The organism is Vibrio sp. SCSIO 43135 (assembly GCF_023716665.1).
GTDB lineage: Bacteria > Pseudomonadota > Gammaproteobacteria > Enterobacterales > Vibrionaceae > Vibrio > Vibrio paucivorans.
Genome location: NZ_CP071860.1, coordinates 1 through 230,686, shown reverse-complemented (window position 1 = coordinate 230,686; position 230,686 = coordinate 1). Strand labels below are relative to the sequence as shown.

Sequence of the window (230,686 nt, the reverse complement as noted above, 5' to 3'; positions counted from 1 at the left end):
TGGAAAATTCCACTTTGGACCTTCAAGTGATCCACAAGATCTCGTCTACGATGCCGACGGCGGCGCGGGGATAAAAGTAGGCGCTCTATATAGAGATACACATCGATTAAGCCTTGAAGCGACATTCCATACCCTCAGAATCTCTCAAGAAGATTTATGGGACACGTTCGGCTATTCCGGGAGTAGGAAGAACATCGACGCAACTGACCTTGCAGCCAAGTATGATTACGTTTGGAATCTGGACAACGAAGGCCACTTCTCAACTAGCCTAGGTGCCAAGGTTGGCTATCGATTCGTAATGCAAAACGAAGATACCTTACCCATGTCAGCTTTCTTTGTTGGAGCACAAGCGGGCGTCTACTACAAATTCACCAATTGGTCTATTGGCACTGAGTTAGCCTATCAACAACATAAAGAGTTTAAGACTGGCTCTGGGAGTGTTTCCTTTGGTGGTGAAACCATGCTCAACACTTCTCTTTCATACCACTACTAGGAGACCACATGAACTTCCTCAGCTCAACAATCATCCTACTGACGTTTCTTACGGTTACATCTAGTAGTTATGCTCAAACAGAGTACGAAAACAATTCATCAGTGAACATGCAAAGTTCATCGTCGAAAGATGACCCAAATTTCGACTTTTATATCGGCCTAGAATATGGGAAGAGATTACAAGGCGGCATCAATAGCAGCTATCCCGACGGCTCGGAGTACACTGATCCATATGGCTACTCTAGCGAATATCATGACGCAGCTTACGGTATAGAATGGGGGGCGATCGTCAACCGCCGACACAGAGTAGCTACATTAATCCAGTATAAAGAAGCCAGCTTAGAGGATTGGGATCCAGAAAGTCATACCGATACGATTGACTCAATGAACTTCATCGTTAAATACGACTATATGTTACCGCTTACTTCTTCATTCTACCTCACCGCGGGAGGAAAGCTTGGTTATGAAAGCATTGTCGGTTCAGATTTATCAGACCGAGAGGAATCTGACTTTTCTGGCCCTACGTACGGCGTACAAACCGGACTTTACTACATGTTCGATAACTGGAGCCTCTCTACTGAACTTAGCTACGACATTCATACTGGTGAGCTTGAAACTGAATATGGAAGTACTGTGAGCTATGACAATGAAGTCATTTGGGTAACCAGCTTAGATTACCACTATTAACCTTGAAGCCGCTGAATGTATTCAGCGGCTTCTCGCTTCTTGTTACTCGACTTCGAGATTTATGGGCCCCCTAACTGCCCATAAAGAGGCTTCATATCGATATCGATCAACTGCTAATTACATTTTAATTTTCAGATGAATATCCGATTTTTATCGCTCCAGTAACTCCTAATCCACCTTCTTCATAAAAGTTGGTAACTAGTACACCATTTGACTGAATATTAAAGGTGTGAGCCTTGGCATCAGCCATAACTGACCCCTTCATCTCGATAAATGTGCTTCCCCATGCGGAATTTATGTGACCGTTGGATTGATATGACAAAAGAGCATAAGAGTAGTTTGAAGGCCCTATGTGAGTATGGCCAATACCTTTAGAAATATATACTTCATCTGTTTCTGACAGTTCAACACTTTGCCCAGTAGATAATGGAATAATTATATTCGGGGTATCTGACATAGCATATTCATACGTTTCTACCGCGTAGTTGGTTATCGTATATGAATTTGCATAAGGGGATAGTGTTAACACGGCCAACCAAAGCATTTTTTTCATTATATATTACCTGTTATTTTGAATTTTGATTATCATATATCTAGTAAAGGTTAGCAGCTATTACTAAATCTTTTACCAATGGTTTCTTCCATCCATATAATAACCTCTGGTCGAAATAGCCCGGTGGCAGTTATTTGGCTACTAGGCGGGGAGCCTATACCAGTGCTCAGAACCCCAACAAGTCTCCGGTCCTCACTTGATAGGTTAAATATTATTGGCCCCCCTTTCTCCGCTTCGCTAACACCATACTGGGAACTGACAAAGTCTTGGTTAACTGGGTTATTTTTATGACTTTCAAAAACCGTATTGTGAGATTCATAGAACTTGCCACTCTTAAGCCTTGGAAGTTGTGAGTCAGAACCTAACCCTAATAAAGTTACTTCAGAACTATCAGGTAGATATAACTGCAACAATGGAAGGATCTCTGCGCCCCCCACATCCAACCGTTGTGTACTTTTTACCAAGGAAATATCTGGCTCTGCCTCGATATTTCCTCCGGTAGTTGGGATATTGAACTTAGGCATAGGAACAATTTTTTCAATGCTACTTAAAGTTTCAAATCTAGTTATCACACCATCTTCATAAGGGCATGTTGCTATTTTTATTGTATCTTCTGGCCTATTATAATTAAGCATATGAGTAGACGTTAGAATCCAGTGCGAGTCTATTAAAACCCCAGATTCACTTACCCTTTTCTCTTCATCATTATATAATCCAACGAAGAATTTATAGTTAGAAGAGTCAACAACCTCACCATTTATCATAAGATATCCTTATATTGTCACCAATTAAATGAGAAAATAAGCAAAATATGCTTATCGGGTTAACATATAACCCAATAATTTAACCATATTAAACAAGAACCGAAATCTATTGATAGGATTTGGGCAAGATCCCACATGAATAATCGTACAGCCTATATTTACATGAGCGATGCGTAAGAATTTACACCATAGAATTTAATATAATAGCTTTACTATCTAGAATATAATTTCGCTCTCTTATATGGGTGGAAATATCGGATAAAAATTAAGTCTAATCAAAACTCTAACTCTTAAGGGTTCCATTCCAAGTCACCATTTATAACCTGCACAGGACATTTTTCTATCCGCTAGAGCTCATAATTCAACGCCACACCACTTTCTGCAGCAAAATCCTCGTCGTGACTGATCAGAACAAAAGCGCCTTGATAAGCTTTGAGGGCATTTGCAAGAATGACCTTAGAATCAATATCCAAATGGTTATCTGGCTCATCCAGCAATAATAAAGGCTGCTCTTTCTGGTGGCTGACGACTAACATGGCTAACTTCATTTTCTCACCACCACTGAGCTGGCAAACAGTGCGATAAACGGAGTCACGGCGAAAGCCTATTCCAGCCAGTAGTGTCCTAGCTTGATCATGTGGCAAATGTGGACACAACTCCGTCAGGTTATCGAGCATGGTTCGTTCTGAGTTCAGAACTCCGAAATGTTGGTCGAGATAGTAGACAGGTGTATTTAACTGCAATTCTCCACTCATTAACTCTACTTCACCCTGTAGCACTTTAAGTAAGGTAGATTTTCCGCACCCATTTCCACCACTCAATCGCATTTTACTCCCGCCATTTAATTGAAGTGTAAGTGGTGTATTGCAACCAAAAGGCAACACACCATCCACAATAGAAAACAGCCGCTTCCCTCTGCCTTTTTCGCTATCCATGTAGAGTTTTTGCGCTTTAAGTTGCTCGTGACGACTTTGCAATTCCGACGCTTTTTGTTCCAAAAACTCTCGGCGGCCACTTTCATTTTTACGCCGGTTAGATGCAGATTTCGTCGCGCTACTTCTCATCGCATTAAGCAAAATTTTGGGCTGCCCGCCTTGTTTTCGGATTTTATTTCCTTGTGCGGCACGCTTATCCGCTTTTTCTTGATCCTTTTGCGCTTGCTGCTCTAACCGCTTCTGTTGATTGCTCACGCTGAGAAGCTGTCGCTCTACCGCCCTAGCTTCGAGATCTTTTTGCTCACGATAGAAATCGTAGTTCCCTCCATATTGGGTTAGCCCTCGCTGACTCAGCTCCCATATTTGATTCACCGAACGCAACAATTGACGATCGTGGCTTACCACCAATACGTATCCTGGAAACGCTTGTATTTGCTCAATAAGCCAATTTTTGGCGTTGCCATCCATGTGGTTGGTCGGCTCATCAAGGATCAGTAGGTCGACGTTAGATTTGAACAATTGCGAAAGCTGCAGCTTCGCTAACTGACCACCGCTTAGCTTGCAGCACGGAAAATCCAGATCAGTAGGTACCCCTAGCTCCATTAGCTCATCACTTAACGCCTGCCTAATTCCCCAGTTATCTCCGACAATCTCAAACCATTTAGGATCACTACTTCCCGCTTCAATGTGCGTCAAGGCAGTTAAGAGATCGTCGATTTTCAAAAACTCCGCCAAACTGGCAGAACTTTCAATCAATGCGGATGGCAACTGGCTGTAATAACCTACGCTACCTGTTAGTGAAACGGTGCCTGAGCTTGGTGTTTTGTGCTTCATCAGCAGAGATAGCAAAACCGATTTCCCAACACCATTTCGCCCCACCAGCCCCACACGGGGTTCAGACAGTGAAACCGAAATGTCGCTTAGCAACGTTTCTCCGTTCGCAAATTGGTATGTGAGATGATGTGTTTGTAGTAACAACGGCATAAGTGCCTCCTGTGTGCAGGGGCATTAGGCATAGCGATGGTCGATCGACAGATAAAATGGCGCACCATTTAATCGAATTTTAATGTTGTAGTCGGTTCGAGAAACGAGCGATGATGAGCTACGCCTACTAACCCTGTATATCCAAGATAAAAATGTGTAACGTTCTGGAAAACAGGTATTAGTTATTCATGTGGGCGTAAACTCCGAAAGAAATGATGTGAGGGAGTGTAACGTCAGTGGTGCGCAAAAATCAAGCAAAACGAATGACGACCATTAAGCCGCCATTCATTATTACTTTAGAGCTCGATCATTACTTCACTTTATAAAGTGTGCTGGCATCAGTATGTGCAAATGGCTTTCCATAGATATTCAATTCAGAGCTTTGAGAATAAGTGAGTTCATTCTCTGAAATATTAAGATTCATGGTAAAGTTCGTTGTAGTTGCATTATCTGTCATGTATTCAGATTCTGCGATTCCACGCTTAGAAGCCACTAAAGTCATGTTATTTCCAGCAGGACCTTCTGCGGTAACACATGTGGTACGTGGCACACAAAATGAGTTATATACAATTTGGTTTTCTTGGTCGTAAATTAAGTAGCCACGTTGATCATGAAACTTAGAGTCATCTGATTTTCTGAATACTTCTTGCTTATAGTACAAAGCAACTAAGTATTGATCACTGGCATTGGTCGCATCAGCAGCCACTTCAAATGTCATCACTTCGTAGAACGGTGTCACTGCCGGACCACCTTTCCCTACATCAGAGCCTTCCTGACCAGGAGACATATCAACACCACCTGACTCAACCGATTTCCATGTGCCAACTAAAGGGGCTAACGGACCAAAATCCATGCCGTTGATTTCTGTATGTTGAGCGTCGGCTGGCATAGATAAAGCGGCACAAATTCCCACTGCTAATAATTTTTTCATTTTATATTTCCTTTATGTTTTGACTTTACTGCCAAGGAATATAAGCCGATAAATAAAAAATTATTTATTTCAGATCATTTTTTACACGAATTAACTTTAATAAATGTAAGCATTCATTTCAAATAAAACTGAATGATATATATTTAGACAACTAATTGATCAGAGAACTAGCGATGGGGAATAATTAAACACGTATCAAACAAAAAACACACATCATTAAATAAAAATGAGTTCAATTTATAGAATAAAAATACGTATTTAACGTGCTTGAAATAATAACCCATTATTAATATCTCTGTCATTAGCAATATTAGACTTAGTTACCAGACTTCGACTTCTGTTCACTTTTCAAACAAATTAAGTTGACCCACAGGTCAAATTTAACATATTATTTACAGTTGAACTAAACTATTAGGTTAGAAAACTCGCGACCATAAAAGGAGCATTATGGTGAAGCTTACAATACGAGCCAAAGCAGTGTTAGCAACCGTTGTTGCTGCCCTAGTGATCATCACATTAATGGGGACTTATTCTTTCGTCTCTAGTTGGAACATTCTGATAGAAAAGACGTTCCAGAGAGAACTTCCCGCAGTGCTTGGCGAAGTAAGCAACGATTTAAATAGGCAGCTCGATGGCCCAATCGTCGCTTCTCAAGCGTTAGCATCTTTGCCGATTTTTACCCAATATTCTTCCTCTACTTCTGAGCAGGAGATCACGCAACTTTTATCGTCAGTCAAGCAAGAGTTCGGGGCAATTACCTCTTATTTTGTCTCCGCTAAAGACAACAAATACTACATCCCAGACGGCATTCTAAAAACCATCAAGTCGAGCGAAAGTGGTGATGCGTGGTTTTTCAATTTCATTAAATCAGGCAAAAAGTTTGAGCTTTCGTTCGATACCGATAGCGCAACTGGCATCCCAACCATGTTTGTTAACTATGCGGTTATTAATAATGGCCAACGCGTTGGCGTTGCTGGTATTGGATTAACCCTAGACACCATCACACAACTCATCAGCCAATACAAACTGGGAGAAAATGGGTTTGTTTTTCTAGTGGATGCAAAAGGTGACATTAAGATCCACCCCGACAAGTCAATGATTGGTAAATCACTAACTCAACTTGGTGTTAGCGATGCCGCCTCTTTGCTCCAAGCTCAAGACTCAGCCGTACTAGAAGCCGAGATTGGAGGCGAGACCCAAGTTATCGGTGCCAAGACAATGCCTAGCATTGGTTGGACGCTGATTACTGTAGAACCACGTAGTGACGTATTGGCTGATCTCAACAGCTTTAGCCAAACTATGATCCTAATGGCTATCGCAATTGCTGTCATATATACCCCAATCGCCGCTTGGATCACCAATAAACTTCTTGCCCCATTTGCTCAAGTTGCCACCCTTCTTGAAGATATCGGTAAGGGCGGCGGTGATTTAACGCAGCGTCTAGACGATTCCCGACATGATGAAGTTGGCCAAATGGCCAAAGGTTACAACCAATTTGTGCAATATCTGGCGGACTTATTGCGCGATGTCTCCAATACTGGGCAAGAAATCTCTACTTCGGTACAAAGCGTCGATGGTATGGCTCACTCAATGGAGCAAGAGATCAAGCAGCAGACCAGCCAAATTGAGCAGGTTGCCACTGCTATTCATGAAATGGGCGCGAGTTCAGAAGAAGTGGCCTCAAGTGCCGATGGCGCTGCGAAAAGTGCTACGTCAGCAACCGACTCGATTCGTATTGGATTGCAATCAGTCAGCTCTACCTCAGACAGCGTTGAAGCCATGAACAATCAGCTTCAAGAAACCACCAATGTGGTGAATCAACTGGCGCAAGATGCAAGCTCAATCGATACCGTTCTTGACGTAATCAGTGGTGTTTCTGAGCAAACTAACTTGCTCGCCTTGAATGCTGCAATCGAAGCCGCACGTGCTGGTGAGCAAGGGCGTGGTTTTGCAGTTGTCGCTGATGAAGTCCGAACTCTTGCATCCCGAAGCCAAGCCTCAACCGAAGAAATTCGCGCGATTATCGAGCAGCTACAAAAGCGCACAGAGGCCGTGGTATCTGCCATTGCCACCAGCTCTGATATCGCGAAAAACTGTCAGGTTGAAGCGACAAACTCTCAAGAGCAACTCACTTCTATTTCTGCCGATGTAGAAGAGATGAACGCTATTAACATGCAAATAGCCTCTGCGACCAATCAGCAGTCTAATGTAGTGAATGAGATCTCTCCTCACGTCACGAATATCGCAGAGATCGCTCGTCAGAGTGATGAGATGGTGGAACGTACCGCCGCCGATTGTGAGCAGTTAAAACAAAAAGCCGATCACTTAGGGCAACTGGTCAGCAAGTTCAAGTTTTAAAGCCGTTAAGCTCGAACACTAAACCCTGACACCTTAACGACTTAACCTAAAACAAATGCGCCGCGCGATTGCACGGCGCATTCTTTGACGATTCGTAAACAGCACATGCAAACCTCTATCCTCAATATATTCAAGGGTCCAACTCTTAGCAGCACGCTTCGCGGTGTCGGCCAAATTGCATTTCAATACAACCTGTGGTCAGGTGTGCTGTTTTCATTCGCTATTGCCATCACGTCGCCGAATGCTCTGCTCTATACTCTGGTTGGCTCATTAACTGGTTATCTGGCAGGGGCCGTATTCAAAGCCCCGACTAGTGCCTTACATGGGGGACTTTACGGCTATAACGGGGCCTTAGTCGGCTTGGCCACGGGGATGTTTTTCCAACCTTCCGTTGTCGCACTGCTCCTAGTCATGGTTGCTTCATTCGCCACATCAGTCTTCATGAAACTTTGGGCGCATAACTTTCCATCTAATCTCCTCCCGCCTTTCACGTTGCCGTTTTTGAGCACTTTCTGGTTGATTAGCGGTACTGGCCTTCTTGAACCGGTGTCCTTTGCGACACTGTTACATGGAGAGTTAAATCAATGGCTTCAAACCGGCTTAGCGACGCTTCATGGCGTTGGCCAAGTTTTCTTCATTGGTTCCACACTGGCAGCCGTTATTATCGTCGCTGGATTTATTGTTAATTCAATGTCTGGGGCAGCGTGGGCTATCGGCGCTTCTTTGATTGGATATTGGAGTGGGCAGCTACTTGGCGCGGATGATCCAAGTCTGCATGTCGGGTTATTTGGGTTTAACGCAACACTGACGGCAATCGCCCTTAATATACGTTACGCGAACCATATCGTTGTTTTAGGTTCGGGAGTAGTACTGGCTACTTTGCTGACTTGGCTGGCAGGGAGTTTGTCACTGACCGTGCTTACCCTGCCATTTATTGTTGCCACTTGGGCAACCATCCTTATTGCTGACCGAACATATTGGCGCAAACGAAACGAGCAGCCAAAGAAAAGCACTTAGAATTATAATGCCGCAAGGCCGACTTGCCGCTGCCGATTTAAACGGGGTACACCACTTTAAACCTTTCCAACAGCAGCAAAGTGCCTTGTGAGAACGGAATATTCAGTTCCTCGCACTCAGAGGTAAAGAAGCGCTGATGAGCGTTGCGCCACCATTCTAGGCTTAGATCGCCCTCACCTTCCGCCTGAGCAAACTCCGCACTTACCTGCTCAAACGGACAAGTAGATACATCCGTAATTTCAATCACGCAAACAGGCTCACCGCTCCAGTTTGTTACAACCTGAAGATGACCAACTTGGGGCCGTTGCTCACCTTCCTCGCTATACCAACGTTCCATCGAACATGTGGCAGTCTTCTTGCCAGTACGTACAAGCTCGGCACAGATATTGGCATTTTCTTCATCCGCACAGTAATAATCCGCACTGACCGATGGGATTGCACGACGTTCTTCCGCCGTTAACGTGCTTAAATACTGATTTAGATATTGCTGAGCTTGAGCATCCATGTTGTTGTTTTCCTACTACTTTCCCTTGCTTTAGGATGCAGAGCATAATGCGCCGCTAACTGAATACCAAGAAAAAGAGCCAGTAATACTGGCTCTTGTCATCCTTTTGCTTATTGATACATCAAGATGCTTGTTCAGCGAGAGTAGCATGGGTTGCAGCTGGTGGGTTTTCATGGCGCTTAATCGCAACCATCAAGTGGATAAGAAGTAAAATCCCCGTTACCGCCAGGCCAACTCCGATACCAGCCCAAATACCCGCTAGCTCGAATCGCGGCATCAGCCACCAAGCAGCAGGTAGACCAAACAACCAGTAGCCTATCGCAGTCATAACCGTTGGCATCGAGACAATCTTCATACCACGCAGTAAGTTGATAGCAAGAAGTTGCCATGCATCGACAATAAAACACAATGCCACCACCCAAATAACCGAAGCCAGCAACGCGCCCATACCATTTTGACCATCATCTAGCTGGAACAAAGCAGCAATGGCTTCTGGCCACAGAATAAAGATTGCAGATAACACAACACTAATCACACTGACCAAGAAGAAGCTTTGCAAAGAAGTACGCTTTATCCCTGGGTAGTTTTCCGCCCCGTAGTCACGCCCAACCAATATGGCAGCAGCTTGAGAGAAACCGAAGTTCACGTTCCAGGTAAAGCTCAAACATTGCAGTAAGATTTGGTGCAGCGCTAAAGAAGCAATGCTGATGGTTCCGGCCATCAAGGTACCGCCGTAGATTAATCCATGTTCTAGCAGAGCTGCTGCTGCAATTGGCAAACCCATTAGCAGTAGAGGATTCATCAACTTAAGTGAGTATTCCTCACGGTTTAACCAAGGGGCAAACGGCAAATACTCTTCTCTTTTGAACACCCAAACACCGTAGCCAATCATCACAATAAACGCAGCAATGGCCGTACCAACCCCAAGTCCGGTGAGCCCCATACCAAATTGGAAAGTCAGTAGGTAGCTAATTGGTACATTGAGCACCACAGTAATAACAGACATCACCATGATGGAACGCACATTGCCTAGCGCGCTGGTTAAGCCACGCAGCACCAATAGGATAAGTGATGGAAACATCACCCACTTAAGCGCATGCACGTATTCCATCGCTAAATTCACCACTTCTTCAGGCTGATTCGCCGCTTGAAGAACGACAGGCACAAAATAGAAGCTGCCCATCAAAATCACACTCATCACCACGGACAGCAATACCGCTCCTTTGACCGCCAATCGAATTTGCTGATTACCAAACTCGGGCCTTGCAACGCGCTGACCATAGGCGATAGCGATAAGGTTCGCGACACAACCAACGGTACTGCTAGCGATGATAAAAATGAAAAAGTAGATCGAAGCGCCCAAGCCACCCGCGGCCAATGCAGACACACTTAATCGCGACATCATCCACACATCGGTCAGAACTAATGCCATAGCGATGAGCTGAGAAATGATCAGTGGGAATGCCAAAGCGAGTATTTTTTTCATAGTGTATTGGGAGCCTGAATATCTTGCTTGTAATGTCGCCTAAATTAAGCGTATCGACACTGGTATTCAATTGATATATACGTCACACTGACATTACATAAACTCATGCGAGAGAAAAATGAACGCTTATCCTAGCTTGCCCTATTCACACAACGGGCTAAAAGTCTTTGAATCGGTAGCACGCCTTATGAGCTTTACGCTTGCTGCCGATGAGCTGAACGTCACTCAAAGTGCCGTCAGCCGTCAGATAAAACAGTTAGAGGATGACTTAAACGCAAGTCTGATTATTCGAAAGCATCGTTCAATTGAACTCACTTTACAAGGGTTACAATTATTCCAAGCTCTGCGAGAAAACTTCAGCAAATTGGAATCATTAATCGCCTCTTGGCAAGCACCAGAGCATAAAAGAATCGTCATCAAAGCCACGCTGAGTTATGCCACTCGTATTTTGATTTCTAAAGTCCAAGACTTAAATAAACTCTATCCCGACTACGAGATTGTGATTATTCCCTGTATCGAAGAAGACGAAAGCCTAAACACACCCGATTACGATCTTCTGATTTTTCATACCAAGCTGCGCGATCACTACGAAAACAAACCCAACATGTTCTTCCTACGAGAAGAGTTCATGGCCCCCGTATGCGCTGCAAGCAGTGTCACAGAATCCACCACCATTGATACGATTCTCAAAATGCCTCGTTTACACCCAACCCTCGACCACCATGATTGGAAAATGTGGACATCGCAAATCGACTATAAAGAAACAACTCCAGCCAGAAACACCACCTTCTTTACCCTCGATCTCGCACTAAGTGCTTGCCTTTCTGGACAGGGCGTTACCGTGACCGATTTGTTGTTAATCCAACAAGAGCTTGAGCGTGAGTTCTTTTACTGCCCAGAAAACGCCAGCGTTCAATACAGCGCGTGGCGGTACTACGGCCACCAGCGAACGCAATCCCAAGTCATTGACGACATTATTGAATGGTTAAAAGAAGAAACTGCACAAGAATTACAGCGCTTACGTCAAATGGCACGTAAGCATAACTGGGGCGGTGTGTTGCGAGATTCGTAGCCAAGAAACAATCGTCTAATGGCATTTTTCACATTTCTTTGATCTTTGTGGTGGCACTCTATGCTATATATGCCCACCCATTTGCTGTAGGTGACTCCACAATGTTCAAAGCCTTCTGTTATAACCCACTGATTACCATCCCACTACTTTGCCTAAGTAGTAACGCGGTTGCCTCGGACTCTTGGAAAACGGTCAGTGATATTGGTGCGTATGGATTAGTCGCCACCGCACTCGCGGTACCCGCATACAAAGAAGATTGGCAAGGGTTTAAACAGGCTGGATTTAGTATTGCGACCGCGTCTGGTGTGGGTTTACTAGGAAAAGCAACCATAGAGAAAGAACGCCCAGACGGTAGCGATAACCACAGCTTCCCGTCGAACCACACGGCTAATGCATTTGCCTCAGCCACCACTCTGCATTTGCGTTACGGCTGGCAAGCAGCATTGCCCGCCTATGGAATGGCAACCTTAGTGGGCGTAGGTCGTGTAGAAGCTGATAAACACTATTGGAGTGATGTATTAGCGGGAGCTGTGATTGGATCAGTATCAGCATGGGTGTTTACCGACGCTTTCGACGACAATGTCCAAGTACTACCGTGGGTTGATAGCCAGTCAGTTGGGCTGAATGTATCGATGCAGTGGTGACGGAGCTACCCATCGAGTAAGGGTTTCCCTTAACCAAACGAGTAGCTCTTTTGAGTTAAGCTTCTAACTAACAGCACTAACTGCCAGTGAACAGAGCCTTAAAACTGCGCCGTAATCCAGACCATGCGGTGATCAGATGATACATCTTTGCCTTCACCTTCTTCGCCAACACGAGGGTCATTGAATAGCTGACGCCCTTCTTCAAATGACGCCGCCCAGTACACTCCAGAATCGACGACGTTAAGCGTTGCAGAAGGCATTGCGTAATCAACACCAAGCCCAAATGTGGACGTCATGCGCTCAGGAATTGGGTGGTCCTCTAATTCGTCAACAGCATATTCGGCAGCACCATAACTGGTAGGGTATAGCTCACCATTCATCACCTTTTGATTGACCAATGGATCCGCATGCAACGCAGCCATAACTTCAGTAAATCCGTCGCCAGCGACTGGATCTAAGTTCTGATCGCCCATAATGACAAAGTTTGCGCCAGCAGTTAGGCCCCCTGTTTTACCAGCGTCATCGTATAGAGACTCACCACCCTGAATGTACTGGTGCCAGAACTCCACTTCATCAGCGTTCATTTGTTTGTTTTTGCCCGGATCAAATACAGGTGGTGTCGGGTGGGACATAAGGAGGTGCACGACTTCTTCACCGTTCTCTGTCGGGATAATAATAGGTGCATCTACGTGGTTCTTAGACGATAGACGAACTACATCCCACTCGGCTGCTGAATACCACGGGTCGCCACACTCCATACCTTCAGGAATGGTTTCAGAGCCATCACAAATAGTAATCAGGGGGTTACTCGCTCCTTCAAGATCCTTCCACTTAAATTCTTGGAATGTACGTGTATTTGCTGTATCGATTTCATATTGAGACATCAGTGCAAATGCGTATTGACCGTGGTATAAGCCAAAGCCCCAGCTATCACCAGGTTGGAAACCGTCAGAGCCATCATTATCCAAATCGTGGCCAGATACTAAGCCTGTATTTGTCGCATACGATTCAAAAAACGGGTATTGAATCGGCTCTAAGTTTGCCTCACCTCCAGCTCCATCAATACTTTGTGCAACCGATAGATAGTTTTGCTGGAAACCAACCAACGCATCTTTGTTTTCACCGGTTCCATCATTATTAAATTCAGCCATCATCAAAACATTAGGGCGTTGCTTTTGAATAACAGCCGCAACATTACGTATTTGAATGACTTTTTGTGCCGTCGTTTTAGTATCTCCAGAAAGCGAACCATTTAAGTAGCCCGCAACCAACACGTCTTGTTGCTCTGGCTCGATTTGCATTTCAGCGACTAAATCTTCAAAAGTATTTCTGTCGAAAGAAAGGTTGTAAGTCGCGATTTTTACATTGGTTGTGTCTGAGTCATTACAACCCGCCAGCAACATCGCACCAAGAATGAGAGCTAAAGGTTTTTTTGACAGTTTCATGTGCAGCCTTATCGTTATTTGATTTCGGCTGCATACTAGTTTCACAGCAAGAAAATACGCACATACAGATCACATTATTAATGTTGAATTATGCAAATATTGATAAAAATCCGTGAAGTTTGAATCAATGTTCTAATTTCAATAAAAAGCGGTAACTTATATTAATTACCAATAGATATACCCAAGTAACCATACATTCACAAAATAATTAAAAATATTTTCCGACATCACTTAAACAGAATATTAAATACTGAAATTCAAATATTAGAATAAAGCTTACCTAGATTGTAAATTCGGCAATAAATAATAAAGTTCGTCTATAAAAAATCGATTCATATAAATTTACATCATACATAAGCAACAAAGTAGTTGGCTCAAATTAAAGTGTGCTAGTCTTACCGCAACTCAACCACGAGATAACAACTACAATGAAAATTTTCAGTAACTTCGAAAGCGGCAACATTCATGTCGTGTCTGCCGATTCACCGCAAAACATTCAGCTGACTATCCCTGCCGATAATCAAACCGAGATATCCCAGTGGTTTCACTTCCGCTTAGAAAGCGAAGCACAAAAGCCACACCACTTTACCATCAGTGAGCTCGCGACTTCTGCTTACCCAGAGGGCTGGAAAGACTACGATGTAGTTGCATCATACGACCGCGAAGAGTGGTTCCGAATTCCAGCTCAATTCGATGGTAACTCACTCGTTTTCGATATCATCCCTGAATTCGATTCTATGTACTTCGCTTACTTTGCGCCGTACTCATACGATCGCCACCAAGATCTACTGCACGGTGCACAAATGCACCCAGCATGTAAGCTAGAAACACTAGGCCACACGCTAGACAATAACGACATCAGCCTGCTCACTATTGGTGAGCCAAGCCCAGAGAAGAAAAACATCTGGGTTATTGGTCGTCAGCACCCTGGTGAAACAATGGCAGAATGGTTTATCGAAGGATTCTTACAACGCCTGTTGGATGAAACTGACACGGTTGGTCGCTCCCTGCTAGATAACGTGGTTATTCGCGTTGTACCAAACATGAACCCAGATGGCAGTATCCGTGGTCACTTGCGCACTAACGGCATTGGCGTAAACCTAAACCGTGAATGGCAAACCCCGTCCACGGATCGCAGCCCAGAAGTCTTTCTTGTAAGAGAGCGTATGCTTGAAACAGGCGTTGACATGTTCTTGGATATTCACGGTGACGAAGCAATTCCATACAACTTTGTCGCAGGCAGCGAAGGTATTCCATCCTACGATGAGCGCCTAGCTCGCTTGGAAAATCACTTCAAACAAGCGCTTCTAACGATCACTCCAGAATTCCAAGACGAATTTGGTTACGACAAAGACGAGCCTGGCAAAGCGAACCTAACTGTAGGTTCAAACTGGGTCGGTGAGCAGTTCAAATGTTTGTCTTACACCGTTGAGATGCCATTTAAAGATCACATCAGCCACGCAGACGAGCTTTACGGTTGGTCTCCAGAGCGCAGTGTCGCATTCGGTCATGACATGCTCGCAGCAGTATGGGCGACAGTCGGTGAGCTATAAGCCATCGCAGATTTAACGCCAAGTGATAAATGAAAAAGCCCGATACTTTCTGTATCAGGCTTTTTAGTATTTTGGTTTTCAGTCCGCTCTTTTCAGTGAAGCAACAAGCTCGCAGCAACTCCATGGTTCGCGTTTAGGAGAAGCTTAAGTGCGGCTCTTACTTGCTTCGACTTGAGACTCGAACTCGTCAATTTTTGCTAAGAAAGCCGCCTTGTCCTCGTCCGAAATCGAACGAGCAATAGGAAGGTCTACCTTCATAGGGTCTACAGGACGGTTTCTTACTAACACTTCAAAATGCAGATGAGGACCAGTTAGCCGGCCAGTCGCACCAGAAATCGCGATTTTTTGTCCACGCTTAACTTCTTGTCCTTTTTTCACGAGAAAGCTGTCTAAGTGTAAATAGCGAGTGGTATAAACGCTGTTATGTTGAATAACCAAATATTTCCCTGCATAAGGGTGATTCCTAATCGCTGTGACTCTCCCATCTCCAGTTGAGTATATGTAAGCCCCCACCGGAGTGGCGAAGTCAGTACCATTATGTGGTGCAATTCTCCCCGTTACTGGGTGCTTACGTTTAGGATTAAACGCCGAGGTGATTCGACGATACTGCTTATCTACCGGATAACGATTAAACGCGCGTTCAAGACTGTTACCCTCCTTGTCATAGAAGCGACCATCTTCCGCTAGATATGCTGATATTTCTCCACTGGCCAATTTGAAAGACACGGCTTGAACTTCGCTGTTGCCCGTTTCATGATCCCCGAGATATTGGCGTTTAACCAATACATCAAACTTGTCACCAGCACGCAGTGCTCGTGAGAAGTCTATTTTGTCGCGCAATACTTGAGTGATGTTAGCGATTTGAGCGGAAGACAGACCTATGTTGTACGCCGACAATGAAAAGCTGCCGTTAATGGTCCCTGAATATATCGTGTCTCGCCATTCACTTGGGAGTTCATTAAATGCGTAGCTGAACTCTCCATCCTCACTGCGAGTGTAAACCGCCTGCTCAACGAGGCTTATATGATAGATCAAAGAGAGAAGCTCACCATTTTCGCTGTCTATGACCAATTCTAAATGCTCTCCAGGCTTGATCATATCGAGTTGGAGGTGTGCTAGATCCGCAGATAATACCTGCTGTAGCGTTTGGTACGACAGCTTCCAAGAAGAGAAAATATCACTCAAGGTATCGCCGACTTTAACAATGTAATGCACACGAATAGGCTTCGGTTCTACATCTTGCTCAGGTGCTGGCGTGATAACGACTTGCATGGATTGATCATCACTCTGAATAGGGTGAGATTGGTGCTCAATATCAGGAATAAAGTAAGCGATAGATAAGGCAATGACTGCCGTGGAGAAAGCTATTGCTTTGAAGTTTTTCATGAGAACAGTACTGGATGACACTTTAGTTTGATATGTTATAACATATCAAACTAAAGATAAAGCAAATGTGATGCGGTTAATGTCTCACTGAAGAGCGTACTCAACTAAGACATCATCAGGCAGCATTGGTTTCGAATATAGGATCTTCTCAATTATGGAAAAATGTAATCATGTTTTACTGGTTGCCGGAACTCATGGCAATGAACTCTCTGGGATATACCTTCACAAGCTCATCAGGGAGCGACTCTATGATGCAAGCCGCTCAACGTTTTCGACCGATTTGACCCTCGCGAACCCGGAAGCGGTGCAACAAAATGTTCGCTACATAGACTCAGACCTCAACCGAGAATTTTCCACTGACCACAATCCTGAGCCTCATGCCACACACGAGAGAAAGCTTGCTCAGAAAATAGGCGCAGAAACAGCAAAAGCCGAGACGCAGCTGGTTATAGACCTTCATAATACAACGAGCAATATGGGAGCCACGCTTATCTTGCTGTCCGACAGCTTCTTCTACAAAAGAATGGGAGCTTACGTTAAACAACGTATGCCTGAAGCAAACATTTTGTTCGAAAGCAGAAAGCCATGGAATGAGCAACCCTACCTGTGCACATCAGGTCAATACGGAGTCATGATTGAAGTCGGATCTCAAGCCCACGGCTCATTGAAATTCGACACTCTAGAACTCATGAAAGAAATGCTCACGGCCGTATTAGATTACCTTGAGTCACATAATTTAAATGAAATGATGGAGCTTAAGGATTACTGCGCATTCAACTACATCAAAGAAGTCGCCATTCCACTCGATCGCGACGGTATGCGAATCGCAACTGTACACCCAACAATTTGTGGTAAGGATTTTGAGGTGGTCAAACAGGGAGAGCCGCTTTTAGCAACTTTCTTTGGGTACGACATTTACTGGGAAGGCAGCCACGATGTATACCCGCACTTCATAAACGAAAGTGCTTACTGTATGGCAAATATTGCTATGGCACTGGCAGAAAAACGCTTAGTTTCTGTTAATTAGTAAAAAGCCCCTGTACTTCGCCAAACATAAGGCAAGTACAGGGGTATCATTGAACCATCATTCTAGTGCTGAGCAATAATACACTGAAGCAATTGCTTTTCTATATTGTCATCCACACTACTGGCGATGATCTCAATCCGCGTTTCCATGCATTCATCTAACTCAGACTCACTCAAACCATCTTCAGTTAAGTTATAGCCAAATATCCCATCTTGCGTGATAAACACCGCTTTCATGCGCTCAGCTCGGATTCCAACTAACAATCTAACCAAGCGTTCACGATCAAAGACTTTTTGCGGAGAGAACCTCCACCCGATACTTTGAAAGCCTTCTCCCTCATTCATCGCTTTAACGACACCTTCCTTTGGCATCGGTATTTCTGATGCTAAAGGTTTGTCACTCGCATGATGATGGTGATGATGTGGTGGGTGCTCATGAATAGTGGTCTCACCTTCAAACTCGGTAAACGGAATCACACCATGCTTAGCAAAAACCACTTTAGTGTTTGGTCGCCCGACTTCTGCTACGTAAGCTTCTAGCTTCTGGGCATCGCCGGTTTGATACAGATCGAGCTTGTTACCGACCACAGTATCGGCAATCGCGATTTGCTGGTTGAATGTATCATGTTCTGTGTAACGCACATCCGCAAGCTTGCGCGCGTCGACCAAAGTGATGTTCTTTTGTAGTGAAAGCACTTGGCGATAATACTCAGTCGACAGCACTTGAAGCACTTCTTTTGGGTGACCAAGTCCTGTTGGCTCAATTAGCAGACGGTCTGGTTTTGCTTCACTTAACAGCTGATTCAATGCGATTTGCATTGGCAACCCAGCCACACAGCACATGCAGCCCCCCGGAACTTCGCGAATGAAGACTTGCTTATCTTCATTGTGTTGCCCTTTCACTAGGCTTCCATCCACACCAATTTCGCCGAATTCGTTCACTAACACCGCCCAGCGCTCATTCTCTGGCTTGTTCGCCATTAAATTTAAAATTGCTGAGGTCTTTCCCACCCCGAAAAATCCGGTAATGATGTTGGTGGGAACAGCACGTATCAGCTGGTTCTTAGAGCTCATTAGCAATTCTCCTGTAGCCTTGCACCAGCTCGTGGTTTGCTGAAACCACAGACTCTGAAAATGCCGAATATTCCGGTGGCACTTTCGAGATGCTGTTCAAATCAAAATCAGCACCAATGTTCGTCATCGGCGGAACATGGAAATTCTCTGGCAAGTCTAGGCCATCCACCACACAGTTATGGCGAATCACACACCCCTTACCAATCACTGCGTCAAACACCACCGAGTTAAACCCAATGAACACGTCATCGCTAACTTCACATGGGCCATGGATAATAGATCGGTGTGCTATGGATGAGCGCTCTCCGACGGTAACAGCACCACCAGCTTTTGAGTGGATAACCACGCCATCTTGAATATTAGTATCGCGTTTGATAACGATGGCTTCCATATCACCTTGCTCGTTCACTTCATCGGCACGAATCACCGCGTAAGGACCAATAAAAACATTATCTTCAATGATCACTCTGCCACAGATAATCGCCGTCGGATCGATGAACGCCGTTTCCGAAACTTTAGGCATGTGGCCAGTGGGATTTCTTCTTAACATTTTGATTTCTCTTCATACGGTGCCTCAAAGGCACTCTAGCTACGACAATCTTACTTCGACAAATAAAGCTCAACGAAAGCATTACATCTCTCGACCATACGCCTTATCGGTCGAACACCAACCTCATTGCTTGGGCAGCTTTCTCGTTCACTTTCTGGTCGGCATACACCAATCCGCCATTGACCCAAGTTTTCTTGATTTGCGCTGAGAACTGATGTCCTGAAAACGGTGACCAACCACAGTGGTACAAGCTATTTTCATTGGTCACAAGGGTTGGCGAGCCTGCATCCACCAGCACCAAATCAGCAAAATATCCTTCACGGATAAAACCTCGCTGCTCAATACCGTAGCGAATAGCTGGGTTATGTGCCGTTTTTTGAACCACTTGCTCCATTGTCATGTGCCCTCGAGTGACTTGGTCAAACAAGGTGAGCAAAGCATGCTGCACTAACGGTAAACCTGCTGGCGCTTGATCGTAAGGCACCTGTTTTTCTTCCCAAGTGTGTGGCGCATGGTCAGTCGCGATAATGTCTATTTGCCCTGAGTTCAATGCTTTTAGTAGCGCCTCACGGTCACTTGGGTATTTCACGGCAGGGTTACATTTAATTTGGTTTCCGCGCACTGCATAGTCTTCGTTGCTAAACCACAAATGGTGCACACACGCTTCAGCGGTAATGTTTTTGTTCTCAATAGGGCCAACCTCAAACAGTGCCAGCTCTTTTGCTGTTGTAATGTGCAGAACATGCAGCTGACTGTTGTGCTTCTTAGCAAGCTCTACTGCATAAGAAGATGACGCATAACACGCTTGGTCATCGCGCAATACAGGATGATCTTCGATAGTGAATTCTGATTTCTCTTTGAGCAGTCGCTGCTTGTTTTGCGCAATCACAGGACCGCTTTCGCAATGCGTTACGATAAGCACTGGTGAATCACGGAAAATCTCTTCTAAAGCTTGAGGGGCTTCTACCAATAAATCCCCCGTCGAAGCGCCCATGAAGACTTTCACGCCACAGTGCTTCTTAGGGTCAAGCTGTTTGATTTGTTCAAGGTTGTCTTCGGTCGCACCGAGGTAGAAAGAGTAGTTTGCGAGGGAGTTCTGCCCGGCAATCGCGAATTTGCGTTCTAGCGCCTCAATCGTTGTGGTCGCAGGGCTGACGTTCGGCATCTCCATATAGCTTGTGATACCTCCAGCAACCGCAGCTCTAGATTCTGTCGCAATCGAGCCTTTATGCGTCAACCCCGGCTCACGAAAATGTACTTGATCGTCAATCATACCGGGAATCAGATAACACCCATCCGCATCAATCACCGTATCTTCAGATGCTGCCGTTATATCGGTTGAGATGGTTTCGATTCGCTGACCGACAATTCGCAAATCGGTCTCGGTAATGGCCCCTTCGTTGACGATAAGGGCGTTTTTAATCAATGTTGCGGGCATAGTGGCTCATGATCTCCATGCTGATGAGACTGATGGTTTGAAGAGGAAAAAGATCGCGAAAGCGTATCGATGAATACAGCGATAGGACAAAGCAAAGTAACAATCACGCCTCACTAGATTTGGCACACTCATCGCAAACACACTTGATTTCTAACTGAGGGCTAATGACTGTAAAACCTTCTTGCTTTGCGTGGGATTTAAGCCCTTCGATCAACGCAGGTGCAATGGCTTGTTCGCTTATTTTGTTGCACTTGGAACAAATAAGAAATTGAGCGACACCATGTTCATGGTCACAAAGGATATGAGAACAAACGATATATTTATTAGAAACTTTAAGCTTATGTGCTAAATGCACGCCTTCGAGAAAATCTAAGATTCGATATACAGACATAGCCTGAATATTCTGCTCATAACGCTCTTTGCAATAGTCGACTAACTCATAAGCCGATAAAGCTCGATCTGCATCAACTAGGGCGCGCAGTACGAGCTTTCTTTTCGAGGTCAGGTACTTACCTTTCGCCTTTAAGTTTTGTTCAACTCGTTTTAAGGTAGATTCTAGATCTTGCATACATTGCCTTACAAATTCCCATTAATTTGTTACGTTATAACATATCATTTATAACTGTCAGAGTGAACCCTCTTGTCCGTACGTTTCAGGCCGACTTCTTAAGATCACAATTTATTAACAAAATTTCATATCAAGAAAGCATTCGATTTAGAATAAAAACTCAATCACTTATCACGATAAAAATTACCCATCACACAAAGGAAGAGTTATGGACGACTTACTAGCAGAGTTTCCCGTTATCATTGAAATTCCCGTGGCTTGGGGGGAAATGGACGCACTGCAACATGTGAATAACGCAGTCTACTTCCGCTACTTTGAATCGGCTCGGTTAGCGTATTTTGAAAAGATCGGACTGTTGGTGGATATTGCGCATAGCCAAATAGGTCCCGTTTTGGGCGAGACCAGTTGCCGTTATAAATTGCCAATCACCTTCCCAGATACCTTACGTGTGGGAACGAAAGTAGTCGATGTTCAAAGCGATCGATTTACAATGGAATATAAGATCGTTAGCAAAGGGCAATCTCGGGTCAGTACCGTAGGCCACGCTACTTGTGTCATGTTTGACTTCAAAAACCAGACTAAAGCGAAACTACCCGAGCCCATTAAGCAGGCTATCCTAGCGCTCGAAGAGCAATCCACATCATGACAGCCTAGGTAAATTAACTAACCTCCCTCAAGCAATAAAACCACTTGTGATCGAGTTGTTTCCCCTGATTAAATAAAAAAGCGAGAAGCTAACGGGCTCCTCGCTTTTTCGTGTCACTCCACCATCAATGCTGGCTCTACCAACCATCTCTAGTACGAACAAAACGGTTTTTTACCAAGATGCCCGCACACAGCTCCGACTCCAGATGTTTAAACTTGAGAGGTGATTGAAGTTCACCAAATAGCGGGATACCACCACCAAGTAAAGTAGGAATGGTGGTAATGATCATTTCGTCGATCAAGTCTTGAGCTAAGAAGTTCTGAATCGTCACACCGCCGTCGATGTATAAGTCTTGGTAACCTTGCTCATTGAGTCTCGCGACCACTTCTTTCAGTTCACCTTTTACCAAAAACACCTTGTCTTGGTATTGCTCAGGGACAGACGTCATTGTATTACTCAGCACAAATACAGGCTTGCTATACGGCCAATCACCACCAAAGCTTGCCACCATATCAAAGGTATTTCGCCCCATAACCAAGGCATCTACTCTCTCCATGAAGTCGGCAAACCCAAAATCAGAACCCTCCGGGTTTGGCACTTCATGTAGCCAATCCACCTGATTATTTTTGTCTGCGATGTAGCCGTCTAAGCTAGTTGCGATGTAAACAATATTCGCCATGATGAGCTCCTATTTACTCTGAGCAAAGGAAGAAGATACGTTGAGGTTCGAGACCAAAACAACTATAATTCTACACTGTAGAATTATAGTTTAAAGATCATCGTCTATGAGTGTCAACATGAAAAAACGCGGAAGACCATCAGCTGACAGAGTAAAACTCAATCAACAACAGATCATTGAGTGTGCGAAATCTATGATGCAGGAAAGTGGAAAACTACCCAGTATCAGGCAATTAGCGTCCAATTTAGGGGTCGATGCGATGGCAATTTACCACTACTTTGCCAACAAAAATGCGCTGCTCGAAGCAATGACGATTTCACTGATCGAAAACTTATATCAACCCATCAATGGGCCAGATTGGCAGCAGGAGCTTGAACAACTTTGCGTCAGTTATCTCGGGCTACTGAGCCAGTATTCAGGCTTGTTAGAAACATTGCTATCAATGAGTTCCGATGGACCAGCACGAGTGTTCAACGACAAGTTATCTACGATTTTTTCGGGGCTGAACTTACCTGCAGATCAAGAGCAGCACACCCGTGATTTATTAGTCGATTACCTACATGGGTTTGCATTAGCTATGCGCTGCCACAACGAACAACACACTCAGCAACTAGACAGCAGTATGATTAAAGGTCCGTTACAGCTCATTATTCGCTCCACCAACTCTAACAGAGCTTAGTCAGGCGTTAAGAGCTAGACACTTGCTCAATCCAGTCCGATAAACAGCGAGCTTGCTTGAAGGCATCAAAGTTATTGATGACATGCTGACGCGCAGCCCTTCCCATCAACGTGCGCTGTTTGCTAGTTAATTGAGAGAACTGTTCAATGGCTTGTGCGAGCTGACTGGCATCCTTTTCATCCACTAGGTAGCCAGTCCCTGGCACAACGATCTCTTTACAACCCATGATGTTTGAAGTGATGACAGGGGTACCTGATGCCATCGCCTCTTTAAGCACTAAAGGGCCTGTGTCTACACAGCCTGAATCCGAAAAACAAAATGGGGCAACCAAACAGTCATAAGTCTGTAGGGCTTCCAACACTTGTTGATGAGGTTTTGCTCCTAGGAATCGAACGCTATCACCTAAATTTAGTTGTTTGGTAAGCTGCTGCAATTGAGACTGCTGCTCCCCAGTACCAATAATATCTAACCTGATAGAGGTACGACGCGTACGCTTTGCCGATAACAACTCTGCTAATGCTTGCAACAAGAAATGGACACCTTTGGTTTCAACTAATCGCCCCACGAACACCAAATGCAAACCGTCACTTTGCTTTCGCTCTAGGTGTGGGATCTGATCGAGCTTCACTCCACAATGCAGATACTTGATATTAGATGGAAAAGTACGCTGAAAGTCGTGATACATATCTCGGCAGACTGCGACCGAAAAATCACTGAATCTGAGCTTTTGGTCGATATCAAATGCTGATTCGTAAACATCATGTCCGTGTCCGACAAAGGAACAACCAATACCTAACAGTTTAGACGCCACAATCGCATGTGCCGTGGTATGTTGGCAAAAGTGAGCATGAGCATGAGTCACACCCTGTTTGGAAAGCTGCAACGCCAGTTGAGCACCATAATAAAGCAGAGAACGTTTTGGCAAAGATGATTGGCTACAGACAAATGACACCGCATGGATAACATTAGGCACTTTAAACAAACTCAATACATGCCAGTCCAACGCGCAACCAATTTCTTCTACATCATAATCAAACTCTATCTTGGAGGGCTCTTTTTCGAATGTCATGACACAAACCTGATGCCCGCACGCATGTAACGCATCCACTTCTGTTTGGATAAACGTTTCGCTCAGCACTGGGTATGTTGGCGTGATAAATGCCACCTTCTTCATCCCGACCTCCATATAGGATTGTCTTCCATTTTTAGGAGTAAGCAACTTTCGCACCTGATTAAAACACCCTACTTATCTGATAGTTAAGGGATGAGGCTTGTCATTTCTCATTTTGAGAATCAATTTCAACGATATTCCACTCACTTCACTGCCGCTGCCTTTGCATTTTGACAAGTTAACCAACAAATACATATAAAACAAATAGATAGCTATTGGCACATATCCTGCTCCCTGTTAATAGCAATACAAGTTATTCGCAAACTAGGTTAAACGCAGACTAAATCAGTCACGAAGAAGAACAGATAAAGAGAGTGTTGGCTATGAATAAAGTATCGGTGATCATCCCCACTTATAACTGTAAACAGTATCTCAATAAGGCGTTATCCAGCGTAGTAGAGCAAAGCCACCGTGATTTGGAAGTCATCGTCATTGACGACAACAGCAACGATGGTTCAGACGAACTACTCCAATATTGGGCAAGTGTAGATTCTCGTATCAAGGTATTGAATCAGCCCGGTTTGGGCGCATCGATGGCGAGAAACATAGGTATTGCACAAGCCACAGGCGATTACATCGCGTTTTTAGATGCGGATGATTTTTGGCTACCCAATAAGATTGTCGATCAACTGGAACTGCATCAATTCTACCCAGAGATCGCACTCAGCTTCACCAACTACAATCACCTGACAGAAAGCTATCAAGAGATCATCGACTGCTTTGGCTACTGGGACAAATTCCAATCAGAAACACGCCGGTTCTTGCTCCTCGAACAACCGCTCGACTTTATTATCGCCAATAACATTATCGGTACCTCCACAGTGATGGTGAAAACAGATGTGCTCAAGCAGATGAAGCCGTTTGATTCCAGCTTTACCTATTGTGAGGACTGGGAGTTGTGGCTGAGGATTTGTGAGAAACATTCGGTCGCCGCACTCAACTCGGTAAAAACGGGTTATCTAATGCGCCAAGGCTCTCAGACTCAATCGCATGAAAAGCGCCTTGCCAATTTGGCCTGTATCGAAAATATCTTGGAAAAGTATCAGGGCTATACGCACTCTCAGCGCCCCATTCGCATCGCACAGGCTCGCTTACTGGAAGGCTACGCTGACTACCATCGAGAACTAAGCCAACACCTCACCGCAATGAAGTTGCAATGCCGCTCTATGTTTGCCCACCCTCAACCAAGAAAGCTCCGCAGCATACTAGGTGATTGCAAACGTTCACTGCTCACACTCGCTCCGGCTTGTCGCTAAAGGAAGGTGAACTGTGGGCGCATTATCTCAATCAGTTTATTACGCCATCGGTATCATCATGATGAAAGGGGTCTCGCTATTGATGATCCCCTACCTCACTCGCACACTTACTGTCGCTGAGTTTGGGGCCTTAGAGTCTTTGGTTTTACTGGCCGATATCGGCACAATTTTATTCAGCTTTGGCTTGGTCGATGCCATGTATCGCTATGTTGGTACTGCAGAGGGTAAACACAAGCAGCAACTCATTTCGAACTGCTTTAGCCTTAGCTGTTTATTGGCGCTGATTGGAGCAGTTGCCATCGCTTTATCGCTTAATAGCCTTGTCGCTATCCTTCCTGCTCGATTTGAACCATATCAGCTTTTGCTACTAGCGATTCCTATTTTGTTGGACGGGCTAATTTCGATTCCACTGACGTTAATGCGTATGCAGTCGATGGCGAAAAAATTCTGTCAATTGAATGTGGCAAAAGCGCTGATTCAAGCTCTGCTTACATTTGTTTTAATGGAGCAAGGCTATGGGATTGATGCGGTATTGATCGCAGCGTGTTTATCGAGCATTTTCCTCGCGCTGGCTCTGGTTCGCTTCCAATGGCAGCAAATGGAAAGATTCGGACACTTTGCCGATTCCGCCATGTTACTTCGCTTTGGTTTGCCTGTTTTAGTCGGCTCCGTATCGGTTTATATGATTACCGGGCTAGATCGATGGCTGTTAGCCGAGTTTGTAGGTGTCGAACAGCTGGCAGTGTATGCCATCGCGGTAAAATTCGCCCTGTTGCTTCCGCTTATATTACAGCCCTATGCGCTATGGTGGTTTCCAAACCGTATTCCTACGTTACAGAAACCTGATGGTGAGAAAAAGTGTGCAGAGATGGCGATTCTAGGCGTTAACTTCTGCATCATTGTCGCGCTGTGTATGGCGCTTACCGTACCTAGTTTTCTTTCTCTGATACTACCCGCTGAATACCATAACGCTGGGTTAATCACTGTGGCGCTGCTGATGGTCAATACGATAAAGAATGCTGGAGATTACTTAAATCTTGGCTGCTATTGTGGTGAATCGAGCCAAACCCAAATGTGGATCCATGCATTTTGCGCCGCTCTCGCTGTGGCCGGTTATTTCTATTGGGTACCAAGCTATGGTTTGTGGGCGACAGTATCCGTGCTGGCGGGTGTCTACTTGATTCGGCTAATGCTGATTTACTTGGCCTCTCAATCGATTAAGCCGCTGCAATACGCTCACCGACAGTGGCTCATCACGTTAGCCATATCTATCACAGCTTGGTCACTGCACCAGTTCGTTTCACCTTCCTTACCAGTTTTCGCCACCTTTCTGCTCGGAGGGGTAATTGGAATCGCCAGTATCGCCCTATTTGCTGGGCTCGGTATCCTGCCAATTTGGGAGCCTATTAAGCAGCGACTTGCCAGTCGACGAAAATCGCAGCCCACCTCCATTCAGTAAAACATTTCTAAGTAACAAAAACTGGCCATGAGGTCGCTTGGTCAAGGCGCGTGTAAAGAAAACACGGCTGATAGCTATCACCTATTAATATGATTTAGAGAAGCGATTTTCTTCGCTGCGGAAGGTTCATTATTCTAGCCACAATCTCGAATTTTGATGGACTGTTCCCCCATGACAAACAAAGCACTAATTGTTGAAGGTGGCGCGATGCGCGGTATTTTCGCCAGTGGCGTATTGGATGCATTTATGCAACAGGCTTATATGCCCTACGACTTTGCTATTGGTGTATCCGCTGGCGCTTCAAACTTAGTCGGCTATCTTGCTAACGTACCGCAACGTAGTTTAAACGTGATCACTGAGCTCGCAACAGACACCGCCTTTTTCAATCCCGCGCGTTTTGCAAAAGGAGGAAATCTGGTTGATGTAAAGTGGCTTTGGGAGCAATCTAATATTCGCTTTCCACTTGATAGCAAAACCCTTTTTAGTTCCATTCCAATGTATGCTGCCGTCACTAATATTGAAACGGGCTACGCAGAGTATTATCACGTTCAACCAGATAACTTAGGGCGTGTCATCGAGGCCACAGCAGCACTGCCGATAGCCTATCGCGATACGCCTTGCTTCTCCGGTCGTTGCTTCGCTGATGGCGGTGTATCGGACTCCATTCCGGTGGAAGAAGCCTATCGACGTGGTGCAACGGAAATTACCGTCATACTGTCTCATCCACTCAATTATCAGATGAGCCCGACTAAATACCCTTGGTTGGTAAAAAAGCTTCTCGCCAAACACCCACAAATCGCACAAGCGATGTTGGTTCGAGCAGAAAACTACAACCGCTCACTGGAATTCATTCGCCAACCGCCAAAAGGCGTTACTGTTCGTGTTATTGCACCGCCAGAAGACTTTGCGGTAAAGCGACTGACGATGAATAAGAAGACTTTAGAGCAGGGTTACCAAATGGGGCTAACCGCTGGCCAAGCGCATTTAGCCAGTCAGCAAGGCACCTATGGCCTTAGTGAGGAAAACTGCCATTTCTGTGTTTAGGGTAGGCAAAGAACGAGCGCTTACGAACACCTCATTCACGGCAAATTAATTGTCACATTTCCATACGATTTATATGTGCTACTGTCGCATATGGTTACCTCGCCTATGCTACAGTGGCGGCAAACTTATAAACCATATCCTTTTCGATGAACAAACACGTTCTATCTTCACTTTTACTTGGGTTGGCTTGCGCAGCTGGAACATTCATCCTGTTTCGAACCATTCAAATGACACCATTCTTAATGATGATTGGTGAAGAAACCCTGCAACCACACGATGCTCGTTTTTGGTTACTGCTGCCACATGATCTGTTTTTCGTGACGTTATCTTACGGCCTATGGCTTGCCATCGGTATCAAGTGCTGTGGCCGTACGATATTGAACAAACCTTATCTGGCGTTATTCCAACTTCTTCCCGCGTTAGGTGTTCTTTGGGTTCTAGGCTTACCAACCCACTTCACATCTCCCTATGCTGCGTCAACATCGTTATTTACTGTTTATGCATGCTTTGCCTTGTATGGTATCGGCCGTGCCATAGCTAGATACAAGCAATAGTTTGACCTCGACAGACCAAACAATATCGGCAGCATGGAGCACTATCCGCTTGAACTTACAAAGTGAGTTTTAACATTATTGTAAAATTCTGATTGCCTAACCAAGTGGATTGCTTCACATTAGCCGAGTGAGGTTCTATTGGGCAGGTGAATAATGTCGACAGCAAGTTTTTTACGTTTGGTCTGTTTAGCTTCGATTTGGGGTGCGTCATTTTTATTTATGCGTATCGCCGCTCATAGCTTTGGCCCGGCTTATCTGATTGAAGCGAGAGTCGGTTTTGCGGCATTGAGCTTATTGCTGGTTGCTATCTACCTAAAACGTAAGCTGCCATTTATACAGCACCCTCGCCACTTCTTCACTATTGGGCTATTTAATACTGCGTTGCCTTTCCTGCTGTTCGCTTACTCAGCTCAAACGCTTAATGCCTCTACCCTATCAATACTCAATTCGACTGCAGCGATCTGGGGAGCAGTCATCGGCTTCTTCTGGCATAAAAGCCCACTTTCGTTCAAAGCCATATCTGGTTTAGCCCTTGGTGTACTAGGGGTAGCAATATTAGTAGGCTGGGATGCGATGCGAATTGGTGAAGGGGCAACACTGCCTATCATCGCAGGGGTAATGGCGGCCTGTTGTTATGGCATTGCGACCAATTACGCTAAGAATGCCCCGCAGGTATCAGCGTTCGATAATGCTCACGGAAATATGTGGGCAGCAGTATTAATCGTGTTACCACTGCTCCCTTTCATTCCCATGCGCGTCGTACCAACGGAAACAGAGATTCTTGCGGTTGTTGCGTTGGGCGTTCTGTGTACCGGTGTCGCCTACTTGCTCTATTTCCGTTTGATTGCAGATATTGGCCCAGCTTCCGCGTTATCGGTCACGTTCTTAATTCCCGTATTTGGCATTTTGTGGGGTTACCTCATCTTAGATGAACCTATTGGAATCAATACCATTGCGGGCACCATTTTGGTGCTTTCCGGCACCATGATGGTGACAGGATTCTCACCGACTCAACTCATCCGAAAGAGCGCCGAGGCAAGCTAAATGTCGTTAAGACGTCAGTGCTAACGTCATAAACTGGCTATTGGGGTCGAGTTGGTAATCTCCGAAAGGTTCGCAGTATTGGAAACCATGCTTTTCATACAGCTTACGTGCGGGTTTAAAGAATTCCATCGACCCCGTTTCAAGGCTCAACCTCTGATAACCTCGCGATTTAGACTCTGAAATAATGTAATTAAGCAGCTGCGATGCTACGCCTTTATTGCGTGCCGCTGTACTTGTTCGCATCGATTTAAGCTCAGCATGCTGCTCGTCTAATACCTTAATCGCAGCGCAACCTAACAGTGTGCTGCCATCCCACCCAGTCCAAAATGTTACGCTAGGATCTTTCAATGCTGTGAGGTCTAATGCATGAACACTTTCAGGAGGCGACGTCGCGTTCATATCCTCTAAGTGTTCCTGCAATAACTGAATCACACCCGATGAGGTGATTGGGTCTATTTTGATGTCCATCTTGTTTTAAAATCTCCATAACCAACAAAGACAAAAGCAGTAAAAGCAAAACCTGTGCCCGTCATGAGATATTTTTCTTTCCTTTCCGGTCACTTTACTTACACGCTACTTCACCGATACTCTAGCAACTGGCGCAAACCATGGACCCGGTTAGCTGTCGGACACTTTATCAATAGGGAAATACGCTTGTCTCACTACCTTATTACCGCCATCGCGTTAATCGCTTTTGCCGCCAACTCGCTCCTATGTCGATTGGCATTAGCGCAAGGTGCGATAGACGCAGGCTCGTTTACCGCTATTCGCTTGATTTCAGGTGCATTGACCTTACTCGTCATTCACTTACTTCTTCAACGTAAAGAACGCGTTAGCCTCACCGACAACAAATCATTATTGTTCCTCGGTGGTGTCGCCTTGTTTATCTATGCCATCACCTTTTCCTTTGCCTATCTTGAGCTTGCTACCGGAACGGGAGCATTACTGCTGTTTGGTTCGGTGCAACTCACGATGATTTCCGTTCATCTGCTACGAGGAAATCGACTCAATAAGTTCGAATGGCTAGGACTCATCACCGCTATGGTTGGGTTCATTCTATTAATGTTGCCTTCTGCCACCGCTCCTGATTTGTGGTCTGCTGTACTGATGGTCGTCTCGGGGATCGCATGGGCGGCTTTTAGCATGTTAGGCCAACGAGCGTCCTCTCCGAGAATAGGCACCACCCAAGGGTTTATCAGCGCAGCTGTGATCATACTGCTTTGCTCCCCATGGTTAATCGAGTTGGACAGCATCACAGCTGCTGGCGCGTTATGGGCGACAGTGTCTGGTGTCGTCGCATCAGCAATGGGGTATGTTGTATGGTACTCCGCCATCAAGTCACTATCGCTACTTCAGGCATCAGTGGCGCAACTTTGTGTTCCTGTGATCGCTTTGTTCGCTGGTGTAGCCTTACTTGGTGAACAGTTGAATACCGTTTTACTGGTGTCTAGCGCGCTAATTTTAGGTGGAATTGCGCTACTGTTTATTCGCAAAAATGGCTAGCGCTGGATTTATCTCACTTCGTAGATCGCTTACTATCAGCAGCGTACCACCAGTTAAGGACTGTTATGAAAGCGCTCAATGACCTGAATATTTTTGTTGAAACGGCCCGACAAGGCAGCTTTTCCAGTGCTGCACACAGCATGGATATGACGCCAGCCGCCATCAGTGCCAGCGTCAAAAGGTTAGAAGAGCAAATCGGTTTTCCACTTTTCGTGCGTTCAACCCGAAGCCTACGCTTAACCAGTGAAGGGGAAATCTTTCTCGACAAAACCACGCAAGCACTCAGCACACTTCAAGATGGCCTCGACTTGGTATCTTCTTCACGCGGTGAGTTATCTGGTAACTTACACCTCAGCGCACCGTCTGATTTTGGCCGTAACTTGTTGATTTACTGGATTGACGAGTTTATTGATTCTCACCCCAATGTGTCTGTGAAAGTTGAATTGTCCGACAGCCTAACCAACATGTATTCAAAGCCCGTGGATATTGCGATTCGCTACGGTGAGCCAGCAGAATCTAATCTCATTGCTATCCCAATGTGTCCAGACAATGCCCGAGTGCTTTGCGCCTCTCCGGAATATATCAGTAAACATCCTCCAATCACCAAACCGGAAGATCTGCTGTCACATAACTGCTTGTGCTACATGACGTCCGACAGCCTTTACAACAACTGGCCATTAACCAGTGGTGAGCAACAAACATCCCTACTGGTGAAAGGGACGCCTTCTAGTAACGACAGTGACGTTATTCATCGCTTGGCGGTGCATGGTCGTGGAATTGCCAACAAGTCTCTCATGGATGTCAGCCAAGATCTGATTGATGGCAAGCTAGTACGCATACTGCCAGAATGGGACGGAGAAAATGCCCCACTTTACATGGTGTGTGCTGATCGCAGGGTTCTAAGCCCGACCATTCGAAAGTTTCAGCAGTTTATTCAAGAAAAGTGCTGCGCTCAACGTGCAACCGCGTTAGCCGAGATCAAATAAACTCAGTCCCCAAAATGCAAAAAGAGGCGCTTACTGCGCCTCGTTGTCTTTTGTATCTACAGATGCTGTTAGCCGATAAAGCTAAGTGGTCTCATCTGAACGTACTCTAATAGCTCTTCTTCTTTGCATTTCGCGCTGAACGCGGTGAGGTGTTCACTTTGTAAATGCACATCTAAACTCTCTTGCGAGCACCAAATCTCCTGCATGATGAACAGGCCATCGATGTTTTGATCTTTATACAGTTCGTACTGACAACAACCATTTTCTTCGCGTGTTGGTGTTAACAGCTCTGTTAAGAGCTGCTCTACTTTCTGCTCCTGCCCTTGAGCAGCCTTAATTTCTGCAATCAAGTGGACCATGGATTAGCACTCCGTGAAGACTTGAGACTCATCCCAGCGAGATTTTGGTAGCGCCGCGTTGAAATCGTCTTCGCTACGGTAGCCAAGCGGTACGATCACTGCACTAGTATAACCTTGCTCACGTAAACCAAACTCTTCATCCAGCACTTTCGCATTAAAGCCTTCAATTGGTACTGCATCTAAGCCTAGGCTTGAAGCGCCCAGTAGCAATGTGCCTACGTTCAAGTAAACCTGTTTCTCCATCCAATGATTCGCATCTTTTAGATCAAAACGGTGCATGTTTACAAAGAAAGAACGGCCGCCGTGCATGCCTTGCTTGCTTTCTTCGTTGTCAAAACGGCCAGCTTGAGTTTCTGACTCTAGCAATTCCAATAGGTACTGTTCGTCGATGCTGGTTTTAGCGGCAAACACCACAACATGAGACGCATCTAGAATTTTACGCGTATTGAACTCAAAACCGCCTTGAGTTGATTTTGCGATACGCTCTTTACCTTCTTCTGTGCTAGCGACGATGAAGTGCCATGGCTGAGAGTTCACACTCGATGGGCTCATGCGGATCAGATCTTTTACCGCCTGAACATGTTCTTCAGACAGTTTCTTAGTTGGGTTAAACGCTTTTGTTGAGTAACGAGTTTTAGCATTTTGAACAATATTCATTGGGATACCTTTAAGAATCATGTTTTTCGTATCGCTGTATGCGGTAACAATCTTGGTGTGAGGAGAGAATAGTGCAAACCGTCAGAACGAAAAACCACGTGTCTTTTGAATCATTTTCAAAAAATAATTGAAAATGAATCGCGGGAACAAATTCGCGAAGATTTACACTCTTAGCATTCCCAATTAACCAGAATTCAGCCAAGATAGGAGCCCTACCTCTAGCCGTACTCCAAAGGGATTTCAGTCATGACTCACGCTGCCCAATCATTTGTTGATAAAGGGATTAAATACACACCACATTACTTTGATGTGCCACTCAACCACCAAGATCAAAACGCGACTCGACTGACAATCTTTGCACGCGAGGTGAGCCTTGCGTCTGATACAGATAGCGAAAAGCCTTGGTTAGTTTATTTTCAAGGTGGGCCAGGTTTTCCATCACCAAGGCCAAACGGCACTTCAGGTTGGTTAAACCGAGCGTTGCAAGATTACCGAGTGTTGCTGCTCGATCAGCGTGGTACTGGCAACAGTAGCGTTATCTCTCATCAAACGCTGGCCTCTATGACCTCAGAGCAGCAAGCTGAATACCTAAGTCACTTCAGGTCTGATAATATTGTTCGTGATGCCGAGATAATTCGTCAGCAGTTAGGTGTCGAAAAGTGGGCAATCTTAGGCCAAAGCTTTGGTGGTTTCTGTTCCATCACTTACCTATCTATGTTCCCTCAAAGCCTATTGCGCTCATACATCACCGGTGGTGTACCATCAACCACTCGCCATGCCGATGACGTTTATCAAGCAACCTTTGCACGGACTTTAGAGAAGAACCAAGCATTCTTTGCCCAATTCCCTCAAGCACAAGCGCTTTGCCAAAAGATTGCTACTCACCTGGTTAATAACGTCGAGCAGCTACCAAATGGCCAGCGTTTTACCGCAGAACAGTTCCAGCAATTGGGTATTAATTTCGGCATGAGCGATACCTTCTTACCTATGTACTATTCACTGGAAAATGCATTTGTCGAAGTGGATGGAAAGGAAGTGCTGCGTTATGAGTTTCTTAACGAGATGCTGGCTCAGCAGTCTTTTCAAACTAACCCTATCTACGCGATTTTGCACGAATCGATTTATTGCCAGAATACGGCTTCTAATTGGTCGGCACATCGCGTTCGTCAGCAACACGATCAGTTCAATTATGAGCCGGGTAAACCCTTTTTGTTTACCGGCGAAATGGTCTTCCCGTGGATGTTTGAGCAATATGAATGCTTAAAGCCTCTGCAAACCGCGGCGCAAATGTTAGCTGAGAAGTCCGACTGGACACCGCTCTACAATGATGAAGTGCTCGCAACGAATACTGTGCCGGTTAGCTGCGCGGTGTACGCCGATGATATGTTTGTTGAAATGGATATCAGCCGTGAAACACTGAAGAAGATCCCGAACTCAAAAGCATGGATCACCAATGAATATGAGCACAATGGGGTAAGAGCCGATGGAGAGCGGATTCTCGATAAGCTTATCGAAATGGGTGATCAAACGGCTGCAAACCTAATGGCGCAACAGTAATCATCTAGATAATTGCGGCTCATTGTGTCGTCAAAAATCATAAGCCTCGCCATGCGGGGCTTTTTCTTTCCCGCTAGACACTTGGTAGCCCGCTAAAAACAATTGAATGATGTCATCAAGCAGAGCACTTCTCACTTCTGGCTCTGCAACCGGCGTATTAGACACCAACTGCGGCCACAAAAAATGCCCCTGGTATAGACACATCAGCATTTTAGTCATTTTCGCAGCATCACCTTCTATCAACTTACCGTCTTTTATGGCTGCTTGGATCCACTTTTCTAGCTCATCATCCCGTCGGTGGATTAAGCGCAAATACTCTTGGGCAAGCTCAGGCTCACGAATAAACTCGCTGATCAGCATTCTTGCGAGAGGCATACCAAACTCTTCATAAAGTGCATCGAGCTTAACTTCCATATGACGTTTGAGCTGACTCGCTAATGGCTCTGCTGAGTCATAATTGAGTATGAGCTTGTCGCGAAAGCTGTGGACAATGTGGCTCATTGCTTCAATAAACAAGGTCTGCTTATTTTCGAAGTGGCGATACAAAGTACGCTTCGACACTCCGGCCTGCTCGCATAACCTGTCCATATTGGCCGCTACATAGCCATGCTCTACGAATTCCTGTTGAGCCGCTTCCATTATGGCTAAGCGCTTTTTCTCACTCACTTTCATCTTTTTGCCGCCGACGTCGTCTTATCTGGTGGGCAAGAGTAGTCCATTAAATTCAAAAAGTACACTTTCAAGTTTACTTTTTGAAATTCAGGAGTAAGATGGCCGCGCTGATCAAAGTGGATCAGTGGGTGTTTGCTCCTAGGGCAAACGTATTACCGATGACAATTTGTCACCATTGATGAAGACATAAATGAAGCGTCCGCTATATTCCTTACTGCTTTCCCTGTTGGTTTCACCTTCAGTATTTGCCAGCTCTTTTTCTCTACCAATTTGGAAAGAAAAAGCTGAAGCACTCGGCTACGAGTTACCTAAGCCAATCGGCTTTAACATCAGCTACATGAGCATGGAACAGGGAATCAGTGTTGACTCAATTATGTTGAAAGGACTCGACATTCCAGGCCTCGCACTGGATGCCCAAGACGGAACCCAAAAAACAGAAGTGGTGTCATTTCGTGCCGATGTCTGGCTGTTTCCGTTTCTGAACGTTTACGCTCTGTTTGGGATCCTTGAAGGCTATTCTCAAACCGATGTAGATGCGTCGTTAACCATGAACATTCCACCACTGTTTCCAGGTGGAAAACCGCATGAATATACCGTAAATGGTACGATCAACGATTTCCGCCTTGATTTAGATGGCTACACCAAGGGTGTCGGCTTTGTTCTAGCTGGAGGGTACGGCAACTGGTTCGGGCTAGTCGATGCCAGCTACACCCAAAGTGATTTAACCATTATCGACGGCCAGATCGATGCCATTGTGGTATCACCACGTGTGGGGTATGACTTTAATACCCACGATGTACCGCTACGAGTTTGGGTAGGTGCAATGTACCAAGATGTTGAACAACATCTTTCTGGTAGTGTCGCAGATCTTGGTTTACCGCCTGGGCTTGCAGGGATTGTTCCAAGTGATGCTCGTTTTGAAGTCACCCAACATCTCACCACTCCGTGGAACCCATTGGTTGGTATGCAATATCAAATCAATAAGGATTGGTATTTACTCGGAGAAGCTGGATTCGGTGATCGCCAGAGTATTTTCTTCTCCATTGACCGTCGATTCTAAGCACCACTATGACACGTTTTACGATAGCGATATTGTCCACAGCACTGACTCTGCCAGCAATGGCAGAAGAACCTCAGTCTTGGTTGGACAAGATGTTGGTCGCACTGGGTTCAAGTGATGAAGTGGATCATTCCAAAGCCATTGATTGGGGAGTCCTGCCCGGCCCTTTCTTCAATCCTGAACAAGGGTTAGGTATTGGGGTTGCCGCAGTGGGTTTATATACCCCTTATGACTGGAATCCAACCACCCCGTATTCAACCTTAACGATCAGTTCTTACGGCTCGACATCGGGCTCGTATGGTTTGGTCGCCAATAACCGGACTTATTTAAATAACGATAAAGTTCGCCTACTTGTAGAAGGCGGGCTGAGCCATTCACCAGGTTACTATTGGGGAGTAGGCAGAGCTCAGGCAGAGGATGAATCCAATAAAACTGAATACGATGTGCAGCGTTTCAGCTTCGCTCCAAAGGTTGCATTGGAAGTTCTCCCCGAAACTTACCTAATGGCTGGCTGGAACTACCAACACTTCTCAGCACTCGACGCCGATCCAGGGGCGTTTACGCCCAATGATTTAGAACAAAGCCAGATCAGTGGACCAACAATCGCACTCGGCTACGACAGTCGAGATTTTGAACCTAACCCAAGGAAAGGTTCCTACTTGAGTGTTGAGTGGAGTGACTTCAACCAACGCTATGGTGGTGACTATGACTTCACTCAGCTAACCCTGAATGCTCGCCAATATTGGTCGCTCAACAGCGCCAGCATTATTGCATGGGATCTTTATAGCCAGCGTGTTGAAGGCGACATCCCATGGTATGGCTATTCTCAGCTCGGTGATGACAAGCGCATGCGCGGTTATTACCAAGGGCAATACCGAGATGAAAATCAGATTTCGACTCAAGTAGAGCTGCGCCACAGCTTTAATGAAAGACACGGCATGGTCGCATGGGTGGGAGCAGGTAATATCGCGCCTGAATATAATCAACTTTTTGATGACACATGGTTACCCACTTTAGGCGTAGGCTATCGGTTCGCCTTTAAAGCCCGCATCAACGTCCGCGTCGATCTGGGTATTGGTAAAGACAGCACTGGTTTCTATTTCAATATTAATGAAGCATTCTAAGAGGACTTGATCTAATGAAGTTTCGAATGACACGTACACTCTCACTGCTTACTGTACTACTTGGTTTATCAACGCAAGTATTTGCGCTCGAAGCCCCAGTAGGTGTGAGGCCATGCTGCGCTTTCGGCAAAGACCTCAAAGCCAAGCTAGTAGGCGTACCGGTACCATTCTTTTCATTAGGCAATACGCTTGATGCCGATGATATTGGCGATCATAAATACAATGATGGCAGCAGTTCAGTATCCGCAAGTTTGCTGGGGATGGCCGATGAGAAAAACGGTTTAATCTTCACAGAAAAAGGCGGTTTCATCGATACTGCCCATGTGCGTGATACGGCCGATTACACATACTACTTGTTCCACCAGAATCAGCAGCACTTCGGCCAAGATCATTACATTGAACTGCCCGATGAACTGAGAACGCGTCGGATTCAGTGGCATGCTCATGAAAATAGCCAATTGACCGCACAGCAACGGTTGAAGATGGAAGTGCAGTCGGCATCGTTGATTGCCTTTAGGCTGGCGCAATGGCACGAGATAGCGCAATGGTTCGGCATGATCTCTGTGGGTGGCTTTGATGAACTGGCCTCTGCGTTTTCTTCCGAAGATTTGTACTCCAACATGTTAGGCGCTCAGTTGGCGAGCGCTATCTTGCTCGATAACCCTAACCTTTCCAGTTCGGAGTTCGCTGAAAGGATGGATGACGCCTTCGCACAGGCACTAAACAACCTCAAGGCTCAACCGAAATCCGTCACCGATGAGAAAATTGAACAGCTTGATGGCAAGTGGTGGGATAGCAGTAAGCGCTTACCTAACAAATGGGCCGTTCTGTTCCGAGACTATCGCTTTGGCTTGACGCTGACACCCAATTATTCAGGTTCAAGCCATGAGTTAAGCTTACCTTCGCAGTTTGATAATGGTGATGACATAGAGCAGTGGGTAAGCCTAGAGCTACACAAAAGCGACCTAGAAAAACACTTCGAGGCACTACCGGACAACAAAAAGCAACAAGAGGTTTGGTACACCGACGACTTCCAACCGCTGGCGGATTTTGCCAAGCAAGCCGACGAAGCCGAATATCGGCAGATACTCGAAGGCAAGTAACGCTCGAACACACGCAAGGTGGTAACCGACCTACCACCTTGTAAAGATAACTTAACAACTCATCGTCATACAGAATCTCCCCCAAACCTCGACATCATCGAGTGAAAACTCCATCTTATGCTCCGTTTTGCTAAGTGAGCGAATTATCGCTTAGCGTTTTGTATTACTTCTAGGATGGAGGTCTTTTGTATGGACGATAACCATACTATACGGGAAAACATGCTGGCACTGATTTTAGGCAGTGCGTTGGTGTCGTTGGGCGTAATCTTTTTTAACCAGGTCGGTTTACTGACCGGGGGCACGGCTGGATTAGCTATATTTCTAACCAAGACCACTTCGTTTAGCTTCGGACAAATCTTTTTCGCGCTGAATCTTCCCTTCTATATATTGTCGGTGACCCGAATGGGATGGCGCTTTACCATCAATACATTTGTGGCCGTCACTATTGTCTCGCTCGCGGTGGATCACCTTTACCACGTGATTCAAATATCGAGCATTAACCCTTTCTATGCAGCAGCATTGGGTGGTGGTTTAATCGGCATGGGAATGCTGGTGATCTTCAGACACAAAATGAGCCTTGGCGGGTTCAATATTCTCGCTCTATTTCTACAGGAACGCTTTGGTATTCGCGCCGGTAAAGTACAAATGGCACTCGACTGCAGCATTGTTATCATGTCGCTGTTTATCGTTAACATTGAGTTGATCTTGCTGTCGGTACTCGGCGCTGTGGTCACCAACCTCATTCTAGCGATGAACCACAAACCTGGTCGCTACCAACCTCAAGTCGCTTCTTAATCAACCGTTTAACCTATTCGGCTGATGACTTTACGAACACCCAAGTGAATAAAACCTGACTATTTATTCACTTGGTGCTTGCCTCCGCCTTGATATGCACATGATTTCTCATGTGATAATAATCTCAGTTATTGTAAATAATTAAAATTTAATCTGTTAAATATATGGTTATCTAGATGCAATAACCAATAAACAGTGTTAATGAGTGGTTAAATAAAATTAAAAACTAGTGATTGCGATCACATCTATAAACCAGAACCAAGGATTTTACTTCTTTAATTTCTTGTTCCCCTGCTAATCTCCGGCTCGCTTCGAAACGATGTCGAAGTGAATAATAAAAGGAGTGTTCTAGTGAATACCAAGAAACCTAAGTCTCTAACTGCTCGCGTTATCGCCGGTATGTTAGCGGGTATTTTGACGGGATTTGTTATCCAATTTCTGTTCGCAGATAACGCGTTCATTAACGACTACATTGTTAATGGTTTATTTGAGGTTGGCGGTAAAATTTTTGTAGCCAGCTTGATGATGCTTGTTGTCCCTCTAGTGTTCGTATCGCTAGTGTGTGGTACCAGCTCACTAAAGGATTTATCTACACTAGGCCGTATGGGTGGTAAAACCCTAGCGTTCTACGTAATCACAACTGCAGTTGCTATCACCCTAGCACTTACCATGGGTACAGTATTCCAGCCAGGCGCTGGTGCTGATTTAACAGCAGCAAGTTCTTTCCAATCTGCTGAAGCGCCATCTTTGGGTCAGGTGATCATTAACATGTTCCCAACCAACCCAATCAATGCAATGGCAGAAGGTAAAACACTTCAGATCATCGTTTTTGCCGTACTATTCGGTATCGCGATCAGCCTGTCTGGCAAAGCGGGCGAGCGTATCGCATCACTATTTAATGATCTAAACGAAGTGATCATGAAGCTAGTTACGCTGCTAATGTACGTTGCACCATACGGTGTATTCTGTTTGATGGCGAAACTATTCACTGGCCTAGGCTTAAGTGCGATTCTAAACCTAGCAGGCTACTTCGCGGTACTTGCTGGTACGTTGATCATCCATGGCCTTGTGACTTACAGCATTATGCTTAAGAGCTTCACTGGTCTAAACCCAATGATCTTCCTACGTAAGATGAAAGACGCAATCATGTTCGCGTTCTCAACAGCTTCTTCTAACGCAACTATTCCAGTTTCAATGGAAACCGTTAAGAACCGTATGGGCGTTGAAAACCGCGTATCATCTTTCACTGTACCACTTGGCGCAACCATCAACATGGATGGTACTGCGATCATGCAAGGTGTAGCGACAGCGTTCATCGCGCAAGCATTCAACATCGACCTAACCATGGGTGACTACTTAATGGTTATTCTAACTGCAACTCTAGCGTCAATTGGTACTGCTGGTGTTCCGGGTGTTGGCCTAATCATGCTAGCAATGGTACTAAACCAAGTCGGTCTACCGCTTGAAGGTATCGCACTAATCATGGGTGTTGACCGTCTTCTAGACATGATTCGTACTGCAGTTAACATCACTGGTGACTGTGCAGTAACGGTTATCGTTGCTAAATCTGAAGGTGCACTGGACGAAAGCAAGTTTGCAGACCCAGCAGCGGGCAAGAAAGAAGAAGAAGTTCAACTTTCTCACGCCTAACGCGCACAACCAGTCGTAAAAATACCAAGCCCCGATGCTGCCGTTGCATCGGGGCTTTTTGTTTATCTCAAGCTTTTTCTTTGTTGGCACTCAGCAAGCACCTGGCGCTTCTGTAATTCCGATAGGCTATTCCAATTCAAGATCTGCTCTAGGGTACGAAAACATCCGACACAGACATCTTTATCGTCTAGACAGCAGTGCCGGATACATGGACATTCCACCGATTCAAGATCTCGATCCTTTCTAGTTTGACCGCTCTTCATCCTTTACCCGCCCGTCGTTATACATACCAACGCACCGCACTTAACAGCGCTAGCACTGATATAAGTATACAAAAAAGCACTGGGGCCGAGAGAGCACCCAGTGCAAAACATAGGAGAGATAAAAAGCTGAAACTAACTAGCTATTAGCTTCAAGTTTGAAGAACTGCAGTTGATGACTTTGGTTCTCGGACAATTGCGATAAGTATGAAGCAGCTTCGGCGCTCTGAGTCACACCCGTCGCATTTTGAGCGATGGCTGAATCAATCGACGCAATATTTTCATTCATTGAAGTGATCGCACGACTTTGTTCATCTGCTGCTGCAGACATTTCGCTGTTATTCATCGAAATGTGTGCTATCTCATCCGATATGGTTGAAAGTTGTGCACTAGTCTGTTTATTGATATCGGAAGTCACCACAACTTTTTCAACACAGCGATCGACAGAAGACATCATATCTTTAGCTCTCACTTGCAGTGTATTGACCAAGTCTTGGATGGAGCCTGTACTTTCAGAAGTTTTCTGCGCTAATACACGTACTTCATCGGCTACCACTGCAAATCCACGGCCACTTTCACCAGCACGAGCAGCTTCTATCGCAGCGTTAAGTGCAAGCAAATTGGTTTGCTCTGCAATATTCTCAATCATGTTTACGAAGCTCGACACATTGTTTGACAGCTCTTCTAAGCTAGAAGCGACATTCGATGTTTCCTGGAGCTCGGTACAAAGTTCATCGGATAGTTGTACACCATTCTGAGCAGATTCTACGCCTTGGTTCGTAATATCAATCACTGCTTTGGCATTTTGATCCGCTGAAGCCGCAGATGCTGCAACCTGAGTCGAGCTAGTCGCTAGTTCAGTAATAGCAGACGCTATCAACTCAACCTGAGCACGCTGTTCATTAGCATTGGCTTCCAACTCAGTCATTACTGACGCGAGCTCTGTCGCAGAGGAAGATACCTCAGTGCCCACATTACGCAAGTTACCTACCGTGCTGTTCAGAGAGTCAATTGTGCTATCTGTATTTTTACATAATGAGCCGATTTCGTTGGTCGCATCAACATTAACTTTGCTATACAGCTCCCCTCGAGAGACGGATTCAATCACCACTTGTAAGCTAGTTAAGTTTGCTTTAATGCGGCTGGCACACAGCACGCCACCTAAAGCCGCCAACATAGAGGCCACAAGTACCGCAACCATCAACATAGACTGCGTGTCACTAATCAGTACTAAGCTTTGCTCTGACGCTAAGCCTGCTCGTTCATCAGCTTGGCTCGATAACTTGCTGACACTTTGGCGCAGCGACAACCCGAGAGCAGCAAGTTGTTCTTCTTGACTAAAAATCTGACGGTTAATATTGTTAATTCTACCAACCGCAGCTAAGTAGTCCTTGAGCACATTACTAATGTTCTGTTCTACAATCGGGTTATCAAGGTCAACGATAATTTTACCCAAATTAGCTAATGCATTATCTAGCTTCTCTTGGCTTTCCGGGTTATATATCTTCATCAACTCACCAAAGTACGTTTGCGCTTGAGTTGATTGGATAAATAACTGCTCTTTAGCCGAAAACCATTCTTGTCTGTCGTATTCGGTTAAGGTGCTATTCGATAAAACCATCGCATCTGTTTCGTTGATTTTCTCGTAAATCCATGGCAGCGACGAATACTCACGCTCGACTTCCCTTTTTAAACTGTGAATCTCTTTCATCTGCTTTTCATAAGCGACAACACCATTCTCAATGCTTTTGACTTGGCTATCAGCATCACTATTGAACACAGGAGAAGTTCTAACGCTTGAGAAACGCTGGGCAAGCTGTTCTTGGTGGCCAACCAGTTCCGAATAAAAATCATCCCATTGCTTATCACCAGCCAGCACCTGGTTTGCAGCCATTCGGATACGCCACACAATTCTTTCGGCTTCTTGTATGTAAGATGAATATTCAACGGTGTCCGAAGACAGTTGTGAATTATTTAAAGTATCACTTAGCTTATTATTTGAAAATGCTACTGCTATAACGAATAACACGATAGCTAAACCTACAGGTGCAAGTACCTGATACAAAATAGGTATATTTTGAAACTTAAACTTCATGACGACACATCCATGATTAAATTGTTATATATTATCTATAGCCACAGGTAGAATATTGCGACTATTTATTAAATCTCTGATTTCAGTACAACTAATGTATATATACTTTATTGGTTCAGTCTTAATTGATATTGATTTCAACAGCGTTAATACTTGATGAATCTTTATTTCTATATCGAGTAACAGCGTAATGTCGAGCTCTATACCGTTTCTTTCTTCCTCTATCAGTCTAGCGATTCTCCTCTTACAGACATCTAGGTTAAACATCGCAGTGAGCACGTCCTCGGGGTAATCTCCTCGAAACCCATTCACGTAAGACTCGGCTTGCAAGCATTGGGGGCAAATTGAAGAACCTGCAGTCTCATCTAATGCATTGTTGCACTTCACACATGCATTTCGACTGTTAGTGTCTTTTGCTTCCAACCCTTCGAATAAAAAATCAAAATTCACTAATGGTCGCCTCCTAAGTTGGTACCTAAGTGTTATTCCTCGCTATATAGATACCCCTGTTGATAGATATATCCTAATCGAGACAAAAAGTTCTTTTGCCTAGTGGTTTCTACTCCCTCTTGAATTATTTTTGAATCGGACACATAACCAATATTCGAGAGATTAATTAAAATTTCTTTAGCCAAAATATCATTCTCTATATCAGTAAGAAACTCTTTATCAATCTTTAAGTAATTAGGCTGAACTTTCTTAACCACTTCAACATTATTGTTTCCAGTGCCAAAATCATCTAGCGCAATAATAAACCCTGTCACTTTAAGGTATCGAATGTTCTCTATAATCTCTTGTGTGTATGGCACGGTCGAGTTTTCAGTGATCTCTAACGTCACTTCGTTCGCTTCTAGCCTACTCAAAAACTGGTCAAGTAAATCAAAGTCATCTCCCTGCAAGGTTATGGGACACAGATTGATTCCATAATTATTACTTGCTCCGCTTTGCTGAGCCGCTTCAATCGCTTTAATTGTCGCGATGGTATGGAAAGTTACCAACTGAGATTGTCGAAGATGGTTAATGTATTCAAGCGGAGAGCCTCGCTTCACTCTCGTCAAGATCTCATAATAAACCGGATGACTTTTCTCTGTATCCATGATGACTTCTAACTTGTATCGCAGCCCGATCCAAGTTGTCACAAAATGAGCAAAACGATACAGGTTTTTCATGTAGAACAGGCAAGTTAGTAGTGCTAGTAACCCTAGCCATTCATAGACAATGCCATCACTGTAATAGACGATCTCAGCGCCTTCTCTAAAATTTTGTGAGTACACTTGAAACTGACCAGGTTCCCCTGTCGACAACAGTTTCCCTAATTCAGTATTGATGTGCACAGAGTCAACCAAGAACGGCAGCAGCGTATTACCATAACGACTTTCAATCGATTGTCTGGATATTCGAGCATAAAACTCGGCGCCTTGCCCATTGGTTCTCGATGTGTATACAAACTGAGGTAAACTCAGCAAGCGTTCCAATTCAGCTTCGCTATCAATACTTCTCATGCTTTCTCGATCGATTAAGCAGCTGTTTCCATTTTTTATCAGGATCGCAGAGTCCAAATTCAACGACTGACTCAAAACTGCGACATTCTGAGTATCATCACACCCATAATCCATGATTTCATGCGCTATGTAATTGGTGTTCCCTTTGTATTTATGAAGGATTGAGCTGATATGCGAAATCTGAAGTATATACAGAATGCAAAGTAACACTGACGATAACACCACCATCTTGGCACCTTTGTTCAAGATGCTTAGGTGATAGAGCCTTATGAACAAATCCAGCATCGCGCCAGTACTCAACTTATAATTATTAATGTCAAAATTGAGCTGTTTGTTCTTGGATATACTATCCACTACATCAATGTTGATGTAGTAGCCTTTCTTAAATACATTGTTGATAAACTCTTTCGGGCCATCGATGTCATGGCTATCAGTGATAAGTTTGTATTTTCTTCGAATAGACGCGATGGTGTTTTTTAGGCTATACAGGCCAAACTCATCCGAAAACTCACGTTGATAAGCAAGCTCGATGTCTCTTGCAGCAGAAGGCGCATCCGAGGACGAATATTTGGCAAGATATTCAAGAACAAAACGTTCTTTGTCGTTAAGATAAAACTCCATTGTTTTACTTTCTTCATCCACGCCATATAATAGGTTTCCGTTAAGTACCAATTTGTAAGATGAGCTGCCCCCTAAGCTAAATAAGTACAACATAGCGGCCCCCCACAAATCGCTCACGCTTGGACGTAATCATTTACAACCCCCAATACATCCAACAAAAAAATGATTCATCGCTAAAATATGTATGATTGTTTTGTAATTTTTAGCTTTTATTTGAACATTTTTTGACATAAGCCAGACGTAACAGCTAACCAAACTTTGTTACAACATGTTATCTAGCACATTTAATTGACATTTTTATCTGATGCATGGGGTCGTGAGCAACCTAAAAATTAGATTTATCCAATTAAATATATGATTATCCAAGTGGAAAACTCTATCCGAGTATTAATTTCAATTCTGGAGGAGACTCGAGGGAGTGCAGAGGATGTGAAAAGCCCAGAGCGAACTCTGGGCTTTTGAGAAAGGAGCTTAGGAAGCTTTAAGTTTGAAAAAATCAAGTTGCTGGCTCTGACCTTCTGACAACTCAGATAGGTATGCAGCCGCTTCAGCACTTTGCGTTACACCAGTCGCGTTTTGTGCAATCGCTTCATCAATGGTGGCAATGTTTTCGTTCATTGAAGAAATTGCGCGGCTTTGCTCATCCGCTGCTGACGACATTTCGCTGTTGTTCATAGAGATATGAGCAACTTCATCTGAAATGGTGGCAAGCTGGCTGCTGGTTTGGCGGTTAATTTCTGCTGTGGCTTCTACTTTCGTTACACAACGGTCAACGGATTGAATCATATCTTTGGCACGCAGTTGCAGCGTATCTACAAGCTCTTGGATTGAGCCTGTGCTTTCCGACGTTTTCTGAGCCAGGACACGAACTTCATCAGCAACCACGGCAAAACCGCGACCGCTTTCTCCAGCACGTGCAGCTTCAATCGCAGCATTAAGTGCAAGCAAGTTGGTTTGTTCTGCAACGTTCTCAATCATACTAACAAAGCTCGACACGTTGTTTGAAAGCTCATCAAGGCTAGAGGCTACATCAGAGGTTTGCTGAAGCTCCTGGCACAGCTCATCGGATAAATGCACACCATTTTGTGCAGACTCAACACCTTGGTTGGTAATTGCGATAACAGCTTTAGCATTTTGATCAGCAGACGACGCAGACGCCGCAACCTGAGTTGAACTGGTCGCTAATTCGGTAATTGCTGAAGCGATTAGCTCAACTTGCGAACGCTGCTCTACTGCATTCGCTTCCAGCTCTGTCATTACCGAAGCAAGCTCAGTCGCTGAAGAGGACACTTCAGTTCCCACATTACGCAGGTTACCTACCGTACTGTTCAGAGAATCAATCGTGGAGTTAGTGTTTTGGCATAGCTGGCCAATTTCATTGTCAGAATCACTGGTCGACTTCTTGAACAGCTCACCACGGGATACCGCTTGAATCACTACTTGTAGTTCAGACACCGTGGATTTGATGCTCGATGCACAAATGTATCCCACAAACGCAGCTGCAATAGATGAAGCAACAAGCGCAACAATCAGCGTAGTCGATGTTTCACCGATAAGAACTAAGCTCTCGTCTGACGCAGCTTCTGCATTTTCGTTTGCATATGCTGCAAGCTCAGAAATATGCTGACGAATCGATTGACCGACTTCTACCGCATTTTGAGTCACGTTGTAGAGCTCATCATTAATGTCATTCACTTCGCGAACAGCATCGGTGTATTCCGAGTAGGTAACACCAATGTTTTCATCAACAATTGAGTTGTCCAGATCATCGATAATGGTTGCAAAGCTTGCCATTGCAACACGCAAATCTTCACGGCTTTCAGGGTTGTAAGATTGCATCAGTTCAGCGAAGTAAGTCTGAACTTTAGTTGATGCAACGAACAACTCTGCACGCGCTTGGCGCCATGCGTTCTTTTCATCTGCTGCTTGTTCGCTTGCCAGTACCAACTCGTTAGTGTTGTTGATTTTCTCGTAAATCCAAGGCAGCGATGCGTATTCCTTTTCTGACTCAGCTTTTAGTTTCGAAGCTTTTACCATCATTGCTCGATAGCTCGCAAACTCTCTTTCAATCGACTCTAGCTGACCTTTGGCATAGTCACTAAATACAGAAGAGTTACGGATGCTGTCGAACAATGAGTCGAGCTGCTGCGTATATTTGTCTTGCTCAGCAAAGAAATTATCCCACGCTCTTTGGCCAATCAGCGCTTCATAAGCTGCGCGACGGTATCGCTGCACAACGCGTTCAGAGCGTTGCATGTAGTTAGCGTAGCTTACTGTATCAGCAGAAAGCTGGGAGTTTTCAGAGGTCAGGTTTAGCTTACTCTGCGTAAAGCCAATCGCGATAATAAAAGACACGATGGCTAAAATAACCGGTGCAAGAACTTGATAAAGTATTGGCAAGTTTTGAAATCTAAATTTCATTGTATGTATCCATTAACGTATATTCTGGAAATGATTAGGCACAACTCAGCCCTCCCTGCTACGTATGGATAATTCAATTATCCGCAGCAAGGAAATCAGCAAATTGGTATGCGTTATTAATTTAATAATCGAGAAGTATTAAACAGCTCAATTAATTTAGGGAACTAAATCCATTTAAGGTGTGGCTGGGAATATTCCTCTACTACTCGGGTCATATATATTCGAACTAAGTCTTGCTAGCACCGTAATAACCACATTGATTATTCATCGCTATATAAGTAGCCCTGTTGATAATGAAAACCTATTTTATCGATTATTCTTTTCTGCCCTACTCGCGCCACGCCTTCTTGAATGACTTTGACATTAGAAGATTTACTAATAGTGGCAATATTCATTAAAAAGCCTTTCACATCGTCACAGGTTTCTATTCCGTCGAGAAACTCTTTGCCGAGCTTAACGTAATGTGGCTTCACTTTTCGGATAAGTTCCAAGTTACTACTGCCCGTTCCAAAATCATCTATAGCGACAGTGAAGCCCAGCGCTCTGAGTTGGCTTAGGTTATCCAGCATCTCTTGGGATAGCTCTATGCTTGAATACTCTACAATCTCAATTGTCAGGTTTTGATCACCTAACTTTTGTAAACTTTTCAGTAGGTACGGATAGTCACTTTTAGTCAAAGAGCTAGGGCACAGGTTAATCCCATAATGATGAGGGTCATCCTCTTGCCTAGCTCTGGCAATTTGCTTGATTAACATCACGCTGTGCAACGTCACCAGATTGTGTCGCCTTATAAACTCAATATATTCCTTGGTCTCTAGAGCATTGACTCTGGTTAATAGCTCGTAATACACCACATGGTTAGTACTAGCATCAACGATGGCCTCTAACTTCACGTACAGGCGTCGCCAGTATCCAAGAAACTGAACCAGTGGTATGAGTGACCTAATAGACAATAATAAAAATGCTGCCACTAGTACGATGAGCCACTCCACCAGTATGTCATCACTGTAATACTGGACTTCAATCCCGCCACCGATCTCATTCGAGTAAACTTCTATGCTGTCCTGCACACTACCAGAGGTGAAGATGTAGCCAGAGTCACTCTTCAACACAATGACATCCAGCAGATAACGAACCAGCAAGTTACCAAACTTAATTTCGGTCACCGACTTTGGTACTCGCGCATAAGCGTAATCACCATCCTCGCCTGCGAACCGCCCATAGATAAACTGCGGATGGGACAGCAGCTCATCTATCTCTGTTTGGTCTGTAAGCTGCCTGACTTCGTCTTTATCAATCACACACGCATACTCGGGCGCGACCACAACCGCAGAATCCAAGTTAATGCTCTGGTTAATTCGCTGGATTGAAGGTTCAACTTCACAGCGACTATCCAAAATATCCGACATTATCGCTTTGGTTCTCGACACACTCATATCAAGGGCCGAGTTTAAATACGATATATTGAGCGCGTACAAACTGCCGACAAACATCACCGACAACATCAAGGCAACAAGCCCACGCTGACACAGGCTCTTGCCATGCAGTTGCAAATAACCGCCCAACACATCGGCTAGCGCTGGCTTGTCACGATTGATATCCGGAGTGATCACCGTATATTCGCTTTCGTTACTCACGCCATCAAAACTGGTGTAATACCCTTTTTTGAATACGTTGGTAATAAACTCTTTTGAGCAACTTTCATTACTACTATCAATCAGTGTTTTGTATTTCTTTCGAACAGCAGCAATCGTGTTCTTTAGGCTGTACAAGCCAAATTCTTTACCAAACTCACTTCGATACGCGGCTTCTATATCGCGAGCTGTCTTAGGCGACTCAGGCGAAGAATTTTTCGCTAAATAGTTGAGTACGAACCTTTCCTTTGAGCTTAATAGTTGCTCTTTGGTTTTCTTTTTTCCGCGGCTGATGTATAGCGTGCTGCCGTTAAACACTAACTTGCAAACGTGACTACAGTCCAAATAGATCAGGTGTAGCATTTGATCCTCATTTACCTTTTACAGGTTTCTTTTTTGTCTGTTTTTATCCCTGCAAATACTTATAGATTCGCTTGCCAATTGGTTGTTTTTTCGCGTTTAACAACGATATAGCGAGAACCATATACGTTAAGCTCAAACACTATCCAATTGATCTGGTCTCAACAACTAAAAACTTGGCTGGATTATTGATGACACTAGGTATCCTTATTGAAGTGAATAGATTATAGCCAATTTAGCTTTATTGACATTTGCAATAACAGGTTAGGAATAACCATGTAAATGCATGATAAATAATAGTTTTACCAATAGTGCAACTGATTATCTAACCATCAAAAAAACTCAATTAATGCACCACTACTCCTCCGTACTCGAAAACTCTAAAGTTGTTCAAGTTATCTAATTGTAAGGCATGTCAGAGAATAGTCAGAACTGACCATCGCGGCAATGTCACTGCGCAGGGCAAATCCCCTTCAACCTCATCATGATGGAGGGACGAAACTTTAGATAAATAAATCAACTTCCACAAAGACAAAAGTGGATGTGTTTTGAACAAAAAAACCAGCAACTTTCGTTACTGGTTTTCAGGTTAACCTATGACTCTATAGTCACTCTGCTACTTGGCGAGTTTTTCCATCACGCGCATCAGTAACTTAATACGAGGTTCAATGGACTCAAGTAGCAGGTATTCTTCGTCACTATGGAATCCCGCACCAACCGGCCCTAATCCATCGAGTGTCGGCACACCCAATATGGCGGTATTATTAGCATCTGAACCACCGCCCACTTCTTTCCAGTTGATATCAATCTCGAGCTCTTGGGCAGATTCTTCCACTAGCGACATTAGCGCGAGAGTCTGACCATTTGGCACCATTGACGGTTTATACGCCTCTCTCTCTAGCTCGATCGATACACCTTCAACATGGGGTTGTGTGGCCAACGCATGGAGCTGAGTATCAATATCGTCATACTCGTTATTGTTCCAAAAGCGAACATCAACGATAGCCTCGGCTAACTCAGGAACGATATTCGCACCCGCCCCACCCGATACCACGCCAACATTTAATGTCGTGCCAGACTCAAAGTTAGTCATCGTGTTAATGGCTAATATCCAATTCGCCATTTCCGTGATAGCACTTCGGCCATTTTGCGGTTCGTTCCCTGCGTGAGCAGCCTTACCGTTAAAGGTCAGCTTATAACGAGCCATACCTTTACGTGCTTTAACCAGTCCACCATCTGCGCGTGCTGCTTCTGCAACCAGCACATTCTTAGCCTGTTTCGCGACAGATTGTAGCCAGTCGACAGAATCAAGCGAGCCGGTCTCTTCATCTGGATTCATGCAAATGCAGATCGACAACTTATCGATAACTTCTGGGTTGAGATTGCGCAATGCATACACGACGTTCAGTAATCCAGATTTCATGTCGGATACACCTGGACCATAGGCTTTGGTATCGTCAGTGGTCATAGGACGCTTAGCGACCGTTCCTTTCGGGAAAACCGTATCCATATGACCAATGAGCATGATGTCTATGACTTCTGCATCCGGCTTGTTACGCACTTCAAGGCCCACACCTGCTTTACCACAATCGATGCGTTTAACCTGCCAACCTTCCATCGCGGCATACTTGCTTTCGAACTGAGTGGCAATTGCCTCGATGCCTTCAAGCGTGTATGTACCACAATCAACATCAATTAGAGGGCGAAGCTCTTCGAGGTAATCATTGAGTGAAAATTTCATCGCGTTCCCCCTACAGCAAAATGTTCATGACGAACATGGCACCGAAGGCATTCAGTACAGAAATACCGATCATGACTGGAATGTAACGACCTTCTGTACCAATTGGACCCATAATACGCCCCATGTACTGAACCTGAGACCCCATAAGGTAAATAGCCGGAGCAAGAATTGCGATATGAGTACCGTTAAGAATGCCTTGGTCAAACAAGGTGATCACAACGCCTACCGCGCCGCCCATCGACATCCAAGCACCAATAAGTACCGCCGCAGCTTCACCCGGCAGACCAAATACCGCCATGATTGGAGAGAACACCGATCCCATTAGATCCAGCGCACCTGTAATTTGCAGCGCTTTGATAATCACAAACGCCATCAATACATTTGGAACGGTTGATGTAGTGGCGATAACCCAGCCTTTTTTCGCACCTTCGACGAAGATGTCTGTCACCATTGGTTTTTTCGCTTTCACTTCACTCATTACGCTGTCTCCTCTTTCATGTTTTGTGGCTTGCCTTGCTGATCTTTATCTTCTTTGCCTTCAGTGATGTTTAAGTAGATGCGGAACAAGTTCGCGCCAACGAATTTGAAGATGAACATGATTGCTACGGCTAAGCCAATCGATGAAGTTACTGCTAGAGAACCATCAGCCATAGTCAACGTGAATAGCACTGCACCCGAAGAGAAGAAGTTCACGATAGTGGCTCCAGCGGTAAACTGGAACATAGTGAACACGTCGGTTTCGCGTTTGGTTAAATGCCCTTCGTCTTTGAGCTGACGTGTCATTGCTGCACCAGCATCGGTACTTTGAAGAGAAGCAATGAGTGCAAGGCCAGAGTTACCAGGAATACCCATTAGCGGGCGTAGTAGAGGAGTAAGTAGCTTACGCGCAGCATCAAGTGCACCGTAATGTTCAAGCACGTTAATCATGCCTAGCGCAAACATGACGGTTGGGATCAGCGTTAACGCAAAAATGAAGCCATCACGAGCGCCACTGCCGCCTTGGCCACGTAGTGATGTTGTCGCAGCATTGATGCCATCTGCTGTTTCCGTTACATCGTAAGCAACCTTACCGAACGAGCCATTAAGGGTGGTGAAGTCAAATACACCATACCACTCGCTCGATTGAAGTAAGCCAGAAAAGAAAACCACCGCAAACGCTAAAGCAATGTAACTGCCGAGCGTAACTTTGCGTCCTTGTTCAGTAGGACTTGTCATAATCTACCTCGATTTTTATGTGGAACAGAACACATAAGATACTCACTCGAAAGTGGTATCGACGAGATGACCCAAATCAAGAACCTTACCGAACAAAATTGCCTAGCCAAATCAATTCGGGAATTTGTGATACTACCCCCAGAAGCCCATATAGCTCGGTACACAGGCTCTACCTTTCGGTAATAAATCGGCAGCACCCATGCTACAAAATGGTGACAAAAGTGGCGTCTAATCAACCATTTCCGAGCTGTATCACACCAAGCAAAGGTAGAACTCTTTACTATAGGTAGTCATTAGCAGCAAATGGAGTGCAGCAAATGAAAATCGGGCTTTATGGACTCGCCATTTTGGGCGTACTTTCCCCTCTACAGGCATTCGCCTCGCAATCAACATCGGGTTATCTGGATCTGACTCAATCAGGGATAGGCTACCTCTGCCTACTGATTTTTGGTTGTGCTTATACCCTGGTGATGCTTGAAGAATACTTACAACTTCGAAAATCAAAGCCCGTTTTGCTTGCAGCTGGAATCATATGGGCGATCATTGGTTACGTATATCAGCAACACGGTCAAATCGATTTAGCCAAGGCTGCGCTCGAACACAACTTACTCGAATACGCTGAACTGTTATTATTCTTGCTGGTTGCGATGACGTACATCAGTGCGATGGAAGAACGAAGGCTGTTCGATGCGCTGCAAGCGTGGATGACAGGCAAAGGCTTCAACTTTAAAACCTTATTTTGGCTCACCGGTATTCTCGCGTTTTTCATCTCTCCTATCGCAGATAACCTCACGACAGCATTACTGATGTGTGCCGTTGTGATGAAAGTGGCTGGCGACAACCCGCGCTTTATTAACCTCGCCTGTATCAACATTGTTATTGCCGCCAATGCAGGCGGTGCGTTCAGTCCTTTTGGTGATATTACTACTCTGATGGTTTGGCAAGCAGGCCATGTTTCATTCTCTGAGTTCATGCCGCTATTTTTACCGTCTGTGGTGAACTACATTGTGCCTGCAGTGATCATGTCATGGTTCATTCCGAACCAAAAACCTGACACCATCCACCAGCATGTCGAGCTAAAACGCGGTGCGAGACGCATTGTCGGCTTGTTCATTCTTACCATTGCCACTGCCGTTGCGTTCCACGCCGTTCTCCACTTCCCACCAGTTATCGGGATGATGATGGGCCTTGCATATCTGCAGTTCTTTGGCTTCTTCCTTCGCCGTACGCTTAAACACTCTTTAGCGAAAAAAGCAGCAGCCGCTATTGCTAATCGCGACGACCACGCGCTGAAGCGCTTGGGCTCTGTAGTACCTTTCGATGTATTCCGCCGAGTATCCCACGCGGAGTGGGACACATTACTGTTCTTCTACGGCGTGGTGATGTGTGTCGGTGGCTTGAGCCTACTTGGCTATTTAGGTGTAATTTCAGAGATCATGTACACCCAATGGGACCCGATCTGGGCTAACGTTATGGTGGGTATCCTGTCGGCCATCGTCGATAACATCCCTGTGATGTTTGCCGTTTTAACCATGGAGCCTGCCATGGATATGGGTAACTGGCTATTGGTAACGCTAACTGCAGGCGTAGGTGGTAGCTTATTGTCAATCGGCTCTGCGGCTGGGGTAGCATTGATGGGAGCAGCGCATGGCAAGTACACTTTCTTCGGCCATTTGAAGTGGGCTCCTATTATCGGCTTGGGGTATGCTGCCAGTATCGCAGTCCATATGATGCTGAACGGACACCTGTTTAGTTAGTTAAACTAAGAATGCCGCAACTGAAACGCTTCAGTTGCGGCACTCTTATGCCCGAAAACCAATGGTTATACGCTAAAACCAAGTGTTGTACCCAAATGGCGTCAAAGCGCGGCGTCACCGATTCAAGTTCAAGGTGACTCTGAGATATACAGTTCCTTAACCCAAATATTCATCATATTGTACTTAGCACAAGCACTGCAGGTAAGAAGCTCTCCATTACCATGAATACGCATAACGAGATCTTCACGCTTTTCCTTGGAGTTATTGGCGAACTTGATCAGCACATGCCCATCGTCCACTCGATAGCTTCTACTCACTAATACCCCGCGAGTTTCGAAACTAACGTAGCCATCTTTAAATGTCAGCGTGTCTTGATTGTACTGATTGGTATACAGCCCTGAGAATTCATACGTGTCTGCATCTGCGATCCTTTCAAGTTTTTCTCGATCGCACCCTTGTAACATCAATACCAGCACTGCAAAGATGAATCCTTTCACCATAGCTGCCCTCTTTATTTACCTGGTATACCCTTCTAATTTTAGCAAAGCCGCTTTACGTTCAACGCCACCGGCGTATCCGGTCAGTTTACCAGACTTGCCTATCACTCGATGGCAGGGTACCACTACCGATATTGGGTTCTTACCATTGGCTAAACCAACCGCTCGTACGGCTTTAGGGTTACCAATTGCATTAGCCAGATCTTGGTAGCTCCATACCTCTCCGTAAGGAATAGTGGTTAGCGCTTGCCATACCTTCATCTGGAAATCTGTCCCTTTCGCAGCAAGCGGTAACTCAAATTGCTTTCTGCTTCCCGAGAAGTACTCATCTAGCTGTGCAACAGCTTGGCTAAGTATAGGAAAACTCTCATCTCTTTGCCCTAATTGTTCCGGTTTTGTGGTGTGAATTTCGAACCAGACTCCCAATAAGCCTTGCTCGTTAGCTTGCACAGTCACGCATCCCATAGGGCTTTGATATTCAGTGTAGTAATTCATTAGAAATGACTCCAACAATGGAAGGTCGCATAGCTGCCCCAGGGAGCAACCGATGCTTTACTCAACTTAGGAAAGCGTTGCAGCGCTTTCTTCACAACTAAGTCAGAATCTAAGAAACAATCAGGCTGGGACTGACCTCGAAGGCGTGCATAATTCACCGTCCAAGGGCCGATTCCTTTGATGGCCAGCCACTCATTCGGGTCGGCATCTCTATTGTCGTTCATATAGAGAGCAAACCGTTGAAGTGTTTCTTTGCGGCTATTTGGCATGCGCAAAAAACTGAGATCAGCCGCCATCACCATCTCTGGAGTCGGAAACGCTTTATGATTTGGGCACAGTGTCTGCACCAATAAGTTCAACTGACCGATAGCGGCTTTAATTGAAACCTGCTGACCTAATATGGCTCTCACGCCTGCCTCCCAACAATCCCACACTCCTGGAATTCTAAGGCCTGAATGCAACACAATATTGGCATCTAATTCTCGCAGTTGGCGTTCAATCAACGCACTGTCTGCATCTAAGTCAAACATGCGCCGCAGTTGAACCACTAAATTGCGCAACTGACGGATATCCTCTAATTCAAACTCTACCTTTAAGGTTTCGCCCTGCAATTCGGCCTGAAACCAACCTTTACTGCCATTTAAGACAAAAGACCTTTGGTAGCTGGTATCCGTTACCTGCTCAATCCCTTCCACGGCTCTCAGCCGATAAAACGCGAGCATTTGGTGCCAATTAAAAGGCGCACGCACTGCTAAACAGATTGAATTAGACGAACTTAGTTGACTATCTGTTTTACGTACTTGGCTTGGGGTTAGCTTAAGATGCTTTTGAAACGCATCGTTGAACCGCCTAACGCTATTAAACCCGCACGCAAAAGCGATATCCCCCACCTTCATCACACTGGAATGCAGCAGTTGTTTTGCAAACATCAACTGATGATACTGAGCATACTGCTTAGGCGACATACCCAAGTGAGATTGAAATAACTGACGAAGATAACGATCAGTGATCCCAAGCCTCTCAGCCAACATGGCGAGTGTGCCATTCTGAAGTGCGCCTTCTTCTATTAGGGTTACCGCTCTGGCAAACGTCGTTTCAACGCCTTTCCACGCCCAAGAGCTAGGCGCACTGTCTGGACGACAACGTAAACAAGGTCGATAGCCTGCTTGCAGTGCTTGAGCTTGGTTGGAGAAATACTCGACGTTCTCTTCTTTAGGCAAATTAGCCGGGCAAATAGGGCGGCAGAATATACCAGTTGTTTTCACTGCAACGTAAAAGCGGCCATCGTAGCGGACATCGCGAGCCATACGCGCTTTTTGACATTGCGACGGGCATAGCACTGCGCTGGTCTCTCCCATTTTTTCACCCTTAAGCATCATCTTCCAATAGAGCTATCTTACTACACAGATTACGGTGTTTTAGCCACTTTCGGAACTCTACCTTACCCAAGCCACATAAAGTCAGAAATAATTTTCTGCAAGCCAGTCCCCTATACCTCACTTGTAACACTATGAATCTCAAGCTGTAATCACGGCCCCAACCAATATGCTTAAATAAAAAAACGATAATGGAAACGATGATTTTGGAACCAATCTGGCATTATTTTGGGGATAAACTAAAGTTATAGAGAAAAAAACACAACAAACAAAAAAATCTACAACGTCTGCTACAAGGAATTGGCTATGGATCTGGAAAGATGCGTAATTGTGCTTCGCAACCACATGGAAATCACCTGCGACTCTGTCGAACACTCACTAGGGGTCATCGAGAACAATCATAGCGATGAAATCTCCGCGATAAAAATCGATGCCAGCGATGGCTCAAACATCCACTCTTATCACTTCAATACCATTGATGAATCTCTGGAAAGCTTAATGAATTTGTAGAGGTTAGTTTTCCATCCTCATCCGCAATCGATGAGGATGGACAGTTCATTTATTGCTAATCAGACGCGACTTCACCTGCTTGCTGCAGAGAATATGCTGTAAGCGGATCAATATCTTTAACCAGTTCTTCCACTTGAGTAATCGCTTCAACTGAAGAGCTATTTTTACGGTAGCTGAGATAAATTGGCCTTTGCCATTCTTTGACCCCAGTGACATTAAACAGTTGCCCTGAATTGATAAATGGCTCAACCAGTGAGACAGGTAAGTACGCACTTCCTCCCTTCTCTAGAATAAAATCGAGTGCGATACGTGCCGTTGAGGTTCGTAGGTACGGTGCTGGTACTTTTGGATGGCGATCTGCATGCTCGGAAGCAAAGCGCGTTCCCCAATCCACATACACGTATTTAGAATCAAACACGGTATCGACACAATCCTCTTGAGTCGACACCAATACCAACACTAAATCCGCGACTTTTTTGCAATGCAGTTCTTCCGCTTTTATTTGGTCGAACGCAAACGCCATATCCAAGGTACGTTCAAGAAGTTGACGATTGAGCTGCTCTCGCCCCATCACTTCAGCCATAAAGCCGTAACCACCAAATGAATCTGTCACAACACTCAAACAGTTCTGTAAGTACGCATCCCAAATATTAGGCGTACCGCCAAGTGTCAGCTGTAAAGCCTTACCACTTTCTAACGATAGCTCTAGCTTTGCTTGTTGCAGCGTCGATACCATGACTTCCGCATAACTGATCAAACGCTCCCCAGAAGAGGTCAATTTGATGTTGTTTCTATCACGAGTAAACAATTGAGTATCAAAGTAACTTTCGAGTTGTTTAATGCGCGCACTGACGGCTGCCTGAGTGATGTAGAGGTTTTCTGCGGCGCGTCCAAAATGCTTGGCTTTTGCGACTTCAAGAAAGGTTCTAAAGACTTTTACGTCCATTTGTTGCTCTCTGCAATATTGATGAAATATTAATCAGCAAGATTAATCGAAACCACAAAAATAATTTGATTTTCATTTGTGCGATTTACCAATAACTTCGCCTTAAAAATTACACTACCTACAATAGCGTCATACACTGAGGTTGATATGTCCGACACTGAATTCCGCCATGGCAAGAAACGATTCTACGACAACACAAAGTTCCCACGTGGCTTTGCTAAGTCTGGCGATTTTACTCTTGCGGAAGAAGAAATCCTAACACTTTATGGTGACACCATGTTTGCCCTAGAAATGGGCGACATCACACCAGAAAATGCGGAAGAAAAGCATTTTCTAAAAGTGCTTAGTCATCCACATAAAGCCAAAACCAAGCTAGAACGTGTTTGGCTAAAATACATCCAACTGGCACGTGGTCGTAAGCGTTTCCACACGCTAAATGGTTGTAAGCGTTCTGCTATCGAAACTAACGATGACTACGAAGCTGAACCAGTATTAGAAGACGATTAACATAGCAAGCCCCGATACCCAGATATAGAACTAGGGTCTGGGGCTTGTTTTTTTATTGCCGGCTATTTAGATAGCTGCGCAACTTTCTTAAGGAAACTGTCACGCAGATGTTCCTGATCGTATTCTAAGTGGTAAGTATTGTGAAAACCGACTTTCAGCTCTACCCCATTGCCCCGTAGATACAGGTTATAACCGTCGTAATCAGAAAACGCTTCTACGCCATCATAGATCTTACCGTATTCGGTTGGTGTCCCTCTTTCCATTACACGCTCATAAGCATGTAGGACTTTGGTCGGATCCAATTGATTTTTCATTGCTCCGCCTCCTTCTTCTTTGCCAACAATATCAGTATGGGTGACGAATGATATCGACGCCACGGCAAGAGTTGAGCTGCGTCAAATAGCGCTTAATTTCTCATATAAATTTATTCCCCTTAGGCCATCACGCACAGCAATAATCGAGCAAATAAACAGCAATAAATACCTTATAAAGCGGTGACGGCTGGATATTCTCACAACAAAAAGTGAAAAATTGACCTAAAACAATGGCGGATCGCAAAAACTTATTTTATAATGCGAATTAATGTTTCAGAGCATCATAAAAATCCAATACTTAGGGGCAAAAAATGAGACTTATCCCGTTAAATCAAGCAGCACAAGTAGGTAAGTGGGCAGCAGCGCACATCGTTAAACGCATCAACGATTTCAAACCAACTGCAGATCGTCCATTCGTTCTTGGTCTACCTACTGGCGGTACACCTCTAGCAACTTACAAAGCACTTATCGAACTGCACAAAGCTGGCGAAGTAAGCTTTAAGCATGTAGTGACATTTAACATGGATGAGTACATTGGTATTCCAGCGGACCACCCTGAGTCATACCGTACGTTCATGTACACTAACTTCTTCAATCACATTGATATCCAAGAAGAGAACATCAACCTTCTAGATGGCAATGCAGAGAACAACGAAGTTGAGTGCAAACGTTACGAAGACAAAATCAAGTCTTACGGCAAGATCAACCTATTCATGGGTGGTGTTGGTAACGACGGTCATATCGCATTCAACGAGCCTGCATCTTCGCTTTCTTCACGCACTCGTATCAAAACGCTGACTGAAGACACTCGTATCGCGAATTCTCGCTTCTTCGATGGCGACATCAGCCAAGTACCAAAGTACGCGTTAACTATCGGTGTTGGTACTCTACTAGACTCAGAAGAGATCATGATTCTTGTTACTGGCCATAACAAAGCGCTAGCACTTGAAGCTGCAGTTGAAGGCAGTGTGAACCACCTATGGACAGTGTCTGCTCTACAACTTCACCCTAAATCAGTGATTGTGTGTGATGAGCCTGCAACTCAAGAGCTAAAAGTGAAGACAGTTAAATACTTCACAGAGCTAGAAGCTGAGAACATCAAAGGCTTCTAAGCCAAATCCAATTAATATTCATAGCTTTCGCTAGCACGATTCGTTATGAGAAAAAGCCACGCATTGCGTGGCTTTTTTATTTATTGATACTTTCCACTTTAACCATTATTAATCAATTAGTTATAGCTTCCTGTTGAAATCGTGAGTTGCTGTATTAAGAAAATGTAAGTGACAAAAATAACAGGCTAAAGTTATATGATTTCACTTCCTAATTACGCAGAATTTTCGCACGTCACATATTCATGACTTTGCATTTCGACAAGTATGTATTGGCTTATTTAATACAAGGAGTCACACATGCAAGTAAGCATTACAACAACAAAAACAATCCTCGCGACTTTAATCAGTTCCACGCTATTAACAGGGTGTTACTGGGACGATCCAGAAAAAGCCGCTAAATACGTCAGTAGTAAAATAGACCGCGAAGAAGTTGTCGAACACTTAGAAGAGCTAGAGGCTCGCGCATCAAAAACATCCGATGGCGCATCAGTTACTCGCGCAGCAGGTACTGAGGGGTACAAACAATCTCTTGAATACATCATCGATGTTATGAAGCAGCATGGCTATCTTGTATCTACTCAAGAATTTGATTTCAGGGCTTGGGAAGAGTTAGCGGGTACCACACTGACTGTGGACGGCATTGAATTGGTTGGGGTACGTAACGCGAGTGAAGGCATTGAACCTGACTTCGCCGTCATGTCTTATTCCGGCAGCTCTAACGGTCAACTATCTGGTGAAATCGTGTTTATTACACCCGACTTTCGTTTTGATTCTCCCGACTACGACAGTACTGATGGCTGCGAAGCATCAGATTTCGAAGGCAAAGAAGTGGCTGGAAAAATCGCCGCTATTCAGCGCGGAGGGTGTACTTTTAACGCCAAAGTGGTCAATGCTCAAGATGCGGGAGCAAAGGGGGTTATCATCTTTAACCAAGGCAACGGTGAAGGGCGAACCGCAGTTGTGAATGGCACCTTAGGTAGTGACAGCAGTGCAACCATCCCAGCGCTTGGCGCACGATTCGCATTGGGTGAGCAGTGGTACCAGAACAGTCAATCCACGTTCATTCCTGTCTCATTAAACGTTTCCGTTCAAGACGAAGTGGTACTCACTCAAAATATCTTGGCAGAAACAAAAGGAGGCAATGATGATCAAGTCGTCATGCTTGGGGCTCACCTAGATTCTGTCCCAGAAGGCCCTGGTATCAACGACAATGGCTCAGGTACGGCTGGGTTACTTGAATATGCAGTAACCCTTGCCAACTTAAAAGCACCAGTGAAAAACAAAGTTCGTTTTGCATGGTGGGCAGCTGAAGAAGCAGGCTTAGTTGGATCGGAATACTACACGAACGACCTGTTCGCGCCACTTTATACACAAGCTCAAACCGAGATCCTTGCTGAGTTGGAACTTGAAGACCCAAGCCAATTAACCCCAGAGCAAGTTGATTTGGTTGAAGCACGATACAACGAACTCAATAACATTAAGCTATATCTCAACTTTGACATGATTGGCTCGCCAAACTATATCTACGGGGTAATGGATGGTGACCTATCTGATACGAAAGATAGCCCCGACAATGCTTATACGGGCGATTTCGAACCTCCATTTGGTACCTCAGATATAGAAGCCGTCTTCAATCAGTTCTTTAGTGAGAAATCTGAAGCTACCGTTCCTCAGGCGCTATCTAAGCGCTCTGATTATGCTGGTTTTGCAGATTGGGGAGTGGCATTCGGCGGGCTGTTCACCGGAGCTGAAAAAGTCAAAACGGCAGAAGAAGTGTCACAGTTTGGTGGTGATATCGATGTCGCATACGACAAATGCTACCATCAAGCGTGCGACGATTTGAACAATGTGAGCCAAACCGCGCTGTATGTGAACACTCAGGCATTGGCGTACGTAACAACCTACTACGCATTTAGTGAGCCACTATTCCCTGAAAAGCAGCAAGACCCAGTCGCCATGGCGAGAGCCTTGAGCGCACATGACTCACATCATGAAAAGCACCGAATCGGAACCAAGATCAAAGCCGCTGATAGCGTCTCGGATCATGATCATTTCCACGGTGACTTCGACCAAGACAGAGACTAAGCCCAAAATAGGGCAAGCCTAGGTTCACTTGAAAGTAAAAGCCGCAGCAAGCGGCTTTTTTTGTGCTCCAACTGACTTTGTTCACATATATCAATGTTAATCACCACTACTCCCCTTTTCCTCGAAAAACTTCCCTCAAGGATGAGCCTTTTCTACTCGCCTTATTTTAGGCTAAGTAGAGACACATCTTCGACTTAGTACATTCGTTATGCAAAAAGAGAAACACAATATTTATCAAGTTTTTACTCGCTTGTTTGGCAACACCAATACCACAAATAAACCTTGGGGAACTATCGAAGAAAACGGCGTTGGAAAATTTAACGACTTTACCCCGCTGGCCTTACAAGAGATAAAACGTCTTGGCGTAACTCATATCTGGTATACCGGAGTGCTTCACCACGCTTTAGTGGGAGATTACAGTCAATTTCGCATCAGTCATGATCACCCAAGTGTTGTAAAAGGTCGTGCTGGCTCCCCTTATGCGGTTAAAGACTATTACTCGGTGAACCCTGATTTAGCCACTGATCCACGAAATAGAAATAAAGAATTCGTGCAGTTAATCGAGAGAACACACCAAACCGGAATGAAAGTGATCATCGATATTGTTCCAAACCATGTAGCACGCAATTATTGTGGGTTGAGTAACCCGCAGGGCACACGGGATTTTGGCCAAACCGATGACACCTCACTGGAATACCATCGCGACAACAATTTCTACTACATTCCGAAGCGGCGCTTTGAAGCACCGGATATCCCTAAGGCCTACCTTCCGCTAGGTGGCGAGTCTCACCCTACGCTCGATACTCCATACCTTGAGTTGCCAGCAAAGTGGACGGGTAATGGTTCGCGTAAAGCTAAACCCGACTTCGACGACTGGTATGAAACAGTTAAGGTGAATTATGGTATTCGCCCTGATGGCACAAAGGACTTTGACGAACTACCCGAAGGTTATGAGCACAAGAACCATCAGGAACATTTTAGTTTTTGGCAGACCAAAAGCGTGCCAGATTCTTGGATTAAGTTTCGCGACATTGCGTTATTTTGGTTAGAGAAAGGTGTTGATGGATTTCGCTACGACATGGCGGAAATGGTCCCGGTCGAATTTTGGAGCTACTTAAACAGCTGGATAAAACACGTTAACCCGGATGCTTTTCTTATGGCAGAGGTGTACCAGCCTGATTTATACCGAGACTATATTCACCTTGGTAAAATGGACTACTTATATGACAAAGTTGACCTATACGATACGTTAAAAGCCATAATGCAAGGGCACGGTACAACTGCTGATATTGGCCGAATTGAATACCAGCTCCGTGACATTGAACATCACATGCTGCATTTTTTAGACAACCACGATGAGCAGCGGATTGCGTCTCCTGAATTTGCAGGCAGCGCGGAAAAAGCTATCCCGGCGATGTTGGTTTCAACTTGCTTATCATCGTCCCCAACTATGATTTACTTCGGTCAGGAAGTCGGGGAATCCGGCGCAGAGGATGCCGGTTTTGGTCAACCTTCTCGTACCTCAATATTTGATTATATCGGCGTTCCTCACCATCAACGTTGGATGAACAAGGGCAAGTTCGATGGTGGTCAATTAACGCCACAAGAAGTCCAGCTACGTCAATTCTATAGTGCTTTACTCAACTTAGCTCAGAACAGTCCAGCTCTATTGGGGCGCTATCACGATTTATACGCCGAAAACCACCAACACTTTGGCAGGCTGAGAAATAAGCTCTATGCGTTTGCTCGTTCCTGTGAGCAGCAAACCCTTATCTTGGCGTGTAATTTTTCTAGCCACGACTCACAAGATGTTGAGCTTCATATACCAAAGAGCCTTATCGAGGATTGGCACTTGTCAAACGGTCGACACACCGTACTGGACCGTTTAAGCGGACAACGTTACTCACTTATTGTCGATGCTCAGAGCGCGTATATACCATTAGTGTTTAAGCCGCTGTGCGCTATGTATTTGGAACTTATTAAAGGCTAAGTGGTGTAGGCGCTTTTCCTAAATTAAGACCTTTTAAATAGCAAAAAGCCAGTCGAATACTCGACTGGCTTTTGAATTTTCATCACTGTAATAGAATCGCTATTTCTTACTATTGACAGCTTTTACAAACACTTCTTGTGCACCTTCAATATTGAGTGCTTTAGCTTCATCTAACAGGCTCAATGCTTTTGGTAAGTCATCCGCTTCTACGGCTTTTTTAATTGCATTGTGATAATAGCTTTGGGTTTCAGGCTGCGCATCTACAGGCGCCTTCTTGTAAGGTTCTTTGGTGCTATTATCTGTACCAATTATCATTCGGCCAGCGCCTTCAATATCGATTTCGATTCGACCTACATTCGCATGTGGAATCGGGATATCTTTTACTTCAGGCAGATAATTACCGCGACCTTCTGCATCCAGTCGTGCTGGGTGAATCACATCCGTTGTACCGTTCAAATCTGAAGGCTTACTGTAAACGATAAGGTATACCGACTCTTCTCCATTTGGTGGATAAAAGTCTTTCTCTGCAACAATTCGGTTACCTAGGTGTAAGCGTGGTTTCTTGTATTCAAAATCGCTACCCTCGTAAGACTCCAGCTCTTTACCATTCTTATCTACGATAATCGCAGATGGGAAGAAAACTGAATCTTTGATGTGGCTAGTAATGGTAATTTCTAACTCACCTCGGTTCGCAGGGATTTCAAAAGCAGCGACAGGACCATTAATTTGTCCGTACTTAAGATTTTGAGTACTCGGGGTGATATCGACCAAAACATTACTTGGCAACTTCATCTTCGTACTTTGAAGCGCGGACAGTGAACTAACTACCTGGGCACTTTCTACCGCGTTCTGCTCAACGATTACTTGAGGGGACTGACAACCAGCAAGTGCAACGCACCCACTTAACATTAGTGCACGAAAATACATACCTTTTCCTTCTTATTATTTTTTTAAATGCTCGCACGAGCGTTTAAAAAAATAGCCGACTAAATGTCGGCTATCTTAACAGGACTTTAGACTTTTAGGACAGTTATAGGTCTATTACCACCAAGCTTCTACTTGGATACCAACAACGAAGTCGTTGTCAGCACCAATAGCAGTCACGTTACCATCTGCATCTGTAACTTGACCGAAGCTATCGCCTTCTAGATCCATTAGGTAGCTACCGTATACGCGGATTTCAGGACGAGCCCAGAAGCTGTCACCCATTGCCCAAGACTGAGCAACTGTGAACTTAGCACCACCGAAGTCTACGTTATCTACTTCACCAGCGTTGTAGCCAGCCTCGAATACTGTGCGCATTGTGTCGTTCCACTTGTACATTGGACGAGCAACTACAGAGTATTGGCTAGAATCGTATTTAGCTGTGCCTAGGTCAGAACCTGCTAGGTATGCTAACTGGTGACCCATCTCCCAAGACTCGCTTAGGTTCATTACACCCCAGTTGATGATACGGTAACCGAAACCATCATTTTGGTCACCAGAGCGATCGTAGTACGAACCTGCGCCCCAGAAGTTAGCCATTTGGATACCGTATCCTGCAGTACCAAGCTGAACAACAGTTTGGTTGAAACCGTTACTCATGTTTTGGTGGATGATACCTGTCGCAAGAAGACCGTCATCACCGTCGTATTGGCCATTCTTGTTCTCTGTTGAGAAGTTGTACGCAAGAGCAAGTTCTAGAGAAGCGTCTTCCCAAAGGCCGATGTTTGCTAGACGTGCATCTGCAATGTAACCCGCACCGTTTTCATCTTCGCCATCTTGAATCAGCGCTAGAGATAGTTTTTGATCACCTACAGAAATGTTCTCAATACCACCACCAGTACCAGACGTGTTTAGGAAGTAGAAGTCAGTGATGTGGATATCTTTACGTTGGTAGTAAGTCTTACCAGCCCAAAGTGTCGCATCCTTATCGAACTCAAGTACGCCAGTTGCTTTTACTGCAAACTGAGCAACGTTGAACTCGCCGTCTTCCCAACCGTTCGCACCGTCAGCACCAGATGCGATCATTGACTCTAGACGCCAAGTTTGCTCACCAGTTTTTAGCTCTTCTGCAAGACCAAACTCAGAGTAGTTGTCGTTTTCGTTACCTAGACGACCAATACCATTCTTCATGAATGAAACATCGCCACCATCATTACCACTGATACCAGTGCCAGCACGCATATAACCGTTAAAATCAACTGCGAACGCTGAACCAGCAGCTAAAGTCGCAGCCACTGCAGCAGCAATTACACTTACTTTTTTCATTATTAACTCCATTTAGGGTTTCTTATATTTCTTATCTCGTCTCAGTCAGACCCAAAAGGCAGAAATGGGTATCACTCAGTAATGAGGTAAGCTGGGAACGTATTCCCGATTTGTTTCAACTGTGGCTAGATTACCTAGGGAGTAATAGGTTGACTTCCTCCACCCCAAACTAATTTAGGGGGGATGAGAAAGGATGAGAAAAAATACAGTACGCCGTTTAAATTGGCTCGATCACAAAATTGAGGGGGAGGAGATAGCTGTCCGATCAAAATAAGCAGAACAAAATGCCAAGGCGCTCAAGTTTTTTGATAAATCCATCATATAAATGAAATAAAATTACATCGAAAATTTATTATTAGGGTGCTTGACCATTGTTGGACAAAGTCTTTTACTAACAGTTCATCCCAGAAAACGTAATCTGAATAAAAAGAACCTAAAAAGATGACCCAGTCTTCACGCCCATATCCTCTCGGAGCCACATTGACAGACAGTGGCTGCAATTTTTCTATCTACGCGCCGAATGTAAGCCAACTCCAACTCGCCATTTTCGACCAGCAAGGGCAGTACACAGCCTATGACATCGATAATGATTACGCGGGTGTGAAGCATACTTTTATTGAAGGCATCAGCGCTGGTCAAAAGTACGGCTACATTGTGAAGGTGGAGGGCGAATCTCAGCTTATCTCAGATCCTTACGCTAAATCACTGGAAAGCGCACTTCACTATCAACCGCCCTTTAATTCAAAAGCTAGCTTTGAGCTACCTAAATGCGTTGTGGTTGACGATAGTTTTGATTGGCAAGATTCCAGCCAACCAAGAATACCACGCGAAGAAACCATCCTATTTGAAACGCATGTCAAAGGCCTTACCAAGCTATGTCCAGATGTTGAGCAAGACCAACAAGGTACATATCTAGGTCTAATCTCAAAGCCGATGCTGGACTTCTATAAACAGCAGAAGATTAACACCATCCAGCTTCTACCTGTTGCCGCATGCATGCACGAGCCTCACCTTCTCAACATGGATAAGGTCAACTACTGGGGTTATAACCCTTATCTATTTATGGCTCCCGACCCGCGCTACGCTGAACAAGATGCTGTCACCGAGTTGAAAACCGCTATTCGTGAACTGCACAAAAATGGCATAGAAGTCATCCTAGATGTGGTGTACAACCACACAGCGGAAAGTGGCAGTGATGGGCCAGTTTTCAACTTAAAAGCGCTCGATGAACGTTTTTATCTCAAGCACGACAAGCATTTTGCCAACTACACTGGCTGTGGCAACACGGTAGACTTAAGCTATCAGCCAGCCCTTAATCTGGTTATGGATACCCTGCGTTACTGGGTATCTGAATACCACATTGATGGTTTTAGATTTGATTTAGCAGCGACCCTTGGGCGAAATGGTGATCACTTCTCCCAAGACGCAGCGTTCTTCCGCGCTATTGCTCAAGACCCAATTCTAAAAGACATAAAGTTGATTGCTGAACCTTGGGATATCGGCCCGAACGGCTATCAAGTGGGGAACTTTCCTTTCGGTTGGAACGAATGTAATGATCGCCTACGTGATATTTCCCGCAGCTTTTGGCGTGGTGACCAAGGTTACCTGAAAGAGTTCGCAACTCGTATTATGGGCTCCCGTGACTTATACAGTGCAGCAAACTGGCCATTCAAACTAACGGTCAATTACATCACCTATCATGACGGTTACACGCTACAAGACCTTGTTTCGTATAAACATAAACACAACGAAGCAAACGGAGAGCAAAACCGAGACGGACACGGGGACAACCGCTCAGATAACTATGGCGTGGAAGGGCCAACCGATAACCCAGTTATCAACGAACTGCGTGAAAAACAAAAACGTAACTTCATGGCAAGCTTGCTGTTTGCTTTCGGTATTCCCCATATTTTGACCGCTGATGTGTTATCTCACACGCAAAATGGCAACAACAACGCCTATTGCCAAGACAACGAAATAAGCTGGCTCAATTGGCAACCAACCGACAGTAAACAAGCGTTCAAGACATGGCTGGCGGAGATGGTTTCGGCACGCCAAGAGTACATGGTACCGTTTATCAAAGCCTTCAGCGGTGAAAAGCGTAACAACAACCGTATTTTTTGGCGACGAATCGATGGCAGACTGATGGAGCACGAAGATTGGAATCGCTTGAGCTCCGTCGCGTTGCACTTAGGTATTGATAAGCAAGGCAATGAGTTGCTGTACTGTATTAACCAAACCAATGCACCAGCTCGCTTTACACTGCCAACAGAGCAAGGTCAGCAGTGGAAGATGGTCTGCAATACCGACTCACACGAGCTGCACAAGACCATTGATGATAAGCAAGTATTGGTTGAGCCGACTTCACTGGCTATCTTCCATTACAGCCACAAACCGGCATAGAGAAAGGAACCACAAATGTCTAAAGATCTGTACAACACCTTAGATCTGAACTTACTCAGAACATTTGTGGTGCTCTACCAAGAAAAGAACATGCGCCGCGCCGCAGAGCGGCTATGTATTTCTCAGCCAGCCATCAGTAAAGCGGTGCAGCGTTTACGCGACCATTTTAATGACGAAATGTTTGTCCGCACTCAGTATGGCATCGACCCAACACCATTTGCTGACCAACTAGCAGATACAGTTTCTCCGATATTAGATACCTTGTCACTGGCGCTCAATAATTCACACGAGTTCGATCCAGCGCAGTTGAGTGGCACTATTAAAGTCGCCCTATCACCGTTTATTCTCAGTTCCATATCCGCCGAATTATACAATGCGATTCTTGCCGAAGCGCCTAATGTTGACGTCCATCTACTTAGCTGGTCTAAATCGACCATCGATGAACTCGTCAACGATGAAATCAACCTAGCGGTGAACTACGACATTCCGCATGCCCCTAAAAAACTTGCTTGTCGAAAAGTGACGCAAGACAGTCTCAAGATGTACTTGCGCAAAGATCACCCTCATCAAGAAGATACCATTAATATCAAGCCCGGCTTTGAATACTCTATTGCATCAATAATTGTCGCAGATTGGAATTCACACCAAACCATCGCCGACAAATTGATGAAGCAGCGAGGAATCGAAGTCAAAATTGGCTTTCGTTCTGAATTGCCATCAGCCATCGCTGATGTCGTCAGCAAAACTGATTTGCTGTTCCCCGCTTCACGCTTCTTTAGCCTCGACAACTTCCCTCAGCTCCGACGAGTTGACGTGCTACTCGACGACTACTCGATAGAGCCCGATGTATTTGCCTATTTCCAAAGTAAGTACCGTAATGAAGCCACTATCCAGTGGTTGATTCGATTGATTAAGTCTATCGTCGACAAACGATAACCACACTATCAGGCGTTCTGCCTGTTCAGATATAACTAAACGTTAAGTCCGCTATCACCGATATTCATTGGCGAGCAAAAGGCCCAATTCCTTATACTTTCTGCATCGGCTAATACCTAGACGATGATAATGATACAAGCCAATCAGCAAGAGAGCCGGCCAAGTTATTGGCTGGCTCTTCTTGCACTTCTTCAATAAACGTTATGCGAAGAAGGAATTGGCTGAGATTAAGAATACGACAAGGGCTCAACGAGATTCCTAGATGAATATGAAGAAAACCATCAACCTATTTACCGCCCTGTGCGCCTTAGTTCTGCTTTCTGTGAGCAGCTTTACTTTTGCAGACAGCTCAAACACATCGGACACAAAAGAAGCTCAATACTTTGCAGCGCTAGGTTTTTCACTCGCAACGACGTTTGATACAGACATGAGAAGAAACATCGGTTTCAGTGCAGGAGAGCTCGCACCACAAGGGACATGGAAACCGATGGCAAGCGTTCAAAACACAGAGTTCCAGGGTTATAGAACCAGCAGAACTCCAAAGCTAACAACTTACACTGCTGGAGCAAACTTCGGCATCAATGAGGCGTCTAAGTTATATGTACTCGGTGGATTAGCCGACTACCGTTCTACCGATTATACAGGCACAAAACACAACGACCGCGCTTTATCGCTCGGCGCAGGTTACATGCATAACTTTGATTTCGGTGGGAATGGATTGCTGCTGACCATTGGCGCAGAAACCAATCTTGTCGATTCAGAAAGCGGTCAAATAACCCATCTAATTACTAGAGTGGGCTGGAGCTTCTAACCGTCTTTTCCTTTTACCTGAGTGCGATTGGGTAACTCACCCCAGCCCCAATTAGGCTGGGGAATTTTTACATCCGTTGCAGAGAGTAGCTCACTGACCTTTCCGAGCTTGCTTTAGAATACTTTGACCATACTCAAACCCAGATGGTGCAAGGCGGTAAAAGTGGGTATTACCCCAACGTAGATTTAACCGGTGCTCTTGGTCGAAGAAGACTTCGAGAGGCACATAACCAACAATATCCGACATCACTGCCAGCTGATCTTCCAAATCAAGATAATAAACAAACTCACTCAGCGGGTATCCTGTACCCAATTGAAACAATTGAGCACCTTCACTGGTATACAGTGCAAATACGTCTGTGGTTGGCTCGACTTCAAAATAAAACGGTTCTTCTGAGTACGCCAATTCTCCGACGTTGCTCTGCCACAAGATGGTGCCTGACTCGATGTCTTTCAAGCGAATATCGTCGTCGCTATATCGGTAAAGCAGCTTATCTTCTCCAACAAATACGACCGATTTCGGACGGTTTTTAAAGCCTTCACTAAAGTCGTCCACCTCGTAATCGGTATAAAATAGGTCGAGTGAAATTCGACTGCGCAGCTCTAATCGATTCGCCACCTTTCGATAAACATCCAAGTGTTCTTCATCGAAGACTTCCAATTGGGTTTCTTCATCACTGAGCCCAACTGAGGCCGAAGAAGTCAGGTACATCGGTAAGTTTTCTTTCGTTGAAAGTGTGTCGAGTGTTCTTGTATTCAACAAGTTAACTACATCGCCATCGGACCCACTTTCAATGCTCACTAGGTAACGCCCCGAGCTGGACAAAAACTCGTTACCTCCCCATGCAGATGCTGTTTTTTCCGTAGTACAGCGTTTGATGATCAAACCATCGGTATCGAGCAAGCAGAAGGTATTTTCAAGCCATATATCGCCTTTCTCTGACATGCCCTTCATCAAAACACCTTTTTCAGCCTGATAAAAAGCTAGGGTTTGTGATTCAGCTAATCGCTCCACATGTTCTTTCCATGGTGAATCATTCGCTAAATCATAACGCAGCGCTTCCACGACTCGGCGATAGACTTTATCACCCCATTCCGACACATCGATACCGGCACTCTTAGAGCTATCTGTCAGTTCATAAACCGGCGTATTTTCAGGGTCAAACGAAGCAATTTCAGGCAAATCGACTTGATATGGGTGCATCCCCCACAGCGCCGATTCTGGTTGAGTGAGCGGGAAACTCAACGACTCGACATCTTGCTCGGAGTAACACCAATTACTCAAGTCATCGAGCGTCCATGTGCCTGCGCGCTCTGCTTTACCGTTGTATAGCGTAAAGCCTTGTTGTTCCTTAACTAAGATCTTACCCTGCTGATCGATCTGAGCAGAAAGGTCACGGCGAAGCCTTTCTTCGGTCAGCTTTTCCGAAGTGGTCATATCAAAGAAATCAAGTGTTTCAACCGCAGCTTGTTCTTGTTGAAGATAGTCGTCATTAAAGTAGTGAACCTGAGCACCTTTAGAAGTCTCGACCAATACACTGTCGCAATACTCCGATACATACATGGCTTTATCATTGCCGTTTTGCTCGGTAAAGATTGGCTTAAGCCCAGATTGCTCAACGGCAAATAAGCTAGCTCTCCCCACTTCAATAGCGTTGTTTTCAGGGTAAGCAGACAGCAATACATGGTCCGAGCCTTCAATGGATATCAGCGACTGGCCAAAACGGGCGAAGCCATCCACCGGATATTGCGCTAATACCTCGCCATTCTCGGTACTGTAAATGGACATTTGCCAGCTGTTTGAGCCTGATGTACTCAATATGTACAACTCCGTGGCGGAATCATTATGGACATAAGCTAGAACATGCTCGATCGAAAGAGGGACTAAGCTTGCTTGCTCTGTCATATAGAAATAGCGCTCTTGATCGCGATAGATAATATTAGGTTCTAACCCTCGCAAACCCTCTTGCCTATCAACCAAGCGCGGCAACCAGTACTGAAACACGGTCTCGAACGGCTCAAGATCAGCGGCTTGAGCATCAACAATGTCACTGAGTGCAAGCACGCCTTGGCCAATATCGCCAGACTGAATGTTAAGAAGTGCAGATTCCGCTTTGATGCGTTGGTTAGCAGCCATACTATCTTGGTGATTTTGCCAACCAACTGTACCCAATACGGCGACGATAGCGACAAACGCGAGGCTGGCAAGCCAAAGTAATAGTCGGTTCTTATCCATTTTCTGATTGGTCTCAATGTCCATTTTGGTCACTCTGTCCAAATTGATAGTAATTATTAAAACATAGATAACCTATCAAATGTCAGAAGCAATAAAAAAGCACTGGTCGAAACCAGTGCTTTCGCTTTCAGAGTAAATTTTTCCCGGTAGTTAACGCAGCGAAGAATACCTAGCCATCGCCGCTTCTTCTTTTGACACTATGGTCTTGCCGATTGGCGCCAACGAGATAACCGCGAGTTTCAAATGCTGCAGCGCAAATGGAATACCAATGATGGTAATAAAACACGCAACGGCAGAAAGAATATGACCAATTGCCAACCACAGGCCCGCAAAGACAAACCACACTACGTTACCGACTAACCCAAATGGACTGGTGCCTATGTCCATCTCTTTTGTCAGTTCATCGCGCGATACGGCCTCTTGCCCAAACGGGAAGAAGGAGAAGTTCCCCATCACAAAGCACGCTCTTCCCCACGGGATACCGATGATGCTAATGAAAGCTAATAGTCCGAAGAACCACCACATCAGCCCCATAAAGACGCCGCCAAACAAAAACCAAATAATATTACCAATCGTGCGCATGGTTACTCCTGTTTTAACCCATTCACCATCGGCTGAAACGCTTAGCCCAGTTCTACCTGAGTATAGTGCTCGACCGTTGGAAATGGGTCATAAAAATGATGCAATAATTCCTTCCACTCTTGGTAAGGTTTTGAGCCTCGAAAACCTTCGGTATGGTCTTCTAACGTTTCCCAATTGACCAACAATATATAGCGATTTGGCTGTTCAACACAGCGCTGTAACTGATGGTTAACGTAACCTTTCATGCTTGAAATTATTGCCTGCGCCTTTGCAAAAGCGCGTTCAAACTGTTCTTCTTGAGATGGTTTTACATCCAAGATAGCCACTTCCATTATCATTATCTTTCCTTAACTCAAGATGAACCAAACTCAATCCGTATACACTGGCCCAACATCCTAAACGTGGCTGCAACTCTAGTGAGATGAACTAGCCAAAAAATTGCGCAGCCCCTTGCCATACCGCCGTCAAGCCGCTCACGCTGCATAGTAGTAATGCCCCTATACGGATCTTTTCTTTTGGCAGAGATTGAGTGGTTAGCATAGCGAGCTTGTAGCCAAGCCACGAAGCTGGAATCAAAGGTGTGGTAATCCAGACATGGTGCCAGTTTAGAAAACCAGCGGGCATCTGAATAACCAATGAAATGATTGAGCTGAATACGAAAAAAGCAGATAAATTGCCTCTTAGTTGATTTGCATCTTGATGTTGAAGCAACAAAGCCATTGGTGGGCCACCGATAGCAGAACTAGTACCAAAAAAGCCAGAGAAAAAGCCCGCGACGCCCATGCGTGCAGGGGTAGGCTCAATCCTAAAAGGCAACAGGCTTACCCCGACAGCAAATAGCACTAGGAGCCCAAGCCAAAGAGCCAACATCTCGGTAGACACCATTACAAGCAGTACACCACCAGCTATAGAGCCCGGTATGCGGCCGATAAGCGCCATTTTTAATCCGCCTATGGATACATTCGCGCGGTGCTTTAGAGCATTGAGAACAGAAATAAACAGAGCGACCAAGCAAATGGGAGCAGGTACGTAATCAGGAGATATCAAGAACAATAAAGGCGCAGCGACAATTGCCAGTCCAAAACCAATGGCAGTTTGCACAAACGAGCCAACAAATATCAGCAGCATGGCGATCAATGCTGGTGTGGTAAACCATTCAGACAATTGGAAACCTTTTATTCAAAATGCGAAAGAACTTAGGCCATCATAGAGCATTAAAATAAAAAGAAAATACAATTATTTAACATGATTAAACTATAGGGTCTGTTGACCTTTCGAGCTGATTTTTGCAGCACTTTGTAGGAAATTTATACAAGACAGAGGCTTTGATGTGTAGCTAGCCTACATGAGAAGCCGATAACGCAGTAGAAATGAACCACAAAGGCTGCCCGAAGGGTTCGGTTAAAATCGTTTTATGCTTTGTTGAAGACTATTTGCTTAGAATGACTAGGCTACACAGTCTCCGCCTAGCCTAAAACGATTTTATCTCGAACAAAATTTAACCGCGAAAGATCAACAGACCCTAGTTATCTAAAGAAAAAACGGCGGGCAATCACCCACCGTTCTACTTAGACCTCGCGCTCATTCGAGGATAACTTTCTCCGCTTATTTCGATATAGGTTGTACGTTCTCTTCATCGAAGTCGTCGGCATAGCCTTTCGGCGGCGGCGTCCAACCACGCTCAGAAAGCGCGTGCTTATCGCTGCGGTCTTTACTCATCTGCTCGGCCATATGTTGCTCAAGATGAATAAAGAGTTGGCGATAATTATTATCGAAACGCTCCCCTTCTGCATCATCTTCCCAAGCCGCATAAAGCAAGTCTGATTTCTTCTCTTCAACACGTTTATAGGTCGATTTCTGCTGTTCTACATAGAAAGGGTGTAACCCCATGACTTTCATGGCATGCCCCCCAATCTCCAACGATGAATGGTAGGTTTCAGATTCAATTATATCGGCGCCCGCTTGGCGTAATAGATAACCATGACCACGGTCGAATGCTCGCGCTATCACACTCACGTTCGGGTAGGTATGTTTCACGTACTTCACCAACTCAACGCTGCTTTCTTTGTTATCAAGTGCGATGACAATCGCTTTGGCATGCTCGATACCAGCCGTGTGCAGCAGATCTGGCCGCGTCGCGTCACCGAAGTAGGCTTGGGTACCGACTCGACGCACCACATCAACCTGATTGGCTTGATGATCCAATACCACCGTTTTTATCCCGTTCGATACCAGCAAGCGATTGACGATTTGGCCGAATCGGCCGATGCCCACAATGATCACAGAGCCTTGTTCATCAATGACGTCAGTCTCTCTATCGTTAGAGGTTTCCTCAAATCGAGGCAAAATCACCTTATCAAACAAGATAAATAGGCCTGGGGTGAGGAACATCGATAACGCAACCACCAGCGATAAGGTTTGTGCGATGTCTACAGGTAGTACATGGTTCTGTACGGTAAAGCTCAACAGTACAAAACCAAATTCACCGGCTTGCGCTAGGCTCAACGCAAACAACCAACGATCGCTACCTTTGATTTTGAATGCCATTCCCAATAGGTATAGCACCAAGCCTTTCAACAGCATCACGCCTATGGTTAGGCCGATAATTAAGAAGAACTCGCCGAACAGAATTGAGAAATTGATGCCTGCCCCCACGGTAATGAAGAACAAGCCGAGCAGTAGACCTTTGAACGGATCGATATTCGACTCAAGCTCATGCCTAAATTCACTGTTTGCGAGCACCACACCAGCTAAGAACGTGCCGAGTGCGGGAGAAAGCCCAACTAGGCTCATTAGCGCCGCAATACCAACCACTAGCATCAGTGCTGTGGCTGTGAAGATTTCACGCAAACCAGAGCTCGCAACAAAACGGAACAATGGGCGGCTTAGGTAGTGTCCACCTACAACGACAATAGCAATCGATGCAATAATCACTAAGCCATAAGCCCAACCAGGAAGCCCTGCTACTAAGCTCAATTCTTCATGATGATCCGCGGCACTTGCTGCAGCAGATTGAGCTTGTTCAATCAGTTCCGGCATTGCTAGTAATGGTATGAATGCCAGCATTGGGATCACTGCGATATCTTGGAACAGCAAGACCGAAAAAGCATTTTTCCCCCCTTCAGTTTTGCTCAGTCCTTTTTCATTAAAGGTCTGCAGTACGATAGCCGTAGATGACAGCGCAAAGATGAGGCCAATGGTCAGCGCTAAATTCCACACTAAACCAAATGCCAAACCAATAGCCATAACAGCAGCAGTGGTCCCAGCGACTTGAATTCCCCCGAGTCCCATTAGACGATTTCGCATCGCCCACAGCATTTTAGGTTCGAGTTCCAAACCAACCAAAAAGAGCATCATCACTACACCGAACTCGGCAAAGTGCTGAATAGTTGTCGTTTCTTCCCCGACTAAGCCAATGATTGGGCCAATCACCACCCCAGCGATCAAATACCCTAGTACAGAACCCAATCCAAGCCGCTTAGCGATCGGCACCGCTATAACAGCCGCCACAAGGTAGATAAAGGCTTGTAGAAATACACCTGTCATCATTCTCTCCCTGAAATCAGTTCATCCAAGTAATGTGTCAGCTTTTCAACTTTACTGGCTTTTTTAAGATCGACTCTGTCTTCCACTAATGCCGTAAGTAGCTGCCCCCACTTTTCAACATGCTCGCCGATTCGGTTTTCTTCTAGCGCGGTACGAGAACCAAACAAGGCGAAAGGTGCAAGGTAACGCATACCCGTTAACGATGCCGTTTGCTCTAATGGATGCAGCAACTCTCGAATGGTGAAATGGTTATAGCCTTTCGATTGATACGCTTCCTCTTTGCCACCAGCGGTTGCCGAACAGAAGAAAACTTTGCCTTCGAGAGCATTTCCATCGGTGCCATACGCAAAACCGTATTCCAATACCAAATCCTGCCACTCTTTGAGAATCGCCGGGGTCGAATACCAGTAAAGTGGGAACTGAAAAATGATGACATCATGGTCAACCAAGCGTTGTTGTTCGCGGTCGATATTGATGTTGAAAGTAGGATATTCAGCGTAGAGATCCACTGTGGTGACATTGTCGATGGATTGCGCCGCGTTGAACAAGGATTTGTTCACTTCCGAGCGATGCTGTGAAGGGTGCGCGTACAGCACCAACACTTTTTTATTTGCCATAAGTGCCCTGTAACAAATTGTGTCTAGGTTGAACCTACACTATTGTCGATATTGAGCAATTTCGCAACGCTGAACGAAATTGATTTTGATGGCTATCCGTTTGAGTTCCATAATAAAAAGCCCTCGAACACTGAAGTGGACGAGGGCTTGATATCACTTTTTACAACTTAACTTGTCACTTTAATTAACCATTGCCAAGCGTTGTACAGGTTTATCGTTGATAGGTAAATGGATTAAAGCTGCGGCAAAGGCCAATACTACCGTCGACCACCAGATTGGCTCATAAGAGCCATAGTAATCGTAAATACGACCGCCTGCCCACGCGCCTAAGAAGCTTCCCACTTGGTGAGTAAAGAACACCAAGCCATACAAAGTAGAAAGATACTTCGCACCAAAGATTTGGCGAACTAAACCGGAAGTCAAAGGTACGGTTCCTAACCAGCAAAAACCAATCGCACCACCAAATATCGCGGCCGTGCTCTCTGTTACAGGCAAAGTAACGAACGCGCCGATGACTAATGTTCGCATCAGATACAGCGCAGACATCACGTGTCGCTTACTGAAACGGTCGCCCATCACACCCCAGAAATAGGAACCAAAGATATTGAAGATTCCTACGTATGCTAATGCCATTGCCGCACTCGAGGCCGGTAAATGTTTATCTGCCAAGTAACTGGGTAGGTGGGTGGCGATAAACATGACATGGAAACCGCACACAAAGAAGCCAATGTGAATCAGCCAATAGCCACGATGTGAGAAAGCCTCAGTTAACGCTTGCTTAAGCGTTTGCGATTGTTCGGCATGATTGCTTTGCTCCGTAGTACTTGATTTAGCCGTGCGCATAAATAGCGCAAACGCCACCATCAAGGTACACAGCATCGCAAACCCTTGCAGCGCACCTTGCCAACCAAACTCAGTCATTAACGTTTGAGCACCCGGGATCATTGCAAACATACCGAATGATCCAGCAGCAGTCGTCAGACCAAACGCTTTAGCAGCATGCTCGGCAGGCACAACTTTCGCGACAGCGCCGAGCACGATGACATAGCTAGTCGCACTCAAACCTAAGCCAACCAATACGCCCAACGACAAATACAGCATACTTGGCTCGGTTGCGATGGAAGTGAGATACAACCCTAACGCATAAGAAACAGCGCCTAGAATAATGATTCGCTTCGCCCCCCATTTGTCTGCAGCCATACCAACAAAAGGTTGAAACACGCCAAACAGTAAGTTTTGTAGTGCAATCGCAAAACTAAAAAACTCACGGCCAGTACCAAAAAAGTCCGACACTGGCATCATAAAAATGCCAAATGACTGCCTGATACCAAGGCAAATAACCAGAATGCCTATCCCTAGCCACACCAGAAGTGGAAATCGAAAAATGCTCATAAATAATCTTAATATCGAAAGTTAGTGATGGTGATGCGAATGGTCCATGTCACCACTCGTTTGGTGACAACCACTGTTCACAGCTTGCTCTGCCAGTACTCTAAGCAACGCGGGAGAGTGGTGAACAATCACCAGCGACAACGCAAGCAACACCGTCATTCTCATGATTTGAGCAAAAAGAGATTGTGAAAACATAGCGCTCACTCAATAGATGATTAAATCGGTTAGTAAAACGAAAGCGCGCAGTGTAGTGACGCGCTAACTATGAATCCAATGACTTTTAGTCACGAAGGTTATGCATAAAACACATAGATTTTAAAAGGAGATCAAACTTTCTCTCGCCAAGTATGAGCTAACGCCATCGCTTCTTTGAGCAATGACCATTCCAGCAACTGATTTTGGTACCGTCCTGCCACACCATCAAACTGAATACCATAGCTACGCAAGCGATAGGCTAGTACCGCATAAAAGCAGTCTACAGCGCCAGCCTCTTCATACATAAATGGCAAGGTTGCCATTGAGAATATGGTTTTGACTCGATCCACCTCTTTCGCAAGTTGCTCGTTAATAATCACAGGCTCTGGTGTATCGAAAGTAAACGGGCATTGTGAGCGGAGTTGAAAAAAGCCTGAATGCAGCTCGGCGCAAAGGCTTCTTGCTACCGCTCTTTGTGCCAGATTGGGCGGATATAAACAGCCTGGGCTTAACTCGTTGAGATACTCGCTGATCGCCAAAGAGTCATGAATGTGCAGTTCTCCATCTTCAAGAACCGGTACTAAAGCAGAAGGAGATAGCTCGGCTAAATACGATTTAGCTTCTGGCTTAGACAAGTCGAGCACCTGTAAGTCAACGCTTTGGTTGCTCAACCGAGCGCAAAGCCAAGCTCTCAATGACCATGTTGAATCGATTCCCACCAACATTTTCATACGATTTCTCCTTGATCTAGAGACTCCAATACTTTCAATGTAAAGCCCTCGTCTAACCAGCCAGTAACACCGCCAATCATTTTCTTAACTGGCCAGCCCAATTTCGCTAGTCGAATCGCAGCCTTCTCTGTTCCATTGCAGTGCGGCCCTGCGCAGTAGACAACAAACAACGTGTCTTTAGGGAAATGCGCCAAACTCTTTTCGTTTAGTCTTGGATGTGGAATGTTGATCGCCCCATTGATATGGCCCGCAGCGAACATATCTTGTCCCCTAACATCCACCAACACAAAGTCTTGCAGCCCATTGCTAAGAGCATGATGCACATCCCAGCAGTCGGTCTCAAACTTCAAAAGTGATTCAAAATGATGTAGCGCCTCAGCGCTGCTTGCGGCTGGAACTCTTGATACGGCACTTGTCATAACACCCTCCTTGTTATTTTTACCCTTCCATTCTGTCTCACTGTTTAAATATTAAACACTGGCGCAAAAGACAAGTATCGATAATAATCAGCCAAACCTTTAAAGATTAAAAGGATAGAGCATGATCAAAGTCGCCATCCTCGCCCACCCTCATGTGTCACTGTTTGAGTTAGCTTGTGCAGTTGAACTTTTCGCACTGCCAAGGCCGGAGTTTAACCCTTGGTACCAAACCGATATCGTCAACTTCGAAAACACTGTCATTACCACGACTGGAGGAATAGGGTTGATGACTCAACATACCGACTCGATTGAGGATTACGATCTGCTGATTGTTCCCAGTTGGCCGACCAAACCTTCACAGGTTCCGGACTTGGTAAGGCAACAGGTCACTTCTTTTGATAACAATGGAAAGCGTATCCTCTCGTTTTGTTCTGGTGCCTTTCTGCTTGCAGAACTAGGGCTACTTGATGGAAAAAGAGCGACTACACACTGGAAGTTTGAGTCCACTTTTAGAGAGCGATTCCCACACGTCGATTATGCCGCCAATGTACTTTATGTATTTGATGGAAAGATAGGTTGCTCTGCGGGCAGTGCTGCTGGTTTAGACCTTGGATTAGCCGTGATCCGCAGTGATTTCGGCTACCAAATCGCAAACCAAGTAGCGAAAAGGCTAGTTGTGTCTGCGCATCGCTCAGGCGGGCAATCTCAATTTGTCGAATCACCGATTTTGGAAGTCCCGAATCAGTTTTCCCAGGCAGTTGAATGGGCACACGCCAATATTACCCAGGCCATCGGTATCGACGACCTTGCGTGCAAAGCCAATATGTCACGCAGAACATTCGATCGGAAGTTTCGCTCTAGCTTTAACTTATCGCCCAAGGAATGGCTGATACATCAACGTATTGAACGAGCAAAAGCAATTCTCGAATCTGAACAAGTCGATATGGAAAGACTCGCCCAACAGGCTGGCTTTGACACCGCCGTTACCATGCGCCATCACTTTAGGAGGCTTATCGGCGTGTCACCAAAGCAATATCAACAACAATTTGCACAAAAGTTGGAATAGTCTGTATTCCAAAACAGCCTCTTACGAACCGTTACACTTTGTCAGAATATTCATACATTCACTGTGTAGCGAGGGGTCGATGGCGAGAAACTTATACGACAATTTAGACTTAAACCTTTTAAGAGTCTTCTTCGTACTGTTCCAAGAAAAGAACACTCGTAAGGCGGCAGAAAGGCTGTTCGTCACTCAGCCGGCTGTAAGCAAATCACTGACTAAACTCCGCCAAACCTTCGACGATGAGCTGTTTGTAAAGCACAGCAAAGGTATCGCCCCAACCCCTTATGCCGAAGATTTGTATCAGTCTTTACGTCCTTTGATGTTCGATCTTGAACACACCCTTAACAGCAAAGAAGATTTCAACCCCGCCAATCTGGATGAACAAATCGTCATCGCGATCTCTCCATTCTTGATGAGCGCCCTCGCGACCAACATCTACACTGAAATCCGTAAACAGGCGCCAAATGTATCGGTGCTGTTCCAGTCTTGGAATCAGGATACTCAATCAGAGATCGAGAGCGGGAAAGTCTGTTTTGGCATCAGCTACGACTTCCATGTTCCAGTGCACAAATCCCTGTATTCAACAAAAATCGCTCAGGATAGATTTAGAATTGTTTGCCGCGAAGACCACCCTCACAAGGGAGAAACGATTTCTCCGTTAGAAGCGACCAAATACCCAGTAGGTACAATACTGGCGCCGAACTGGAACTACTATAAGCCGGCGGCGGAAATTTTGGCTGATAGCCTAGGTATCAAATTTAACATCGTATTACGTTCTGAGTTTCCTTCCGTATTGTTGGAAGCGGTAAGAACCAGCGACATGATGGCCGCTGTCTCTAAGTTCTCGGACTATGAATTTGTGAATGGCATTAAACTGTTAGAGTTCGACTGGGATCACCCACTCGAAACCCCCGATATTTACAGCTACTACCACTATAAGAACCACAACACTCAAAAAACCCAATGGTTAGCGAGCATTTTAAAGCGAGTGATGCCTGATTAGACTGTGAAATCGGTTAGTTCCAGCGAAGAATTCGCACTTCGTTGCCTTCCTGTGGTTTATGCGGGATATTGAACGACAACAATAACGACACCGCTGCCATTGCTGCGCCAATATAGAAAACCAATGCTGGCGAAGTAAGCCAAATAACGCCAAAGATCACCGGAATAACTACTGCGGCGATATGGTTAATCGTAAACGCAACACCAGCCGTCGAGGCCATATCAGCTGGGTCGGCAATTTTCTGGAAGTACGTTTTGATCGCTAATGCTAATGCGAAGAAAAGATGATCAATGATGTAAAGCGCTGCGGCCCATTCTGCTGTTTGTACAAACGCATAACCTACGAAAACGAAGATTAGCCCAACGTATTCGAATATGAGAGCTTTGCGCTCACCTACCACACCAATGAATTTACCGATGCGCTTAGCAAATAAGAAGTTAAACAGGTAGTTAACCAAGAACAACAGTGTAATATCTGCTGCTGAATAACCGAACTTTTCAACCATCAAAAAGCCAGCAAAAACGGTAAAGATCTGTCTTCTTGCACCACTCATAAACGTCAATGCGTAATAGAGCCAATAGCGCTTTCTTAAGAACAGTTTCTTGTTTTGCTGCGTTTCAGTTTTAAACTCTGGAAATGCAAAAGCAATCCATAACACCAGCACAAACCCTATACCACCAGTGATTGAGTAAACCCAAACGTAGTCTAGCTTAATTTGCTCCAGCATCACCCACAGTGCGCCATAGGTAAGCAGCGAAGCCAATGCGCCTACCGATATCAGCTTGCCCAGCATTTCTGGCGCCTCTTCTTTACTTAGCCATTGCAATGAAAGCGACTGCTTCAATGTTTCGAAGTAGTGAAAACCGGTCGACATTAATAACGTGGTAAGCAGTAAACCAAACAAGCTAGGGAAAAAGCCTGTGATTGCGGTACCAAGTGTCAACATCGCCAGTGCAATTAACATGAATCGCTGTTCGCGAATGAACAGCAAAACAAACACCGCAGTGAATGCTAAGAAGCCAGGAATCTCACGCACACTTTGAAGCAAACCAATATCCGCGCCATCAAAATTCGCCTTTTCAATCACGAAATTATTCAGCAATGCCATCCAACTAGAAAACGCAATGGGCACTATGATGGAGATGATAAGTAAAAAGTTCTGAGGTGTTTTCCAGCTGGCTGATTGGGCAGACATCCGATATTCCTTGTCGCGGTATTCCCTAGAGGCGCTAAATAAGTTCGGCGAAATCGAACTGTGATTTAACACCAAATTGATCGTATTCTTAGTGTAAGACAAATACTAAGGACGATTGAGTGCTTTCTAAACTCGACTCTATCACGATATCTACGTTTAATCTGTTCAATTATTTGGCTCCGCCAAATGCATTCTATGATTTTGCCAACATCTATACCGAGCAAGAGTGGCAACAAAAAAAAGACTGGATAAGTAACGCCATTACTCGGCTCAATTCTGACGTCATCGCCTTTCAAGAAGTCTTCAGTGTTGATGAGTTACAGCAGCAAATGCTTGAACTGGGTTATCCTTACTTTGTTAACGTAGATACACCTCACGCGGAAGATTACATCTATTCTCACCCAGTACTGGCCATTGCCTCTCGCTTTCCCATTATAGAATGCGCTGGAGTCGGGTCTTGCTACCCAACTCCAGATACCGCATTCGAATACAATCGCAAGCCTATTCACGCGGTTATCGAACTACCATTGATTGGGCTATGTGACATATACGTTGTTCACTTTAAGTCGCAGCGACCCGCCGATACGGATGACACGCCAAAACCTCTGACCGAACTTTGGCATCAGGAAAACATCGGACGTTGGAAATCAACCATGCAAAGGGGGCTGGAAGCACATCTACTGCACCAATCTATTGTCGATAATAAAAAGCGACATGACCGACCATGTATTATGCTGGGCGACTTTAATAAGCCAATTACCGCCGAAGAGTTCGCAGGTTTAATGTCACAGCAGATATTTCGCCAAGAAGATTCTCATCTGCTGCTTTCACCCTTTCATCTCTATGATGCTTGGGAGCTTTATTCTGCAGACGGCGCAGTCAGCCGACCCTATACTCATTACATGGGAGCGAAAGGTTCAGTATTGGATTACATCTTACTCTCAGCAGAGTTTGCGCCCGCCGCGTTTAATCCCAAAGCCAAAGTGAGTGATTATTTTGTGTTGGACTCTCACCTTATCAATCCTATCTTTGAGCAAGATAAACAGTGCAGCGACCATGCAGTGGTTAGTGTGCAGCTAACAGCCTTGGGAAATGCATAGATAGCCCCACACCAAATGAAAAGAGAGGTCAGGTCACCTCTCTTGTTTGATCTGCTCTAACGCTCGCTCTTTGAGGGATTCCGTATACGGATTGATCTTCCAGTGCTCGGGGCTCCAACCTTTTACGAAACGCTGAAAGTCGGCCCACGCAACGCAAAATAATGGTCGCCACGATGCAATGACAAGCTCACTATCTAGGTGTGGCTGATACATTGCCAACGCATCATTAAGATAGGAAAAGTAAATGTCGAGCAACTCTGATTCACGCTCAAAACACTTTTCATAAGGCACAGCACTACTGATAAACAATGCCACATCTTTCATGGCGCAGCCTCTGCCCACATATTGAAAATCCACAGCAGCTGCTTTTATTTGCTCACCGTCACTGGTTTGCTCGCTTTCACCTATTCTCGCGTCGCTAAAACAAAAATTCGCCAGCTTTGCGTCCCCATGAACCAGCGTTTGATACGGCGCTTGATTGAGCAAGTCATCAATCTGCTCAGCCGCTTGTTTTAGTGGTAAATCACGCAGCTTTGCTAACTCATCAGGCCGGGTCTGCAAATGCCAGTAAGTCCCAGACTCCCACAACCCTTCTCCATGGTGAGAGATATGCTGTGCATGAAAATGCGCTAACCATTTAAGGCAAGGTCTTATATACACTGGATCTACATGTTCTGGATCGGCGTTGCCCAGTGTATTAGGAAAACCAAGTTGCTTAAGATCTTCCATCACAAGCGTTAGCTCACCTTCAATTTCGCCTACAAAAATAGGCTTAGGGACTACGCATTCTGAGCTACACGCTGCGGCAAAGTCGCGATACCAGCTTGCTTCAACTTGATAAGAGCGTAGCTTGCGATTATGTGAACGTGCAGTGTTCCAGCCTCTAGGATGGTCGTTTTTTTCAGGCAAGCGAATATGTTTCACAATCAGTGAGCTCTCGCCATTGGATACACGAACCAACTCACCATAACCGCCCCAAAGTGACTGAATAACTTCACTCTGATCAATGCTGTGCCACCCTAGTTGAACCAACAACGCAACACTATCTTTATCCACTACACTCTCCTATCCACCACATTCGTGCCTACACCCCAAAGCTGCATTTTTGGTCAAAACCACCATAAGCCTGAATCAACATCACGCTATTTCAGTTATCTTTTGTTAATTTTTGATAGATAACTCAAATAAATCAGCGAGCATCAGTTTGAATAATTGGTGGGTCAAACTTAAAATCCTAGTTCTAACAAATATAATAATCGCAAGCACATAGGACGGCTTAAATGAACACCCAAACAGTGGTTGCAAAAGAATCGAAGGGTCAAACACAGTCCCGACAAACAGTTTCAACCATCAACAGTACCGACGCTCTCAACATGGTTGAACATAGCAGCGAACTCTCCATCAGCGTCACTACCCCTGTCGGCACCAAGTTCCAATGCAAAACCGCTTTCATTGGTACCCACGGGAAAAACCTTATCCTGATTGAAGTGCCCAAAATATCAGATGACGATCTAAATTTCTTCTTCCAAGAAGGATTCTGGTTGAACGTGAAAGCCATTTCACCACGCGGTGAAGGTGCAATGATCCACTTCCGCAGTCAATTGGTCCATTATATTCGCGAACCTATCGCTATGGTTGCGATATCAATACCCAATACAATGCAAGTAACACAGCTGCGTAAAGAACCTAGGTACGATGTGAACTTACCGGGCAAGGTCGTCGCTAATACTCATAAGGGAGACTGTGAAGTTCGAGATCTTTCAAAGGGAGGCTGTCGTTTCATCACTCCACCACTAAGCAGGCCTTTTCAAGTAGGCGACACCATTACCATAGACTTGGCGGCTGCGACCCGAGATAAAACACCATTGGCGCCATTAGTAGGAAAAATCTGCAACTTGCAACGTTCGCTGCACTACGCGCGCTATGGTTTAGAGTTTGATGAAAGAGGCAAAGAAAACGCGAAAGCTCTGTTGTCTCAACTGAAATTCAACGGCACAAAACTCATGCTCAAATAAAAAAGGCTCTGCAATGCAGAGCCTTTTTTATCAATCAGATATCTGTCACGAAGTACTAGCCAATAAAAGTAATGTAGCTTTGCAAGATGATCAGGTTAACGATATCAATGAAGAAAGCACCTACGATTGGAACTACCATGAACGCTTGAGGCGATGGACCAAACTTATTGACTAACGATCCCATGTTCATTACAGCGGTAGGCGTTGCGCCTAAGCCGAAACCACAGTGACCACCAGAAATGACGGCAGCGTCGTAGTTAGACCCCATCACCTTGAAAGTAACGAAGTACGCAAACAAGCCAAGTACCACAGATTGCACCGCTAGAATCACTAAGAATGGAATGGCTAGATCGAAGATATTCCATAATCTTAAGCTCATTAATGCCATTGCTAAGAACAGAGACAGGGATACTGTACCTAGAATATCCACCGTTTCGGTATCCACTTTGTGCACCTTGGTCACTTCCATCACGTTGGTGATGAACACACCAATAAATAGCGCGTAAACAAAATCTGGGATCATCAACCATTTGATTTCAAAGCTACTTACCCACGATTCTAGGTATTGAGCACCAGTCACACAGATAAGCAAAATAAATAGTACTTCAATCACTTTTTTTGCGGTGACTTTGTCTTCTTCATACTCATTGTAAGTAACAACTTCTGGGAATTTTTGGTGGGTTTGAGTGCCACGCCCATACTCAGATTCGAAGTTGTTCTTCTCAATCAGCTTTTGCGCAACCGGACTACCGATGATACCACCGATAATCAAACCGAAGGTGGCAGATGCCATCGCGATTTCGAGCGTGTTTGATAGACCATAGCTGTCGTTGAAGGTTTGAGCCCATGCAGCACCAGTGCCGTGACCACCAGAAAGCGTAATGGAACCTGCAATCAAGCCCATTAGAGGGTCTAACCCAAGCGCAGTAGCCAAAGACACACCCACTCCATTTTGAATGATGATATATACGGAAGCGACCGCAAGGAAGATAAAGACCTTCGCACCACCTTTCATTAACTGGGTGTAGTTAGCAGCTAACCCGACGGTACTAAAGAACATCAACATAAACGTGTTCTGTAGTGGCAACGAGAATTCTAAATTTACGCCATTGAAGTGCATGAACGTAATGATACACGCTACTATCAGGCCGCCAACAATCGGCTCTGGGATATTAAACTTTTTAAGAATAGGCAGTCTAGCGTTTACGAAGTGACCAAGAAACAAAACGCCGATAGCGATTAAGAAAGATTCTAGCGGTCCAACCGAAATTAATTGATTCATATAACCTCTTTTATTGTCGCACTCATCTTCCTTAACGAGCTAGAGAACCATTAACGAAAAAGATAGTCTCTTTTTGTTAATTTTTCTCAGGAATTTAGGAATTTCCTATAGCTAAGATCCTTCTTATCGATGCCTCTTGGCATCATTGATTGACACTTTAACTGGTTAAAAAATAACCATAAATTTAGACGGAAGCGGCTATTATTAAAGATAAACTGCGCAATTGTCGAGTTTTACGGGTCAATTCACTCCATACGATCTGTAAATCGTCGTGCACTTCAAAATCTGAAAAATAAAGCGAAGATAAGTCAAACTCTGCAGTTGACCTGCGCTGTTTGTAGGAATTTTGGGCAAAAAAAAAACCAACCGTAGATTACGATTGGCTATGTATTTATATACATTGTGAACAAAATTATTCACTAACAACGTCAGTTGGCTAGGTGACCCTCGGCTTAAGAAGGGTCAATTTGTATATAGCAGGATGCGTGCCAACTTTAAAACCATAATTTTTGCGGTAGATTCAACAGAAATAGACCAAATCCACATTGAGATTTGCATATTGCAAATGCACTATGCAAATAAATGCAAAATACCACTCAACTAGTTTCTTATTATTCGTTTTATTATTAGCCTGATTGATAGTTTTGCCATCACAGCACGTGGAGACAGCGTTGATCTGTTGATACGTTACATTGGCTAACAGTTTTTCTCGAATGTGGTGTAGTTAGTAACTTACCAGCTCAATCAACACACCCTAACAATTTCCATACAGGAATGAGTTAAGATTGTGTGAGTACGAGAAGTTTTCATACTTTTTCGACAAGAGACTTTGTATACTTCGACTCAATCAAAGTTACCTTAACAATCCAATGAATTATTTTAGTACGTTTCTCAAAGGCATGGCGATGGGTGCTGCGGATGTGGTCCCAGGCGTCTCAGGTGGAACCATCGCTTTTATTACCGGGATCTACGATACGCTGCTTGAAAGCATTCGTCGTATTAACCCAAGTGTTCTGGGCATATGGAAAAGAGAAGGCTTTAAGGCGGCATTTAACCATATTAATGGCTTTTTCCTAATAGCTCTATTCGGTGGCGTACTGACCAGTATCGCAACTTTGGCGAAGCTAATCTCTTGGCTACTCACTGAACACCCTATACCTATTTGGTCGTTTTTCTTTGGTCTAATTTTGGTCTCGGTATTTCACATGCTCAAGCAAATTGAGCAGCGCTCACTATCACGTTTAGTATTTTTGCTGCTCGGTATCGCTTTCGCCTACAGCATCACCGTGTTGAAACCATTGGAGCTCGAATTTACTAGTATCAATGTGCTAATAGCAGGTGCTATCGCAATCTGTGCCATGATCCTTCCGGGTATCTCCGGCAGCTTCATACTTCTGCTTATTGGTATGTACACACCTGTACTTGGCGCAGTGAAATCCTTTCAGATCGATATTTTGCTGCTCTTCTTACTGGGCTGTATCGGTGGTTTGCTAAGCTTTTCTCATTTGTTATCTTGGCTTTTGAAACGCTACCGCGACGTAACGCTCATTTTCCTTACCGGTTTGATGATTGGCACATTGCCGAAGATTTGGCCTTGGAAAGAAACGTTATCTTGGCGTACAAACTCTAGTGGTGAGCAAGTTCCTCTACTTCAGCAGAACCTGACACCTTTTCAATTTGAAGCGCTGACATCACAGCCTGCCCAACTTGGCATTGCGACCTTGTTAATGCTGTGTGCAATCGCTCTGGTATTAGGTTTAGAAAAGTACGCAGAGGGGCGGAATCTGTAACACCTATTAACGAGATTAATACAACGGAGCCTTATGGCTCCGTTTTTGATTGCTGCCACAATTTTATCTTTACCCTCAAACACCTACCCAACCCTGTGCTAACATCGCCGCAATACTCACTTACGAGCAAATCTCTACCATGCACCTAGCCTTAAAAGCCTCTGCTGTTTGTGCTGCATTAGCCGTTGGTTTCTTTGCGTCTGATATCCTCAGCGTTTTCAATCAGCAGTCTGACTCAAAACCTATCGACGACTACTGTGTTTTATCGACTGAAGGTTGTACTCAACAGAATGTCACCATGTCTCTTGATTCTGATATCGCAAAACCATTAGTCCCTATACAAGTCACTATCGAATGGCCGAATGCCCAGTCAGACGTATTGTCGTTGGATATGCAAGGGCATGAGATGGACATGGGTACAGCAAAGTATCGACTAACCCGTACTCAAGGCGATCAATTCCAAGGTGAGATCATTTTACCCGTGTGTACTCAGGAACAAATGACATGGTTAGGTACTCTATCTGATGGCAACCAAGATGTTTTCCCAGCAATAAGGATGGAACAATGAGCAAAAACTGGTCTCTTATTTTAGTCGTCGCATTTGCACTTGGTTTTGGTGTCAAAGCGTATCTTGACTCCCAGTCTTCGTCTCCACAATCCAACTCAGAGGCTTCGGCTGAGTCGTCAAACCCAATATTGTTTGGCAAAGATAACCAAGCTGTAGATATATTTGATAGCAAAGACGAGCGTATTCGAATTGTTTATTTTGGCTTCACGCGCTGCCCTGATGTATGCCCAACATCCCTAGCTATGTTAGCAGGTGCGCTAAACGCGGTAGACGACAACCAAAAGTCTCATTTCAGGCCAATGTTTATCTCTCTAGACCCAGAAAGAGATGAAGCGAATGCATCTTACCAATATGCTCAATACTTCCACCCGATGATTGAGGGGCTGTCCGCTCCATTAGATGTGACGACACCACTGGCACATCGCTATGGCGTTATCTTTCGTAAAACCGAGCTTGAGGACTCAGAGCTCAAGTACACACTCGATCACAGCTCCTATTTTTACTTCTTAAAACCAGATGGCACATTGATCACCAAAGTGCCACATACGCTTTCGCCCGCTCCTATCGTGGAAGCAATGAACACCATTACAAGCTCAATTAAAGGAAACTAACATGAAGTTCAAAGCGCTTTTAATGGCAAGCCTTGTGCTTAGCCCACTCGCTCACGCCAAAACTGATATCATGTTGCATGACCCATATGCACGCGCTACCCCGCCAAATGCAGCCACTAGCGCAGTGTTTGTGGAAATAATGAATCATACACACGAAGCGAAGACCATTGTCTCAGCGTCCACTGATGCTGCTGGCAAAGTAGAACTTCATGATGTCATCAAAGATGGCGATGTTATGCAAATGCGCCAAGTTGATGGTATTGAGCTACCAGCAAACGGTACCGTAGAGTTAAAGCCCGGCAGCCTACATATCATGTTATTCGACCTGAAGAAACCACTGGTTGAAGGTGAGAAAATCGATATGCAAATCACGTTTAAAAACGGTGATGAAGTGACGTTTTCAGCACCCATCAAAAAAGTCATGAGTGGTATGCAGAAGCATCACCACTAATTGGCGAAGAAACAGGTGGCATTTTGCCACCTGTTTGCTAAGATCCGTACGTTTATCACACAAACCTTTGGAGGTACTGATGATTGTATTACACACCCACCCGGCAAACTTGGCGAAGACCGCTTAACTAAAACGCCTCTTCCCTCCTTTTGCCCGGTGCTCAATTTTACCGGGGTCCGCTACACATTTGTCCTGACCCTAGCTCTCTATTAATGACATAGACAGAGCAGACTCTGTATGTCTGGGGAAACAAGATGAATACACAAACACATTCAACCATTTCACTACATAACCTTGGTTGGAACATACATTTTCAGCAACAACTAACATTAGAAGAACTTGAACAGTTTCAACCTGCTCGAATCATTGCTCACCATCGTAATGGCTATACACTCTTGTCTGAGCAAGGTGAAAGCACATTAGCAATGCATCATAACCTGCCCTCGATGACGGTAGGTGACTGGCTATTGGTAGATAACGACCAACAGTATGTCAGATTGCTCGACAGGCACTCTCTATTTAGCCGTAAAGCTGCTGGTAGCAAAGTGGCTGAACAATTGATCACCGCCAATATTGATACGGCGTTCATTGTCTGCTCACTCAACGACGACTTTAACTTAAGCCGAATTGAACGCTATTTGGCATTAGTGAACCAAGCTGGCGTTGAACCGGTAATCGTGCTGTCAAAGCAAGACTTATGTGCCAATGCTCAAGATAAAAGGCAGCAGGTTCAAGCGCTTGATCCAATGCTAATGATTGAAAGTGTCAACGGGTTAGATAGCGACAGCTGCCAAGGCATACTAAGCTGGTGTGGCAAGGGGAAAACCGTCGCTTTCATTGGCTCATCTGGCGTGGGTAAATCAACGTTAGTGAACACGCTCATGGGCGTTCAGGCTCAAGTCACGGGTTCGATTCGTGAAGATGACAGTAAAGGAAGACATACTACCACGTCTCGTTCGTTACACTTTATGCCTGCCGGAGCGATCTTAATTGATACACCCGGAATGAGAGAACTTCAGCTAGCCGATTGCGCTGACGGGGTCGCTGAAACCTTTTCAGACATCGAATCTTTAGCTGAGCAATGTCGATTCAGTGACTGCCAACACCAGCAGGAACCTGGCTGCGCGATTCAACTAGCCATTGAAAATGGCGATATTGAACAACGCAGGCTCACTAGTTACTTCAAGCTTCTCCGTGAGCAAGAACGTAATGGTGCCACACTGGCTCAGCAACGGTCCAAGTTCAAGCAACAAACCAAGATGTACCGTTCTGTACAATCACAAAGCCGACATAACAAAAAAGGCTATTAGTTGGTAAAGTCGCCTATCACGGCAAGAGTCTTCATCGTGATAGGCGACACCATTTGTGCTAATTCCTTAAAACTGAAGGCACTCCCAAGTCAATACATTTCAATAACATTAATCAATATATAATTTTACATTTCATTCTTATTGGCAATTTTTCATGTAAAAATTCAATTAATCCTAGACACATCCTCTGCAATGACTAGTATTGTCGTGATCAGTTCAATAACTGAAATCACTACAATTCTATAAAACTATTCATTGCAGGGATAACTATGCAACACAACAATGTATTTGCCCGATTTGCACGCGGAAACCTCGTTCTGCAGATCCTCGCCGGTATCGTTCTCGGCGTGGTACTTGCGACGATCTCTCCAGAGAGCGCACAAAGTGCTGGGTTACTTGGAAGCCTTTTTGTCGGGGCACTAAAAGCCGTCGCACCTATTCTAGTCTTTATTCTCGTCGCGGCATCTATCGCGAATCAGAAGAAAAACCAACACACGCACATGCGTCCAATTATTAGTTTATATTTAATTGGCACACTAGCCGCCGCGCTAACTGCTGTCGTGCTGAGCTTTCTATTCCCAACCACTTTGACTCTGGTTGCGGGCGCAGAAGGCACAACACCACCTCAAGGGATCGGTGAAGTTCTGCACACGCTACTATTTAAGCTGGTTGATAACCCAGTTAGCGCACTAATGAACGCTAATTACATTGGTATTCTGGCTTGGGCAATCGCACTGGGTTTAGCTCTTCACCACGCATCCGCAACGACCAAAGCAGTTTTTGAAGATCTGAGCCACGGCGTATCACAGATCGTACGATTTATTATTCGCCTTGCACCTTTCGGTATCTTTGGTCTAGTTTCAGCAACATTTGCGACTACTGGTTTCGAAGCATTAGCGGGATACGCTCAGCTTCTATTCGTTCTGTTGAGCGCTATGCTGTTCATCGCACTTGTTGTGAACCCAATTATTGTTTTCATCAAAACCGGTGAAAACCCGTACCCGCTGGTATTCCAATGTCTACGTGAAAGTGGTGTAACGGCTTTCTTCACTCGCTCAAGTGCAGCCAACATTCCTGTAAATATGGCTCTGTGTGAAAAGCTTAAGCTAGATGAAGATACTTACTCAGTCTCGATCCCACTTGGCGCAACGATCAACATGGCAGGTGCTGCGATTACCATTACAGTTCTTACCCTTGCAGCCGTGCACACGGTCGGTATCGAAGTGGATCTTCTTACCGCACTGTTACTGAGCGTTGTTGCGGCGGTATCAGCATGTGGCGCATCAGGCGTTGCAGGTGGCTCACTACTGCTTATCCCATTAGCGTGTGGTCTGTTCGGTATTCCAAATGAAGTTGCGATGCAGGTTGTTGCGGTTGGCTTCATTATTGGTGTGATTCAGGACTCAGCAGAAACTGCGCTGAACAGTTCTACCGACGTAGTATTCACTGCCGCAGTGTGTAAAGCAGAACAAAAGAAAGCAAGCTACTAAGCTAAGCTTCCCCAAAAACAAAAATCCCCAGCATGCTGGGGATTTTTTTATCCTTGAGGCTTATCCATCGTTGTCGATGAAAAGTCCATCCTCATTGAATTCGGCGCTTTCTCGTTGTCTTTGCTGGCATCCTCATTACTGTCGGAATCCATAATAAAGTCATCAACTTGGGCTTCTTTTCGCTTCTTTGGCAACTCAATATTACGCTTATACAGTTTGTTCAAAGCTCGAATGATGGAGTGCTTACTCACAGTACCGCTTGATATCTTTTTCAGTAACGGCTTAGCAAGAGACTGTAAGCCAACAACTGAATCCACACCGATATCGCCACCTACCTTATCGCGCAAAGCTTTAGCTGGCTCGTAGCCAAAGTGAGCGGATAAAAACAGCCAGATATATGCAATAGCATTTCCGCTTGGTTTTCTGTCTACCCAAGCTTCTCCCGCATGGTACATCGCCTGTGCATGGCCTTTCTCAGCCGCGCACTCTAACCAATAGCACCCCTTATTATGGCTTTTCTCAACCCCAATACCTTTGAGATAATTCAAGCCAAGCTTCATCTTTCCTTCGGGGCTATTTAAGTCAGCCGCTTTTTTGTACCAAAATACCGAATCACCCGGTGTTGGGGATGGATTCTCGGGCGAAAAACACCAGTCGCCTAAGAACAAGATAGATGGGATATGGAGATCCGCCGCAGCTTGTTCCAGCACCTTCATCGCTTTCTCGTGGTTAACATCGGTACCTAGCCCTTTGAGCAGTGCCATCGCCAGCTCAAACTTAGACGCCGATTTTCCTTCATGAGCTGCAATGGATATTTGCCAGAATCGAGCTCGCTCTTTAAGCACCATGTCCTCTCTAGAACGCTCACTGATTCTAACTACGCCATACATGCCATTGATACTATCTAGTTGAGCTGCTTTCTCATACCAATACAGGGCTTCCTTGATGTTTTTTCGTTCGGCTTCTTTTGCTAAAAATAGAATGGTAGGAACGTGTCCTTCTTCCGCTTGGCGCAGACGTTCTTTATGCTCTTGCAGACGAGATTTTTCTAACGCTTTTCGGTAGGCAATCTCTGCCTCGCGTTTTTCCTGCTCTAATCTTTTCTTGCGAAGCGACAGTGACAACATCCACAGGAACACCAAAATCAGTGATAACCCCGTAGCCCCTATCGCTATACCTACTATACTCATGCGCTAAATTCTTATTGTAAGATGCTAACTTATCGGCCAAAGGCCACAAATATTGAGCTAAAATTCCGGTCAAAGATCGATAAACAACCCTATTTATAGTCTATCGAAGATTTGCCTAAATGGTTATAAAAAAGCCTTGCAACGTTGCAAGGCTCTATATCTAGATCATAGATTATGGATTTGCTATAGAAAGCTGGCTTACCCTTCCGCTTTCTTTTTCGCATCGCTAAGATCAACCACTTGCTGTTCTGGCTTTGAGTGAGTCACACCATTGAACTTGCCACCTGGCTCTATACTCAAGTTGTCACTGTAAATAGTGCCCGTCACACTACCACGATTCAAAATTTCAATCGCCGTTGCATGACAAGTGCCTTCAAACTGGCCATTAACAATCACTCGATCAGCAAAAATTTCACCACTTACAAACCCAGTTTCGCTAATCACAAGGGTTTTATCGACATGAACTTGACCTTCAACATTACCGTCGACTTGAATGTCACTCTCTAGCCTGAGTTGTCCGTTAATAGAACAGCCTTTTGCGATGAGAGTTGTAGCTGATTGCTGACTCTTAGCTCGACTTTGTTTACTAAAGATTCCCATCGAATACCTCTTACTTTACTGAAAATGGTTTCAAAATCATTTACGCCCCAATCAACAAAGGGCCTTGGGTCTAGTGGACGACCAACAAAACGAATCTCGTAGTGAAGGTGCGGACCGGATGACAACCCACTGTTACCAGAATAAGCAATCAAGTCGCCTTTCTGGACAAAATCTCCACTCTTCACTTTGAATTTCTGTAAGTGCGAGTAGGAGCTAGAAAATCCGTAACTGTGCTGCAAGCGTAAGAAGTTTCCAGAGCCTTTGCTGCTTGGCCTTGTTACCTCTACCACCCCATCCGCAGGGGCGTAAACAGGCGTTCCCGTATTCACCGCAAAATCTTGTCCGCGATGAAACTTTATCGCTCCGGTAACTGGGTGCTTGCGCTTACCGTATCCTGAAGAAGTTCGTGCGTTATGAACAGGAGGGCCGCTTGGTATTTGGGTTAACATCACCATTCTCACTGATGATGTAATTGCCGCAGTATCAAGACGTGACTCAAGCTCACCTTCGATTTCCTGCATCCCCAACACTTTTTCTAAGTCACCTAAACGATCTGAAACCAAATTCATCCGTTCTTCGCGGTCAATCAGATCACTTTCTAAGGTCACTTTCAGGGCTTGCAGAGACTCAACCTCTTCGGTCAAAGACATTGATTTTGTCTCAAGCTCTTGCTGCTTCAACTTGGCAAAATCGACTTCATCAAGCAGGTAATAGATCACGCCTGCCGTGGCGATAAGCCCGACAGCAAAGAAATAGCTAAAGCCTTTGAGAAAGTGGCGAAACCATTTGTTAAGGTGAAAATGTCGGGTGCCGTGTATAGACGACACCGAGACTACGACTCTTTCTTTCATAGATCCAAGTAACGAAATCAAAATTGCCAAGAGTCTAGCAAATAACTGAGCACGACAAAATGATCTACCGTATAGCTTCCCACTCAGTTCACACCCACCGAGTAGTATTTGTGATGTAGCCAGTTGCTAACATTCACTCACCAGTGAGTTCAAGAGCCCGAAACCAAGCAAACACTTTTCTATCTGAAGAGAATCTCTTAGAATTTGTGTAATTTTTTCCAGTTACGACCATCATGAATAAGAGTTTACTTACCAACACCGCCGCACTGCTGTTACTCGCTGTGGGCTATCATTTCGATAACCAAATCGCCTTTTACGCTGGCCTATTTGCTTTCTCTGGCGCAATTACCAACTGGCTTGCCATTCATATGCTATTTGAGAAAGTACCCGGACTGTATGGCTCAGGGGTGATTCCAGCACGTTTTGAAGAATTCAAAGCTGCAATCAAAACCTTGATGATGGAGCAGTTCTTTACGTCAGAAAACATCGACCGCTTCCTCAATAAAGAGATGTCTGGTGGGAAATCACTTAACCTAGAACCCATTTTAGAAAAGGTAGACTTCAACCCAACTTTCGATTCGCTTGTTGATGTCATTGCAAACTCTTCATTTGGTGGAATGTTAGCGATGTTTGGCGGCACAGAAGCGCTTCAACCTCTAAAGCAGCCATTTGTTGAAAAGATGCAGCAATCTGTGGTGGAAATTAGCCAAAGCGACACCATCAAACAAGCCATTAAGGACCAGTTTGAATCCCCTGCAATGATGGATGAAATTAAAGAGAACATCGAAAACATCATCGACCAACGCCTCAATGAACTCACTCCAAAGTTGGTGAAAGAAATGGTACAGAAGATGATTAAAGAGCATTTAGGCTGGTTAGTCGTATGGGGCGGTGTGTTCGGCGGTGCAATCGGTATTGTGTCGTCATTTATTGCCTAATACCGACTTGAAAATCTCAAGCTAAAAAAAGGGGAGCACTTGCTACCCTTTTTTAAATATATAAACAACAACCTACAACGTAGACAGTAGTTCTGGATTCAACCCGAAACTGGTTTTGTGTTCCTCAATGACCACTTCGCTGCGCGTTTGTATCACACCAGGTAATGTCCCCAACTTACTCGACATGAAGCTCTGATAAGCTTTCATGTCTTTCACTCGAACCTTAATCATGGTATCGAAGTCACCCGACAATGAATAACATTCTTCAATCTCTGGCATTAGAGACACTGCTTCTGCAAACTTTTCGAAAATAGAGAAACTGGTTTGGTCTAAGCGAATGTGGATGAACACTTGTACGTCTAAACCTAATTTTTCAGAATTAAGTTCAGCATGGTAGCCCTTAATGTAGCCTTCTTTTTCAAGTCGCTTCACTCGATCTGAGCAAGGAGAGGTGGTGAGGTTAACCATCTTAGCTAATTCGACCATTGAGAGCCGCCCTTTCAGATGCAAGGTACGCAGGATCTCTCTATCAATTCTGTCTAAATCCATGTGAGCCACTTTATTATCTTATTTGGGAGAAATAATATCGTGAAAAATCAGAAAGCGGCAGCTCTCCGAATCAAATCAGTGACTAAGGTAGAATTGTATGGAAGGTAGACTAAATAACGCGGACGTTTGAAAAGTCAGTTTGTGTGAGTTCTGAACGGTGATTGCATACTCGACAGAACCCCTGCTTTTCCATTTTAACGTAATGCCCACCTTGGAACAGACTGCTAACCAAACTCTGTAACACCGTTTTATCCTTTTCGGTCTGACACCTTTGCATCACGACTTTATGGTGGGTGTCTTTGCGACAGCAGCTGCAGTAGGCCTTAGGCATTTTGATTTCTCCCAAATAAAACGGTTGTGTTATTGATAATCGACACATTGTGCGAGCATTGGTTCCGATCGCTCAAACTTTAGTCGCAAAAGCGTGATGCACGTTCAATAAACAATCGGTTTCACTTCAAAAACTGTGCTACTACCACTTTAGTGTGAAGCTAAAACACAAAAAGGCCTGCATATCTGCAGGCCTTATTCTTAACAAAATTCACATCAATTAGCGTGGTTACTCAAGCTCCGTTAATTGCTTTTCAAATTTAGCGTGTTGAGCTTTCACAGACTCTTCTGGCTCACCAGTCATGATGCTCACAACATAGATTGACAACGCAGATAGGATGATTCCCGGTACGATTTCATACACGTCGAACCAACCTCCCGATAGTTGCTTCCAAACTACGATGGTAACACCACCAACAATGATACCCGCAAGTGCACCGTTACGGTTCATACGAGACCAGTACAAGCTCATAACAACAGCTGGGCCAAATGCCGCGCCGAATCCAGCCCAAGCGTAAGATACTAAGCCAAGAACAGAGCTGTCTGGTGTCATAGCTAGAACAAGAGCAACGATCGAAATTGCCACTACCGCAAAACGACCAACGCGAACAATTTCATCAGAGCTTGCATCTTTCTTGAATACTTGTTTGTAGAAGTCTTCAGCAAGTGCAGACGACGAAACAAGAAGCTGTGAGTCAGCCGTACTCATGATCGCAGCAAGAATCGCTGCCAATAGAATACCGGCAATCACAGGGTGGAACATTGCATTTACCAGCAGCATGAAGACTTTTTCACCATCTTCAAGTACTTCACCACCAGACTGAGTAACGTAAACCAAACCCACTAGACCAACTAACATCGCACCGATCATAGAAAGTGCCGTCCACGTTACCGCGATACGACGAGCTGTACCTAAATCTTTGTTAGTACGTGTTGCTTTAAAACGCGCAAGGATATGTGGCTGACCAAAGTAACCTAGGCCCCAAGCAGCTAGCGAAATAATAGCAATCGCCGACAACGGCTCACCTTTCGCATCATTCCATAGCGTGAGCAGCTCAGGGTTGATAGCAGAAAGATCGCTGGTTAGCTGACCAAGGCCACCATTCATCGCCGCGATTGGCACAATCAACAGCGCTGCCGACATCAATAGACCTTGAACTAAGTCAGTCCAAGATACCGCTAGGAAGCCACCAAATAGCGTGTACGAAACCACACACACCGTGCCGATAATTACAGCGGTGGTGTAATCTAAGCCGAATACTGTTTCAAACAACTTACCACCTGCTACTAAGCCCGAGCTTGTGTAGAAAAGGAAGAATAGAAGAATGAAGAACGCAGCAATTGTCTGAATAAGCTTCGAGTTATCATTAAATCGACGTGATAAGAACTCTGGTAGAGTTAATGCGTCTGTTGTGATGCTGTAGGTACGTAGGCGTTTTGCACAGATCAACCAGTTCAACCATGTCCCTACTAATAAGCCACCAGCTAGCCAAAATGCTTCAATACCAGCAGCGTATGCATACCCTGGTAAACCAAGCAGTAACCAACCACTCATGTCAGATGCACCAGCAGAAAGCGCTGCAGGCCAAGGCCCTAACGAACGGCCACCTAAGAAGTAGTCGGTAGAGTTTTTCGTTCGTTGATATGCAATAACACCAATCGCGAGCATCATGATCAGATACGCGATAAATGTGGTTGTAATAGCAAAGCTATTTTCCATGTGATCGTCCTCTTTTAAAAGATCGCACTTTATGTCGTTGCCCCTTGTTAGGGGCAACAGAATAAAGCGTTAGTGGGCTTCGCTTCCAAGCTCTAGCAAGGTCGCATTACCACCCACCGCTGTTATATTTATTGTTCTTGTTCTTTCCGTGATAAAACGAAGAGACAAATGTGGATCGTGTGCGACAACTAAACACTCAAGATCCGTTTCAGATACTAGACTTACAATTGCGCCTTCACGCTTTGCTAGTGCACGGTTGATGCTTTGTTCAACCGATGGATTCCCAACATAGCCAACACTTCTTACATCCGACTCCAGCAGCTGATGGTATGCATCAAATGAAGCGAATTGGACTAGGTTGGTCGAAATTGAAGATTGCGTATACGCAGTCTCCAAAGCGTTAGTCAGCTCAGTATCATCACTACAAACAATGACGCTGTTACCAGCGATGAGTACTGCAGTTAATTGAGCCACTAACGATAATTTTGCCTGCTCACTCGTATCGTCTTGAATCAGCAATGCCACCCCACGCCCCGCGGTATACAACTCGTTGGTTTCCCCGGTAGGGCCAACTAATTGATGCGGTTCTGCCAGCAAGGTTGATGCCTGCTGAACATGGTATGAGATAACTTGCGCCAACTTTGGCGATTCAGACTCTAGCTGAGATTTAAGTGAAAGTAGGCACTCACATTTGACATCAAAGTCTGTGAGATTCCAGTTTTCCCACGCCGCAAAGGCATCAGAAAAACGAGTTACTTGATGAACCATGGTTATTCTCCTATTGCGGCTACTGCGAAATTTGAACTTGTGTAAAGCGGAACAAGTAATGTGGACCACCCGCTTTCGGGCCTGTACCAGATAGGCCTTGACCACCAAATGGCTGAACACCTACCACGGCACCAACTTGATCACGGTTGATGTAGCAGTTACCTACTCGAGCGTGTTTTTCAATCCAGCGGTAAGTCGTTTCATTACGACTGTGAATGCCCATGGTCAAGCCAAAACCGGTTTGGTTAATTTGCTCAACAACATTGGTCAACTCGCTCGCTTTAAAACGAACGATATGCAGAATTGGTCCAAACTGTTCTTCTTTCAGACATGAAATGTCGTCAATCTCAAATGCCGCAGGCGCTACAAAGTCGCCATGAGTACACTCATCGTTAAGCTCTAGTTGAGCCACTTTCTTTTGAGATTGAGTCATAGATTCGATGTGAGCCAAAAGCTTTTGTTTAGCGTTGGTGTCAATCACCGGCCCAACATCCGTTTTATGTAGATAAGGAGTGCCAACATTCAGCTCGTTCATCGCACCTTGAATAAGTGCAACAATGCGATCAGCGATGTCCTCTTGGACAAACAAAACACGAAGTGCTGAACAACGTTGACCTGCAGACGCAAAAGCAGAACGAATCACATCACGCACCACTTGTTCTGGCAGTGCCGTACTATCAACAATCATAGCGTTCTGGCCACCTGTTTCCGCAATAAACGGAACTGGCGCTGCATCTCGAGACGCCAACGTCTGGTTAATGCGTTGAGCCGTCGCTGTCGAACCAGTAAAAGCAACACCTGCAATCGCTGGGTGAGACGTTAGTGCGCTGCCGATGTCAGCACCACGACCTGGTAGCAATTGGATGGTTCCAGCTGGGAAGCCCGCTTCTGCCATCAAATCCACTGCGCGCGCGGCAATCAAGCTGGTTTGCTCCGCCGGTTTCGCAACAACAGTATTACCAGCAACCAACGCTGCCGTTACTTGGCCAAGGAAAATTGCTAATGGGAAGTTCCATGGGCTGATACATACAAATACACCACGGCCTTGACGTGAAATTCGGCGAGTAACACCATCAAACCCTTGCAGTTTGAGTTCACCTAAAGCATCAACTTGCTTTGCATAGTAACGACAGAAATCGACCGCTTCACGTACTTCATCAATACTGTCATGAATCGTTTTGCCCGCTTCCTGATGACACAGCGCGACTAACTCTGCCAAATTCGCTTCTAATAAGTCGGCTAACTTATCTAACGCAGCGCTACGGGTTGCTTTGTCGGTTTGAGACCAAGACTGAAATGCTTGCTCGGCACCTTCAATTGCAGCGGAAACATGATCAAGGTTAGCAAAAGCCACTCGACCCACTTCGATTCGTCGATCGTAAGGTGCTTTAACAGGCTCTGTCTCACACCCAGCCTTGATCATGCTTTCGAAATGAGATTCGCCATTGATCATTGGACCCGCATTCCAAACCGTGTTTAGGTGCGCATCAACTTGAGCTTCAAACGGCTTCGCTTCGCTTTCAATATCAACGTTAACACCCGCTGAGTTACGGCGTTCTGGGAATACTTGAGGTGGCAAAGGAATTTTAGCGTTGTTCAACGTATCGAACTTAAGCAGCATATCAACAGGGTGTTGAGTCAACGTTGCTACAGGGCAACGAGCATCCACCAATCGATGAACAAACGAGCTGTTAGCACCGTTCTCTAGTAGACGGCGAACAAGGTATGGCAGCAAGTCTTTGTGGCTACCTACTGGCGCGTAAATACGTACAGACTGCTGATACGCTTCCATCGCATGGTTGTATAGTGAGTCCCCCATGCCGTGTAAACGTTGGAATTCAAAATCTTTATGCTCAGCCATAACCGCAATTGCGGTGACTGTATGGGCATTGTGGCTAGCAAATTGTGGGAAAATGTTGCCACGCACATTGTCACTCAAAAGGAATCGAGCACACGCGAGGTATGCCACATCAGTTGCTTCCTTACGCGTGTAGACAGGGTAATTAGCGTAGCCCGACGTTTGAGACCATTTGATTTCACTGTCCCAATATGCGCCTTTAACAAGACGCAGCGGGATTAAATCACCCTGCTCTTTTGCTAAGCCGTTAATCCATAGCAGAACAGGTAGAGCACGCTTAGAGTATGCTTGAATTACTAGACCAAACTTACCCCAGCCTTTAACTAATTCGCTGCGATAAACTTTTTCAAACAGTTTTAGCGAAAGCTCTAGTCTGTCGGCTTCTTCTGCATCAATTGTGATAGCGACATCTAGCTCGACTGCACGGCGCAACAGTTGTTGCAGCGTGTCGTATAATTCGCTCATAACGCGCGCTTCATTGGCGACTTCATAGCGCGGGTGAAGAGCTGAGAGCTTGATCGATACTGAAGGTGCAGGGCTATTGGCATTGGCTTGTGCAGTATTTTCTCTACCTACCGCTTCAATTGCCATTAAGTAGTCTTTGAAGTACTTGTTTGCATCAGCCGTGGTCAGTGCCGCTTCACCCAACATATCGTATGAGTAAGTGAAGCCACGTTCGCGTAGTGGGCGACCATTTTTCTGAGCTTCGGCAATGCTGCGGCCCAACACAAATTGGTGGCCCATTACTTTCATGGCTTGGTGCATCGCTTGACGGATAACGGGTTCAGAAAGCTTGTTAACTAAGCGATTCATCGCTTGAGTTGGGCTCTTAGATTCTTTTTCAGATAAGCCAACTACTTTACCTGTGAGCATTAAGCCCCAAGTTGAAGCGTTAACAAACACAGAATCTGAGTTCTTTAAGTGAGATTTCCAATCTGCCACACTGAGTTTATCTTTAATCAGTGCATCAGCGGTTGCGGCATCAGGGATCCGCATAAGCGCTTCAGCTAGACACATCAACAAGATGCCTTCTTGAGTATCTAGGCTGTACTCAAGCAGCAGAGCGTCGATCATTTGAATCGACTTTTTATCAGCTCTAATAGCCTCAATAAGCAGAGTCGTTTTGGTTTCTATCGTTTGCTTCTCTGACTCAGAAGGCGTTGCTAACGGTAAAAGCTGATTTAGCCATTGGGATTCGTCCACCATATAAAGTGGCGAGATCAGCGACCACAATTTGTCGAGCGGCTGCCCTACAAATTCTGCTTTCAACACATCAGTGGCTGTAAACATGGTTTTTCCTCAATCTCACACTCGAATAAAGTTCGAGTTTCCTACAATGGCTGCAGTGTATTTTGAGCTTGAGTTGAATACTTGTCAAAAACTCCGAGTTTTTTGCTAAAAACTCTGGCTATTAACAAAACAAATACAGAATCACACCAATAAGGGCAATATATTATGTTGTAAATGTTAGCTTCATTAACATCTAATATTCATCATTTATATACACGATAGCGTCCTCACTCTCAAACGGTGAATATGAATGAAGCCTATATACCCAAGTAACCTCAAGATGCGTGGTTCAGCGAGAATTGCCTAGTTTGCAAACGCGGCAACGATTCGACAATCTAGTGGTTTTAAATTGAGAATCGTAAACAACGTGTGCGAGCTAGGCAAACTCGCCCTTTGGGAGCGTATCACTGGCTCAATTTCTACGTTAAATGCCTTGGAAAGAACCCGTTATTCCGCTGCGCCATTTGCCTTGAACTTGAACCAGTGATAACGCTCTGAATCCTTCATCTTGAAGCCACTTGGGTATAAGACAAGGTCATAATTAAAAAAGATAGGGAATATAGGTAATAGCCAGTCAGCTAGCGCTTTGTCGGTGTTTGACAGTGCAGTTTTTTGTATTGGGAAGGAGAAACGCCCTGTAGACGTGTAAAGGAATGGGTAAACGTACTTTGACCAGAAAAACCTGTAAGTTCAGCCACTTGGCCTAAAGATAAGTGGCCTTGCTCAATTAAAACTTTGGCCATATCAATACGCTTACCGAGCACGTACTGATGAGGTGTTATCTTCATCTGCTCTTTGAACAGCATATGGAACTGGCTTTCACCGAGGAAAACACTCCCCGCTAACTGAGCAACCGTAATCTTGCGTCCTAGGTGCTGCTCGATATATCGGTCGATCGCTTCCAGATCAAATCGAGAGTCCCTTTTAGCGGTTTCAAAAGCCGAAATATGGCGTTGTAATAAGGCAACCACTGTATCATTACAAGCACGGCTAAGTAACAAGTCGTTCGGATTTGCTTGCATTTCACTGACCAACATCTGGATGAGTTTTTGAATTTGGTTATCCAGCTGAAAATAAGTATCAGAACGAGATAAATCGTTGATGCGTTGCAACATTAGTGGGTCGTCACCGCTTGGCAAAGGCATATTCAGAACCAAGATATCCGATTGGCTCATTAAACTACCAAACGCATGGTCTGAACCAGAAGTCACCACGCAACCTTGGCCTGGGCCGACCAAATTGCCCATACCACCGACTTCAAACTCCGCCTGGCCTTTTAGCCCAATCACTACTTGCGTGTATTGGTGATCATGGCAATCCATATGCGAAGGCAAAGTGACAATTTCGGCCGGGGCAGGCGACAAAACTTTGGCTTTTTCGCAATTTTCAGCAATGGATAACGGCGTTTTTGGTTTCATTGAGTCAATTCAGTGGAGTGATTCCATCTAATGGTATAACAAAATTATCAGCAACGACACTGCCTTTAATAGCGCTCCATTGATACAAAACTACGCTCATAGTCGCTCGAATTTCGAGATGAAATTTTGTACAGGCCACACTCTGGAACAATGATCAAGTGCACATTAATTACGGTTAATGTCTGTTCAATCTAGAGAGATGCTGGCTCAATCAAATTCTAGGCTTGCATATTTTATTATTACGACCAAAATGGAACGTGCACATAAAGTAAATAGGATAACTCCGCCGTCTATCGGATTGTTATTGAAATGTTTTTTGTGCCAACAGGAATAGAAATTGCATTATGAGACAGCTTATTAATAAAGCCGTCAAAAGTTTGTCTTTTCCACATTTTGAAATGTGGAACACTACGTTAATTTGTTGCAGGGACCTATGATAACACGTCGCATCCCAGCGCTATTGCTCGCGCTAAGCCCTTTTTGGGTATCTGCATCGGTATATGCGGAAGAAGCTAACCAGGTAGACCCGGTTACCGCCATCGATGAAAAGCTAAGTACAAAACAGGCCGAACTGGACTCTATTTCTTCAGATTTTGATGCCGAAAGCAGTAAGCTTCAACAACTCAAGAATGAGAACGCTCGTATTACAAGAGATGGGCAAGACCTCAATGCTAAACGCAACCGTGCTAAATCCGCTTTAGATAAACAGTATGCACGCCTGCTAGACGACCCAGATACCGATTTGGTTTCATTTCAAAAGAAATACCAAGAGTCATGGGCGGCTGTTAAAGACAATCAAGCTCAAAAGCTAGAAAACGAGCAAGCCATTACTGAAAATGAAATGCGCTTATCTCAAATCAAGCAAAAACAAGCGCGTCTGAATACAGAATACTCAAACCTAGAAGAGCGCCGCGTTGAAGCACGAGTAAAACGCTTGGAATCAGAACTGCGCGAAAGCAATGTTCTAGAAACAAGCTATAAAACAACGTGTTCGACTACTATGACCCTAGGTGAATGTGCAAGCCAAGGTGCTCACCTTACCAAGCAGAAAGCTGTAAAAACGTTCCGCTCTAACTTACTAGATAGCTTAACTGAGTCAGTGGTAGCTAAGCGTAACTTAAAAGGTGTTGAGCTGAATATTCATATCCAAGATAGCCAAATGATTCGCAGCGGCTTCGAGGGCAACAATGAGTACTTCACTCAAATGCAAGCTCAGCTTCAGGCTAAACCAGAAGCCATTGCGGCATGTAAACTGTTAAACGTGTCTTCTCGCTACTGTCTTAAAGCAGAATCAGCTTCTTCATCGAAAAAGAATGATAAGAAGTGGGCTAACGTGACGGTACGTTCAGATCAATACAACGATTCTGTTACCATCAATGGCATTACTTACGGTGCAACTCCTGTAGAAGTGGTTTTGCCAAATGGCCGCCATCAAGTTACGGTATCGAAATCGGGCTTCGAAACATACAATCGAGTTATTACTGTAAATGGTAACGACACTGTTTGGGTCAAACTAAGACCAAACAAAGACAGCTAGTTCAGATTAGAATCTGTACAGAAATCGACGAAAATTTTGTCAGGTTTCACAAAGATTCAGTAAAAACGCCATTTTGTCATCAAGTTATCGCAAGATAGTTTCTGACAAAATGGCGTTTTCGTTTAGAATGGCCTAATTAACTAAATTTATTTATTGAAGTAGAAAGACAATGCGACAAGGTTTACCCGCTCTCTTACTTGCTCTATCACCTTGCTTGGTAGCAACGTCCGCAATGGCTGAAGGAACGCCTTCTTCAGTGATGGCCATCGATGACGCTTTGTTCACTAAGCGCTCGGAGCTTTCCCAAGCTCAAAAAGATAGAGACAGTCAAAAGCAGCTTGTTGAAGGTCAGCAAAGCCAGCTTACTCAGCTCGATAAGCAAGCCGAAAAGCTGACTGCCCAATTAAACAAAGCTAAAGCAAACCTTGAGCGCGATTATCAGCGTATGATCGACGACCCTGAGCTCGATCTCACTTCAACCCAAAACACCTATCAACGAGCTTGGGCAGACGTAAAGCAAAACCAAGTTGCTCGACTTGAAGCTGAACAAACGCTACAAGAATTAAGCGCAGAGCTAGACCAAAAACAATTGGCCGTTGATGCCATCGAAGAACATATCGCGAAGCTCGATACTGATAAACTACGTGCACGTGCAGAGCGCTTAAAGGGCGAACTACGTGAGAGTGGTACTCAAAAAGTCAGTTTCACTAACGTATGTAGTAACAGCATGACACTTGCTCAGTGTGCTAAACAAACTGAAGATCTGGCGTTGCAAAAAGCCGTTAATCAATTCCAAGCTCTGCTTATCGATGACACTAGTGAATCAAAACTGGTTAAACAGAATCTAAACAAAGTTTCTCTCAACATTCATGTACTGCGCCATAAAAACATTGAATCTGGTTTCTACGACGGTAAGCGCTTTAAATCAGTCATGGATGTTGAGCTGGATGCACGCCCAGCAGAAGTTACAGCTTGTACCTTGCTTGACCTCAACTCCAAATACTGTTTTGCGCCAGGCGAATACAATGCAGACCAAACTCCGCAAAAAGAGACGGCATGGGTTAACTTAACCGTTCGTTCTAATCAGTATAACGACAAAGTCTTGGTAGATGGCGTCAACTACGGCAGCTCACCAGTTGAGATCATGCTACCGGTTGGCCCACACATGATTACCGTTAAGAAAGAAGGCTACAGCTCTTTCCACCAAGAACTTAAGATCAGTTCTGACCATACCTTACGTGCAGTATTACGAGAAAATGAAAATAAACTCGTTGCTGGTTACAAGTTCGCAGATACCATGCCTAGCGGTGGCAAAGCGCCAGGGTTAGTGACCTTAATCGCTGGAGAGTATTTGATTGGGGAGAACGCCTCGCACCAAGTCGACCTTGATCATGCTTTCGCAATCGGTGTCACTCCAGTAACAGTTCAGCAATTTGAGCATTTTGTGAATGTGACCAATTACCAGACCGATGCCGAACTTAAACATATCTGTACAGCGGTAAATAATTCAGAAGTAACGCCTGTTCCAGACAGTTACTGGAGAGATCCTGGCTTTAAACAATCCGCTAATTCACCGGCTGTCTGCATCAGCAGAAGCGATGCTAACGCCTACACGCGTTGGTTGAGTAAGCAAACTGGATTTAGCTACCGACTTCCGACAGAAGATGAGTGGGAAATCGCAGCTCGCTCAGGAAGCCAAGACAAGTACTGGTGGGGTGATAAATTTATCCCAGGTGAAGCCAATACGGGTTGGGGCGGTACACCATGGTCTAACAACAGCACATCTCCGGTAACAGCCTTTGCTCCTAACCGCATGGGCATCTACGATATGGTCGGTAACGTTTGGGAATGGACGAATGACTCACGTGGTGTGACTAAAGGTGGTGCATGGAGCTTCTCTCCAGCAATGGCAGCCGCGCATCAGCGCTTATTCATGGCTCCTTCTGCAGCTTCCAACTATGTCGGTTTCCGTGTCGTAAGAGACCTCGACTAACATCTTGAAAAAGGGGGGAAATCCCCCCTTTCTTATCTTTAATAATCTCATTAAATTAGTCTATGAACCCTAGTCACTAACTACGGGTTGGCACCATGGTGCCTCTCTGATTTAGCAACTGACTGCTAAATACGTAGAACCTCTTCTACACGTCAACAAGAATAGTCTTGTTTCGCCAGCCTTATTCCGGCTGGCATTTTTTTAGCTATAAGGAAATACCCGACAATAGCATCGGGAAGACACATAAACTTATTCATAATCAATGCTATATGGCCACATTTAGCAGTATAATTTGTGTGTTCTATTCAGGAGCAACATTTAGTGTCTACAACTGTCACCCCCGACCAACTGTCACTTTTCCAACAATTACCAGGTTATTGGGGCTGTAAGGATCTTAACTCCGTTTTTGTTTACGCCAACCAAGCTTACGCTGACCTCATTGGTGTAGAGAAACCATCTGATTGTATTGGAAGAACGGATTTTGAAATGCCAAGCGCAACTCGGCACTGTGCGGCCGATTTCCAAGCTCAAGACAAGTATGTGATGGAAACAAGGCAATCAATCAAAGTATTGGATATTCACCCATATCCAGACGGCAGTTGGCATGCCCACATTTTTACTAAGTCACCTTGGCTAGACGAGCACGGCGAGATAAAAGGCACCATCTTTTACGGTCAAGAGCTCACCAATACCGCCGTATTAGAAATAGGCCATTGGATTTGCCGCGCGACAGGGTTAGAAGGGGATCACAGTGAGCCAATGACCCACAATAGTCCAAAAGAGTCCTTAATAGAGCCACTAACGGCTCGAGAAGCGGAAGTGTTGTTCCTATTACTATATGGAAAAAAACCGAAGCACATTGCTCGAGTCATGAACATCTCGATAAAAACCTTTGAGAGCTATGTTGTCAGGCTGCGAGGGAAGTTTTCTGCTCACAGTAAAGAGCAGCTTATAGATCGAGCATTGGATTTGGGCTACGGCTCAGCTATCCCTAAAACCATGCTTAAAACACAGCTTTCAGTGGTGCTTACCAATGAATACGCCGCTGATTAGCGGCGTAATAGTTTGATTCTTTTTACGGGGCAAGCCTATCGATGTCCCACAGACCATCATGATTTGAAAACAAGAACCTATCATGCAGTCGGTGTTCACCACCTTGCCAGAATTCTATACTTTCAGGTCGAATTCTAAAGCCCCCCCAGAACGTCGGGACTGGTACCTCCCCCTGTTCAAACTGCTTCTTCAACTCAAGAAACTTGCCTTCGAGGATACCACGAGCAGAAATGCGACTACTCTGACGGCTCGCTATTGCAGCAATTTGGCTCTCTTTTGGCCTAGATGCAAAGTACTTAACGTTCTCGACAGTCGACAACTTCTCCGCCACTCCCGTGATATGTACCTGACGCTCTAACGGATGCCATGGGAAATGTAAGCTCACCTTGCTATTCACCGCGATTTGCTGTGCTTTGCGGCTACCAAGGTTGGTGTAAAACACAAACCCTTTGTCATCAACATTTTTGAGCAACACAATTCGCTGAAAAGGTTGGCCTGTTTCGTCTACCGTTGCCACCGTCATCGCGGTTGGATCAGTAAGCCCAGCATCAATGGCTTGTTGCAGCCACAAATTGAATTGATCGACTGGATTCGCTTTAAGATCTTTTCGTCTTAACCCATCGCGCGCATACTCTCGGCGAATATCTGAAAGCTCCATTTCTACTCCTCGTGGATTTTTTCACGATTGTGCGCCCTTCCCCTTTCAAACTCAAGTCACAAAGCAAAAAATGGTTCTGTGTAACAAGTCTAAACTTAATGCTGGGGAGGTATTAGTTACTCAGCTATCATCTATAGTAGATATACAACATACCCCACGGTTATCAACTCCTTAACATTTGCTGTAAGTAGTTATAAAATCAAGAGAATACCCAGACGGAAAGGATCATCTATGAGCAAAAGTGGATACGATAAACTCTCGCCAAATGAGCTTGACTATGTCGACGACAAAACCGCTGCCTTACTGCTCAATACACCAAGTAGCGCTCGCATCATGCTGTGGGTCATGGTGCTGTTTTTTGCTATTGCCATCGCTTGGGCGTCTTGGGCTGAAATAGACAAAGTCACCGTCGGCCAAGGTAAGGTTGTCCCTTCCTCGCAAATCCAAGTCGTTCAGAATCTTGAAGGTGGGTTAGTCAAACAGATCTTGGTTCGTGAAGGCGAAACCGTCCAGAAAGGCCAACAACTGCTTCTAATCGATGATACGCGCTTTCGTTCCGACTTTCGTGAACGTGAACAACAAGTGGCAAACTTGACTGCGAGTGTGCTTCAGCTGTCGGCGTCTATGACCAGTGTGGTTGTTAACGAAGACTTCACTGAGAAAGATTGGAAGAAAAGCGTCATGCTCGACTATGGCAAGCTTGCCTTCCCACCCGCTTTTGAAGAAAAGCAGCCGAAGCTCGCTGCAAGACAAAAAGCTGAATATCGCCAAGATTTAAATAATTTACGTAACCAGATTTCCGTTATCGATCAGCAGGTGAACCAAAAGCAACAAGATTTGGTTGAAATCCAAGCTAGGGTGAAAAACTTACGTCAAAGCTACAATTTCGCCAAGAAAGAGCTAGAAATCACTAAACCACTTGCCGATGAAGGGGTTGTACCAAGAATTGAATTGCTAAAGCTCCAACGTCAGGTTAACGATACTCGACGCGAAATGACGTCAAGTGAACTAAAAATCCCAGTTCTCCGTTCTGCTATTAAAGAAGCGATGTTAAGCCGAATAGATGCCGCTCAGAAGTTTCGCTCTGAGCAGCAAGAAAAGCTCAACCAAGCTCAAGATAAACTGTCTGCGATTACAGAATCCGCAGTCGGCTTAGAAGATAGAGTAAATCGAACTGTAGTTGTATCTCCAGTAACAGGAACCGTCAAAACACTGTATGTAAATACTGTGGGTGGTGTCATTCAACCTGGTATGGATATCGTGGAAATCGTGCCGACAGAAGATACATTATTGGTGGAAGCGCAGATTGCGCCTCAGGACATCGCCTTCTTGCGCCCAGATCTCCCTGCGATCGTAAAGTTCAGCGCCTATGACTTCACCAAATACGGTGGACTAGAAGGCGAGCTGGAACATATCAGCGCCGATACAACTAAAGATGAAGAAGGCAACAGCTACTACTTAGTGAGAGTTCGTACCGAACAAACCAGTTTAGGCCAAGGAGAAACTTTACCTATTATTCCTGGTATGACGGCTTCAGTCGACATCATTACTGGTAAACGAACCGTAATGAATTATCTGCTCAAGCCAATTTTAAGTGCTCAACAAAACGCTCTAAAAGAGTAATTCTAAGCTCATGGAACGAGATGTATTGATGAACAGAACACTGGCAAACTGCAATAGCCTATGAAGAAATACTGGCTAGCGGTACTTTTAATACTGTTTACATCACCCACTTCCGTCGCTCTTAATACTAAGGAGCAACAATGGGTCGATGCGGTGACTCGTACCTATGGAGCCCGTGCCGGAAAGCGCGTCGAAACATGGCGAAAAGAGATTTCACGTTATCACGGTTTATCGGAGCAAGAACAGCTGACCGAAGTAAATCGTTTCTTCAATCAGCTCTATTTCGTCAACGATATCGACCTTTGGGGTAAGAAAGACTACTGGGCAACCCCACTCGAGTTTCTTGGCAGTAATGCCGGCGATTGTGAAGACTTTACTATCGCCAAATATTTTTCTTTGATTGAGCTGGGTGTATCCGACAAAAAGCTACGCCTTGTGTACGTCAAAGCAATCGAACTGAATCAATTTCACATGGTACTCGCTTACTACTCTACACCAAGCGCAGAACCGGTAATCTTAGACAATATCAACCCTCAAATTAAGCCCGCTTCAACGCGTCGCGATCTACTACCGATATACAGTTTCAACGGTAAAAACCTTTGGCTAATGAAATCCAATAACGGACAACTTGCGGGCAAGTCGTCTCGTTTAAGCCTTTGGAATGATCTTCGCGCAAGAGAGCGCTCCCTTAATTTGAACAAACCAATTGTAAGTTACGATGAGTAGGCCATATGACATTATATAAACAGCTTGTCGCGGGAATGATTGCGGTATTTTTGATGCTGATGATCTCAGTATCCATTATCGAATTTAACACCACCCGGACGAACCTAGAGCGACAGCAGCGCTCCGAGGTCAACAATACCATCAATACGGTGGGCCTCGCCCTAGCACCGTATTTGGAGAACAAAGACAGTGTTGCGGTAGAGTCCGTCATCAATGCATTGTTTGATGGTAGTAGCTATTCCATCGTACGCCTGATCTTTCTCGATACCGGAGAAGAGATTCTACGTTCCTACCCAATTCAACCTAACGGCGTACCAAAATGGTTTACCGACCTGAACCTATTTGAACGCATCCACGACCGCAGAGTTGTCACCAGTGGCTGGATGCAGTTAGCAGAAGTTGAGATCGTTAGCCACCCTGGGGACGCCTACGCCCAGCTGTGGAAAGCGTTCGAGCGTTTAGTGCTAGCTTTCTGCTTAATTTTCACTATTGGTTTGATTTCCATTGCATTCATCCTCAAGCGCGCACTGCGTCCACTTCAGCTTATCGTCACTAAAATGGAGCAAGTTGCGAAAAACCAGTTTGGTGAGCCACTGCCTCGCCCAGCGACCAAAGACTTAATTTACGTAGTAGATGGCATCAACAGTATGTCTGAACAAGTGGAGAAAGCCTTCAAAGCGCAAGCAAAAGAAGCGCAGCAACTGCGTGAGCGTGCCTACATCGACCCAGTTTCTCAGTTGGGCAACCGCGCATACTACATGAGCCAACTTAACGCTTGGCTGTCTGAGAATTCATTCGGTGGTGTGGCAATTTTGGAAGCTGGTTTCATCAAAGAGCTATACGACGATAAAGGCTACGAAGCAGGTGATGGCATGGTTCGTGAGCTTGCCGATCACCTTAAAGTATCGATTAATTCTCCAGACGTCACTATTGCGCGTATCTCTACCGAAGAGTTCGGTTTCATCTTCCCGAATATGGATGACAGTGAACTGAAAATCACGGCTGACAGTATCGTCAACTATGTGCAAGACATAAACGCCGACCCAACAGGAACGGCTGCATCTGACCTTTCTTTAGGTGTCGTTCACAACCGTGAGTCTAAATCGTCGACTGAAGTATTAACCATGCTAGATAACGCGCTGGCCAATGCTAAATCTAACCTAGATATCAATTACGGTTACGTTTCGAGCGAAACCAGCCAAAACATCATGGGTAAACAGCAGTGGAAAGCCTTGGTTGAAGAAGCAATTCACAATGACTGGTTCAGCTTCCGTTTCCAATCTGCGAACAACAGTTGGGGGCAAACTTATCACCAAGAAGTGTTCTCAGCGATCGAGAAAGACGGCGAACGCTTCAGCGCAAACCAATACTTATTTGCGCTGGAACAGCTCAATGCCAGCCACATCTTCGACGAATATGTAATTAAAGCCATTGTAGAGAAACTAGAGAGAAACGAATTCTCGGCACCTGTCGCCATTAATGTTTCTCAGAGCAGCATTGCCCAACCGAGCTTCATACGCTGGGTAGCGCAGATTCTGACGAAGCATTCAGCCATTGCTGATATGCTTCACTTTGAGATCCCAGAAAACTGCTTTATCAACTCACCGCACCATACTGCGCTGTTCTGTAGTGCAATACGCAATGCTGGTGCTGATTTCGGCGTCGACAATTACGGACGAAACTTCCAGTCATTGGACTACATTAATGAATTTAGACCTGCGTACGTGAAATTGGATTACTTATTCACACACCATTTGGACGACGAAAAGCAGAAGTTCACGCTGACTTCGATTTCCCGTACTGCGCATAACTTGGGAATCAAGACGATTGCCTCAAGGGTGGAAACTCAGACTCAGTTAGATTTCTTGTCTGAACACTTTATTGAAGCCTTCCAAGGCTTTATCGTAGATAAATAAAAAAGAATAGGTCTAACTGAATGCAAGATCCGCTATTAAATTCGCTGATATACGTGAGTCGCTATTACGGCTTAGCGAATTCACCTGAAGCGCTGATTAATGGGTTGCCGCTGTCAGATGGCAAGCTCACACCTTTCTTGTTTCCCAGAGCCGCAGAACGCGCAGGGTTAGTCGCCAAAGAAAACCGCTCGAAGCTGACTGAAATCCCAGATCTCATTCTCCCAGTCGTGTTGGTTTTAAAAGGTGGGGAAGCGTGCGTTCTCAATAGTTTTAACAAAGACAAACAAGAAGTCGAAATTGTTACCGGCGAATCTGGGCTAGTTCCGGTTTCCATGCCATTAGATGAATTGGAAGAGCGCTATATAGGCCGCTACTTCCTAGTTAAAAAACAATTTCGCTATGATGAACGTTCTCCTGAAGTCCTAAAAACACGCGACGGTCACTGGTTCTGGAGCACCATCTGGCAATCGAAAAAGATCTATCGAGATGTGTTTATTGCCTCGATTTTGATTAACCTATTCGCTATCGCCGCTCCGATGTTCACGCGCTTGGTGTACGACAAAGTGGTACCAAACCTAGCGTTTGAAACCCTTTGGGTTCTCGCCAGTGGTATCTTTGTTATTTTCCTATTCGATCTGGGACTAAAGCTACTACGAAGCTTTTTCATCGACGTGGCGGGGAAGAAATCCGACATCCTTATCTCTTCTAAATTATTTAGTAAAGTGATGGGAATTCGAATGGAATCCAAGCCACCTTCAGTTGGTGCGTTTGCACGCCACCTTCAGGAGTTCGAATCGATTCGTGAGTTCTTCACTTCCGCGACAATTTCTTCGTTGATCGATTTACCTTTCGCTTTGCTGTTCCTGCTACTGATTTGGTTAATGGCAGGTAATTTGGTGCTGGTCCCAATTGTCGGTGTACTCATTCTGATCATTTACTCTGCATTGATTCAAGGACCGCTAAGGCGAACCATAGAAGAAGGCTCCCGATTGGCGTCTCAAAAATATGCCAACCTAATTGAAAGCTTAGCTGGGCTTGAAACCGTGAAGCTGTTCGGTGCGCAAAGTCAGTTCCAGTACCGCTGGGAAGAAGCGGTCGCTCACATGGCTAACTGGAATATTAAGAGTCGACGCATTACTGATGGAATCCAAAACACGGCAGGGTTTGTCCAACAAGCCTGTAACGTCGGTATGATTATCCTAGGGGTTTATTTAATCGCCGAGGGTGAGCTTACTATGGGTGGGTTAATCGCAGCCACCATGTTAAGCGGCCGTGCGATTGGGCCTATGGTTCAACTGTCTTTACTATCCACCCGTTACAATCAGGCCAAATCTTCTCTGACCATCATTGAGCAAGTGATGAGCATGCCCGATGAGCAAGAAGAAGGAAAACGCTACATTCACCGCCCAATTGTCCAAGGTAAGATTGAACTGGATAAAGTCACTTTCCACTACCCAGACTCTCCTATCGCCTCGGTACGCGATCTCAGCTTAACCATTAACCCAGGTGAGAAAGTCGCAGTCATAGGTCGAATAGGTTCCGGTAAAACGACTCTCGAGCGCCTGATTATGGGGCTATACAAGCCAACTGAAGGGCATGTTCGTATCGATGACACCGATATTGATCAGTTGCACCACATCGACATTAGGCGCAACATCGGTTGTGTCCCACAAGACAGTAACCTGTTCTATGGTTCGATACGCGATAACATTACTTTGGGCCGTCCACTCGCAGACGACCGCGATGTCATGGATGCAGCCAACCGAGCCGGTGTTACGGTATTCACCCAGCAAGACCCAGCTGGTTTGGAGCGTCAAGTCGGTGAAGGCGGGCTACTCCTCTCAGGGGGACAACGCCAAGCGGTTGCAATCGCTCGTGCATTACTAGGTCGCCCGCCTGTATTACTAATGGATGAGCCAACCAGTGCAATGGATAATCGTTCAGAGATGCACATCAAACATCAGCTAGGACAGCTTGCTCCAAGTGAAACGTTAATTCTGATCACTCACAAAACGTCGATGCTTGATATCGTTGATAGGATCATCGTTATGGAGAAGGGCTGCATCATTGCCGATGGCCCGAAAGCCCAAGTTCTCACGGACCTAAAACAGGGTAAAGTGAGGGCGGTGAACTAACTCGATGGTTTGCCTTCTTACCAATCAAAAATGGCCAGCTAAGCTGGCCATTTTTATATAGGAACAACGGGTGAACCGATATTGCAGTTACTCAACTGTTCGGCTAAACCTCAAACTCACGAACAAGCCTGCTCCTCCAATAAGCATATAGACCAGCAAAGGAGCAACTCCCATATCACTAAATGTACTCAACGGGTTTGGACTCGCAAGAACTTTAAACGGTAGCGACACAATCAACTGCATGAAGTCGCTCACCACATAAATACCCAATACGCCGACAGACATCCATTTGATCGCATACCACCCTAGCACCATCACTAAAATCGGTGATTTCACTTTCTGAGAAACCGCCATTGCAATAGTAGCGAAAGGAAACAGCGCTACGCCCACCAACAACATACGAACGATAAACTCCATCCAATGGAGCAGTACATAGCTCAGAGACTGTTGCTTAAATAGCAGAGCCAGTTGATTTTCAGAAGCGATATTGAGTAGCCACAAAAAGAAGTCTGCGGATACAACCAATACCGAAGTGATTAGTGGAATCATCGCTAAACCAAAGGCTAACTTAACTCCATGGGTCGTGAGATCCGATACGGGCATACTACGCCAAAACATCGAACTGCCTTCCATTCGCTCTTTTCGCAGAGTTTTCGGAAAGTATAGGCTCGACAGCAGTATCGAAATAAATCCAGTACCACCCAAAATTAAAGCGTTAAGGTCATCTCCGAACTCAAGGTGTACATCACTGACATCACCGCTAAACTCCATTTGAAAAAATAAATTATGCTGTAAGTTACTGTTCATTAGCAGGCTAACAAATAGCACCACGCCACATAGCAAAATAAACAGCGGTACTCGAATGACCAGTTTATGCTCCAACCACTCTTTCTCTAACATATGGATACTTGGATGCATTAAGCGCCCTCCTTCTGTAAAGCCAGAAAGAGATCCGCTAGCTTTACACTGTAAATAGATTGAACGTCTTCCAATGCTGTGGCTTTATCAGCTCTAAGTAGCCACCTAGTTGTCCCTAGCCCTCTTTCAGACGACAGGGGTTCCAACGCAGCCATCGTTTCTGGCTCACTCTCGCTGGTCTCTACGATCACGTAGTCCTCGGCAATACGTTCCATCGAGGTTTGCATAACGGCTCGACCATTTTTGAGAATCAGTACATCGGTTAATAGGTGCTCTATTTCTGATACTTCATGACTCGCGATGATAAGCGCACGCTCTCCGTCGTGAAACCATTCAAGCAAGTGTCGATAAAACGTATCGCGATATACGAGATCAAGACCAAGAGTTGGCTCATCAAGAATCAGCACCTTAGTATCGGTTGAAATGACGATCGCTAAATGCAGCTGCACTTTCATCCCTTTTGACAGTGCGCCGATCTTGCTATGCAGCTGGATATTAGTGTTGGCCAGCACTGCTTCGGCTTTGTTACGGTCAAAGCTTGGGTGCACTCCATTGGTATACTTCAATATTTGCTTAACCGTCATCCACTCTGGCAATACGTTGACGTCTGAAATATACGAAAGATGGGCCATAACTTGTGCTCGATGAGCAATAGGCTCCAAACCGACAACCTCAATGCTTCCTTGATACGAGTGTGCACCTAATAAGCTCTTAATTAGAGTAGATTTCCCCGCTCCATTGTGGCCAAGTAATCCGAGTACTTGCCCGGCTTTCAACTCAAAACTAATGTCCTGTATTGCTTCACCTTGTTCTGCTCGGCGGCCAGAGTACTGCTTTGACACTTGGTTCGCGGCTATTAGTACACTCATTTCTCACCCTTCATCTGTGTCGTCAATTGTTCTAGAAACTCTTCTAGAGATATATCCAGCTGCTGCATTGAATTTGCAATCATGGGGATCTGCTGATCCATGAAAGCCTTACGTCGACTGGCTTTCAAAGTAGCCAATGCACCTTTTGCTACAAACATGCCCTGCCCCCGCTTCTTTTCGATAGCCCCTTCATCAACCAATAGCTGATACCCCTTCATCACGGTTAAGTGATTAATCTTTAAGTCTGCAGCGACGGCTCGTACCGATGGGAGTGCTTGTTCTTCAAGCCAAACACCTCGCAAAATTTGCTCCGTCAGCCTCTCGGCTAACTGGCGAAAAATCGGTACGCTATCATTCCAATCTGTCATTCCACCATACCTGTTTCCGACAACCAGTGTTATACATAAGTATAACACTATACATAATTTTCTATTTTGCAAGATCAAAAAAGCTCTGCCGTATGGCAGAGCTTTCACTTATGTTGCGTATAAATTAATTGAGTTGCGGATTAGTTTGTCGCGCAATCCGCAACACCTACTTCTTTCCATACACCCCATTGGCCTGTTGTCGTTGGATCTTCACCAGTAGTCCACCATTTAGCTTCCCAAACCTTACCAGCCCAAGAAACTTGTTGACCACCAGTGTACACAGCACCTGCATCCCATAAGTTGTCACACGTACCACCGCCTGTTGAGGTTTTCGCTACAACTACAGCTGCTGAAGCTGAAGCTGTCGCTTGGCCATCACTCACAGTCACCGTAAAGTTAAGCGTGGTATCTTGAGTGTATTCAGCGGCAACGAAGCTAACTGAAGAACCTTGTACTGTTGCTTCCAGCCCTGCAGGAATAGCCCAAGAATAAGTTAAGGCATCGCCATCAGCATCTGCCGAAGCTGACGCATCGACTACCACAACATCACCGGCACTTACGTTAGCCGGAGCTGATACTGATGCTACTGGCGGGGTGTTCACCGGTGGAAGATCTTTTGGATTGACCGTCACTACCACAGTGTCAGTAGCTGACGCACCTTCATTGTCCGTAACCGTTAATGAGAAAGTCAGCGTTTCTACTTGAGCGACCTCAGCAACATCAAAGCTCGCTTGCGCTGAGTTAGCCCCAGATAACGTCACTGCAGTACCTGCGGTTTGCGCCCAAACATAGCTAGCAATTGTACCGTCAGTATCTTTAGACGCGCTGCCATCAAGCACAACAGATGCAGGGCCTGTTACCGTTTGGTCTGCACCAGCAGCCGCGACTGGCTTCTGGTTAACCGGCTCAATTGGACCACCAGATAAGCTTTCATGCATCGCGTTAAGGATATCGCCGTTATCTGCATCAATTTCCCATGAGAACAAACCAGCTAAGCCTAATGAACGTACATATTCACCTTTAGCCTGTACCGAGTACTTGTCATCAAATGTGATCAATTCACCTGTAGTACGATTCCAAACCCATGGGGCTTTCGCTTGGTCATCGAAACCATATTCGAATCCGTTAATACCAGTATGAGCATCTCCTAACATGTAAGACTTAATGCCTTTGTAGTCGATAACACCGTCTTCCCATACACCCTGTGCCGTACTGCCTTTCAGTTTTCCAGTACCCGTACCTGTCATCGGATCATTTGGATCAGTCAGCGTATCTGGTGTTACACCTTCCCAGCCTCGGCCATACATGGCGGCACCTACAACGAGCTTATTCGCTGGAACGCCTTGAGCAAGCAGTAATTGAATACCGTTGTCAGTCGTGTACGCTGGCCCTTTATATTGCTCGCCATTTTCATCCAAACCAGAACCATCACACTGACCAGGGCGCATAAAGGTGCCACAGTAAAGTGCAGCTTGGTGGCCAGGGACGTTGTTCCAACCGCCATAGAAGTCATACGTCATCGCGAAGATGTAATCCATGTATTGGATTGCTTCACCGTAATTTACGTCTTCAATCTTATCATGACCAACGCCGATTGCTGATGTTAGCTCGTAAGTGCGACCTGTCTCAGCCTCCAGTTCATCTAGCATTGCACGCAGCTCTGCCATTAGAGCAATATAAGCTGGGCCATCATTTACTGTGTCACCGCGATCGGCTGCCGCACCACCGCCACCAGGATATTCCCAATCAATGTCAACACCGTCGTAGAACTTCCACGTTTTTAGGAATTTCTTAACCGATGCGACAAAGGTGTCACGGTTTGCTTTATCGACAAAATCGAAAAATGGGTCAGATAGAGTCCAACCACCAACTGAAGGGAGGATTTTCAGGTCTGGATTGCGCTGCTTAAGTGCCATTAGCATCGCGTAGTTACCCTTGATTGGCGTGCTGTATTCATGACCAGCTTGGTTGAAACTCTTCTGGAAAGCCGCCCAAGGGTCGTGGATTACTACTTCGTAGTCATTTACACCCTGACACGCTGTTTGCAGAGCATTAAAACTGTTACCACCAACAGATTTCACTGATTCATTCGGACCACAAATTGGGATGAAGCCATAAAGGATATGGGTCAAATTATCAGCTGGAATATTGTCGACGGTATACTCACGACCATAGATGCCCCACTCGACAAAATATGTACCCACTACCGTGTTTGGATCGGTATTGTAGGTTTTGTTGTTCGGGTCAATGTTCATCGCCAATGGCGCTAAGTGTGAACCATCGGTATCAGCAATCGTTACTTCTACAGGTGCGCTTTTGCTACACCCTGTTGCATCACACGCTTCGATTTCCATTTGGTACAAGCCACCTTGGCCGTACTGGAAAGTTGCGCTCGTTTGTCCACCTGAAATAGGGCCAGTTGCGACTTCAACACCATCAAAATAGATTTTGTAGGTATCGCCAGTTGTGCCACTCCACTGATTAAACTTGATTGTGATGTCGGCTAAGTCGTTATATTTAACCATCTGGTTATAACCAGATGTTGTTTCCATGGCTAACTCAATTTTCGAAAATTGAAGGTTGTTAGACCCATATACATCAACGCTTGGAGCCGTTGGTGCGGCCTTCGCAACGCCAGATAATGCCATTGCAATACTAGCGGCGCACAAAGTAATACGATTCATATTAAATTCTCTCATTCCTTGAACGTGTCACTCGCTTCAACCATTACCATCACAACATACAGCGGAAATACAACGCGGTTGTCCGAGTGTCTGCTCTCCGGTCCAATACCGAAGAACATCACCATCAGTATTTGAGAAACTTTTTTTTTAATAAAAAAAAATAAAACCGTTTTCGAGTGATGACTAAAAAAACATCACGTGTTATCAATTTGTTTCATAGCAAAGGTTACACTGAGTCAAGATTTTATAAATCTTAAAAATGAGAGTGGAAAAAGCTAGTTATGTGCATTAGCAGCAATTATTACACCTCTCATCTATTAACAACCCCATAACACGCCAGCTATACCACCAGCTCAAATAGGGATTTAGATCACACTTATGTGAATCGTTGTCTATTATTTAGTCAATAAGACTTTTGATTGATGCCAAATGGATTGCTACGGAGAGCATATTTTGAAAAGTGTAAAATTGATCTTCCTTATCCAAGTCATCGCTGCAGTGACAGTGGTGTTACTCATATCCGCGTTTTTGAAATACGACAACTTTAAACACAACCTCTATACCGAGCTTGACGTTAATGTGCATAACACCAGTCAAAGGCTAAGTGTCAGCCTACCTCGCGCTATTTGGGACTTTGACTTAGCAACCGCGCAACTAGCGATTTCTGCCGAACTTAAATCACCAGAAATTTCTGCCGTTCAAGTGCTCGACAACCAAGGTGCGAATCTTCTGTTTTTGGCTGAAAAAGAGGGAGAAATAGTAGAGGTCAACAGCAACGAGGCTTACCCAAACGAAGACATAGTAAGTGAATCTTTAGTGTTTATTGAGTATGAAGAAGAAAATGCCGTCGGCTCAGTCAACGTATATTTCGATACCCATGCACTCGATACCAAACTAGCTGATTCACTCACCCATAACATCTTAGAGCTCATCATCCTCGATGTAATCATTTCCGTTACCATAGTAGCAGCGCTGAGTATTACCGTGCTTCGCCCCATTCAAGAGCTCACTGAACGCATTCAAAGCCTGTCTTCCGGTGACGGCGATCTATCCAACAAAATCAAACCCGCCAAGCATGCTGAATTTGATGCCATTACCAAGGGAGTCAATAACTTTACAGAATCACTGCGAGTCATAGTTCAAGACGTCAGCCAAGCCTCTGTTCAATTAGAAGATAAAGCCAACGCAAACGGTGCAACCGCGCAAAGTAATGCTCAAAAACTTGAAACTCAAAAACACCAACTGACTACGGTGGCTGCAGCCGCTACTCAATTGAATCACTCAGTCGCTACCGTTGCCGATACCGCTTCCGATACAGCATGTCAGGCTAACCATGCGACTGATCTCGCCAATAGCGTCAATACGACCATAGAAAACTCCGCGCAGGAGATCATTAACATGCGCGAAGAAATGAATCATGTGAACGCTGAGATGCACATCTTGATTGAAGAAGGTGAGAAAATCACCACCGTATTGAATGTCATTAACGATATTTCAGAACAAACCAACCTGCTTGCACTCAATGCTGCCATTGAGGCAGCTCGGGCAGGAGAGCAGGGCCGAGGCTTCGCCGTAGTTGCAGACGAAGTTCGTAACCTTGCGGTAAAAACCAGCGAATCAACCGAGCAAATCCAAAAGAACATTACTGCGTTAGATAATGCTACCAAATCCGTAGAAGACGAATTAACGCGCATTGCTACCATGCTTGAAAGCACCGCTTCTAGGGTTGGCGAATCACAGCATTCTGTAACCGAAGTACAGCAATTAATCACCCATATTTCAGAGCGCAGTGGACAAATATCTCAAGCAACCGAAGAGCAACGAATGGCCGTGGAAGAGATCAGCCAAGCCATTGTGGAAGCCTCTGAGGCCACCACCGACGTTTCTGCCGGCGCAAGCCAAAACTCTCAACGCACACAGGAAGTGCTGGAACTCAGCCAGAGCATCGCGAAACACATGACTAAATTCCGCACATAAACACCACAAAGGGGACACACTATGAGACTGCTCATAACACTGTTTATCGCGGCCCTATTATCTTTCACAAGTCAGGCCGCCACCATAACCGCAGCGCAAGACCCATGGCCGCCTTTTGTCCAAAAGGACAAAAGTAATCCGGGTATTTCCGTGGAAATAGTCACCGCCGCTTTTGCCTCACAAGGGCATGACGTGAATTTTAAAATCATGCCTTGGACGCGAGCACTTAACGAAGTAAAAGAAGGTAGGATCGATGTGTTAGTGGCCACTTGGTTTACCCAAGAACGTACTTCTTATCTAAATTACAGCGACAGTTATCTCGAAAACTCACTGAAGTTCATCAAAAAAGCAGGCGATGGGTTTGAGTATTCTGGGTTAGATAGCCTATCGGGCAAATCTGTCGGTATCATTCGAAACTACGGTTATGGCGATGAGTTTTTGGGTGCGACTAACTTCAATAAACCCGAAGCAAATGACTTGATTTCCAATGTTAAAAAATTGAAGGCGGGCCGTATCGACCTCACACTTGAAGACGAAGTGGTAGCGAAAGCAACCATTTCTGGAGCTGGCATGAACGTGTCCGATTTTTCATTTACCAGCAGCGCACTCTCGGTCAATCCAATCCATGTCACTTCTGGCCTTGCTAACAGCAAAAACGCTGAGATCATCGATGCATTCAATAAAGGATTAGCCGCTATTAAAGCAGACGGCACCTTCGACAAGATACTCATGAAGTACGGCATCAAATAAGCCCCGGCTCAAACTACAGCCCTTGAGACATGTCTTAAGGGCTTTTTCATGCAATTGTGACAGCTAGGTGAACTTTCAAACTTCTCACATTCAAACATTGCAATTCAACGCATAGCGAGGCAATCTCTGAGAGCAAATTGAATCGAAGCATTTGGAATAATACCAATGAATATAATCAAGCCTTTATCATTAGCGCTTGCTATTACTGCAAGTGGTTTTGCTGCCGCTGACGTTACTATCCAAGTCCCTAACAACGTTGACCTACTGGTTGTTAATGGCGAGAAGCCAGAGATTTCGGGAGGCTTTTTCTCATCAGAGAAGACCGTTACGCTGCCTGACGGCGAAAACCAAATTGTATTCCGCTACACCCCGTACTTCGACAGAAGTGACGAGCGAGTTACAGTAGAAAGTGATGCAATCATCACCAAGTTCAACACCGCAGACAAAGAGTTGTCGTTCAGCTTGCCGAAATATCGCAATGAACGTGAAGCGAAGAAAGACATTGACCAATTCCAGTGGAATCTAGTTGATGCCAATGGTCAATCGATTGAAACGGCGGATGACAAACTGCTTAAAGAAGGCATGCAAATTGGCCGAGACTTCCGTCGTGAAACTGAAGACTACAACAAAACACAAGGCGTAGCAGCCGTTGGTGTTGCTGCAGTCGCTGTACAGCCAGTAACACTTCCAGCGAAGATCGACCAAAATGCTCAAACAGCAGTGAAAGGCGACAGCACAGCTGAAGAAATGCTGCATTTTTGGTACAGCAAAGCGGACGCAGATACCAAAGCGCGCTTCAAGCAATACGTAAACGCACAGTAATTTGTGGAAAGAAGGTGCCATTACGCACCTTTTCGTAGAGTCAAAGCCTAGCGAACTTCGCTAGGCTTTTCTTTTTGCGCGCACTCTTTGCCTACAGACAGCTCGTAGCAGGTGCGCGCATGATCTTTCACGCACTGGAACACTACGGCATCCAATTCATTGTCCATTACTTGCTGAGCAAGAATATTGAGCGCTGTATCCAAAGGCATTCCCTCTCGATACGGCCGAGACTGAGTGAGTGCTTGAAATACATCCGCGACCGCAACAATACGGCTAGGTTGATCCAACTCTTTTGCAGTCTTACCTTTTGGGTACCCTGAACCATCTAAACGCTCATGATGATTAGAGGCCCACTCAATCACATCCTGCGATTTAAGCATCGACTGCAACGCAAAACGCGTATCGGTCGCATGACGCTTGATGCAGTTATATTCCTGTTCCGTCAAATCGCCTGGCTTATGTAACACGTGATCAGGTGTTTTAAGCTTGCCAAAATCATGCACTAAGCCTGCAAGGTAGAGCTTTTTCTGCGTGCGGTTTGAATAGCCAAGCTGTTTGCCAATATACCGTGTAAGAAGGGCAACTTTTGATGAGTGCTGAAAGGTAAAAGTGCTTTTCGCATCAACGATCTTGGCAATAAACTCCGCCAATTCAATGGTTTCGTCTAGCCCTAGGTTTGTACCATAGAAAGGCACAGGTTCAAGTTGGCGAGACAGTGCCTCGATGTACTCACAGTTCATCGAAAACCAAAAGTCATCGTTATCGACTAACTCGCACATGTGTTGAACCATATTGGTTTCAAACAACTCACCCGCATTAGATGTAAGTTGATCGATAATGCTCTGCTTGCCTGCTCGGCATAGGTTGCCATACTGATCCGGCTGAGACACGGAGTACAAGTAGTCGACCCGATCTGAAATGAAAATCAGCGCGGCAAGCAACTTATCGCTGTCGCTAATAGTCGAATTCAACTCCAGCTTAGCCCATGGAGTATGGTGATACAGCGTCGGCAGTGAGAGCGCGGCAAGAGGTTCGCACTCCGACAACAGTTGAAAACCTCGCTCGCAATGCGCATGAAAGCATTCTGAATGCATTTCCGTAAGCAGCATTGAGAGTTCACTGGCTTGTGATACGCCGCAGTCATGAACTAACCCAAGCGCAAACCCAAGTTGTGCTTGTTCTTCACTCCAGCCCATTTTTTTCGCACAGCAGTAGGCGATATAGCCCACCCTATGCCCATGATGTAGCTCATCGACACCGACGGCATCTAATGCCTTGGAGATGCCCAAAAGCACGCAACGTAAGTCAACGCTTACTTCGTCACGATTACTAACCATCCCAACCAACCTAAATAATTATTTTTGTATTTTATTTTGAGCTTAAAAGACTAATACAAGGGGTTAGCCTAATCCCACAGTTTTTGTAAGATTAAAGTCAGGATCGTGATTGGAATAACGTACCGCAGTAATTTCGTGCCACAAATAAAACATTTAACGGAACAATTAGTTATAGCGAGTGCTTACAACCTTTGGTAGCGTAGAGATATCTGAGTGGTTTCATAATTAGGGGAGACAATGTTTACTCAAATCATCGATGAAGAATTAACACTTGCCTTAGTGCAAGAATCTTTCGCGGCCACTTATGTCGATATAGTCGCCCCTCAACTTGACTACTTATCGGAATGGTTAGCTTGGCCCCCTTACTGTCATTCGGAGCAAGATTTTCGCTTATTTATCCAAAAATCGCTGCATGATTATGCCGAAGGGAAATCAATGACTTGCGCTATTATTTATCAGGGCAGCATTGTGGGGAACTGCAGTTTCAATAACATTGACCACTCCCTAAAGAGAGCTGAGATTGGTTATTGGCTTTCTCAACAATACCAAGGGTTTGGCATCATGACCCGTGTAGTAACCAAATTGATCGATATCGCTTTCAATGAACTGGATATTGAAAAGGTCCAATTATCGGCAGCTAAAGACAACATCGCCAGCCGAGCCGTCGCAGAACGCGCAGGAATGCAGTTAGAAGGCATCATCACCAATAGCGAGAAAATTGGTGATCGCATACTCAGTCACGCGATTTATGGCCTTCATCGAAGCTAAGCCTAATACAAAAAAGCGGGACGTTAGTCCCGCTTTGCACAATAGCTTGTCAGCCTTAAGCCCAGAACATCATAGCAAATGTTGTAAGCGCGCCAATACAAGCAATATTCAGCAAGATCCCGACACGCATCATCTCTTGCTGCTTAATATGACCTGAGCCAAACACAATCGCGTTAGGCGGCGTGGCGACTGGCAACATAAACGCACAAGATGCAGCAACGGCAATCAAGACTGATAACACCACTGGCGACATCCCAAAGGCTTCTGCGACAGAGGCAAATACCGGAATCAGCAAAGCCGCGCTTGCGGTATTACTTGCAAACTCGGTAAGGAACACAACAAACGCTGCAATCACCAAAATGATAAAGAAAATACCAAAGTGTGAAATCAACGCACTCAGTTCATTTGCAAGGAAAACACTCGTCCCCGTCGCTTTGAGCACATTACTCAAGCAGATACCACCACCGAATAGAAGTAGTACTCCCCAATCCGCGGTCTTCTCTACATCTTTCCAGTGCACAACTCGAGCAAAGTTCACTAACACTATCGCGCCTAAAGCAACAATCGTATCGAACTTAGCATAACCACCAAGCATGGCATTAATCGGCTTACTAAAAATCCAACAAAAAACCGTCAGTGCAAAAATGGCCAGCGTGACTACCTTACCTTTATCCCACTCAATTGGGTCGTGGTTTAACTCGAACTTACCTCGTAAGTCCGGCTTAAGCGCAAGGTAGAGAACCAAAATAGAAATAGGCAGCAATACTGCAGCCGTTGGCAAGCCATAAGCCATCCACTCAGTGAAAGTTAAGCCGACTTCAGCCGCTGCAATCGCGTTTGGCGGGCTTCCTACTACCGTCGCAATGCCTCCGATACTGGCACTGTAAGCGATTCCAAGCAGTACAAATACATACGTTTTATGGCCACTTTCAGAGTTCACTTTACTTAGAACCCCTAAAACTAGCGGTAACATCATGGCAGCTGTTGCAGTATTACTGATCCACATCGACAGTGCTGCGGTAACACCAAATAACATGAACACCGCAACACTCATACGTCCTTGAGCAATGATCAGCACCTTATCGGCAATCACTTTATCTAGACCTTGTCGGTGCATAGCTGCAGCAAGCGCAAAGCCACCCAAAAACAAAAAGATGATGGAGTTAGCGAAGTTATTGAGCGCAGTTTGGGTATCAAACACGCCAAATAATACTGCGATAATCGGCACTAATACGGCTGTGACGGTAACGTGCAGCGCTTCCGTTAACCATAAAATAGCAATAAACGTCAGCATGCTAATCCCGAGTACTACATCGGGATCGAACGGGAGGGTGTTGTACAGAACGTAAAACAGCACCGCATCCAACAGGATGATGATGCTGTTTTTGTTAAAGAACCATTCTCGGGTATTGGACGGTAAAGGGACACTATCATTTCTATTCATTATTATTCTTCCTTATGGAGGCCATAGTGGCTTAGTGATGATCACATATACTCAACAAGGTTGATAATAATCTTTATGAAACTGTTAACCTTATCAAAAGAAAGGTTAATGACGTTAACGCAATGATAGTTATAGGAATAATAGGGTGAATAAATAGTTGATATTGTTATTCACCCTAGCTATATCGACTCCGTATTCAGCCAATTAGTTTATCGAAACTCTCCATCACTTGCGGACACGTCATCACTCGTCCGTGCCCTTGGTTTTGAGTCGCAACTAAAGTGACATTTTCCATCTCAGAGGCCGCTCTTTGAGAAACCGAAAACTTAGTGAACTTATCTTTCTCATCATGAACGATAATCGTTGATGATGACCTTACACTAAGCTTCTGGTATGGGTTTACGGTATGAATCGGATAACGGTACTGCTCTTCGACCTCAGATACGACTGCTTCAAAAAGACGAATCGAATAACCGGAACGAGCCACGCTACCAAATAAGTTATCTACATAGTCTAGAACCGGTGCGATCAGAAGCATCGGTACATCTTCTAACTTGCGATGACGACACTCTAACGCCGATGCCGTTCCCATACTATGACCAATAAGGCCCGCAACGTCATCGGCCGAGTCAAGGATTGCCTCCAGCCCGTGTACAAACGCAGGAATATGGCCGTAAACACCTTCACTTTCGCCATGAGCTGGATGATCATATGCCAGTGCGGTATAGCCTTGCTTAGCGATGTGTTCCATCAGAGGGTAAAACTGGCTCGCTGTACCAGACCAACCATGAGTTAATACCCATGTAGGCCCAGTACCTAGCTGATACGTTTTCAGTACGCCATCACGACTCGTTACTTCCCCCTTAATAAGCCCCTTCGGCTCACTATTCTTTGGTGTACTTCTAACCGGAGTGAGCAGTAACTTACGCGCTACTTTAGTTGCATGCTTAGGGGCAACGGTGTGATGAAGCCGAGTCGTCAGGTTGACTAAGCTTCTCTTAAAACTGAATTTTGTTGATGTGTTGAAATAGATCTTCTCACTCATTGTTTTACCCTCGCACTGGCACAAAAACGAACGACCGTGCTATTTTGTTATTTTTAATAGGGAATGATGCTTCATTCCCTCTAATAGTTGCTTAGTTTACCTAACTCGGTTTTTAACTGACCTAGCTTTGTAGTTTCCAACCTTCGATAAGCCGATTAACGCCTAACCAAAAGTGTTCATAACTCGCTTGTTCACCATGAATTGAGTAGAACAAGTTGGCACTCAGGTACAAGCCATACAACTCAAAGATCGCTTGGCTAGGCGAGAGCGTTGAACTGAACTCGCCAGTATCAATCCCTTTCTCAATTTGGATCTGTAAATAATTAATCCAAACAGCGATGGTTTTTTTCAGCGCTTGTTGAGTCGCATCTTGCTCTGAATTGGCATCTTTCCAGGCATCAAGAAACATACAACTCCCTTGAAAGGAGTGATTCCAGCCTAACCAATTATCCAGCAAGGTTTTCAGTTTTTGCTCAATACTGTTACTTTCCTGCTCTCTCGCCGGGCGAATGACACGCTCCACGAAAACATTGTTAGCGTGTTCCAGTACTGATACCTGCAAATTATCTTTCGAGTTGAAATGTGCAAACAATCCGCTTTTGGACATACCACAATGCTTAGCAAGCATACCTATGGTCAGGCTCTCTAACCCATTCTCACTAGCAAGCTCAAATGCTTTCGTTAATATGTGTTCGCGGGTAACTTTACCTTTGCGCATAATCTTTCCAACTCCAACTGTATTTTATTTTTAGCACGTTCGTACTTTTTTGCAAATTGTTTTCTCACATCGGTTTAATTGTGGAAAAATAAACCACCTGTCTTGAAGTTGATACGCGAAGTACATGGATCGTTATGACGAGCTTATTTGAACAGCTGATTTTTTCTGCCAGCATCACTGGCCCTATTTGTTTGATGCTGTTTCTTGGCGTATTTCTAAAACGAGTCGGGCTCATCAACGATAACTTTATCGATGTAGCTTCTAAGCTCGTGTTCCAAGTCACGCTGCCAATTATGCTCTTTCTTAGCATCGTTACCTCCGAACACGATTTTGCTTCGAGCAGTAGCTTAATTGCATACGGTGTTGCAGCAAACCTAGCCTTCTTTATCGCCACCAGCCTATTTGTAAGGCGCATAGTCGCGAATAAATCCGATCATGGAGTCGTGATTCAGGGCGGTTTTCGAGCCAATACCGCCATCATAGCGCTAGCATATGTTGCCAATGCCTATGGCGAAAGTGGTGTCGCTCTAGCCGCTATTTATGTCGCCGCGATTACTATTCTCTACAACGTTCAGGCCGTCATTGCACTCACACCCGTCGGAGAAAGCTCAGCCACGCAAGCTATTACCATGATGAGTAAATCTCTGACTCGAAACCCATTAATCATTGCAATTTTACTCGGGGTCGCCTGCTATTTTTTGTCTATTCCAATTCCAACCATCGCGCTCGATGCAGGGCAATACTTCGCCAACATGACTTTACCATTGGCGCTACTATGTACTGGTGGTTCGCTGAACGTTACCTCACTAAGAAATGATCAAGCACCAGCCTGGCTCGCAACGAGTGCCAAGCTAGTGATCGCCCCACTTCTTATCACGCTAGGAGGTATTTGGTTTGGATTTAGGGGGATGGACTTAGGGATATTATTTTTAATGAGTGCAGCACCCACTGCTGCAGCTAGTTATGTCATGGCACGTTCAATGGGAGGTAACTCTGTATTGGCTGCCAATATCATTGCAATGACAACCGTGCTTTCTCTACTAACTTGCACCCTAGGGATCTTTATTCTATCAGGGCTAAGCCTTATCTAACAGCAAGAAATACCTTCGAGTGCAACCGCAAAATTTCCTAATAATGTAACTTCGTGAAGTGACTCTTATTCTGAAGACCAGCCCGCAAATTATCTTCATCAATCTTGATTTACCACGTTATTTTGCACGACCGTATCTTGGTATCTTCGCCAATTCTATTGCGAGTCATCACCTTCAGGAAGGACGAAATGTTCCCCAAAGACAAAATAGCCAGCATTGAGCTAGGCCGGGTCATCGCCATGGTTGCAATCATTGCATTGCACTGCCAGATGTTCTTAACCTACTTCCAATATGATGGCACTCCTTGGTTTGGTTATATCTTCAACCAACTCACTCGGTTTGCAGTCCCACTGTTTTTCATCATCTCGGGGTTTCTAATCCAGCCTAAACTGACTCAAGACCCAATCGGTACATTAAAGAGCTACAGTAAGCCTTTAATTCGTATTTGGTTAATTTGGAGCGTGATCAGTTTAGTTATGCCATTTAATCTTGGCGTTGTGGCTGAGCATGGCTATCTTGCTGAGCGCACCGGATACTGGAATTACCTTGCACAAGCGCCTCTCAATTCACTCCTAGAAGGTGGCTTGGTGCATTTGTGGTTCATCCCCGCATTGGTTATCGCCGTTGCTGTGCTAGCTTACCTTGTGAAGTGGGATAAAACGTTTCTGATCTTCCCTATTTCCATTGCTTTGTACTACTACGGTGTATTTGCAGGGAGTTACCAAATCATTACGGGCTTAGATGCGCCCTTCTTCACGCGCAATGGGCCCTTCTTCGCAACACTGATGGTTGCAATAGGGTTTACGATTCGTGAACTGGAGCTGCGTTGGAGGGCAACTACAGCTTTAGCAGTTACCTTTCTAGGTATGGCCATTCACTTTATTGAGGCCTATTACCTACATGGCTTTGGTCAAATCTTTAACATGAATGACTTTCTCATGGGCACTGCATTATGGGCAACTGGCTGTTTCATGTGGTTGCTGGCTAAGCCGAATTTAGGAAACCACCCACTGGTCTTTACCCTAGCCAAACGTATCTTGCCCGTTTACGTGAGCCACCTACTCATCGTAATCGTGATGATGAATGTATCGGGAATTCTTGGTGTGGCAGGAGGCCTAAAGGACTTAATCGTATTCACGGGAACACTACTCCTTACATACGCACTTGTGGTTGGGCTAGAAAAAACACCTCTTAAGCATCTTCTCTTTCGATAACGTTCTACTTTACATACCAACCTTTGTTCATAGAGCGCTACATCGGGTAGCGCTCTTTTTATTTTCAAGTTTGATGAAACAGTAAAAAACCATTAGCATTTTGGATGGATATTCAACAAGGAATGTACGATGTCTACCGAAACTAAAAATGACACTGCCGAACAAGAAGCAACAACTGGTGAACTGATACTTGGCTCTATTATTCTGCTAGCTGGACCTATCTTAATGGCGGCAGCTTTCTCTTCAGGGCACTGGCTATATGACACTGTGCCCGGGTGGGTGAACAAAACGGTACTAGTGATTGGTGGAATCATCAGTTTAATCACCATCAATTGGAAATGGACGGCAGCAACTTTTGGTGCACTAGCGCTGGCCTTTAATTATATGCCCGGAGGCGAAGACCCTCTCGATACGTGGGTCCCACGTATTCACGCACCTCAAGCCGGCGATCTTTATGCCATTAACACATTTAAGATCAGAGACGTTGAAAAAACCGATGACAATGAGTTTGTCTTCTATCGAGTAACAAGTTTTACAAACGAAGAGATCAGCTTCGAACAGTCTACGAAGCGCTATTCATTCGACACCGTTAATAAGATGCTCAAAGATCGCAGTGCGTATGACCTTAAATACCACGAAGGCACAAATACGTTTACAAAAGTCGAGTTAGAGGAAAAGCTGAGGGAGTTCACCATTGGTGGAGTATTTAGGCTCCCATCCGAGAAAGACTAGGGTCTGAAGACTATTTTGATTTACTCCTTTCGCGCCAAGTCACGTGCGAGAATCAATGCAAGCCCAAATACCTGTAAAAATAGCCCGATGTTTTTGTACCACGCAATTCGATCGTTGAGGGCTTGCATCACTTCAGTAATCGACAAGTTATCTAGATAGAACTCGTCAATAGCATCCCGATGGGTTTGCTGAGCCTTGTTTATCAACATCATGAGCTCAGGCAAGTTCGCTAGAGTAAACGCTGGGATATCTTTTCCCACCCAGTATTGAAGTTGGCCTTGCAAAGCTTGCTGTAGCTGTTCGTCACCACCTTCAGGGCTGAGCTGAACGTGCTGCAACAATGCCTCACGTTTTCGCTCTAGCGTTTCAACGCTCTTCCAAGCGAGTTGAATCGAGTATTGGTTCTGCATTTTACTTTCACTGAGCTGTGCGATTTCGTCGCCTAACTCATCCAGTACAATGCTCGACATCAGAATCGCCAACACATTGAGAATAAGGCCAATTAATACCAGAACCCAAGCTGGCGGCACACGAAGTGACATAGGCAATTACCAAAGCTTTTCAAACGGTAAATACCATAAGTTTAGTACGATCAACACCGCCATAGCAGCGAAGGTAAGCTTCATCCCACTTATCCGGCCTTTGAGCTTGTCGTTCAAAATCGCTTTAGCATGCATGATTCGCCCAGCAATAAAGCTCACACCAATCACATGTATCAACAAAGCACTCGCCCCGTTGTACTCTACCAGCGCCATTAATATCAATGTAATAGGAATGTACTCCGCAGCGTTACCCTGAGCACTACGCGCGATCTGCAAGCCATCGACACCACCATCAGCGTATTTCACCTGATTCGCACGGCGCTGTTTAATCACTTGAATCGCCAACCAAATCATTAATCCAGCAAGAATTGAAGCATAAAGAGCGGTAATCATTTGTTTTTCTCTATTTTATTTGGGAATGATGAGTGTAGATCAAACTTGCATAATCAAACAGAAGATAAAAGAAAAGCGCCGATTTCGGCGCTTTTCTTTAGAATAAATCTATTGAGGTTTCATCTAAGAACATATTGGGTTTAATGTCTTTGACCCGTTCTTCAACCTGTTTATCCATTTCGGCTTGTTCTTGCTCTGTAACTAGAATTTTATACACAGGATTGCCTTCTTTATCTCTCACTACTCGATCGTATTCATCGAAAACGGGTTCTCTTGTCACGTACTCCCGAGAGTCCGCATCTCCTCCTAACTCCTCGAGAAGACGATTGTAGTAGTAGGCTTTTATCTCATCTGATTGAATCGTTTTTTCACCTTGAGAATAAGTAAAATACAGGGCTTTCGCAGCTGGAGCATAGCCAAGATCAATAGCTTTATTCGCCCACTTTTTTGCTTCGTTGTAATTGATATCGGCCAACAAATAGTACATTGACACCATTGCGGGAGCATAGCCTTGTTCAGCTGCCATTTTAACTGAATCAGATATATTCGCAGAATCCCAATAAACATTGTATTCCAAAAATTCATAGCCACCTTCGGCTACTGCTTTCGGCACTATCTCTGCATAACGATTCTGCCTATAAAAAGGAATATATTCCCACCATTCTCGTCTGCTAATCTTCAAAGCATAGGTTGCCTTCCCATTCCCCGCTAAAGATTGCTTCTCCCATCCATCTAACGCTTTATCTCGCCACTTTTCCTCGTCACATGGCCAACCTAAAAAGTCACACGGTGTATTCGCATAAAACTTACCACCAGCCAGAACTCCCATCGCCCACGGGCTACCCATTTCCGCAGCTTTCAAAAATGTCTGACCCGCTTCAAATTGTTGGCGGTTTTTATACTGAGTTACCCCCAACCAAAAGGTTGCGTAAGCACTGCCTTGTTCAGAATATTGTGTAAAAATTGCTTGCGCTTGATCGTATTCTTTTTGATTAAAAAGGGTGATTCCATCTTCTATAGAACTTTTTGCCGATGCAAAGCAGCTCATTAAGCTGATTAATAATATTATTTTTTTCATTATTTAATTCTCTGGTAGCCAGGTTGCTAACCTAAATCCTTCCTGCTGCAAATCAATTACATCACTATTACTTACTGCAATATAGGTTTCTTGAACTTTGGCGCGAGTCCCTTTACCTAAAAAACTCTTTTGCATTACTTGTGTATTGCCAGTTAAAAAAATCATATGTTCTCGAAACTTCTTATAGTCTCTATAGAGATCGCGCATATAAGTCTGTTCAGATTTAATTGGCGGTTCATATTTATCGGTAAACGCTTGCAAAAAAAAGTCCCTCAGCATAAATAAGTTATCTGCATATTTACGCCATTGCTCTGATTTATTCAGTTCCATAGGGTTTTGAAGGTTCATGCGTTGCACCGTATTTTCAAACGTTGCCATTTGTCTAGCGGTAGCCGTAGGCCCACCTAACCACTGTAAAACCTGAATAATAGCCCTTCGCTGGTTCTGGTTTCTAATTGCGGCAATCCTGCGTTCCGTTTCAGTATCACCAAACACACTAAAGGTTGGTATTGGATTATAGTTTATAAGCACCGTCAACAACTTAGCCTGTGTTTCCGGCGTCATCTTCGATATCCACGCTTGGTTAGCAGATTGGTGTTCTGGCGACAACAAAAAGTTCGCCACAAAGTACGCATTATCCTTGTCGGTGGCTTGCGCTTCCATATCGCTGATAATATTGAACGGTAACATAAGCACTTGCCCAATCGTTAAACCGAACGAGGCTGCTACCGTCAGAACTTTGTTAAATTGCTCAAAAGTATTCGCGCCTTCAAATTCATCAAAAAATTCAAAACGTTGAAAACCTTTCTTCTCGGTAACACTCAACAATGCAGCAAAGAAATCATTCGCCGCTTTAGGGTTAAGCTCGGTTGCAAACTTGCCCCCAAAACCAGCGCCAACTGCCCGAGCCTAAAGCGGTAATAAAAACAAACCGGCCGTTATGAAAAGTACACTGCAGTACCCCTTCATAACCAATTCCAGCCGTCACCTTTAATCCCGAGCTAACTTTGAACAAATTTTGTTTTTTCGCCTGCGCCGATTTCTTCCAATCGTATTTGCAAGTGAGTATGCCACCAGCTTCTAAGCCAGCAAACGCACTAGCTTCAGCTTTTGCTCCCGCCGCAATAATAGAGCTACTAACGGGGTCGCTTGCACTGGCACTGAACGAACTAAAATCTGCTTGATTCGGGGTGGTTCCCTTAATACCTAGAGCACTGACCTGCCTCCCCGCAGACGAGTAGCTCACAGACTCCATATTACCAATATGAATTTGAGTCCCTAACTTAACACTCGCGCCCACCACACCATAAACTTTGCCTTCTATTTCAAGCACAGAAGCGCCAATGTTATGAGTGTGACGCTCTGTGCTCTCTTTGGTGCGATAAGGAATATCGAGTGGCATCTCTCCGCTTGCGGGAAAACGAATGACAATTTTATTTTCAGCCGATGCCAATGCTAGGTTTGAAGTAAATTCCGCTTTTACTGCTGAATTGTCACTACCTAAAATATCCTGATCAACAATCGCTTCGGCGCCATAGGTAAATCGAGCGAACTGAGCGCCACCACTGGTTTCATAGGCGCAGTTAATCCCAAACATTTCATTTTTATACTCCGCCGTCTGCCATGGAAAAACAACATCTTCGACCGTATCAAGAGACACCGTTTTTTCAAATTTGAAACTGGTGAGTTTAGCTTCCGATATCCCACCTAACGCGTTTGAAATCGCTTGAGTGATCGGCTCTTTAGCTCTAGCCACTTGAGCACTGTTATTAAGTGACATCACCGAGGTACATTGCTTGTTCTGAGCAAGGTCGGACGACAAGACAGGACTATCGGAAAGAATATATATTGGCTCTTTGGGCTTTGAGGAAAGCGCACATTCCACTACTGTTCTACTGTTTGCACCACTGTCAGCAAAAATTTGATTGTTAAAGTTTCTAGGCTTCCAATTGGACTCTTTGGTCACAACCATGTTGGTCGAGTCATCCCACATCGGGATATCACCTAAATAAGTCACTTCTTTCTTTTGATAATTCCAAAATGGAGTTTGCGCTCGGCTTTCAGCCAGCTCTAATAACTCCGAGCACCTTGATTGTGCATCTTCAGAATAACCTATCAACTTTTGCACATATTGAGCATACTGTTCGTTTTCACCGAACCTCTCAGCAAAATCTTGCACACGCAAAGCCACTTCTTGAAGCAGAACAAGATTAAGCGTATAGGCGCTGTAATAACCAAGTTTGTTTGTTATAGGCGTTGCAGTGTTCAGTTTGTTTAGTTGCTTGGTTAAATCATCAATACTCGGGCGTTGCTCTATTATTGAAGCCTTCACTTCATCTACGGCTTCCCATCCTTCAAACAACTCAGCTTCATCCAAGCACTGCTCTTTTAGCAATACCCCCGACTGATTAAGCTGATAGACACCGATAAAGAACTCTCGATACTTTCTTGAAATATGGTTGTTATTTAGTTTGAAGAAAGACGCTGGATTCCAGTCTACCTGTTGGTTCATTAGCCTCATAAGGATAGGATGCGCGGTAGCAGCCCAAAAGTCGTAACTGGCTTTGGCCTTATCTAATTGAAGTATTGGACTTGCACTGCTGAGATCGGCACTGATTAAACTGTCATCCAAATCAATCTCTTTCCGCCCTTTTTTTACTCGCTCTAGCGCATGAAAGACCTTAAGATCGACATTCGAACTGTAAAAATCATGCTGTTTGGAAAATTGGTAATGTTGACCTTTGTCTTCTAACTGCAAATCTGCGGCATAGTTAATCGCCTCAGATTCAAAGCCTTCTATGCATTGCTGAAGGCTACCAAGCAAGGTTTCTTGTAACCTTTTCAAACGCTTTGTATAAGATGCTTCTGCGCCAGCAATTGCATCCTTTTTGAGCATAATCTCGCCATAGATGCCATCAACAGGTACAAATAGGCTACCTTTTGATTTTAGTTCGATCTCCTCAAGCGCAGAATGATATTGCTGCTCAATGTCCTGTACATGCTTATCCACTTCATCTAAACCAATCGCTCGGTTCTCTGCAGGGAAGACAAGTGTGTTTTCCACATAGCTGCGTGACAACGCCAAGTACTCAAGTAACGCCGAACGGTAACTTTGCGCTTTATCAGCGCTGATTTGCTGTAAAAACGACTCATGGGCGATACTATTGAACTGATCCATCACACCAAGTTTCGTTAGCTGACTGAGCACCGTATCTTTGTCACCACTTAACGCGGCTTGGCACCTCTGATTGTCTTCAACCACATATTGTTTCGCTTCTTTCGTTAGCAATATCAAAAGTTGCTTTTTACTTTTCGGATGTTCGGGCACATACAGCGCATCAACATATTCAGGCACACTACACTGCGCGAGCACCAATTGTTCATCGGGCAGTATTTGCTTCTCTTCCCGCTCTCCGGCCGCTGTCACAATAGTCTTAGGAAGTACTAGGGTGTCGCCATCGTAAATGATATCGATATCTTTAATTTGCGCGGCATTGAGCGACAGTAAAACATCAACAGTCGTATTGTACTTTTCTGCCAGCATGGAGAGAGTTTCACCACGGCGTATCAAATGGGTACTCACGGTAGCAATTCCTTAATAAGATCGCGGTTAAGAACAAGTGGCCCATCAAATTGATTTTGATGGCTTTTACGTAAAGGAACTAACTGAAGTTCTTCAGCCAAAAGAGGGGAGGTCTGTATCGACTCGGCAGCGCCAATCACCTGATTAACCACCGTTTCGTCACCAAACTTTGCGATAAGCGACAAGGTTTTCGGAGAGTAAAAACGAAATAAGAACAGTCGACCATCTTCGCATTTCGCCGTAATGATGTTCTGCAGGGATGCGATGACCGAATCAAACTCCCTTTCTTGAACATACTCGTACAACACACTACTACTCGCCCACAGAGGTTCACTTATCCATAATTTCCAAATAGGATCATCACGGTTGGTTTTGATCCAAATAGGGCTTACGTCTAGTTGCGTCTGCCAGTTTGTCCCCAAGTACAAGTTTCCCCACTCTAAATCATTTTCTGCGCACTTCTGACGAGCATTGGGAACACGATTGGCATCTACTATCAGCAGCTTTTGTGATGAGTCATTAATCATTTTATACACACTTACAATCCGTTTTCGGACAGCTGCCGTCAGCTTGTTTCTGGCACAGTTCAATAACAGGTAAATCTAATGTCGCAACAGCTGGAAGCACGCTAGTCATCGTTGCTGATTTCGGCACCAAAATGACATCTTCAGGCGCAGCAATGTCTTCCAATCCCATCGGCAATTCAGCGGCTAAGCCTGAATAGCCACTGCCAGAGCCTGCGCTTCCACCCGAATTCATATTGATTGCGGGGCCAACTACGTGAACGCCACCTGCATCAACTTTGACAAAGCTTCCACCAGCAGCGATGGTGATCGCACTTCCGGCATCCACCACAACCTTATTTCCCGCTTTAAGGTGCACTTCATCACCTACATCTAAAATGGTTTGCGACGCGACTTTTTGCTGTAATCCGCCGACTTCCATCGCAAAGTCACTACCCACTTTTACCCTTTGTTCACCTTGTACAGTGAGGTGCGAAGAGCCTTTCACTTGAGTAAAGCTATCGTTATCGATGGTGGTGTGCTGATCGTGTTTAACTACCGTAGTCGAATCATTTTTGATTTCGGCATCGAAGTTCTTCTGTGCTCGAAGGTAAACATTTTCGGCACCGGATTGGTCTTCAAAACTGAGCTCGTTATACCCTTCACCAAGATGCGTTTTAGTGCGGATCACGGTTTTCGTTTTGTCATCAGGAAGAGGATATGGCGGTGTATTTATCGCGTTGTAGGTGCGGCCTGTAACAATAGGCTGATCAGGGTCGCCATTTAGAAAAGAAACGATGACTTCTTGGCCAATTCGAGGCACTGCAACCATGCCATATTCTGGGCCAGCCCAGCCTTGAGATACCCTCACCCAACATGAACTGTGCTCATCGGTGTTCGAATACCTGTCCCACGGGAAGTGCAACTTAACGCGGCCAAACTCATCGCAGAATATTTCTTCTCCTTTAGGGCCAACCACGATGGCAATCATAGGGCCATCCACCTGTGGTTTAGTGTGAGGCGTTGCTTGCCAAGTCTTGTTGGTTGGAATCACTGTAAATTCATTACGGTAGCTCGTTTCCCCAGTGCCCGCTTCCTCTTCTAACGCTTGTGGTTGGATGCCCGTATGCGTCACAGAAACCACTAACCACTCGCGGTTGCGTGTCGGGTCGAGATGCTCAGAAAGATCGAATTTTGTCCCTGCTTGTAGGCGGGGGTTATCACTTTTTCCATTGGCAAGGTGAGACTCTCGGCGCAGGTAGTCGAGCCTGACTTCATTAAACACCACACCAGAAACATCCGATTTATAACGCCCAGGATAATCGTAATGTTCATAGGTATTATTTTGATAGCCTATGTCACTAGCTTGTTGCTGCTGCAAGAAGCCATATTCCGGCTTCTTGAAGCTATAGTCTTTGAGCGTCGAGTGACTGACTTCAGCTTGAATCTTTTCAATAAAGCACGACACATAAGGCTGATAGCTATTACCACCGGAAAGGTTGTTGTATGGAACAATGCCTGCGTAGTTGGGGTAGCACTTGCTGTCGTCGCAGAACAACACCGTGTGTTTATCTTCGTTATGGATAAAACTATACACCATGCCTTCTTCAGCCGCTAAACGGTGCATAAACTCGATGTCCGTTTCACGATATTGGGTGCAAAACTCACGAACTTGACTGTCACGTGTTAGGGAGAACGCGTAGTCATTAATGCCCATCTCTTGCAGCAGAATAGAGATGATTTCTGGAACCGTTTTTTGTTGGAAAATCCGGCTATTGTGCCTTAACGACAAACGTTCGATCGCTGGCACAAGAGTCAAGGAATAAAAGGTGTGATGATAGCCGGTATCTGCTTTTGAAAATTCTCGGACAATACCATGAACTCGCTTTTCTACCGTGCCATTGCGTAACAACTCAAGCAGCACATTTTTATCGACAATGTCATCGGCACTGATGTTCGACTGACGGCTAGCAAGTTGGATTTGATACTGAAACCCGTAGCAAACTAGCTCATTTGAGGCAAAGCCATCGGAAAGAGTTTCATGCCCTCGATACTCTCGAACTACAAACGTTTCTTCGTCCATACCCTCTACGGTTAAACGAAACTTCAATGTCACCATTTTGCCTTATCCCCAACTCACGAATACTTTCCGCACCTTGGAGCAGCGGCATAGTAAAAGTTCCATTTCCCAGCTGCATGCTTATCAAACAAGAGCCCCTCAAATCGGCACATGTCAAATCAACTGATGATATGAAAAGGCATATTTGAAAGCGTTTGATAGAAGTAGATGCAAATGAGTCAATACAATCCGATACCGATAGAGCAAGGTCAGTGCCAAACATTATGGCCAAATTATCAAAGGGTTATCTCTCTTCGACACATCCTCAAGCAACTATCCGCCCAAAGGTGGGCAAGTTATTGCTTAACAAGCAATTCTTTTCGATTCTCACATGAAGGGGGAGTTTTCAGAGTCACTGATCTTTTTCGGGTTAGAACCGTATAAATAGGTAAGTTCAACACTAAGGAAGCGAAGTGCCAAATAGTAACTCAACACCTTTCATCCCTGTCTTTCCGTTACCGCTGTTTTTGCTGCCGGAGGGTAAGCAGCGGCTGAGAATCTTTGAAACAAAGTATTTGTCTATGATGAGTCTAATTCACCACGACAACCAATTCGTGTTGGCTCGATATGACAAAACCCTGCCATTTGATATTCCGGATTGGGGAACGCTAGTTAGGGTGACTGATTTTAATATTGGTGAAGATAAGCTGCTTCTAATCGATGTAGAGGCAATATCGTTACTGCACTTAGAGAACATGAAGTATCAGGAGGATGGCTTACTCCTTGCTCAAACGGCAAGCAAACAGCATTGGGACATATCTGCATACCCACCTAAGAATTCCAATTTGCTTAGCAAGGCCCTGAAAAACTTATTTGATGAGCATCCTCACTTTGGCGAGTTGTACTTAGAACATGATTTATCTCGAATGGACTGGGTGTCGGCTCGCTTGCTAGAAGTATTGCCGATCCCACTTAAAGAGAAAGAACGTTTCATTAAGCCAGACAGCCTGCCAACCTTGGTGACTATGCTCAACAATATTTTTGCATATTCCTCGAAACAAAACTGATCCAACTTATCAAATCCAACGTATTGACTCTAAAATGGATTGTAAGGTTAGTGACCATGCAAGAAATCACAAGCAGGCAGAAAAGCATGAACAGGCAAGTGAGCATGAATAGAGAGACATCTCAAAAGGAGCACGCCATCAGCCCTGATCCTCAAATAACTCAACAGCTGGAAGAATGGATGGAGCTCGTTGCGACACGTCGTGACAAGCACGCCTTCACCTCTTTGTTTCAGTTTTTTGCGCCGAAAATCAAGCGTTTCGGATTCAATAAGCTCGGTAGTGAGTTCGCCGCAAATGAATTAATTCAAGAAACAATGACTTCAGTCTGGAAAAAAGCGCATTTATTCGATAGTAGCAAAGGCGCAGCTACGACTTGGGTTTACACAGTAATGCGGAACGCATGTTTCGATATGCTGAGAAAAATTCAAGCAAAGCCTGAACAAAACTTAGCAGACGACCTTTGGCCTATTGATTCTGTATCCGATGAGGCAACGAACGACGACAACACTTTCAAAGATCATCTAATGAGCAAAGAAATGCTTCGATACGTTGATGGCTTACCTCCAGCTCAAAAAACCGTCGTCAAAGGTGTTTATTATCAAGAACTTTCCCAAGAACAGCTCGCCCAGCAGCTCGGCGTCCCTCTTGGAACCGTCAAATCGAGGCTTCGCCTAGCGTTAGCCAAACTGAAACAGCAAATGGGAGAGCAGTTCCATGATTAAATACCACCCAGATAACGCTGTATTAAAACAGTTTGCCGCGGGAGAGTTACCCGTATCAGTATCCGTGATCGTATCGAGTCACGTTGAGATGTGCCCTCACTGTCAGGCAAAGGTCGCTCAGTTCAGTAAAGATCTCGCAGATTCAGCTTTTGCCCCTGAGTCAGCATCTTTCAATCAAGTTGCCGATGTTGAGGACGAACAATTTATCTCAATGATCGATTCTATTACTGACTTAGAGCCCGACCCTGCTACAGATAAGTTACCAAAAACGGTGACAGAGATTGAAATTGCAGGTAAACGCCTAGCCCTACCTCGCGCACTCAAATCACTTGGTTTGAAAGAGTGGTCAGGTCTCGGAAAGCTCTCGCGTTCACGTTTGGATCTCGACGACGGTGATATGAGAATGAGCCTGCTTCATATTGAAAAAGGCGGTAATGTTCCTACCCATACTCACAAGGGTTTCGAGATTACACTGCTACTGCAAGGTAGCTTTGAAGATGATATGGGACGCTACCAAACTGGAGACTTTATCTGGCTTGATGGTGAACATACTCACAGCCCAGTCACAGAAGAAGGGTGCGTGTGCTTAACCGTTTCCAGTGATGCACTTCACTTTACAGAAGGTGTTAGCCAGCTTCTGAACCCACTAGGAAAATTCATCTACTAACCTTTTGAATGAATGGATGCGTGATTATGAACAAAAAACTAAAGATTGGCGTCAGTGCTTGTGTTGTCGGGCAAAAGGTACGCTACGATAAAGGTCATAAAAAGCTCTATTTCTGTACCGATGAGCTTTCAGAATTTGCTGAGTTCAAACCGGTCTGCCCTGAGGTGGGTATCGGTCTGCCAATCCCTCGACCAACAATCAGACAGGTTTCTCATGGCGACGTGATAAAAGTATCACGACCAGATGGCAGTGGAGACGTCACAGAGCAGCTCACCAAGTTTGGTCAAGATTTTGCCGACCAGCAGTGCCATGACCTCGCTGGATTCATCGTGTGTGCTAAAAGCCCCAGCTGCGGAATGGAACGTGTGAAGGTATATCACCATCACGGAAAAGGCTCTGAATCTAACGGCGTGGGTTTGTTCACTCAGCAAATCATGAAGCGTAATCCTCTTCTACCTGTCGAAGAAAATGGCCGCCTGAATGATCCTATAATTCGTGAAAACTTTGTCACTAGAGTATTCACCTACCAAAAGTGGTTAGATCTCAAATCCGAAGGTATCACCAAGCACAAACTGATCGCTTTTCACAGCGCACACAAATACTTAGTGATGAGTCATCATGTTGAAAGTTACAAATCTTTGGGCAAGCTTTTAGCACGCTCAGACATGGACTTGGACACACAGGCTAACGAATATATTTTTGGCTTGATGACAGCTCTTAAGCACCATGCTTCGCGCAAAACCCATACCAATACTTTGCAGCACCTTCAGGGTTATTTTAAGAAGCAGTTAGACAGCGATAAGAGACAAGAGCTTGCTCAGGAAATCACTTCCTTCAGACAAGGCGTCACTCCTTTACTCGTTCCACTAGCCTTGATTAATCACTACCTCCGAGAGCATCCAAACGAATATTTGGCGACTCAAACCTATCTCAACCCACACCCTAAAGAGCTACGTCTGAGGTATGGATATTGAACACGATTCTCTGGTTTAGAAACGATTTAAGAATTGAAGATAACCCTGCTCTTAACCAAGCAGTTAAGCGCGGCGCAAGCCGCGCTCTTTTTATCTCTACCCCCAAGCAGTGGGAAGAACACGATCTGGCACCAATACAAGCGGATCTAATAGAACGCCACTTGAACCAGCTTGCAGCTCAGCTTCAACATTACGGCATGACGCTTGTCCATCTAAAAGCACAGAATTATCGAGATCAGGTCACGCTGTTAAACGAGTATTGTCAGTCTCACGGTATCAATACGGTTTACGCCAATCAAGAATTGGAACTCAATGAACAACAGCGCGACCAACAATTAAAAGAGTACGGCTTGGAGTTAGTGCTGTTCCAATCTATAGCAATCGCACCATTGGGAACCGTCCTCAATAAACAGGGCGAGATGTTTAAGGTGTTCACGCCTTTTAAACGAGCGTGGCTTGAAGGAATTAAACGCCAAGGAATCGATGTATCTCCCCTTCCACAGGCTAAGCATTGTTATTATGAAGAAGACGTTACTTCTCAAAAAAATAGTTCGAAGGTTAGTGACGATTTTGAACTGCACACTTCCTCAGACAGAGTAGAGCTGGACTACCCGAAATCTGACTCCAGCCGCTGGCCTTTAAGTGACATCGTCAGCCAACAAGTGGTTCCTCATTTTATGGCTGAAAAGCTTCACCTTTATAGCCAACAAAGAGATTTTCCTGCCATCAAAGGGACATCTGGGTTATCTCCATATCTGGCAATCGGTGCAATTAGCGCTCGTGCCATAGCAAACCGGTTAATCACCCAATCTCCAGAGTTACTAGAAGACACCAGTCATCCTCACTTTACGTGGCTCAATGAACTGATATGGCGCGACTTTTATAAACATTTGTTGTTCCACTACCCCAACCTCATTAAGGGCGATAACTTCCAAGAAAAATATCGCCACTATACTTGGCCAAACAACCCTGATTATTTTCGAGCATGGTGTGAGGGAAAAACGGGCTACCCAATAGTGGATGCTGCAATGCGACAGCTAGTCCGGACAGGATGGATGCACAACAGGCTGAGAATGATCGTGGCGAGTTTCCTCACCAAACATCTGCTGGTCGACTGGCGGTGGGGGGAAAAATTTTTTATGCAGCACCTAATTGATGGTGACTTCAGCGCGAACAACGGCGGCTGGCAATGGGCAGCAAGCACAGGATGTGATGCCCAACCCTACTTTCGAATTTTCAATCCAATCACCCAAAGCGAAAAGTTTGATCCAAATGGAAAGTTCATACGTAAGTACTTAAAAGAACTGGGAAGTGTGCCAGACAAACATATCCACTTTCCTCATCAGTATTTAGCCAGTGCAGAACGAACTGAGACATATTGGCCACCTATTGTGGATCACAAACAAGCTCGTTTAACTGCGCTAGACTTTTACAAAACCAATGTAATTAGTTAGTTGGGTCAATAATTTAACCCATAATAGTCTTCGATAATTGATTAAATTGGCTTGAATAACAGGGAGAGTCGTATGGGAAATTCGTTGTGGTTACAACGTTTTGTTCGGGTATACAGTGAGTTAGGTACCGATAACCTTGGCTCGCTGAATGAAATCTATCATCCTGATGTTCAGTTCATCGACCCTATGCATCATGTCAGTGGGCGCGAAGACTTACTTGCCTATTTCGACCAACTCTACACTCAAATCATTAGCTGCCAGTTTGTTGTTGAACACGTGATGGAATCTGGCAATGAAGCCGCCGTTTATTGGACAATGACGTTCAGCCATTTTCAACTAAACGGCAAAGCTCCCGTGACTGTGCAGGGACACTCCCATTTGAAAGCGGTCGATGATCAAGTAATTTATCACCGAGACTACCTCGACGTGGGCGCCATGCTGTATGAACATATTCCACTGCTTGGAAAAGTGATTCGTGGCATTAAACGTAGGGCGGCTAAATCATGAACGTTCTTATTACAGGTGCCACATCCGGAATAGGCGAAAGGCTCGCAAAACAATATGCAGAGCAAGGACAGAGCGTGATTGCTTGTGGCCGTAACACTCACAAACTTTCCGCCCTATCCGAGCAGTTTTCTAATATTGAAACCCTGAGCTTTGACTTGACTCGCTATGACGACATTCCGCAAATCGATGCAGAACTCGATTTATTGGTCCTAAATGCTGGCGACTGTGAATACATTGATGATGCGCTGCACTTTGACGCCAGCAAGTTTGAGCGCGTTATCAAAATTAACCTCATTGCTATCGGCTACGCTTTGGAGAAATGGCTACACAGAATCAAACCTGGAGGCAGGTTAGTTCTAGTCAGCTCTAGTGCAGGGCTATTGCCTTTGCCGCGTGCAGAGGCATACGGCGCGTCTAAAGCTGCGCTTACTTATCTTGCAAAAACCTTGTCTATTCAACTGAAAAAACATGACATTCATGTCAGCGTAGTGCTGCCTGGTTTTGTGGATACTCCACTGACACAAAAAAACACCTTCGCGATGCCGATGCTCATATCAACCGACGAAGCCGCCAGTCAAATCATCAAGGGCATTGAGAAACAAAAAACGGAAATAAGTTTTCCCTCTCGCTTCATCATCGTAATGAAATTACTCAGATTACTGCCCTTTTCAGTGTGGCAGAAACTCGCAACAAGGATGACCTAATAATGAAAAAAATCGCCATCATTGGTTCGGGTATATCAGGCCTTACATGCGCCCACTTATTAGATAAAGAACATGACGTCACGGTATTTGAGAAGAATCACTATGTTGGTGGACATACTGCAACCGTCGACATTGACTTCCAAGGTAGCCAGTATGCGATTGATACTGGGTTTATCGTGTTTAACGATAGGACATACCCTAACTTCAATAAACTACTCGCAACACTTGGCATCACGGGTCAAGAAACAGAGATGAGTTTTAGTGTCCATAACACTCAATCCAAATTTGAATATAACGGCCATGGCATTAATTCGCTCTTTGCTCAAAGGCGCAACCTACTTAGGCCGAAGTTCTGGCGCCTAATTACCGACATTCTTAAGTTCAATAAACTCTGCAAAGAGATGTACCACAGCGGGGATATAGACCCTTCACTTAAACTTGGCGATTTTCTCAAAGAGAACAAATTCAGCGAATTTTTCAGCCTACACTACATCTTGCCAATGGGGGCAGCGATATGGTCAACGAGCTTAAGTGAAATGGAAAAGTTTGAGCTAAAGTTTTTCATTCAGTTCTTCTACAACCACGGGTTACTGAACATTACAGACCGCCCTCAATGGTACGTGGTCCCTGGAGGCTCGAGAGAGTACGTCAAAGTGATTCTGGAACGCTTGAAAAAGCCTATTGCACTCAACACATCGATAAAATGTGTGACTCGCACCGAAACTGGCGCCACTATCGAAATGCAAGACGGAGAACTGCAACATTTTGATGATGTCATCTTTGCTTGCCACTCAGACCAAGCCCTCGCATTACTTGCAGACCCAACCAACGACGAAAAGAGAATTTTGGGCGCGATTCCATATAGCCGCAATGAAGTCATTTTACATACCGACGAATCGCTACTACCCAAACGAAAACTGGCTTGGGCAAGCTGGAACTACATGCTAGATGGTGATCAAGTGCGTCCTGCCTGTGTGACCTATTACATGAACCTTCTCCAAGGGATCGAAGCCGATACAACATTTTGCGTTACGCTGAATCAAACGGAGCAAATCGACCCAAGCAAAGTTCTTCAAAAGTTCGTTTATCACCATCCGGTACTCAACTCTTCTAGTGTCGCAGCGCAAAAGCAAAGGGACGTGATTAATGGCAAACAACACAGCTACTTTGCCGGAGCCTATTGGTACAACGGATTCCATGAAGACGGAGTGCGCAGCGCGTTAGATGTCACTGAGCAATTTGGAGCATCACTATGAGTCTCAATAGTGGCATCTATTGGGGACAGGTCCGACACCGCAGGTTCGGAGCCATTCCACATCAGTTTCGCTACCAGCTGTATATGATGGGCGTAGATGTCGACGAACTCGAGGAGCTTTTTACTAAGAGCGCCTTTTTTGGTGACAAATGGTACAACCCTATCCGTTTTAGCGAAAAAGATTATTTGAAAGGTGAACCAGGCACTCTCAAACAACGTATTGACCAAAAAGTTCAACAATTAGGTGGATGTTGGAAGTCGTCGAACCGTGTGATGTTACTCGCGCAGTGCCGCTGTTTTGGGCTCTATTTTAGCCCGATAAATTGTTATTTCTGCTACGACGAAAACGAGAACTGCCAGTACATGTTAGCCGAAGTCAGTAACACCCCTTGGCGCGAAAGGCACTATTATTTGATTGAGCTTAGGAATAATGTTCAGCCAGAAAGGGAACTACGCAATAAGAAGGCGTTCCATGTCTCGCCGTTCATGGATATGGATATGGAATACGTTTGGCGAATTCGCCCGCCACAAGTTAATACGCTGGTTCACATTGAAAACCACGCTCAAACCAAGCTGTTTGATGCCACCCTAACGTTAAAAAAATGGGAGTTTCAAGCACCACAATTGCGTAAAACGTTCGCCTTAATCCCTGCGATGACATTGAAGATAGTCTCAGGCATTTATTGGCAAGCACTAAAGCTATTTTTAAAGAAAGTCCCCTTTGTACCGCATCCACATTCTTTATCAGAAACAAAGGGCGTAAAGGATGAAAAGAACGTATCAAGCGGTACTTACGTGTCAGATACAGAGAGTGACAACATAAGAGCAGCCGACAGGGCTCAAAAACCGAATCAATCATCAACATAAACCTGAGACGAACAATAATAGTGAGGTTTGTATGGAACACATCGCCAAAAACGTCCCCCAAGTTAGCTCGGTAAGTCGGGGAGATACTGTCACTGAAATGGCTATCGATGCCGAGAACGACAAGTATCGTTCACTTATTTTTGGTGTTTTAGAACAGCTCGACTCAGCCTGTTTAGAAATTGTCGAAGGCTCACATAGACGCTGCTTTGGCAATCCAGATGCCCTCTTGAAAGGGGAAATCATAGTTCATGACAGTAGCTTCTACCGACAAGCGACCCACAATGGCAGTATCGGTGCGGCGGAAGCCTATATAGAAGGAAAGTGGAGCAGCCCGCACCTAACCCACGTTATCCAAATCATGGCTCGCCACCAAACTCAGTTAGACCAACTCGATAGCAATGTACGTTGGCTAAACACAGCTAAGAATTGGCTGCTGAGAAAACGAAATGCCAACAATGAATCAGGCTCAAAGCGCAACATTTTGGCCCACTATGACCTTGGTAATGAGCTCTACACTCGCTTTCTAGATAACTCAATGCAATATTCTTCGGCTATCTATTCTCGTGACGCTACGGATCTTACACTTGCTCAGCAGAACAAAATGCGAACCATTTGTGAGCGCCTAGAGCTGACCTCTACAGACAAAGTGATTGAAATAGGCACAGGATGGGGAGGGCTGGCAATTTTTATGGCTCAGAACTACGGTTGCCATGTCACCACAACTACCATTTCCGATGCCCAGCATGAATATGCCCAAAGTAAAGTTAAAGAACTGGGTCTCGGCGAAAACATTACACTGCTTAAAAAAGATTACCGACAGCTCACCGGTCAATACGACAAACTCGTCTCTATCGAAATGATCGAAGCCGTTGGACATGAATATCTACCAACCTTCTTTGACACCTGCTCGCGTCTACTAAAAGACGATGGAAAAATGTTGATTCAATCGATCACCATTGCTGATGGACGCTATGAGAAATACCGTAAAGGCGTCGACTTTATTCAGAAGTACATCTTCCCTGGAGGCTGCTTACCTTCTATCGCTGTGATCAGTAATAACATCGCTAACCATACCGATATGGTTGTCCATCAAATCAATGATATAGGGCTTCACTATGCCCGTACATTGCAAGACTGGCGCACTACATTTGAAAAAAACTGGGAAAGTATTCGCCCACATGGATACGATGAGCAGTTTAGACGATTATGGTTATTTTACTTCTGTTATTGCGAAGGAGCCTTTATTGAGCGAGTGATCAGCACGCATCATATCGTTGCTCGCAAACCTCGCTACCGAGGACAACAAGATGAAACGGTTCTGGATTACTAACTTCCTACTTTTTCAGGCCAGTTGGTTTAGTGCTGCGTTTTATACGCAGCATGCTATCTGGCTAATTACAGGCTTATTATTCATCCACTTTCTATTCTCTCCAACCAAACGTGCGGATTTGAAGTTACTTCCACTGGCTTTAATTGGGGTATTGCTAGACAAAATTCATTTAATCATCGGTACATTTCTACCCAGTGATTTGTTCACCTCCATCGATACATTTTTCCCTGCATGGCTGATCCTTTTGTGGGTGATGTTCGTACTGACCTTAAACCACAGCTTAAGTTGGTTGCTGGACAAGCCACTCTTCGTCAATGTGATTTTCGGTGCAATTGGTGGCGCAATAAGTTATTGGGCAGGGATACAAGCGGGCGCATTATCATCAGATTTAACCAATTACTCTCTTCTGATTACGCTGGCCCTATCCTGGGGAGTGTTGTTTCCTACATTGGTTTCAGGCACCCGTTACATAAACCAGCAGCATCTCTTAACTGACAACTGACACTGAAACCTTGTGAGGTAAGTTATGCTCAAATGGATCCCCTTAGCACTGTTTAGCTTTAGTCTATTTAGCTCTAGCCTACTTGCCTCCCCTATCAATCACCTGCGCAAAGTCGGTGAAGGTGAAATGCAGTATCTTTTCTGGACACTTTATTCAGCAGAGTTTTATCGCTCCCAGGAAACCGGTAGCCCATCAAGCCAAGCTCTGAAAATCACTTATTTCAAATCCATCTCTCAGCAAGCATTAATCGAAGCCACCCAAGATCAATGGCAGCATTTAGGTTATTCGGTGTCTGACATCAGACAGTGGAGCCAACCTCTGCAAGCAATCTGGCCCAATGTTGAACCCGGAGATGAGCTGACTTTCATCTCAGACGATACTGGGTATGGGCAGTTCTATTTTGAGGACCAAGCGATTGGCACTGTTCAAGACCCTACTTTCTCACAAGCCTTTTTGGATATTTGGTTGTCCGAGCGCACCACTGAACCAGAGCTTCGTCAACAACTACTAGGATTGAATCGATGATCTTCAGAGCATTACTCACGTCATTACTCGCGCTAGGATTGGTAGCCTGCGGCTCCGCTAATTTAGAACATCATCAAAGCACAGAACCTAAACTCAGCTGAGAGCAGTTCTTTAATGGCAAACTCAAAGCGTATGGCATCGTCCTTGATAGACGCGGCAATTTATTAAGGCGCTTCGAAGCGGACTTAGTCGGTGAATGGGAAGGTAATCAAGGAGAATTGAAGGAGTGGTTTAGGTTCGATGACGGAGAGAAAACTACACGAAACTGGCGGCTTACTAAGACAGGGCAAAATACCTTTCAAGGTCAGGCCGAAGACGTGATCGGTATTGCTAAAGGAGAAAGTTCCGGCTCTGCGCTCTACTGGCGCTATCAGCTAGAGGTTCCTGTTGACGACACCATTTACCATATAACTCTCGATGATTGGATGTTCCTTTTCGACGATAAGCGCTTGTTTAATAAAACGGAAATGACCAAATTTGGTTTCAAGGTGGGAGAAATCATTTTGTACATTGAGAAGCTTGATTAGTACTATTTATTTCCGTGATGGGAACATCAACTCTGCAATAATGAACATTCACTAATTCCGTTGCTACTTTTAGATGATCGCTCTGCCATTTCGAACTTAAGCCAGCCAACCCTGCCTGTTATAAGCTTATAAACCACTCACTTCGCTATTGATTCACGGCGCGTATTTTTTAGTTCGATTGACGACTTCTACTTTTCACGTGAATCTACTCTGACCGCGAAGACGGACATTCAATAACCACCACTCAAGGTCAGAGTCATGAAAATAACAAACACACTTCTGCAGATGGTCAAAACCGTATCCATTACCGCAATCACCGTATTATCTTTCTCCGCTCATGCGGCAGACGATAAAGTCTATCGACTAAAGCTTGCGGAAACCTGGGGACCAAACACACCAATCTTAGGTGATGCGACAAAGAATATGGCTAAAATTGCCAACGAAATGTCGAATGGCCGATTGCAAATTCGAGTCGACTCAGCCAACAAGCACAAAGCGCCACTCGGTATCTTCGATATGGTTAAGTCAGGTCAGTACGATCTAGGCCATTCAAGCTCTTACTATTGGAAAGGAAAAGTACCGAATACACTCTATTTCTCATCGATGCCATTTGGCATGGTCACTACCGAACAATATGCGTGGTTTTACCACGGTGGTGGAATGGAGCTAATGCAGGAAGTGTACGCTCCGCATAATTTACTTTCGTTCCCAGGTGGTAACTCCGACATTCAAATGGGTGGTTGGTTTAAAAAGGAAATCAATTCGATTGAAGATCTACAAGGCTTGAAGATGCGTATCCCTGGTTTTGCGGGAGAAGTGTTAGCACGTGTAGGGGCGAAACCAACCAACATTGCACCGGGTGAGCTATATACATCACTTGAGCGCGGTACCATCGATGCGCTAGAGTGGGTTGGCCCAGCTTTCGACCTGCGTATGGGTTTCCAGAAAATTGCTCCATACTACTACACTGCATGGCATGAACCAGGCTCAGAGACTCAGTTTCTAGTTAATAAGCGCACTTGGGAAAAGCTACCAAAAGACCTACAAGTTATTCTGGAAACCTCATTCCGCGTCGCTGCTTTTGACATGTACACTCAGGCTCTAGACGCGAATGCTACCAGTTGGAGCAAAATGAAAGCCGAATACCCAGACATTAAAGTTCGCGATTTCCCACCAGCGGTATTGGCTGAAATGCGTAAAGCAACCGACGAACTGCTGCAAGAGCAAGCGAGCAAAGATCCTCAGGCTCAGAAAATCATCGAGTCGCAAGCTGAATACCTTAAAAAGTCGCGTGCATGGACGGCTATCTCGACAAAAGCTTACCTAGATACTCAGTAAATACGCGCTAACAATCCTATTTCAGAACTAGCCACCAAAAAGAAAAAAGCCTAATGGACGCACCATTAGGCTTTTTTATTCGTTTACGCTCTAAGCCGACTCAGGGATCTCGAGTTTTTGCGCTAAAGGAACCCAGCGCTCAGAATGTTGATAGTCCTCTACCAAATATATCCCTTGGGATAAATCCACAGCAGACTTTAACTCGCCTTGCTCATAATGCTCACATGCCATCATCTGACCACGAGTCAACTGCGCAGGAGTAGGTAGAACTTGCGCGACACATTTTACTTCAAAATTGGCGCTTTTAGAGGTGGCGTGGAAGGCCGTTTCAATCGAATTATCGTTGCGAGTCATCGCTACCGTTTTTTGAATACGCACCTCTTGATACTGCGTAGACACCGACTGGAAGTACTGATTTGTGGTTGCCGTAAGAGCTAGCATAGCGCCTTGGGCGTTTGCCGCTAAATTGTCCGCTGACAAGGTGTCAAACTCGCCTTGCAGTACCGAGTCTAAGTTTTGGTTATTCGCTAATACCAGCCAGTCTTCGACCTGATGTATCGACTTGTCGAGGTGAGCACACTCATTAAGTTCAAGCTGCTGCTTCACCGCTTTGCGGAACTCGGCATTATTTGGCTCAGACATTTCCACAATTCGTTGATAAATCGCACCACCGCTGTATTGATTCTGAGTACGAGCAACCAGCTCAATGATCTCTTCATCTTCACCTAACACGTTGCCGCAAAATACAGTTGTCCCTTGCTCCGCGAACAAACTCGGGTGAATGTGGTGTTTTATGTATTCTTCCCTAACGATGGTTCCGGCTAGCACTAGAACACCGACAGCGCCAGCTGAAGCAATGATCGAAATAAGCGGTTTCTTCATAAATAAGCTCCAGTGGTATTGATAAAAAGGTATTGAATCACAAAGTTATTTTAGCAAATTGATGGATAAAACTTAACCTAAACGGCCTGTTTTCAGTTTTATGACAAAGGATATTTGTAAAAGAGTTTTAGCATTAAAGAATGCTGACTAAGTGCTAGGATTTACAGTGTAATTTCTTGGTTCTCTAGCGTAGAACCCGAGTTGGAAGAATTAAAAAAGGAGCCCATAGGCTCCTTTTTACAATGGCAATATTATGAACTATTGCTACTAAGCTTCTAAGACTTCTTCACCTGACATTTCTGAAATAAGCAGTAGATCTGCTTCATCAAGCTTCATACCTAGCACTGGTAAGCCGTGCTGTACTACCCAGCATGTGAAAAACACACAAATCGCAATTGCCGCTAACACGAATGGAATCATAGCCAAACCTCCTCCTTGGTTATCAACACACGTATCGATAACTTAAAGGTGCGACTTCATCTGTAGCTTGAAGCAAAAGGCCGTTGTAAATACTTTGTTCTTTTACGTTTTCTTGATTCACTCTTAGCGAAAGTCGCTAAGCCTTGTGTCTCTCATTTGCGCTCAGTTTATTCGTATTACACTGGGAGTTTACTTGTGGCTGACACCTTTAGGTTATTGGGATACTCTTTCAATATAGTGTTACCGTACGTTCCTAGCAACTACATTTAGTGCCTAACAGTCATAAGATCACAGTTTTTATGCTCACTTGCGCATAATTATCCCATAAAAAGTAAAAAAGGGGCCGAAGCCCCCTGAGTAGTGCGAGATTGAGTTAGGTCGTTATGCGCCGATCACGCCACCATCTTCACGAGTAATCGCCATGATGGTCGAGCGAGGCTTACTGCTTCCGCCATCTGGGAAGTGCGATGGCGCACCTTTTTCTCCCGGGTGCTGAACGCCAACAAACATGGTTTTGTAGTCCGCCGAGAAAGTCAGGCCTGTGATTTCACACGCTATTGGGCCCGTTAAGAAACGACGAACTTCACCTGTAACCGGGTCGCCACACAGCATTTGGTTATTTCCTTGACCAGCAAAGTCGCCTTTGTTGGAGTAATTACCGTCCGTTTGGATCCACAAACGTCCTGCTTTATCAAAGCCAATGCCATCTGGGCTATTAAACATGTTGTCTGCCGTAATGTTTTCACTGCCTGCGTACAGGTTGTCTTTGTGTACCGTTGGGTTACCCGCAATCAGATAGAGATCCCACTCAAACGTATCACCAATGTGGCTTCCTTTGCTCGGCACCCAGCGCACTATCTGACCATAATGGTTTTCTTTACGTGGGTTTGGGCCACCTACAGGCTGGTTATCTTTCACACCACGGTTTTTATTGTTGGTTAACGTACAGAAAACGTGCTGATTGTCTGGGTGAACAGCAACCCACTCAGGTCGATCCATGGTAGTAGCGCCGACTTGGGTAGCTGCGCGACGAGCAAAAATCATCACTTCTGCTTGGTCATTAAAGCCGTTTTCTTTAGTCAGACCATTCTTGCCATGTGTCAGTTCAACCCACTGACCACTCCCTTTTAGCTCTTCATCGTCCATATCGAACTTCGCAACATACAAGGTGCCTTCTTCAAGTAGATTACGATTCGCTGCATCGTTACCCGGTTGGTACTTGTTCTTGGAAACGAATTTATATAAGTGTTCACCGCGTTCATCATCACCGAGGTAAACAACGATATGACCGCTATCGTCAATCAGTAAGGCTGCATTTTCATGTTTGAAACGGCCAAGTGCAGTACGCTTTAGCGGCGTCGAAGTTGGGTCATTTGGATCAATTTCCACAACCCAGCCAAATCGGTGTGGCTCGTTAGGGTGTTTAGCCACGTCAAAACGCTCATCAGTATCGTGCCACTGGTAGCTGCTTTTCGACGCTACAATGCCATAACGCTTATGGTCGTCAGAAACTGTCGCACTACCACTAGTGCCAAAGTAGCCGTTAAAGTTCTCTTCACACGTCAGGTAAGTGCCCCATGGCGTCTGGCCGTTGGCACAGTTGTTAAACGTGCCGAGTGGCTTCATGCCTTGTGGGTCGAGTTTGGTTTTCATCAAGTCATGACCCGCCGCTGGCCCTGTCAACATCATTTCGGTGCTGGCAGTAATGCGTCGGTTGCGTTTCCCCGCTTTGTCTAGCTTCCACTGCGAGCCGGACCTCACGATCTCAAACACCGTTACACCATGAGCGGCTTGAGCTTTTAATACATCGTCTTTGGTCATCGCGTTGCCACCATGATCAAATAGGTATTCATAGTTGGTGTATTCGTTATTCACCGCAATAACAGCGCGATTGTCGCTGATCGGGAAAAGGCTCATACCATCGGTATTGTCACCAAACTGGCTCAATTGAGCTTGTGAGTCTTGCTTACCACTTTGGTCAAACTCTGGTGCGTTCGGGAAAATAGGGTCACCCCAAGATAACAGTGGTGTTGCTTTGTATCCTTTCGGGACGATCAATGCGTCTGCGGTTGAAGCCGGTACGGCTTCAAAGTTAAGCAGTTTACTAGGTTGTTGCGCTGCAAACGCTTTAGTAATTGGGTTAAGCGAAAGAAATGCACCGGCGCTGACGGCGGCAGTTCCGGCTAGAAAGCGACGACGAGAGAGTCTCGCCTCGATCATTTGGCTGAACTCTGAATCTTTATCATCACGATTCCACATTGCTGACTCCTTGCTCGAGTAGTTTTTATAATTTCGCCGCAATGGTAGGAGAGAAAAATGACACTCTTGTTAACTATTTGTTTCCATTAGATAACAATTTTCATCATTTAAAGAATTTAGGAATGAATCTCTCATCTCGAATAAATAGGTACATAATTTCATTGAGTTAGAGCGTTACAAAGCCGAACTATGAGCGTTTCTAGCACGAAAAGTTCCTTCTATTTCTGCAAGCTTTGACTACCGAATTGACTAAAGACAGCCTCCGCTCACGGTGCGATGCTGATTAGCACAGTCCCATTGTGAGTCGTCCAATAACAGAGGTGTCATTATGAAAAAATACGTTCCACTGCTGATCGCACTCAGTGCTGTATCTGGAATGACCTATGCGTCGCCACAGGAAGAAGCGGTCGATTACCTACAACTACGTAAAGGCGTCGCCTACCAAGTTAACCACCAACAACCCTATACGGGGCAATTTGAACGCAAGTATGACAACGGTCAGATTGCAACAAAAGCTCAGTTTTCAGACGGGCTAGAACTTGGCGTTGAAACCAATTGGTACCCTAACGGCCAAATCGCATCTAAGGTCAACTACGCCAAAGGCAAGCTTAATGGTAAATCAGAAGCTTGGTATCCAAATGGGGAGAAAAAAGCCTCCCTCAGCTACGAAAACGACAAGTTAGACGGCCCAGCAGAACGTTGGTATCCGAACGGCGAGAAACTACTTTCTGGCAACTATGATAATGGCTTAGAAGATGGCGTTTTCACCCGCTACTACAACAACGGTGAAAAGGCGTCTCAAGCTACTTTTGACGACGGAAAGATGAGCGATGGGAAACTCACCCACTGGAATCGCCAAGGCGAAAAGGTAGAGCAACTAACATTTAAGGGGAATGAAGTCGTCTCGCAACAAGTATGGGCACCAAAGCAAGGTTAAACACCCTACTCATAACAACGTCAAATCATAAAAAAACGCTCAGCGATGGCTGAGCGTTTTTCTTTATCAATGAGCATTTAGCATCGCGCTAAATCTCGTAGGTCACACCAAAGTTAAGTTTGTAATCGTCCTTTTCTGGCGCAATACCCGCTTCATCAGCTTTCGGCTCAGAAACATGATCCCATACAAATTTCACGCTGAAATCGAGGTCTTCAATAACTTCCAGGTCAAGGCCAAGATTGTTGATATGCCTGACACCACCAGCCGCATTACTCGCCCAACTCATATCATAAGTATGAGTGAAGTCGAGATCAGAGGTGATTTCATATTCTAAATTCGAAGAGAACAGCACAGTCGGGCTGCTTTCACTTTGTGAGTCTTCTTCTTGAACCGTATCGAATCGCGTGTACTGGTAACCCGGACCGAGTGATACATCCCACTCTAAATCAGATTGTGTCACTACGAAATAACCGATCTGCATAGATGCATTGACTTGGTAATCAATGTTCTGGAATTCATCACTGGATACTGTCAGCTTAATTGGCCTAAAAAAGAGCTGATTCTTTAAGTAAATATCGTACGAACCATCCGCCATATGGCTGTTTGCGGTTTTCTCGCCAGATGACTCAGTGACGTTACCACTGTATTTCAACAAAGTGCGCGAATACACAGTGGTACGCTCGGCATTGAACTCAGCAGTCACCGAAAGTTCATCCGTATTACCTTTACTGAAATTTGCCCCTAGGAAAATGTCGCTACTCCAGCGTTCCAGTTCATTGGTTGTGAGATTATGTATTGTGACCACTTGACCCGTTGGCACAATCTTAGTCTGCTCGCCGTCAATAATCGTCAGCTTGTCATCTTCGATTCTTAGGTAACCCTCGTAAGTTTCACCATTGGCTAAGCGAATTCGAAACTTACTCGCGGTTTGTAAGATTGCGATATCTTCCAAATCGATTTCTTGGTCACCGAGGTCATCACTATCAAACTCAATAGTTTGATCGTACGAGTTATGATCTTCCTTAACCGATCCGGTAAAACTGCCAATCAAGACTTCTCCCGATTTAAGTTGTAACCATCCTTCATCATGATCAATGTTCACCGTTTTAGAGATTGGCTCTAACTCTAACTTTTCTTGGTCAACAACATCTGCGCTAAACGCTGGTACTGAGATCACACTCAACACCAATGGAGACAATGTTCTAATCTTCATTTTGAGGAAAAACCCGCCCTAAGGTTACAAATAAACCGTTCACTTTGTGAGCGCGAAGTGTACTCATGCTAGCGAATCGCTTTTCGAATTTTGTGCAAAAAGTAAGTCAGGATAGTATCAATTTGTAAGAATAGCCCTACACAGCCATGGCACCGATAATCCACACTTACAGTACGAAACCTTTCCTAACTTGTTGTTTAGTATATAACTAGAAAGATATCAGACAACTTCCTCTTACCTTACACTGGCGATTAAATTTCAGCCATAAACGTAAGAAATTTTACCAACCATTTACAATCTATGACGAGTTACTGACTCGCTGCTATTCATAGGATTTACAGTAACGGCCTATCGAATTTAGCTCGAAAGGCCTTACTATGAACAAATTATTGCCAGTACTTTCATTGTCTTTTCTTGTAGCTCTATCTGCTGCATTTGCCAATGAGCCCGAAACCAATAGCAATATGGAAATTCGCTCTGAAGCGTTAAAAGATAGTGAAGCAGCAATGGAAGCTACCACTCAAATCAATCAACGAGTGAGCGAACTTCAGATCCAACTTAGCCACATCAAAAAACAGGCGTTTGAACAAAACCCTCAACTAGTGCAAGAAACCGATGAAGCCAACAAAAAGCTGGATATTGTGGCAAAAGAAATAGGTTATGACCCTCAAGGCTTCGAACAAGAGCTATCCAACGCTCGCAATGAGTTAGCGGATGAGAACATCACTGAAGAGAAACGTCAGGAAATATACCGCGATTTGCAACAAGAACAGATCGAACAAACCGAAAAGCGCGCCGAGTTCTTACAAACACCAGAAGTACTGCAGACCCAACAAGACCTGCAGTTCAAAGTGTTTGAAGAAATGAAAAAAGTCGAGCCAAAAACCGAAGAACTGATTCAAGAACTGCAAATGCTGCTTAATTCTATGGACTCGTAAGGCTTAAACTAAGCAGCGCATGATATGTTGTGGCCCTACGGGGCCACCTAAATACAACTCTTTTGTATCAACAAAACCACTTTTCAGATAGCACGAGTAAGCCGCAACATTACGACAGTTCACTGTGAGCATTAGCTGTTCCACACCTTGGTAATGACGTTTAACAAACTGCGGTAACTGCTGTAGTGCTTTTTTAGCAATACCTTGTCCTTGAAACCGCTGATCAATCAATAATGAACGGATACCCCACCCTGTGTTCGGACAAAACGAATAACTGCGGTGGTAAGCCGCATCCAGCAAAAAGAAGCCTACGACTTGCTCCTCGTGTAAAACAACGTGCGGCAACTCATTGGGTTTGATTTCCTGTAGAGCCAACGCAATATCACTTACAGTAAACGCCTGCTGCTCGGCCCGCACCTTTAACTGTTTAACTTGCTCTTCCCATTGGCTTGCGTACGCAGCTATTTCAACCATTACCGTTATCCCTGCTTGGATTGCTCATTTTGCGCCACCACTTTCAACTTCGGCCAGTGAGTCAGCCAACCTTTACTCGTCACGCGCTCAATGAAAAGGCTCTCAGACCTTTTAGGGTTGTGAGTCAGCTCTAATGCCCACAGGCTCTCCCAGCCAAAGGCAGCCAGACATTCATATTCACCGTCATCTCTCTTGCGTATGGCCACTGCCGTTTCTTTCTCAACCCAATGACTCATGGCATCTAGGCTTGATGAATAGGGTTTGTCGTTATTTCTCACGTGCATCCATGCCTGATTTCGCACCTGCCAGTTCAACTCTGGCATCATCTTAGTCAACCTATGCTCATACTCTCGGAGCAACTGCTGATCCGTTTCTTGGCCGTCAAAGTAGATGACATCAACATCATTTAGCGCGGTAGACTTTTCATAACCATGTAAGTGATCCCACACTAAATTACGCACAAAACCAGCTGCAATATAGCATTGAGGGAGCATGAGAGAATAGACACACTCGAGCGCTTTCACCCTCATGTCATCACGTTCGACAAGTTGAACAACCATAATCGGATTCGACGCCATACAGATCCAAATTTAAGATAAAAAAACCATATAAAACAATATGGTGTCTATAATCATAGTCATACGAAGCAGAGACTTCGAATCAAATGAATAAGGACATTCATGAACACGTCACTGGCTAAGACTTTATCCATTATAACGCTGTATATAATTGCAGCTATCTTTTCCTCTGCCCATGCAAGCCAATTTGTTGGAAGCAATGCCTGTGCCGACTGCCACCAAGAAGCTTTCCAAGCCTGGCAAGGTTCTCACCATCAGCAGGCAATGCAGCACGCTACTGCCAAAACAGTACTGGGTGACTTCAATGATGCTAAGTTCGAGTTTGAAGGTAGCGTCAACCGCTTCTTCACACTGAATGATCAGTTCTTGGTCAACATACAAGGGCCAGATGGACAATGGCATGACTACCAAATCAAATACACTTTTGGCGTCACCCCACTTCAGCAATATATGGTTGAGTTCGAGGATGGTAGAGTCCAACTGATTCCTTTTGCGTGGGACTCAAGGCCAGAAAACCAAGGTGGACAGCGATGGTTCCACCTCTACCCGAACATGCCCCCCAAAGATGAATTTTATTGGACTAACACAGGTCAAAATTGGAATTTCATGTGTGCGGATTGCCACTCGACCAACCTTGAAAAAAACTATAGTGCTGACACAAACACTTATAAAACAACGTGGTCTGAAATCAGTGTCGGCTGCGAGGCATGCCATGGTGCTGGGCAAGCTCACCTTGACTGGGCCAACTCAAATCAACCATCACAAGCGCACTTTGGCTTCGAACGTGATCTATCAAAAGCGGTAAAAGAATGGGTTATTAAAGAAGGCAGTTCAACCGCTCAACCTCTTGATATTGAAGATACCGATCAATTGGCGGTGTGCGCGCAATGCCATAGCCGACGAGTTCAGCTTAGCGAAAGTAACGATCATGTCTCCGGCAATTTTCTAGACCGCTACTTGCTCAGTACTATTACCCCTGAGTTGTATCATCATGATGGTCAGATATATGACGAGGACTACGTCTACGGCTCATTTCTGCAGTCAAAAATGGCAGAAAAAGGAGTCAGTTGTACCAATTGTCACGACCCGCACAATGCAAAATTGAAAATACCAGAGGAAACGGTCTGCGCTCAGTGCCACTCTCCGCAAGAGTACGGCTCAGATAAGCACACTTTCCACTTACCCAACAGCGAGGCATCAAAGTGCACGACGTGTCACATGCCGGAAACGACTTATATGCAAGTTGACCCCCGACGTGACCATAGTTGGCAAATCCCAAGGCCCGATCTTTCTATGAACATCGGTACACCGAACGTTTGTACGAGCTGTCACGAGGATAAAACCGATCAATGGGCCAATAGTGCTTTGGAGAAATGGTTTCCAAACTCAGAGCATCGAAACCCACGACACTTTTCGCTCGCCTTTTATGCCTCGGCCATCAATCACAATAGTGCCGGAAATGCATTGTCATATGTTGCCCAGAACTCAGGGGAAAGTCCCATTATTCGAGCCTCAGCATTACAACGCATAGCCAACCATCCAGGACAAAATAGCCTAGTGGCATTAGCGCGAGCAACGAAACACCAGAACGAGCTCATTAGGTTAGGCGCGGTTCAAGGAGCAATCAACTATCCTTTCGATCAGAAATGGCAGCTATTGGCGCCTTTACTGGAGGATTCTGTTTATGCTGTTCGGACAGAAGCGGCAGGTGCTTTAGCCAAACATTGGCAATCCATGACAATAGCTCAGAAACAGCGTATTGAGCCGGCACTTGAAGAGTATTTAAGTATTCAGATTTATAACAGCGATAGAGGCTTTGGAAGAACCAATCTTGGCAACGTCTATCGCGCACAAGGAAAGCTTGATAAAGCCATTACGTCTTACACCTCTGCTATAGAAATTGAACCCTACTACCCTAACAGCTATATCAACTTAGCCGATTTATACAAGTCAGCGGGAAAAGAGGAATTGGCGTTAAACGTACTCAAGCAAGGACTCAATGCTCAACCTTCATCTGGAGTATTCATGTACTCCATCGGACTATCTTTGATACGGCAGAAGAACAAGAGTGAGGCCATCAGCTACTTTAAGCAAGCCACAGTCGCTGAGCCTGAGAACGCACAATACTGGCTGGTTTATGGGCTTTCACTAGAGCAATCGAGCCTGACGCAAGCTGATTCCGCACTTGCCAAAGCTTACAGCCTAAGCCAAGACCCAAATCATCTATATGCACGCTGCGATCTACAAGTTAGGCACAAGTTGAAAACCGCACAAGCCTGCATCAATAAGCTTGCACCTTTCGCCCCCGACAACGTGATTTCTCAGCTGAAGGCTAAGTTACATTCACCTTCAAATGTGGTTAAGTGAAATTACTTGTCGTCACTAGACCAAGCGGTTGGTATACTATCTAGACTATGTTATGTAGAGAGTAACAACCAATGAAAGATATGCGTCAAGCCATGTTGGATGCTGGCTTCAAGCTGATTAATGAACATGGGTTTGCCGGTGTTGGGCTTATGAAGATCATCAACGAGGCAGAAGGTACCAAAGGTTCTTTTTACCACTACTTCAAATCAAAAGAGCATTTTGGCGAAATCCTACTTGGGGATTACTTCGATAATCACTTATCGATATTAGATGGTTACTTAAGTGATGAGACAATGACTCGCCAACAAAGAGTAATTGAGTACTTCACGTTCTGGAGCGACTCCAAGCTAACGGACGACTTTCAAATTCAGTGCTTAGTCGTCAAACTGGCAGGTGAGATTTCAGGCACTTCCAACCAAATGCAGTCCACAATGTCGGAGGGTGCCGAGAAAATCATCCAGCGAATGGCAGATCTGTTTATTGAAGGAAATGAAGATGACGACTTTAATATCGCCGATCCTAAAGCGCTGTCTCGCACACTTTATGGTCTATGGCTTGGTTCTACCCTCATGGCGGCAATGCAAAGAAATCGCGCGATTCTAGATACGGCCATGCAAGAAACGATTTCCTCGATTAGCTAGACTCGCTCCCATATAGCAAAGGGCCCGCGATGCGGGCCCTTTTCGTTGGTGCTTTAGGTTAGTTACCAACACCACCATTATTTGTAGCTGGCATTTCCGGAGTGAGAGGCGGCCACTCTTTAAAGGTCGCTAAGTGTTGCTGCACTGCTGCCTGAGCAGGACCAAATGCCCACATTTTTTGCCCCATCCACTTTAGGTACATCCCAGACTCTTCCGCTGCCCTTTCGTAAGGGTCTCGGCGAAGGTTAAAGAGCAAAGGTGCATTTAACTCTTCTTTTGGTCCACTCCATCCATGATTCTGAACCACAAAGTGAGCTTTCCAATCACCAACACGAACCGCCTGAAGTTTGTCACGCTCATAATAGAAAATTTCATTTCGATTCGATTGGCTATCTTTCGTGAGCATATCTAATTGGTTGTAACCATCAAGGTGGGCTTTGAAGCCATCGTGGCCTTTCAGTAGTTTTTCTTTGAGGTCGGTAGGGCCACCCGCTGCTGCGACTAGCGTTGGTAACCAATCCATGCCATCAAATATGCCATTGTTCACAGAGCCTGCTGGGATTTTGTCTGGCCAGCTAACTAAAGCCGGTGCTCTAACGCCCCCTTCCCAAGTGGTCCCTTTCTCACCGTGGAATGGTGTCATACCGCCATCAGGCCACGTCATGATCTCAGGGCCGTTATCCGCGGTGAAAATCACGATAGTATTGTCTGCTACCCCGAGCTCTTCTAGCTTGGCAAACATCTCCCCTACATGGTCATCGAGATCTTTCATGACCACTTCTTGCAGCCCCCAACCATTTTTTCCAAGCATGGCTTCATACTCTGGCGACAAATGCGTCCACACATGGCCTCTCGAAGGGCAATACCACGTAAAGAAAGGTTTATCGGCCTTAACCGCTCTTTCAATGAAGTCGATAGCGTGCTTATTCACTTCATCATCAAGGGTTCTCATTCGTTCAATCGTCAGTGGACCATCATCTTTAATGGTTTGCTTCCCTTTGCCATCAGATTTTGCATGAATCACGTTACGAGGCGCAAACTTCTGAAACGCAGGATCCGTAGGCCAATCAGGGTCTTCAGTGTATTCCATGGCATTTAGGTGATATAGCCAACCCCAGTACTCATCAAAACCGTGCATAGTAGGTAGAAATTCGTCTCTGTCACCAAGATGGTTCTTACCAAACTGGCCAGTCACATAGCCCATCGTTTTCAATATCTCAGGTAACGTTGGAGTATCCGCATGCAGACCTACCGGCCCTCCAGGCAAGCCAACGGTGTGCATACCGGTTCGCACAGGAAACTGCCCGGTTAGAAAAGCAGAACGCCCAGCGGTACAAGACGGCTGAGCGTAATAATCCGTTAGCATCATTCCATTTTCTGCGATGCTATCTATATTTGGAGTTTGGCTGCTCATCACCCCATTGTGATAAGCACTGACGTTAGAAATACCAATATCATCAGTAAAGATGACAAAAATATTTGGCTGCTCTTGGGCTGCAGCGCTGAAAGCCGACCAAGTAGCCAAAACACTCAATATAAGAAGGTGAAACATCCTTTTCATATGTCGTCCTCATTCAATTTCTTGTTATAAGAACCTCGATGTGCCATACCCCTTCTAGAACACTTCATCTAGCTATTGATTAGCTTTCGGGTACCAGCTTGATGCGAGGTTGATGTAACAACGAGCCAAAGCACGTTGAATTTTCATACAGTTACTCTCGTGTATTTCGATTTAAGCTTAGTCGACAAAGAAAGATAAACAAGTTGCATAGGTAAGAATTATTTCTCACTTAAGGCATTGATACCATTAACAGTAAGTAGAGCTCGAATGGTCGGATCCACATGCTTAAAGAACTTAAGCCAGCCAGTGCATAAGTAGTTCAAACCGTCTTCACCATCACGAGACTTAATAATACGATTCTTAGGACACTCACCATGGCAGGCAAACTTAAACTCACATTGTACGCATTGCTTTGGCAGTGATTTTTGTTTACCAAACCCAAAAGCCTGTTGGCGGGAGGAAAAGGCCATACTTGCTAGATTCGTTTTAAGGATATTGCCGATTCGGAACTCTGGATACACATAATGATCACACGAGTACACATCACCATTAGGCTCCACAGCTAACCCTTTTCCACAGATATCACTCAAAGTACACATCGTACTTGGCTTACCCATCCACATACCGATGACGTTTTCAAAGTAAGGAATGAAGACCTTGCCAAAGTCGAGCTCGAACCATTGGTCAAAAATAGTAGAGAGAAACACTCCCCACTGGTGAGAATCTACGCTCCATGATTCGACCGGCCCAGATACAGGAATGATCGCTTTGCTCGCATGTAGCCATTTATTGTTCGTGGAGCTAGAGCGTTTATCTACTACTGGGATGAATTGAATCTGTTTCGATCCAACCTCATCACGTAAAAACTGATAAACCTCAAGCGGGTGCCGCCCTGTCACATCATTAACACATGTGAGTGTGGCAAACGAAACGTCATGAGATTTCAAAAGCTCAATGCCGTTCATGGTTTTCGCAAACGTCCCTTTACCCGCTCGGTTTTTTCGGTAGTGGTTATGTAAATGCTCAGGGCCATCGATGCTCACGCCAACAATAAAATCATGACGCTTAAAAAACTGACACCATTCGTCATTCAATAGCGTTCCATTTGTCTGCAGGTCGTTACTGATCTTGCTATGTTCCGGACAATATTTTTGCTGAAACTCGACGACTTTTTTGAAATAAGATAATCCCAACATAGTGGGTTCCCCACCATGCCAAGAGAAGACAATTTCAGGTGTGTTTTGGCCCTCAATGTATTGTTTGATATACGCTTCAAGCATCTCTTCGTCCATAATATATGGCTCCCCTTTTGGGTATGCTAGAAGCTGTTGTTTGTCGAGGTAGTAGCAGTAAGTACAATTTATATTGCACACCGCACCAATGGGTTTCGCGAGAGCCTGAAGCTTACTGTGTGCTTTGCCATTAAACTGAGGAACAGAGAGAGTTGTCATAGATAACGCCTTAACTTTTCAGTCACAAGAACGTCCTTTTATGATTGAGGGGAAGCGACCGATGCTTCCCCTATATGGGCTAACGCTTATTTCACATTCTCAAATGGATTCCAGCGTTCATCAACAGGGATGATGTTCTGCTCCCGCTCGTAAGTTTGATAATCTGCCAGCATCTCTCTAAATAAGATAGGCTTCTTATCTCTTAAATCATGTTGCTCTGCAGGGTCTGTTTTGGTGTTATACATGTGCCATTCACTGTCACCGCCCATACCCGTTGAGATACGAATGATCTTGTAATCACCTTTAAGCAGAATGCCACTACCAAACAACTCGAATGGAATCGGGTTATCGTTGGTATGAACCGTTTCCGTTTTCCCTTCAAAATACGGCAGTAAACTTACCCCACTCATTGGTGCAACTTTTCTTCCTTTGTAGGTCGTGCCAGGGTGCTCAACCTCTGCAATTTCTAAAATCGTTGCCGCCACATCTTTCACCTGAGAAAGATCGTTGGTTTGTGTACCCGGTTTTAGTGCACCATCACCTTCAAGTAGCTCTTTGGCTGGTTTCACGATGAACGGGACTCGGATGCCGCCTTCTGCTGTATACGCTTTGTACCACGACAGCCCACCTGTAGAGGCACTCGCCCACTCGGGACCAAGAGAAACACTTGAGTTTGCTTTACCAAGGTTTTCGACTGAATTATCAAAGTGATGTGCCGTCCATGTACGAATTAGATCACTGATGTTTTCTCCCGTAATGTCTGCCGCTTCTGGGCCATTGTCGGCAAGGTACATGATGTAAGTATTGTCGTATTCGTCAATGCTCTTTAGATAATCTACGATCTGACCAATTTGTTGGTCTTGAAGCTCCATCATACCCATTGCAACAGCCATCTTTTTACCGTACCACTGCTGCTCTTTCTCTGTTAATGAATCCCACGGGCGGCTCAAAGCATTCCGATCTGACATCGAAGCGTCTTTTGGAATTACTCCCATCTCTTTCATTCGATTAAATCGATCTTCTCGAACAGAATCCCAACCGTGCTCAGCGTAGTATTCGACTTTATCAGCGTATGCCGCTTCAGGTGCTTGCAGCGGTAGATGTATCGCGGTGAATGGAACGTACGCGAAGAACGGCTTACCATCTTTTCGATTGCTCTCAATCATCTTGATGATTTCGTCGGTGTACACCTGATCTGAATATTGGCCTTTGTATTCGTCTGCGACTACTTCACCATTTCGATATGTCGGTTCCACCTCCACTCCAGGCACCTCACCTTTTTGAAGCGCTTGCGCTGTCGCAGCATTTTTTGCCGGGAACATCATGTCTCGGTTAAAGTGATTTGAGCCACCAGCTAGAATCCCATAGCTTTCTTCAAAACCACGATCATCTGGTAAAAAGCCGTCCTCGTGGCCTAAATGCCATTTACCCGCCATGTATGTGTGGTATCCGCTCTCTTTAAGTAATGTTGCAACCGTCACGCCTTTTTTCGTGAGGAAACCTTCATAACCTGGTTTACCAACAGCATCAGGATAAACCGCGTAATCAAACGTACCCAAGCCAACTTCATGGCTATTCGCACCTGTCAGCATCATTGAACGAGTCACCGAAGAAGTAGGTGACGCGTGAAAGTTAGTAAATTTAACGCCCTCTTCAGCAAGCTCCATCAAATTGGGTGTAGCGACCTCAGAACCATAAGGCTGCGTATCGGCAAATCCTACATCGTCGCCAACAATTACGACAATATTGGGTTGTTCATTTTCCGCTGCCACAACTGCACCGCTTGCTGCAGCCATCGCGGTAAAAACTAAAGACTTCTTGAATGTCTTCATAGGACGTTCTCCAATTACTGTGAAAAATGTGTATTAGAATCAGTGCGCGGCTTGGGACATCCAATGTAATAAGTCGAGCGCAGGGTCGTAATCTTGTTCTGCAGCTTTCCCCAACCAGACCACCGCTTGCGATTGATCGGCTTGGACGCCGCTGCCAGAAAAGTACATGAGGCCGAGCTGAGTTTGAGCTTCTGGGTTACCCGCCGTTGCCGCCGTTTTGAACCATTGAGCTGCCTTTTCTTCACTTTGCTCCACATGTGTACCATCTAAATAATGGTGAGCAATTTCCATCTGGGCGTGAGGGTCTCCAGCATAAGCTTTCTCTAACATCGCCACGACTTGCCTCTGAGATGAATTCGACGATTCAGAATACGCCTGATTGGCAGAGCTCAACGGAATCCAAAACAGCGCGCAAGCAGACAAAGACAACAATGCTAAAGTTGAACGTTTATAAGGCATGGTTCGCCTCCTCAGATACGAAAAACAAAACGTCCTTGTTATCAAAAACTAAATAAACAGCACTAATGGTGCAAAAACGATCAACGCCGATAGCAGTACATTTTCTATTTTCATCGTCAGCCTCCTAAATGGATGTATCGATAACGCGTAGCTAAACGGCGCCTTCAATGATGTTGGCAATAGCTTGAGGGGTCATTGGATAAAACTGGAAACTGATGTCCTTTTCTATCGCTTGAGCTATCTCCTGCTTAATCGAATCATCGAAACTCCACTGGCTAAAACGTTGCATCGCTCCAATACGAACTTGGAACTCACGCAAAAAACCAAGAACTCGCTGATAAGCCATTTCATTGCTGCCAGAGGTTTCCAATGAGAAAGCGGCGGCTAATTTAGGTGCATTCGGTACATAGAATTCAGGTAAAGCTTCCACCACAATCGGCATTAAGACCGTATTGGCGTCCCCATGTGGAATATGGCTAATCGCCCCAAATGCATGAGCACAGTTATGAATTGGAATACCGCCCAGCGAAGCATAGAACGCAGAAATAGCCATAGTGCTCGCCTGCAGTAGGTTTGCTCTCGCAACTAAGTTGTCTGGTTGCTCTAGTGCCAAAGGTAAATTATCAACAATCAACTTCGCAGCATGAATGCCATAAGCATCCGTGAAACTATTACTCATTGGAGACACAATCGCTTCAACTGCATGGGTCAGCGCGTCCATCGCAGTAGAACGAGTTAAGTGAGCTGGAAGCTTGGTGGTTAGGGTTGGGTCAAGTACAGCAATGTCTGCTTCCAAGCCAGAAGCCACTAAGCTGGCCTTAATGTTTTCGTGTTCGTTGAAAAAGACTGCGATAGGCGACGCTTCAGCACCGGTGCCCGCAGTAGTAGGAACAGCAATATGAGGGATATTGATGTCTTGATTATTTGGCCACACCTCCATGTGCCCACCACCTGCGATAATAGAGCGAATATCATTAATGTTTTTGTGAAATGCGTACTTCACCCCTTTTGATGCATCAATAACACTGCCACCGCCAACCGAGAGGATCGCATCAGCTTGCACGCTATGAGCGTAAGAGATCGCAGCGTTAATGTTGTCACATGTTGCATCAGGCTCAATGTCGGTATAGGTCCCAACCAATTCTACTTGGTGCTGGCCTTCAAATAGAGCGGAGAACTTTTCAATGTAACCAAGTTGCTTCAATCCTTGATCTGAAAAAAGCACAACGCGTTTAGCGCCAAGCCGAGCGAATAACATTGGGATATTCGCAATGCCGTTTTCTTGCGCGTGTATCGTGGTTTTTAGCTGATAGTTAAAGTTTTGGTTTGTCATGAGTATTGCCTCTTGTCATTTGATGATTAAATAATAGACCAATACAAACCGGTCGGTCTAGAGTGGTAATGTCAATTATGTGTCAAGAAAGATCTTTTTGATCTCACTGTTTTTGATTCGGATTAGAACGAAAAAAAGCCCGCTGTATGCGGGCTTATCTTTAGCAAGGTGATCAACGAAGGTGAGCTGGGGTTTTCGTTTTATCTCTATTCAAGTAGTAATACAGGTAGGCCAACGAATAAATTGTGACGAACGCATCGAGCGCGAATACACCACTCCAACCATAAAACCATTGGTAATCATTGATACAAACGTTGTACAAGAAAATGCCAACAAACATGGATTTCTCAAACGCGCTATAAATCATTGTCGAGGTTCTAAGCTGTTTGTATTTTGCCGAGAACATGAGCAGAACACCGATACAACCCACCATCACTCCCCAATGCTGATAGGTTCCTTGCAGGTACTCTTTATTCATCATCATGACATCGTTATAGGAAAACAGAGTCCTCATGCTCCACTCTGGTGCCAAAAACGTAGAGAATGCAGTGGCTGTCAGTAGACCCGTGATGATCAAATAGGACTTGATCGTTTTTTCAAAAAATCGTTCTAACATATTAATAACCTTAAAATTTAATTCAAATCACGTACTACTTTCCAAGCATACTCATGACTGCTGCTTTCAATTCGTTATCTTCCGCTGAGAACAAGTGTTTTACTCTATGGTCCAAACCCGTTTCCATTACGGTTTTAGCATGTGAGAAAGTTAGGAACCCTTCTTTACCGTGATAGTGCCCCAACCCAGACTCTCCAACGCCACCAAACGGTGCGTCATCCACAGCCAAGTGGAACACACAATCGTTGATGCACATCCCCCCGGAATGAACTTTGGTTTTCACTTCCTGTTGCAAGTCTCGATCGAAAGTCATTAGGTATAACGCGAGAGGTCGAGGTTTACTATTGACGATGGAAAACGCCTCTTCGATATTTTGATACCCGATAATTGGCAGTAAAGGGCCAAAAATCTCTTCTGTCATAACAGTGGAGGTCAAGCTTGGCTCGACTAGTAAGTGAGTGACTAACCTATCGATATCAGGATCAAGTGCATCACTATGGCAGGCTTCAATTCGAGTTCCTGCCTGCTGTTCTTCATCCAACAGCGCCATGATGCGTTCATACTGCCTTTGGTTGGCCATTGAGGTCAGGTTGTTCGAATACACCCCTTCTACAAATAAGCTTTGGTACTGAGATTTGTACTGATCAATAAACTGTTCAATTTTGCTCTCTGGCAACAATATGTAATCCGGGGCTACGCAGACCTGCCCATTGTTCAGACTTTTGCCATAAATAATGCGTTCTACCGCAATATCAATTGGCATGTCTTCTGCCACTATCACCGGCGATTTTCCGCCTAATTCAAGAGTAACAGGTGTTAAATTGGCCGCAGCGGCTTTCATTACGTGACGACCAACTTGCGTTGACCCCGTAAACAACATGTGATCAAAACTTAACGCCGTAAACGATGCAGCGATATCGGCTTCACCCTCCACAATTTGAACTTCACTGTGATCAAATACCGTTGCGAGCATTTCACCCAGCACCTGGTTGGTGTATGGGGTAAATTCACTCATCTTTATCATCGCTCGATTACCCGCTGCCAACGCTGATATTAGTGGCCCCACGGACAGCATGATAGGAAAGTTCCATGGTGTCACAATCCCAACCACACCCTTAGGTTGGTAAACCACTTCAACTCGAGACGTAGAAAGCAAAGCACCGGAGTGGCGAATTGACGACGTCATCCAATGCGGCAGGCAGTCAATCGTATGATCAATATTGCCGATACAAGGCACTATGTCTGCCATCAATGTATCCAGTTGGCTTCGGTGCCCATAATCTAGGCTGACAGCTGTGCAAAGTTTATCTGTATATTCGATTAGCGCGGACTTAAGCCCCATTAGTTTTTTGATTCTGCTCGCCTGATTTGGCATCGGGTTAGCTGTAAATGCTTCCTTCATAGAACTAAGAGCATTTTCCATTTGCACTGGTGTTAGATCATATTTCATACATCACCTCGTGGTTAATTTGCATACACAATAAACAAAACAAACCGGTCGGTCTAGGTGCGTATTGTCAATTGTATGTCAGAGGTTTTTAAACAAAAAGGCGATTTTCTGATCAATTCAGCAAATATGAACTACCTTAAATATATGAATCAAAACACATAAAAGAGGGTCGTGAGAGGTGGAAAAAAGGAATATTTTTTGTCTCGGTATGCTTTGGGCTGCTTGTTCTGCTGATGCTAGCGATATATCCGAAACAGAAGCGCATTCACAATGGCGACACAGCATGGAGATCTATGCATTGGCATTGAACATTCGGGGAGACAGCCGAATTGGAGACCTCTCCACTGATGTAGATATTGATCCTGCTTTCATCATGGATCATATCGATATGGGAGCAATGCTTCGCCTTGAAGGTATTTACGCCAATCAATGGGGTTACTACGTTGATTACAGCTTTATGAAGCTCAGTGGTCACTCCGATGCCGTGTTGGACACTAACTTGGAATTATTGAAAGGGAATGTAGACATCCGGCAAGGTGTGCTTGAAGCCAAAGGATTCAAACGCGTTGAGTACGAGGTTGGCGCCATAGACTATATGGCTGGAATCCGTTGGTGGGACAACGACATCGACGCCAAACTGTATACACAGGGAGGTGCTCTAGATAAAGCGAAATCGCTCGATGAAGACTGGATAGATTATCTGGTAGGAATTCGGTGGACGAACTCGCTTAGTGAAGATTGGCATTTTCACGCGAGCGTAGATGTCGGACTTGGAAGCGACACAGATTTTACAAGTTCAGTGCTAACAGGTGTGCGCTACCAAATAAACAGTTGGTCTGATCTCAACCTGGCCTATAAATCCACTTGGGTGGATTACGATAACGGTGATGTTTTTGCCTACAATACCGCTTCCCAAGGCTTTCTAGTTGGTTGGGCTATTCAATTCTAATAATAAGGGAGAGCATTTGCTCTCCCTTATACATCACAACGCGTTAACTCGCTTAGGTAAGAAAACTTCGCCAAGCATGCAGCGCACACTACCACCACCGATATCTTCAATCGTACGAACATCGAAAGGAAGCAGTTTACCGTGACTCGAAAGCTGAGCTCTCTGAGCCGGTGAAAAGGCATCGAACGCCGATTGCGACATGGCGATAACTTTGTCTCCGTTAACCGTCTCCAATTGCAGAATATTGCCGCAGAAGCGGTTCATCTGCTCAATAGAGATAGAGATGACTTGCTTATCTTTCGCCAAGGATTTAAGGACAAAACGACGTTCAAACTCAGGTATCACTTCATCACAAATCACGCAGAAACCTTCGCCAATCGCCATCATCACGTTAGTGTGATAAATCGGATGACCGGAAGGCAATGCGGTTTGAAATGACACTACTCGGCCATAACCAGTGCGCTTTGCATAATCTTCTAATACTTCACGATCACAACGCTGAGAGAGCGCAGCATAAATTGTCTTATTTAAGTGATCGATTACCATCACACCAGTACTTTCTAAGTGTGCGTTATCAGACAAATAATCTTCTAGCGAATCTTGGTGAGTCACATGACGCCCCGAAGCCGTCAGCGCTTCAATAAGCGCGTCTGGGCGAACTTCATGCTGACGGTTTTCACACGCCATCGGGAAAGTGTATAGCGAGCCATCAATGGTGGTGCTGAACCAGTTATTAGGGAATACCGCATCCGGAGTTTCAACGTCTGATAACGGATAGTCAAACTCGACGACTTGAACGCCTTCACGGCGCAGCGATGCCACCATAGCTTTAAACTCGACCATGGTCTTTTCTCTGATTTGCTGCGTGGTTAAATCTACTTGGTGCTGAAATTCATTATCTTCAGCTGTCTCAGCATTGAACTTAAATTCTTTTGGTGGAACCATCACGACACAGTTAGCGTTTTGCACGTTGTGCGGTTTGGCAAAAGTAAGCGTTTGTTCCTTTAGCATCTGAGAAACTCTTTTTAATCACTGAATAACTGCGATTGTAAACATATTGTTAACGTCGATTTTACTGAAATACTAGGTAACATTGTAAAATCACACCCACTTCTAACTGGATATTATGGATATGGCGGTAATTTTTATTGTCACCAATTCTATATATGTGAATTTTTCGCATAATATGCACAAAGTTACTCATTTGATACTAGTTACATTTCATACTAATCGGTATACCATTATTCAGCCTGTCTATTTCTCTCACTAAGCCTATTAACTGCAGATGGATACACTGTGAGACGAGCTCAAAGGAATATTTATGTTTAAGAAGTTCGAAGGGTTTACTAAGCCTTTCCCCGAAGAAGAACCAGGGCAACCCCCTAAGGGGATCTTCGCATTTTGTCGTTATTACACTCGTGGCTTTGAAGTACCACTGATCATTATGTCGATCATGTCGACAATTGTGGCGATCGTAGAAGTGTCACTATTCGGTGCAATGGGTCAGCTGGTTGATTGGCTGTCAAACAGCAATCCAGAGACCTTCTGGCAAGAAAATAGCTCAATGCTGATCGGTTATGGTGCCCTGCTGCTTATCGTGATGCCGATATTAGTCATTGGTTACTCTCTGCTCATTCACCAAACTTTATTAGGTAACTACCCAATGTCGATACGTTGGTTAGCTCACCGCTACTTGCTTAAGCAGAGCCTAAACTTCTACCAAGATGATTTCGCAGGTCGCGTCGCCACTAAAGTCATGCAGACTTCACTCGCTGTTAGGGAAACGGTGATGAAGACGATGGACGTGTTTGTCTATGTATCGGTGTATTTCACTTCAATCATTGTGCTTCTAGCACAGGCTGACTGGCGCTTGATGATCCCGATGCTCATTTGGCTTTGTTGCTACATTGGCATCCAAATTTACTTTGTACCGAAATTAAAGAATGTCGCTTCCGAGCAAGCCGATGCTCGCTCCATGATGACCGGACGTATCGTCGACAGTTACACCAACATCGCAACGGTTAAACTGTTCTCTCACAGTAAACGAGAAACCGACTACGCCGAAAAAGGCATGAAAGGCTTCTTAGATACCGTTTATCGCCAAATGCGCTTAGTCACTGGTTTTGACGTCGCGGTAGAAATCACTAACTACATTTTGGTGTTCTCGATTGCTGCATTGTCTATCTTCCTATGGATGGACAACTCAATCAGTATCGGTGCTATTGCCATTGCGATCAGTTTGGCTCTGCGTATTAACGGTATGTCGATGTGGATCATGTGGGAAGTTGGCTCGTTATTCGAAAACATGGGCACAGTAGTGGATGGGATGAAAACTCTGTCTAAACCTATCGATATTCAAGACAAAAAAGACGCAAAACCTCTAGAAGTGCCACAAGGCGGTATCTCGTTTGAAGACGTTAGTTTCCACTACGGTGAAAACAAAGGGGTGATCAGCAACCTAAACCTCGATATTAAACCGGGTGAGAAAGTCGGCTTAGTCGGGCGTTCTGGTGCAGGTAAATCCACACTAGTGAACTTGCTGCTGCGTTTCCATGATGTTGAAAGCGGAAAGATTAAGATCGACGGACAAGTTATTTCCGACGTCACACAAGACTCTTTGCGCAGCAACATCGGTATGGTGACACAAGATACCTCACTGCTTCACCGCTCAATTAAGGACAACATCCTTTACGGTAATCCAGATGCGAGTGAAGAAGATATGATCAAAGCGACCAAACAAGCCCATGCTCATGAGTTCATTGAAACGCTTACCGACCCATTTGGTAACTTAGGCTACGATGCTCAGGTTGGTGAACGAGGTGTGAAACTATCCGGGGGGCAACGCCAGCGTATCGCTATTTCACGGGTGCTGCTGAAAGATGCGCCATTACTGGTACTAGATGAAGCGACATCGGCACTCGACTCAGAAGTTGAAGCTGCGATTCAAGAAAGCCTCAACGAGCTAATGGAAGGCAAAACCGTCATAGCGATTGCCCACCGCTTATCGACCATCGCTGCGATGGATCGCCTAATCGTATTGGATAAAGGCAACATCGTAGAGCAAGGTACGCATAAGGAGCTAGTGGCACAAAACGGCATTTATGCTCAACTTTGGGCTCACCAAACGGGCGGTTTTATTGGCGAAGAAGTCGAACAACCTAAAACCGCTTAATCAGCATACCTCCACAATGAAGAAGAGCCGTAGACAACGGCTCTTCTTTTTTCTGAGTTTATCTTCAATACGATAAACTAGGGTCAACGCACTGATACACTTGGCCAATGCTGGTTTTGCTGTTTAGTAACTCATGGCTAAGCCTTGCGACTTCTGTTCGAGTAATCAGGCCATGTACTTCAGTCCCCTGAGACAACTCCCCTAACCCCGTTGCGTCACCATCTTTCAAGCCCCCCGGACGCAAAATGGTAAAATCTAAACCACTGGTATGTAGCCAAGATTCTGCCAGCGACTTTTCTCTTACAGCAGCACCAAACCCTCGTTTTGAACGTTCCGATAAATACTGCCACGAGTCACCACAGCCTAACGATGTTATCAGCAAGAAGCGCGCGTTCTTGGACTGCTCAAGAGCATCAATCACATGACGGTGCCCTATATAGTCAACAGGCACTTCTGCGTTAAAACTGCCCATTGAAGAAATATTGATCGTGCCCTTTGGCAGTGCTTGTACTGTATTTATCACTTGCTGCTGATCGGTTGCATCACAACTAATGGTAGCGATTCCCCATTTTGCTAGGTTGGAGTTGTTGGTCGGTTCTCTAGCAATTGCAATCACCTCAAAGCCTTGCCTGTAGTAATACTCCGCCATAGCAGCACCGAGGCCGCTGGCAGCTCCCCAAATCGCGATTTTTTCCATTTTCCCACCTCACACCTTGATAATGAGAATAGTTTGCATTTTTATCGACAATTTGACTAGTGTTTGGTACCCATTTCCTGCTCAGCTAATTATTTTTGAGGCAAGTTTTACAATGTAAATTTAAGCACAAGTAACTACGGCAATTTCACCCACAAGCATTCGCAATATCAATACATAAGAACACATAAATCACCACACTTATGAGAAATTAGTAGCATTAATCACCTTATAACGATAATCTCCATCAATATATAAAATTCAAACACTTATACTTAATCATGCTAGGAGCTGTTCATGACTAAACTTAGTGGTTTCTCGATCGATAACGCGAACGTTCGGTTTAAAAAAGACCAATACTCACTTTCCAAAATTAATGCCGCTCGAGTGAAGAGTAATACGTTCAAAGATCATGCGCTCAAGGTGGTGACTGTTGGGCTAATCGTCTCTAGTGTCGTATGGATGATTTGCCCTGATGGGTTTGGCATCTTAACCGGCCCTATTTCTATTGTTATCGGGGCACTGGCTGCCCTAACCACGATTCGAAAGTATGAGCTTCAGGTGGAATTTCGTCATGCCGATGAAACCGGATTGCAATGGATAACGATCGCCAAAACGAACAAGCCCGCAATCAAAAAGCAGTTTGAACATCATGTCGACGAGATTCGACAAAAGCTCGCCTAGCGATGAAAACTTAAAGTCAAACAACAAGAGAAAAGCAATGAACTCTACATCACAGATAGGCCCGTTATGACCATTACCTCTTCTCTTGCACTGTTTTTAGCCATGGCGCTTTCCGCTGCCATTCCAGGGCCGAGTGTCCTTGCTGTGGTATCTCGCTCACTTTCCTATGGCTTATCTCAGGGACTATTAGTGATCTTTGGGGTTGTCATGGCCGATTTCATATTCATCACTCTCGCCATTTCTGGGCTTTCTGCCATCGCCAACCTACTCGGTGAATTTGCAGTCATCATCAAGTATTTAGGAGTAACCTACCTTTTCTGGTTGGCCTACGTGATGTGGACATCTGAAGCGCGCTCTACCCAGCCTAAACACATTAAGACAACTCGCACATCGAGTTTTGCCATCGGGGTAATCATGACTTTATCTAACCCCAAAGCAATACTCTTCTATATGGGCTTCTTGCCTGCATTCCTTGATTTACAATCTTTAACGGTATCTGATGCCATAACGATATTCGTCATATCAACTTTATCTGTAGGAAGTGTGCTCTTGCTCTACGCTTACTTAGCGGCAGTTTCAAGCGGCATGTTTAAAAAGCCAAGCGCCAGTAAACGACTCAATCGACTCTCCGCGAGCGTACTTGCAACCTGCGGTGTAGTACTAGCGATCAAGAACTAATGGCTATCATTGTCGAGCCCAATAACGGAGTGCGTTTTTGATCTACACTCTGGAAGTTCCATCCCCCCAATTTAGGTGATGCCATGACGCCCGCAGCCATCCTTATTCACGTCCCAGATATAGAACAAGGGCTTGCTTGGTACCAACAAGCCTTTCCCAACGCCAAGACAAGGTACTTGCCCGAGTTCGACTTTACAGTACTCGACCTAGAAGGGTTGGCGATTGAAATCGTCCAAGCGGATGAAAAAGTGGGGGCCGGCAAGAATGGAATCGTGGTCTATTGGCAGGTGAGCGACTTAGCGAGCGCGCTTGCACACTTTCAATCCATTGGGGCGAAGTTATACCGTGGCCCAATGGATATCGAGCACGGACAGGCGATGTGTCAGGTTGAAGACCCATTTGGAAATCTTATTGGCCTAAGAGGGTAATATTTTCTCTCACTCAGTTTGTATCCGATAGTTTCAATTATTGTGAACGATGGTTCAAAACGTTTGGATTTTTCTCCCTCCGCTCTCGCCATACAATTATTTTGTACTGGTTAGATAAGGGCAACAATATGAATGAATTAGACGAATATTGCGACGATATTGAGATCAACTTTTCACAACCGGAACTTCAGAGGTTAGGCTGGGATGACAAAGAATGGATGGTCGAACTGGCTGTTTTTGTCTGGTTGGTGTTACTTATCGTTGGATTATCTTTGATTAAAAACTAAGCTAATGAATTGTAGGGATTATTGTGTTTGTTCGCGCAGCAATATTGCTAATGAAAACTGACTTTTCACTTTCAAGCACTTGCAAGGATCCCTCAAAAGGGTTACAAAGATCACATAACTGTACAGATGGTACAGTTTACTTAGCTACAAATGTGAACTTGATCGTGGCGAAGTTTGGCTTACCTAGCTAAATTCGATTTGTACACAAAAGGAAAAACGTTTGTTTAAAAGCTCAGTGAAGGGCCCCTATCATCAAAGTGAGGGACATTATGAAAAAAATGAGAAAAGCTCAGTTACATCGCGTGCGCATCCAATACTGGAAAGACTCAAGTAAAGTCGCGACAAAGAAATAGTAACAAGCACTCAACCGAAACTAAGCTGGCTTTATGCCAGCTTTAACATTTTTAGCGCCCTAGAAAATTCCTTCCTAGACCACACCGCTCAACGACTAAGCTGCTCGGTTTCGACTCGGTAGCATTTGTACAATATCCGCCAACAGCTTTTGAGTATGTTTGTGGTACACCACTTTCTCGTGTTGCCCTACCATTTGTATCAACTTCACTTTACCCGCCATCATGCATTGTCGAATCATACGCATAGCCATCTGTAACTCGAGATGAGCAGACAGGTTTACCATTGCTTGCGGCATCAACGATGCAAGATCAATATCAAGCACAACTTCATCACAATGGGCAAGATAACTGCTCAGCTGGCTTTTTAGCTGAAAGCGATTACGAAAAGTGCATTCTGTCGCTGTCATCCAATCACAGCCTAAATCTTCCGCGTATTCGATGGTTTTCGCATCGATGCTGTTTTCGTCAATACCTAAGTAAAACGCTCGGCAATCGTTATATCGTGATAAAGCAAAGTGGTAAGCCGACCCGACACAGAGCTCCAACGAGGGCTTCAGTTGAAACTGAGCTCCAATATGAATGATCCCGACCTCTTTTCCGCCAAGGCTGACAAACGGCAAACTATGCAGTAAGGCTTCGTGTGTGTTGGCAAGCACAACGGGCAGCACTCGCTGGCCTAGAAAGTGAGTCAGGCGAACTTGGAACCCATTAGCGTTGTGATCGTGCAAACTAAAGTGGCCCGCGTTAGCAAATGCACACGTACTAGGGGAAGGAAACAGCCAGTCGTAGGCGGTTTCCATCGTCTGTTCCGCGTATTCAAACTCAAGCTCGGTCATGGGTTTTAGCTGCTCACTCACGGTGAATAGCGCTGCCATATGAGCGCTGCTGGCAACCTCGCGACCAAAAGAAATGTGTTTGAATAGCCTTAGCATGTGAATTACCTTTCTGGTGGCAACGCCCTCGCCGCTTGTAGGACGTGCAATATAATCCGCTGTTTCGCAATCTCGACTCGATGCGCCGGAGCCATCACGCTAATCGCACCGATCAACTTGCTACCTTTCATCACCGGAGCACTGATCCCAGACACCCCTGTGTCGATCTCAGATGTACTCACGGCATACCCTTGCTGGCGAATGTTTTCCAGCTCTCGCTGCCACTCTTCCATTCGATGGCTTTCACCAAAATGGCGTAAGATTTTTTCGCAGCGCGCAGTGGGCATATACGCCAGCATCACTTTTGATGAGGCACCACGTAGCAGGGGTTGACTTTGACCCTGGACGTAACTGCAACGCAGCGCCTGCATGCTTTCTTTTCGGCTAACACACAATGCTCTGTAGCCAACAGGGACCATATATGCCGCCATTTCGCCCGTCTGTTTTTGCAACCGGCTCAATACCGCATCCACCGAATCGAGATTGTGGCTGCTGGTCTCGTAGCTGCGCATCAACAGCAGTGCTGCCGGACCGATGATCAAGGTTTTGTCATATGGACTTTCCTCAATCAAGTTCCACTCTTTCAGCAGCTTTAGATGCCGATATAAACTGCTTAGTGGCACACTTAATTGCTCACTGAGTACTTTTGCGGTCACTGGTTCATCGTTTACAGCCACCTGCATCAAAAGCTGCAGGATCTTCTCGTTGACCTGATTCGCATTCGGTTTAGTTTCGTTCATAGGTCGGTTGTATCTCGAATAAAAATCGCACTCAAATTAGATTCTTATATAGTGAGAAATGGAAGTTTTTTAAAGGTATGTTTTCTTATTCAACGAGAATTAATAAATAAAAAGCCGCAGCTTAGCTGCGGCTTTTAGTGCTTCACAATTGGGCCATTAGCCTCTTACCATTTGTATTTCCAGCCTACCTGAGCGAGATAGAACTTTTGGCTATTGTCGTCACCACTGGTGAGGCCTGCTGATTTGGCATCTGCCCATTTCGTTTCTTCATAAGCCATACCCACCCAAAGTGTCGATTTCGGACTAATGCGGTAATCTACATTCATACCCAAGCGCAAGCCATCATCGGTTTCATTAACCACTCGATAATTGTTTGCACTGTCGTAGAGTTTTTCGTTAATGAAATAACGAAAGTAAGGCATCACACTCCAGTCATCATTGATCTTAGTTGGGAAATAACCACGGATCTGGTTTTGTTCCCAGTTTTTGTTTTTATCTGAGTCCCAAGTCCAATCCGTATAGAGGTAAACTTTTGCAGTGAAGTTGTCACTGTGCTTATAGGCAAAGCCATGTTCAGCTTCCCATTCATAATCATTTGAACCAACAAATCGATCGTAATAATAGAATGCGTCCCAGTAAGAAAATGAAAGCTTGTCGGTGATTCTGAACTCACCACTTGGCATTACCCAATATAGGTTGTGACTACCTCGGGCATCCGTTCCTGGTGCTGAATCATTCGATTCCTTACGGTAAGTAGCATTAAGATTAAACGTCACATCTTCGTTACGAACCATATTTCGAGTAACGCCAATCTGAGTACGATTTCGCTGGAACGAATTGACCGTATTGTTTAAATCCTCGGTAATTGCCCTTCGGGCTACTTTATGCTCAAGGAAATAGCTCCATTTCGAGTGTGGGCTATTAATGAAGACCTGAGCGACAGGAGTAAGCTTATCTATGATTGCATTTCCATCAGCATCTCGATGCCCTTCAAACTTCTCCAGCTCCATGTAAACATTAGAGGCGACATTCCAAGATGAAGTGTAGTTTTCCTTTAGATCTTTCGTTTCACGCGTCACATTGTTGTCTTCTTGAGCAATAGCTAGACCCGGAAGCAATGTTGCGAATAAAGCCAATTTATATTTACTATTCAACATGTTGTTATCCTTCGCTAACATTACTTGTATTCAATTGAATGACCAAACGGGTATAAGATCTCACCTTCACTATTTCGGATATCAACCGGGAGTGACGCATGCGGTGAATTGAGCGGTTTGCCCGTGCGAGGATCTTCAAACAATGTGCGAATACCAGAACGAATATTGGCCTCTAATGAGTTACGGTCATTGTTCGTTACATCAAATCCAGTAATACCGTAAATAGCGATGTTTGCCTTAACGTTGTTAACATGAGCAATGTCGTAAGGGTTACGAGTAGAAACCATCACTAGCTTCGTCTCTTCTTCATTAGCAATGTCGACAATTTTCTGGGCATCAATAGCGCTGCCGGTAAGGTTATAAGTTGCGAGAATAATCAGGTCTGATTTGGCTATCGTGTTTCGCAGCTCATTTGCATCCAAATTGTCTTCTAGCAACGGCGTTTTAATGTCGCTAATGAACATTGGGTGATTACCAGTTTCACTCTGTACTTGCTTTAAGTACTTGGTAACAAGAGTATTTCGGCTATCTTCATCAGAAATCACCAGAATATTGCTGATTTCACTTGGATCAACAGGCAGAACATTGTTTTGATTTTCAATCACCGTAATCGCTGCATCTGCCACGGCTTGCTCTTCAAGCTTATGTTGCTCTGAACCTACAGTATCAACAGCAAACTGTTTATCCGATGGACTGTAAACTAACCCCATTTTTAGCTTCTTCGTAATCACACGAAGTGCCGCCTCTTTGATTCGCTCATAGAACTCAGGATTCGCTTTCATTTCATCTTCAAGAGATGCATACAAACTCTCTAACTGTTGAATTTCCGCTTTGCTTGTGATTTGAAGTGGCATCAATGCAATGTCAGCACCGGCTTCTAGCGAAGCTTTTACTGCGTAGTTACGATCAAAGTTATCAGCAATCGCCCCCATGTCCAACGCATCGGTAACAACCAGTCCTTCAAAGCCTAATTCATCACGCAAAATACCCGTTAGGATTGGCTTAGAGAAGGTTGCAGGTATTAACATTTCTTTATCGCTGAGCGTCGCCTTGATCACCGTATCGTCTACGCTAGGCAGAGTAACGTGGGCGGACATAATTGAATCAGCACCATGCTCAATTGCATACTTAAATGGAGCAAGGTCAACGTCTTCCCACTCCTGACGCGAATAGCTCACCTCAGGCAAATCATAATGAGAGTCGACACTTACATTACCGTGCCCAGGAAAATGCTTTAGTGCATTGATGACGTTCGCATCATGAATACCATCCATGTAGGCGGTAGACATCTCGTTAATCAGGTCGATATTGCTGCTGTACGAACGCACACCAATAATTGGGTTATCTTGGCTGACGTTTACATCAACAACAGGGCCGAAGTTATAGTTGATCCCTAATGCAGCGAGCTCGGTACCATGAATCTTACCCGCCAAATATGCGTTGCTTGCATCGCCCGATGCCGCTAACGCCATGTTTCCCGGCATTTCAGTACCATTTTGTAAACGAGTGACGTAACCGCCTTCTTGGTCGGTCGCAATCAGCAGCGGTAAGTTACTGCTTGATGCTTGTAGAGCGTCGGTCAATTCCACGATCTGGTTTGAATTCACAAGGTTTTGACGGAATAAAATGACTCCGCCGATGTGATAATCGGAGATCATGTTACTGATCTCGTCGTTTAGCCTGGTGACAGGAATCTCTTCATCGGTATAAGGATCCTTACCCCATGAACGAAAATCCATCATCAAAGTTTGGCCAATTAGCTCACGATCATTCATGTTATCGACAATGTAATCCGCGTACTTTTGTGGGTGTTGCTGATACTGTGTGAGGTCTTGGTTACTGATTTTATTCATGCTATTCGAACAACCGACGACGGATAGAACTGCCGTACTCAAAATAAGCTTGTTTATATTCATCACTGCTTTACCTAAGTTAAATCAACGTTTTTGGAACCGAACATGTATGTCGCAAGAAAGCCCACGACATAAGAAATTAGAAGACCTACAACAAACACCGCCATACCGGCGAAAATACCGCTGTCAGAAGTCATGAGAGGCACAGCAACAATGCCCGACGGGCCGAATACTGTATTTAGGCCCACTGGCAAGCCAAGATAAGAAACTAAACCAATGAAAAAGCCACCTGCAGCACCACCGATACATGCAGTGACGAATGGCTTCACTCTTGGTAGTGTCACTCCATAAATAAGTGGCTCGCCAATACCGAGTAAGCCTGGAACAATAGCGCCTTTGACCTGAGTACGAAGTAGCGAATCTTTTTTAGCCTTGAAGTACAACGCCAGTGAAGCACCTACCTGACCACCGCCAGCCATCGCTAAGATTGGAAATAGTGAGTTAAAGCCTTGAGCTTCCATCAATGCAAAGTACACAGGTACAAAGCCCTGATGGATACCGAACACAACTGATATAAGGAACAACCCCGCAAGAATCGCTGCGCCGAATGGGTTATCGTTTAAGTTGAGGAATAGCCATGACATGCCTTTAAATAACTCACCTCCAATTGGCATAATCAGTAGATAAGTCACGGCCCCCATGATGAGAAGTGTCACAACGGACGTTAGGATCATATCCAGATCATCTGGCATAAATTTACGGACCTGTCGCTCAACATGCGCACCCAAGATTGCCGCAAGTAACACGCCAATAATATTGCCTCGCGGATCGATGGAGAATCCGAAGAACTCATTCATGCCAGAGTAGATGCCAGACGTTGCGTTTGGGTCATAACCCAAAACAAACAACGAAGCCAAAATTGCGCCGTTTACACCAGAACCACCAAAAGCTTGTTGAGCGTTGTAACCAATCAAGATACTTAAGAAAGCAAAAAGCCCCGTCCCAAACACCTTCATATAAGCGACCAAGTCCAACATAATTTGGCTAGGCTCTTGGTCGAGGATGTACACCTGCTCCAGAAGTGTGGCAAAACCTAACAGTAGACCTGCCGCAATGAAGCCAGGGATTAATGGAGTGAAGATGGTGGCGAACTTACTTAAAAAGCGCTGAACTCCACTGGTTTGTTTACTCTTCATCTGCTTTTTCTGCTCAGCAGCAACAGAAGAAAGGTCTGAGTTTGGAGTGGCCTCTGTAACACTGTTTAGTGGTTGTTCAGCCATCATACTATTCATCATCTCCGAGGCTTGTTGCGCCTTCCCCGGACCTAGAATAATCTGCAGTTGCTCGTCACCTTCAACCACACCCAATACACCAGGCGTGGTTTTTATTTTGTTGTGATCGGCCAAGTGAGTTTCAATAAGCGCTAATCGCAAGCGAGTCATACAGTTACCACACTTACGAATATTGCCACTACCACCTACCGCTGACAGCAAGGCTTCGATCATTGACGATGTTATTTTTGCCATGAGGTTTCTCTTCAGGATATTGGTTTTAAGCGTTAATCAGCGCAGTGCGAATAAACCCTTTGCTTTGCGCTAAACGTTGTTTTGCTTGTTCTGCATCGATGTTTGCAAGAATCATTAGAATTGCGGTTTTACAATGGCGATCACACGCATCCAAGGCTCGCTGTGCTTGCTCGCTGCCTACACCAGTTGCCTCAACCACAATATTGACTTGGCGTTGTACCAATTTGGCATTGGTGGCTTCTACATCGACCATTAGATTTCCTAGCACCTTACCGCTTCGAATCATTGCTCCGCTGGTAAGCATATTCAGCACCAGTTTTTGCGCAGTACCTGCTTTCATTCGAGAAGAGCCAGTGACAACTTCAGGGCCAACTACTGGCGTTATGGCAATATCCGCAGTGCTGGCCATTGGAGAATTGGGATTGCATGAGAGTGCAGCAGTTGTTGCACCAACGAATCGCGCATAAGACAACCCACCAAGCACATAAGGAGTACGACCACTTGCCGCAATTCCCACCACCACATCAGAATCCGTTAGATTGAGAGACTTTAGGTCAGCTTGAGCAAGTGCGGCGTCATCTTCGGCGTTTTCTACCGCTTTAAGAATTGCCTGATGTCCACCAGCAATAAGACCGATAACCAAGTCAGGATGAGTACCATAAGTTGGTGGACACTCACTAGCATCCAAAATACCCAAACGCCCTGAAGTACCAGCGCCGATATAAATCAGTCGACCACCATTCGCAAACGCGTGAGTAATCGCATCAACGGCTTTTGCCACTTGCGGAAGCTCTTCTTTGACAGCTAGCGCCACTTTTTGATCTTCTAGGTTGATCACCTCTAGCATCTCAATTGTCGATAACGTATCGATCTCTTCGCTGGCGGAATTACGGCTCTCTGTGACCAAACGGGTCAAATCGATTTTCATTTTTCTATCTCTTACCAAATACAAACTGAGGGCGATTCTATGGAATAAAATATTCCAAATTAGTGATAACAATCACAATTAGGGTTATTCAGAGAGCGTCTAAAAAATGGAATAATATGAGAATAAATTGCTTAACCTAACTTAATAAACGTAGATTAGTATTGATAAAGCAGAGAGTTAGGCTAAATAGCGATTATTTTTGTCTTGGAATAATTTATTTCAAATAATTGGGATTTTGTTATGTCAGTAGTAAATAAAATTGTCACTAGAAGAACTCAATTGTCTGCGAGCGCACGAAAAATTGCTGATTGGGTGATTGCCAACACAGAAACAGCGGCGTCATTGACCAGCCAAGAGTTAGCCCATGCCACTGATGCTAGCCAATCCAGTATTGTGAAATTTACTCAAAAGATAGGTTTCAAGGGATACAGCGAATTCAAATTTGCATTAACTGAAGAACTTGGTCGTAAACAGGCTATCCAAACCACGCCGCTCCACAGCGACATCCTTGCCGATGATCCTTTCGCTGTAATTTCTCAAAAATTAGTGAAGGCCAAAACTGATGCAATGTTTCAAACAACGAATGCTTTGTCTTTAGATACCTGTGCAGAGGCGATCCGTCTACTTGACGGAGCAAATAGGGTCCAAGTCGTTGGAATAGGTGGCTCAGCTCTGACCGCTAAAGAATTCAGCTTTAAACTTCTGAAGCTTGGTATTACCGCTCTCACCGAACAAGATAGCCATGTTCAAATTGCCATCGCTCGGACCTTAACGCCTCAGGATGTACAGATCGTGATTTCTTTTTCTGGTGAGCGTAAAGAGATCTTGGCGGCCGCAGAAACAGCAAAAGAACAAGGTGCAAAAATCATCGCACTCACCTCACCACGCAAAAGCAGATTACGTAATATTGCTGATTTATCATTCGCTACCATTGCTGATGAAAGCCAGCATCGGAGCTCGTCTATTGCATCGCGCACTGCACAAAATGTGATTACCGATTTGCTGTTTATTGCCTTGGTCCAACAACGAGACGAATCCGCGCGAAAACTTATCGACGACATCAGTTCCGATATTCGCCAGATTTCAAGCTAAAAAAGCGGAGCCATACGCTCCGCTTATCACTACTCTTTGAGACTACCACCGTTGGTGCGAATTACCTCTTGGTACCAAAAGAAGCTCTTTTTGCGCTTTCTTTCCAGCGTCCCTGAACCGTCATCATGGCGATCGACATAGATATAACCATAGCGTTTGCTCATCTCGGCAGTTGAGTTGGCCACCAAATCGATCGGCCCCCAACTGGTGAAACCCATAAGTTCAACGCCATCCAGTACCGCTTCACGAGCCTGCACTAAGTGGTCGTTCAGATACGCTATTCGATAGTCATCGAGGATTTCACCTTTCTCATTGACTTCGTCGCGTGCGCCCAAACCATTTTCAACGATAAATAACGGTTTTTGGTAGCGATCGTACAAGAAGTTGAGCAGAACCCGCAGACCTTTCGGATCGATCAACCATCCCCACTGGCTTTTCTCTAAATATGGGTTTGGCACACTATCGACGATATTACCGACTTCTTTTTGTTTCGGATCGGCACTGGCGCATCCGCTGGCATAATAGCTAAATGATACAAAATCAACGCTGGCGGAGGCGATGATTTCTAGATCACCCTCTTCCATTTCAATCTTAATACCGTTTTCACGGAAATAGCGCAGCATGTAGCCAGGGTATTTTCCTCGTGCCTGTACATCCCCAAAAAACAACCACTTGTTGTTTTCGTGCATCGCTGCAATCACGTCATCCGGGTTACAGGTATACGGGTAATTCAGAGCACCGAGCAGCATGTTGCCTATTTGGGCATCCGGAATGATGCTGTGACACAAATTCACCGCCTTGGCATTAGCAATAAGCTGATGATGAATTGCTTGATATATAGCTTGCTCGGAGGCTTCTTCAGGCAAACCCACTCCAGTAAATGGCGCATGTAGCGACATATTGATTTCATTAAAGGTCAGCCACAGCTTTACTTTGTCTTTGTAACGCTCGAACACCGTACGCGCGTAACGTTCGAAGTAATCAATCAGTTTTCTATCTGCCCATCCACCATAGTTCTCAGCCAGTGCAAATGGCATTTCATAGTGAGATAAGGTCACAAATGGGGTGATGTCGTATTTGGCTAGCTCATCAAAAATCTTGTCGTAATACGCTAAGCCAGCTTCATTGGGCTCTTGTTCATCACCATTGGGGAAAATTCGTGTCCAAGCGATCGATAGACGCAAACAGTTGAAGCCCATCTCATTAAACAAAGCGATGTCTTCTGGGTAGCGACGATAAAAGTCGATCGCTACGTCTTTGATACCATCAGTACGTTGATTCAAGGCTTGATGAGGGCTTAATATCCCGTTAGGCAACATATCAGATGTAGACAGTCCTTTACCGTCTTGATTAAACGCGCCTTCAACTTGATTAGCTGCAATTGCGCCGCCCCACAAAAATGAGTTTGGAAAAGTCGCCATAATGACTCCAATAATAAGAACAGATCAGTAAACGTATCCGAATCCAAAAATAAAAGATTGGATGAATATCAAGTTTAGTCAACTCTGACAGGCTTATGACTGTGTCAAAATAAACCCAACACAGCCCCATACGGAGCGATCAATGCTCTTTCGATAGCGAGCTGGCGTGTTGCTTGACGAATACACTGTTCGCCGTCGTCAAAGCAACAAGAATATAGACAGGCCAAGTAAAGCCTTGAGTGAGGAAAGATCCCGAGACACAAAAAGCGACGATCCCTGCAAATATGCCTTCACTCATCGCTGAGGAAATAGCAGGAAATTGTTCGCGCCGTTCGGCCACGGTATATAGCGTAGTTGCGGCTGTTTTTAGCATCACAACTATCATGATGATAAACAAAATTACGCCCAAAAAGCCGGTTTCCGCCAGCACACCAAACCATGTACTGTGCACCGCGTGATTCATGCCATCCCAGTGCGCACTGTAGAAAAAGTAGTTATACAAAAAATTATCTAACCCTACGCCCGTAAACGGGTTGTCCAAGGCCATTCTATATGCCGCGCCCCAAGCATAAATCCGCCCCATCGCCGATTCGTCTATACCATCTTCGGCCGCCCCACCTGATTGTCGGCCGTCGACCCCTGCAACCACATACAAAATGGCAAGGACCAGCATGCCACCAACCATCAACAAGGCTTTCGATTTCACTCGTCGATAGGCAAAAATCCCCAATACACTCGCAATCCCCAGTATTCCCCCACGGCTCTGGGTCGCGATAATGGCCCAAACAATCAGCAAGACAGCAACCATGCCAAAGAGCCGTTCAAATGTTGCGATTTTTGGAGTGAGGAACAGCGCTAAGGCAAACGAGAGTGGAAACAGCAATACCAAAGATAAGTCGTTGGGATCGCCCAACACCGATTGGAAGCTACGGCCAATTGTGACGCGTGTGCCTTCTACAAGGCCAATTCCCGCCAGCTTGTTACTGATCGCCACCAATGCCACCATGACACCTGCTAAGCAGAACATCCGTATCGCCAACTTAAAATGGCGAGGCTCAGTCAGGATCGATGCCAGTACCGGTGTCATGATCGCGATTTTCACATAGGTGCTAGTGAAATAACTGAGCGATGCCGGGCGATTGGTGGCGAACATCACTCCCAAAGTCACCGCGACAAAAAATAGATAGAAGCAGGTCAGCTCTTTACTGCCTTTCAGTTGGATATTCCTTGAAATAAAGATATGCCACGAGAAGGTAAACAACGTCGCTAACGACAGTAATAAAGGAATGCGGAACGGCATTAACATCGGGAACGCTTCGTGAATTCGAAAGTAAGAAAACACGATAAACAACAAAGCGAATAAGACAGGGAAACGAAGAGTAAACAGCACGGCAATCGGCACAAATGCAAGCCCGACAGATACAACAGGGTGAGGCACTAAATACCAAGCTAAACCGACAAACAACAGCGCCAACACCACCACAATAATATGATGGCCAGATACTGATTGTGTTGTGTAGCAAGATATCGCCATTTAATCCCCAAATACCTAAAAACGAATCGATTGTTTAGCCTCTACTCATCTATAGCAATCACAATGCCATGGTTATCCTTTTGTTTTATATAAACTAAATCCATCTTCATCGTGCAATTCTCAAATTGACGCGCAAATTGACTCCTTATAACAATCTAATCACAGCGCTTTCTATTCAAAATGAAACAGCCCCATGGGCTTTAGCGCATGGGGCTGACTGTTTACCGTGTTATTGCTTGGACTAACGGTTTCAGGAATCAGAAACTATTGAGTCACACGCTCAATAAACTCAAGCATTCGTTGCTCAATTGGCTGACGTAATCCATCCCCCGATAGCGCTACCGAGCCTGATGGATAAAAGTGGCTGGCTCCCGGAACCCACGAGTATGAGTAATCCACACCGACCTTTTCATAGTGCTTCAATAATTCTGGTGTACCAATAAATGTAGCGGGTAAATCATACTGACCTTGGAACATTAATATCGGGCTAACAGCGTTACCGTCTTGAACGGTTTTCTTGATATCGAAGCCTATCTCTGCAGTTCCTAGCATCATAATACCGGCCACTGGTTCCTGCATTCCATGTCCAACATTCAAACTGGTAATCGCACCAGCCGAGAATCCACCAATCACGATTTTTTCTGGGTCAATGTTGTAGTCATCGGCATGGTCTTTAACAAAACGAACTGCGCTACGTAAATCTTCCGCTGCGGCTAGCACCGTGTTCTCAAGAATTTCTACATCTGAACGTTTAGCGAAATCCAGCGCCGGTAACCCCATTAGAGAACGCACGATATTCACTTGACCCTGCATATTAGGTACAGGATCCATGTTAAGCATTTGCTCACTGTAACCTTCTCGAGTTGGCGTTGGCTGCTCCGGAGCAACTCGATAATCAATAGTAAAACACGCGTACCCCTGCTTAACGAACGTTTCGCAGTACTCTTTCATCGACGTCGTCTGAGCCCCTTCCATCAAATACGGGTTATGTGGGTGACCTCGGTGATAAGCGCCACCAAACGTCATAAAAATCGCTTCAGTAGGTTGTGATTGAGTATTCTCTGGCAAATATACGTCCATCCATAGATCTCGAGGTTGTACAACGCCTTCCAGCGTTACATCACCTTGCCCGTAAATCACACCTTCCATGACTTGATAATCACTGGCTACTGACACACCAGAAAAGCCTACACACACAGACGCTACCACAGCAGTAGAAAGTTGATTGAACTTGAACATATATACCTCACTTGGGATAAGTTAATCGCTGAGTTATTTGCTATGTGTGCAATATACCAATCAAAAAAACGTAGATATAACCAGTTATGGTGGGGTTAACCAAACAAAATAAGTCCATTAGCGTTTTAGATTTTAGGAAACAAAAAACGGCCTATTAGAAAACTAATAGGCCGCTCGAGATGTAAAGTTGAACTACAAAGCTTGTAAATAAGACTTGGCTGCGGTTAATCGAACGCCAGCTCCACCGATAATGTCTAAAAATCCGAGTAGCCGATGCGGTTTATCAGCACTTATCCATGCCGATCCTGTTGCGCCAATGGGCATCAATGCCATGGTCGCTGAATCCATTTCTAAAATCACGGTTCTGCCTACCGGCGCTGAGCCCATCATAATATGCCCCGCTACGCGCTGCTCTATAGGCATCAAGCTTCCCTGAGCTTCTCCGGTCGCATTGACAATACTGTGCACCTTGGCTCGAAAAATTTCTCCTGGGTAGCTGTCAACATAGAACTCACTAAACTGCCCAGGGCGGATATTCTTATAAGCCTGATCTGGGATGCGCATTTCAATAAATTTCCGATTAATATCCCAAAGGTGTAACGCCCCGACACGAGATCCATCAGCAATGAATATATGGGTCACCATGCCATCAAACGGTGCTGTCACTGTTAGCCGTTCATGTTCAAACTCTAAATTGCTCAGCCTAGCTTGTAGGCCGGTAAACTTGGCTTCTAATACCGCCAGCTCTGCCTCAATTAACTCGATTAAATCACCTGATTGTTCTACGTCCTTTTTGGTCGCATGTTCTTGAATATCGACATTACGCTTGTGGTTTCGTTTCGCTTGTCGCCACTCTACCTGTTTAGCTTCAATCGACTTTGCGATCTCCGAAATACCCGCTTCCACTTCAACAATCGCGGCGGCAATCTTGTCATCTCTCAAGGTGTAGAGAACCTCGCCTTTTCTGACTTGCTGATTATGGTCAATGTAAATGCGGTCAATTTGCTGACCAAATGCTGGTGACAAAATCGCATGTGGTGCTTTGACGGTCGTCGAGTTGGTTAGATCGGCCGGTGAGTAAAAACGGTGGGCAAAGAACAAGCTCACCATCAACAGTGCTCCAATCAAGGTTGTCGCGAAGTAGTTACTAGGAGTGCGTTTTAGTACGTTAAATTTAAACAGCAACCACACCAAAAGTATGTAGGGAAGCATAATCTCTTTCATGAGCGAGCCTCCTTAATCCAGCCTTGAACCTTATCCCAATCAGTCACTATGGCGAGCACGGCTAACACCCAAAGCGGCTTCCAAGCTAACCCTAAGATACATAACCAAAAGACCAATTTGGCTTGTCCTAAACCCAGTTCTTTGGCTTTAATTTTCGGTAGTGAATGTATGTACCAGAGTTTTTTCAAAACCCAGCACAAAAGCGCTGCTGTAAAGATGACAATCGCCCACATAAACACTGGTGTGTCGAGCAAGGCATAAACGGTTGGGAGCGAGTCGTAAGTTAAACTTGTGTTGTGGATTATCATAAATCCTACCTCAGATGTTGCCTTAGTTTCGTCCTGTAGAACTAAGTTAAGTAAGAGATAGCAACCAAAATGCGTTCAACTTTTCCGTAGTGTATTTGGCGGCTATAACGCTTGAACCGCTATTTTACTGAGCTTCCCTTAGCACTTTTAACCAGATATGATGGGTTATCCCCTCCAGATAGAGAGCCTAGTGATGTTCACACGTGATCAAATTATGAGTTTCTGCGCCGTGTACGAGCACGGTTCTTACAGTGCGGCTGCTCGAGTGATAGGCCGAGACCGCTCAACAGTTCGTGAACATGTGACCATTTTGGAAGACAGCATCGGTGTCGACCTGTTTGAAATTCAAGGGCGAAGTGCTGTCCCTACCAATACAGCTAGGCAGCTGTATCCAAGAGGGGTGGCTATTGCTCGTCAGATAGAAGAGTTTGAAAAAGCAGCGTTCAATTCGTTTGATCAAGAGCTACTGACTCTTAATATCTACCATGACGCAATGATTCCCGCTTCTCTGATTGCTCACATAGAGAAAAGCGTTCGCTCTCAATACCCGCAAACGCAGCTAAATTGGTTGCACCGTAGCCGACACGAAGCGATGGAAGATCTCACCAATGGCCAAGCGCACCTAGCACTCATGCCAATCAAAATGATGGTGCATCCTGATAAAGAAGTGAACTTCATTAACTTAGGTCGAGTGCCTTTGTCAGTTTATACTGGCATCGATAACTCATTAGGAAAGAAACAATCTGTTCGTCTCGCCGATCTGCAATTAGATAAGCAGTACATCCTAGAAAATCACCATGATGCCTCACTGCAAGGGGTGAAAATATCGCCCGACTACAGTGTAGTGAGTAATAACGATGTTGTGATCGAGCTATTAAAGCTCGGTGGGTGGGCGGCGTTACCAGAAGAACTGGCTGCGCCTTTTTGCCAAATGGGGACACTGACTAAAGTCGATAGCTATGAGCTCGCCAGCACCCTCAATTACAATATTTGTGTGTTCTTTTCACCTTCATTGGAGCATAACCAAATTATTGCCCATGCTCTGAATGAAACTCGTGAATACTCCAAAGTTCACTTACGCTAAGCTTTAATTCTATTAGGTGATGTCTACACTGAACTTCTATCGTGTAGGCATCACCTCGTGGCGAGCTACATACGAATAAGCACGTAACCCTTTTCTTGATATGCTCGTATAGCCATTGGCGCTCGCTCAACTACTTCTACGTGATCAGCAAAGTCACTGGCGTCTTTTCCATACCAAGAAGCGTGGGTTGCACACACTTCAACGCTAATCCCATTACTCACTAGCGACTGGGTTAAGTCGTGAACACCACTTTGAGAGCCCTGATTCTCTTTCAGTAACGCAAACTGTTCCGAGCCATGGCTTACCACCGCTACTTCAATGTTTGGGTGCTTAGCTTTGAGCGTATCGGAAAAGTGAGAAATCTGGTTAAGGATTCCGGTAAACGTCCCCTCTTCCCATTCCATCACTTCAAACACCACCCCAACCGGAGGAGAATCACTGCTGATGATCTCAGCCACCTGTTGCTCGCTCTGTGCAAACGCGAACGAAGACACCAGCATCAGCCATAAAACGGCCAGTTTTTGTAAACATTTCATCACCAACTCCTTTTTTGTAAGTTGCACTAAATCGACGGATTATTTGGCCTGTTCAAGTTTCTCTGCCACTAAAGGTTCAAGCTTGTTGTATGGAAGATAACCTTCAACAATTTGGCCGCCTACAATCATGCCCGGTGTCCCTCGTAGTCCTAAGTCAACAAACAGCTGGTAGTTCTGCTCTAGCAACTCGGTGGTGTTAGGGTCAGTTGTAAGCTGGTCTGAGACATCTAAACGTTGAGCGATTTGGTTCAGTGAAGTCATATCGTGAACGCCCGATTTTTTGATAAGCATCTCATGTGCTTGTTGGTAGACATCGCGCTCGCTTTTCCACAAGTTCGCCGCCAATATCGACGAGTTCATGACATTTCCGCGCTCACGCAACGGCACATAAATGTTGATGACTTTAACATCCTCAGGGTATGCCTCGGTCAGCTGATTCAGCACAGGATCCAAACGTTTACAGAAAGGGCAGCTGTAGTCGGTAAAGTTAATGATGGTTACCGCGGCATTTTCAGCACCAAACCAAGAGTGGCTTGGGTTGTTGTGCATGTAGTCGTGATATTTCTCCATCACATTGCCCGTCATGGCTGCTTGGTTAACGTATTGATTTAGGCTGTCATACAAGCCGTCAATGATGGTTGGGTTTTGCTCAAGCATGACGGTGATCTGTTTGATTTTTTCTTCTTGTGTCAACGCTAGCGCTAGAGGGGAGAGTAAAGAGGCGGCTGCCAGCGAGACAATCAGTTTAAGTTTCATAGGTATCTCTAGATGGTTGACTTAAGTAAGCAACTGCTAATTTAGCAATCAAGCCGATACTCTCACTTAGCCTTTTAGCTATCTAGCGAATAAATGTGTCTAATCATTAGAATTATCGTATTTATGAAACATGAAAACTGAATGAAAACCACCAATCAATCCCTTTATTTATAAGGTTTGAGCGATATTTTTCACTTATTGAAAATTTACGTTTCTTAACAACCAGAAGGGAAAACCTTGGCGCTAAAGGCACAACGCCAAGACAGAACAGTGACTAACGAGGCAAAGTTAACATAAACACACTGCCTTGATTTCTCTGTGACTCCACCGATATCGTGCCCCCCAAACTACTAACCATGGCAGCTGCTAAAGATAGCCCTAGCCCATATCCACTGACGTTACTTCGGCTTGTATCGACTCGATAAAGGCGTTCGAATACCAAGTCTTGGTACTCAGGAGCAATGCCGATTCCATTATCAATCACACGAATCTCTAACTGGTTATTCCCTCCTATAACGCTTTCAAGCACCACCCGACCACCTGCTTTAGTGTACTTAATTGCGTTATCAACTAAGTTAACCAACACTTGCGTGAGTTTGTCTGGATCAGATTGAATCAGGCGGTCAGTTGTATTACCAACGGCTAAGCTCACCCCTTTCTCATCCGCCACATCTTCATACCAACTGACCACGGTGTTCATTATGTCTCGCACGTTGGTGTCGATTGATTGCGCAGCTCGCTTTCCGATCAGCTCATCATTCAGTTTCATTAAAGCCGTTAACATATTGCTGGCCTGAGCGGCATGCTCTGAGCAATCGGCTAGTGCACTTTCTAGAACCTTAGGCTTGTTTTGGGAGGGCTCATGCATTAATGCCTGTTGTGAGGCCAATGTAATACGAGATAACGGGGTGCGAATATCGTGAGCAATTGCATCCACAGTCGTATTGAGAGTAGTTGTGACGTGTTGCAACCGACCGATGGCTTGATGAACACTATCACGAATAAGACCTAGCCCTTGCGTTGAAAGGGGAGCGGCGCTAGGTGTGTCTAAATCCAATTCACCGGCACGTAATCGCTCCAGCAAGGAACCCAAAGTGATTAACGGTGAAATCGTCCGGCCAATAATGATATAGGTACAGATGCCTGTCACCACCACTAGCATTAACAGAGCATAGAGGGTTAGGAGCCACTGTTTTAACGCAATGTTGTAACGTGCATGATTATCAAGAACCAGCCAGAAATCTTGCTGTTCACCCGTCAACTTAATCGCCATATACGGGCTGATAATAAACGCTTGAAACCAAGATTTATTGTTGGCTACGTACGTTGCTAAGTCATTCTGAGCGGGAATATTGTCATCTCCAGAGACGAAAATGACGTCACCAGAGCCCGCTTTATCGACAGAAAATGCAGCCACATTGTTTTCAGTCAAACGGAGAGGATTTGCAACCAGAACATGCTCTAAACGCTGAGCAGAGTCGTAGGTCAAAATTCGCTGATACTCCGTAGCCATTGAGTTCATTAGCTTCTTTTCTGTCTGGTACAAATCGTAAAAGAAGAAGCCACCGACCACAGCTTCTATGACCAACAGGCATGCTAATAGCACTGCCATAAATCGGCACAGCAAAGCCCGCTGAGTCTTTTTAAGAGCAGCATCAATGGCCAGATTTGAGGACATAGCCGACTCCTCTTAAGGTATGAATCAGAGCGGAAGAAAAGGATTTGTCTACCTTGCTTCTCAGCCGGCACACCAAGACATCCACCACGTTTGTTTGTGGATCAAACTGATGCCCCCATACCTGCTCCAAAATAGCGGTTTTAGAAATGACTGTTTCTGGGTTTTCCAAAAACTGCTTCATCAACATAAACTCACGTTGATTGAGTGGAATAGTTTGCCCGCTGCGGCTTAAAGAATGTTTAAGCAAGTCTAAACATAATTCATCGTACTCTAAGACATGAGATTGCTGAGCAATGTGTTTTCCTCTGCGGCTAAGAGACTGACACCTAGCCAAAAGCTCAGGAAAAGCAAAAGGTTTGATCAAGTAGTCATCAGCCCCAGACTGCAGGCCTTGAACCCTCTCTTCTACAGAGTGTTTGGCACTAAGAATAAGAACCGGAGTGCTGTGCCCTTCCCCTCGTAATTGAGACAGCACTTCGAAACCATCTTTGCCAGGCAACATAATGTCGAGAACAATCACATCGTAAGATTCTGTTATTGCATGATGTAAACCATCAATCCCATTCTCTGCGTGGCAAATCGAACAGCCTTCCTGCTGAAATCCATTAATTAGAAAACGGGCGATATGCGCATCATCTTCAATCAGTAAAACCTTCATCACTTTTCCATGTCATCGCTAACCTTTTATCTACTCTACCAATATCTATTCTCAAATTTAATAAACATTACAGCTTTGTAATGATTGGGAAAGTTGGAGGTAATACTGCCCTTGCTAGGATGCACTTACTGAAACAACAACGTCGAACAGGAGTTCACATGAAACGTCTAACACTAGCAGCCTTCACTTCTTCACTGATTTTCTCTACTACTTCCTTTGGCGCTTTCGCCAATGAAGCGCCAGCAACATCATCATTTAGTCAAATCTCTTCCAGCACCGCATTCTCACTGGCTCATGAAGCAGTTAAGCAATGTGAAGCGAAAGGCTACAATGTGACAGCAACAGTGGTCGGTGTGTCAGGCAATGTCATCGCGCAACTACGTTCAGATAACGCAGGTACGCACACGTTAGACAGCTCTCGTCAAAAAGCATTTACCGCGATGAGCATGAAACAGCCTACGGCTAATTTAATGAAACTTATCGCCGAAAAACCGATTATGCAGCCGCTACAAACTATGGATGACAACCTACTATTTCTCGCAGGAGGAGTGCCTATCACGATCAACAACGCTGTTGTTGGAGCGATCGGTGTCGGAGGTGCCCCTGGCGGTCACTTAGACGTGGAATGTGCGGATGCTGCCATAAAAGCAGTACTGTAAACGCCACACAGCCTTTTGTTTTTAGTGCCTAGCTAGCGCTAAAAACAAAAAAAGAGGCCATTTAGGCCTCTTTCTATCGTTTCTACCGCTCTACAAATCATGCTCTAACGCTTCTTCCCCCATCATAGAGGTGCATTCAATTTTGTACTGGTTGTACTTAAATACACTAGGGCCGTGAGAACGCTTAGTGGTGACCTTATCTTCCCCAAATTGAACCGTCACGTGGCTATACACTTTGTTTTTCGCTTCAATGGTATTGGTCGCTAGCAACGCATCAAATTCTTCCATCAAAGAGTCGAGCGCCTGTTTGGCTTTCTCTAGGTTGTCGTTTGACTCTTGTTTGAATTGCTCTATCTCTTGTTCTGCCGTTTCTGAACGTTCTGCTTTTGGCGTTTTTCTTAACTCAAGCTCTTTGCGAACCACTTCCATGGTCGCTTCTTGCGCGACTTTATAGTGGGCTTTGAGTTTGCTTAGGCGCTCTTTATACATGGCATATTTGGCGAAACCTTCAACATGAGTCGGCGTGTCCCCTTCAACGCCTAAGTTTACACACGTGACCTTGCCACCAATGCGCGCATGTCCACCACTCAGAGTACCTTGACGACCACCCGCATCACTGACGGTAATGTCACCCCCACTACGAATGGCATTGTTCAAGCAATGCACCGATAGTTCGATATTTTCTGCGGCTTGAAGTTCTGAATACTGTGCGTAGTTAGCCTTAATCGACCCACCAGACTTCACGACACAACTTTTCGATTCCCCTTCGGAAACAGTGTGGCCGATAATGCCCTTAGCCACCTCAATGTTACCTTGAGCTTGTACATCCGCCGATTCAATGAACCCTGCAACCGTAATTGAGCCTGTGGCACGCACCACCATATCGGATTCAATGTTCCCAGTGACGATTATCGATCCTTTAAACTTAACGTGCCCAGTTGCCACACCGATCTCTTTGAGACAAAGAGCGTTATCCACTTCTACGGATTTTTCTTTCAAGATCGGCATACCTGATAGGCTTGCAATAAGAAGATTAGGATCGGTTGGCGACACCTCCGAGCCCTTACTGGCAGAAAGGGCTTTGTCGTTACCTGGTTTAGGTGGGATGAGTTTACCTTGAACTGTGATACCCGGTTGCCCTTTGGTGGCGGGTACTCGTTTCATCAGATGATCACCAACATCGACAGTCACCGTTTCGCCCAAATCGAGCATGTCGACCTTGTCTTCTCCCTCGGCTTTCGGTGCGAGAACACGTTTAGTGGCATCTTCGACTAACGGAATAAACTTGGCATCTTGCCCTTGCACAGGTTCTTTGCCCTTGGCCACCGGCTGAATGAACACTTCACCCGCTTTAAGTTGATTACTCATCACAAGCACTTTCTTCAGCGCCAGTTTATTAATCCCTTTGGTGACATGAGCCTCAGCCAAAGCATGAACAATTTCATTGCCACGTAAACCGCGCCCGCCATACGCCCCAGTGATTTTCATCGAGGCCAGCATATCGTGGGAAGACAGTTCTACTTCGACCTGCGCGTTGCGCTGCTGGGCAATCACGATACCATCGTACGCGTCTTTTTTTAGGTCCTTAGCGTAGTTCACAAATCGATTCACATCATCTTCTAGCAACAATAAATGGGTCGCTTCTAGTTCCTCAATGGCTTCGCTAAGCCCTCGAGTATCAAAGCTCTGATCGACTGTTATCTCTGGCGATAGCCTTGCAATCACTTGCTTACCATCGTCCGACAATGAGACGAATTTCTTCCACATACCATGAACCTACTGCTTACAAACATCCATTTTCTTTCAGTCTATACAATTCAGTTTAGGCGCAAAATAAATCAGTCTCGAAATTAAGGCATATGTCACCCAAAGGTCGATGTACAAGAAGCAGTGTTCGAGTCCCGTCAAACTCTGCGAAAAAAGTGCGGCGCCATCCACTATCAAAACCACTGCATTATTAGTGCCACCTTCAAATTCAGCGCCATAAAAGCATTTTCCCATCATGGCGCAAAATGGTAATAACCACCTTTCCTTAGTGGTTAAATGGCAGCAGTTGATATAAATATTTAAGAGGTCACATGGCACAAGATATCTGCATCGAAGCCAAACCATCTTTCCTAAGCCGTCACAAAGTAAAGTTTGCGGTCGTGGCCGCTTTGCTTTTGATTGGTTTGGGGTCTGTTGGATTGAGCTCCGCGTTCGTGATTCATCATACCGACATTCCAAATTCGTACTGGACTACTACCTCCGTTCTCAAGCCCAAACTGCTCGATACTCCGGTTTTCATTGGTGCCCTGACCATGATAACCATCACAACATTGGCGCTGGTGATTTGGGGTTATTGGAAACTGCACTCTCTACCGAAAAAACACTCCGCGCACACCGGCCAGCCTAAATTGGTCTTTTGGTTATGCATGTTGGGCTTTTTCTACGGTTGGTTATGGATTGCCGCCATTATCATCGTTGTGATCGATTGGGAGAAACTGTCGAACGCAATTCGGAGGCTAACTCGCTAATGAAAGAACTTCTCTATCCCTATATTTTTATCTGCTGGTTGTTGTTAAAAACTGGCTTAGTAAAGAAAACCCCCACCAGCCTCACAACCATGGTCGTGGTTGGTATTCTGATGAACGTAGCAGTCTTTTTCGCGCACCGATTCTACTCCCCCGTCGATCTCACCGATTCATCCGTTGTACGTGCTCAGTCAGCCATTTTGAGCCCAGTAACAGAATCTATCGATCGCTACTATGTCGACCACAATGAGCGGGTTAAAAAAGGCCAGTTGCTTTACACCCTTGTCGATGATGAACAAGAAAATACTATTACCCAGTTAGAAGCCGATATCGCAGGTAAACAGACTCAGCTTGAACAAAACCAAGATGATTTGGCTCGCTTGAAGAAACTCGAGCACTCTGTCGCGCAACGAGATATTGATGCGGCCGAAAGCCAAATTGCGGGCTTAGAGTTCGAAATCGAGTCACTACAGGCGCAGCTAAAGCAAGCGCAGTATGAGTTAGGCTTATTGGAAATCCGAGCCCCATTCGACGGTGCGATTACAAGGCTTGATACCGCAGCAGGCTCGCGAGTAGGTAACCTGCAGATTTGGAACACCGAGAATAAGATGTTGGAAATGCGTATTCCCGATCAATTATGGAACCGTGTCAAAGCTGGGCAATTTGCTGAGTTTTATGTTGATGCCTACCCTGGGCACATTTTTCGCGGCCGAGTCCATTCGATAACGCTAGCAACCGGTGAAGCGCGAGGCACTCATTTGAGCCAAGAACCGGGGGTGGCTCAGCAGCTAATGAACAACTCTCGTAATATTGGCCGTACCGTTCTGATCGAATTTAGCGAACCTGAAGGCATTGAAATACCAATTGGCGCCCGTGGCTCAGCGTGGATAGCAACAGAAAAACCATTCGCGCTGCTTGGCCCTATCGACATGTTAGGTGCGGCAACCCTAAGGCTTAAAGCGATGAAAAGTTTCTTAGGTGCTTTCTAAAAGCAGCAACGACTCTTGGTAGGTTAAAAGCCCAGCATGAATGCTGGGCTTTTCAGTTTTCCTATATCTAACTTTTTACAGTGTAAACGGACAACCAAAACTGAGCGATGAGGCTAAGGTAAATTTGCCGCTAACACCAAAAAACAAAAGAAAAAATTGCTTGTGCTGAATTATTGCCAACATGTCTAATCTGGTTGAATGTTAATACTAAATACTTCATTGTTTTAGTGGTAATCATCCTAGGTACCAGTGGCGGCGCGATCCAGACAGGAGACTAAAATGGACTTAAATCTACTCACGACATTCTTGGCGGTATACAAGCACAGGTCGATCACAGTCGCCTCTGAAGAGCTAGACCTAACTCAGCCAGCAGTCAGCTCTGCGATCAAACGACTTGAAGCTGTTGTCGGAAAATCACTCTTCGTCAGAGAAGGACGAGGGATTGCACCCACAGGCGCCGCCGTTTCTTTAGCTCATAAAGTCGAAGACCCTATCAATATCATTAACAGTGTTGCAGAAAGCAGTGAAGCGCTCAATGTCTACTGTACAGAGAGCATGATTCCGTTTCTAGCGAACGTTGAAGGCGTAAATTTTATTGAGGCGCCACTGGATGAAGAACTGCTGTTCGATGCCCTGATCGCGCAAAAAGTTGATCTGGTCATAGACGTGATTTCCAATAAACGCCACTCATTGGTCGAAGAAATCCTGTTTGATGATGAAGCGGTATGCCTAACTCGAAAAGCACATCCACGCATAACTGATTCACTAAGTTATGAGCAATATTTCGATGAGAGCCACATTGCCTTAAAAGTCAGGCGCTCAGAGATGAACACCATTGATTTCCTATCAGACAAACCAATACAGCCAAGGAAAATCAGTATCGAAACAAGCTCCATTTCTTCGATGCTGATGCTTGCAAGTACTACCGACTACATTGCAGCCTCTACTCGCTCATTGGCTGAATTATTAGCGCCAAAGTTAAATCTAACCATCCATGCAATTCCTTTAGAGTTGCGCCCAATTAAGTTTCGCATGATCTATCATCGCCGATACGCCAATGACAACCAGCATATGGAAGTAAGAGACGCTATTAAATCAGCATTGCCCAAGGCTCATACATAAATACGATTAATTTCTTATCATAAGTCCACTTCGTTTATTCCTAGCCTCAGCCACTAAATAATCTCCAGTACTTGTTAACAGGTAAACAATACTGGAGAAAATTATGAAACTGTTCCGCCTACTTCCCCTATCCATGCTGTGTATGAGTGGTGCTGCCTTTGCAACCTCAACTCAAGTCTATCTAGAGCAGAATATCGCTTCTAACGCGGCAGACAACGGTACTTATACCACTGAAGCCGGTGCACTCATTGACACGTCTGAAAATGGCCAAGTTTACATTGGCTTCGATGATCAAGGCTGGTTGGCTGCTGGCTATGGGCATTACTTCACCCTTGCTGACGACTGGGGCTTGAACCTCTACGGTGAACTCGGCAAGTGGGAAACCGGAGAAGAAATGCTAATCGAAGCGACTGTCGACTTTCAGGCAACCGAAAACCTCAACTTGTTTACAGGTTATGGATACAACCGCTCAGGTCAGACCTTAGAGAATCTCAGTGATACCGCGATTAATACCAATCAATGGATCGCAGGTTTTGGGCTGGATATGGGGCAATGGGCTCTGGATTACACCTATACCCACGAAAATAGAGACGGATCCAATGGTGGTTTCACTCATGTAGGTGGAGAGTTCTACTTTAGCCAAGATTCCTATCGTACCAATGAGCACGAAGTCATTCTCTCGACTTCTATCGACCAATGGACGCCTTATGTGAAATACACCTACTTCAATACCCATGAAGGCGAACTCTCTCCCTCAAGTGCTCTGAACAATATTGTTGAAAACGACAGTATTTGGACACTTGGTGTGTCTTACGAATTTTAATCCAATCAAGTCTTAATTGGCAGAAGGAGTTGCCGGTTTCTTAAGAGGCCAATTCGATGAAACGCCACTCTTTACATCAGAAAATAATCAACATTAGCGCCGCCATGAGCATCCTTTTATTTTCAGCGCTTCCCACCTATGTTTCCGCCCATACGCTAGTGTTTGATGAATCACGCTACGACTCTGCGCAATTTCAGCAGGATCATAGTCAATGCTCAAATTTACTCGGCAAGGTTGGCAATCGCGAAGGAAGTGGCGCTGTTGAGCAAGGCGTGAAAAGAGGGCTACGAGGCGCTGCCGCAGGTGCGATTGCGGGCAGTGTATCGGGCAACTCAGGTAGCAGCGCTGCCAAAACTGGTGCCGCAATTGGTACCACAGTCGGCGTATTGTCAGGAGCCCACTCAAAAAGTGAGGCCAGTCAAACTAACCAGAAAGAACGCGATGATCTAATGCGTAATTGTATGAACGGCCGTGGTTACGAGGCTCTCAATTAACGCACTCACATTGTCGAGAGAAGCACGGCCAAGGTATCAAATACATAAATTTAATTTATGTTTAAAACAAAGTTCGCTGTCTCCAATGTTCAGCTCTGCAGCAGCATAATACCCATATCAACCGAGCACGGACAAAGCCTTAGGCTTCTCGGCTAACCCATTAAGCCACACGGATGTGATTTCCAAAATACGAATATAGGAACTCACATATGAACAGCACTCGCATACTTTCAATCTTGATGCTTGCCTCACTCGCATTAGCAGCAGTCGCTAACACCTGACGACATAACCTTAAAGACCATGTGTTAGATAACGACTTCTCTTTACCAGCAACGAATTGTAGGAAATTCCAAATGAAAAACTCTGTTTTTGCCCTCTTAGTTGGCATCACTGCATTAGGCTCCATATCTGCCCATGCCGCCCAGCATGACCACGACACTCTATTTAGCCAAGATAATGCCATTATGGCGGCGGCCGCGGTAGAAACCGTAAATCAATATTGTCTCGAGTACGGCACCATGTCGTCAAGTTACGTGGAGAAACAATCCGCTGTGATGCGAGAAACCATCGAAGGTTTGTCTGCTGATGTTCTAGGTGAAGAATTTCAATTTAGTGAGCAACACGAGATGTACCAAGAAGGCATCGCAATGGGTAAACAGCTAATCGACGAAGCCGAGCAAAAAGGCCACGTCAAACAAATGTGCACACAACCGACTCCGGAGACAACATTATGAAAAGAATTTTCGCCGCTTCGACATCACTGTTCACAGGGTTAGCTTTAGCATGTGGCGCACACGTGCATAATACCCTGCCACACTACGAAAATTATACAGAATCACTGGTGGCAATGTCGGTTTGCAAAGTAAATGAACATATCAGCGAAGAACAATCTGCTATCTGGTTTAAAAAGCTCTCATGGGTGGCTAATGGCACAGATGAAGAACTGTTTGAGCATTACACCCATTTTGCAGCGGATCACGTCAACAAAATAGCCCAAGATGACGAGATGCGCCCAAAGTGGAGCGAAGAATACTGCGCTGAACAATTCTATGACGTCATGGCAATGGACCAAGTAGTACTCGAAGAACTGTACGACGAACAAGAACTTGCCGATAGAGAATTCAACCGGCAAATAAAACTAACAGGACAAAATAGCAGCTCTCAAGAACGCAGCTAGTGCATGGCCTCACCGAGTCCTACAATGGCAAAGGGATTTGCCGCCTTTCGCGCAACACGAAGATCTTTCCCCAAAACAAAAGCTCACCAGCATTGGTGGGCTTTTTAGTATTCGAGCCATAGTAAAAGAGAAAGCAGTCAAAACATAAATTAGATTTATGTTTCACCTAAAGTTACCTCTATCCATTATCTTGCTTTGCTATCCCATAATGGCTTCATCAACGGGGCAGGGGTGAATCAACAAATTCATTGCCAAAAATACAACACATGGACGTGATTTCCTTTTAACTTTGTAGGAACTCACACATGAAAAAATATAGAACTCTCACCACTCTCGCTGGCGCTATTTTGATCTCAACCAGTGCTTTCGCCAACAATCCATTTGAGCACTACCAATCGGAGAACTCTGCTAGCTTCAGTGGTTACAAACATTACAACTACGAGCAAAATGTCAGTACTGATGACCTCATGAAACAGGGAGGAAAAATCTACTCTTCTCCAGAAGAAATTCACGCCATTCTACAAGGTGGGTTAAAAACCGACATCAAAACGGGTGAAGAACTTTGGAAAGAAGGCCTAATGTTCGACGGTATTGAACCAATGGACCACATGGTCACCGCGGCCAACTGGTATCCACGTACCGAAGAGCTTCTCTACAATGAAATGCGAGTCACCTTTATGGGGACTTCTCCAATGATTCGCCCAGGGCAAGCAAACACGTCTATCTATGTTGAGCTCGGCAATGGCGACAATTTTGTCTTCGATTTAGGTGAAGCGTCAATCGCTAACTATATCGGAGCTGGTGTCGCGCTTAATGAATTAGACAAGGTATTTATCACTCACCTTCACGTCGATCACTTTGGTTCATTACCATACCTGTATCAATTTGGCGGTTGGAACGGTCGATGGGAAAAACCGTTAACTATCTATGGCCCATCAGGTCGTAACCCTGAAGACGGAACTCGCCATATGGTAGAAGGGATGCTGCAAATGCTCTCTTGGCACCAAGACGCTTTTGATGTCTTCCCATCCGGCAACGATATCGAAGTAGTCGAGTTCGATTTTAAAGATGATGGCGGCATTGTTTACGACGTTGATGGCGTCCAGGTCTCTCACTGGCGACGTTCACACGCCAAAGATGGTGCGTCTGCGTACCGCCTCGATTGGCAAATCAATGACGATGAAAACTTATGCTTCATTTGGACAGGAGACGGCCGCCCTACCGAGCTTGATATCAAATACGGCAGTGGCTGTGACCTATTCGTTACCGAAGTACAAACAGAGCTAGTTGGAATAGCATCAATCGTTCAAGGTGTTCCGGCATTCCTAACTCGATACACCATAGATACTCACCATACTTCAGGATACGCGGCGGGTTGGTTAGCCAATCAAGTTCAACCTCGCTTGTTTATGACGACTCATATGGAGTTCGACCCATACTACAACAACGAAACCGTTGCTCAGGTACGTGAGCACTGGAAAGGGCCATACCACTTTGGTGCGCCAGATATGATTGTGGCAAACATAACACCAGAAAAAGCCTGGGTTCGAGAAGGCATTATCCCTGATTTCCCGAACAACCGAGCACCTCAGTTCAATTTAAACGATGGCGAAGTATTCCGAGTACCAATGCCTAAGAACTCTCGTGCAGATATCCAAGAGCAAGAGATACGCGATCTAGAGATTGATGAATCACTGTACTACCCAGAAGGCTACCACCCTCAGTTATTGAAAGAATGGCCGCTGGATAGAGACCTAATCGTTCCAACTGAAGCACTTCCTGAAAGTATGAAGCGTGGCATGGGTGAGAAACAAAGAATGGTAGATGAAATGCGTGAAGCTCACGGCTTAGAACCACGCTCTGTCAACCGCAAACACTCAGCTGACCCTTACCGCGATACCCGCGAAGGCAACACGAAATAGAACCTCCTTGGGGTACCAGGTGGTACCCCAACTTTTTCAAATTGTAGGAACAACATATGACACGTTTTACTTTTCGCCTCTCAGTACTCTCGCTAGCACTGGTCAGTCCGTTTGCTCTTTCACACGGTAATGTCGATATCTCTAACGGATCTCAAATCGATGTATACGTCGCCAACGAAAATCACCATGGTCACAATCACTCACAGACTGAAAAAGCCTATGGTATTGAAGCAGTAGCAATGGATGAGGGTGGCTTCTTCGTTTATGTTGAAGGGGAAACCGGAGCCCACGAATTTTATCAACTAGGTGCTGGTAGATATTTTACACCTAACGAACAGTTTGGGTTATTCGCTTATGGTGCATACGCGCAGGGCGGCTACGCAGATAGCAATGAAGTGAGGGTTCGTTTCGGCCTCGACTACCAAGCTAATCATGAACTCACTTTGCATGCTCGTCTCGGTGCCGATTACGGAAATAGTAGAACAACGATTTATAAACATGATCATCACGATCACAGTGAAGATAGATCGAGTTCAGGTAGAAGTGTTCTAATGCGCGCCGACGCTGGTTTTAGCTACGAGCTAGGGCATGTTGCTGAATTTTCTTATAACTACGTAATTCAAGAGCAAACCAATCAGACAATTGTTTACGATAACAGCACGAATCTTCACTACGAAGCGCGGCTGACTTACACCGACACCCAATTGCAACCTTATGTCGAGTACCGACAAACCACCAAAGCGTTTGATCAACACCACTTTGAAGAAAGCGCGGTACAAATTGGCGTTTCATTTAATTACTAATTATTCGAGAACCCTTATAGCTACAGATCGGTTGATGTATAGATGAGTAACCTATCAACCGAACTTAGTTTTATCGATAACTTAAGAGCCAGATAATTCACGTTCAACTGACTACATTTCCCGTCACCGCAAGTGCTCCAGCAGCCACCAACAGAGCAGAGCCGCCTGCTCGATTAAGAAGCTGAGGGCACGATTGCATGAAACCAAGAAACCGACGAGCAGAAAAGGCGTAAATCATCACCCAAGTAAAATCCAGCAGCGCCATAGTCGGACACATGATCAGCATCTGCGCTAACAACGGCTGAGTCGGGTCAATGAATTGTGGGAAGAAGGCGCTAAAAAATACGATCGCTTTAGGATTGCCTGCTGCGACCAGAAAACCGCTGCAATAAAGCCGAATCGGTGAGACAGATTCACCGTTTGAATCGACCACTTGAATCGGCTTAGGGCGTTGCAGAAGCATCTTCCCCCCCATGTACAGCAAGGTGACAACACCAAACCACTTGATGGCATTAAACGCCACCTCAGAAGTCGCAATAACCACACCTAGACCAACCGCTACAATCACCATCTGAATAAAATTGGCAGAGATATCTCCCAATGCGGTGAAAACCGTTTTTCTTACTCCATATTGCATGGAGTGCACGACCCCCAGCAAAATGCTCGGCCCTGGGGTCATCGTTAAGATTAAAGATGCGGTCACAAACGCCAACCATGTTTCGATACTCATTCCATTCCTCTTGGTTTGATAGTCATTACGCCAATCACAGGCAAGGCGAGTGCCAGTTGATGAAACCAAATTCTGCTGGAATACTAGTGAATATCAAAATAACCTGAGGTTATACTTTCGATGATAGATCAACTCGATGCCATTCCATCTATTGTGCCGAAGTTGTTAGTGCAGCTGGAAAAAATGGGCAGCGTCTCACTCGCGGCAAATGCGCTCAGAGTTAGCCAACCTGCCGCCAGCAAAGCTCTGCAACGCGCAGAAGCTGTGTTGGGGCTATCGTTGGTCAATCGAGATACCCGCCCGCTGTCACTCTCTGCAGAGGGGGCGCTGATTGCTGAATACTCGAAACAGCAGCAGCATCGTGAACAAGCATTGCTTCGCCAGTTGAGGATGATTCAGAAAGGGGCAGGAGTGGTTAAGATCGCTTCATTTGGCGCTTCAGCAACTACGCATATATTACCAAGTATCATCCATAAACTGCGCCGACACGCCCCAAATATCACCATCGAGATTAGCGAGCACAGCGATGAAGATGCCCTAGCCGCAGTACGAGATGGCCGTGTGGATTTTGCTATTGTCGTCGATACCCAAGAGATCGACCTCGACATCATCCCTGTGTTCACCGACCGACTGATGGCGTTAGTCCACCAAGATGACCCTTTTGCTCAGCACTCCGTTCTCTGCGCGCAAGACATCGCTTCACGAGATTTTATCTTAACTAAAGGGGGTAGCGAGCGACTGATCAGAGAATGGTTTCACTTGGCGGGCGTCCAGCCTAATGTCAAGCATTCCGCGCTGCAACTCACATCAATCCTCGCTTTGATTCGGGCTCAGCTTGGAATAACGGTTGTGGCGGAGCTAGCCATTCCAGAATCTCACCCCAACGTAAAGGTCGTTCCACTGACACCTGAATACCCTAGACGAATCTGCCTAGCGAGACGACACGGCAGCTTTTCTTCTCACGCGGCAAAATCCACATGGCAGTACCTAGACAAAAACATGACGTTTAAGCACCTAACCAGCCCACCAACACAAAGTAGATTCAAGTAAAAAGCGGCTCGAATAAGAGCCGCTCAGTTAAGTTAGTTAATACTTACAAACCGTATCACGCAGAGCTTGGAAAGTGATGTTTAGCCCCAAAACTGTAGACGGCGGATACTCGTTTGCCCTCTTTAGAATAGGTTAAGGAGTCACATAGCTCAGACGCTAGCACGATACCGCGTCCATGAGTTTGGTCTGAGTTCGCCATATTAAGCTTGTGGTAATCGAACCCTTCTCCGTTATGTTCAAGCTCCATTGTCAAACGCTTTGCGTCAGGCTCGTAGTTGAGATCTAATTTAACCCAGGCGTCATTCGTCAACTCCTTCAGACGCTCTTCACGCAATTGATAGAATTCGAAGAATCCATCTGGGTCTTCTTTTAACGAAGACTTAAGGTGTAATAAGCCATGCTCAATCGCATTAGCAAACAGCTCGGACAGCACAGAACACACTAAATCCAGATGCTGACCTCCATTAAGCGTGCCCGACAGATACTGGCGAACTTCACTCATCACACTGACTTCCTTAAGTATCGGCGCGGGGAAGTTGAGTGTCGTCTGCATCGGTACACTACTGAAGTAAGTGTCTTCAGAAGGCTTAGTCGCATCGTTACCATTAATAATTGGAAACGTCATCGACAGTATCGATAGATCATCGCCCGCTTTCATGTTCGAAAACTGTCTCACTGCATCATAGATAGTAGGAATATGCGTCTGGCCAGTTTTGAACACCTCTTCCAAGCGCTCTTGGCCAAACTGCTCACCTCGCTCGTTCATGGCTTCGATAATGCCGTCGGTATAGCAAAGAATTTGCTGATCCGGCTCAAGCTTAAAATGAACAATGTCGTTTTCAAATTCATGGGAGTCCAATACCCCAAGCGGCATATGGTTCGATACCATACGCTTAATGATATTCCCCTCTTTATCCAATAAGTAACTGTCTGGCAAGCCGCCACCCCACCAAGAGACTTCGAAGCCGTTCGCTCTTATCTCGAACACGCTTGCGGCTAGCATCATGCCAAGTGGCAAAAACTTACACAATGAATCGTTGATCTCGTGGACAATCTCGCCCAGCGACAACCCCTTAGCCGCCATACTGAAAAACGCCCGAGTCGCAGGTATCGCCGAAATCGCCGCAGGTAAACCATGCCCGGTTGCGTCCGCGACCATCACGTATGCCCCACCGTGAGGGCGGTTGGCAACCACAATCAAGTCACCATTAAAGACTGTTGAAGGGGTGGAAATGTAGTTAACACCATAGATGTGGCTGACTTGCGAGCTCATTTCCTCCATCAAGTTGGTAAAAATTGACTCAGAAATCGAGTAGTCATACTGAACTTGTTCATGGAAATGGCTCAATTCATCTCTTTGCTGGATCACCTCTTTATGCATTCTCACAATGCGGTAGTGCGCTTGCACTTTCGACACCAGAATACTGCGTTCAACAGGCTTTAAAATGAAATCATCCCCCAGCGACAAACAACGTTCAAAGGAGTCGTGATCATCTAATACTGTTAAAAAGATGATAGGGATATGGTGGTTAGGGAACGCTTCGCGAATTTCTGTCGCTGTAGTGAAACCGTCTTTTATCGGCATCATGACATCGAGTAAAATGACGTCGGGTAAATGCTCCATTCCTTGCATGGCTTCCACCACGCCTTCCCCATTTTCAAACGTGTCGATATGCTCAACCAAATGTGAAAGCATGAAGCGGCAGAGCTCTCGATTGGTGGCATGATCGTCGACTATCATTACTCGCATGATCGGCTCCTTAACCTTTACTCTATTTGGAATTTTTTATCGAATCGGGAGATCAATAAAATCTTCTTCACTTGCGGTAAGGTGTTGGTAATGGTGACCGAGCCATCAGGCTGGCCTAGGTAGTTCTGCATATTGAGCAACATCCCTAACCCTGCACTATCGATGTAATCAACTTTTCGTAGATCGATGGTAAAACGGTAATCCCGTTTATCGGTGTAACTGCGCCTAAACTCTTGCACAAGGTTAAAGCCAAATGCCCCTTCAATTGCAACAGTTACGTGCTTTGCTCCTGAATCTATTTGTGTTTCTACGCTCATAACACTCTCCTCAGAACAGTTCGACTTCACCTTCGTCGATACTCGATTGGTTGGCTGCTGGCCCGCTACGATTTTTTGAGCGCCCCAGAATATCTTGTAGTTTTTCGATCAATTCATCACTCGGCAATGCCTCTCGGCTGTGTTCTTCAAGTGCGTCGGCTACTTCCATTAAGTAACCAATTGACAATCTTGCATAATCACCTTGCTGGACGACGATATCGGCAAATTGAAGCGCTCGAATGCCATCCCCGACGTGAACATGAAGCTGATCCCCCAGCGAACGGATTTTCTGCACTTCTTGCTCAATCTCGATATTGACTTGATGCACACCACTCAGCATATGGTCGACTTGCTCTTTAGACTCGATCGCAGAGGTCATATCAATTGACGCCATCTCACCGACGGTGTCGTTAGCTTCTTTGACCGTCTGCTGCGCCACATTGATCTCACGTTCAATTTCCGAGTTAAGCTCCGCAGCTTTTAGCGATAGGTTCCTGACCTCTTGGGCAACCACAGCAAACCCTCGCCCTGCTTCACCAGCACGTGCAGCCTCAATGGCAGCATTCAGAGCCAATAAATTGGTTTGTTCAGACAAACCTTTTACTTGGTCGAGTAGCCTAAAGACAGAATCCAGTTTGTCCGACATGTCGTGAATACTGTGCACCGCAGAAATACTCTTTTCCGAAATATTGACCAGGGTGTTTACGAATTCAGAAATAATCCTTTCAACTTTAGGCAGCACCGAGGTTAGGTCGTATTCGCTGTCTTTGTTGGCGAGTAGGCCATCCACTAAGTTAGTGGAAATAGCGCTTTGGTCTTCCCCTACTTTTTGCAGGCTAAAAAAGCTGTTGTTGAGGGTTTCAACCGATTCCTCAATAATTTGATGCTGTTTATCTAGTGGGTCTGAAACGCCCGGCAGCGCTTCTTTCATCACGCTATGAACTTGGTCTATTTGCGTACTTTTTGAGGTTGTTTGTGTGAAAGACGACGCGGCATTTTCTGGCTCACTAGTCGGCTTACGATAAGACATCACAAACCAAGGTATCGCAGCAACCAAAACCATCACTACCAAATGAGAAATAGAGGGTAAGAAGTACATTCCATACGCAAGCAAAAGCACCTGAGCTGCCAGCGCGATAGTCCGTTTGGTTTTGGGTGTCATTGTTGTTGTCATAAGCCAGTCCCTGACGTAATTCTTTTAATTATTGATATACAAAGTGACAAATCAGCTGAGGGATCTTCTTTAAATCCGCTATTTTGTGCGCCGCACCGACTTCAACCGCAACTCTAGGCATCCCCCAAACCACCGACGATTTTTCATCTTGTGCGATAGTCATAGCTCCACGCTCTCGCATCTTCAGCATGCCTTGCGCGCCATCTTGCCCCATTCCGGTAAGTATCACTCCAACAGCCTTTTCGCCCACTGTTTCCGCTACCGCATCAAACATCACATCAACAGATGGTTTGTGTCGATTGACCGGAGGCCGATCATCCAATTGGCAATACAAGTGTTTACCCCGGCGAACAACCACCATGTGCTTATCTCCTGGAGCTAAATAGGCGCACCCGTTAACCAATGGCGCTTTTGAAGCGGTCAGCTCTTTGACTTCAATGGCGCTGGCTGCGTTCAAACGCTCAGCAAAGGAGGCAGTAAACATAGCGCTAATATGTTGTGTGATGATGACTGGGGGTAAACCACTTGGCAGAGCAGAAAGCACATTTTTCACCGCTTCCGTGCCACCAGTAGAAGCACCAATGGCAATAATTTCAAAGTCCGTTGGTTTGTGGCTCGGTGCAATAGGAGCAAAATCATCAACGGGGTGGCTTTGCACATTCGCGCCCGCTGCCATTTTGATTTTGTTGTTCACTTCATCTTTGTAATTCACCATTTCGGCGGTGTTTTCGACCGCAGGTTTTGGAAAGTAATCCACTGCACCCAGCTCAAGCGCGGCTAATGTCGGTTCCGCACCGTGCTGAGTTAAGGTCGAAATCATCACCACAGGCATAGGGCGTAAACGCATCAAATTCTTAAGAAACTGCACGCCATTCATTTTCGGCATTTCAATGTCTAGGGTGAGGACATCTGGGTTGTGTTTTTTAATAAGCTCCCTTGCTTCAAATGGGTTCTCTGCCGCCGCCACCACTTCCAGCATGGGATCAGAATTAATCAGCTGTGAAAGAAGCGCTCGAAATACAGGAGAGTCATCTACGACCAGAACTTTAATTTTTTTATTCATTAAAACAGCTCCACATCATCGTCATGCGAACGGTGGCTCTCTTTATCCAATTGAGAGGCATATTGTTCTTCTTGGTGTTTCACTTGATGTACTTCGGTAAATGGAATTCTTTTCAACCACGCTTTACCCGACAGCGGATCAAACATGACTTTACGAGGCTCAAGCCCGCCAAGATCCAAGGCATCGACGGTGAGGTTTTCTTGCTTCACGTAGTTAAGAATAAATTCGATGTTCTTTTCTCCGATCATCGAATGCTTACCCAACATTTGTGCGCCACCAAATAACTTGGTGTGAAGGCACTCTCGATGCGCACCCAACCCAATCAGTTCGTTAATCAACATTTCCATCGCATGACTGCCGTAGCGAGAAGCTGTTGTCACCGCGTCGCTAGGATGCCAATGACGCAATTGATCTTTACTGTCAAACGGTAGCAGAAAGTGGTTCATTCCCCCGACATGCGCTTCAGGATCCCAAACACACGCAGCAATACAAGATCCTAATCCGGTACAAATCACTTCCTTGGTATTGGTGCAATACACCCCACCTGGCATGACCTTCACCATATGGTGCTGATGCTTGCGGTGAAAGAATCGGCTTATGTGCGTATTGTCTGAGTCTGATCTTGGGGTATGTAACGCCATCATATTGATTGCCTATATCATTATTGTTTTACGTAAATGGTTTGCCCAAGGTGGTGAAATAGTTCGCTACAAGCCCCTACACTTTCAGAATGGCCGATAAACAAAATGCCATTAGGCTTTAATGCCTGATGAAACCGCTTCAATAGCGCTTCCTGAGTGGGCTTATCAAAATAGATCATCACATTTCGACAAGAAATAAGATCAAACTTAGGCTTAGTGGGCCACGAATCCAAAAGATTGAGTCGCGAAAAATGAACGTATTTCTGCAACCCTTTCGCTATTTTGATCTTTCCTTCTTGCTGCTGTTTACCTTTAACAAAACAAGGTTTGAGATACTTGCTCGGAATACTCTCAACGCTGTCTGCGCTGTAGATCCCTGCTTTTGCGTGCGCCAACACTTTTGTGTCTAGGTCAGTGGCGCGAATACTGACCTCATCAAACATCTCCATCGCCCCAGAAACATACAGCGATGAAATAAGGCTATAGGGCTCCTGACCTGTTGAACAACCTGCCGACCATATATTGATCGAATCTCGCTTATTGGTTTGCCATTCATTGAGCATCACTTTTTCTAAAAACTCGAAATGGTGGTACTCACGAAAAAATTCAGTTTTGTTGGTAGTGAGTGAATTGATGAACAGGATGCGTTCCTGTTCATCGGTTTCAATTAACATTCGATAGTCGGCAAAACGTTGCAATCCACGCTGCCTCATCTGCCGACTCAATCGCCCGTAAACCATGGCTCTTTTACGGTCGGAAAGATAGATTCCGACCGTTTTATGTAAGAACCACTGGATGAACTTGAAGTCCTTTTCTGTTAACTCGAACTCGTTATCTTGCAAAGTAAAGTCACTTTCCGAACGAGTTAGAACTCTTCCCATTCGTCGCCATCCTCATTCAAATCAATACCTGAGTTCGCTACTTTGTTGGTGCGGATCTCGCTGATGTTGCTAGGCTTTGGCGCTCTGGCCGGCGTTTTCTTGCTCTCGAAAGTGGCAACATTGCTGTCGGTGCTAAAGAAGTTCATGAGATGCAGCAGCTCTTTACCTTCATCTTTGAGCGATTGGCTCGCTGCTGATGTTTCTTCCACCAAGGATGCATTTTGTTGTGTCATCTCATCCATAGTGGAGATAGCACGGTTGATTTCATCGATACCGGTAGACTGCTCAATACTCGACGATGCAATTTGAGCAATGAGCTCGGTCACTCGCGCCACCGCATCGACAATTTCATTCAGCGTTTCACCAGATTCGTCTACCAGACGTGAGCCTTCATCGACTTTTTCAACGCTATCGTTGATAAGACCTTTAATCTCTTTAGCCGCCGCCGCACTGCGCTGTGCTAGGTTACGGACTTCTCCCGCCACAACCGCAAAACCACGTCCTTGCTCACCGGCTCTCGCCGCCTCAACGGCTGCGTTCAGTGCCAGTAGGTTAGTTTGGAATGCAATCTCATCAATCACGCCGATGATGTCAGCAATCTTCTTACTCGCACTGTTGATTTCAGACATCGCCGATACTGCTTGACCTACCACAGAACCGCCTTTGCTGGCTTTCTTCGCCGCATCGTCAGCCAATTCGTTAGCGCCTTTCGCATTATCAGCATTCTGACGAACCGTTGCGGTCATCTCTTCCATACTTGCGGCAGTCTCTTCCAAGTTAGATGCCTGTGCTTCAACACGTTGGCTAAGATCGTTGTTACCTTCTGCAATTTCGGTAGATGCCGTCGCCACTCTCGCCGATGAGGTGGTGATCTTATCAACCATGTTACGTAGATTAAGAATTGAGGTGTTGACCGCTTCAGCTAAGCGGCCAAACTCGCCTTGGTACTCATCCGACATATTGGAATTAAGGTCACCATCAGCCACATTACTCATAACATCGATACATTGCCCTAGCGGGTCGACAAGCGTATCGAGTAAGCTGTTAATCCCATCACCCAACTCTTTCATAAAGCCGCTGTACACCGTGGTATCAATACGTTCATCAAGCTCACCATTGATGGCTTTTTGAATCAAAGACTCCACTTGGCGCTGACCATCTTGTTGCTCGGTAATATCAACCCACTGCAATGCAGGCCCTATGTATTCGCCTGCTGAGTCGCGCATCGCAATACACGTTAAATTGAATTCCAGCCCACCTACGGCAATATTTGATGAGAACGGCAAACGGTCTGGATTATTAATAATGTTGCGCTGGTGGCCTGGGTTTTTATGGAAGACATCGATGTTCTTGCCCACTAAGTTATCGGCATCAAAGCCTGGCAGGACACGTTGTAAATCGCTTTCGCGGCTCTTAAGCAGTGTGGCAAGCGATGGGTTCAGATACTGAATGATGCCGTCTTTATCAGCCATCATAAGGTTAGTCGTCATGCCGTTAACTGCCGAAGCTAGGCGACCGATCTCTTGCTCTTTGGCACGCTCTTCCGTCACATCGCGCCACTCGAGAGTGTTACCAATATAGTGGCCCGCCGCATCTTTGATGGCAGCGACGTTTAGCTCGATCTTCAAATCAGCAATGGTAATGTCTGTTTTGTATGGGAGGTTGTTTGGATCAGATAACAGTTGTCGCTGGTGAGCAGGGTTGCGGTGGAACTCATCGATACAGCGCCCCATTAACCACTCTTCGGAGGCGGTGAAACCACTCCAAACGGTACGAAGCGTTGCTTCATGTTTGCCAAACAACGCTATAGTTTCGTGGTTGGCGTAGGTGATATTAAAGTCACGGTCAATCATCACCATCGCCGTTTGTGCTTGGTCGACGGCCGCTTGAAGGCGAGCAACATCGTCTTCTTGCTCACGTGCTGCGGTTACATCTGCCCATTCTAGGGTATTACCGATGTAGTTGCCTTGTAGATCTAAAATTGCTGCAACGTTCAGCTCGATCTTAATGTCTGCGACTTGGATATCGGTTTTGAATGGTAGGTTGCTAGGGTCGGACAATAACTGACGTTGATGAGCCGGATTTTTGTGGAACTCATCGATACAACGCCCCATCAACCACTCTTCGGATGCCGTGAAACCACTCCACACAGTGCGGAACTTGGCTTCATGCTTACTAAATAACACTAAAGTTTCTTGGTTGGCATAGGTGATATTAAAATCACGGTCAATCATCACCATTGCAGTTTGCGCTTGGTCGACCGCCGCTTGTAGTCGAGCAACATCGTGATCTTTCGCTAACTTGCTGGTGATGTCATCCCACTCTAGTGTGTTACCGACATAGTCTCCATTGTTATCAATAATAGCGCCAACATTAAGTTCTATCTTAACGCCCTTGACATCGATAACGGTGGTATACGGCAGATTATTCGGAGTAGAAAGAAGCTGTCTTTGATGTGCAGGATTAGCATGGAACCCGTCAATACAGTAGCCCATGAGGCACTCTTCATCGGCTTTGAAGCCAGGCCATACAGATTGGAATAATGTTTCGTGCGTTCGCAGCAGGTCTATCGACTTCTGGTTCACGTAGGTGATTTTAAAATCCCTATCGATCATCATCAGCGCGGTTTGCGCTCCGTTTAATGCCGAGAGCAACTGCTCTTTAGAAATACCAGACTCTTCCTCTTCGTATTCCGTCATTAATGTGTCTTGTGAGGTAGCGACAAACTGCGACGACGCTGCTTCCTTTCTGTTCCAAAATCCCATGAGTCACCTCTTAAATTAACGCTTCTTCTACTGACGTTTTATTTAGCTCATCTACATCAAACAGAGCCTCTAAGTTAATTAGAATCAAATGGCCACTCGCCACAGAGGCGATCCCTTTGATATAGCTATCGTCCACAGTGACAGAGATATCAGGGGCGGGTTTGATCTCATCTGGCGACAAGTCATACACTTCCGACACTCCATCAACAATAATTCCAAGTGGATGCTTTTCTTCGTCGTTAAGGACAATCACCACCGTAGTGGCATTGATTTGCGCTGGCGCTAAGTTAAAGCGCATTCTCAAGTCGACGATAGGTACATACTCTCCACGAATCTCTAACACCCCCTTCATGTAATCTGGGGAGTTAGGCACTACTCTCACATCGCTCCAGCCGCGTACTTCACGTACATCTAAAATAGGAACGGCATACTCTTCTTTTTCCAGTACAAAACTTAAAAATTCTTGCTTAACCATGCTCACCCCACCTTGAGAATCTTATCGATATTGAGCAGCTCTTCGGTATCAAAAAGAGACATCACTTGGTCGCCTACATTAAGAAGTCCTTGTAAATAGCCACTAACAGCTGAGTCTCCTATCGCAGGGTAGAGTTCACTGCTACCTTGACCGACAACATCACTCACAGCATCCACCACCAAGCCCATTAAGCGTTCACTTTCTTCAACGTAACTGCGCAGCACTAACACTACTGTGGTCGGTAAGTAGTCGTTGCTGCCAATCCCGAAACGCAAACGCAGATCGACCACAGGCACAACCATGCCACGCAAGTTGATCACGCCCTTTACGTAATCAGGAGAGCGGGGAATAGGCGTCGGCCTTTCCCACACGCGGATTTCTTCAACATCTTTGATCTCTACGCCATACAGCTCGTTGGCCAAACAGAAACTTAAAAAATCGGCATTTTCATTAGCATCTTCTGAAGTGCTGGCTAAGCCTTGCGCAGTGGAAGCCGGAGGAGCAACGCTCTCGCTGGCTACATCATTTTGAGTGGTTTGACTTTCCATATTCACTCCCTAAGCTGCGATGCCTTTGCCCGAATCAGTATTCTTACGCAAATAACCAGTGATGAGCCCCTGAACATCTAAGATCAACGAAACAGAGCCGTCTCCTAAGATGGTTGCGCCAGAGATCCCCAGAACTTTGCTGTAATTTGACTCAAGGCTTTTAATCACGACTTGTTGTTGATCGAGCAGTTCATCTAGCAACAAACCAACACGCGTTCCTGCCGCTTCTACAAAGCACAAAATTCGATTATTGAGTGAGCCGCTTTCTCCCATTTCAAGCTCTTCTTGTAGACGAAGAATTGGGATGTTTTCTTCACGGAGGCGGTAAAGCTCCGTGCCTCCAGAGGCATACTTAATACACTCTGGGTCGATTTGAATGGATTCGATAATGGTGAGAAGTGGAATGATGTACACCTCACCCGCGACTTTCACCAACTGGCCATCCAGAATCGCTAGCGTCAGCGGTAGGCTAATCGTAAAGTGGCTGCCCTCACCCAGTTTGGAGTCCACTTCAATATGTCCCCCCAACTCTTCGATATTTCGTTTAACGACATCCATACCGACGCCACGGCCTGAAATATCAGACACTTCATCCGCCGTCGAAAAGCCCGGGGCAAAAATCAGGTTAATGACTTGCTTGTCAGTCATTTCTTCGCGCTTAGCATCTGCGGGAAGTACATTTTTCTCTAGGGCTTTATGCCAAAGTTTGTCGCAATCAATGCCAGCACCGTCATCTTTGATTTCAATAACAATCGAACCACCTTGATGGTAAGCATTCAGCGCAATGACACCCATTTCAGGTTTTCCCGCTTCTAATCGCTCTTGGGGAATTTCAATGCCATGGTCAATCCCGTTTCTTACCAAGTGAACCAATGGATCGACTATTCGTTCTAGAACGGTTTTATCCAGTTCGGTATTTTCACCTTGGATTTGAAGGTCTACTTGCTTATCAAGTCGGCTGGACAGATCACGTACTAGCCTTGGGAAACGGCTGAATGCAAAACTCATTGGCAGCATACGAATATTGAGTACGTTCTCTTGCAAATCGCGGCTGTTCTGTAGAAGTTGATCGAGCCCCGCTTTGAGCTTTTCGAGTTTATCTATGGTGAAGTCATTGCCAATCTCATTGAGCATGGATTGAGTGATCACCAACTCACCCACCAAATTGATCAGGCTATCGACTTTGTCGATATCAACACGGATCGAACTGACACTGGATTCCGGCTTGTTGCTTTTTGCGACCGCTTTATTTGAGTCGGTGGCGGTTGGTGCAGGCGCAGATACCGCTGGTGGAGTTTGCTCAGCTTGAGGCTCAGCAGAAATAGGGGCTTGATCTGCAACTTCCTCTAATGGCTGTTCATTTACTGCTTCAGCTTGTTCCACTGGCGCAGAATCAAGTAGCACAGATTCAATTGATAAATCACATTCATCTTCAACCCACTCGAACACTTCGACAATATCGTGCTTGGTGACGTCACCACTCAGAGTCATTTTCCAGCTCAGATAGCACAACTCTGATTCCATCTCCCCTACTTCGGGCAGTTTGTCTAGGTTCGCTTCAATCACACACGCTTCATCAAGCTCTACAATTTCACGCAGAATTCTTAACGGGTCATTACCGCTGAAAAACATCTCTTGATGGGGGGTGAATGTGACTTTCCATTCAGAAGAGGCAGAGGCGCTATCAAAACCTGGTAAGTCTTCGCAGGCGACATCACTTGATGGGATATCTTCCTGCTCGTCACCTAATAGGCCTTGAAGCTGAAGGCTAACTGTCTGTTTAAGGTCTTCATCAACGTCAGTGCCACTTTCATGGCCAGCCAACATACTCGCGATGCAATCGCCACTTTTAAGAAGTATGTCAACGCTTTCTTTGGTGAGGGTTTTCTCGTCGTTACGAACCAAATCGAGGTAAGCCTCGACGGAATGGGTGAATTCACTAATATCGAAAAGATTAAAGGTTGCGGCTCCTCCTTTAATTGAGTGAGCCGCACGAAAGATAGTGTTGATGGTTTCTTTTTCAACACTGTTCGGGTCTATGTTAAGTAATACATCTTCGAGCACTTCAAGATTTTCACGACACTCTTCGTAAAACATCTTACGAAGTTGCTCCATATCTAAAGCCATACTCTTCCCTGCCGTTTGACGTTGTTATTATTTTCTTATTGGCCGTTTTTAGATAACACGCTTCAGCGTTTTAAGAAGCGTCTCTGGATTAAACGGCTTAACCAACCACCCTGTTGCGCCTGCCGATTTCCCCTCTTGTTTCTTCTCTGTGCTGGTTTCCGTTGTCAGCATCAAGATAGGGATAAATTTATATTGAGGCTTACCACGAATAGCCCTAACCAAGTCAAAACCGCCCATGATCGGCATATTAACGTCCGATATCACAACATCGAATTTGGTGACCTGAGCCTTTTTCAGCGCATCACTGCCATCATTCGCAGTTTCAACTTCGTAGCCAGCATCTTTGAGCGTATGACTGACCATCTGACGAATAGAGATCGAATCGTCTACGGCTAAAATCTTTGTCATATTTAGTTTCCTTACTCTTCCCTGTGGGGTTCAAACACGTGTTGTAATGCAAGTAGGCCGATACCTTCTTGCAAAACGTCTGAAGCGCTATTGAGGGTAATGTCTAAATTGGTGTTGCGAGCACTGACAAACAGTGACGCTAAAAGCTGCAAACCGGCAGCGTCCACGCGGCCAACTTGAGAGGCATCGATATTCAAAGGTGAAGGTTGTTTAAGCCATTCTTCGTATTGAACCTTTGCATCCATTACGGTAGAAATTTCTAGTGACTCACCTAGCAAGCAGTCCATACTATTACCCAATTCATTGTTGTTATTAGTAAATTGTCTTAATTAGTATTTTTGTGATCTGACGTCATTTTTGAGTTTAGAAAGGATTAGCAAATACGCAAATACAAGTAGAGGTTTCCCCCTACGACAACAAAGGGTTAAACTCTATTCACGCTGTATTTTCTTTATCTTTTAATGACTTAAGATAGGAATCGAGATACACAAAAAAGTCCTACATTTTTATTAGAAATAAATAGGACTTTTTCATGATTTTGTACTATGGGAGTTGGTTCACTAACGAACTTTACACTGTAAATTGTAACTGGCACAGTTCAGAGAGAAGTGGGTTTACAGTGTAAATTCTGCACGATTTCAGCTAAGTCTTGCTTTAGCCTTTGTTCACATTGCTTGCGACCAATCAACTCGAACTCGCCAACACAGCTAGCCCAAGTTTTTTGTTGTAGCACTTTAGCGATAATCAAATCACTAACAGGTGAAAGCTTCGTCTTATCAAGTGACAACAGTAACTGTTTTATCAGAAAGGCAACACTCTCATAGCTTGCACCACCTTTTACATACTGCGTGATAAGGGACATCGACAAGGTAAATTCAGGAGTCAGCTTTCGTGAAGCTAGCAACGCCTTCACCATCGGTGGTTCCATTTGGTTGAGTGAATCAGTGAACTGGTAATCTAGGCTAGCGCTAAATAACAGATGCGCTTGTTGCTGCCATTGTTGCTGAGGTTCGGAAACCATTATCACCGAATAGCTTCCACTCGCTTGGTCACGGCTCGATCCTACTTTCACCGCAACAAACCCGTTATTAGACCAAAATGAAAGCAAATCAGGCGTCGCCCCAAAACTGGTACTGAGGAAACTCGCGCTACTTTGTTCAGCAAGACTTGTCAGCATCATGCTGCCGATCCCTCGCTGTTGAAGCTGTGGGTGAACCGCAATACGCATAATACGTAGGCTGGTTTGAGTGGCTGCTTGCGTGATACCAAGATGATTGGCAATACCCGCAGAAACTAATTGTCCTTTCGGACGACGCAAGCCAAGCTGAATATCCTTCACCAATTCGTCGTCTAAGCCCCCTTCCTCAACAACGAGCATGCACCCCACACAAGCCTCATGACAGTACGCGGCATAAACAGAAATGGCATCATCCTGCAGAGCTAGAAACAAATCATTGGGAGAGGTTTGATAATGCGCATTCACCAATAGCGCAAAGTATTGGCCAAACTTTTGCGGGTCTTCGACCAAATCCGTTTTATCTAATTTGACCAGCTTAGTCATGCCTGTGTCGAGCTGTTCCACGTCCAATACAGGAAGTTCAGCATCTAGGAGAAATGTTTGATAATGCCAGCTCTCTAGCGGGTCGCCGCCTTGCCAGCGGATAGGCTGCTCTATGTGGCAAGTCTGCATACCAGGGCGCTGCTCTTTCAGCCACTCGATAAACTTCAAACTAAAACCACGCCCAGAGCCCTCATAGCCATGTATTGTGCTGGAAAACACACAACGGTGATACCTAGCAACCATCGCTTGCAACATAGGCAGAGGAATCGCTGCAGCTTCATCAACCAACAGCGCATCACACTCAATCTTCTCACGCAATAACTCATCTGGCGCGATAAATCTTAGCGTCGAGTTAGCGTAGCGAACTGTTCCTTTTTCTATCACAGCTTGCGGTAAGCCCAGCTCGGCATGTTGCAAAACAGGTGTTATAGAAGATGCGTGAGGAGCGGTAACAACAATATTAATATCCCGTTTTTGCATCAGCTGCGCAGCTGCGATACCCAGAGCACTGCTCTTTCCTCTTCCGCGATCTGCGGTCATAACCAGAGGACGTTTGCGGTGCCCTTCTACTACACGGCAGATCTTCTCTATTGCGAGTTGCTGCTGCTCATAAGGTTGATGGCCGACTGCTTTGCTCTCTACCCGAACAGGCATACTGGGAATGCTAGAGCCGGAAGCCTCTAACTGGATAAGCTGATGTAATCCCTTGTCCAACCAAGCTCGCGCATGCTCATTTAGCTGGTTTTCTTTACCTATAACCAGTAACAACCCACCACCTACTAAGGTACCTAATGCAGCGCTAAAGCTATTAGCATCAAAGCCGGTTGATAAATCGCACACCAACAACTGACATTCGTCACCAAGTAACCTCTGGCCTTTGTTGTACGCCACGTGTCTCAACTTAGAATCAGCTTGGCCACCAACTTGAAAGCAGACAGGTTCATCGTACTGGGAAAAAATCGTATCGATAACTTGCGTGCAATCTTCGTAATTGCCAGACAATGCAATGCCATAGCGATGACGCTGTTTTTTTGCCTGTAGAATCAATTGGGTCAGGAAATGCGTAAGAGTAGCCATACAAGAAGAAGCATCAGTTGGAATAACGCCATCTTATCATAAGAGACAAAAAAAGCCGCTTTGCGCGGCTTTTGTCGATAAGAACAAGGAAACGCTGGGACTAGCCGAGCTTCTTCTCAATAAAGTTTAGGATGTCTTGCATGGTTTCATCATCCACTTTTTTAAGATTGAGCGCCAAGTTAGCGCCTTTACGAGTGTAACTTGCGCGGCCTTTTACTAGGTCTACTTTATTGTTGATGGCTTTTTTAGGAGGTGAAAGTTCTAGAATCCAATTTTCAATCGTTTCCGATACTTCCTTGGTTAAACGTGCAACACCTTGAGCTTGACTGCGCTGCCATACAAAGCCTTCGTTAGAAGCACACATTTCCAGTAATTTCACTTGGTGCTCAGACGATAACTCGCTGTATTGCTTATGCAGCTTAACGATTGTCGGACGACCTAAGTCACCCACATTAGGGTAAGCTTGTAGCAACTCTAGAGGCAATGACGCAGCTTTAAGTGCACCACTAACTAACGCTTCACTGCACTGGAAAATTTTTGCTAACGCTTTTTGGTCTTCCGCTTCACCGCTTTCCAGCTTAGCTTGCATTTCTTTGCCCTTTTCATACAAAGACAAGGGCTTGTGCGCGTTGGCTACGTCGGAGAGGAACTTAGCATGTTCTGAGTTAATGTCTTCGGCAACATAGATAAGAAACTCTTTCTCGGCCAGAATACAAGACATACGACGACGGCTACCATCTAGCACTTCAATTTTGCCGTCTTTGCCCTTACGCCCTACTGCTGGGTACTGCTGGCCACGCTCACGTAATGTGGTCAGGACATCAGACAGTGCGTGCTCATTCAAAAATGACTGTTCACGAGCATTATCAGCAAACACAACGGTTTTCGTCGCGACTTCATTTGCCGGAATACGTACTAACTCGAAAGACACCATGTCTTCACCCGCCACAGACAACTCAATTACTTGAGCCTGTTCTTTAGCAGCGGTTTGCGCTTCTTGAGGAGTAGTCGCACGGCGCTTATTGGCTTTGCCAAATAGTTTTGCGTTGAGATCAGATGTTTTAATTGCCATTTTCTACTTACCCCTGATTGAGTGAAGACCAGTTACTGTGAAGCACTCGTTCCAGCTCAAGTGCACTTTTTTGTACCGCGTCTTGTGCGGTCGCTAATGTTTTCTTGCCACCTTCAAAGTCACTTACTGTTAGGTCAAATACGGTGCTGTACGTATCCGCACACGTTTCAAATGCGCGACTGCGTGGAATCGTCGCCATCATCACTTGGTCGCCTAATAAGTAGTTCATTTCGGTGAGAACAGAAACCTGCTTCTTGTTGTCGTCTTCAAACATAGTCGGCATCAGGCGAACAAACTCTAAGCCTTTCCAGTCTTCAGGGAACATCTCATACACCGTTGGCAGGTGTTGGAAGAAGTTTACGGTTGAAGCCCAGTCTAGACGCTTAGCGGCACAAGGGATGAGTAACGCGTTTGAAGCGTACATTGCATTCCAAACCAGAGGGTCAACGTGAGGGCCAGTATCGATCATAATGATGTCGAACTCATCAGAAATCTTGTCGATGAGCTTTTCTTTTAATAGCTTAACAATATCCAAAGACTGGTTTTGCGAAAGATGCTGCCAAGCCTCTGCGTTAAACATAGCGTCTTCAGGGAACGCCGACACCGTTTTCAGGTTGGGATACTGCGTTGGTAGTAATACGTTCTTGTTCAAGAACTCTTTATCAACTTCTACCCCCTCTGGCACGTTATCAAGCATAACATCCACTGCAGAGTAAATATTCTCGTGCTCAGAAATACTGATTTGTGGGTTTAAGAACAAACGTAGTGACCCTTGAGGGTCTAAGTCGATAAGACAAATACGGTAACGCTTATCTAAATTTAGTGCTAAACAAGCCGCTAAGTGCACAGCAGTCATCGACTTACCAGTGCCACCCTTTTGGTTCTGTACGTTGATGATCCACGGTTTATTGTCGCCATTTTTCTTGCGCTGGTGGAATTTATCGACACCAGCTGCATCCATCAGCATGTGTGCTTCTTGAAGCGAAATGGAGTAATGATTGGCGTTGTTCTTAGTAAACTGATGCCCAGCTTCTTCAAGCTTGTTGATAGCATCATCTAACTTACGGCGTGTTAATCCAGAACGCGTTTCCATCAATGCTTTAGACATTGGAGGGAAATGCTCGTCACTGCGCTCTTCCAAAACAATTTCAATACGGTCAGCTTGTACTTGCTGCGTTTGTTCAGCGAGCTGGTAGAGATTTTCTATCGTTTGTTCTCTTTTCATTGCCAAATTCCGTTATTAGGGTCTAACGACAGATTGTACAGCAATATCAAAGCAAAACAATAAAAAGGTGAACAAACACTTTTAGATAGCTATCACATTAAATACAAAATTAACCTGGTATTTAATGATTGCTGACAAAAGTGCTACTAAAAAACCCGTCTAAAGAAGCAAAACTTAGCCTCAATAACACCCCTACTTTTAAAATGTTACAGCGTTACTTATTTACATTGTAAACCCAAAAGAGCGAAATAACTTACGGAACGATTATAAACAGCTTGCAAATTACGGGAGGTGTCATTTCAATTCTGTCTCGCCTAAATAACGCGCGAATTAGTGATGGCAAAAACTACGATTCATAGCTTAGTGAACCAACTCCTAATACAACGGAACAATGATCAAGGTAGCTATCATGATCATTGTTCCGTGTGAATATGCCAATATAGGAACGATGATCAAGAGTAACTAGGGCTATATTACAAACAAACATCCTCTAGGCGTAAATGATCTTTTTCTGGATCAATGATCAAGAAACAGAAAACCTCGGAAGCATGTAAATTGAACGCTGAATTACGGAAGAGTGCAGATAGAATGGGGCTTGAGCATAAAACCTTA

The 230,686-nt window shown here is 45.1% G+C and carries 209 protein-coding genes and 2 pseudogenes (1 of these 211 cut by a window edge); 94 read left to right on the top strand and 117 right to left on the bottom strand.

Going from position 1 to position 230,686, the window contains the following annotated elements:
* Window positions 1–493 carry the 3' portion of a hypothetical protein gene (locus J4N42_RS15450; RefSeq protein WP_252033175.1) on the top strand. The gene continues 338 nt to the left of window position 1, outside the view, so the window shows 493 of its 831 coding nt (coding positions 339–831); the start codon falls outside the window, past its left edge; its stop codon occupies window positions 491–493.
* A gap of 8 nt (window positions 494–501) precedes the next feature.
* A complete protein-coding gene (locus tag J4N42_RS15445) occupies window positions 502–1,179 on the top strand; it encodes a hypothetical protein (RefSeq protein ID WP_252033174.1) in 678 nt (225 codons plus the stop codon).
* A gap of 124 nt (window positions 1,180–1,303) precedes the next feature.
* On the opposite strand, the gene J4N42_RS15440 is transcribed toward J4N42_RS15445, so the two are convergent.
* The 4 genes from J4N42_RS15440 to J4N42_RS15425 form a co-directional block, all read right to left on the bottom strand.
* On the bottom strand, window positions 1,304–1,732 hold the full coding sequence (locus J4N42_RS15440; protein ID WP_252033172.1) for a hypothetical protein: 429 nt from the start codon (window positions 1,730–1,732) through the stop codon (window positions 1,304–1,306).
* A 50-nt stretch (window positions 1,733–1,782) separates the two neighbouring features.
* On the bottom strand, window positions 1,783–2,496 hold the full coding sequence (locus J4N42_RS15435) for a trypsin-like serine protease (RefSeq protein WP_252033170.1): 714 nt from the start codon (window positions 2,494–2,496) through the stop codon (window positions 1,783–1,785).
* A gap of 347 nt (window positions 2,497–2,843) precedes the next feature.
* Window positions 2,844–4,415: an ABC-F family ATP-binding cassette domain-containing protein gene (locus tag J4N42_RS15430; RefSeq protein ID WP_252033168.1), complete on the bottom strand. Its 1,572-nt coding sequence runs from the start codon at window positions 4,413–4,415 to the stop codon at window positions 2,844–2,846.
* 310 nt (window positions 4,416–4,725) lie between these two features.
* Window positions 4,726–5,346 (bottom strand): heme-binding beta-barrel domain-containing protein, encoded by a 621-nt coding sequence (locus J4N42_RS15425; RefSeq protein ID WP_252033166.1) that lies wholly within the window; start codon window positions 5,344–5,346, stop codon window positions 4,726–4,728.
* A 447-nt stretch (window positions 5,347–5,793) separates the two neighbouring features.
* On the opposite strand from J4N42_RS15425, the gene J4N42_RS15420 reads away from it, so the two are divergent.
* Window positions 5,794–7,704 carry a methyl-accepting chemotaxis protein gene (locus J4N42_RS15420; protein WP_252033164.1) on the top strand — a complete coding sequence of 637 codons (1,911 nt, stop codon included), beginning with the start codon at window positions 5,794–5,796 and terminating at the stop codon, window positions 7,702–7,704.
* An 84-nt stretch (window positions 7,705–7,788) separates the two neighbouring features.
* Entirely contained in the window at window positions 7,789–8,721 is a 933-nt protein-coding gene (locus J4N42_RS15415; RefSeq protein ID WP_252033162.1) for an urea transporter, read from the top strand.
* A gap of 37 nt (window positions 8,722–8,758) precedes the next feature.
* On the opposite strand, the gene J4N42_RS15410 is transcribed toward J4N42_RS15415, so the two are convergent.
* Both J4N42_RS15410 and J4N42_RS15405 read right to left on the bottom strand, forming a co-directional pair.
* Window positions 8,759–9,226, bottom strand: coding sequence for an ASCH domain-containing protein (locus tag J4N42_RS15410; RefSeq protein WP_252033161.1), 468 nt, complete (start codon window positions 9,224–9,226; stop codon window positions 8,759–8,761).
* A 121-nt stretch (window positions 9,227–9,347) separates the two neighbouring features.
* Window positions 9,348–10,712 carry an MATE family efflux transporter gene (locus J4N42_RS15405; protein ID WP_252033159.1) on the bottom strand — a complete coding sequence of 455 codons (1,365 nt, stop codon included), beginning with the start codon at window positions 10,710–10,712 and terminating at the stop codon, window positions 9,348–9,350.
* 118 nt (window positions 10,713–10,830) lie between these two features.
* On the opposite strand from J4N42_RS15405, the gene J4N42_RS15400 reads away from it, so the two are divergent.
* Together J4N42_RS15400 and J4N42_RS15395 are read left to right on the top strand one after the other, a co-directional pair.
* Window positions 10,831–11,784 (top strand): LysR family transcriptional regulator, encoded by a 954-nt coding sequence (locus tag J4N42_RS15400; RefSeq protein WP_252033157.1) that lies wholly within the window; start codon window positions 10,831–10,833, stop codon window positions 11,782–11,784.
* Between the two features lie 101 nt (window positions 11,785–11,885).
* Window positions 11,886–12,428, top strand: coding sequence for a phosphatase PAP2 family protein (locus J4N42_RS15395; RefSeq protein WP_252033155.1), 543 nt, complete (start codon window positions 11,886–11,888; stop codon window positions 12,426–12,428).
* A 98-nt stretch (window positions 12,429–12,526) separates the two neighbouring features.
* On the opposite strand, the gene J4N42_RS15390 is transcribed toward J4N42_RS15395, so the two are convergent.
* Window positions 12,527–13,873, bottom strand: a complete 1,347-nt coding sequence (locus tag J4N42_RS15390; protein ID WP_252033153.1) for an endonuclease/exonuclease/phosphatase family protein — start codon at window positions 13,871–13,873, stop codon at window positions 12,527–12,529.
* Window positions 13,874–14,301: 428 nt separating this feature from the next.
* Here J4N42_RS15390 and J4N42_RS15385 point away from each other — a divergent pair, with 428 nt between their 5' ends.
* Window positions 14,302–15,426: a M14 family metallopeptidase gene (locus J4N42_RS15385; RefSeq protein WP_252033151.1), complete on the top strand. Its 1,125-nt coding sequence runs from the start codon at window positions 14,302–14,304 to the stop codon at window positions 15,424–15,426.
* Between the two features lie 144 nt (window positions 15,427–15,570).
* Here J4N42_RS15385 and J4N42_RS15380 read toward each other — a convergent pair whose 3' ends face one another.
* Window positions 15,571–16,812: a peptidoglycan DD-metalloendopeptidase family protein gene (locus tag J4N42_RS15380; protein ID WP_252033149.1), complete on the bottom strand. Its 1,242-nt coding sequence runs from the start codon at window positions 16,810–16,812 to the stop codon at window positions 15,571–15,573.
* 154 nt (window positions 16,813–16,966) lie between these two features.
* Here J4N42_RS15380 and J4N42_RS15375 point away from each other — a divergent pair, with 154 nt between their 5' ends.
* Window positions 16,967–17,839: an aspartoacylase gene (locus J4N42_RS15375; protein WP_252033147.1), complete on the top strand. Its 873-nt coding sequence runs from the start codon at window positions 16,967–16,969 to the stop codon at window positions 17,837–17,839.
* Between the two features lie 62 nt (window positions 17,840–17,901).
* Here the strand turns inward: J4N42_RS15375 and J4N42_RS15370 are convergent, their stop codons facing one another.
* The 4 genes from J4N42_RS15370 to J4N42_RS15355 all read right to left on the bottom strand — a co-directional run bounded on the left by J4N42_RS15370 (window position 17,902) and on the right by J4N42_RS15355 (window position 21,468).
* On the bottom strand, window positions 17,902–18,912 hold the full coding sequence (locus tag J4N42_RS15370) for a CobW family GTP-binding protein (protein WP_252033145.1): 1,011 nt from the start codon (window positions 18,910–18,912) through the stop codon (window positions 17,902–17,904).
* Complete coding sequence (locus J4N42_RS15365; protein ID WP_252033143.1) at window positions 18,902–19,462, bottom strand: LbetaH domain-containing protein; 561 nt, start codon at window positions 19,460–19,462, stop codon at window positions 18,902–18,904. The genes J4N42_RS15370 and J4N42_RS15365 overlap by 11 nt, the downstream gene beginning before the upstream one ends.
* 103 nt (window positions 19,463–19,565) lie before the next feature.
* The gene (locus tag J4N42_RS15360) at window positions 19,566–20,900 is read right to left on the bottom strand and encodes a dihydroorotase (RefSeq protein ID WP_252033141.1); all 1,335 of its coding nucleotides are present in this window, start codon (window positions 20,898–20,900) and stop codon (window positions 19,566–19,568) included.
* Window positions 20,901–21,003: 103 nt separating this feature from the next.
* Window positions 21,004–21,468, bottom strand: coding sequence for a Fur family transcriptional regulator (locus J4N42_RS15355; protein ID WP_252033139.1), 465 nt, complete (start codon window positions 21,466–21,468; stop codon window positions 21,004–21,006).
* A gap of 208 nt (window positions 21,469–21,676) precedes the next feature.
* On the opposite strand from J4N42_RS15355, the gene J4N42_RS15350 reads away from it, so the two are divergent.
* Window positions 21,677–22,114, top strand: coding sequence for an acyl-CoA thioesterase (locus J4N42_RS15350; protein WP_252033137.1), 438 nt, complete (start codon window positions 21,677–21,679; stop codon window positions 22,112–22,114).
* 136 nt (window positions 22,115–22,250) lie between these two features.
* On the opposite strand, the gene J4N42_RS15345 is transcribed toward J4N42_RS15350, so the two are convergent.
* Window positions 22,251–22,793: a dihydrofolate reductase family protein gene (locus J4N42_RS15345; protein ID WP_252033135.1), complete on the bottom strand. Its 543-nt coding sequence runs from the start codon at window positions 22,791–22,793 to the stop codon at window positions 22,251–22,253.
* 106 nt (window positions 22,794–22,899) lie between these two features.
* Here J4N42_RS15345 and J4N42_RS15340 point away from each other — a divergent pair, with 106 nt between their 5' ends.
* Window positions 22,900–23,472 (top strand): TetR/AcrR family transcriptional regulator, encoded by a 573-nt coding sequence (locus J4N42_RS15340; protein ID WP_252033134.1) that lies wholly within the window; start codon window positions 22,900–22,902, stop codon window positions 23,470–23,472.
* A 7-nt stretch (window positions 23,473–23,479) separates the two neighbouring features.
* Here J4N42_RS15340 and J4N42_RS15335 read toward each other — a convergent pair whose 3' ends face one another.
* Window positions 23,480–24,646, bottom strand: coding sequence for a glycosyltransferase family 4 protein (locus tag J4N42_RS15335; RefSeq protein ID WP_252033132.1), 1,167 nt, complete (start codon window positions 24,644–24,646; stop codon window positions 23,480–23,482).
* 320 nt (window positions 24,647–24,966) lie between these two features.
* Here J4N42_RS15335 and J4N42_RS15330 point away from each other — a divergent pair, with 320 nt between their 5' ends.
* The 5 genes from J4N42_RS15330 to J4N42_RS15310 all read left to right on the top strand — a co-directional run bounded on the left by J4N42_RS15330 (window position 24,967) and on the right by J4N42_RS15310 (window position 30,000).
* Complete coding sequence (locus J4N42_RS15330) at window positions 24,967–25,899, top strand: glycosyltransferase family 2 protein (protein WP_252033130.1); 933 nt, start codon at window positions 24,967–24,969, stop codon at window positions 25,897–25,899.
* Between the two features lie 13 nt (window positions 25,900–25,912).
* Window positions 25,913–27,358 (top strand): lipopolysaccharide biosynthesis protein, encoded by a 1,446-nt coding sequence (locus J4N42_RS15325; protein ID WP_252033128.1) that lies wholly within the window; start codon window positions 25,913–25,915, stop codon window positions 27,356–27,358.
* A 171-nt stretch (window positions 27,359–27,529) separates the two neighbouring features.
* On the top strand, window positions 27,530–28,402 hold the full coding sequence (locus tag J4N42_RS15320) for a patatin-like phospholipase family protein (RefSeq protein ID WP_252033126.1): 873 nt from the start codon (window positions 27,530–27,532) through the stop codon (window positions 28,400–28,402).
* 227 nt (window positions 28,403–28,629) lie between these two features.
* The gene (locus J4N42_RS15315; protein WP_252033124.1) at window positions 28,630–28,956 is read left to right on the top strand and encodes a hypothetical protein; all 327 of its coding nucleotides are present in this window, start codon (window positions 28,630–28,632) and stop codon (window positions 28,954–28,956) included.
* Between the two features lie 153 nt (window positions 28,957–29,109).
* Window positions 29,110–30,000: a DMT family transporter gene (locus J4N42_RS15310; protein ID WP_252033122.1), complete on the top strand. Its 891-nt coding sequence runs from the start codon at window positions 29,110–29,112 to the stop codon at window positions 29,998–30,000.
* A gap of 6 nt (window positions 30,001–30,006) precedes the next feature.
* Here the strand turns inward: J4N42_RS15310 and J4N42_RS15305 are convergent, their stop codons facing one another.
* The gene (locus J4N42_RS15305; RefSeq protein ID WP_252033120.1) at window positions 30,007–30,468 is read right to left on the bottom strand and encodes a GNAT family N-acetyltransferase; all 462 of its coding nucleotides are present in this window, start codon (window positions 30,466–30,468) and stop codon (window positions 30,007–30,009) included.
* A gap of 186 nt (window positions 30,469–30,654) precedes the next feature.
* On the opposite strand from J4N42_RS15305, the gene J4N42_RS15300 reads away from it, so the two are divergent.
* Window positions 30,655–31,503, top strand: coding sequence for a DMT family transporter (locus J4N42_RS15300; protein WP_252033119.1), 849 nt, complete (start codon window positions 30,655–30,657; stop codon window positions 31,501–31,503).
* A 65-nt stretch (window positions 31,504–31,568) separates the two neighbouring features.
* Entirely contained in the window at window positions 31,569–32,489 is a 921-nt protein-coding gene (locus tag J4N42_RS15295) for a LysR family transcriptional regulator (RefSeq protein WP_252033117.1), read from the top strand.
* A 68-nt stretch (window positions 32,490–32,557) separates the two neighbouring features.
* Here the strand turns inward: J4N42_RS15295 and J4N42_RS15290 are convergent, their stop codons facing one another.
* Both J4N42_RS15290 and nfsB read right to left on the bottom strand, forming a co-directional pair.
* Window positions 32,558–32,848, bottom strand: coding sequence for a putative quinol monooxygenase (locus J4N42_RS15290; protein ID WP_252033115.1), 291 nt, complete (start codon window positions 32,846–32,848; stop codon window positions 32,558–32,560).
* A gap of 3 nt (window positions 32,849–32,851) precedes the next feature.
* A complete protein-coding gene (nfsB, locus tag J4N42_RS15285) occupies window positions 32,852–33,505 on the bottom strand; it encodes an oxygen-insensitive NAD(P)H nitroreductase (RefSeq protein WP_252033113.1) in 654 nt (217 codons plus the stop codon).
* A gap of 246 nt (window positions 33,506–33,751) precedes the next feature.
* Between nfsB and J4N42_RS15280 the strand changes: the two genes are divergently transcribed.
* Window positions 33,752–35,062 (top strand): alpha/beta fold hydrolase, encoded by a 1,311-nt coding sequence (locus J4N42_RS15280; protein ID WP_252033112.1) that lies wholly within the window; start codon window positions 33,752–33,754, stop codon window positions 35,060–35,062.
* Between the two features lie 30 nt (window positions 35,063–35,092).
* On the opposite strand, the gene J4N42_RS15275 is transcribed toward J4N42_RS15280, so the two are convergent.
* Entirely contained in the window at window positions 35,093–35,734 is a 642-nt protein-coding gene (locus J4N42_RS15275; RefSeq protein ID WP_252033111.1) for a TetR/AcrR family transcriptional regulator, read from the bottom strand.
* A 190-nt stretch (window positions 35,735–35,924) separates the two neighbouring features.
* Between J4N42_RS15275 and J4N42_RS15270 the strand changes: the two genes are divergently transcribed.
* The 5 genes from J4N42_RS15270 (at window position 35,925) to J4N42_RS15250 (ending at window position 41,466) form a co-directional block, all read left to right on the top strand.
* Window positions 35,925–36,794, top strand: coding sequence for a TonB-dependent receptor (locus tag J4N42_RS15270; protein ID WP_252033110.1), 870 nt, complete (start codon window positions 35,925–35,927; stop codon window positions 36,792–36,794).
* An 8-nt stretch (window positions 36,795–36,802) separates the two neighbouring features.
* Window positions 36,803–37,918 carry a BamA/TamA family outer membrane protein gene (locus J4N42_RS15265; protein WP_252033109.1) on the top strand — a complete coding sequence of 372 codons (1,116 nt, stop codon included), beginning with the start codon at window positions 36,803–36,805 and terminating at the stop codon, window positions 37,916–37,918.
* A gap of 26 nt (window positions 37,919–37,944) precedes the next feature.
* Window positions 37,945–39,021 (top strand): DUF4056 domain-containing protein, encoded by a 1,077-nt coding sequence (locus tag J4N42_RS15260; protein ID WP_252033108.1) that lies wholly within the window; start codon window positions 37,945–37,947, stop codon window positions 39,019–39,021.
* Window positions 39,022–39,210: 189 nt separating this feature from the next.
* Window positions 39,211–39,816 (top strand): DUF6198 family protein, encoded by a 606-nt coding sequence (locus tag J4N42_RS15255; protein WP_252033107.1) that lies wholly within the window; start codon window positions 39,211–39,213, stop codon window positions 39,814–39,816.
* Window positions 39,817–40,167: 351 nt separating this feature from the next.
* The gene (locus tag J4N42_RS15250) at window positions 40,168–41,466 is read left to right on the top strand and encodes a dicarboxylate/amino acid:cation symporter (protein ID WP_252033106.1); all 1,299 of its coding nucleotides are present in this window, start codon (window positions 40,168–40,170) and stop codon (window positions 41,464–41,466) included.
* Window positions 41,467–41,528: 62 nt separating this feature from the next.
* Here the strand turns inward: J4N42_RS15250 and J4N42_RS15245 are convergent, their stop codons facing one another.
* From J4N42_RS15245 to J4N42_RS15210, 8 genes are all read right to left on the bottom strand, one after another.
* A complete protein-coding gene (locus J4N42_RS15245) occupies window positions 41,529–41,729 on the bottom strand; it encodes a DUF1289 domain-containing protein (protein WP_252033105.1) in 201 nt (66 codons plus the stop codon).
* A gap of 136 nt (window positions 41,730–41,865) precedes the next feature.
* The gene (locus J4N42_RS15240) at window positions 41,866–43,821 is read right to left on the bottom strand and encodes a methyl-accepting chemotaxis protein (RefSeq protein WP_252033104.1); all 1,956 of its coding nucleotides are present in this window, start codon (window positions 43,819–43,821) and stop codon (window positions 41,866–41,868) included.
* Between the two features lie 482 nt (window positions 43,822–44,303).
* Window positions 44,304–46,037 carry an EAL domain-containing protein gene (locus tag J4N42_RS15235; RefSeq protein WP_252033103.1) on the bottom strand — a complete coding sequence of 578 codons (1,734 nt, stop codon included), beginning with the start codon at window positions 46,035–46,037 and terminating at the stop codon, window positions 44,304–44,306.
* 378 nt (window positions 46,038–46,415) lie between these two features.
* Complete coding sequence (locus J4N42_RS15230) at window positions 46,416–48,365, bottom strand: methyl-accepting chemotaxis protein (protein WP_252033102.1); 1,950 nt, start codon at window positions 48,363–48,365, stop codon at window positions 46,416–46,418.
* Window positions 48,366–48,625: 260 nt separating this feature from the next.
* Window positions 48,626–50,362 carry an EAL domain-containing protein gene (locus J4N42_RS15225; RefSeq protein ID WP_252033100.1) on the bottom strand — a complete coding sequence of 579 codons (1,737 nt, stop codon included), beginning with the start codon at window positions 50,360–50,362 and terminating at the stop codon, window positions 48,626–48,628.
* A 613-nt stretch (window positions 50,363–50,975) separates the two neighbouring features.
* On the bottom strand, window positions 50,976–52,100 hold the full coding sequence (locus tag J4N42_RS15220) for a M20 family metallopeptidase (RefSeq protein WP_252033098.1): 1,125 nt from the start codon (window positions 52,098–52,100) through the stop codon (window positions 50,976–50,978).
* Between the two features lie 10 nt (window positions 52,101–52,110).
* Complete coding sequence (locus J4N42_RS15215) at window positions 52,111–52,578, bottom strand: YjiG family protein (RefSeq protein WP_252033096.1); 468 nt, start codon at window positions 52,576–52,578, stop codon at window positions 52,111–52,113.
* Window positions 52,578–53,315 (bottom strand): nucleoside recognition domain-containing protein, encoded by a 738-nt coding sequence (locus J4N42_RS15210; RefSeq protein ID WP_252033094.1) that lies wholly within the window; start codon window positions 53,313–53,315, stop codon window positions 52,578–52,580. Before J4N42_RS15210 ends, J4N42_RS15215 begins: the two co-directional genes overlap by 1 nt.
* Window positions 53,316–53,632: 317 nt before the next feature.
* Between J4N42_RS15210 and nhaD the strand changes: the two genes are divergently transcribed.
* Window positions 53,633–55,072, top strand: coding sequence for a sodium:proton antiporter NhaD (gene nhaD / locus J4N42_RS15205; protein WP_252033092.1), 1,440 nt, complete (start codon window positions 53,633–53,635; stop codon window positions 55,070–55,072).
* 128 nt (window positions 55,073–55,200) lie between these two features.
* On the opposite strand, the gene J4N42_RS15200 is transcribed toward nhaD, so the two are convergent.
* The 3 genes from J4N42_RS15200 to J4N42_RS15190 are packed head-to-tail and all read right to left on the bottom strand — an operon-like array spanning window position 55,201 to window position 57,422.
* Window positions 55,201–55,572, bottom strand: coding sequence for a hypothetical protein (locus J4N42_RS15200; protein ID WP_252033090.1), 372 nt, complete (start codon window positions 55,570–55,572; stop codon window positions 55,201–55,203).
* A gap of 15 nt (window positions 55,573–55,587) precedes the next feature.
* Entirely contained in the window at window positions 55,588–56,064 is a 477-nt protein-coding gene (locus tag J4N42_RS15195) for a methylated-DNA--[protein]-cysteine S-methyltransferase (RefSeq protein WP_252033088.1), read from the bottom strand.
* Complete coding sequence (locus J4N42_RS15190) at window positions 56,064–57,422, bottom strand: DNA-3-methyladenine glycosylase 2 family protein (RefSeq protein WP_252033086.1); 1,359 nt, start codon at window positions 57,420–57,422, stop codon at window positions 56,064–56,066. Before J4N42_RS15190 ends, J4N42_RS15195 begins: the two co-directional genes overlap by 1 nt.
* 324 nt (window positions 57,423–57,746) lie before the next feature.
* Here J4N42_RS15190 and J4N42_RS15185 point away from each other — a divergent pair, with 324 nt between their 5' ends.
* A complete protein-coding gene (locus tag J4N42_RS15185; protein WP_252033084.1) occupies window positions 57,747–57,950 on the top strand; it encodes a hypothetical protein in 204 nt (67 codons plus the stop codon).
* Between the two features lie 55 nt (window positions 57,951–58,005).
* Here the strand turns inward: J4N42_RS15185 and J4N42_RS15180 are convergent, their stop codons facing one another.
* Window positions 58,006–58,896 (bottom strand): LysR family transcriptional regulator, encoded by an 891-nt coding sequence (locus J4N42_RS15180; protein WP_252033082.1) that lies wholly within the window; start codon window positions 58,894–58,896, stop codon window positions 58,006–58,008.
* Window positions 58,897–59,043: 147 nt separating this feature from the next.
* Between J4N42_RS15180 and J4N42_RS15175 the strand changes: the two genes are divergently transcribed.
* Window positions 59,044–59,403 (top strand): MaoP family protein, encoded by a 360-nt coding sequence (locus J4N42_RS15175; RefSeq protein WP_252033080.1) that lies wholly within the window; start codon window positions 59,044–59,046, stop codon window positions 59,401–59,403.
* Between the two features lie 62 nt (window positions 59,404–59,465).
* On the opposite strand, the gene J4N42_RS15170 is transcribed toward J4N42_RS15175, so the two are convergent.
* Window positions 59,466–59,717, bottom strand: a complete 252-nt coding sequence (locus J4N42_RS15170; RefSeq protein ID WP_252033078.1) for a DUF3081 domain-containing protein — start codon at window positions 59,715–59,717, stop codon at window positions 59,466–59,468.
* A 311-nt stretch (window positions 59,718–60,028) separates the two neighbouring features.
* Between J4N42_RS15170 and nagB the strand changes: the two genes are divergently transcribed.
* From nagB to J4N42_RS15155, 3 genes are all read left to right on the top strand, one after another.
* Window positions 60,029–60,829, top strand: coding sequence for a glucosamine-6-phosphate deaminase (gene nagB / locus J4N42_RS15165; RefSeq protein ID WP_252033076.1), 801 nt, complete (start codon window positions 60,029–60,031; stop codon window positions 60,827–60,829).
* Window positions 60,830–61,126: 297 nt separating this feature from the next.
* Window positions 61,127–62,914: a M28 family metallopeptidase gene (locus tag J4N42_RS15160; RefSeq protein ID WP_252033074.1), complete on the top strand. Its 1,788-nt coding sequence runs from the start codon at window positions 61,127–61,129 to the stop codon at window positions 62,912–62,914.
* Window positions 62,915–63,122: 208 nt separating this feature from the next.
* Window positions 63,123–64,904, top strand: a complete 1,782-nt coding sequence (locus J4N42_RS15155; protein WP_252033072.1) for an alpha-amylase family glycosyl hydrolase — start codon at window positions 63,123–63,125, stop codon at window positions 64,902–64,904.
* Between the two features lie 99 nt (window positions 64,905–65,003).
* Here J4N42_RS15155 and J4N42_RS15150 read toward each other — a convergent pair whose 3' ends face one another.
* Both J4N42_RS15150 and lamB read right to left on the bottom strand, forming a co-directional pair.
* Window positions 65,004–65,831 (bottom strand): MalM family protein, encoded by an 828-nt coding sequence (locus tag J4N42_RS15150; RefSeq protein ID WP_252033071.1) that lies wholly within the window; start codon window positions 65,829–65,831, stop codon window positions 65,004–65,006.
* A gap of 114 nt (window positions 65,832–65,945) precedes the next feature.
* On the bottom strand, window positions 65,946–67,154 hold the full coding sequence (gene lamB, locus J4N42_RS15145) for a maltoporin LamB (RefSeq protein ID WP_252033069.1): 1,209 nt from the start codon (window positions 67,152–67,154) through the stop codon (window positions 65,946–65,948).
* A 441-nt stretch (window positions 67,155–67,595) separates the two neighbouring features.
* Between lamB and glgX the strand changes: the two genes are divergently transcribed.
* The 3 genes from glgX (at window position 67,596) to J4N42_RS15130 (ending at window position 71,304) form a co-directional block, all read left to right on the top strand.
* A complete protein-coding gene (glgX, locus tag J4N42_RS15140) occupies window positions 67,596–69,557 on the top strand; it encodes a glycogen debranching protein GlgX (RefSeq protein ID WP_252033067.1) in 1,962 nt (653 codons plus the stop codon).
* A gap of 15 nt (window positions 69,558–69,572) precedes the next feature.
* Window positions 69,573–70,493: a LysR family transcriptional regulator gene (locus tag J4N42_RS15135; RefSeq protein ID WP_252033065.1), complete on the top strand. Its 921-nt coding sequence runs from the start codon at window positions 69,573–69,575 to the stop codon at window positions 70,491–70,493.
* 262 nt (window positions 70,494–70,755) lie between these two features.
* Window positions 70,756–71,304, top strand: coding sequence for a hypothetical protein (locus tag J4N42_RS15130; protein ID WP_252033063.1), 549 nt, complete (start codon window positions 70,756–70,758; stop codon window positions 71,302–71,304).
* Between the two features lie 90 nt (window positions 71,305–71,394).
* On the opposite strand, the gene J4N42_RS15125 is transcribed toward J4N42_RS15130, so the two are convergent.
* The 10 genes from J4N42_RS15125 to J4N42_RS15080 form a co-directional block, all read right to left on the bottom strand.
* Window positions 71,395–73,563 carry a hypothetical protein gene (locus J4N42_RS15125; protein ID WP_252033061.1) on the bottom strand — a complete coding sequence of 723 codons (2,169 nt, stop codon included), beginning with the start codon at window positions 73,561–73,563 and terminating at the stop codon, window positions 71,395–71,397.
* Between the two features lie 126 nt (window positions 73,564–73,689).
* Entirely contained in the window at window positions 73,690–74,121 is a 432-nt protein-coding gene (locus tag J4N42_RS15120; RefSeq protein ID WP_252033059.1) for a YccF domain-containing protein, read from the bottom strand.
* A gap of 41 nt (window positions 74,122–74,162) precedes the next feature.
* A complete protein-coding gene (locus J4N42_RS15115) occupies window positions 74,163–74,459 on the bottom strand; it encodes an antibiotic biosynthesis monooxygenase family protein (protein WP_252033057.1) in 297 nt (98 codons plus the stop codon).
* An 88-nt stretch (window positions 74,460–74,547) separates the two neighbouring features.
* Window positions 74,548–75,249: a sulfite exporter TauE/SafE family protein gene (locus J4N42_RS15110; protein ID WP_252034162.1), complete on the bottom strand. Its 702-nt coding sequence runs from the start codon at window positions 75,247–75,249 to the stop codon at window positions 74,548–74,550.
* 477 nt (window positions 75,250–75,726) lie between these two features.
* On the bottom strand, window positions 75,727–77,667 hold the full coding sequence (locus J4N42_RS15105) for a monovalent cation:proton antiporter-2 (CPA2) family protein (protein WP_252034160.1): 1,941 nt from the start codon (window positions 77,665–77,667) through the stop codon (window positions 75,727–75,729).
* Window positions 77,667–78,284 (bottom strand): NAD(P)H-dependent oxidoreductase, encoded by a 618-nt coding sequence (locus J4N42_RS15100; RefSeq protein WP_252033055.1) that lies wholly within the window; start codon window positions 78,282–78,284, stop codon window positions 77,667–77,669. Before J4N42_RS15100 ends, J4N42_RS15105 begins: the two co-directional genes overlap by 1 nt.
* A 180-nt stretch (window positions 78,285–78,464) precedes the next feature.
* A complete protein-coding gene (locus J4N42_RS15095; protein ID WP_252033053.1) occupies window positions 78,465–79,676 on the bottom strand; it encodes an MFS transporter in 1,212 nt (403 codons plus the stop codon).
* 21 nt (window positions 79,677–79,697) lie between these two features.
* A complete protein-coding gene (locus J4N42_RS15090) occupies window positions 79,698–79,871 on the bottom strand; it encodes a hypothetical protein (RefSeq protein ID WP_252033051.1) in 174 nt (57 codons plus the stop codon).
* Window positions 79,872–80,002: 131 nt separating this feature from the next.
* On the bottom strand, window positions 80,003–80,602 hold the full coding sequence (locus J4N42_RS15085) for a glutathione S-transferase N-terminal domain-containing protein (protein WP_252033049.1): 600 nt from the start codon (window positions 80,600–80,602) through the stop codon (window positions 80,003–80,005).
* Window positions 80,599–81,021, bottom strand: a complete 423-nt coding sequence (locus J4N42_RS15080; RefSeq protein ID WP_252033047.1) for a rhodanese-like domain-containing protein — start codon at window positions 81,019–81,021, stop codon at window positions 80,599–80,601. The genes J4N42_RS15085 and J4N42_RS15080 overlap by 4 nt, the downstream gene beginning before the upstream one ends.
* A gap of 121 nt (window positions 81,022–81,142) precedes the next feature.
* Here J4N42_RS15080 and J4N42_RS15075 point away from each other — a divergent pair, with 121 nt between their 5' ends.
* Complete coding sequence (locus tag J4N42_RS15075; RefSeq protein WP_252033045.1) at window positions 81,143–82,087, top strand: helix-turn-helix domain-containing protein; 945 nt, start codon at window positions 81,143–81,145, stop codon at window positions 82,085–82,087.
* Between the two features lie 79 nt (window positions 82,088–82,166).
* Window positions 82,167–83,087: a LysR family transcriptional regulator gene (locus J4N42_RS15070; protein ID WP_252033043.1), complete on the top strand. Its 921-nt coding sequence runs from the start codon at window positions 82,167–82,169 to the stop codon at window positions 83,085–83,087.
* A 13-nt stretch (window positions 83,088–83,100) separates the two neighbouring features.
* Here the strand turns inward: J4N42_RS15070 and J4N42_RS15065 are convergent, their stop codons facing one another.
* The gene (locus J4N42_RS15065; RefSeq protein WP_252033041.1) at window positions 83,101–84,282 is read right to left on the bottom strand and encodes an MFS transporter; all 1,182 of its coding nucleotides are present in this window, start codon (window positions 84,280–84,282) and stop codon (window positions 83,101–83,103) included.
* A gap of 119 nt (window positions 84,283–84,401) precedes the next feature.
* Here J4N42_RS15065 and J4N42_RS15060 point away from each other — a divergent pair, with 119 nt between their 5' ends.
* Window positions 84,402–85,382 (top strand): endonuclease/exonuclease/phosphatase family protein, encoded by a 981-nt coding sequence (locus J4N42_RS15060; protein WP_252033039.1) that lies wholly within the window; start codon window positions 84,402–84,404, stop codon window positions 85,380–85,382.
* A gap of 33 nt (window positions 85,383–85,415) precedes the next feature.
* Here J4N42_RS15060 and J4N42_RS15055 read toward each other — a convergent pair whose 3' ends face one another.
* Entirely contained in the window at window positions 85,416–86,417 is a 1,002-nt protein-coding gene (locus J4N42_RS15055) for a phosphotransferase (RefSeq protein ID WP_503035473.1), read from the bottom strand.
* A gap of 245 nt (window positions 86,418–86,662) precedes the next feature.
* Between J4N42_RS15055 and J4N42_RS15050 the strand changes: the two genes are divergently transcribed.
* Window positions 86,663–87,397 carry a flagellar brake protein gene (locus J4N42_RS15050; protein ID WP_252033035.1) on the top strand — a complete coding sequence of 245 codons (735 nt, stop codon included), beginning with the start codon at window positions 86,663–86,665 and terminating at the stop codon, window positions 87,395–87,397.
* Window positions 87,398–87,452: 55 nt separating this feature from the next.
* Here the strand turns inward: J4N42_RS15050 and gltS are convergent, their stop codons facing one another.
* The gene (gltS, locus tag J4N42_RS15045; protein WP_252033034.1) at window positions 87,453–88,679 is read right to left on the bottom strand and encodes a sodium/glutamate symporter; all 1,227 of its coding nucleotides are present in this window, start codon (window positions 88,677–88,679) and stop codon (window positions 87,453–87,455) included.
* A gap of 869 nt (window positions 88,680–89,548) precedes the next feature.
* Here gltS and J4N42_RS15040 point away from each other — a divergent pair.
* The 6 genes from J4N42_RS15040 (at window position 89,549) to sstT (ending at window position 94,899) form a co-directional block, all read left to right on the top strand.
* The gene (locus tag J4N42_RS15040) at window positions 89,549–90,469 is read left to right on the top strand and encodes a polyprenyl-phosphate transporter (RefSeq protein WP_252033032.1); all 921 of its coding nucleotides are present in this window, start codon (window positions 89,549–89,551) and stop codon (window positions 90,467–90,469) included.
* Window positions 90,470–90,608: 139 nt separating this feature from the next.
* The gene (locus J4N42_RS15035; RefSeq protein WP_252033030.1) at window positions 90,609–91,037 is read left to right on the top strand and encodes a hypothetical protein; all 429 of its coding nucleotides are present in this window, start codon (window positions 90,609–90,611) and stop codon (window positions 91,035–91,037) included.
* On the top strand, window positions 91,034–91,648 hold the full coding sequence (locus tag J4N42_RS15030; RefSeq protein WP_252033028.1) for an SCO family protein: 615 nt from the start codon (window positions 91,034–91,036) through the stop codon (window positions 91,646–91,648). The genes J4N42_RS15035 and J4N42_RS15030 overlap by 4 nt, the downstream gene beginning before the upstream one ends.
* Before the next feature lies 1 nt (window position 91,649).
* On the top strand, window positions 91,650–92,099 hold the full coding sequence (locus J4N42_RS15025) for a copper chaperone PCu(A)C (RefSeq protein WP_252033026.1): 450 nt from the start codon (window positions 91,650–91,652) through the stop codon (window positions 92,097–92,099).
* Window positions 92,100–92,353: 254 nt separating this feature from the next.
* A complete protein-coding gene (rsgA, locus tag J4N42_RS15020) occupies window positions 92,354–93,409 on the top strand; it encodes a ribosome small subunit-dependent GTPase A (RefSeq protein WP_252033025.1) in 1,056 nt (351 codons plus the stop codon).
* A 269-nt stretch (window positions 93,410–93,678) separates the two neighbouring features.
* Window positions 93,679–94,899, top strand: coding sequence for a serine/threonine transporter SstT (sstT, locus tag J4N42_RS15015; RefSeq protein ID WP_252033023.1), 1,221 nt, complete (start codon window positions 93,679–93,681; stop codon window positions 94,897–94,899).
* 47 nt (window positions 94,900–94,946) lie between these two features.
* Here the strand turns inward: sstT and J4N42_RS15010 are convergent, their stop codons facing one another.
* The 3 genes from J4N42_RS15010 to J4N42_RS15000 form a co-directional block, all read right to left on the bottom strand.
* Window positions 94,947–96,089: a tetratricopeptide repeat protein gene (locus J4N42_RS15010; RefSeq protein ID WP_252033021.1), complete on the bottom strand. Its 1,143-nt coding sequence runs from the start codon at window positions 96,087–96,089 to the stop codon at window positions 94,947–94,949.
* Between the two features lie 198 nt (window positions 96,090–96,287).
* Window positions 96,288–96,689, bottom strand: a complete 402-nt coding sequence (locus J4N42_RS15005) for a bactofilin family protein (RefSeq protein WP_252033019.1) — start codon at window positions 96,687–96,689, stop codon at window positions 96,288–96,290.
* Window positions 96,593–97,540: a peptidoglycan DD-metalloendopeptidase family protein gene (locus tag J4N42_RS15000; RefSeq protein ID WP_252033016.1), complete on the bottom strand. Its 948-nt coding sequence runs from the start codon at window positions 97,538–97,540 to the stop codon at window positions 96,593–96,595. Before J4N42_RS15000 ends, J4N42_RS15005 begins: the two co-directional genes overlap by 97 nt.
* A gap of 233 nt (window positions 97,541–97,773) precedes the next feature.
* Between J4N42_RS15000 and J4N42_RS14995 the strand changes: the two genes are divergently transcribed.
* On the top strand, window positions 97,774–98,478 hold the full coding sequence (locus J4N42_RS14995) for a DUF445 domain-containing protein (protein WP_252033014.1): 705 nt from the start codon (window positions 97,774–97,776) through the stop codon (window positions 98,476–98,478).
* A 72-nt stretch (window positions 98,479–98,550) separates the two neighbouring features.
* Here J4N42_RS14995 and J4N42_RS14990 read toward each other — a convergent pair whose 3' ends face one another.
* From J4N42_RS14990 to J4N42_RS14965, 5 genes are all read right to left on the bottom strand, one after another.
* Window positions 98,551–99,027 (bottom strand): Lrp/AsnC family transcriptional regulator, encoded by a 477-nt coding sequence (locus tag J4N42_RS14990; RefSeq protein WP_279348553.1) that lies wholly within the window; start codon window positions 99,025–99,027, stop codon window positions 98,551–98,553.
* Between the two features lie 559 nt (window positions 99,028–99,586).
* A complete protein-coding gene (putP, locus tag J4N42_RS14980; RefSeq protein WP_252033011.1) occupies window positions 99,587–101,077 on the bottom strand; it encodes a sodium/proline symporter PutP in 1,491 nt (496 codons plus the stop codon).
* 69 nt (window positions 101,078–101,146) lie between these two features.
* On the bottom strand, window positions 101,147–101,845 hold the full coding sequence (locus J4N42_RS14975; RefSeq protein WP_252033010.1) for a 1-pyrroline-5-carboxylate dehydrogenase: 699 nt from the start codon (window positions 101,843–101,845) through the stop codon (window positions 101,147–101,149).
* 19 nt (window positions 101,846–101,864) lie between these two features.
* Window positions 101,865–104,993, bottom strand: a complete 3,129-nt coding sequence (gene putA, locus J4N42_RS14970; protein WP_252033009.1) for a bifunctional proline dehydrogenase/L-glutamate gamma-semialdehyde dehydrogenase PutA — start codon at window positions 104,991–104,993, stop codon at window positions 101,865–101,867.
* A gap of 578 nt (window positions 104,994–105,571) precedes the next feature.
* The gene (locus J4N42_RS14965; RefSeq protein ID WP_252033008.1) at window positions 105,572–106,411 is read right to left on the bottom strand and encodes a helix-turn-helix domain-containing protein; all 840 of its coding nucleotides are present in this window, start codon (window positions 106,409–106,411) and stop codon (window positions 105,572–105,574) included.
* Window positions 106,412–106,844: 433 nt separating this feature from the next.
* Here J4N42_RS14965 and J4N42_RS14960 point away from each other — a divergent pair, with 433 nt between their 5' ends.
* From J4N42_RS14960 to J4N42_RS14950, 3 genes are all read left to right on the top strand, one after another.
* Window positions 106,845–107,948 (top strand): PEGA domain-containing protein, encoded by a 1,104-nt coding sequence (locus J4N42_RS14960; protein ID WP_252033007.1) that lies wholly within the window; start codon window positions 106,845–106,847, stop codon window positions 107,946–107,948.
* Between the two features lie 169 nt (window positions 107,949–108,117).
* Complete coding sequence (locus J4N42_RS14955) at window positions 108,118–109,941, top strand: SUMF1/EgtB/PvdO family nonheme iron enzyme (RefSeq protein ID WP_252033006.1); 1,824 nt, start codon at window positions 108,118–108,120, stop codon at window positions 109,939–109,941.
* 321 nt (window positions 109,942–110,262) lie between these two features.
* Window positions 110,263–110,994, top strand: a complete 732-nt coding sequence (locus tag J4N42_RS14950) for a helix-turn-helix transcriptional regulator (protein ID WP_252033004.1) — start codon at window positions 110,263–110,265, stop codon at window positions 110,992–110,994.
* Window positions 110,995–111,016: 22 nt separating this feature from the next.
* On the opposite strand, the gene pdxH is transcribed toward J4N42_RS14950, so the two are convergent.
* Window positions 111,017–111,652 carry a pyridoxamine 5'-phosphate oxidase gene (gene pdxH, locus J4N42_RS14945; protein ID WP_252033002.1) on the bottom strand — a complete coding sequence of 212 codons (636 nt, stop codon included), beginning with the start codon at window positions 111,650–111,652 and terminating at the stop codon, window positions 111,017–111,019.
* Between the two features lie 231 nt (window positions 111,653–111,883).
* Between pdxH and J4N42_RS14940 the strand changes: the two genes are divergently transcribed.
* Genes J4N42_RS14940 through J4N42_RS14925 form a run of 4 tightly spaced genes read left to right on the top strand, consistent with a single transcriptional unit; the run spans window position 111,884 to window position 118,052 of the window.
* Window positions 111,884–113,275, top strand: a complete 1,392-nt coding sequence (locus J4N42_RS14940; protein ID WP_252033000.1) for an HlyD family type I secretion periplasmic adaptor subunit — start codon at window positions 111,884–111,886, stop codon at window positions 113,273–113,275.
* Window positions 113,276–113,335: 60 nt separating this feature from the next.
* Window positions 113,336–114,001: a transglutaminase-like cysteine peptidase gene (locus J4N42_RS14935; RefSeq protein WP_252032998.1), complete on the top strand. Its 666-nt coding sequence runs from the start codon at window positions 113,336–113,338 to the stop codon at window positions 113,999–114,001.
* 5 nt (window positions 114,002–114,006) lie between these two features.
* The gene (locus J4N42_RS14930) at window positions 114,007–115,917 is read left to right on the top strand and encodes a bifunctional diguanylate cyclase/phosphodiesterase (protein WP_252032997.1); all 1,911 of its coding nucleotides are present in this window, start codon (window positions 114,007–114,009) and stop codon (window positions 115,915–115,917) included.
* 20 nt (window positions 115,918–115,937) lie between these two features.
* Window positions 115,938–118,052, top strand: coding sequence for a type I secretion system permease/ATPase (locus tag J4N42_RS14925; RefSeq protein WP_252032995.1), 2,115 nt, complete (start codon window positions 115,938–115,940; stop codon window positions 118,050–118,052).
* A gap of 87 nt (window positions 118,053–118,139) precedes the next feature.
* On the opposite strand, the gene J4N42_RS14920 is transcribed toward J4N42_RS14925, so the two are convergent.
* From J4N42_RS14920 to J4N42_RS14905, 4 genes are all read right to left on the bottom strand, one after another.
* The gene (locus tag J4N42_RS14920) at window positions 118,140–118,970 is read right to left on the bottom strand and encodes a hypothetical protein (RefSeq protein WP_252032993.1); all 831 of its coding nucleotides are present in this window, start codon (window positions 118,968–118,970) and stop codon (window positions 118,140–118,142) included.
* Window positions 118,970–119,839, bottom strand: coding sequence for an ABC transporter ATP-binding protein (locus J4N42_RS14915; RefSeq protein ID WP_252032992.1), 870 nt, complete (start codon window positions 119,837–119,839; stop codon window positions 118,970–118,972). Before J4N42_RS14915 ends, J4N42_RS14920 begins: the two co-directional genes overlap by 1 nt.
* Window positions 119,836–120,207, bottom strand: a complete 372-nt coding sequence (locus tag J4N42_RS14910; protein ID WP_252032990.1) for a GntR family transcriptional regulator — start codon at window positions 120,205–120,207, stop codon at window positions 119,836–119,838. Before J4N42_RS14910 ends, J4N42_RS14915 begins: the two co-directional genes overlap by 4 nt.
* Window positions 120,208–120,347: 140 nt before the next feature.
* The gene (locus tag J4N42_RS14905) at window positions 120,348–122,891 is read right to left on the bottom strand and encodes a glycosyl hydrolase family 18 protein (RefSeq protein WP_252032988.1); all 2,544 of its coding nucleotides are present in this window, start codon (window positions 122,889–122,891) and stop codon (window positions 120,348–120,350) included.
* Window positions 122,892–123,320: 429 nt separating this feature from the next.
* Between J4N42_RS14905 and J4N42_RS14900 the strand changes: the two genes are divergently transcribed.
* The 3 genes from J4N42_RS14900 (at window position 123,321) to J4N42_RS14890 (ending at window position 126,440) form a co-directional block, all read left to right on the top strand.
* On the top strand, window positions 123,321–124,868 hold the full coding sequence (locus J4N42_RS14900; protein ID WP_503035228.1) for a methyl-accepting chemotaxis protein: 1,548 nt from the start codon (window positions 123,321–123,323) through the stop codon (window positions 124,866–124,868).
* A 21-nt stretch (window positions 124,869–124,889) separates the two neighbouring features.
* Window positions 124,890–125,618 carry a transporter substrate-binding domain-containing protein gene (locus J4N42_RS14895; RefSeq protein WP_252032984.1) on the top strand — a complete coding sequence of 243 codons (729 nt, stop codon included), beginning with the start codon at window positions 124,890–124,892 and terminating at the stop codon, window positions 125,616–125,618.
* Between the two features lie 165 nt (window positions 125,619–125,783).
* On the top strand, window positions 125,784–126,440 hold the full coding sequence (locus tag J4N42_RS14890; RefSeq protein WP_252032983.1) for a DUF2057 family protein: 657 nt from the start codon (window positions 125,784–125,786) through the stop codon (window positions 126,438–126,440).
* 47 nt (window positions 126,441–126,487) lie between these two features.
* Here J4N42_RS14890 and J4N42_RS14885 read toward each other — a convergent pair whose 3' ends face one another.
* Window positions 126,488–127,777 (bottom strand): HD-GYP domain-containing protein, encoded by a 1,290-nt coding sequence (locus J4N42_RS14885; protein ID WP_252032982.1) that lies wholly within the window; start codon window positions 127,775–127,777, stop codon window positions 126,488–126,490.
* A gap of 237 nt (window positions 127,778–128,014) precedes the next feature.
* Here J4N42_RS14885 and J4N42_RS14880 point away from each other — a divergent pair, with 237 nt between their 5' ends.
* Entirely contained in the window at window positions 128,015–128,545 is a 531-nt protein-coding gene (locus J4N42_RS14880; protein ID WP_252032981.1) for a GNAT family N-acetyltransferase, read from the top strand.
* A gap of 55 nt (window positions 128,546–128,600) precedes the next feature.
* Here J4N42_RS14880 and J4N42_RS14875 read toward each other — a convergent pair whose 3' ends face one another.
* The 3 genes from J4N42_RS14875 to J4N42_RS14865 all read right to left on the bottom strand — a co-directional run bounded on the left by J4N42_RS14875 (window position 128,601) and on the right by J4N42_RS14865 (window position 131,752).
* Complete coding sequence (locus tag J4N42_RS14875) at window positions 128,601–129,989, bottom strand: SLC13 family permease (RefSeq protein WP_252032980.1); 1,389 nt, start codon at window positions 129,987–129,989, stop codon at window positions 128,601–128,603.
* Between the two features lie 196 nt (window positions 129,990–130,185).
* Window positions 130,186–131,034: an alpha/beta hydrolase gene (locus J4N42_RS14870; RefSeq protein WP_252032979.1), complete on the bottom strand. Its 849-nt coding sequence runs from the start codon at window positions 131,032–131,034 to the stop codon at window positions 130,186–130,188.
* A 121-nt stretch (window positions 131,035–131,155) separates the two neighbouring features.
* Complete coding sequence (locus J4N42_RS14865; protein WP_252032978.1) at window positions 131,156–131,752, bottom strand: TetR/AcrR family transcriptional regulator; 597 nt, start codon at window positions 131,750–131,752, stop codon at window positions 131,156–131,158.
* 134 nt (window positions 131,753–131,886) lie between these two features.
* On the opposite strand from J4N42_RS14865, the gene J4N42_RS14860 reads away from it, so the two are divergent.
* The 3 genes from J4N42_RS14860 (at window position 131,887) to J4N42_RS14850 (ending at window position 134,789) form a co-directional block, all read left to right on the top strand.
* Window positions 131,887–132,843, top strand: coding sequence for an AEC family transporter (locus J4N42_RS14860; protein WP_252032977.1), 957 nt, complete (start codon window positions 131,887–131,889; stop codon window positions 132,841–132,843).
* A 188-nt stretch (window positions 132,844–133,031) separates the two neighbouring features.
* On the top strand, window positions 133,032–134,057 hold the full coding sequence (locus J4N42_RS14855; protein ID WP_252032976.1) for an acyltransferase: 1,026 nt from the start codon (window positions 133,032–133,034) through the stop codon (window positions 134,055–134,057).
* Window positions 134,058–134,186: 129 nt separating this feature from the next.
* Complete coding sequence (locus J4N42_RS14850; protein ID WP_252032975.1) at window positions 134,187–134,789, top strand: hypothetical protein; 603 nt, start codon at window positions 134,187–134,189, stop codon at window positions 134,787–134,789.
* Between the two features lie 20 nt (window positions 134,790–134,809).
* Here the strand turns inward: J4N42_RS14850 and J4N42_RS14845 are convergent, their stop codons facing one another.
* The 7 genes from J4N42_RS14845 to J4N42_RS14815 form a co-directional block, all read right to left on the bottom strand.
* Window positions 134,810–135,331 (bottom strand): DNA mismatch repair protein, encoded by a 522-nt coding sequence (locus J4N42_RS14845; RefSeq protein WP_252032973.1) that lies wholly within the window; start codon window positions 135,329–135,331, stop codon window positions 134,810–134,812.
* Window positions 135,332–135,337: 6 nt separating this feature from the next.
* Entirely contained in the window at window positions 135,338–135,724 is a 387-nt protein-coding gene (locus J4N42_RS14840) for an MAPEG family protein (protein WP_252032971.1), read from the bottom strand.
* 97 nt (window positions 135,725–135,821) lie between these two features.
* Entirely contained in the window at window positions 135,822–136,802 is a 981-nt protein-coding gene (locus tag J4N42_RS14835; RefSeq protein ID WP_252032969.1) for an SEL1-like repeat protein, read from the bottom strand.
* A 3-nt stretch (window positions 136,803–136,805) separates the two neighbouring features.
* Window positions 136,806–137,627: a hypothetical protein gene (locus tag J4N42_RS14830; protein WP_252032967.1), complete on the bottom strand. Its 822-nt coding sequence runs from the start codon at window positions 137,625–137,627 to the stop codon at window positions 136,806–136,808.
* Between the two features lie 34 nt (window positions 137,628–137,661).
* The gene (locus tag J4N42_RS14825) at window positions 137,662–140,385 is read right to left on the bottom strand and encodes a LysM peptidoglycan-binding domain-containing protein (RefSeq protein ID WP_252032965.1); all 2,724 of its coding nucleotides are present in this window, start codon (window positions 140,383–140,385) and stop codon (window positions 137,662–137,664) included.
* Window positions 140,382–140,912, bottom strand: coding sequence for a DUF4123 domain-containing protein (locus J4N42_RS14820; protein ID WP_252034158.1), 531 nt, complete (start codon window positions 140,910–140,912; stop codon window positions 140,382–140,384). Before J4N42_RS14820 ends, J4N42_RS14825 begins: the two co-directional genes overlap by 4 nt.
* A 1-nt stretch (window position 140,913) precedes the next feature.
* The gene (locus J4N42_RS14815; protein WP_252032963.1) at window positions 140,914–143,007 is read right to left on the bottom strand and encodes a type VI secretion system Vgr family protein; all 2,094 of its coding nucleotides are present in this window, start codon (window positions 143,005–143,007) and stop codon (window positions 140,914–140,916) included.
* Window positions 143,008–143,420: 413 nt separating this feature from the next.
* On the opposite strand from J4N42_RS14815, the gene J4N42_RS14810 reads away from it, so the two are divergent.
* The 14 genes and pseudogenes from J4N42_RS14810 (at window position 143,421) to J4N42_RS14745 (ending at window position 155,386) form a co-directional block, all read left to right on the top strand.
* On the top strand, window positions 143,421–144,014 hold the full coding sequence (locus J4N42_RS14810; protein WP_252032961.1) for an LON peptidase substrate-binding domain-containing protein: 594 nt from the start codon (window positions 143,421–143,423) through the stop codon (window positions 144,012–144,014).
* Between the two features lie 104 nt (window positions 144,015–144,118).
* Window positions 144,119–144,736 carry a sigma-70 family RNA polymerase sigma factor gene (locus J4N42_RS14805; protein WP_252032960.1) on the top strand — a complete coding sequence of 206 codons (618 nt, stop codon included), beginning with the start codon at window positions 144,119–144,121 and terminating at the stop codon, window positions 144,734–144,736.
* Complete coding sequence (locus J4N42_RS14800; RefSeq protein ID WP_252032958.1) at window positions 144,729–145,403, top strand: ChrR family anti-sigma-E factor; 675 nt, start codon at window positions 144,729–144,731, stop codon at window positions 145,401–145,403. Before J4N42_RS14805 ends, J4N42_RS14800 begins: the two co-directional genes overlap by 8 nt.
* A gap of 26 nt (window positions 145,404–145,429) precedes the next feature.
* Entirely contained in the window at window positions 145,430–146,377 is a 948-nt protein-coding gene (locus J4N42_RS14795; protein WP_252032956.1) for a YbgA family protein, read from the top strand.
* A complete protein-coding gene (gene phrB, locus J4N42_RS14790; RefSeq protein ID WP_252032954.1) occupies window positions 146,374–147,831 on the top strand; it encodes a deoxyribodipyrimidine photo-lyase in 1,458 nt (485 codons plus the stop codon). The genes J4N42_RS14795 and phrB overlap by 4 nt, the downstream gene beginning before the upstream one ends.
* 72 nt (window positions 147,832–147,903) lie before the next feature.
* Complete coding sequence (locus J4N42_RS14785; protein ID WP_252032952.1) at window positions 147,904–148,338, top strand: nuclear transport factor 2 family protein; 435 nt, start codon at window positions 147,904–147,906, stop codon at window positions 148,336–148,338.
* Window positions 148,335–149,042 carry an SDR family NAD(P)-dependent oxidoreductase gene (locus J4N42_RS14780; RefSeq protein ID WP_252032950.1) on the top strand — a complete coding sequence of 236 codons (708 nt, stop codon included), beginning with the start codon at window positions 148,335–148,337 and terminating at the stop codon, window positions 149,040–149,042. Before J4N42_RS14785 ends, J4N42_RS14780 begins: the two co-directional genes overlap by 4 nt.
* A 2-nt stretch (window positions 149,043–149,044) precedes the next feature.
* A complete protein-coding gene (locus J4N42_RS14775) occupies window positions 149,045–150,298 on the top strand; it encodes an NAD(P)/FAD-dependent oxidoreductase (protein WP_252032948.1) in 1,254 nt (417 codons plus the stop codon).
* Window positions 150,295–151,044 (top strand): annotated as a pseudogene (locus J4N42_RS14770) (DUF1365 domain-containing protein); the annotation flags it as partial. The gene J4N42_RS14775 and the pseudogene J4N42_RS14770, both read left to right, overlap by 4 nt.
* 151 nt (window positions 151,045–151,195) lie before the next feature.
* Window positions 151,196–152,494, top strand: coding sequence for a class I SAM-dependent methyltransferase (locus J4N42_RS14765; protein ID WP_503035208.1), 1,299 nt, complete (start codon window positions 151,196–151,198; stop codon window positions 152,492–152,494).
* Window positions 152,472–152,996 carry a DUF2878 domain-containing protein gene (locus J4N42_RS14760; RefSeq protein ID WP_252032946.1) on the top strand — a complete coding sequence of 175 codons (525 nt, stop codon included), beginning with the start codon at window positions 152,472–152,474 and terminating at the stop codon, window positions 152,994–152,996. Before J4N42_RS14765 ends, J4N42_RS14760 begins: the two co-directional genes overlap by 23 nt.
* Window positions 152,997–153,020: 24 nt before the next feature.
* On the top strand, window positions 153,021–153,521 hold the full coding sequence (locus J4N42_RS14755; protein WP_252032944.1) for a chalcone isomerase family protein: 501 nt from the start codon (window positions 153,021–153,023) through the stop codon (window positions 153,519–153,521).
* Window positions 153,518–154,048 (top strand): annotated as a pseudogene (locus tag J4N42_RS14750) (DUF3833 domain-containing protein). The gene J4N42_RS14755 and the pseudogene J4N42_RS14750 overlap by 4 nt, the downstream one beginning before the upstream one ends.
* Before the next feature lie 285 nt (window positions 154,049–154,333).
* Complete coding sequence (locus J4N42_RS14745; protein WP_390903587.1) at window positions 154,334–155,386, top strand: TRAP transporter substrate-binding protein; 1,053 nt, start codon at window positions 154,334–154,336, stop codon at window positions 155,384–155,386.
* 90 nt (window positions 155,387–155,476) lie between these two features.
* Here the strand turns inward: J4N42_RS14745 and J4N42_RS14740 are convergent, their stop codons facing one another.
* The 3 genes from J4N42_RS14740 to J4N42_RS14730 form a co-directional block, all read right to left on the bottom strand.
* Window positions 155,477–156,268 carry a hypothetical protein gene (locus J4N42_RS14740; protein ID WP_252032941.1) on the bottom strand — a complete coding sequence of 264 codons (792 nt, stop codon included), beginning with the start codon at window positions 156,266–156,268 and terminating at the stop codon, window positions 155,477–155,479.
* A gap of 267 nt (window positions 156,269–156,535) precedes the next feature.
* Window positions 156,536–156,688, bottom strand: a complete 153-nt coding sequence (locus tag J4N42_RS14735) for a hypothetical protein (protein WP_252032939.1) — start codon at window positions 156,686–156,688, stop codon at window positions 156,536–156,538.
* A 381-nt stretch (window positions 156,689–157,069) separates the two neighbouring features.
* The gene (locus J4N42_RS14730; RefSeq protein ID WP_252032938.1) at window positions 157,070–158,947 is read right to left on the bottom strand and encodes a PhoX family protein; all 1,878 of its coding nucleotides are present in this window, start codon (window positions 158,945–158,947) and stop codon (window positions 157,070–157,072) included.
* 328 nt (window positions 158,948–159,275) lie between these two features.
* Between J4N42_RS14730 and J4N42_RS14725 the strand changes: the two genes are divergently transcribed.
* A complete protein-coding gene (locus tag J4N42_RS14725) occupies window positions 159,276–159,884 on the top strand; it encodes a toxin-antitoxin system YwqK family antitoxin (protein WP_252032936.1) in 609 nt (202 codons plus the stop codon).
* Between the two features lie 88 nt (window positions 159,885–159,972).
* Here J4N42_RS14725 and J4N42_RS14720 read toward each other — a convergent pair whose 3' ends face one another.
* A complete protein-coding gene (locus J4N42_RS14720; RefSeq protein WP_252032934.1) occupies window positions 159,973–161,097 on the bottom strand; it encodes a DUF481 domain-containing protein in 1,125 nt (374 codons plus the stop codon).
* 377 nt (window positions 161,098–161,474) lie between these two features.
* Between J4N42_RS14720 and J4N42_RS14715 the strand changes: the two genes are divergently transcribed.
* Entirely contained in the window at window positions 161,475–162,035 is a 561-nt protein-coding gene (locus J4N42_RS14715; RefSeq protein ID WP_252032932.1) for a hypothetical protein, read from the top strand.
* 3 nt (window positions 162,036–162,038) lie between these two features.
* Here J4N42_RS14715 and J4N42_RS14710 read toward each other — a convergent pair whose 3' ends face one another.
* Window positions 162,039–162,509, bottom strand: a complete 471-nt coding sequence (locus J4N42_RS14710) for a GNAT family N-acetyltransferase (protein ID WP_252032931.1) — start codon at window positions 162,507–162,509, stop codon at window positions 162,039–162,041.
* Window positions 162,510–162,514: 5 nt separating this feature from the next.
* Complete coding sequence (locus J4N42_RS14705; protein WP_252032929.1) at window positions 162,515–163,087, bottom strand: nucleotidyltransferase family protein; 573 nt, start codon at window positions 163,085–163,087, stop codon at window positions 162,515–162,517.
* A 102-nt stretch (window positions 163,088–163,189) separates the two neighbouring features.
* Between J4N42_RS14705 and J4N42_RS14700 the strand changes: the two genes are divergently transcribed.
* Entirely contained in the window at window positions 163,190–165,454 is a 2,265-nt protein-coding gene (locus J4N42_RS14700) for a multiheme c-type cytochrome (protein ID WP_252032927.1), read from the top strand.
* A gap of 71 nt (window positions 165,455–165,525) precedes the next feature.
* The gene (locus J4N42_RS14695; protein WP_095664977.1) at window positions 165,526–166,095 is read left to right on the top strand and encodes a TetR/AcrR family transcriptional regulator; all 570 of its coding nucleotides are present in this window, start codon (window positions 165,526–165,528) and stop codon (window positions 166,093–166,095) included.
* Window positions 166,096–166,153: 58 nt separating this feature from the next.
* On the opposite strand, the gene J4N42_RS14690 is transcribed toward J4N42_RS14695, so the two are convergent.
* The 7 genes from J4N42_RS14690 to J4N42_RS14660 all read right to left on the bottom strand — a co-directional run bounded on the left by J4N42_RS14690 (window position 166,154) and on the right by J4N42_RS14660 (window position 174,797).
* On the bottom strand, window positions 166,154–167,656 hold the full coding sequence (locus tag J4N42_RS14690; RefSeq protein ID WP_095664976.1) for an arylsulfatase: 1,503 nt from the start codon (window positions 167,654–167,656) through the stop codon (window positions 166,154–166,156).
* A gap of 218 nt (window positions 167,657–167,874) precedes the next feature.
* Entirely contained in the window at window positions 167,875–169,107 is a 1,233-nt protein-coding gene (locus J4N42_RS14685) for an anaerobic sulfatase maturase (RefSeq protein ID WP_252032925.1), read from the bottom strand.
* A gap of 86 nt (window positions 169,108–169,193) precedes the next feature.
* The gene (locus J4N42_RS14680) at window positions 169,194–170,939 is read right to left on the bottom strand and encodes an arylsulfatase (RefSeq protein WP_252032923.1); all 1,746 of its coding nucleotides are present in this window, start codon (window positions 170,937–170,939) and stop codon (window positions 169,194–169,196) included.
* A 39-nt stretch (window positions 170,940–170,978) separates the two neighbouring features.
* Window positions 170,979–171,398: a tetratricopeptide repeat protein gene (locus J4N42_RS14675; RefSeq protein ID WP_252032921.1), complete on the bottom strand. Its 420-nt coding sequence runs from the start codon at window positions 171,396–171,398 to the stop codon at window positions 170,979–170,981.
* A 151-nt stretch (window positions 171,399–171,549) separates the two neighbouring features.
* Window positions 171,550–172,731, bottom strand: coding sequence for an iron-containing alcohol dehydrogenase (locus J4N42_RS14670; protein WP_252032920.1), 1,182 nt, complete (start codon window positions 172,729–172,731; stop codon window positions 171,550–171,552).
* A gap of 172 nt (window positions 172,732–172,903) precedes the next feature.
* Window positions 172,904–173,347, bottom strand: a complete 444-nt coding sequence (locus J4N42_RS14665; protein WP_252032918.1) for a hypothetical protein — start codon at window positions 173,345–173,347, stop codon at window positions 172,904–172,906.
* A gap of 34 nt (window positions 173,348–173,381) precedes the next feature.
* Window positions 173,382–174,797 carry a coniferyl aldehyde dehydrogenase gene (locus tag J4N42_RS14660; protein ID WP_252032916.1) on the bottom strand — a complete coding sequence of 472 codons (1,416 nt, stop codon included), beginning with the start codon at window positions 174,795–174,797 and terminating at the stop codon, window positions 173,382–173,384.
* 208 nt (window positions 174,798–175,005) lie between these two features.
* Between J4N42_RS14660 and J4N42_RS14655 the strand changes: the two genes are divergently transcribed.
* Window positions 175,006–175,746: a hypothetical protein gene (locus J4N42_RS14655; RefSeq protein ID WP_353505403.1), complete on the top strand. Its 741-nt coding sequence runs from the start codon at window positions 175,006–175,008 to the stop codon at window positions 175,744–175,746.
* A 33-nt stretch (window positions 175,747–175,779) separates the two neighbouring features.
* Here J4N42_RS14655 and J4N42_RS14650 read toward each other — a convergent pair whose 3' ends face one another.
* Window positions 175,780–176,757: an arginine deiminase-related protein gene (locus tag J4N42_RS14650; protein ID WP_252032914.1), complete on the bottom strand. Its 978-nt coding sequence runs from the start codon at window positions 176,755–176,757 to the stop codon at window positions 175,780–175,782.
* Between the two features lie 310 nt (window positions 176,758–177,067).
* Between J4N42_RS14650 and J4N42_RS14645 the strand changes: the two genes are divergently transcribed.
* The gene (locus tag J4N42_RS14645) at window positions 177,068–178,918 is read left to right on the top strand and encodes an ABC transporter ATP-binding protein (RefSeq protein ID WP_252032912.1); all 1,851 of its coding nucleotides are present in this window, start codon (window positions 177,068–177,070) and stop codon (window positions 178,916–178,918) included.
* A 64-nt stretch (window positions 178,919–178,982) separates the two neighbouring features.
* Here J4N42_RS14645 and J4N42_RS14640 read toward each other — a convergent pair whose 3' ends face one another.
* Window positions 178,983–179,615 (bottom strand): SDR family NAD(P)-dependent oxidoreductase, encoded by a 633-nt coding sequence (locus tag J4N42_RS14640; RefSeq protein WP_252032910.1) that lies wholly within the window; start codon window positions 179,613–179,615, stop codon window positions 178,983–178,985.
* 294 nt (window positions 179,616–179,909) lie between these two features.
* On the opposite strand from J4N42_RS14640, the gene J4N42_RS14635 reads away from it, so the two are divergent.
* From J4N42_RS14635 to J4N42_RS14620, 4 genes are all read left to right on the top strand, one after another.
* Window positions 179,910–180,296: a hypothetical protein gene (locus tag J4N42_RS14635; RefSeq protein ID WP_252032908.1), complete on the top strand. Its 387-nt coding sequence runs from the start codon at window positions 179,910–179,912 to the stop codon at window positions 180,294–180,296.
* A 66-nt stretch (window positions 180,297–180,362) separates the two neighbouring features.
* Window positions 180,363–180,974, top strand: coding sequence for a LysE family translocator (locus J4N42_RS14630; protein WP_252032906.1), 612 nt, complete (start codon window positions 180,363–180,365; stop codon window positions 180,972–180,974).
* Between the two features lie 83 nt (window positions 180,975–181,057).
* Window positions 181,058–181,402: a VOC family protein gene (locus tag J4N42_RS14625; RefSeq protein WP_252032905.1), complete on the top strand. Its 345-nt coding sequence runs from the start codon at window positions 181,058–181,060 to the stop codon at window positions 181,400–181,402.
* A gap of 128 nt (window positions 181,403–181,530) precedes the next feature.
* Window positions 181,531–181,689, top strand: coding sequence for a hypothetical protein (locus J4N42_RS14620; RefSeq protein WP_252032903.1), 159 nt, complete (start codon window positions 181,531–181,533; stop codon window positions 181,687–181,689).
* A gap of 448 nt (window positions 181,690–182,137) precedes the next feature.
* Here the strand turns inward: J4N42_RS14620 and J4N42_RS14615 are convergent, their stop codons facing one another.
* From J4N42_RS14615 to murQ, 6 genes are all read right to left on the bottom strand, one after another.
* Window positions 182,138–182,974, bottom strand: coding sequence for an arginase (locus J4N42_RS14615; protein ID WP_252032901.1), 837 nt, complete (start codon window positions 182,972–182,974; stop codon window positions 182,138–182,140).
* 5 nt (window positions 182,975–182,979) lie between these two features.
* A complete protein-coding gene (locus J4N42_RS14610) occupies window positions 182,980–183,714 on the bottom strand; it encodes an IclR family transcriptional regulator (protein ID WP_252032899.1) in 735 nt (244 codons plus the stop codon).
* 164 nt (window positions 183,715–183,878) lie between these two features.
* A complete protein-coding gene (locus J4N42_RS14605; RefSeq protein WP_252032898.1) occupies window positions 183,879–184,871 on the bottom strand; it encodes an OmpG family monomeric porin in 993 nt (330 codons plus the stop codon).
* Between the two features lie 20 nt (window positions 184,872–184,891).
* On the bottom strand, window positions 184,892–186,787 hold the full coding sequence (locus J4N42_RS14600; protein WP_252032897.1) for a glycoside hydrolase family 3 protein: 1,896 nt from the start codon (window positions 186,785–186,787) through the stop codon (window positions 184,892–184,894).
* Between the two features lie 11 nt (window positions 186,788–186,798).
* Window positions 186,799–188,250 (bottom strand): PTS N-acetylmuramic acid transporter subunit IIBC, encoded by a 1,452-nt coding sequence (murP, locus tag J4N42_RS14595; protein WP_252032895.1) that lies wholly within the window; start codon window positions 188,248–188,250, stop codon window positions 186,799–186,801.
* Window positions 188,251–188,275: 25 nt separating this feature from the next.
* On the bottom strand, window positions 188,276–189,178 hold the full coding sequence (murQ, locus tag J4N42_RS14590; protein WP_252032893.1) for an N-acetylmuramic acid 6-phosphate etherase: 903 nt from the start codon (window positions 189,176–189,178) through the stop codon (window positions 188,276–188,278).
* Window positions 189,179–189,418: 240 nt separating this feature from the next.
* Here murQ and J4N42_RS14585 point away from each other — a divergent pair, with 240 nt between their 5' ends.
* Complete coding sequence (locus J4N42_RS14585) at window positions 189,419–190,270, top strand: SIS domain-containing protein (RefSeq protein ID WP_252032891.1); 852 nt, start codon at window positions 189,419–189,421, stop codon at window positions 190,268–190,270.
* 29 nt (window positions 190,271–190,299) lie between these two features.
* Here the strand turns inward: J4N42_RS14585 and J4N42_RS14580 are convergent, their stop codons facing one another.
* From J4N42_RS14580 to J4N42_RS14560, 5 genes are all read right to left on the bottom strand, one after another.
* Window positions 190,300–191,691 carry a glycoside hydrolase family 1 protein gene (locus J4N42_RS14580; protein WP_252032889.1) on the bottom strand — a complete coding sequence of 464 codons (1,392 nt, stop codon included), beginning with the start codon at window positions 191,689–191,691 and terminating at the stop codon, window positions 190,300–190,302.
* Between the two features lie 139 nt (window positions 191,692–191,830).
* Complete coding sequence (locus tag J4N42_RS14575) at window positions 191,831–193,225, bottom strand: O-antigen ligase family protein (protein ID WP_252032888.1); 1,395 nt, start codon at window positions 193,223–193,225, stop codon at window positions 191,831–191,833.
* Window positions 193,226–193,489: 264 nt separating this feature from the next.
* The gene (locus J4N42_RS14570) at window positions 193,490–194,464 is read right to left on the bottom strand and encodes an alpha/beta hydrolase (RefSeq protein ID WP_252032887.1); all 975 of its coding nucleotides are present in this window, start codon (window positions 194,462–194,464) and stop codon (window positions 193,490–193,492) included.
* Between the two features lie 192 nt (window positions 194,465–194,656).
* Entirely contained in the window at window positions 194,657–195,688 is a 1,032-nt protein-coding gene (locus J4N42_RS14565) for an HlyD family secretion protein (RefSeq protein ID WP_252032886.1), read from the bottom strand.
* The gene (locus tag J4N42_RS14560; protein WP_252032885.1) at window positions 195,685–195,996 is read right to left on the bottom strand and encodes an Mg2+ and Co2+ transporter; all 312 of its coding nucleotides are present in this window, start codon (window positions 195,994–195,996) and stop codon (window positions 195,685–195,687) included. Before J4N42_RS14560 ends, J4N42_RS14565 begins: the two co-directional genes overlap by 4 nt.
* 193 nt (window positions 195,997–196,189) lie before the next feature.
* On the opposite strand from J4N42_RS14560, the gene J4N42_RS14555 reads away from it, so the two are divergent.
* Window positions 196,190–197,080, top strand: a complete 891-nt coding sequence (locus J4N42_RS14555) for a LysR family transcriptional regulator (RefSeq protein WP_252032884.1) — start codon at window positions 196,190–196,192, stop codon at window positions 197,078–197,080.
* Between the two features lie 65 nt (window positions 197,081–197,145).
* Here the strand turns inward: J4N42_RS14555 and J4N42_RS14550 are convergent, their stop codons facing one another.
* The 4 genes from J4N42_RS14550 to J4N42_RS14535 form a co-directional block, all read right to left on the bottom strand.
* Window positions 197,146–197,616 carry a DsrE family protein gene (locus J4N42_RS14550; protein WP_252032882.1) on the bottom strand — a complete coding sequence of 157 codons (471 nt, stop codon included), beginning with the start codon at window positions 197,614–197,616 and terminating at the stop codon, window positions 197,146–197,148.
* 39 nt (window positions 197,617–197,655) lie between these two features.
* Window positions 197,656–198,372, bottom strand: a complete 717-nt coding sequence (locus tag J4N42_RS14545) for a DsbA family protein (protein ID WP_252032880.1) — start codon at window positions 198,370–198,372, stop codon at window positions 197,656–197,658.
* Window positions 198,373–198,646: 274 nt separating this feature from the next.
* Window positions 198,647–200,050: a sensor histidine kinase gene (locus tag J4N42_RS14540; protein WP_252032879.1), complete on the bottom strand. Its 1,404-nt coding sequence runs from the start codon at window positions 200,048–200,050 to the stop codon at window positions 198,647–198,649.
* Window positions 200,028–200,708 (bottom strand): response regulator, encoded by a 681-nt coding sequence (locus tag J4N42_RS14535; protein ID WP_252032877.1) that lies wholly within the window; start codon window positions 200,706–200,708, stop codon window positions 200,028–200,030. Before J4N42_RS14535 ends, J4N42_RS14540 begins: the two co-directional genes overlap by 23 nt.
* 158 nt (window positions 200,709–200,866) lie before the next feature.
* Here J4N42_RS14535 and J4N42_RS14530 point away from each other — a divergent pair, with 158 nt between their 5' ends.
* A complete protein-coding gene (locus tag J4N42_RS14530; RefSeq protein ID WP_252032874.1) occupies window positions 200,867–201,367 on the top strand; it encodes a GlcG/HbpS family heme-binding protein in 501 nt (166 codons plus the stop codon).
* 90 nt (window positions 201,368–201,457) lie between these two features.
* Here J4N42_RS14530 and J4N42_RS14525 read toward each other — a convergent pair whose 3' ends face one another.
* Entirely contained in the window at window positions 201,458–203,134 is a 1,677-nt protein-coding gene (locus tag J4N42_RS14525; protein WP_252032871.1) for a flagellar assembly protein A, read from the bottom strand.
* Between the two features lie 311 nt (window positions 203,135–203,445).
* Between J4N42_RS14525 and J4N42_RS14520 the strand changes: the two genes are divergently transcribed.
* The 9 genes from J4N42_RS14520 to J4N42_RS14480 all read left to right on the top strand — a co-directional run bounded on the left by J4N42_RS14520 (window position 203,446) and on the right by J4N42_RS14480 (window position 211,210).
* Entirely contained in the window at window positions 203,446–203,883 is a 438-nt protein-coding gene (locus tag J4N42_RS14520) for a hypothetical protein (protein ID WP_252032868.1), read from the top strand.
* Window positions 203,883–204,869 (top strand): efflux RND transporter periplasmic adaptor subunit, encoded by a 987-nt coding sequence (locus J4N42_RS14515; RefSeq protein ID WP_252032865.1) that lies wholly within the window; start codon window positions 203,883–203,885, stop codon window positions 204,867–204,869. Before J4N42_RS14520 ends, J4N42_RS14515 begins: the two co-directional genes overlap by 1 nt.
* Before the next feature lie 279 nt (window positions 204,870–205,148).
* Complete coding sequence (locus J4N42_RS14510) at window positions 205,149–205,991, top strand: LysR family transcriptional regulator (protein WP_252032862.1); 843 nt, start codon at window positions 205,149–205,151, stop codon at window positions 205,989–205,991.
* 103 nt (window positions 205,992–206,094) lie between these two features.
* Entirely contained in the window at window positions 206,095–206,814 is a 720-nt protein-coding gene (locus tag J4N42_RS14505) for a hypothetical protein (protein ID WP_252032859.1), read from the top strand.
* Window positions 206,815–206,918: 104 nt separating this feature from the next.
* A complete protein-coding gene (locus J4N42_RS14500; protein ID WP_252032857.1) occupies window positions 206,919–207,308 on the top strand; it encodes a glycine zipper family protein in 390 nt (129 codons plus the stop codon).
* 353 nt (window positions 207,309–207,661) lie between these two features.
* Window positions 207,662–208,042 (top strand): hypothetical protein, encoded by a 381-nt coding sequence (locus J4N42_RS14495; RefSeq protein WP_252032856.1) that lies wholly within the window; start codon window positions 207,662–207,664, stop codon window positions 208,040–208,042.
* Window positions 208,039–208,485 carry a hypothetical protein gene (locus J4N42_RS14490; protein ID WP_252032853.1) on the top strand — a complete coding sequence of 149 codons (447 nt, stop codon included), beginning with the start codon at window positions 208,039–208,041 and terminating at the stop codon, window positions 208,483–208,485. The genes J4N42_RS14495 and J4N42_RS14490 overlap by 4 nt, the downstream gene beginning before the upstream one ends.
* A gap of 305 nt (window positions 208,486–208,790) precedes the next feature.
* Window positions 208,791–210,407, top strand: coding sequence for a guanitoxin biosynthesis MBL fold metallo-hydrolase GntH (gene gntH, locus J4N42_RS14485; protein WP_252032849.1), 1,617 nt, complete (start codon window positions 208,791–208,793; stop codon window positions 210,405–210,407).
* A gap of 56 nt (window positions 210,408–210,463) precedes the next feature.
* Window positions 210,464–211,210: a hypothetical protein gene (locus J4N42_RS14480; protein WP_252032846.1), complete on the top strand. Its 747-nt coding sequence runs from the start codon at window positions 210,464–210,466 to the stop codon at window positions 211,208–211,210.
* A gap of 103 nt (window positions 211,211–211,313) precedes the next feature.
* Here the strand turns inward: J4N42_RS14480 and J4N42_RS14475 are convergent, their stop codons facing one another.
* Window positions 211,314–211,940, bottom strand: coding sequence for a LysE family translocator (locus J4N42_RS14475; protein WP_252032843.1), 627 nt, complete (start codon window positions 211,938–211,940; stop codon window positions 211,314–211,316).
* Window positions 211,941–212,060: 120 nt separating this feature from the next.
* Between J4N42_RS14475 and J4N42_RS14470 the strand changes: the two genes are divergently transcribed.
* Window positions 212,061–212,990, top strand: a complete 930-nt coding sequence (locus tag J4N42_RS14470; protein WP_252032841.1) for a LysR family transcriptional regulator — start codon at window positions 212,061–212,063, stop codon at window positions 212,988–212,990.
* A gap of 55 nt (window positions 212,991–213,045) precedes the next feature.
* Here the strand turns inward: J4N42_RS14470 and J4N42_RS14465 are convergent, their stop codons facing one another.
* The 15 genes from J4N42_RS14465 to J4N42_RS14395 all read right to left on the bottom strand — a co-directional run bounded on the left by J4N42_RS14465 (window position 213,046) and on the right by J4N42_RS14395 (window position 230,074).
* Complete coding sequence (locus J4N42_RS14465; RefSeq protein WP_252032838.1) at window positions 213,046–214,740, bottom strand: ATP-binding SpoIIE family protein phosphatase; 1,695 nt, start codon at window positions 214,738–214,740, stop codon at window positions 213,046–213,048.
* Between the two features lie 17 nt (window positions 214,741–214,757).
* Complete coding sequence (locus J4N42_RS14460) at window positions 214,758–215,057, bottom strand: STAS domain-containing protein (RefSeq protein WP_252032835.1); 300 nt, start codon at window positions 215,055–215,057, stop codon at window positions 214,758–214,760.
* A gap of 10 nt (window positions 215,058–215,067) precedes the next feature.
* Window positions 215,068–216,231, bottom strand: coding sequence for a methyl-accepting chemotaxis protein (locus tag J4N42_RS14455; RefSeq protein ID WP_252032832.1), 1,164 nt, complete (start codon window positions 216,229–216,231; stop codon window positions 215,068–215,070).
* Window positions 216,232–216,259: 28 nt separating this feature from the next.
* Window positions 216,260–217,294 (bottom strand): protein-glutamate methylesterase/protein-glutamine glutaminase, encoded by a 1,035-nt coding sequence (locus J4N42_RS14450; protein ID WP_252032829.1) that lies wholly within the window; start codon window positions 217,292–217,294, stop codon window positions 216,260–216,262.
* Window positions 217,294–217,938: a chemotaxis protein CheD gene (locus tag J4N42_RS14445; protein ID WP_252032826.1), complete on the bottom strand. Its 645-nt coding sequence runs from the start codon at window positions 217,936–217,938 to the stop codon at window positions 217,294–217,296. The genes J4N42_RS14450 and J4N42_RS14445 overlap by 1 nt, the downstream gene beginning before the upstream one ends.
* A gap of 17 nt (window positions 217,939–217,955) precedes the next feature.
* Window positions 217,956–218,816 (bottom strand): CheR family methyltransferase, encoded by an 861-nt coding sequence (locus J4N42_RS14440; protein ID WP_252032823.1) that lies wholly within the window; start codon window positions 218,814–218,816, stop codon window positions 217,956–217,958.
* Window positions 218,801–221,515, bottom strand: a complete 2,715-nt coding sequence (gene aer2 / locus J4N42_RS14435) for an aerotaxis transducer Aer2 (protein ID WP_252034153.1) — start codon at window positions 221,513–221,515, stop codon at window positions 218,801–218,803. The genes J4N42_RS14440 and aer2 overlap by 16 nt, the downstream gene beginning before the upstream one ends.
* Before the next feature lie 76 nt (window positions 221,516–221,591).
* On the bottom strand, window positions 221,592–222,056 hold the full coding sequence (locus tag J4N42_RS14430; protein WP_252032820.1) for a chemotaxis protein CheW: 465 nt from the start codon (window positions 222,054–222,056) through the stop codon (window positions 221,592–221,594).
* A 2-nt stretch (window positions 222,057–222,058) separates the two neighbouring features.
* Complete coding sequence (locus tag J4N42_RS14425; RefSeq protein ID WP_390903571.1) at window positions 222,059–222,610, bottom strand: chemotaxis protein CheW; 552 nt, start codon at window positions 222,608–222,610, stop codon at window positions 222,059–222,061.
* 3 nt (window positions 222,611–222,613) lie between these two features.
* Window positions 222,614–224,731 (bottom strand): chemotaxis protein CheA, encoded by a 2,118-nt coding sequence (locus tag J4N42_RS14420; protein WP_252032814.1) that lies wholly within the window; start codon window positions 224,729–224,731, stop codon window positions 222,614–222,616.
* 48 nt (window positions 224,732–224,779) lie between these two features.
* On the bottom strand, window positions 224,780–225,139 hold the full coding sequence (locus J4N42_RS14415; protein ID WP_252032811.1) for a response regulator: 360 nt from the start codon (window positions 225,137–225,139) through the stop codon (window positions 224,780–224,782).
* 11 nt (window positions 225,140–225,150) lie between these two features.
* The gene (locus tag J4N42_RS14410) at window positions 225,151–225,426 is read right to left on the bottom strand and encodes an STAS domain-containing protein (RefSeq protein ID WP_252032809.1); all 276 of its coding nucleotides are present in this window, start codon (window positions 225,424–225,426) and stop codon (window positions 225,151–225,153) included.
* Between the two features lie 311 nt (window positions 225,427–225,737).
* A complete protein-coding gene (locus J4N42_RS14405; protein ID WP_252032806.1) occupies window positions 225,738–227,777 on the bottom strand; it encodes a tRNA(Met) cytidine acetyltransferase TmcA in 2,040 nt (679 codons plus the stop codon).
* Between the two features lie 100 nt (window positions 227,778–227,877).
* Window positions 227,878–228,849, bottom strand: coding sequence for a ParB/RepB/Spo0J family partition protein (locus tag J4N42_RS14400; RefSeq protein ID WP_252032803.1), 972 nt, complete (start codon window positions 228,847–228,849; stop codon window positions 227,878–227,880).
* 7 nt (window positions 228,850–228,856) lie between these two features.
* Window positions 228,857–230,074, bottom strand: a complete 1,218-nt coding sequence (locus J4N42_RS14395) for a ParA family protein (protein ID WP_252032800.1) — start codon at window positions 230,072–230,074, stop codon at window positions 228,857–228,859.
* Between the last annotated feature and the right edge of the window lie 612 nt (window positions 230,075–230,686).

Bases quoted from the DNA above. Each gene is read 5' to 3' on its own strand.
- J4N42_RS15445 (WP_252033174.1), top strand. From the start codon at position 502: ATGAACTTCCTCAGCTCAACAATCATCCTACTGACGTTTCTTACGGTT.
- J4N42_RS15440 (WP_252033172.1), bottom strand. From the start codon at position 1,732: ATGAAAAAAATGCTTTGGTTGGCCGTGTTAACACTATCCCCTTATGCA.
- J4N42_RS15435 (WP_252033170.1), bottom strand. From the start codon at position 2,496: ATGATAAATGGTGAGGTTGTTGACTCTTCTAACTATAAATTCTTCGTT.
- J4N42_RS15430 (WP_252033168.1), bottom strand. From the start codon at position 4,415: ATGCCGTTGTTACTACAAACACATCATCTCACATACCAATTTGCGAAC.
- J4N42_RS15425 (WP_252033166.1), bottom strand. From the start codon at position 5,346: ATGAAAAAATTATTAGCAGTGGGAATTTGTGCCGCTTTATCTATGCCA.
- J4N42_RS15420 (WP_252033164.1), top strand. From the start codon at position 5,794: ATGGTGAAGCTTACAATACGAGCCAAAGCAGTGTTAGCAACCGTTGTT.
- J4N42_RS15410 (WP_252033161.1), bottom strand. From the start codon at position 9,226: ATGGATGCTCAAGCTCAGCAATATCTAAATCAGTATTTAAGCACGTTA.
- J4N42_RS15405 (WP_252033159.1), bottom strand. From the start codon at position 10,712: ATGAAAAAAATACTCGCTTTGGCATTCCCACTGATCATTTCTCAGCTC.
- J4N42_RS15400 (WP_252033157.1), top strand. From the start codon at position 10,831: ATGAACGCTTATCCTAGCTTGCCCTATTCACACAACGGGCTAAAAGTC.
- J4N42_RS15395 (WP_252033155.1), top strand. From the start codon at position 11,886: ATGTTCAAAGCCTTCTGTTATAACCCACTGATTACCATCCCACTACTT.
- J4N42_RS15390 (WP_252033153.1), bottom strand. From the start codon at position 13,873: ATGAAACTGTCAAAAAAACCTTTAGCTCTCATTCTTGGTGCGATGTTG.
- J4N42_RS15385 (WP_252033151.1), top strand. From the start codon at position 14,302: ATGAAAATTTTCAGTAACTTCGAAAGCGGCAACATTCATGTCGTGTCT.
- J4N42_RS15380 (WP_252033149.1), bottom strand. From the start codon at position 16,812: ATGAAAAACTTCAAAGCAATAGCTTTCTCCACGGCAGTCATTGCCTTA.
- J4N42_RS15375 (WP_252033147.1), top strand. From the start codon at position 16,967: ATGGAAAAATGTAATCATGTTTTACTGGTTGCCGGAACTCATGGCAAT.
- J4N42_RS15370 (WP_252033145.1), bottom strand. From the start codon at position 18,912: ATGAGCTCTAAGAACCAGCTGATACGTGCTGTTCCCACCAACATCATT.
- J4N42_RS15365 (WP_252033143.1), bottom strand. From the start codon at position 19,462: ATGTTAAGAAGAAATCCCACTGGCCACATGCCTAAAGTTTCGGAAACG.
- J4N42_RS15360 (WP_252033141.1), bottom strand. From the start codon at position 20,900: ATGCCCGCAACATTGATTAAAAACGCCCTTATCGTCAACGAAGGGGCC.
- J4N42_RS15355 (WP_252033139.1), bottom strand. From the start codon at position 21,468: ATGCAAGATCTAGAATCTACCTTAAAACGAGTTGAACAAAACTTAAAG.
- J4N42_RS15350 (WP_252033137.1), top strand. From the start codon at position 21,677: ATGGACGACTTACTAGCAGAGTTTCCCGTTATCATTGAAATTCCCGTG.
- J4N42_RS15345 (WP_252033135.1), bottom strand. From the start codon at position 22,793: ATGGCGAATATTGTTTACATCGCAACTAGCTTAGACGGCTACATCGCA.
- J4N42_RS15340 (WP_252033134.1), top strand. From the start codon at position 22,900: ATGAGTGTCAACATGAAAAAACGCGGAAGACCATCAGCTGACAGAGTA.
- J4N42_RS15335 (WP_252033132.1), bottom strand. From the start codon at position 24,646: ATGAAGAAGGTGGCATTTATCACGCCAACATACCCAGTGCTGAGCGAA.
- J4N42_RS15330 (WP_252033130.1), top strand. From the start codon at position 24,967: ATGAATAAAGTATCGGTGATCATCCCCACTTATAACTGTAAACAGTAT.
- J4N42_RS15320 (WP_252033126.1), top strand. From the start codon at position 27,530: ATGACAAACAAAGCACTAATTGTTGAAGGTGGCGCGATGCGCGGTATT.
- J4N42_RS15315 (WP_252033124.1), top strand. From the start codon at position 28,630: ATGACACCATTCTTAATGATGATTGGTGAAGAAACCCTGCAACCACAC.
- J4N42_RS15310 (WP_252033122.1), top strand. From the start codon at position 29,110: ATGTCGACAGCAAGTTTTTTACGTTTGGTCTGTTTAGCTTCGATTTGG.
- J4N42_RS15305 (WP_252033120.1), bottom strand. From the start codon at position 30,468: ATGGACATCAAAATAGACCCAATCACCTCATCGGGTGTGATTCAGTTA.
- J4N42_RS15295 (WP_252033117.1), top strand. From the start codon at position 31,569: ATGAAAGCGCTCAATGACCTGAATATTTTTGTTGAAACGGCCCGACAA.
- J4N42_RS15290 (WP_252033115.1), bottom strand. From the start codon at position 32,848: ATGGTCCACTTGATTGCAGAAATTAAGGCTGCTCAAGGGCAGGAGCAG.
- nfsB (WP_252033113.1), bottom strand. From the start codon at position 33,505: ATGAATATTGTTCAAAATGCTAAAACTCGTTACTCAACAAAAGCGTTT.
- J4N42_RS15280 (WP_252033112.1), top strand. From the start codon at position 33,752: ATGACTCACGCTGCCCAATCATTTGTTGATAAAGGGATTAAATACACA.
- J4N42_RS15275 (WP_252033111.1), bottom strand. From the start codon at position 35,734: ATGAAAGTGAGTGAGAAAAAGCGCTTAGCCATAATGGAAGCGGCTCAA.
- J4N42_RS15270 (WP_252033110.1), top strand. From the start codon at position 35,925: ATGAAGCGTCCGCTATATTCCTTACTGCTTTCCCTGTTGGTTTCACCT.
- J4N42_RS15265 (WP_252033109.1), top strand. From the start codon at position 36,803: ATGACACGTTTTACGATAGCGATATTGTCCACAGCACTGACTCTGCCA.
- J4N42_RS15260 (WP_252033108.1), top strand. From the start codon at position 37,945: ATGACACGTACACTCTCACTGCTTACTGTACTACTTGGTTTATCAACG.
- J4N42_RS15255 (WP_252033107.1), top strand. From the start codon at position 39,211: ATGGACGATAACCATACTATACGGGAAAACATGCTGGCACTGATTTTA.
- J4N42_RS15245 (WP_252033105.1), bottom strand. From the start codon at position 41,729: ATGAAGAGCGGTCAAACTAGAAAGGATCGAGATCTTGAATCGGTGGAA.
- J4N42_RS15240 (WP_252033104.1), bottom strand. From the start codon at position 43,821: ATGAAGTTTAAGTTTCAAAATATACCTATTTTGTATCAGGTACTTGCA.
- J4N42_RS15235 (WP_252033103.1), bottom strand. From the start codon at position 46,037: ATGTTGTACTTATTTAGCTTAGGGGGCAGCTCATCTTACAAATTGGTA.
- J4N42_RS15230 (WP_252033102.1), bottom strand. From the start codon at position 48,365: ATGAAATTTAGATTTCAAAACTTGCCAATACTTTATCAAGTTCTTGCA.
- J4N42_RS15225 (WP_252033100.1), bottom strand. From the start codon at position 50,362: ATGCTACACCTGATCTATTTGGACTGTAGTCACGTTTGCAAGTTAGTG.
- J4N42_RS15220 (WP_252033098.1), bottom strand. From the start codon at position 52,100: ATGAAATTTTCACTCAATGATTACCTCGAAGAGCTTCGCCCTCTAATT.
- J4N42_RS15215 (WP_252033096.1), bottom strand. From the start codon at position 52,578: ATGAGTGAAGTGAAAGCGAAAAAACCAATGGTGACAGACATCTTCGTC.
- J4N42_RS15210 (WP_252033094.1), bottom strand. From the start codon at position 53,315: ATGACAAGTCCTACTGAACAAGGACGCAAAGTTACGCTCGGCAGTTAC.
- nhaD (WP_252033092.1), top strand. From the start codon at position 53,633: ATGAAAATCGGGCTTTATGGACTCGCCATTTTGGGCGTACTTTCCCCT.
- J4N42_RS15200 (WP_252033090.1), bottom strand. From the start codon at position 55,572: ATGGTGAAAGGATTCATCTTTGCAGTGCTGGTATTGATGTTACAAGGG.
- J4N42_RS15195 (WP_252033088.1), bottom strand. From the start codon at position 56,064: ATGAATTACTACACTGAATATCAAAGCCCTATGGGATGCGTGACTGTG.
- J4N42_RS15190 (WP_252033086.1), bottom strand. From the start codon at position 57,422: ATGGGAGAGACCAGCGCAGTGCTATGCCCGTCGCAATGTCAAAAAGCG.
- J4N42_RS15185 (WP_252033084.1), top strand. From the start codon at position 57,747: ATGGATCTGGAAAGATGCGTAATTGTGCTTCGCAACCACATGGAAATC.
- J4N42_RS15180 (WP_252033082.1), bottom strand. From the start codon at position 58,896: ATGGACGTAAAAGTCTTTAGAACCTTTCTTGAAGTCGCAAAAGCCAAG.
- J4N42_RS15175 (WP_252033080.1), top strand. From the start codon at position 59,044: ATGTCCGACACTGAATTCCGCCATGGCAAGAAACGATTCTACGACAAC.
- J4N42_RS15170 (WP_252033078.1), bottom strand. From the start codon at position 59,717: ATGAAAAATCAATTGGATCCGACCAAAGTCCTACATGCTTATGAGCGT.
- nagB (WP_252033076.1), top strand. From the start codon at position 60,029: ATGAGACTTATCCCGTTAAATCAAGCAGCACAAGTAGGTAAGTGGGCA.
- J4N42_RS15160 (WP_252033074.1), top strand. From the start codon at position 61,127: ATGCAAGTAAGCATTACAACAACAAAAACAATCCTCGCGACTTTAATC.
- J4N42_RS15155 (WP_252033072.1), top strand. From the start codon at position 63,123: ATGCAAAAAGAGAAACACAATATTTATCAAGTTTTTACTCGCTTGTTT.
- J4N42_RS15150 (WP_252033071.1), bottom strand. From the start codon at position 65,831: ATGTATTTTCGTGCACTAATGTTAAGTGGGTGCGTTGCACTTGCTGGT.
- lamB (WP_252033069.1), bottom strand. From the start codon at position 67,154: ATGAAAAAAGTAAGTGTAATTGCTGCTGCAGTGGCTGCGACTTTAGCT.
- glgX (WP_252033067.1), top strand. From the start codon at position 67,596: ATGACCCAGTCTTCACGCCCATATCCTCTCGGAGCCACATTGACAGAC.
- J4N42_RS15135 (WP_252033065.1), top strand. From the start codon at position 69,573: ATGTCTAAAGATCTGTACAACACCTTAGATCTGAACTTACTCAGAACA.
- J4N42_RS15130 (WP_252033063.1), top strand. From the start codon at position 70,756: ATGAATATGAAGAAAACCATCAACCTATTTACCGCCCTGTGCGCCTTA.
- J4N42_RS15125 (WP_252033061.1), bottom strand. From the start codon at position 73,563: ATGGACATTGAGACCAATCAGAAAATGGATAAGAACCGACTATTACTT.
- J4N42_RS15120 (WP_252033059.1), bottom strand. From the start codon at position 74,121: ATGCGCACGATTGGTAATATTATTTGGTTTTTGTTTGGCGGCGTCTTT.
- J4N42_RS15115 (WP_252033057.1), bottom strand. From the start codon at position 74,459: ATGATAATGGAAGTGGCTATCTTGGATGTAAAACCATCTCAAGAAGAA.
- J4N42_RS15110 (WP_252034162.1), bottom strand. From the start codon at position 75,249: ATGCTGCTGATATTTGTTGGCTCGTTTGTGCAAACTGCCATTGGTTTT.
- J4N42_RS15105 (WP_252034160.1), bottom strand. From the start codon at position 77,667: ATGACAGGTGTATTTCTACAAGCCTTTATCTACCTTGTGGCGGCTGTT.
- J4N42_RS15100 (WP_252033055.1), bottom strand. From the start codon at position 78,284: ATGGCAAATAAAAAAGTGTTGGTGCTGTACGCGCACCCTTCACAGCAT.
- J4N42_RS15095 (WP_252033053.1), bottom strand. From the start codon at position 79,676: ATGAGCATTTTTCGATTTCCACTTCTGGTGTGGCTAGGGATAGGCATT.
- J4N42_RS15090 (WP_252033051.1), bottom strand. From the start codon at position 79,871: ATGTTTTCACAATCTCTTTTTGCTCAAATCATGAGAATGACGGTGTTG.
- J4N42_RS15085 (WP_252033049.1), bottom strand. From the start codon at position 80,602: ATGAAAATGTTGGTGGGAATCGATTCAACATGGTCATTGAGAGCTTGG.
- J4N42_RS15080 (WP_252033047.1), bottom strand. From the start codon at position 81,021: ATGACAAGTGCCGTATCAAGAGTTCCAGCCGCAAGCAGCGCTGAGGCG.
- J4N42_RS15075 (WP_252033045.1), top strand. From the start codon at position 81,143: ATGATCAAAGTCGCCATCCTCGCCCACCCTCATGTGTCACTGTTTGAG.
- J4N42_RS15070 (WP_252033043.1), top strand. From the start codon at position 82,167: ATGGCGAGAAACTTATACGACAATTTAGACTTAAACCTTTTAAGAGTC.
- J4N42_RS15065 (WP_252033041.1), bottom strand. From the start codon at position 84,282: ATGTCTGCCCAATCAGCCAGCTGGAAAACACCTCAGAACTTTTTACTT.
- J4N42_RS15050 (WP_252033035.1), top strand. From the start codon at position 86,663: ATGAACACCCAAACAGTGGTTGCAAAAGAATCGAAGGGTCAAACACAG.
- gltS (WP_252033034.1), bottom strand. From the start codon at position 88,679: ATGAATCAATTAATTTCGGTTGGACCGCTAGAATCTTTCTTAATCGCT.
- J4N42_RS15040 (WP_252033032.1), top strand. From the start codon at position 89,549: ATGAATTATTTTAGTACGTTTCTCAAAGGCATGGCGATGGGTGCTGCG.
- J4N42_RS15035 (WP_252033030.1), top strand. From the start codon at position 90,609: ATGCACCTAGCCTTAAAAGCCTCTGCTGTTTGTGCTGCATTAGCCGTT.
- J4N42_RS15030 (WP_252033028.1), top strand. From the start codon at position 91,034: ATGAGCAAAAACTGGTCTCTTATTTTAGTCGTCGCATTTGCACTTGGT.
- J4N42_RS15025 (WP_252033026.1), top strand. From the start codon at position 91,650: ATGAAGTTCAAAGCGCTTTTAATGGCAAGCCTTGTGCTTAGCCCACTC.
- rsgA (WP_252033025.1), top strand. From the start codon at position 92,354: ATGAATACACAAACACATTCAACCATTTCACTACATAACCTTGGTTGG.
- sstT (WP_252033023.1), top strand. From the start codon at position 93,679: ATGCAACACAACAATGTATTTGCCCGATTTGCACGCGGAAACCTCGTT.
- J4N42_RS15010 (WP_252033021.1), bottom strand. From the start codon at position 96,089: ATGAGTATAGTAGGTATAGCGATAGGGGCTACGGGGTTATCACTGATT.
- J4N42_RS15005 (WP_252033019.1), bottom strand. From the start codon at position 96,689: ATGGGAATCTTTAGTAAACAAAGTCGAGCTAAGAGTCAGCAATCAGCT.
- J4N42_RS15000 (WP_252033016.1), bottom strand. From the start codon at position 97,540: ATGAAAGAAAGAGTCGTAGTCTCGGTGTCGTCTATACACGGCACCCGA.
- J4N42_RS14995 (WP_252033014.1), top strand. From the start codon at position 97,774: ATGAATAAGAGTTTACTTACCAACACCGCCGCACTGCTGTTACTCGCT.
- J4N42_RS14990 (WP_279348553.1), bottom strand. From the start codon at position 99,027: ATGGATTTAGACAGAATTGATAGAGAGATCCTGCGTACCTTGCATCTG.
- putP (WP_252033011.1), bottom strand. From the start codon at position 101,077: ATGGAAAATAGCTTTGCTATTACAACCACATTTATCGCGTATCTGATC.
- J4N42_RS14975 (WP_252033010.1), bottom strand. From the start codon at position 101,845: ATGGTTCATCAAGTAACTCGTTTTTCTGATGCCTTTGCGGCGTGGGAA.
- putA (WP_252033009.1), bottom strand. From the start codon at position 104,993: ATGTTTACAGCCACTGATGTGTTGAAAGCAGAATTTGTAGGGCAGCCG.
- J4N42_RS14965 (WP_252033008.1), bottom strand. From the start codon at position 106,411: ATGAAACCAAAAACGCCGTTATCCATTGCTGAAAATTGCGAAAAAGCC.
- J4N42_RS14960 (WP_252033007.1), top strand. From the start codon at position 106,845: ATGATAACACGTCGCATCCCAGCGCTATTGCTCGCGCTAAGCCCTTTT.
- J4N42_RS14955 (WP_252033006.1), top strand. From the start codon at position 108,118: ATGCGACAAGGTTTACCCGCTCTCTTACTTGCTCTATCACCTTGCTTG.
- pdxH (WP_252033002.1), bottom strand. From the start codon at position 111,652: ATGGAGCTTTCAGATATTCGCCGAGAGTATGCGCGCGATGGGTTAAGA.
- J4N42_RS14940 (WP_252033000.1), top strand. From the start codon at position 111,884: ATGAGCAAAAGTGGATACGATAAACTCTCGCCAAATGAGCTTGACTAT.
- J4N42_RS14935 (WP_252032998.1), top strand. From the start codon at position 113,336: ATGAAGAAATACTGGCTAGCGGTACTTTTAATACTGTTTACATCACCC.
- J4N42_RS14930 (WP_252032997.1), top strand. From the start codon at position 114,007: ATGACATTATATAAACAGCTTGTCGCGGGAATGATTGCGGTATTTTTG.
- J4N42_RS14925 (WP_252032995.1), top strand. From the start codon at position 115,938: ATGCAAGATCCGCTATTAAATTCGCTGATATACGTGAGTCGCTATTAC.
- J4N42_RS14920 (WP_252032993.1), bottom strand. From the start codon at position 118,970: ATGCATCCAAGTATCCATATGTTAGAGAAAGAGTGGTTGGAGCATAAA.
- J4N42_RS14915 (WP_252032992.1), bottom strand. From the start codon at position 119,839: ATGAGTGTACTAATAGCCGCGAACCAAGTGTCAAAGCAGTACTCTGGC.
- J4N42_RS14910 (WP_252032990.1), bottom strand. From the start codon at position 120,207: ATGACAGATTGGAATGATAGCGTACCGATTTTTCGCCAGTTAGCCGAG.
- J4N42_RS14905 (WP_252032988.1), bottom strand. From the start codon at position 122,891: ATGAATCGTATTACTTTGTGCGCCGCTAGTATTGCAATGGCATTATCT.
- J4N42_RS14900 (WP_503035228.1), top strand. From the start codon at position 123,321: ATGGATTGCTACGGAGAGCATATTTTGAAAAGTGTAAAATTGATCTTC.
- J4N42_RS14895 (WP_252032984.1), top strand. From the start codon at position 124,890: ATGAGACTGCTCATAACACTGTTTATCGCGGCCCTATTATCTTTCACA.
- J4N42_RS14890 (WP_252032983.1), top strand. From the start codon at position 125,784: ATGAATATAATCAAGCCTTTATCATTAGCGCTTGCTATTACTGCAAGT.
- J4N42_RS14885 (WP_252032982.1), bottom strand. From the start codon at position 127,777: ATGGTTAGTAATCGTGACGAAGTAAGCGTTGACTTACGTTGCGTGCTT.
- J4N42_RS14880 (WP_252032981.1), top strand. From the start codon at position 128,015: ATGTTTACTCAAATCATCGATGAAGAATTAACACTTGCCTTAGTGCAA.
- J4N42_RS14875 (WP_252032980.1), bottom strand. From the start codon at position 129,989: ATGAATAGAAATGATAGTGTCCCTTTACCGTCCAATACCCGAGAATGG.
- J4N42_RS14870 (WP_252032979.1), bottom strand. From the start codon at position 131,034: ATGAGTGAGAAGATCTATTTCAACACATCAACAAAATTCAGTTTTAAG.
- J4N42_RS14865 (WP_252032978.1), bottom strand. From the start codon at position 131,752: ATGCGCAAAGGTAAAGTTACCCGCGAACACATATTAACGAAAGCATTT.
- J4N42_RS14860 (WP_252032977.1), top strand. From the start codon at position 131,887: ATGACGAGCTTATTTGAACAGCTGATTTTTTCTGCCAGCATCACTGGC.
- J4N42_RS14855 (WP_252032976.1), top strand. From the start codon at position 133,032: ATGTTCCCCAAAGACAAAATAGCCAGCATTGAGCTAGGCCGGGTCATC.
- J4N42_RS14850 (WP_252032975.1), top strand. From the start codon at position 134,187: ATGTCTACCGAAACTAAAAATGACACTGCCGAACAAGAAGCAACAACT.
- J4N42_RS14845 (WP_252032973.1), bottom strand. From the start codon at position 135,331: ATGTCACTTCGTGTGCCGCCAGCTTGGGTTCTGGTATTAATTGGCCTT.
- J4N42_RS14840 (WP_252032971.1), bottom strand. From the start codon at position 135,724: ATGATTACCGCTCTTTATGCTTCAATTCTTGCTGGATTAATGATTTGG.
- J4N42_RS14835 (WP_252032969.1), bottom strand. From the start codon at position 136,802: ATGAAAAAAATAATATTATTAATCAGCTTAATGAGCTGCTTTGCATCG.
- J4N42_RS14820 (WP_252034158.1), bottom strand. From the start codon at position 140,912: ATGATTAATGACTCATCACAAAAGCTGCTGATAGTAGATGCCAATCGT.
- J4N42_RS14815 (WP_252032963.1), bottom strand. From the start codon at position 143,007: ATGGTGACATTGAAGTTTCGTTTAACCGTAGAGGGTATGGACGAAGAA.
- J4N42_RS14805 (WP_252032960.1), top strand. From the start codon at position 144,119: ATGAATAGAGAGACATCTCAAAAGGAGCACGCCATCAGCCCTGATCCT.
- J4N42_RS14800 (WP_252032958.1), top strand. From the start codon at position 144,729: ATGATTAAATACCACCCAGATAACGCTGTATTAAAACAGTTTGCCGCG.
- J4N42_RS14795 (WP_252032956.1), top strand. From the start codon at position 145,430: ATGAACAAAAAACTAAAGATTGGCGTCAGTGCTTGTGTTGTCGGGCAA.
- J4N42_RS14785 (WP_252032952.1), top strand. From the start codon at position 147,904: ATGGGAAATTCGTTGTGGTTACAACGTTTTGTTCGGGTATACAGTGAG.
- J4N42_RS14780 (WP_252032950.1), top strand. From the start codon at position 148,335: ATGAACGTTCTTATTACAGGTGCCACATCCGGAATAGGCGAAAGGCTC.
- J4N42_RS14775 (WP_252032948.1), top strand. From the start codon at position 149,045: ATGAAAAAAATCGCCATCATTGGTTCGGGTATATCAGGCCTTACATGC.
- J4N42_RS14765 (WP_503035208.1), top strand. From the start codon at position 151,196: ATGGAACACATCGCCAAAAACGTCCCCCAAGTTAGCTCGGTAAGTCGG.
- J4N42_RS14760 (WP_252032946.1), top strand. From the start codon at position 152,472: ATGAAACGGTTCTGGATTACTAACTTCCTACTTTTTCAGGCCAGTTGG.
- J4N42_RS14755 (WP_252032944.1), top strand. From the start codon at position 153,021: ATGCTCAAATGGATCCCCTTAGCACTGTTTAGCTTTAGTCTATTTAGC.
- J4N42_RS14745 (WP_390903587.1), top strand. From the start codon at position 154,334: ATGGTCAAAACCGTATCCATTACCGCAATCACCGTATTATCTTTCTCC.
- J4N42_RS14740 (WP_252032941.1), bottom strand. From the start codon at position 156,268: ATGAAGAAACCGCTTATTTCGATCATTGCTTCAGCTGGCGCTGTCGGT.
- J4N42_RS14735 (WP_252032939.1), bottom strand. From the start codon at position 156,688: ATGATTCCATTCGTGTTAGCGGCAATTGCGATTTGTGTGTTTTTCACA.
- J4N42_RS14730 (WP_252032938.1), bottom strand. From the start codon at position 158,947: ATGTGGAATCGTGATGATAAAGATTCAGAGTTCAGCCAAATGATCGAG.
- J4N42_RS14725 (WP_252032936.1), top strand. From the start codon at position 159,276: ATGAAAAAATACGTTCCACTGCTGATCGCACTCAGTGCTGTATCTGGA.
- J4N42_RS14720 (WP_252032934.1), bottom strand. From the start codon at position 161,097: ATGAAGATTAGAACATTGTCTCCATTGGTGTTGAGTGTGATCTCAGTA.
- J4N42_RS14715 (WP_252032932.1), top strand. From the start codon at position 161,475: ATGAACAAATTATTGCCAGTACTTTCATTGTCTTTTCTTGTAGCTCTA.
- J4N42_RS14710 (WP_252032931.1), bottom strand. From the start codon at position 162,509: ATGGTTGAAATAGCTGCGTACGCAAGCCAATGGGAAGAGCAAGTTAAA.
- J4N42_RS14705 (WP_252032929.1), bottom strand. From the start codon at position 163,087: ATGGCGTCGAATCCGATTATGGTTGTTCAACTTGTCGAACGTGATGAC.
- J4N42_RS14700 (WP_252032927.1), top strand. From the start codon at position 163,190: ATGAACACGTCACTGGCTAAGACTTTATCCATTATAACGCTGTATATA.
- J4N42_RS14695 (WP_095664977.1), top strand. From the start codon at position 165,526: ATGAAAGATATGCGTCAAGCCATGTTGGATGCTGGCTTCAAGCTGATT.
- J4N42_RS14690 (WP_095664976.1), bottom strand. From the start codon at position 167,656: ATGAAAAGGATGTTTCACCTTCTTATATTGAGTGTTTTGGCTACTTGG.
- J4N42_RS14685 (WP_252032925.1), bottom strand. From the start codon at position 169,107: ATGACAACTCTCTCTGTTCCTCAGTTTAATGGCAAAGCACACAGTAAG.
- J4N42_RS14680 (WP_252032923.1), bottom strand. From the start codon at position 170,939: ATGAAGACATTCAAGAAGTCTTTAGTTTTTACCGCGATGGCTGCAGCA.
- J4N42_RS14675 (WP_252032921.1), bottom strand. From the start codon at position 171,398: ATGCCTTATAAACGTTCAACTTTAGCATTGTTGTCTTTGTCTGCTTGC.
- J4N42_RS14670 (WP_252032920.1), bottom strand. From the start codon at position 172,731: ATGACAAACCAAAACTTTAACTATCAGCTAAAAACCACGATACACGCG.
- J4N42_RS14665 (WP_252032918.1), bottom strand. From the start codon at position 173,347: ATGTTAGAACGATTTTTTGAAAAAACGATCAAGTCCTATTTGATCATC.
- J4N42_RS14660 (WP_252032916.1), bottom strand. From the start codon at position 174,797: ATGAAATATGATCTAACACCAGTGCAAATGGAAAATGCTCTTAGTTCT.
- J4N42_RS14655 (WP_353505403.1), top strand. From the start codon at position 175,006: ATGCTTTGGGCTGCTTGTTCTGCTGATGCTAGCGATATATCCGAAACA.
- J4N42_RS14650 (WP_252032914.1), bottom strand. From the start codon at position 176,757: ATGCTAAAGGAACAAACGCTTACTTTTGCCAAACCGCACAACGTGCAA.
- J4N42_RS14645 (WP_252032912.1), top strand. From the start codon at position 177,068: ATGTTTAAGAAGTTCGAAGGGTTTACTAAGCCTTTCCCCGAAGAAGAA.
- J4N42_RS14640 (WP_252032910.1), bottom strand. From the start codon at position 179,615: ATGGAAAAAATCGCGATTTGGGGAGCTGCCAGCGGCCTCGGTGCTGCT.
- J4N42_RS14635 (WP_252032908.1), top strand. From the start codon at position 179,910: ATGACTAAACTTAGTGGTTTCTCGATCGATAACGCGAACGTTCGGTTT.
- J4N42_RS14630 (WP_252032906.1), top strand. From the start codon at position 180,363: ATGACCATTACCTCTTCTCTTGCACTGTTTTTAGCCATGGCGCTTTCC.
- J4N42_RS14625 (WP_252032905.1), top strand. From the start codon at position 181,058: ATGACGCCCGCAGCCATCCTTATTCACGTCCCAGATATAGAACAAGGG.
- J4N42_RS14620 (WP_252032903.1), top strand. From the start codon at position 181,531: ATGAATGAATTAGACGAATATTGCGACGATATTGAGATCAACTTTTCA.
- J4N42_RS14615 (WP_252032901.1), bottom strand. From the start codon at position 182,974: ATGCTAAGGCTATTCAAACACATTTCTTTTGGTCGCGAGGTTGCCAGC.
- J4N42_RS14610 (WP_252032899.1), bottom strand. From the start codon at position 183,714: ATGAACGAAACTAAACCGAATGCGAATCAGGTCAACGAGAAGATCCTG.
- J4N42_RS14605 (WP_252032898.1), bottom strand. From the start codon at position 184,871: ATGTTGAATAGTAAATATAAATTGGCTTTATTCGCAACATTGCTTCCG.
- J4N42_RS14600 (WP_252032897.1), bottom strand. From the start codon at position 186,787: ATGAATATAAACAAGCTTATTTTGAGTACGGCAGTTCTATCCGTCGTC.
- murP (WP_252032895.1), bottom strand. From the start codon at position 188,250: ATGGCAAAAATAACATCGTCAATGATCGAAGCCTTGCTGTCAGCGGTA.
- murQ (WP_252032893.1), bottom strand. From the start codon at position 189,178: ATGAAAATCGATTTGACCCGTTTGGTCACAGAGAGCCGTAATTCCGCC.
- J4N42_RS14585 (WP_252032891.1), top strand. From the start codon at position 189,419: ATGTCAGTAGTAAATAAAATTGTCACTAGAAGAACTCAATTGTCTGCG.
- J4N42_RS14580 (WP_252032889.1), bottom strand. From the start codon at position 191,691: ATGGCGACTTTTCCAAACTCATTTTTGTGGGGCGGCGCAATTGCAGCT.
- J4N42_RS14575 (WP_252032888.1), bottom strand. From the start codon at position 193,225: ATGGCGATATCTTGCTACACAACACAATCAGTATCTGGCCATCATATT.
- J4N42_RS14570 (WP_252032887.1), bottom strand. From the start codon at position 194,464: ATGTTCAAGTTCAATCAACTTTCTACTGCTGTGGTAGCGTCTGTGTGT.
- J4N42_RS14565 (WP_252032886.1), bottom strand. From the start codon at position 195,688: ATGAAAGAGATTATGCTTCCCTACATACTTTTGGTGTGGTTGCTGTTT.
- J4N42_RS14560 (WP_252032885.1), bottom strand. From the start codon at position 195,996: ATGATAATCCACAACACAAGTTTAACTTACGACTCGCTCCCAACCGTT.
- J4N42_RS14555 (WP_252032884.1), top strand. From the start codon at position 196,190: ATGTTCACACGTGATCAAATTATGAGTTTCTGCGCCGTGTACGAGCAC.
- J4N42_RS14550 (WP_252032882.1), bottom strand. From the start codon at position 197,616: ATGAAATGTTTACAAAAACTGGCCGTTTTATGGCTGATGCTGGTGTCT.
- J4N42_RS14545 (WP_252032880.1), bottom strand. From the start codon at position 198,372: ATGAAACTTAAACTGATTGTCTCGCTGGCAGCCGCCTCTTTACTCTCC.
- J4N42_RS14540 (WP_252032879.1), bottom strand. From the start codon at position 200,050: ATGTCCTCAAATCTGGCCATTGATGCTGCTCTTAAAAAGACTCAGCGG.
- J4N42_RS14535 (WP_252032877.1), bottom strand. From the start codon at position 200,708: ATGAAGGTTTTACTGATTGAAGATGATGCGCATATCGCCCGTTTTCTA.
- J4N42_RS14530 (WP_252032874.1), top strand. From the start codon at position 200,867: ATGAAACGTCTAACACTAGCAGCCTTCACTTCTTCACTGATTTTCTCT.
- J4N42_RS14525 (WP_252032871.1), bottom strand. From the start codon at position 203,134: ATGTGGAAGAAATTCGTCTCATTGTCGGACGATGGTAAGCAAGTGATT.
- J4N42_RS14520 (WP_252032868.1), top strand. From the start codon at position 203,446: ATGGCACAAGATATCTGCATCGAAGCCAAACCATCTTTCCTAAGCCGT.
- J4N42_RS14515 (WP_252032865.1), top strand. From the start codon at position 203,883: ATGAAAGAACTTCTCTATCCCTATATTTTTATCTGCTGGTTGTTGTTA.
- J4N42_RS14510 (WP_252032862.1), top strand. From the start codon at position 205,149: ATGGACTTAAATCTACTCACGACATTCTTGGCGGTATACAAGCACAGG.
- J4N42_RS14505 (WP_252032859.1), top strand. From the start codon at position 206,095: ATGAAACTGTTCCGCCTACTTCCCCTATCCATGCTGTGTATGAGTGGT.
- J4N42_RS14500 (WP_252032857.1), top strand. From the start codon at position 206,919: ATGAGCATCCTTTTATTTTCAGCGCTTCCCACCTATGTTTCCGCCCAT.
- J4N42_RS14495 (WP_252032856.1), top strand. From the start codon at position 207,662: ATGAAAAACTCTGTTTTTGCCCTCTTAGTTGGCATCACTGCATTAGGC.
- J4N42_RS14490 (WP_252032853.1), top strand. From the start codon at position 208,039: ATGAAAAGAATTTTCGCCGCTTCGACATCACTGTTCACAGGGTTAGCT.
- gntH (WP_252032849.1), top strand. From the start codon at position 208,791: ATGAAAAAATATAGAACTCTCACCACTCTCGCTGGCGCTATTTTGATC.
- J4N42_RS14480 (WP_252032846.1), top strand. From the start codon at position 210,464: ATGACACGTTTTACTTTTCGCCTCTCAGTACTCTCGCTAGCACTGGTC.
- J4N42_RS14475 (WP_252032843.1), bottom strand. From the start codon at position 211,940: ATGAGTATCGAAACATGGTTGGCGTTTGTGACCGCATCTTTAATCTTA.
- J4N42_RS14470 (WP_252032841.1), top strand. From the start codon at position 212,061: ATGATAGATCAACTCGATGCCATTCCATCTATTGTGCCGAAGTTGTTA.
- J4N42_RS14465 (WP_252032838.1), bottom strand. From the start codon at position 214,740: ATGCGAGTAATGATAGTCGACGATCATGCCACCAATCGAGAGCTCTGC.
- J4N42_RS14460 (WP_252032835.1), bottom strand. From the start codon at position 215,057: ATGAGCGTAGAAACACAAATAGATTCAGGAGCAAAGCACGTAACTGTT.
- J4N42_RS14455 (WP_252032832.1), bottom strand. From the start codon at position 216,231: ATGACAACAACAATGACACCCAAAACCAAACGGACTATCGCGCTGGCA.
- J4N42_RS14450 (WP_252032829.1), bottom strand. From the start codon at position 217,294: ATGAATAAAAAAATTAAAGTTCTGGTCGTAGATGACTCTCCTGTATTT.
- J4N42_RS14445 (WP_252032826.1), bottom strand. From the start codon at position 217,938: ATGATGGCGTTACATACCCCAAGATCAGACTCAGACAATACGCACATA.
- J4N42_RS14440 (WP_252032823.1), bottom strand. From the start codon at position 218,816: ATGGGAAGAGTTCTAACTCGTTCGGAAAGTGACTTTACTTTGCAAGAT.
- aer2 (WP_252034153.1), bottom strand. From the start codon at position 221,515: ATGACGGAATACGAAGAGGAAGAGTCTGGTATTTCTAAAGAGCAGTTG.
- J4N42_RS14430 (WP_252032820.1), bottom strand. From the start codon at position 222,056: ATGGTTAAGCAAGAATTTTTAAGTTTTGTACTGGAAAAAGAAGAGTAT.
- J4N42_RS14420 (WP_252032814.1), bottom strand. From the start codon at position 224,731: ATGGCTTTAGATATGGAGCAACTTCGTAAGATGTTTTACGAAGAGTGT.
- J4N42_RS14415 (WP_252032811.1), bottom strand. From the start codon at position 225,139: ATGACAAAGATTTTAGCCGTAGACGATTCGATCTCTATTCGTCAGATG.
- J4N42_RS14410 (WP_252032809.1), bottom strand. From the start codon at position 225,426: ATGGACTGCTTGCTAGGTGAGTCACTAGAAATTTCTACCGTAATGGAT.
- J4N42_RS14405 (WP_252032806.1), bottom strand. From the start codon at position 227,777: ATGGCTACTCTTACGCATTTCCTGACCCAATTGATTCTACAGGCAAAA.
- J4N42_RS14400 (WP_252032803.1), bottom strand. From the start codon at position 228,849: ATGGCAATTAAAACATCTGATCTCAACGCAAAACTATTTGGCAAAGCC.
- J4N42_RS14395 (WP_252032800.1), bottom strand. From the start codon at position 230,074: ATGAAAAGAGAACAAACGATAGAAAATCTCTACCAGCTCGCTGAACAA.